This is a genomic window from Streptomyces sp. NBC_01298 (genome assembly GCF_035978755.1).
In the GTDB taxonomy this organism is placed as follows: domain Bacteria; phylum Actinomycetota; class Actinomycetes; order Streptomycetales; family Streptomycetaceae; genus Streptomyces.
Genome location: NZ_CP108414.1, coordinates 1,419,719 through 1,648,017 on the forward strand (window position 1 = coordinate 1,419,719; position 228,299 = coordinate 1,648,017).

Genomic DNA, 228,299 nt, shown 5'->3' on the forward strand with positions numbered 1-228,299 from the left:
CATGGACGGCCTGGACTCCGAGGCCCGCAAGTTCGACGAGCGGCTCGCCGCCCGCGCGGCGCGCATCGCGGCCCGCAAGGCCTGACCGGTTTCCGCTCGCTCGGGCGGGTGACGACGATTGCCCTGGCAGAGCCCCGCTCTGCCAGGGTTTCTCATCATGACCGCCATGACCGCCGTGACGCCGCTCCAGGTCGAGATCGACCAGCTGGCCCGCCTCAGCAACGCCCTGGACACCTCCCTGGCCGCCCTGCGCGAGGCCCGGCGGGAGCTGGAGCACGTACGGGCCGACCAGCTGGGCACGGCGGACCTCGACGCGGCGTGCGACGGCTTCCAGGAGAGATGGGGCCACGGCACCAAGGAGCTCGCCGGGCGGATCAAGACCGTCCGCGAGGGCGTGCGCCGCAGCGCCGCCGAGTACGCCGAGCTGGACGAGGCCATCCGCGCGGCCTTCCGGCAGGCGGCGGCCACCCGTGGCTGACTCCCCCGCGGCCTCGGCCGGCTACGCCGCGCTCGGCTTCGATCCGGCCCCGGGCAACCCGGACGCGGTACGGGCCCTGACGAAGAAGCTCCGCTCCTCGGCCGACTCCCTCGCGGAGACCTCCCGCGTCGTCGACGCCCTGGTCTCCCACAGCTCCTCCTGGCAGGGCGAGGCCGCCACCGCCTTCCGCGCCACGCTGTCACGGGACCTGCCCCGCCACCTCCACGCCGCCCACACCTCCCTGGCGGAGGCGGCGCGGCGGCTGACCGGCTGGCACGACACGCTGGCCGCCCACCGCACCCTGGCCGACGACTACGCGGCCCGGGCCGCCTCGGCCACCACCGACCAGGCCCGCACCGACGCCCGCCGGCTGGCCGGCGAACTGGCCTCGGAGCACTCGGCGGCGGCCCGCCGGGTGGCGGACACGCTGACCGCGACGGCGGAGCGGCTGGCGCCGAAGGAGCCCGGGATGCTGGAGTCCGTCTGGAACAAGATCGTCAACGATCCGGCGGACGCCCTCTCCAACGCCGCGGCCATCCTGGGAGCCGCCGGTGCGGCCGTCGCCCTCTTCTTCCCGCCGGCCGGCATGGCCGTCATGCTGGTCGCGGGCGGGCTCTCGCTTGCCGCCCTGACCGCGCACCTCGCGGACCCCGGCTTCCGCAAGCCGCTGACCGACGGATTGACCCGCGGCAAGTTCGACGCCGCCTTCTGGAAGAACGGCGTGACCCTGCTCGGTGACGGCCTCGGCGCCGTTCCGGGCGTGGCCGCGGTCGCCTCGGGCGCACGGGCCGGTACGGTCGCGGCCCGCGCGGCCATGGCGATCCCGGAGGCCGGGGCCCTGGCGGGGGTCTCGCCGGGCGCGGGCGCGTTCGCCCGTACGACGTGGAACACCGCGGACGAGCTGCGGAAGGTGGAGAGCCCGCTCGCCGCCTGGGCACTGCGGTCGTCGACGCCCGAGGTCAGGGAGCGGGTGGCGGTGGGCGTGGCCGCCACCGGAGCGGCCACGGCCGCCGCCGACTACACCGGTGACGACGAGTCCGTGGACCGCGGCTCCACGGCCGTGGACGGTACCCGTCTCGTCGTGGAGGACGGTCCGTCGACGGCCGCGAAGACGGCCCGGCTGTGGACGCTGGTGCAGCCGTGACCGCCGTGACGTACCCGCCTGTTCCGCCCGTTCCGCCCGTCTGGTTCCGGCTGCCTCCCGGTTTCCACGACATCGGCCCAGGGGACCGGGGCGCCCTGGAGGAGGTCGCCGCGGCCCTGGAGGCGCCGGGCGGCTCCGGCGACGGCAACGCCGCAGGTGCGGGGTCGCAGCTCGCCCGGCTGATGGACTGCCTCGACGCACTCGCCGCTCAGCCCGGCCTGTCCCTGCTCCACAGCGCGGTCGGCCTCCACCCCGAGGGCCCGGAGACCGTCTCCACCTCGCTGTTCTCCCTCGCCGTCCGGCCCGCCGAAGACGCCGGAGCCGGGGCCGCCGTGGCACGCACGGCCCTGGCCCTCGCCCGGGCCACCCCCGGGAACGGCGCCACGCGCAGGTTCCTCGATCTGGCCTCGGGCCTCCCCTGCGCCCTCGTCTGCGGGGTCCTCCCCGGGCCCGGCACCGGCGGCCGTGGGCTGTTCCAGGCGAGGGCCGTCACCGCGCATCCGGAGGGACACCACCTGCTCCTGCTCGACCTCACCAGCGCGGCCACCGAGCACGCCGACGCGTACGCCGCCATCCTGGAGGCGGTCGCGCACACGATCGCCTTCGCCGACCCGAGCCCCCGGCCGCCCGGTCGGCCGGGCGGCGGCGGGACCTCGCGGATCCTGGAACTGCTGGGGTGACGCCCCCTGTCAGGGCCGGCGGTCAGGGCCGGCGGCGCAGGGCCTGGCGCTCGGATTCGGACAGGCCGCCCCAGACGCCGAAGCGCTCGTCGTTGGTCAGCGCGTAGTCCAGGCAGGGCTTGCGTCCCTCGCAGGCCCCGCAGAGCCTTTTGGCGTCGCGCAGCGAGGAGCCGGGCTCCGGGAAGAAGAAGCCCGGGCCCGTCTGTGCGCAGAGGGCGAGCTCGTACCAGGCCGGGGTGGCGGTGGCGGTATCGGTGGTGTTCATCGACATGCCGCAGAGCCTGTCCGTCAGTGATGGACGTCCGATCAACGCCTGATCAACAGCACAGAGTGAACGACCGTGCGTGCGATGACTTCGGTACCATGGCCGCATGGCAGACGGACGCGTGGAGCGCGGGAACCAGACGCGGCGGACCGTCCTGGAACGGACGATGAGCATCGCCTCGGTGGACGGCCTGGAAGGGCTGTCCCTGGGGAAGATCGCCACCGATCTGGGGCTGAGCAAGAGCGGTGTGTTCGCCCTCTTCGGCTCGAAGGAGGAGCTGCAGCTCGCCACGGTGCAGGCCGCCCGTGCCGTCTTCGTCGAGCAGGTCGTCCGGCCCGTACGGGACGAGCCCCCCGGCCTCGCCAAGGTGTGGCGCCTGTGCGAGAGCTGGCTCGGCTACTCCGGGCGCCGGGTCTTTCCCGGCGGCTGCTTCTTCTACTCCGCCTCGGCCGAGTTCGACTCCCGTCCCGGCCCCGTCCACGACGAGATCGCCACGATCCGCACCGACTGGACGCGGTACATCGAGCGGCTGCTGGACGAGGCCCGGCTGGCGGGCGGGTTCCGCGAGCCGGCCGCGGCCGTGGACGTCGAGCAGCTCGCGTTCGAGATCATGGCGATGATGGAGCTGGCCAACGCCCACTCCGTGCTGCACGAGGACACCACGGCCTACGACCGGGCCGCTCGGGGCATCCTCGCCCGGCTGCGCGCGGCGACGGCCGCCCCGGAGGAACTCCCGGAGCGGCCGCCCGTACTCGCGTTCCCGGTCGCCGGCTTCTCCGCCGGCGACGCCCCGGCCGTCAGCCTCCCGGCCGCGCCGGCGCCGTCGGCTTCGCCGGACCGCTGAGCCGCATCGAGGCCCCCGCGACCGCCGCGCCCAGCGCGCTGAACGCGATCAGCAGGAAGACTCCGCGCCAGTGGTCTCCCGTACCGGCCCCGGTGAGCAGGGCCGCCGTACCGGCGACGCCGAGCGCCCCGCCGAGCTGCCGGGCCGTCATCAGCAGGCCGGTTCCGGCCGCGAAGCGCTGCGGCGGGAGTCCCGCCGAGGCGGTCGTGGACAGCGCGGTCACCACGATCCCGATGCCGAGGCCGCCGAGGAGTCCGGCGGGCAGGAAGATCTGGGCGTACGAGGAGGACTCCCCGACCCAGCCCCACAGCAGCAGGGCGTTGGCGGCGAAGAGCAGCGATCCGACGGTGACGGCGGCCCCTTGGAGACGGGCGGGCACCCGCCGCCCGACGACGAGCGCGCCGGCCATGGCGAGGACGGCGCCCGGTGTGACGCCGAAGCCCGCTTGCAGGACTGAGTAGTTCCAGCGCTCGATGAGGTAGGACGGGCCGGTCAGCAGCCAGGCGTACATGGCGGCGCCGAAGAGCAGGGCGCCGATGTTGGCGCGGGCGAACAGCGGCTCGCGCCACAGGTCCCGGTCGACGGCCGGGGCGGGATGGCTGCGCGAGCGGCGCAGCGCGAGGATGCCCGCGAGGGCGCCGCCGATGACCAGCGCGAGCACCTTCGGGTCGGTCCAGCCCCATTCCGTGCCCTGGGAGAGCCCGGCCACCACTCCCGCGATGCCGAGGGCGAGGGCGGTCGTACCGACGGGGTCGGGGAGCCGGCGCCCGGTGCGGGGCTCCCGGGGGATGACGCGGGCGGCGGCCCAGCCGACGGCCAGGCCGAGCGGGACGTTGATGAGGAAGATCGCGCGCCAGTCCCACCACTCGACGAGCAGTCCGCCGATGCTCGGGCCGACGGCCGCGGCCAGTCCGCCCGCCGCCGACCAGGCACCGAGCGCGGCGGCCCGGCGGGCGGGCGGGGTGTGGGCCAGCACGAGGCCCAGCGCGGCGGGGATCATCCCGGCGGCGGCCGCTCCCTGGAGGGCGCGGGCCACGATGAGCAGGTCGGCGGTGGGGGCCGCGCTGGCGGCGAGCGAGGTCAGGGTGAAGGCGAGGGTCGAGCCGAGGAAGAGGGACCGGCGGCCCAGGGTGTCCGCGAGCCGGCCGGCCGCGGCGAGCAGGGCGGCGAACAGTACGGCGTAGGCGCTGACGACCCAGGTCAGACGGGGCAGCGACACCTCGGGGAAGGCCCGGCGCAGGTCGGGGAAGGCGACGTTGACGACGGTGGCGTCGAGGAAGGCGAGGAAGGTGACGGCGCTGGCGAGCGCGAGCACCCGCCCGCCGCCGGGGCCGCCCTCGGCCCCTGGTCCCCCGGAAACGGAAACGGTTGCGGAGGCGGTGGGCTCGGGGCGGGTGGAGGTCATGGGGTGGCTCCCGCGGTCTCGGCCGGGCTCGCCGTACGGGTACGGGAGGAGGCTGCGGAGGGGGCCTCGGAGGGGGCTGTGGAGGGGGCCCCGCTCAGGAACTCGACGGTGGTCGCGATGACTTCGGGGTCGAGGAGGATGCGACGGTGACCGAGTCCGCTGGTCTCGATCAGGCGGGCCCGCTCCCCGTAGGCCGCCGCGAGGGCGCGGGACTGGCCGGGTGCGGCGGTGTCGTCGTCCGCGTCGTGCACGAGCAGGATCTCCGAGGGGATCTCCTCGGGGTTGCGGCACGCGTCGAAGCGGGGCCAGATGTCCGGCTCGGCCGGGAACAGCCGACGCTGGACGTGGCGCCGCATGGCGTCCTCGACGGCCTGGTTCAGGCCCAGCATGGCGCGGAACCGCTCGGCCAGGAAGTCGAATTCGGCGATGGCGCCGATGCCGGCGATCCGGTCGGCCCGGATCCCGTCCCGCAGCGCGAAGAAGGTGGACACCACTCCGAAGGAGTGGGCCAGGACGGCCGAGAACTCCCCGTGCCGTTCGTGCAGTCGGCGGATGATCTCGCGCTGGCGGAGGATGGTGGTGGCCCGGCCGCCGGACTCGCCGTGGCCGGGCGCGTCGAAGGAGACCACGGTGCGGCCCTCGGACAGCAGCGCCTCGACGAACCCGGCGAAGCGCGAGGCGCGCGAGGTCCAGCCGTGCACGATGAGGACCGGCCGGGCGCCGTCGCCCCAGCGGTACGTGGTCACGGGTATCCCGTCCACGACGAGCCGCCCGGTCACGGCCCGGGCCATGACCTCCGCCTCGCCCGGCTTCACCTTCGGCCGGCCGAGCGGCCGCACGAACAGCGCGAACGCCACCCGCCCGACCGGGCCCGGGGCGACCCGGGCGGTGATGTTGAGGGTCGTGCTCAGGAGTGAAGCCATGGGGTGCATGCCCGGTTCTCCGGATCTCCTCAGAGTGGCCAGACGACGCTGGCTGGTCAGGATGATGGGCACAATATTAGCACGATCGTTCGTGTTGTTATGGATGGATTGCACGAGCAGGCTTCCGCGGGCAGGGCCGCCCCCACCGACGAGGGTGGCCGACGTCGATCCGCAAAACAGGACGAACTGCCCCTCGCGTCAAGGAATATGACGACCGTCCTCGCCGAGCGGTCGGCCGCGGCCGGGGGGTAACCCCACCTGGGGCGGGTGGGCCGCCGGATGTCCCCGGCCCCCGGGGACCCCGGATCCTGGTCCGAGTCAAGGGAGACGTCGGCGAACGGGGACAGCACGATGACAGGTACAGGTACAGGTACAGGTACAGGTACAGGTACAGGTACAGGTACAGGCTCGCGTAGAGGCATGCGGCACCGGCGCGCGGCCGCGGCGGCGGTGCTCCTCGCCCTCACGGTCACCACAGCGGGCCCCGCCGCGGCAGCCACCGCCGCCTCGGTCCGCCCATCCACTGGACCGGTCGGGCCGGTCGGGCCGGTCGGGATCTGGCGGCTCGACGGCTACGGCACCCTGCTCCGCGTGGAGTCCGGACGCCTCCAGGAGTACCAGGTCACCGGGATCAGCTGCCTGCCCGGCGCGAGCGCGCGGCGGGTACCGGGCAGCGGCGGCTCCTCGGCCTTCCGCTACGCCACCGAGGACGGCGAGGTGCTCACCGTGCGCTCCGGATCGGTGCACGTCGAAGGCTCGGTCGGCGACCGCGCGACCCGGCGCGTCACCTCTCTGCCCGAACGCTGCCGCGAGGCCCAGGAGCCCGGCCCCGCCGCGGACCCGGTCGCCACCTTCGACACGTTCTGGCAGACCTTCGCGGAGAACTACCCCTTCTTCGCCGCCAAGGGCGTCGACTGGGACGCGGTACGCGAGAGCCTGCGTCCCCGCGTGCACGCCGGCACCACCGAGGACGAACTCTTCGCCGTCTTCGAGGAGATGCTCGCCCCGCTGCACGACGCGCACGTCCACCTCTCCGACGGCGCCGGCCGGTTCTTCGGCGAGGGCCGCCCGGGCACCACGATCCCCACCCTCGAACTCGAGACCCGCGTCAAGGCGTACATCCAGGAAGTGGACCTCGACGGACGGGCCCCGCGGGAGTTCGCCCAGGGACGCATCTCCTACGCCGACCTGCCCGACGGCCGCGGCTACCTTCGCCTCTCCGGCTTCGGCGGCTACACCGAGAGCGGTGACTTCGCCTCCGAGAGCGCCGAGCTCGACCGTGCCCTGAGCGCCGTCTTCACCGCCGAGCGCACCGACCGCCTGCGCGGACTCGTCATCGACCTGCGCATCAACGGCGGCGGTTCCGACGAGCTCGGCCTGCGCCTGGCGGGCCGACTCACGGACCGCCCGTACTTCGCCTACGCCAAGCGCGTGCGCAACGCCCCCGCCGACGCCGGCCGGTTCACCCGCCCGCAATCCCTGTACGTCCGGCCCGCGCGGGGCCCCCGCTACACCGGACCGGTCGCCGTGCTCACCGGCGGTTCCACCATGAGCGCGGGCGAGACCTTCACCCAGGCCCTGCTGGAGCGCCCCGGCCGGACGGTACGCATCGGCGAACCCACCCAGGGGGTCTTCTCCGACGTCATCGGCCGCACCCTCCCCAACGGCTGGGAACTCGGCCTGCCCAACGAGCAGTTCCTGACCCGTACCGGGAAGACCTTCGACGGTCCGGGCATCCCGGTCGACGTCAGCACCCCGGTCTTCACCCAGGAGGAGTTCGACGCCCGCCGCGACTCCGCCTTCACCGCCGCCCTGCGCCGCCTCCCCCGGGCCTAGGCCGTCCGAGCCGTCTCCCGTCGATCAGTCCTCGTGCTTCGCGCGGCTCGGCTGCACCCGCTTGGGCTCGCCCGGCATCTTCGGGTAGTCCGGGGGGTACGGCATGTCGCCGAGGCCGTGGTCGTGCTCGTGACGGTCGGCCAGTTCCAGCGCGGCGTCCAGCGCGAAGGCGTGCTCGTCCATGTCCGCGTGCAGATCGCCCAGTTCCGCGAAGCGGGCCGGCATGGTCACGATGTCGAAGTCGCGCGGCTCCGCCTCGTCCAGCTCGTCCCAGCGCAGCGGCGCCGAGACCGGGGCGTGCGGGCGCGGACGGATGGAGTAGGCCGAGGCGATGGTCCGGTCGCGCGCCGTCTGGTTGTAGTCGACGAAGATCCGCTCGCCGCGCTCCTCCTTCCACCAGGCGGTGGTGACCTTCCCCGGCATCCGGCGCTCCAGGTCCCGGCCGATCGCGATGGCGCACCTGCGGACCTCGGTGAAGGTCCAGCGCGGCGCGATCGGCACGAACACGTGCAGGCCACGGCCACCCGAGGTCTTGGGCCAGCCGCGTAGGCCCAACTCCTCCAGGAGTACGCGCAGTTCGTGGGCGACGGCGACCGCGTGGTGATAGTCGGTGCCCGGCTGCGGGTCCAGGTCGATGCGCAGCTCGTCGGGGCGGTCGGTGTCCTCCCGGCGGACCGGCCAGGGATGGAAGGTGAGGCAGCCCAGGTTGGCGGCCCACAGGACGGCGGCCGGCTCGGTCGGGCAGATCTCGTCGGCGGTGCGTCCGCTCGGGAAGGCGATGTGGGCGGTGGGGATCCAGTCGGGCAGGTTCTTCGGAGCCCGCTTCTGGAAGAAGGACTCCCCCTCCACCCCGTCCGGGAAGCGCTCCAGGGTGGTGGGGCGGTCACGCAGGGCGCGGGTGATCCCGTCCGCCACCGCGAGGTAGTAGGCGGCCACATCCCCCTTGGTGAGACCGCGCTCGGGGAAGTACACCTTGTCCGGACTGGACAGCCGGACGGTCCGGCCGCCCACCTCCAGCTCGATCGCCTTGCCCGCTGCACCCATGTTCGCCACGTTAGGCGGACCCGCGCGGACCCGCACACCGAGCGGGCCCGGGCGCGGCGCCCCAGAATCGGAGACATGGATCTGCCGGTGATGCCACCCGTGAAGCCGATGCTCGCCAAATCCGTGTCCACGATCCCACCGGGCATGCAGTACGAGGCCAAGTGGGACGGCTTCCGCGCGATCGTCCACCGGGACGGGGACGAGATCGAGCTTGGCAGCCGCACCGGCAAGAGCCTGACCAGGTACTTTCCCGAGCTGGTGACGGCTCTGAAGGCCAATCTGCCGGACCGCTGCGTGGTCGACGGCGAGATCGTCGTCATCCAGGGCGGGCGGCTCGATTTCGACCGGCTGAGCGAGCGGATCCATCCCGCCGCCTCCCGGGTGAAACTGCTCGCCGAGACGACCCCGGCCTCCTTCGTGGCCTTCGATCTGCTCGCGCTGGGCGACGAGGCGCTCCTCGACACACCGCTCGCGGACCGCCGCGCCGCCCTGACCCGCACGCTCTCCACCGCTCGGCCCCCCGTCCACCTCGCGCCCGCGACCACCGACCCCGCGCTCGCACGGGAGTGGTTCGAACGATTCGAGGGCGCCGGGCTCGACGGGGTCGTCGCCAAACCCCTCGATCTCCCCTACCGGCCCGATGCCCGCCTCATGTTCAAGATCAAGCACGAGCGTACGGCCGACGCCGTGATCGCGGGTTTCCGTTTCCACAAGAGCGGTCCGATTGTCGGATCGCTGCTCCTGGGGCTGTACGACGCCCACGGAACGCTCCAGCACGTGGGCGTCTGCGCCGCCTTCCCGATGAAGCGCCGCGCCGAGCTGATCGACGAACTCGAGCCGCTCCGGATGCCCGACCCCCAGGGCCACCCGTGGGCCGCCTGGGCCGAGGAGTCCGCCCACGAGAACGCCCGGCTGCCCGGCGCGCAGAGCCGCTGGACCGGAAAGAAGGACCTGTCCTGGGTCCCGCTGCGCCCCGAGTGGGTCTGCGAGGTGGCTTACGACACCCTTACCAACAGCGTAGATGGTGGCGAAGGAGGAAGGTTCCGGCACACGGCCCGGTGGCGCCGCTGGCGCCCCGACCGGACCCCTGAGAGCTGCACCTACGACCAGCTTGAGGAAGTGGTGGGCTACGACCTGGACGAGGTGTTGGGCATCAAGGGCACGTAGACACGGCCGGTTTCCCGTTCTCTCAACCGTGATCGCTTGACCCTGGGGTCACTGGCTCGGGAGCATCGAACGCGGCGCTCCGCCGCACGGGAGAGGGGAACCGGAAGCCATGAAGGTGACCAAGCTGATCAGCACCTGTGACCTCAAGGACTGCCCGACGATCTACGCGACCGACAGGGGCACGTTCCTCGTCCAGGGGGAAACGCCGACTGACAGTGAGGATGTACGGGAGCGTTCCCCGGCGGGGTCTGACCCAACGACTGACTGACTCAGGGTCCTCAACTGGATCTGTCGGCTCCGGCCGGGGGACGCTCACGTGCATCCGCCGGACCGGGGGACGTGACTTCATAAGAGCCTGGCCAGAGGCCCCATCACTGTCTTGTCCGCCCTCCCGGCCGGCGGGTGCCATCCTGCCCGGTCGAATGGAGAGGACGGCACGATCCACGATGGCACAGCATGAGGTCGAGGTCACCGGCGGCGTCGACACCCACAAGGACACCCACACCGCGGCCGCGATCGACTCGGCAGGGCGGGTGCTGGGGTCGGCCCAGTTCCCAGCCTCCACAGTCGGCTACCGCACACTGCTGACCTGGCTCCGCTCCTTCGGTGCCCTGCTCCTGGTCGGGGTGGAGGGCACCGGTGCCTACGGCGCCGGCCTGTCCCGCTACCTGCGCGAGAACGACGTCACAGTGGTCGAGATCGACCGGCCAGACCGCAAGACCCGTCGCTGGCAGGGCAAGTCCGATCCGGTCGATGCCGAGGCAGCAGCCCGGGCCGCGCTCGCAGAACGCCGCACTGGGACCCCGAAGTCCCGTGATGGCCGTGTCGAGGCCCTGCGGGCCCTGCGGGTCGCCCGTCGCAGCGCGGTCCAGCAGCGGGCCGACGCCACCCGGCAGATCAAGACCTTGATCATCACCGCGCCAGAGGGAGTCCGCACCATGCTGCGGCACCTGAACGACAAGGACCTGCTGACCATCTGCGCGGGTTTCCGCCCCAGCCTCGACCAGGCCGGCGACCCGGTCACCGCGACGAAGATCGCCCTGCGCTCCCTCGCCCGCCGCCACCGCGACCTGGGCCAGGAGATCGACGAACTGAACGAGCTGATAGCCCCGCTCACCCAGGAGATCAACCCGGCCCTGACCGAGCTCAACGGCGTCGGCCCGGACGTCGCCGGCCAGCTGCTGGTCACCGCGGGCGACAACCCCGACCGGCTCCGCTCCGAGGCGGCCTTCGCGATGCTCTGCGGCGTCGCCCCACTGCCGGCCTCATCCGGTCGCACCCATCGACACCGCCTCAACCGTGGCGGCGACAGGGCCGCGAACGCGGCCCTCTACCGGATCGTTCTCTGCCGCCTGCGCTGGGACCAGCGCACCAAGGACTACATGGAACGACGCACCAAAGAAGGCCTCTCCAAGAAGGAGACCATCCGCTGTCTCAAGCGGTTCGTCGCCCGCGAGATCTTCCGCGTCCTGACCGCTACCCATGCCGCAACAGCAACCTCAAGTCACCTCACAACCCCTGCTTGACATCCATAAGAGCATCCACGGCCTCAAGATTCCCGCTCACGAAACCCTCGTCGAGATCCCCGTCGAGCTGATCAAGAAGGCCATCGCCGATGGCCTCATCTAGCACCCTCGCCGAACTCTTCGAGCGGTTCCGGCACGAAGCCTTCCGGCTGGAGACCCTGGACGACTACAGCGGCTCGGGGAACGTGGACGCCTACCGGGCCTTCCAGGCCGGTCAGCCGCAGCCCGAGGGCTACAACGCCGGATGGGTCGCGGAACTACGCGGCCTCGCGCACGAGGGCAAGCGCGTGTACCGCGTGCACGTCCTCCGGCGGCCCCTCACGGAGTACCTCCGCTTCGAGTTGGGCTGGGGCTACCAAACGAACATGGCCGGCGGGGAAGAGTTCTTCATCCTCGACGTGACGGACGCTCCCAACCCGCTCGAAGGCGTTCCGGACTTCTGGCTCTTCGACTCCACGGTCACGGCCGTCATGGGCTACGACGACCAGGGCGCCTTCCAGGGCGCACAGGTGCTGTCAGCAGCCGAAGCAGAACGCTTCGTCGCCTACCACGAAACGGCACTCGCTCACGCGGAACCGTTCACCGACTGGTGGGCCAAGTACGGCGAGTGAACAAGGCACAGCTCGGGGCCGCGCTGCGGGCACTGCGAGAGGCACCCGGGAAGGAAGCCAAAGCGGTAGCCCGCAACGCCCTCATGTCCCCGTCCAAGCCCTCCAAGATTGAGAACGCCAACCTCCTCCCGAGCGCCACGGACGTTGAACGCATCCTCACGGCCCTCGGCGTATCGGATGCCATCAAGGCCGAGTACACGGAAGCGGCCCGCGCGGCCACCGCGTGGCGCCTCCTCAAGCGGGCCGGCATTCACAAGGGCCAGCAGGCCGCGAAGGCCCTAGAAGCCCAAATGGTCACGCTCAGGCTCTTCCAGCCCGCCCTGGTCCCCGGACTGCTCCAGACACCCGAGTACATCCGGGCCATCCTTCAGCGCCACAACCTGAGCGAAGACGCCCTCACCCGCACGATCAGCGGAAGGCTTGAGCGGCAAGCCGTCCTCTTCGACAACACGAAGAAGCTCCGCTTCGTCATCACCGAACCCGTGCTTCGGTGGCGGATCGTCTCGCCGCAAATGATGGCCGCGCAACTCGACCGGATCGTCTCCGTATCCCGCTTGGCTCACGTGGACATCAGGGTCGTACCCCTGTCCGCTCCGCAGACGGACATCGCGAACCACGCCTTCGTCATCCGTGACGACCGGATGGTGACCGTAGAAACGGTCCACGCCGAGGTAGTCGTAACCGACCCTCGGGACGTTGAAATGTACGTCCGCAAGTTCGAAGGGTTCGAGCAAGTCGCCCTGTCCGGCGACAGAATGCGGACCTTCATCGAGAGCCTCCGGGACGGATTCTTGACGGAACAGGAAACAGGCTAGGAACGCCTATCCCCGCTGGTCACTATTGCTGCCAACGCAGCGACGGCGACCACGAGGGGTGCGACATGGCGGCGACGGCAGCACAGCTTTGGACTCAGGTACCCCAGCGGGACCCCTTCGAACGACCGGACCCGAAGCCTGTACCGAGGTGTGATGTGTGCGCCGCTCTCGACAAGCAACGAGCCGTGTTCCGTAGCGAGCACAACGCCAGTGGAGTCACTGACTGCAACGTGGAGATCCGGCAGCACCCTCACCCCAAAGGGTCGAGCGTCGCCCGCGCCCGGAAAGCGCGGGCCGCCAAGTGATCAAAAGCGTTCTCCGCTACGTGCAACACCGGATCATCAGCCACCCCAGAGGGGAAGTCACCGTGTCGGCACGCTGTCTTGACCCTGACTGCACGTGGGAGACAGGACCCATAGCGGACCTTGCCGCCGTCGATAACGACTGCATGAGCCATACCGGCCACTACGCCGAACACGACACGTTCACCCGCCGGTTTGAGGACGTGGCCTTGGACGTCGTCTCGTTTGGCGTGGAACTCACATGTCTCGGGCCGGGCCGTACGCCTCACGGGTCCGCTCGTCAGGTCCCGTCGGGAGGTACTCCAGTAGGACGGGACCGGGGTGCAGGGCCGCGCTGGCCCCGCCAGCCATCTCTTCGCCGGTCAGGTAGCGGTACAGCCACTCGGCGAAGTCCATGGCGTGGCCGGCCCAGTCGCCCTCCGAGCCCTGGACCACGATTCCGTCGGGGTAGCCGTGGACCTCTGGAGCCAGGAAGACAGCGGCTCCCTGGTCCGTGCTCGCAAGAGGGATGAGACCGTCGGAGGAACCGAAGGTGATCTGCGGACGGTTGCAGATCACTCTTGGGTCGGCGTCTGGTCCCAGGTCGTCGGACTCCCATGACCGCCACTCGGACCAGCCTTCCGCCTCCGACCGGATCTCCTCGCCTAGGTTCCGCCATGCACAGGCCGGGTGGGACGAAAGGTAGAGATTCCCGTTGAGCTGGACGGGGGCGTACGCATCGACGATCGCCTTGTAGTCAGCGGGAAGCCTTCTGTCGATCTCCTGCTCCAGGTGCAGCCAGGCAGCGCGATCGTTGTAACGGTTCTCCCCTGGGCCGAGCATGGCGAAGACGGCCCGCAGATAGTCGGTCATGGCGGTCATGCCCCTCGAAGATGCTGGCCGGGAATGGCTCGTGCCAGCATCGAGCACCCCTCCTGCCGACGGTTGGCCGGGGTCCTCGTTGTCTTGGCATGGAGATGGTGCGGCAGCTGGTGCCAGATAGCTTGTGGGAGCTCTTCCTTCGCGTGATGCCCGAAGCGCCGGTGCGTCCACAAGGCGGCGGACGTCGCAGGGCTGACGACCGTGGAGTCTTGGCCGCGATCCTTTTCGTTGCCACGTCCGGCTGCACATGCCGGCAGCTCCCACCCAGGTTCGGCGCTTCCTGGCAGACCGCCCACCGCCGATTCACGCACTGGACCGAAGCCCGGGTTTGGGCCAAGCTCCACCGCATCATCCTCGACGAACTGGGCGCCACCGGGGAACTGGACTGGTCGAGGTGTGCGATCGATTCAGTGAGCGGCCGCCACCGGTGGGTAGTCGAGCGGACTGTGTCCTGGCTTGCTGGCTGCCGCCGGCTCCACCGCCGCTACGAACGCAAGGCCGAACACTTCCTTGCCTTCGTCGGCATAGCCGCGACCCTCATCTGTCACCGCCGCCTCACCAACTGAGACGTCGTCTTAGTCGAGAGACTCGGGGAACAGCACTAAGCTTGACGTTTTGGTCCGTCATCGAACAGGGCTCGGACTTGTTCGGGGTTTCCCCAGTTCACGGCGTGTCCACGGGGCTGGAGCCTGATCCTGCGAGAAGAGGTCGGCGCGGCGCGTGGAGCCTGGATCGTGGATCAACGAGGCGAGTTCACAGCGGTGACGGCGTTCCGCACTGAGCTGTACAGCTCCTTGCTTGCCCGGGGCGATGCGCTCTTCGAGCTGTGCGATGCGTTGTTGTGCACCGACGGCCCGGTCCGCACCCTTGTGGACCTGGCCCTCGCGCCCGAGCACAGGCGGGGGCATGGTGCTCTCTACGCCGGTCTGAACCAAGGCCGGATCGATGTCGCCCGGCTCCGCCGCGCCCTGGTCGGGGTGCCGCTGCCCCGGGCCGCCGACGGTCGCCTCGTGCTCGCGGTGGACGTCTCGCCGTGGCTGCGGCCGGACGCGGACACGTGCTCGGACCGATCCTTCTGTCACACCTTCGGCCGGGGCCTGGGCAAGCACCAGATGGTGCCCGGATGGCCGTACTCGATCGTCGCCGCACTGGAATCCGGCCGCACATCATGGACTGCCCTGCTGGACGCGATCCGGCTGGAGCCTGGCGCAGACCTGGCGGCGGTCACCGCCAAGCAGGTCCGCGAGGTTGTCGAACGCCTCGTCGCGGCGGACCAGTGGCGCCAGGGTGATCCTGAGGTCCTGGTTGTCCTCGACGCAGCTACGACGCGCCTCGGATCGCCCACCTTCTGATGGACATGCCGGTCGAGGTGTTGGGTCGGCTCCGCTCGGACCGGGTGATGCGCAAGCCGGTTCCGGTGCCGTGGATCTGCCCGCCGCAGGGCGGGCGCCCGCCCAAGCACGGTGGCAAGTTCGTCTTCGGCCGCCCCGAGACCTGGGGCGAGGCGGCGGTAGTGACCGTGACCGACACAGAGCGGTACGGGACCGCGACCGCGCAGGCGTGGGACCGGCTCCACCCCCGGCTGACCCGCAGGGCTGCGTGGGGGGATCACGAGGGGTCCCTGCCGATCATCGAGGGCACCGTGATCCGGTTGACCGTGGCGAAGCTGCCCAGCGGCGGAGTCAACAAGCCAGTTTGGTTGTGGTGGTCGGGCACCGGCGCCGCCGCCGAGGACGTCGACCGGCCCTGGCAGGCCTTCCTGCGCAGGTTCGATGTTGAGCACACGTTCCGCCTGCTCAAGCAGACCCTCGGCTGGACCCGGCCCATGCTCCGCGACTCTGCCGCAGCCGACCGATGGACCTGGCTCGTCCTGGCCGCGCACGCCCAACTTCGACTCGCCCGCCCCCTCCCCGCTGATCTCCGCCGGCCGTGGGAACGACCGGCGGAACCGAACAGGCTGACACCGGCCCGAGTCCGCCGCGGGTTCAGGAACCTGCGCGCGAAGACGGGCACGCCAGCTCGTGCACCGAAACCCACCCGCCCCGGCCCCGGTCGGCCGCTCGGCTCGAAGAACCGGCGGCCCGCCGCCCGCTACGACGTTGGACACATCCTCGCCACCGGCGAGTCCTACACCCGACCCGCACACCACAAGAAGGGGACGAAGCCCCGGCGAACAACCGATGATGGCCGTCAATAGGCTGCTCGGGCTACAGCCCCAGCCGGATCGATCTACAGGGGGCCGACCATGGAGAACTGGTCTAAGTGGGAGAACGACGAAAGCGCAGCTCGTTCTCGCTACACCCAGGACATACAGGCAGAACGCCGCGCTCTGCGCGAGTCCCTACGTTCAGACCTGCCCGCCGCCCACATGGGCTTGGGCGTGACCGTCATCGCCTTGATCGTCATCGCCAGTTTCTCTGGCCCTCGATGGACTTTGATCATCTCTGGCGCCTTCACGGCCTGGTTCCTTTTAGCACTGGCAGTGATTCACATCGGCAGCGGCCGTGGCCGGGATGCCCTCCGCCGGGCCTACATCGCCACGTTCGGCTGGGGCAACTGGATCTGAACGTCGTTCACGGTGAGCCCCTCCGCCGGAGCCAGACGATAAACGTCAAGCTAAGAGGATGTCTCACGTGGATAGGTTCCGAGCTCCTTCAGCAGGTCTGGGCGGTGACCATAGCTGACCACGGCTCTGCCAGTCGGTGCGGAGCGCGTACGGGATCTTGAGACCATGAGCAGCCCATGGCAGGCTCGTGCCCCATGATCGATGAGTTCGCGAAAGACAACCTGCACAAGAGACTGCGGCGGGACCGTGAGGCGCTGCTCTGGAAGCTCGATGGCTTGTCCGAATACGACGCACGCCGGCCTCTGACAGCGACCGGGACCAACCTCCTCGGCCTGGTCAAACACGTGGCCACGGTCGAGGCCAGGTACTTCAGTGAGGTCTTCGACCGCCCTTCTCCGGAACCGCTGTGCCGGTGGCAGGACTCCGACGGCAGCGATCAATGGGCAGCCGAGAACGAGACACGCGATCAGATCGTCGCGTTCTACCGGCGCATGTGGGAGCACTCGGACGCGACAATCAGCGAGCTTGCCCTCGATGCCCCCGGCCACGTGCCCTGGTGGTCGGAGCCTCATCCGAACACGAACCTGTTCGCCATCATGGTCCATGTCCTCGGCGAGACCATCCGGCATGCCGGGCACGCCGACATCCTGCGCGAGGGCGTCGACGGCCGGACCGGGATGCGCGCCGAAAACGAGCAGCCGATCGACGAGGAAGCCCGCGCAGCCTACTTCGCGAAGATCGAGCAGGCCGCCAGGCCGACCGCACCAACCAAGGCTTAGAAGGCTGTCCCGCGACGTGACGTGATGTTCGAGCGGCATGATGCCGGTCGTGAGTGCTGCTGATCTGTCGAAACGCCTGGTTCCTGATGCACTCTGGGAGCTGGTTGCCCCGTTATTGCCGTCGTTCGCGGCTCGACCGCAAGGTGGTGGGACCGCTCCGTGTGACGAACGGGCAGTGTTCACGGCAGTGGTGTACGTCCTGACCACCGGCTGTGCCTGGCGGCATCTGCCGCCGACGTTCGGCACGTCCCCCGCCACCGCGCATCGCCGCTTCACGGTATGGACCGAGGCCGGCCTATGGCGTCGGCTCCACCGGGCGGTGCTGGACGAACTCGGGGCCCGGGGCAAGGTGGACTGGACCTCGGCGATCGTCGACGCGGCCTCTGTTCGCGCCAAAAAGGGGGATCACTGACCGGTCCGAACCCGGTCGATCGCGGCAAGAAGGGCAGCAAGTTGCACGTGCTGTCCGATGGCCAGGGCGTCCCACTCACCGTCGCCGTGTCAGTCGCGAACATGCACGACAGTCTCGCCCTCAAGCCGCTCATCCTCGGCATCCCCGCCATGCGGTCCCGCCGGGGGCCACGGCGACGCCGCCCCGTCAAACTCCGCGCGGACAAGGCGTACTTTTCCGCCGAGCACCTGGCCTGGCTGCGCGAGCGTGGGCTGGTCGCGCGCATCGCGCGGCCAGGCGTCGACTCCGGAAAACGCCTCGGGCGGCACCGCTGGAAGATCGAGCGGTCGATCGCTTGGCTCTTCGGCTACCGCCGCTTGACCGTCCGGTACGAACGAAAGGGCTCACACTTCCTCGCCTTCCTCGGCCTGGCTGCTGCCCTGACCTGCTACAAGAAGCTCGCGAAACTTGCCACGTGAGACACCCTCTAAGAGATCAGGACCTGATCCCTGCGCACGTCGTGCGCGTGCGGCTAACCCCCGAACCTGAACCGAACCCCCGGGATGCCGACCCCGGGGGTTCCTCTTGTCCCCAGACCTCGTACCCGCCGAGCTACACAGCCTAGCTATAGCGAGTTGAGAACTGCCCTCCCGGAACGCCGCAGGTCACCGCCTCCGCCGGCCTCGCCGCGCAACGCTCAACTCGAAACATGAAAAGGCCCCGACCTCTCGAAGGGAGTCGGGGCTTCGTCACGGACTCTGGGGCCATGGAGAGACGCGCGGTCGAGTTCCTCCGCGAGGCCGGCCACCCCGACCCGGACGCCGTGAATCTCACCGACGAAGCACTCTTCGAGTGGCGTGGGGGAGGGCCGGACACCTGTGCGGAGTCGCCACCGTGACCAGCCCGGACAAAGATCGTTGGCAAGGGCGTGAACAACCTTACGAAGCGCGCCTTTACCGCCCTGCTCACCGCCGGGGCCCTGTGCCTGCCCGTCTACAGCGCTTCGGCGCAGCCCGTCGACGACGACGTGATTACCGCAAACCCGAACTGCGCGGAGGAAGGAAACCTGAGGACGGCTCGGACGTAAGGTCGCGGGCGGGCCGCACCGCACGCCGCCCCGGCACCCCGATCCACCGAAGGACGCCCATGAGTACAGCACCCGGCGAACCCACCGCACGCGCCGTCCCCCGCCCCCACGCCGTCGTCGGAGTCGGCGTGGTCGTGGTCGGTCACGACGGCCGGGTGCTGCTCGGCCAGGCCCACGACGGGCGCTGGGAACTGCCCGGCGGCAAGGTCGACCCCGGGGAGGGCTTCGAACAGGCCGCCGCCCGCGAACTGGCCGAGGAGACCGCGCTGCGGGCCGCGCCCGAGGAGATCCGGATCGTGTCGGTCCTGCTCGCCGCCGACTCCGGCCGGACCCAGCTGACGGCCGCGGCCGTCACCTCGGCCGCCGAGGGCAACGCCACGGTCACCGAGCCCCACAAGATCGCCCGCTGGTCCTGGTTCGCCCCGGCCGACTTCCCGGCGGCCCTCTACGCCCCGTCCGCGGCGGTGCTTCGCGCCTGGCGGCCCGACCTGACGCCGCACCTCCCGCACGTACCGTCGTACGCCTATCCGACCACCACCGCCCCGGACCCCGAGAGCGGTCCGGGGCGCCACACTGACGGCTGATTCGCGCCCGCGCGGCAGCGGGTCTCAGGTCACGGTCACCACCGTCGCCGCGGTGACCGCGGCCATCGCCAGCTGCATGTCGCGGATCGCGGCGCGGATGCTCTCGGCCGCCCAGTGCCCCTCGGCTATCGCGGCCGTGCGTGCGGTGATCTCCTTGCGCGGGATCCCCGGGAAGGCCAGGCCGTGCAGGCCGGCCGCGTGGATCACCGCGACGAGGCTCGCGGTGCGCTCGTCCGGCTCCGCGCCCTTGGACACCGCGGCGGCGAGCCGCTCGCGCAGTTCGCGCTCGGCCGCCCCGTCGGCCTCCGGATAGCGGCGCACCGGGATCACTCCGAGGGCCTTGCGCCGCTCCTCCACGACCACCCCGCGCCCGACCAGCCGCTCCACGACCGGGCCGACGGCCTTGGCCTGGTCCTTCGTCAGCCATGGGGACACCCGGCGCCTGGTCCGGCCGCGCATCCAGGCCCGTATCGACTCGATCCGGCCGTCGAGCAGTTCCTCCCCGATGGGCGGCGCGTCCACCAGCTCCAGGTACTTGCCGGAGACCCGGACCCGCTCCGCGAGGACCAGTTCGAGCAGGAGCGCGCCCGCCACGGCCCAGTTGACCGACTGTCGCTGCTTGACCGACCCGGACTCGTCGTCCAGCGACAGCAGCATGATCTCTTCAGCCAGCGTGATCCGCATCCCGGCACCCCCGCACCCGTGGAACCCGTAGAACCCGTGGAACCCCTTTCACCACCAGACGTCCGGGCCCGCCGGGGAGTTCCCGTCCGCCCTACGGCCGCCCCGCCATCGCGCGCGGGGCGAAGTTCCCGTCCCCGAGGTCCTCCGCCAGCAGGCGCTTCGCGATCGCGTCCGCCGCGGCCCGCAGTTCCGCGCTGCGCGGTCGGCCCCGGTCCTTCTCCAACTGGTCGCCGAGCCACTGGGCCCACGCGGCCGAGATGACGCCCGCCTCCCGCTCCCCCGCCGGGGTCTGCGTGTAGAAACCGTTCTGCCGCGTCATGTAGCCCTCGTCCACCATCCGTTCGAAGACCGGCAGGAGGACCTCCGGGGGCAGGTGCCGGCGCGAGGCGATGAGTCCGAGGCTCGCGTAGCCGACGGTGCGGGTCATCAGGTCCACCTGCATGACCGCCCACGCGCCCGCCATGTCCAGCCGGGTGTCGGAGGAGTTCACGATCCCGCGCGCCGTCTCGGGCCCCATGGTGCGCACCAGCTTGCCGACCGCCAGTTCCAGCAGCTTCGCCGAGTCCCCGGAGGCCGTGGCGGGCGAGCCGAAGCCGTCGCCCATGTCCGTGGAACCGGCCCGGGCGCTGTCGCGCAGCTTGACCTGCTTGAGGAACAGCGCGACGACGAACCCGACCACCGCCACCGGCACGGTCCACAGGAACACCGTGTGCAGGGTGTCCGCGTACGCGTTGATGACCGGCCCGGCCGCCGCCGGATCCAGTCCGTGCACGCCCTGCGGGCTCTGCGCGGCGACGGCGAGCTGCTGCGGGTCCTGTCCGGTGGCGCGGGCGGCCTCCGCCACTCCCTTCGTCAGCGCGGGCTTCAGGGTGTTGGCGTAGATCGTGCCGAAGACGGCGGTCCCGAAGGCGCTGCCGAGCGTACGGAAGAAGGTGACGCCCGAGGTCGCGGTGCCGAGGTCGGCGTAGTCCACGGTGTTCTGCACGGCGATGGTCAGCACCTGCATGCACAGGCCGATGCCGGTGCCGAGGACGAACATGTAGAGGGATTCCAGCCAGGCGCCGGACTGCGGTCCCATCCGGGAGAGGAGGTAGAGGCCCAGGCCCATCACGGCGCTGCCGACGATCGGGAAGATCCGGTAGTGCCCGGTCTTGCTGGTGACGTTGCCGCTGAAGACCGACGCGATCAGCAGGCCGATGACCAGCGGCAGGGTCCGTACGCCCGAGACGGTGGCCGAGTCCCCGTCCACGTACTGCAGGTACGTCGGCAGGAAGGTCATCGCACCGAGCATCGCGAAGCCGACGACGAAGCTGAGGACGGAGCAGACCGAGAAGACGGGGTTGCGGAACAGCCGCATCGGCAGCATCGGTTGTGCGGCGCGCATCTCCACCAGGCAGAACAGCGCCAGCGCCAGGACACCGCCCGCGAAGAGCCCGACGATGAGCGGCGAGCTCCAGGCGTACTCGTTCCCGCCCAGGCTCGTGGCCAGGATCAGCGCGCTCGCGCCGATGGCGACCATCGCGATGCCCAGGTAGTCGATGACCGGTTTGCCCGCGGCGCGCACGGAGGGGATCGTCTTCGCGGCCGCCACCACGACGAGGATCGCGATCGGCACGTTGACGTAGAACGCCCAGCGCCAGGTCAGGTGGTCGGTGAAGAGTCCGCCGAGCAGCGGCCCGATCACCGTGGCGACGCCGAAGACGGCGCCGATCGCGCCCTGGTACTTTCCGCGTTCGCGCAGCGGGACCACATCGGCGATGAGGGCCATCGCGGTGACCATCAGCCCGCCGGCGCCGATGCCCTGGATGCCCCGCCACACGATGAGCAGGGTCATGTTGCTCGCGAGGCCGCACAGGAACGAGCCGGTGATGAAGACGATGGCGGAGACCTGGAAGACCAGTTTCCGGCCGAAGAGGTCGCCGAACTTGCCGACGAGCACGGTCGCGACCGTCTCGGTGAGCAGGTACGAGGTCACGACCCACGACATGTGGTCGCCGCCGCCGAGGTCCGCCACGATCGTGGGCAGCGCCGTGCCCACGATCGTCTGGTCCAGGGCCGCGAGCAGCACGCCGAGCATGATCGTGCCGAACACGATGTTGCGCGAGCGCCGGTCGAGGACGGGCGGCTGCGCGGCGGCCATGGCGGGGGCCGCGCCTTCGGCTGTGGCTGCACCTTCGGCTGTGGTCACACTCCGCACTCTCACAGCGCACCCGCCCGGCCGCATGCGGCGTTAGCCCATCCGCGCAGGGGAACGGCCCGTCAGCGCAGGTAGCCCAGCCCCGGGTGCTCCGCCGCGTATCCGGTCACCAGCCGCCGGGCCACCCCGACCGAGTCGACCAGCGGATGCAGCGCGAAGGCCTTGACGGCGTCCGCCCGCGAGCCGCTCCTCGCCGCGGCGAGGACCTCGCGCTCGGCGGCTTTGACCGAGGCCACCAGGCCCACCGCGTGCAGCGGCAGCGGGTCGACGGCGACCGGGTGGGCCCCGTTGGCGTCGACCAGGCAGGGCACCTCGATGACGGCCTCGGCGTCGAGCACCGACAGGGTCCCGCGGTTGCGGACGTTCAGGATGAGGGTGGCGCGCTCGTCCCGGGCGATGGCGCGCATCAGGGCGAGGGCCACCTTCTCGTACCCGCCCGACTGCAGGTCGCTCTCCTCGCGCTCGCCGACGCCCGCGACCTCGCGGTTCTCGGCCATGTACGTGGCTTCGCGCTCGGCCCTGGTCCGGTCCCAGGCGGCCAGCGCCGCCCCGGGGCCCGTATCCGGCCGCCCGGCCTCGGCGTAGAACCCCCGCTGCTGGTCGCGCAGGAAAGCCCCGCGCGTCTGCTTGACCTCCTGGTAGGCCCGTACCGTGTCACGGTTGAAGTAGTAGTAGTGCAGGTACTCGTTCGGGATCGCCCCGAGCGAGCGCAGCCACTCGGCCCCGAACAGCCGGCCCTCCTCGAAGGATTCCAGCGCCCGCGCGTCGGCCAGCAGCCGCGGGAGTTCGTCGCGTCCGCCGATCCGCAGTCCGCGCACCCAGCCCAGGTGGTTGAGGCCGACGTAGTCGATCCAGGCCTCTTCGGGCCGGGCGCCCAGCAGCCGGGCGATCCGCCGTCCGAGTCCGACCGGCGAGTCGCAGATGCCGATGACCCGGTCCCCGAGTTCCTCGGCCATGGCCTCCGTGACCACTCCGGCGGGGTTGGTGAAGTTGATCACCCATGCGTCGGGGGCGGTACGGGCCACCCTGCGCGCGATCTCACGGGCCACCGGCACCGTCCGCAGGCCGTAGGCGATCCCGCCCGCGCCGACCGTCTCCTGGCCCAGTACGCCCTCGGCCAGGGCGATCCGCTCGTCGGCGGCGCGGCCTTCCAGCCCGCCGACACGAATGGCCGAAAACACGAAGTCGGCGCCGCGCAGGGCCTCGTCGAGATCGGTGGTGGCCGTGACGGCCGGGGCGTCCGCGATCCCCTCGGCCTGGTCCGCGAGGACCCGGGCCATGGCACGGAGCCGGCCGGAGTCCTCGTCGTACAGGGTCACGTGCGACACCCTGCCCTCGGCGTGATCGCCGAGCAGGGCTCCGTAGACGAGCGGTACCCGGAATCCGCCCCCGCCGAGGATCGTCAGCCGCACGCCCTTACCGCCTTCCGCAGTGCTCCAGTGCCAAGGTGTCGCGGCACCAGTCTCCCCCGCCGGATCACTCCACCGGCGACGGCACGGCACGCAGCCGCGGCGGCTGGTGCTGCTGCGCGCCCGGACCGCTGGGCAGCGGGCCCGTCGGCAGTCCCTGCGGCGAGGAGAGGACCAGCGTCATCCGGGTCAGTCCCATGCCGTTGAGCATCGGGCCGGATTCCGCCACCATCCGGCAGCGCACCAGGCCCCAGCCCGGGTCCGGGTGGCGCACGGTGCGCACGGCGCCGTCCTGTTCGGCGGCCTCGGCCCCGTGGGTCGTCAGCCAGTGCGGCACGCCGTACCGGTAGGCGGCCTCCATGAACGGGTCACGGGCCACCTCCTGACGGATGCTGCGCAGCCCCTCGTCGTCGGGGGCGGCGGCCAGGGCCGTCGCGAACCGGGCCAGCAGCGGTACGCACCAGGCCGGTTCGTGGTCCTCCAGCACGGCCGCGGCGTCCGGGTGGAACAGCACGAAGCGCAGGAAGTTGTCGTCCGGCAGGGCGGTCGGATGCGGACGCACCGACTGGAAGAGCCGGTCGAACGCCGAGTTGGTCAGGGCCACGTCCCAGCGGTGGTCCACGAGGAAACTCGGGTACGGCACGGCCTCCATGAGGGCCGCGTAGTCGCACAGGTAGTCGCGCTGTGCCGGGTCGTCGGGCAGCCGGTTGTCCTCGGCCGCGCGCCAGGTGGGCGGCGGGTCGCGGTCGACCATGATCCGGAAGAGCCAGAAGCACTGCCGCTCGCTCATTTCCAGGGCCTCGGCCAGGGCGAGCAGCTTGCGGTCCGTCCACTCCTTGACCAGGCCGCGTTCCCAGTTCCCGTACGCGCGCACGCTGATGCGAAGCCGCGCCGCCAGGTCTTCCTGGCTCAGCCCCAGTTCCTCCCGGCGCTGGCGCAAAATCTCCTTGCGTCGCTCCGACCGCACGGCGCCGCGTGCGGACTCCTCGCCCGCGAGGCGCTCCCCACCGATGTGGGCGAGGCCATCGGACGGGCCCACCGCTGCGAGATGTGCCACCGAGAGCTCCCCCCTCTTCCTTACGGTCTGGATCTTCATTTCCGTGTGGCGATCCTGCTACCGACTTCATTCGAGTGTCAACTATTGTGGCAATTCCAGCCTTCGGCCAGCTCGTTCCCGCCACAGATGTGGCACGTTCTAGCCGTACGGACCGAGACCGGATAGATTCCAGAGGCCGACCACGTGCCCGTACCCCGACCTCGCGCGATCTAGGAGAACCACTGGTGACAGACGGCTTCCCGGCTCCCGTCGCGGTGGCCAACACGCTCCTGGCAGCCACCGTCACGCGAGTCGCAGAACTCGCAGGCAAGCTGGGCCGCGACCTGAACCAGGTCTTCGACCTGCGCCGCCTCTCCGAGGCTTCGGGCGTCCCGGCCGACGTGGTGCGGAGCTTGCTGGACGGCCGGCCCGCCGGCGAGCCCGATCTCCAGACCCGGTTCCTCCAGCGCCTCGACCTGCTGCGGCGCACCCGCGTGAAGCCCAACGGCCGCCGGTACACGCAGCAGGAGATCGCCGACGGCGCCGCCATGTCGCGCCAGCAGGCCGGGGCCCTGATCAACGGCGACCGTCGGCCGACCATGGAACACTGTGACGCGATCCAGCGCTTCTTCGGAGTGCACGCCGGATTCCTCACCGCCCATGACGCGGACGCGCTCACCGACGCCCTCCAGCGCACCGAGCAACAGCTGCTCCAGGACTTCGCGGGGCGCGCCCGGGAAACCGCGACCGCTCCGGCCGCTTCGACGGGCGATCCGCTGGCAAGACTTCTCCAGAACCACGGCGTACGGGGCATCGCCTGGAGAGCCGCCCAACTGCCCAGCGACAAGCACCGGGACAAGGTGACCGAATGGCTGGACATGCTCCTCGAAAGCGTAAAACCGAACGAATCCTGACCCAGTCGAAAGTCTGGGTCTGATCCTTGAGTCCTGATCCGGATCCGCGCCGACGGGGAGAACGGTGAGCATAGGCAGAGAGCAGCGGCGGTTGTGCGGGGAGCTGGTGGCAGGCATCAACCTGACCGCGCCCGTGGAGCCCGTGGACCTCTACGCCGCCCTCTGCGAGGGCATGAGCAAGCACCGCGGCCGCCGGGTGGAGTTCCGGATGGCCTCGTTCCCGCCGGGAACGGCCAGCGGCCTGTGGCTCGACATGGCGGACCGCGATCTGGTGGTCATCGAGGAACGCACCGCGCCCGACCACCAACTGGTGATCCTCGGGCACGAACTGTGGCACATGAAGGCCGGCCACTGCAGCCACCACGTCGACGGCGCCGCCGTCGCCGCCCGGCTGCTGTCGGACGAGGCCGACATCGGCGAGACCGTGCGCCGCGTCGCGGCGCGCACCCGCGCCGACGTCCAGGAGGAGACCGAAGCGGAAACCTTCGGCTTACTGCTGGGCAGCCGGTGCAGGACCTGGCTCGCCGGATCGGCGAGCCACCGCGCACCGGCGCAACGAGATCAGCTGGCGGGCCGCATCGAGGCATCGCTCGGATACCGGGGGCACAGGAACGACCGTTGAACGGCAAGGACTACTACATACCGGCCGCGGCCCTGGCGATCGCACTCGCCTTCAAGCTGCCGGCGCTACGGCACAACTGGCGTGAACCACTGCTGCGATCGGTGTGCGCCCTGCTCACGCTGGCCGGTGCCGTCTTCACCTTCGCCGCCCCGCCCACCATCGAGGCGGTCAACCGCTGGACCGGGATCACCAACTTCTCGGCCCCGCTCGTCTACTGCCTGATCAGCGCCTTCAGCGCGTCGTGCCTGGTCCTCATCGTCAACTGGCGCGGCGGCCCGCCCGAGCAGACCCGGCGCATCTCCCGCCGGTGGATCCTGGGCTACGCCGCGGTGATCGCGGTCCTGATGACGCTCTTCCTCCTCGGCGACGCACCGGTCGAGCGGCTGCGCGACTTCGACACCTACTACGCCAACACCCCGTACATGGGGCAGATGATCGGCCTCTACCTGCTCGCGCACAACGTGGCCGCCTTCGTCATGGTCGCGATGTGCTGGCGCTGGTCCCTCCAGGTGCGCGGCTGGCTCCGGACCGGCCTGGTGATCATCGTCGTCGGCTACGTCCTGAACCTCAGCTACGACGCCGCCAAGATGAGCGCCGTCATCGGGCGCTGGGCCGGCCTCGGCCCCCGGCTGGACGACCTGAGCACCTTCGTCGCCCCGCCGCTCGCCGCCGCGGGCGCCCTCATCAGTGCGATCGGGTTCGTGCTGCCGCTGCTCTGCCAGCGCCTTTCGGACAGCTGGCAGCACTGGTCCACGTACCGCCGGCTCGGCCCGCTGTGGCACGAGGTCCGGATCGCCGCTCCCGAGACCCCGGTCGGGGTCCAGATGTCCTGGTGGTCCGCCGCCGACATCCGCGTCATCCAGCGCGAGTCGGACATCCACGACGGCTTCCTGCACCTCGGACCGTACTTCGACCAGGACCACCGGGACACGGTCCTGGCCCGGGCCCTGGCCTCCGGCGCCGACGAGGAGACCGCCCGGGCCGTCGCCGACGCCGCCATGGTCGCGGCCGCCGTGCGCGCCCGGGCGGCCGACCCCGAGGGCCGGGTCATCGGGGCCAGTGACGAGGGGGCGCCGCCCGCCGACGGCCCCCGCGACCTCGTGCGGATCTCGCATGCGCTGCGCAACTCCCGGGTGGTGGCCGAGTGCCGCCGCCAGGCTTCCCTGTCGGGGGGCTGAGCCGCGGCCCGGCCGACCGGGCGGTGATCAGCGCCCGGTGATCACCGCCCCGTGATCATCGCCCGGCGGCCAGGGGCAGCGACGGGAACAGGTCCTGGAACGGCGCCGCCGAGTCGATGCCGTCCCGGCCGAAGGGCGCGTCGAAGCTCCACACCATGAACAGCAGGAACACGATCAGCGCGCTGAACAGCCCCGCGAGCAGCAGTTCCCGGCCCGAACGCCGGATCTGCAGGGTGAAGATCAGCCCGACGGTGACCAGTCCGCCCGCGACCAGCCCCAGCCAGACCACCCCCGGCAGCGTGGACTCGTCGCTCTGCGTCCGCTCGTGGCGGGCGTCGTCGGCGGCCGCGATGTGGTCCAGCAGCGGCTGGTAGGCCTGGGCCTGGAGCTCGTTGCCCGGGCTCTGGTGGGTGACGTCGGTGCGCAGCTTGCCGAGCAGTTCGCCGCCCTCCGGTGACACCGGGGCCCCGGCGGTCAGCCGCGGCCAGTCCACGCTGACGGTGTGGGACACGTACGCGTTGACCTCGCCGCGGATCCGGTCGCGCACGGCGACCGGGTAGACGTCGGCCCGCTGGGTGACCTCGTACAGGGACTGGGCCTCGCGGCGCACGCTGTCCTCGGCGGCGCCGCGCGCCTCCCAGACGCCCGCGATGGCCAGGCCGAGGACGATCGCGTAGACCACGCCGACCATCATCACCATGTATTCGAGGACGTCGGGGGTTTCGCTGGTGTCCTCGTCGTCCGCGACCCGGCGGTGCCGGATCGCGGTGAAGGCGAGGACGAGGGCGCAGACGAGCGCCATGGCGATGGCCAGGACCAGCCATTCGGACACGAGGGTTCTCCGTAGGTCGAGACGAGCGGACTGAACGTGGGGAGGGGGAGGGGTCGGGCCCTAGCCGCGGCTCCGGGAACGGGGCCGCAGCGCGACGGCCGCGAGCACGGCCGGGGTGGTGACCACGACCATGAGCATCAGGGTGGACATGCCGTCCGGGCCGCGTCGCGCCAGCGCCGCCGAGTGGTACGGGCGCACGTGGAAGCGCCCCGTCGCCACCGACACCGCTGCGACCGGCCGCGGAGCCACCGCCGCGTCCGGAACCGCCCGCGCCACCCCGGGGACCTCCGCCGCGGCCGCCCGCGGCTGCGGCGCCGAAGGCCTTGCCCGCGCCGTCGGCCCCGGAGCGGGCTCCGCCGCCGCGCCGGGCGGCGCGGGGGCGAGCGGCCCCTGCCCCGGGTGGCGCACCGTCGGCCCGGCCGGGCCGGGCAGCGGCACCAGGGGCGTCGGCCGGGCGACCGGACCCGGCCCCGGAGCCGGCACCGTGGGCGTCGCCGCGGGCGGCCGGGGCTTCGAGCCGGCCGGTACGCACAGGTCGACGCGGGCGCCGCGCCCGTGGCCGTCCCCGGCCACCGCCACGTGACCGTGCAGCGGGCAGAGCGCGGCCACCAGGCCGGCCCCGGCGAAGTACTGCCAAGCGGTCACCGCGCGTTCTCCCGATTCTGCGGCAGGGATGGGGACTACGCCTGAAGAAACGATCACGGGCGTGCTTCGACACGCGGCAGACAGGTCAAGATCAGCCCTCGGCAGCCCACTTCACGCCATGTGGGGCCCGGCAGGGTCCGGATCCCCGCGGCCGGCGTTCACCCGCCCGGCCCACTCCATCGCGGCGCGGCCCGCTCCCCCCGCCGATGATCGGAGAACCCGATCCCGCGGCTCAGCGGGGTCGCCCCGGGGAGCACAGGGACGGTGGCAGGTGGACGCGGACGGCTCACAGACCCTCGAAGCACAGGTCGACGCCCTGATGGACGGGCTCCGGGCCGACCTGGAACGGCTCGCCTCGATCCCGTCGGTCGCCTTCCCCGGATACCCGCCGGAGCCGGTCCTGGAGGCACACGACCTGATCGTCTCCCTCCTGCGCGAGGCGGGCGTCCCCACCATCGAGCGGATCGACCTCCCGGACACCGCCCCGGTCGTCTACGGCGAGATCCCGCCCCCGCACCCGGACGCGCCGACCGTCCTGCTCTACGGGCACTACGACGTCCAGCCCGCCGGAAACCCGACCCTGTGGCTCTCCCCGCCCTTCGAACCGACGCCCGTCGCCGGGGTCCCCGGCGCCCTGCGGGCGCGCGGCATCGCCGACGACAAGTCGAACGTGATCGCGCACCTGGGCATGCTCCGGGTCTACGGCGGCCGCCCGCCCGTCGGGATCAAGCTGGTGATCGAGGGGCAGGAGGAGTACGGCAGCCCCTTCGACGACTACCCGCCCACCGATCCGGACCGGTTCGCCTGCGACGCGATGGTCATCGCCGACCTCGGCAACCTGCGGCCCGGCACCCCGACCCTGACCACCGGTCTGCGCGGGGCCTGCGAGGTCGTGGTGGAGGTGCGCACCCTCGCGGAGGCGCGGCACAGCGGGGAGTTCGGCGGAGCCGCCCCCGACGCCCTGCTGGTCCTGCTCCGGGCGCTGGCCTCCCTGCACGACGAGCACGGGGACGTGGCGGTGCCCGGGCTGCGCCGCGATCCCTGGGAGGGAACGGCCTACACCGAGAAGGAGTTCCGCAAGCTGGCCTCCGTCCGGGACGGGCTGCCGCTGATCGGCACCGGTTCGCTCGGCGACCGGCTGTGGAGCGGACCCGCGATCACCGTCATCGGGCTGGACGCCCCGGACGTGGCGGGCGCCGCCTCCGCCGTGGTCCCGTACGCGCGCGCCAAGCTGAACCTGCGCTTCCACCCGCTCCAGGACGCGAAGGAAGCCCGCGCCGCGCTCGTGAAGCACCTGCGCGCGCAGCGCCCCTTCGGGATCCCGCTCACCGTCACGCCGGGCGACACGGGCCCCGGCTTCGAGGCGCGCACCGGCGGGCCGGCCTACCGGGCGGCCCTGACCGCGCTGAAGGAGGCCTGGGGCACACAGGCCTCGTACGTGGCCACGGGTGGCTCGATCCCGCTGGTGAACGGCCTCGCGAGGGCCGCTCCGGACGCGGAGGTGCTGCTGTTCGGCGCCCAGGACAGCATGTGCAACCTGCACGCGCCGAACGAACGGGTGCTGCTGTCCGAGGTGCGCAACACGGTCGTGGCGATGGCCGCCTTCGTCCGGGAGTACGCGGCGGACTTCGGCGCGGCCCGCACCGACGCCTCCACCTCCACCGACGCCTCCACCTCCGCCGGCGCCTCCACCTCCGCCCAGGACCCGTCCGGGGGCGCCCGGTGACCACCGCGCCCCCGCCGCCGGCCGCTCCTCCCACCGCGCCCGTCCCGCCCGAAGGGCCCGCGCCGGCGCGGAAGTTCTCCTTCCCCAGCGCGCTGACCATTCTGGCCATCGTCACCGTGGCGATCTGGCTGCTGGCCTTCCTCATCCCGGCCGGCGAGTACGACCGCAACGACAGCGGCTCCCCCGTCGCCGGCACCTACCACCGGGTCGAGGGCACCCAGAGCTTCACCGATCGCCTGAACGACCTGTTCCTCTCCCCCGTCAACGGGCTCTACGGACTCCAGGACCCCAAGACCGGCCAGGTCGGCCCCACCCTCAGCGGCGATCTGTACGGCAGCGCGGGCGTGTTCCTCTTCGTCCTCGCCATCGGCGCCTTCATCACCGTCGTCTTCGCCACCGGCGCCCTCGACCGCGGCATCGCCCGCCTCGCCCACCGGCTGCGCGACCGCGGCGCCCTGCTGATCGCCGCCGTGATGGTGGTCTTCTCGATCCTGGGCACCGTGGAGGGCTTCGCCGAGGAGACCCTCGGGTTCTACGGACTGCTCGTGCCGATGATGCTGGCCCTCGGCTACGACCGGCTGGTCGCGGTCGGCGCCAGCATCCTCGGCGCGGGCATCGGCGTGCTCTGCTCGACGGTGAACCCGTTCGCGACCGGCGTGGCCTCCTCGGCGGCCGGCATCTCGCTCGGCGACGGGATCGGGCTGCGCTTCCTCATGTGGATCGTGCTGACCACCGTGACCGTCCTCTACGTGATCCGCTACGCCCGACGGGTCCAGAAGGACCCCTCAAAGTCGATCTGCGGGTTCCTGCCCGGGGACCGGGAGCAGAAGGCCACCGGCGACGAGGAGGCGGAACCGGAGCTGACCCGGCTGCACAAGACCGTACTGGTCCTCCTGGTCCTCGTCTTCGCCTTCATGATCTTCTCGGTGGTGCCCTGGTCGAGCGCCCTCACCGGCGACGCGGACGCGACCCCGTACGCCTGGGAACTGGACTGGTCCTTCGCCCAGTTGGCGGCCCTGTTCATCTGCGCGGCCGTACTGATCGGCCTGGTGGCCCGGATGGGCGAGGCCAAGCTCAGCTCCACGCTCATCCAGGGCGCCGCCGACTTCATCTCGCCCGCCCTGGTCATCATGCTGGCGCGCGGGGTCACGGTCATCATGAACAACTCGCAGATCACCGATACGGTGCTGCACTCCATCGAGGGCGTGGTGAAGGGGACTTCGTCGGGGATCTTCGCGATCATCGTCTTCCTCGTGAACCTCCCGCTCGCCTTCCTGATCCCCTCCACCTCCGGGCACGCCACGCTCACCATGCCCATCCTGGCTCCGCTCGCCGACTTCGCGGGCGTCTCCCGCGCGCTGATGGTGACGGCCTGGCAGTCGGCGAGCGGCTGGATGAACCTCTGGGTGCCCACCACCGCCGTCACCATCGGCGGCGTCGCACTAGCCAAGGTCGGCTACGACAAGTACCTGCGCTTCGTCTGGCCGTTGCTCGGCATCCTCTTCGTGATGATCTGCGGGTTCCTGGCCCTGGGCGCCGCGATGTGACGCCGTCAGCGCCGCCGGACGGCGTACGGCCGTGAGGAACGCGCGCAGGGCGCGACCCCATTGGGGTCGCGCCCTGCGCGGTTGCTGCCGTGCGTGGCCGCCTGCGAGGCCGGGAAGGCTAGGCCTCCGGGTTGCCGCCGAAGCGCTCGCGGTACGACTCCAGGTCCTCTTCGGTGATCCTCGGGAAGAGCACCGCCGGAACCGTGAACGGCGTGCCCGCCGGAACCGCGTCGAGGGACGCGGCCTGCTCCGGGGTGATCCACGTCGCCGTGTCGTCGGCCAGGTCGAACGAGGAGCGCATGGCGCGCGCCGAGGCCGGGATGAACGGCTCGGAGACCACCGAGTAGAGGTGGATGAGGTTCATCGCCGTGCGCAGGGTGAGGGCCGCGCCGTCCAGGTCGGTCTTGACCTCCGTCCAGGGCGCCTTCTCGTCCAGGTACGCGTTTCCGGCGGACCACAGGGCGCGCAGCGCGGCCGCGGCCTTGCGGTACTGGAGCGCGTCCATGTGGACCTCGTACTCGGCCAGCAGCTCGGCGATCTGCGCGCCCAGCTTGGCCTCGACCTCGCCCGCGGGGCTGCCGGCGGGAACCTCGTCGCCGAACTTCTTGCGGGAGAAGGTCAGTACGCGGTTGACGAAGTTGCCCAGCGTGCCGCCGAGGTCCTTGTTCACCGTGGCGGCGAAGTGCTCCCACGTGAAGGAGGAGTCGTCGGACTCGGGGGCGTTGGCGATGAGGAAGTAGCGCCAGAAGTCGGCCGGAAGGATCTCCAGCGCCTGGTCGGTGAAGACGCCGCGCTTCTGCGAGGTGGAGAACTTGCCGCCGTAGTACGTCAGCCAGTTGAAGGCCTTGACGTAGTCGACCATCTTCCACGGCTCGCGGACGCCGAGCTCGGTGGCGGGGAACATCACCGTGTGGAACGGGACGTTGTCCTTGGCCATGAACTGGGTGTAGCGGACGTCCTCGGCCTCGTACCACCAGGACTTGTAGTCGCGGTTCGCCGGATCGGCGTCCGCCCACTCCTTGGTGGAGGCGATGTACTCGATCGGCGCGTCGAACCAGACGTAGAACACCTTGCCGTCCGCGGCCAGTTCGGGCCACGTGTCGGCCGGGACCGGGACGCCCCAGTCCAGGTCGCGCGTGATGGCGCGGTCGTGCAGGCCCTCGGTCAGCCACTTGCGGGCGATGGAGGACGCCAGCTGCGGCCACTCCTCCTCGTGCTCCGCGACCCAGGCCTCGACCTCGACCTGCAGCTTGGACTGGAGGAGGAAGAGGTGCTTGGTCTCGCGGACCTCCAGCTCGGTGGAGCCGGAGATGGCCGAGCGGGGCTCGATCAGGTCCGTGGGGTCCAGGACACGGGTGCAGTTCTCGCACTGGTCGCCGCGGGCCTTGTCGTAGCCGCAGTGCGGGCAGGTGCCCTCCACGTAGCGGTCCGGCAGGAAGCGGTCGTCGACCGGCGAGAAGACCTGCCGGATCGCGCGCTCCTCGATGAAGCCGTTCGCCTGGAGCCGGCGCGCGAAGTGCTGGGTGATCTCGCGGTTCTGCTCCGAGGAGCTGCGGCCGAAGTAGTCGAAGGACAGCTCGAAGCCGTCGTAGACCGCCTTCTGGGCGTCGTGGGCCTGCGCGCAGAACTCGGCGACCGAGAGGCCGGCCGCCTTCGCGGCGAGCTCGGCGGGGGTGCCGTGCTCGTCGGTGGCGCAGATGTAGAGGATGTCGTGGCCGCGCTGGCGGAGGTACCGGGAGTACACATCCGCCGGAAGCATCGACCCGACCATGTTGCCCAGGTGCTTGATCCCGTTGATATAGGGAAGCGCGCTGGTGATCAGGTGTCGAGCCATCCTCGGATGCTCCATTTCGTATATGCCGGTACGACGTGACGTGCGGTTCATCGTATCGAACCGCCGAAACGCCACGCGCCGCATTTCTTCGGGGTGGACTGGGGGTACAGCGCAAAACTGATGGGTGCAAAGCAAAAGCGAGGACTGTGACCACTCCGTCACGGCCCTCGCGCTGCGGCCATGGTACAGCGGGCCGGGCAGCCCCCGAACCGCCGTCCACCGCCGGTGGGGCACCGTCCGCGGCGGCCGCGGACGGTGCCCCGGAGGACGACCGGAACGACGCGGGGTCAGTCGCGGCCGCCCCGGGCACCGTCGATCGCGGTGATCCGGGCGCCGCTCGCGAGCCTGCCCGTCAGGGTGGCCGCGGGACCCTGCGGACCGGCCACGGGGACGGTCAGGGTCCGGCCGGCCGCCTCCGCGCGGACGGAGCCGGCCGCCGTGATGCCCGCGACCTCGCGGCTGCCGGCCGCCAGCAGGTACCAGCGGCCGGCCGGCGACCTCCACCGGGTGCCCGCGAGCAGGTGCTGCCCGAACCGCCCGCACGCGGCGGTCCCGCGGGACCGTGCCACGTCCTGCGGAGCTCCGGCCGGCAGGCGCAACTGCACCAGGACGTCACCCGGACCGGCCCAGCCGGAGGCACGGGTGCACGTCCAGACGGCCCGGCCCGCGCCGTCGGGGAGTTCGGAGCCGGCGAAGTCCCAGATGTTGACGGCCCGTACGCCGCCGGCGCGGTACTCCCGCAGCCGGCAGGCGACCGGCGCCCACGCCGCCCGGGCCGCCGGGCCGGTGGCCTCGCGCGGCTGGCGCGCCGCCACCGCCGCCGGGCCGTCGGGCAGCGGCGTGTAGGTCAGGTGTACGGGGGTCAGCGCGCCCAGGTCCGCGAGGACGAAGGCGTGCTTCTCCACGATCCGGGCGGAGGAGGTCAGCTCGAGCACGGGCCAGGAGGCGCAGGCTCCGCCGTCGCCGCCCAAGCCGTCGCCGCCGCCGGCCGTACGCGGGACCGCGGTCTCCTCGGTGACCCCGTCGGCGGAGACGGCCAGCGGCTTGGTCCCCTCCCCCGTCCGGAGCAGGTCGCGGGTGCCGGCCCGGGCGATCCACGGCGCGAGCAGGTACCGGGCCCGGCCCCCTTCCGTGCTGCCCCCGTTCCCGGGGGAGCGGCTCAGGGCCAGCGCGGCGGCCGTGGTCACGTTCGCCTCGTCGGTACGGGCGAAGGCGAGCTCCCGCTCGCGCGGCCCCGCCGGGCCCGCTGGGCCTGCTGGGCCCGCTGGGCCCGCTGTGCCCTCGATGGGCTCGCCGTACCGAACCACCCGGTCCCCGTCGAGCAGCAGCACGACGGCCCGCCCGGCGACGTCCCCCGCGTACAGGAGCTGCGGCGCGCGCAGCGGTGCGTCGGTGGCCGTCCCCGGCGCGGCCGTCACCGCCACCTCCCGGGGCCGGGTGGCCCAGGCCGCCAGGGCCCGGGCGAGCAGACCGCGGTCGGCGGTGCGGGCGCCGCGCGCGGGCCAGGCGGTGAAATCGACGCGGGCGGTGTCCGCCCAGGCCTCGGCGGGCACGCGGACCAGCCGGGCGGGGTCCAGTGCCCCGGCGACGGCCGGTCCGGCGAGCGGCGAGGCCTCGGGGCGGGGCGGCGACCCGTCGGCGGCGAGGGCCCCGGCGGCCAGGGCCAGGGCCACGGCGACCAGGGCGGTCCAGCCGGCCCGGGCACGGCGCCGCCGGCGCAGCAGGTCGGTGGGGCGGGCGCTGACGACGGCGGCGTCGAACTCGGCGCCGCCCGGGCTCCGCAGGAGCGTTTCCCCAGCGGCGCTCCCGCCTGCCCCGCGGAGGTCGGCCCCGCGGAGGCCGGCACCGGGGAAGCCGGCATCGCCCGTAGAACCCGCCACACCCGCCGCCGGCCGGGCCCACGCCCCGCCTCCCGGCGGCGGAGCAACGCCGCGCACCGTCCCCGGCTCCGTCGCGGGCCGCGGCGGCGGTGCCCACGGCCCGGCGCCCGGGCCCGCCTCCGAGCGCCCGGGGGCGGCGGCCTCCCACTCCCGCCAGGCGGCCAGCGCCTCCCGTACGGCGTCCGCCGGGTCGGCCACCCCGGCCGCGGTGAGCAGCCGGGCCACCGCCTCCTCGGGCAGGCCGTCCATGCCGTGCAGGACGAACGCGGCCCGGACCGGCCCCGGCGCCGTGCCCAGCACCCGGGCGGGCTCGTCGATCCCGCCCGCGGGGGGCCACAGCCGCAGCCCCCAGACGAAGGGCGGCACCGGCGGCCACCCGAGCCCGGCCGCGGCGAGGCGGGCCCGGCCGGTCGGAGCCAGGCTCGCGCGCAGGACCCGTACGCGGACCTCGGTCAGGGGGCCGCCCGGCCCGTCGGGCCCGGCCGGAGCCTGGGTACTGCCGCGCCCGCCGCGCGGGAGTGCTCGCTGGACCGCCTTGTGCGCGAGGAGTACCCGGGTATGGCGGCCCAGGGTGACCGGGAGCGTCACGTAGGCGAGCCGGACCAGTTGGGGGTAGTGCTCGACGAGGACGGCCTCGGCCTGCTCCACGGCGGTGGAGCCGAATCGCTGTGTTGTACCCACGCTCCGACAAACGAGTGAATCTTGGGATGGTCACACGCCGTGCTCTCCGGCGGGGAACGAAACGGACGCACAGGAGAACGGCATATGCGTTTGCGCTGGTTGAGCGTGCGTGCGATCGACATCGATCAACGCGCGATCATCACCGAACGTAATTCTCCCAGCTTTCGTCTCTGCGCCCTCCGAGTGCGCCCGCGCTGATTTCCTTGCCCCGCACACGGGATGGGGTGGAGCGGTGAGCGATGGCAGCGGTCTTCCGGAGGAGTCCGGTGGCGGGGCCGTGGGTCTGCCGAGCCGACGACGGCGGCCGGCGCCCATGAGCCAGTGGAACGCGACGGCGCGCCTGTCGTACTGGGCCTTCCACGCCGACCGGCGCCCTGCCTACATGCGGTTCGCGTTCCTGCAGCTGGGCTCGGACGCGGCGGCCGAGGAAGCGGTCGACGCCGCCTTCGACTCGATCATGTGCGAATGGCTGCGGATGCTGCACATGGACCGGCTCGACGCCTACGCGTGGACCGTCCTCAAACGGCGGCTGGTCGACCGCCAGTTCCGCCGCAGCCCCTGGCCGGAGCCCACGGACACCAGTGCCTTCGAAGCGGCGCTCAAGGAGGCCCACGCGCAAGCCGACCAGTACGAGGTGCTCACCGACACGATCCGCTTCTACTCCGCCGTCTCCCGGCTCGCCGAACGGCAGCGCGACGCCGTGCTGTTGCGGTACGGACTCCAGTGCACCCCCGGCGAAGCCGCCGCGATCATGGGTGTGGACGAGGCCACGGTCCGCTCGCAGCTCGGCCAGGCCCAGCGGCGGCTCGCCCGGCTGCTCGACACCGCGGCCGAGTCATGAACCGCAACACGAGCCGCGGAACCCGCCGCGAGGACGGCGGACTCCCCCGCTCCCTGGAGCAGTTCCTGGCCCGGGCCAGCGTGCGCGACCGCTATCCGCACTACGACCTGGGCGCGGCGGAGGCCCGGCTGCTGCGGGGTACGGACGCCACCGCGGCGGCGCCCCGGCCGGGCCCCGCCCCGGCTCCCCGGCGCGGCGGCACCCATGCCCGGCGCCGCACGCCGGGCTGGAGCGACCCGCTGCGCGATCTTCCCCTGGACTCCGAGCGGGCCGGACGCGACCTCAAGGCCGCTTGTCTGGCCTCCGTGTGCGCCACGGAGGCCCGGGAGCGGCTCGACTCCTTCGAGAGCGGCGGCCACGCCGACCTGCCCGGAGCCGTGGTCTTCGGCTGTCTGCTGCACCTGGCCGGGCTGCGCGAAGGGGCCCGGTTCTGGTGGCAGTTCGCCGCCGGGTCCGGGCGCAGCCGGACCACGCACGCCGCGTACTGCCTCTTCCTCGACCACTCCCGACGCGGCGAGCACCACGACGCCCGCTTCTGGGCACGGGAGTTGGGCCGGCGCCGCTTCCGGCCGGGCGGGCGGCGGGAGCTCCGCGAGGTACGGCTGTGCGCTCAGGCGGCCGTCCTGCGCTACGTCGACCAGCTCGACGACCCCGACCTGGGCCCGGTGCCGCTGCCGAGGCCCGGGGTGTCCGGGGCGCTGGACGCGTTCCGGCCGCCGGTGCCGGCCGCCGCGCCGCGGCCGCCCCGGCCCGGGGCGGGCCGGCTGGGCTCGGGCCCGCTGCGCCACCCCGCGCTGACGGCGGCGGCCCGCGGGACCGTCGTCCAGCCCGGCGGGGGCGAGGCCCTGGCGGCCGCGCGGCGCGCCCTGGCCGTCGTACGGGTCCTGCGGCGGCGGCCGCTCGGCGTTCGGGCCGGGCGGCTCGCGCGGGAGGCCGGCCTGGCCGAGGCGGAGCTCGGCCCGCTGCTGTCGATGCTCTGCGAGGAGGAGTACGCGTACCGCTCCGGCGTCGGGGTCTACGCCCCCGGGCCGGCCCTCGACCGGCTCGCCGCCCCGGGCGGCCGGGGCCTGGCGGGCCAGTTGCAGCGCACGCTGGCCCTGGCGCGGGACAGCGCGGGCGCGGCCGTGTACCTGAGCCGGTACGCGGAGGGGGAGGTCCGGATCACCCAGATGGCGGACGGGCCGGGCGCCCCGCCGGTACGGGAGTGGGTGGACTTCCGGGACGCCGCGCACGCCAGCGCGGTGGGCAAGTGCCTGCTGAGCCAGCTCGACCACGACGGCCGCGCCGACCACGTGGCCCGGCACCGGCCCGCCCGGCTCACCGAGCGGACCATCACCGACAGCCGGGCCCTGTTCAGCGCGCTCGACGCGGTGGCCCCCGGGGCGCCCGTCTTCGACCTGCGCGAATACGCCCCCGGCGTGGTGTGCGCGGCGGTCCCCCTCGCGCTCGGAGACGCGGCGGGCAGCCTCGCCCTGTCCCTGCCCGGCGGGCACGCGCACCGGCTGGGCCGGGCCACCGAGGCACTCCGACTCAAGGCGGTTCCGGTGCTCCTGGCGCTGCTGCTGGCGGGGGCGATCCCGGACGGCGCGGACTCTCCGGAGGAGACCGCGGGGGCGGAGGGTGCTGCCGGGGAGGACGGGCCGGAGCCCCGGGCCGAGCCGGAACCCGCCTCGATGCCGGTACCGGTCACGGCGGAGACCCTGCGCCAGCTGCGCAGGATGTTCCGGACCCCGCTGACGCGGACCACGGGCGGGGCGGACGGGCCGCACCTGGTCAGCGACAGCGCCGCGGAGGCCGCGTACCTCTTCGACGCACCGCAGGACGACACGGCCCCGGGCCTGGCGCTCCCGCGCACCTTCGCCCCGCTGGTCCCGGGCAGCCTGCGGACGGCGGACGGGCGGGACGGGCTGGTGGTGCTGCGCACCTGACCGGGACGAGGAGGTGGTCAGGAGGTGACGGAGACGGGCGCGCCGGGGACGAAGGTGGCCACGGCGGTCTCGAAGTGGCGCTTGGCCTGGGCGAGTTCACCCACCGGGGCGGAGACCCAGATGTCGTACATCCGGCCGTTCTGGTCCCAGCAGAGGTCGTAGGTGTGCCGGGCCCCCTGGGCCGGGTCGAAGCCGTTCCAGGTGAACTCCCAGAGTACGGCCGGGAGTTCATGATGGCTCGTCGAGACGACCGTGCCGCCGCGATAACCGGCATTGGTGTCGGGACCGTTCGCGTGCGCCTGCCGCATCACGCCGAGCGGACCGCCGGGCACCGGCATCTTCACCCGGATCCCGATGCGGAAGGCCCCGTCCGGGGAGACGTAGAAGACCCGTTGGTCGTCGGTGGCCCGCTGGTACCCCGCAGGCACGGCGATGGCGAAGCCCTGCGGATCGGCGAACGTCCGGTACCCGGCGGGCGGCTCGCTCGATCCCGGGGCCGGGGAAGGGCCCGGGGGCACGGACGGACTCGCCGTCACGGACGGACCTGGCGTCACGGACGGACTCGTGGTGCCGCCGGGGACCGCCGGCGCGCCCCGCGACCCCCGCCCCGCTTCGTTCGCTCCGGACAGCGGGTTCAGCCGGTCGGCGCCCACCACCACGCCGGCCGCCACCAGGACGGCGGTGGCCACGATCAGAGCGAGGCGCAGGCCCGGCCGGGTGGCGAAACGCTGCCTGGCCGTCGGACGCGGAGCCACGGCCGGGGCCGTCAGCCCCTCCGACTCCGGCGCCGACGCGGATACGGCGGGAGCGGGTACGGCGGGAGCGGCTACGGCGGGAGCGGGTACGGGTGGGGGTACGGGCAGCCCGCGGTCGGCCGGCACGGCCATCGGCTCGGCCGGACTTCCACCGGCCAGGTACGCCGACAGCAGCCGGTCCGCCTCGGCCGCCGCCATCCTGCGCTCCGGGTCGCGTTCCAGCAGGCCCTGGATGACCGGCAGCAGCGGCCCCGCCTGGGCGGGCGGGCGGATCTCCGCGGAGACGACGGCGTGCATGACGCCGCCCAGTGAATCGCGGCGGAAGGGGGACTCCCCGGTCAGCGCGGCGCACATGAGCGTGCCGAGCGACCACAGGTCGGCGGCCGGTCCGGCCTCGGCTCCCCGCATCCGCTCGGGAGCGGTGTACTCGGGCGAGCCGATGAAGGCGCCCGTCTGGCTGATGGTGGCGGCCCCGGAGAACCGGGCGATGCCGAAGTCCGTGAGCACCACCCGGCCGGTCCCCGCCTCCATGAGGACGTTGGCCGGCTTCACGTCCCGGTGCAGCACCCCCCGGCCGTGCGCCGCGGTCAGGGCGCCGAGCAGTGCGAGGGCGGTCCTGGCCGTCTCGACCGGGGTGAGGGTCTTCCCGGCGGAGATGAGCTCGGCGAGCGAACCACCGTCGACCAGTTCCATGACGATGCAGGGCCGCCCGTGGTGCTCGACGACGTCATGGACCACGACGATGTGGGGGTGCCGCACGTGCGCCACGGCCCGCGCCTCGCGCAGCGCCCCCGCGGCCGCACCGTCCCCGTCCCCCTCGCCCGCGTGCAGTTCCTTGACGGCGACCGGGCGCCCGAGCAGTTCGTCGGTGGCCCGCCAGACGGTGCCCATCCCACCCCGGCCCAGCCGGTCCTCCAGGCGGTACCGCCCGGCCACCACGACACTGCCGCGCACCTCGTCCTGTGCCACCGCGCTCCCCCTCACCCGATCCCGGAGCCATGATGCCGTAGCCCGCTCTCCCGGCGGCCCGAGCACGGCGCACTCTAGAATCGCGTCGGGCGGCACCGGCACAGCTCTACGGGGGGCACACGTGGAACCCACAACCATCGGGCTCAAGTTGGCGTCGGCCGTGATCGGCCCGCTCGTCAGGAAGTTCTTCGTCACCGACGCCCCGGGGGCGGGGCTGGTCGACAAACCGGTCCGGCTCTCCGGGTACGTCTCCTTCAAGGGTGAGAAGCGCACCCTCACCGAGTCCGACGTACGCACCCTGGCCGCCACCCTCGTCCAGCAGGCCCTGAGCACGGGCGAACGCCCGATCCCGGAGGACGAGCGCGAAGCCGTCACCGACGCCCTCGCCGCGACCCTGCACGCCCTGGGCGACCTCACGATCACGGACGTGGACGCCGTCCGCCTCGGCCCGGAGGCCTTCGCCCGCGAACTGCGCCGCGCGGCGGACCGCCCGGAACGCCACCTCTCCGCCGACGCCACGCACTTCTACGAGGCCCTGCTCGGCGTCGCCTCGCTGCACATCCTGGAGTTCTTCACCCAGCGCAAGACCTTCACGGCGCACGCACTGGTCGGCCAGACCCGGGCGGTCGCCGAACTGACGTCGAAGACGGATGAGTTGATCCGCCGCACCCCGCTCCCCGACGCGGCGGACGCCGCGTTCGAGACCACGTACCTGCCGTACGTGGCGAAGAAGCACTCCAAGCTCACCATCTACGGCATCGACCTGAGCAATTCACCCACGCGCTGGCCGCTGGACGTGGCGTACCTGAGCCTGGAGGCGGCGCCCCTCGGACGCTCGGAGATCTCGTGGGACGCCTACGAGACCGCGGAGGATTTCCTCGCGGTGCAGCGCACCCTGGAACCCCAGCCCGCGGACCAGGCACTGAGCCGTACTCCCCGCGTGCTCCTGCGGGGCGAGGCCGGCTCGGGCAAGACCACGCTCGTCCAGTGGCTGGCGGTCACCGCCGCGCAGCAGGACCGCCCGGACCGGCCGGCGTACCTCCGGGGCCGGATCCCCTTCGTGCTCCCGCTCCGCACCCTCACCCGCCACGGCGAACGACTCCCGGCCCCGAAGGACTTCCTCGCCGCGACCGGCTGCCCCCTCGCCGGCTCCCAGCCCTCGGGATGGGAACACCGGGTGCTCACCGCGGGGCGGGGACTGGTCCTGGTGGACGGCATCGACGAGGTCCCGGAGCCGGAGCGGGAGCGGACCCGCCGCTGGCTGCGGGACCTCATCGACACGTACGACGGTGACAACCGCTGGCTGGTCACCTCGCGCCCGTCGGCCGTGGGCCAGGACTGGCTCACGGAGGACGGGTTCAGCGAACTGGCCCTGTCCTCCATGGGACGCGCCGACACCGCCACCTTCATCAAGCGCTGGCACGCGGCCGCCCGCGACGGGTCCGATGCCGATGCCGAACTCGACGCGTACGAGACGCAGCTGCTCACCGCCGTCCGCACGAAGGCCGACCTCGGCAGGCTGGCCACCAATCCCCTCATGTGCGGCCTGATCTGCGCACTCCACCGGGACAGGCGGGGCTATCTCCCCCACGGCCGGAAGGACTTGTACGAGGCAGCCCTGTCCATGCTGATCAGCCGCCGCGACCGCGAACGGGACATGAACGCCCCCGACCTCCGGGAAGAGCCGCAGCTCGAACTCCTCCAGCGGCTCGCCTACTGGCTGATCAAGAACGGCCGTACGGAGATGGACCGCTCCCAGGCCGAGGCCATCATCGGCCGGGCCCTCCCCGCCGTCCCCGAGGCAGCCGCCCTGGGTGACGCCCCTGCCGTCTTCGAGCACTTCCTCCAACGCAGCGGCCTACTCCGCGAACCAACCCCGGGCACGGTGCACTTCGTCCACCGCACCTTCCAGGACTTCCTGGGCGCGCGGGCGGCGGTGGAGGAGGGCGACTTCGGCCTGCTAGCCGCACGCGCCGCGGACGACCAGTGGGAGGACGTCATCCGCATGGCGGTCGCCCTGGCCAGGCCCCGCGAGCGGGTGGCATTGTTCGAGGACATGCTGAGCCTCGGCGACCGCACCGAGGACCGCCGTGTCTACCTCGTCGCCGCCGCCTGCCTGGAGCATGCCACGACGCTGGAGCCAGCGGTCCGCGGGGCGGTGGAGGAACGCACCAGCAGTCTGATTCCGCCCGCCGGAGAGGACGAGGCCCGCGCCTTGGCAGAGGTGGGTCCCCTGATCCTCGACCTGCTGCCCGGCCCGAACGCCGCCAATTCGGCGGACGGGCGCAACGTGGTCATCGCGGCGTCCCACGTAGCATCCGACGCCGCACTGCCCTTCCTGGCACGGTACGCCGCCGCACGGGACTCGCCGCTCGAGATCCGCAGCCAGCTCGTGTGGTCCTGGTCCCGCTTCGACACCGCCCAGTACGCGGACGAGATCATCGCGCTGCTGAATCCGGAGGGACTGAACTACACCGTAACGTCCGATGAGCAGTTGCACCTCCTGGAGCGGCTGGGCGTGCCCGTGGAATCCCTGGACGTCAGAAGCGGCCCCTCTGCGGAGGTGCTCGCCTCGTACCTCTCCCGGCACGCACTGACGAGCTTGAGGCTCTCGAATCGCACCCTGCCCGCCCTGTCGCTCCTGGCCGGCCAGACGCGGCTCACGTCGTTCACCGCTCACCAATGCGACCCGGCCGTCGGCACAGGTGGCTGGGGCTGGGCGCCGAGCGATCTCCATCCGGGCGCCCCCCTGCGACACCTCTCCATGTCGAGCGACGCCTCTGGCGCCTCCTTCGAGCCGGAACTCAGCGGAGTAGGCCGGTTCCCGCAGCTCGAATCCCTCGGATTCTCCGGTCCTGTGACGGCCGCAGACTGGCGGGAGGTCGCCGGGCTGAGGGCCCTCTCCCGGCTCACTGTGGACGCGGCCTCCTTCGACGCACTGCCCTCCGACACGGTCCTGCCGGAAGTCACCCGTCTCAGCGTGAACAGCATCCTCGATGCCCCCACCGCACAGAAGATCATCGACGCGCTGCCGCCCGCCTTTCCCCGCCTCACCGACTGCGGGTTCTGGGGAAGGGTCGGCCTGGAAGGTACCGTTGACGTCTCCCCCCTGGCAGGTGCGCACGCCCTGGAGAGGTTCCGCATCAGCATGGATCCGACCCAGATAGACGGTCTCGCCGCGCTTCCCTCCCGGATCTCCGTCCGCATCGAACTCCTGTCGGGGCAAGCGATCGACCTGCCAGGGCAGGCGACCGGAGCCTCCGGGTAAGGTGTCGGACCGTGGCTGATCGTCGAACGGCAATCATGGAAGGCGCCGCGCGGGTCATCGCCCGGCGCGGCGTCCGCGGCCTGCGCGTGGAGGAGCTCGCCGCCGAGGCGGGTGTGTCCACGGCTCTGATCTACTACCACTTCAAGGACCGCGCGGGGATCCTCCGCGCCACCCTGGAGTTCATCAACGACCGCGCCGGCCGGTACACCACCGAGCGGGACCCCGGCGATCCGCCGCTCGACGCCCTGGGCGAGCTGGAGCAGACGCTCCTGCTGGAGTTCCAGGACGACCCCGGGGTGCGGGAGAACAGCACGGCCTGGGGAGAGCTGCGGGCCAGCGCGGTGTTCGACCCCGACCTGCGGGAAGACCTCGCCGGCGCCACCCGCGTGTGGATCCAGGAAGTGGGCGACCTGCTCGGGCAGGTCCGCCCCATGGCCGGAGCCGCCGCCCTTTCCGGTGCCGCCGAGCGGCTGACCGCCCTGGTGGAGGGGCTGAGCTCGCGCTGGCTCAGCGGCAGCCTGCCCCTGCCGCACGCCCGTGAGCTGATGGTGTCCTCCATCGCCGCCGAGCTGGACCGCCTCGCCCGTAGCTGACCGGCCGCCCGAGCCGCAGGCCCCGTAGGGAACCCTCCCCCGGCCAGGGATCACGCACGCCCCGCGTCTTGACTGAATTTTCAGTCAGTGACAGAGTTCTGGCCATGGCCGCTCTCGGCCCGTACCCCCACCTGATCCGGAGGCCCCTCGATGCCCGACTCCCCCGACGACAGCCGCTCGCTCCTCGGCCGGTTCTTCGGCTCCTCCCCCTCCCGCAGGATCGTCCTGGGGGCCGCCGGACTCGGAGCGGCGGGAGTCGCGCTCGGGACGGCGGCCGCCGCGGTCCCGGGGGCGGTCCGGGCGCCGAGCGCGGGGGTGCAGCGCTGGCGGGTGGACATCGACGACGTGCCCCACGCCCGCACCTGGATGTCCTGGCCCTCGCGCTCGTCCATCTGGGGCGGCCGCGCCCTGACCGGGGTCCAGGAGGACATCGCGCTGATCGCGAAGACGATCGCGCGCTACGAACCCGTCGTCATGTGCGCCCCGGACGCCTACACCGCCGCCACCGCCCGCTCCTGGTGCGGCCCGGGCGTGACCGTGACGACCGCCATCGGCACCGACGACCTCTGGATGCGCGACATCGCGCCGGTCTTCCGCCGGGACGGCCGCGGCGGGCTCGACGCGATCGGCCTGAACTTCAACGGCTGGGGCAACAAGCAGGCCCACTCCTACGACGCCCACGTCGCGGAGAGCGTCGCGTACGAGGCCCATCTCCCCTTCAGCAAGACGGACTTCGTCGGCGAGGGCGGCTCGATCGAGACGGACGGCGACGGGACCGTGATGGCCACGGAGAGCAGCCTCGTCAACAAGAACCGCAATCGGGGCTGGAGCCGCGCCGAGGTCGAGGACGCCGTTCTGCACGCGTACGGGGCCGACAAGATGATCTGGGTGCCCGGCATCAAGGGCAAGGACATCACCGACGACCACATCGACGTGACCTCGCGCTTCATCCGGCCCGGTGTGGTCATGGTCCAGGTGCCGCCGGCGGGCCGCGACGACGTCTGGGCGCGCGATGCCCGCCAGCAGTTCTCGATCCTCTCCGCGGCCACGGACGCCCGGGGCCGGCGGCTGACCGTCATCAAGGTCGACGGTCCCGACACCACCCGCTCGAAGAACCCGGAGTTCGTCGACTCGTACATGAACTTCCACGTGGTCAACGGGGCTGTCATCACCGCCCAGTTCGGGGACTCCGCGAAGGACGCGGCGGCGAAGCGGGCCCTGGCCGCCGCCTTCCCCGGCCGGACCGTCGTGCAGCTGGACGTCGACCGCCTGATGGCCGGGGGCGGCGGCATCCACTGCTCCACGATGGCCGAACCGCGCCCGTAGAGCCCGCCCGCGGCCGGCGCCGGTGGACCAGCCGACGCCGGCCCCGGCCGTACCGGCGCCGGCAGTGCACCGGGGCGGCCCGCCCTTCCCTTCACAGATGAGGCCGTATGCGACTGACACCCACCGAGCGGGACCGGCTGCTGATCTTCACGGCGGCGGAACTGGCCCGCGCCCGCCGCGCGCGCGGCGTGAAGCTCAACGTCCCCGAGGCCACCGCGCTGATCACCGACACGGTGTGCGAGGCGGCGCGCGACGGCCGCAGGCTGGCCGAGGCGATCGAGGCGGGCCGCCACGTGCTCAGCGCCGCGGAGGTGCTGCCCGGGGTGCCCGACGTGGTCACCTCGATCCAGGTCGAGGCCGTTTTCGACGACGGTACGAGGCTCTGCGTCATCGACGACCCCTTCCGGCAGGAGGGTTCGCTCGGGGCCGACGCCCCGGGCGCGGGCCTGCCCGGAACCGGCGAGGGCTACGGGCCCACCGCCGCGACCGTCCGGGTCGCCGTACGGAACACGTCCAGCGTGCCGATCAGCGTCACCTCGCACTTCCACTTCTTCGAGTCGAACCCGCGCCTCGCCTTCGACCGCGCCGCCGCCTACGGCACCCGGCTCGCCGTACCGGCCGGCTCCTCGGTCCGCTTCGACGTCGGGGCCACCGTCGTGGTGGAGCTGCTGCCCATCGGCGGGGCGCGCGTCGCCATCGGTTTCGCCGGCCTCGTCGACGGCCCCCTGGACGCGCCCGGAGCGCGCGAGGCCGCCCTGGCCAAGGCCCGGGCCACGGGATACCTCACCTCCTACGAAGACAGCGCGACTTCGCACAAGGAACAGGCACAAGGACAGGAGCAGGCATGAGCGGCAGCGTCTTCGACTCCGCGGGCTGCCACGGCCGCCCGGGCGCCGCCCCGGCGGACAGCACCGACCCGCACGACTACATGGCCGTCCACGGCCCCCGGGCGGGCGACCGGATCCGGCTCGGCGACTCCGGGCTCATCGTCCGCGTGGAGTCCGATTCCCAGAAGCCCGGGGACGAGTTCCTGGCCGGCTTCGGCAAGACGGCCCGCGACGGACTGCACCTGAAGGCCGCCGCCGTCCGCGACACCTGCGACATCGTCATCAGCAACGCCCTGGTCATCGACGCCGTACTCGGCATCCGCAAGACCAGCATCGGCATCCGCGAAGGGCGCATCCACGCCATAGGCCGGGCCGGCAACCCCGACACCCTCGACGACATCGACGTCGTGGTCGGCACGGGGACGACCATCGTCTCGGGCGAGGGCATGATCGTCACGGCCGGCGCCATCGACACCCACGTCCACCTGCTCTCGCCGCGGATCATGGAAGCCTCCCTGGCCTCCGGGGTCACCACGATCATCGGGCAGGAGTTCGGCCCCGTCTGGGCGGTCGGCGTCAACTCCCCGTGGGCGCTGAAGCACGCCTTCAACGCCTTCGACGCCTGGCCCGTCAACATCGGCTTCCTGGCCCGCGGTTCCTCCTCGGACCCGGCCCCGCTGATCGAGGCACTCGCCGAGGGAGGCGCGTCCGGCTTCAAGGTGCACGAGGACATGGGCGCGCACACCCGCGCCCTGGACACCGCCCTGCGGGTCGCCGAGGAGCATGACGTACAAGTCGCGCTGCACACCGACGGGTTGAACGAGTGCCTGTCCGTCGAGGACACCCTGCGGGTGCTGGACGGCCGGACCATCCACGCCTTCCACATCGAGGGCTGCGGCGGCGGACACGTCCCCAACGTCCTGAAGATGGCCGGCGTCGAGAACGTCATCGGCTCCTCGACGAACCCCACCCTGCCCTTCGGCCGCGACGCCCTGGGCGAGCACTTCGGCATGATCGTCTCGGCGCACGATCTGAAGGTGGACCTGCCCGGCGACGCCGCCATGGCCCGCGACCGGATCCGCGCCGGGACGATGGGCGCCGAGGACCTCCTGCACGACCTCGGGGTCATCGGCATCACCTCCTCCGACGCCCAGGGCATGGGCCGCGCGGGCGAGACCGTACGCCGCACCTTCGCCATGGCCGGGAAGATGAAGGCCGAGCTCGGCCCGCTGGACGGCGAGGGCTCCTACGGCACCGCCGAGAGCGGCGACGACAACGAGCGCGTGCTGCGCTACATGGCGAAGCTGACCATCAACCCGGCGATCGCCCACGGCCTGTCCCACGAGGTCGGCTCCATCGAGGTCGGCAAGCTCGCGGACCTGGTGATGTGGTGGCCGGAGTACTTCGGTGCCAAGCCCCAACTGGTCCTGAAGGGCGGCTTCCCGGCGTACGGGGTCACCGGCGACCCGAACGCCTCGACCGACCGCTGCGAACCCCTCGTCCTGGGACCGCAGTTCGGCGCGTACGGGGCCACCGCCGCCGACATCTCCGTGGCGTTCGTCGCGGAAGCGGCCGTCCAGAACGGGGACATGATGCCCACCCGGCGCCGCCGCGTGGCGGTCCGTGGGACCCGGGGCATCGGGCCGAAGCACATGCTCCGCAACAGCCGTACGGGCAGCGTCGACGTCCATCCCGGCACCGGCCTGGTGTCGCTCGACGGGGAGCCGCTGGTCTCCGAACCGGCCGACTCCATCTCGCTGAGCAGGCTCTACTTCCTCTAGGGCGCAACCAGGCCGCAACCAGGCCGCACCGGCGGAGCGGCGGAGCGGGCACGCGCCCTACGCGAACCCGCCCCACACGGATGCTCCGCCTTCCGCGGCCGCGACGGTGGCATCGATCCGGTACGTGTCGCCCTTCGCGTCGCGTCCGCCGGCAGCGTGGTCGTACTACCGGGGAGCAGCAGGCCGTTCGAGTGGCCGTTCGGACGCTTCCGTCCCTCCGGACCCGGTCAGCACGGTGGCGCCCCTCAGCCCGTCGGATTCCAGCCGTCGGTACCGGCGAGGTAGGCGCGGGCGGTGTGGCTCGCCGCCTGGTCCCGGCCGAGCTGGGGCCGGTTGGCTCCGGTTCCGGCACCGGGGCCCGTGTTGGCGTACTCGGCGAACCGGGCCGACTTCCAGGAGAAGCCCCCCATGTCGGTCCACGGCCCCTGCGTCTTGACGGCCGCGGGCAGGCTCGTGTCGCGGATCACCAGCCGGCCGACCGCGCTGGCCCCGGGGTGCCAGGGCCGGCCGAGGTAGTAGGTCCGGGGCTGGGCGGGGCTGCTGATGGTGCTGTCGGTGATGAGGATCCCGTACCGCTTGGCCGAGTCGGTGTTCGGCGCGGCGAGGTAGCCGTTGTGGCCGCCGGCCGCGGCGCCCCGGTCGCGCAAGGTGATGTTGACGTGGTCGTAGACGGCGGTGGCGTTGCCGAAGACGAAGTCGACGTCGCCCGCGACGAAGCAGTGGCGGAAGTACTGGCGGTACTGGCCGGTGGCCGAGGGAGCCCAGTTCAGCACGGTGTCCTGGTGCCCGATGAAGCGCGAGTTGACGTACTGCTGGCGGTCACCGGACGCGTTGAGCGCCACCGCCTGGGTGTCCTTGACACCCGGGTGCGCCGACCTCTCCCAGGTGTTCTGGACCGTGACACCGGTGACGGTGATGTCGTTCGCCGAGAAGGTCGCGGTGGCACTGCCCGCGGTTCCGTAGGTACCGCCGCCGGGCTTCGGCGTGCCGGAGGCGTTGTCGTAGGTGATGACGACGTCCTCGGCGTTGCCGGTGGCGCCCTCGAGCGTCAGCCCGCGCTTGGAGGCGGGAACGTTCACCGTCTCCCGGTATGTACCGCGCGCCACGAGGACGGTGTCCCCCGCCGTGGCGGCGTCGACGGCGGACTGTACGGAACGGTGGGCGGCGGAGCCGTCGGCGGCGACCGTCAGCGTACGGCCGCCGGCGGGACGGGACGGGGCCGGAGCGGAGGGGGCCGGAGCGGACGGGGCGGGACCGGACGGGGCGGGCCCCTTGCCTCCGGTCTCGGTGAGAACACCCGCGCCCGCCTGCGCCGCGAGCTTCTTCGGCAGTCCGGCGGCGGGTTCCAGTCCGGCGGTGAGGGTGGGCTTCCAGTCGACGGTGGTCTTGATCTTCCTCCCGGGGTTGGCGGCGTTGTAGGCGGCGACCAGGTCCACGGGGGCGCCGCCGACGAGGTTGCCGCTGTCCGCGATCGCTCCGGTGCCGTCGCCGCTGAACAGGTGGGAGGCCTTCCGGTCGGAGGAGAGCTTCCAGTGGTTGTTCTGCGCGACGACCTGCGCGCCGGCGCGGGAGTTGACGCTGTAGCTGTGCGCGTAGCCCTCGGACGCCGTGGTGTCGTAGTAGTTGTCGTACAGGTGGATCCGGCCCACCCGGGCGAGCGGGGCGCGCTGGACCACGCCCTGGAAGACGTTGTGGTGGAGCGTCACCCGGAGTTTGGTGTCCTGGTCGCTGCTGCCGATCAGCATCGTCTTGTCGTGGTCGGCGAACCTGTTGTACCCGACGGTGACCAGGTCGGAGGCGTTGGTGATGTCGAGGGCGCCGTCGTGGACCTGGTAGTGGCGGCCGAAGCGGACCGGATCGGCGGAGTCCGGGTGCGGGAGGTCGGAGAAGCTGTTGTGGTCGACCCAGACATGGGTGGCGCCCCGCAGGCTGACGGCGTCGTAGGCGGAGTTCCAGTTGCCGGTGGAACCGTCGGTCGGATCCCATTGCGGGAAGCAGTCCCGGACGTCGGTCAGCGAGAGGTTGCGGATGATCACGTTGTCGGCGTTCTTCACCACCAGGCTGCCGCCGGTGATGCCCGCTCCGGTGCCGGGCACGCCGATGACGGTGGTCCGCGCCGGCACCGTGAACACCATGCGGGCGGCCTGCCTGGCCTGGGCCGCCCTCCGGGCGTTCTCCTGGGCGCCGGACGGGAGTCTGGTACGGCCCCAGACCGCGGGATCGTAGGCCTTGAGGTAGGAGTCGAGCGAATAGCCGGTGCCCGCGGCGTAGTCGGCGCAGTTCTGGCGTTTCCCGCTGTCGTCGGTGCTCGCGTCGATCAGGCCCTTGACGCGGACGATCCGCGGGGCGCCGGCCGGGTCCGCGGCCAGGGCCTTCGCCAGTTCGGCGCGGGTGGAGACGGTGAAGACGCGGGCCGCGGCCGCGGCCCGGCCGCCCGTGGTGCCCGAACCGCTCGCGGCCCAGCCGTCCCGGGCGGGCAGCACGCCGTGGGCGAGGTCGGCGGGTGCCGCGGCGCCGGCCCGCACGACGAGCGGTACGGCGCCGAGACCGGCGGCGACCAGGGTGGCCGCGCAGGCCAGGGCTAGCCTTCGGCGCCCGGTGGGGATGCGGTGGGGAGAAGCTGACATGGGGGTGGCTCCTTGGGGCGAGGTGCGCTGTTCACCCCTCAGTTGCCGCCGGAGCCCGCAAGGTTGCCGGGGGCCTGCCGATCGCTCCCGTCGGCCGCACGGGCTCTACCAGGAGGACTTCGTGACTCCGGGCAGGAACCCCGCGTGTGCCTGTTCACGCATCCGTACGCGGGACAGTCCGAACTTCCGCAGGTGCCCGCGGGGCCGCCCGTCCACACCGTCCCGGTTGCGCACCCTGGTCGCGCTCGCGTCGCGCGGCTGCTTGCGCAGCTCGGCCACGGCCGCTCCCCGTTCGGCATCCGCCGGGGACGACCGCCGGATGATCTCCTTCAGCTCCGCCCGCCGGGTGGCGTAGCGCTTGACCATCGCCTTGCGCTTCTCGTTCTGCGCGATCTTGCCCTGCTTCGCCATCAGACCTTCACGCCCCGGGCGCGGATGCGCGCCACCGCGGCCTCGACACCGATCGCGTCGACGGTCTTGATCGCCTTGGCGCTCAGCTTGAGGCGGACGTGGCGCCCCTCGCCGGGAAGCCAGTACCGCTTGCTCTGGATGTTGGGGTCGAAGCGGCGGGAAGTGCGCCGGTGCGAGTGGGAGATGGCGTTGCCGAAGCCTGGCTGGGCGCCGGTCAGTTGGCAGTGGGCGGACAAGGGGTGACCCGCCTCTCTCCGAAGAGGATTCTTATTGGAAACGATTTCCATTCCCGTATAGTAGCCCCATGGCACGCAACGAAGTACGTCCGATCGTCAAGCTCCGCTCCACCGCGGGCACCGGCTACACCTACGTCACCCGCAAGAACGGGCGGAACGATCCCGACCGGATGGTGCTGCGCAAGTTCGACCCGGTGCTCCGCCGGCACGTCGAGTTCCGCGAAGAACGCTGAACCCCGTCCTCCACCCCCCGCCCCGTCACCCATCCCCGCCCCCCGCCCCCCGTCCCGCGTCCCTGCCTGAAGGACACGCCATGAAGCCTGGAATCCACCCCGCCTACGGACCCGTCGTCTTCCGCGACAGGGCCGCCGGCTTCGCCTTCCTCACCCGCTCGACCGCCACCAGCGAGAAGACGGTCGAGTGGCAGGACGGCCACACCTACCCCGTCATCGATGTCGAGATCTCCTCGCAGAGCCACCCCTTCTACACCGGCACCGCCCGCGTCCTGGACACCGCCGGCCGCGTCGAGCGCTTCGAGCGCCGCTACGGAGGCGGCAAGTGACCCTGCCCGTCGTCATCGTCGGCGGGCTCCACGCCGACGCCCGCAAGGAAGTCGTCGACCGGCTGCTCCGCTCCGTCCCCGGCAGCGTCGCGCTCCACCACGACCTGGCCACGGCGCCCGCCGGTACCGTGCTGCGCGTCGTGCGCGACGCTTCGGGCGAACTGTCCCGGGGCGAGACGCCCCTCTTCAACGACTGCGCCTGCTGCGCGCTCCGCGAGGACCTGGTCCCCGAGCTCGAACGGCTGGCCGGCAGCGGAATGACGCGCCTGGCCGTCGTCGAGCTGTGGGACTCCGTCGAGCCCAGGGCGATGGCCGAGGTCGTCGCCCAGCACGGCGGCGGCGCACTCGACCTCACCAGCGTGATCACCGCGGTGGACCCCGCGCTCGTCCTGCCCTATCTCGTCAACGGGGACGATCTGGCGGACGTGGGCCTCGCGGCAGCCGCCTCGGACCAGCGCACGGTCGGGGACACCTGGGCCCGGCAGTTGGAGTACGCCCCCGTACTGGCCCTCGTGGACAGCGCGGAGGCCGACGACGAGGACTTCGCCCTCTTGACCCAACTCCATCCGACCGCGCGCCGGGTGCCGGCCGGATCCGGGGAACTGGCCCGGGCGGCCTTCGCCGGCTTCGACGTGGAGGCGGCCGCCGCCGCCCAGCACCCGGCCTGCGCCTTGCTGCCGCAGGAGGCGGAGGAGGCCGGAGTCACCACCTTCGTCTGGCACCACAGCCGCCCCTTCCACCCCGAGCGGCTCTACGAGGCCCTGGAGGACCTCTGTTGCGCCGCCGCTCGCAGTCGTGGCCGGTTCTGGCTCGCCGACCGCCCCGACACCTTGCTCGCCTGGGACGCCGCGGGCGGCGCCCTGTGCGTGGAGAGCGCCGGGCCCTGGCTGGCCTCCCTCCCGGACGCCGCCTGGGAGCTGGTTCCGCCGATGCGCAGGGCGGCCGCCTCGCTCGACTGGCATCCGGAACACGGTGACTGCTGCCAGCACCTCGTCTTCACCTCACCCGGCCTCGACCGCGACGGGCTGGCGCGACTCCTGGAGTCCTGCCTGCTCAACGACGCCGAGTACGCCTCGGGGCGCGAGGAGTGGCGCAAGCTGCCGGCCGCCTTCGACTCGCTCCTCGCCCCCGTCTCCTGACCCGCCGGCCGGCACATCGATCGCCCACACCACCCAAGGAGCCCCCATGGCCCGCCGCCAAACCCCCCACAAGCCGCTGAAGTCCCGCCCCAACCCCCTGGACGCGGCGAAGATCACGTACATCGACTACAAGGACACCGACCTGCTGCGGAAGTTCGTCTCCGACCGCGGCAAGATCCGCGGCCGCCGCGTCACCCGGGTCACGGCGCAGCAGCAGCGACGGCTCGCCGCCGCGATCAAGAACGCCCGCGAGATGGCTCTGCTCCCGTACGGCAGCGGCCGGTAGTCCCTCGCGTGCGGTGCGCGGCGGCGACCGCCCGCACGGTCCAAGTGGCACCGCCCGCACGGTCCAAGTGGCACCACCCCACCCCAACCCAGGAGATACCCATGGCCGTTCCCAAGCGGAAGACGTCCCGCAGCAATACCCGCCACCGCCGCGCGCGGTGGAAGGCGACCACCCCGCAACTGGTCCCGATCACGGTCGACGGCGCGGTGCACCAGGTGCCGCAGCGCCTGGTGAAGGCGTACGAGCGCGGCCTGCTCCGCCCCGAGGGCTAAGGGGCGGGCGTACGGAAGTCCAGCATGCAGAACACCTTGTCGTAGCGGCGTTCGCCGACGGCGACGAAGCGGGGCAGCCGCCCGTACTCGGTGAAGCCCAGAGAGGCGTAGAGCCCCAGGGCCCGGGTGTTGTCGCCCCGCGCGTCCAGCGTCAGGACCTCGATCCCGGCCCGGCGGGCGTCCTCGACGAGGGCGGCGGTCAGGGCCCGGCCGAGCCCGAGTCCGTGGGCCCCGGCGGCGACGGCGAGCTTCTCCAGGTCGGCGTGGGGCCGGTGGGTCGGGCGGGCGTAGCGCTGCCAGTACCCGAGCCCGACGAGCCGGTCCGCGAGGTAGGCGCCGCGCAAGGCCGCGTCCCCGGCCCGTACCGCGTCGACGACGCCGTTGAGCAGCCGCGCCACCTCGTCCGGCCCGGGCGGTTCGACCCAGCCCAGCGCGGCGCCCGCGGTCACCAGATCGGCCAGGATCCGGTGCGCCTCCCCGGCGAACCGGGCCGCCCGCCGCGGGTCGGACATCAGCTCCAGGGCGTCGACGATCACCGCTCCGGCGGCAGCGCCGCCCGTTCCTTGATCCATGACCGCAGCCTAGAGGGCCGCCGGGGCCGCCGATCCGTGATCCACAGCCCGCGCGACGGCGGCCCAGCCGTCCGCAGCTACGCCCGTCCGTAGCGACCCGCAGCTACGCCCGTCCGTACGGCCACCCGTCCGTACGGCTAAGCGCCCAGCTCCCCGTCGATCGCGTCGGCCATGAGCCGGCGCGCGTGGTCCAGGGGCAGTGAGCCGCTCAGCCACCGGACGCTGAGGCCTTCCAGCAGGGCCGTCAGGCGCTCGGCGGCGGCCGCGTGCTGGGGGGCCGTCCCGGCGGGGCGGGCCTGGGCGAGGAGGTACGAGATCTCGTGGACCCAGCTGTGCGTGGCCTTGGCCACGTCCTCGCGCAGGTCGGGATCGAAGACGGCGCTGGCCCTCAACTCACCCCAGGCGGTGCTGTTCTCCCGCACCTCCGGGGTTTCCTGGAGTTCGAGGAGCAGGGTCCGCTTCAGTTCATCGCGGGGGCTCTCCGGATCGTCCGAGCCGTCCTCGCGTTCGGCCGTGTAGCGATCGGCGCGGTCGCTGATGAACTCCAGCGTCCGGCGCAGGATCCCGGCACGGTCGGTGAAGTGGTAGTAGATCAGCGAGGTGGACACGCCCGCTTCGGCGGCGAGCTCCCCCACCCGGAGCCCGCGCACGCCGCGGCGCGCGATCACTCGCGTGGCGGCTCTGAGTATTTCCGTTCGACGGTCTGGCACGAAGGGTCACTCTACCCGTCGACTCCGTCACCTGGGGCTTTTCCTGACCGTAACATCAGGACCCCGTTTCCGGCGGTTGGGCCGTGATCATGCCGATTCAGGGCCGCTTACACGCCCCTTCCGATACGCGGTGTGACCGATTCCGCATCAGCTTGGCCAGAACCATTGACTGAATTTTCAGTTCGGTGGAGGATGCGGGCACCCCTTACGAATACTGACTGAATTTTCAAACAGGAGTGGATCATGACGACTTTCCGCATGCCGGCCGAGTGGACGGACCACGAGGGCTGCCTGATGGCCTGGCCGACCCGGCAGGAGCTGTGGGGTGACGTCTTCGCGGAGGTCAAGGCCGAGTACGCCCAGGTCGCCGCCGCGATCGCCGCCTTCGAGCCCGTCACCATGGTCGCGCTGCCCGGCAGCGGTGACGAGGCCCGCGCGCTGTGCGGCGAGGGCGTCGAGGTCATCGAGCTCCCGCTGGACGACTCCTGGTTCCGGGATTCCGGTCCGATCTTCGTGCTCGGGCAGGACGGCAGCCGCGCGGGCGTGGACTTCCGCTTCAACGCCTGGGGCGGCAAGCACTTCCCCTACGACACCGACGACAAGATCGCCTCGGCCCTGCTCGCGCACCTGAACGTGGACCGCGTCGACTCCCGGATGATCCTCGAAGGCGGAGCGATCACGGTCGACGGCGAGGGCACGCTGATCACCACCGAGCAGTGCCTGCTGCACCCGAACCGCAACCCGGACATGACCAAGGCGGAGATCGAGGCCGAACTGATCGCCCGCCTCGGTGTCACCAAGGTCATCTGGCTGCCGTACGGCGGTCTGCTGGACACGGAGACCGACGGCCACGTAGACGGCGTCTGCGCCTTCGTCGCCCCCGCCACCGTCGTCGTCCAGCTCCCGAGCGACCCCGCGCACCCCGACTACGAGCGCATGCGCGTCAACCGAGCCGTCCTGGAGGGGTCCACCGACGCCGTGGGCCGCCCCTTCACGATCATCGACCTGCCGCAGAGCAACCTCGTCGAGGTCGACGGCAAGGAGACCGAGGTCGGCTACCTGAACTTCTACATCGCCAACGGCGGGGTCGTCGTCCCGGTCGCCGGCACCGACGAGGACGAGGGCGCGCTCGCCGTCATCGCGGCCGCGCTGCCCGGCCGCAAGGTCGTCGGAGTCCGCTCGCGCGTGATCGCGTACGGCGGCGGCGGCGTGCACTGCATCACCCAGCAGATCCCCGCGGCCGCCCGCACCGTCTGACCGGTCCGCCCCCTTCGCCGTGCCCGGGCCGGCGGCCCGCCCCGAGCCTCCCCTCCTCGATCCGCTCGCCGCCCGCCCGTACCTCCCCGCCCCGCATGGAAGAGAGAGCACCGATGCCCAGATCCCTTCCCTGGTCCAGAGCCACCAGGTCCGCCGGCCACGCCTCCCCCGGGCGCCCGGCCGCCCCGCGCGCGTCCGCCCCGCGCCGGTACGCGCTCCCCGTCGCCGCGCTGGCCGCCCTCAGCCTGGTCGCCGCCTGCTCCGGCCCGCCGAAGGACGGCGGGAGCGGGAAGGACACGGCCTTCAAGCTGTCGGCCGGCACCCCCGCCCCCGCGGGCGAGCTCGACTCGTTCACCTGGGCCGTGTACGCGGAACCGCCGACGCTGGACTACATCTCTGCCTTCGACTACCCGGCGAACACGATCCTGTCGAACGTCTGCGAAAGCCTGATGCGGTGGACCCCGCAGCTCACCATGGCTCCGGGGCTGGCCGAGAAGGCCACCCACCCCAATGACCTGACCTGGGTCTACGATCTGCGCGCGGGCGTGCGCTTCCACGACGGCGGCGTGCTGACCGCGGACGACGTGGTCTACAGCCTGGGCCGTCAGATGGACCCGGCGAACGGGGCCGCCTGGAACAGCAACTTCTCCAACGTCGAGACCGTCACCAAGACCGGCCCGCTCCAGGTGACCGTCAAGCTGAAGCAGCCCGACTCCCAGTTCCCCCAGTACATGGCGACCGCCGCCGGTGTCGTGGCCTCCAAGGCCGGGGTGGAGAAGGCGGGCGAGGACTACGGCACCACCGGCAGCCTGGACTGCACCGGCCCCTTCAAGCTGGGCACCTGGAGCAAGGGCCAGTCGATCGAGCTCCAGCGCTTCGACGGCTACTGGGGCACCAAGGCCAAGTCCGCGAAGGCCGTCTTCACCTTCCTCACCGACCCCAACGCCCGGACGAACGCCCTGCTGAGCGGCGAGGCCGACGGCGGCTACCTGATCCCCACCGAGAGCTACGACCGGCTGCGCGCCAGCGGCGCCGGCACCCTCTACTTCGGCGAGGGCCTCAGCACCGTCAACGTCAACGTGACGAGCATGAAGGGCGCGCTCGGCGACGTCCGCGTCCGCCGGGCCCTGGCCCTGGCCCTGGACCGCCGCGGCTTCGTCAAGGCGGGCCTGGGCGGCGCGGGAACCGTCACCAGCTCGCTCACCACCAAGGCGATCTGGGCCGGCGCGCCCGCCGCCATCCGCGCCTCCGCCTTCGACACGCTGCCCTCCCCCGACCAGAACGTCGAGGCGGCCAAGCGGATGATCGAGGAGGCCGGCGCCACCGGCAAGACGCTGACCGTGGCCACCAGCTCGATCGGCCAGGACGTCTCGGTGCTGGCCACCGCGATCCAGGACGCCGGCACCAAGATCGGCCTGAAGATCCAGCTGAAGACCATCGCCCCCAACGCCTTCACCTCGCTCTTCACGGACCCGGCCGCGCGCGAGGGCATCGACATGTTCCCGGAGACGTACTACGACTCCATCACCGACCCGATGGACCTGCTGAGCAACTTCCAGACCGGGGCCTACCAGAACTACGCCGGCTACAGCGACCCGTCCTACGACGCGCTGACCGACAAGGCCCGCGCCGAGTCCGACCCGGCCAAGCGCTTCTCGGCCGCCGCCGAACTCCAGAAGAAGGCCTCCGACCAGGTCCTGTGGATCCCGGTCGCCGAGTGGCCGACCGCGGTCTTCCTGAACAAGCGGATCACCGGCGCGCCCACCACCATCTCCTACCTGTACTACCCGTGGGCCGCCGACGTCGGGGCGGCCGCGCGATGAGTTTCCTGCGCTTCGCCGTACGGCGGCTGGCCGAGATGGCAGCCACCCTGCTCGGCGCCTCCTTCGTGATCTTCGGCGCGCTGTACCTGGCTCCGGGCAACCCGGCGAGCTTCCTCCTGGGCGGCCGCTCGGCCTCCCCGGAGGCACTGCAGGCGATCAACGAGCACTACCACCTGGACGACCCCTTCGCGGTGCGCTACCTCAGCTGGCTCGGCCAGGTGGTGCGGGGCGACTTCGGCCGCTCGATCACGTACCGCACGGACGTGTCGCGGCTGCTCGCGGACCGACTGCCCAACACCCTGATGCTGATCTCGATGGCGCTCGTACTGGTCCTCGTGTTCGGGCTGGTCCTGGGCTGGATCGGCGCCGTCCGCGGCGGGGCCGCCGACTCCACGATCCTGGTGACGACCACGGTGGCCATCGGCACCCCCTCGTTCGTCGCGGCGGTCCTGCTGCAGGGCCTGTTCGCGGTGAAGCTGGGCTGGTTCCCGACCGGCGGGGCAGGCGAGGGCTTCGGGGGGATGCTCTGGCACCTGACCCTGCCCGCCGTCGCCCTGGCGCTCTACCTGATCGGCATGCTCGCCCGGGTCACCCGGGCCGCGATGCTCGAAGTCCTCGGCCAGGAGCACGTCACGGTCGCCCGCAGCCGGGGCGTCTCCGCGAGCCAGGTCATCCGGCGGCACGTCTTCCGCAACGCGCTCGGCACCGTGCTCACCACCGGCGGCCTCATCGTCTCCACCCTGCTGGTCTGCACCATTCTGGTGGAGTCCGCCTTCAGCGTGGGCGGCATCGGCCAGCTCCTCGAACTCTCCACCACCACCAAGGACTTCCCCACCGTGCAGGCCATCTCCCTCATCATGGTCGCGCTGTTCATGACGGTGAACCTCGTCGTCGACCTGCTCCATCCGCTGGTCGATCCCCGGGTCACCCTCGGCCCCGCGAAGAAGGCCTCGTGAGCTCCGTCCTGGTGCGCCGGCCGGGCCTCGCCCGGCTCCGGACCTCCCGCGCCCCCCTCTCCCTGTTCTGTACGGGCTTCGTCGCCGTCGTCGTGCTCGTCGCGGTGCTCGCCCCCTGGATCGCGCCCTACGACCCGAACGCCGTGGACCTCGCGAACGCCCTGGCGGGCCCCTCCGCCGATCACCTCCTCGGCGTCGACGCCTCCGGGCGCGACACCTTCTCCCGGCTGGTCCTGGGCGCCCGCACCTCGCTCCTCGGCCCGCTCGGCGTGGTCACCTTCTCCACCGTGGCCGGCGTGGCGATCGGCACCGCCGCCGCCTGGCGGGGCGGCTGGCTGGACTCGGTGCTCTCCCGCAGCACCGAGCTGGTCTTCGCCTTCCCCGGCATGCTGCTGGCCATCCTGATCGTCTCGGTCTACGGCGAGGGCCTGCTCGCCCCCGTCATCGCCCTGGCCATCGCCTACCTGCCGTACGTCAGCCGGCTGACCCGCTCCCTCGTGCTCGCCGAGCGCGCCCGCCCGTACGTCGAGGCGTACCGGGTGCAAGGACACTCGGGGGCGCAGATCTGCCTGCGCCACGTGGTCCCCGCGGTCATGCCCGTCGTCCTCGCGCAGTCCGCGATCAACTTCGGCTACGCCCTGATCGACCTGGCCGGCCTCGCCTTCCTCGGGCTGGGCGTACCGGCCCTGACCCCGGACTGGGGCCGCATGGTCTTCGACGGCAACGCCGCCATCCAGGCCGGCTACCCGCTCTCCGCGATCGTGCCGTGCGTGGCCATCGTGCTGATCGTGGTCGCCTTCAACGTCGTCGGCGAGGCCTGGGCCGACAAGGTCGCCAGGAGGGCCCGATGAACACATCGACCGCGCAGAGCGCGCGGAGCACGCCGACCGGACTGAACACCCTTGAAATCGAGGGCCTGCGGCTGCACCTGCCGGGGGCCGTCCGGCCCGTCCTCGACGGCGTCGGACTCACCGTCGGCCCGCGGGAGACCGTGGCGCTGGTCGGCGAGTCCGGCTCGGGCAAGAGCCTGACCTCGCGCAGCGTGCTGCGGCTGCTGCCCGAAGGGGCCCGTACGGAGGGCGAGGTGCGGGTCGCCGGCGACGACGTGCTCACCATGTCACCGGGCCGGCTGCGGGTGCTGCGCACCAGCACGGCGGCCATGATCTTCCAGGACCCCCGGGCGGCCGTCAATCCGATGCGCCGGGTCGGCGACTTCCTCACGGAGAGCCTGCGACTGAACGCCAAGGCCACCAAGGCGGTCGCCGAGGACCGGGCGGTGGCCATGCTGGAGGCCGTCGGCCTCACGGCGGACGCGCTGCGCAAGTACCCCGGACAGCTGTCCGGCGGCATGCTGCAACGGGTCGTGATCGCGGCCGCGCTGATGGGCGATCCCGCCCTGATCCTCGCCGACGAACCCACCACGGCACTGGACGTCACCTCGCAGGCCGAGGTGATCGGCCTCCTCGGCGACCTGCGCGACCGCTTCGGCACGGGGCTGCTGTTCGTCACCCACGACCTCGGCCTCGCCGCCGCGATCAGCGACCGGGTGTACGTGATGTACGCGGGCCGGATCGTGGAATCGGGCCCGGCGGCCGAGCTGTTCGCCCGGCCCCGGCACCCGTACACGGCGGCCCTGCTGGACTCCACCCCGCGCCTGGACGCGCCCCGCGGGCGGCTCGCCGCGATCGAGGGCCGGCCGCCGAGCCTGCGGGAGGAGCTCAGCGGATGCCCCTTCGCCGCGCGCTGCGTGCTCGCGACCGATGTGTGCACCCGGGAGGCTCCGGCGCTGCTGCCGCTCGCCGGTGCACCGGACCGGCTCGCCTCCTGCCACCACGGCGAGCTGATGGCCGAGCGGGAACGGGAACGGGCGGGGACCGAAGGGACCGGGACCCAACGGCCGGAGACACAGCGGAAGGAACTCCACCCATGAGCACCGCCACCGGCACGAGCGCCGGCACCACGACCGCCGCCACGAGGACCGTCCTGGAGGTCCTGGGCCTGCACCGGACCTACGGAAACGTCCGGGCCGTGGACGACGTGTCGTTCCGGCTGCCCGCGGGCGGCTCCCTGGGCATCGTCGGCGAGTCCGGTTCGGGCAAGACGACCACGGCCCGCATCGTGGTGGGCCTGGAACACGCGGACGAGGGCCGGGTACTGATCCACGGCCGCGACCGGGGCGACCACGCGCGCGGCAAGGCGCGCCGCCTCGCACGGGCCCGTGAGATCCAGATGGTCTTCCAGGACCCCTTCCTGTCCCTGGACCCGCGCACCACCGTGGGCGCGGCCCTGCGGGAGACCCTCGCCCTGCACTTCCCCGGCGCCGACCACGCGCGCCGGATCACCGAACTGCTCGACCAGGTCGGCCTCGGTTCCCGCGAGGCGGACGCACTGCCCCGGCAGTTGTCGGGAGGGCAGCGCCAGCGCGTGGCGATCGCCCGTGCGCTGGCCGTCGAGCCGGCCGTCCTCGTCCTCGACGAAGCGGTGGCCGCCCTGGACGTCTCGGTGCAGGCGCAGATCCTGAACCTGCTCTTCGACATCCGCGAACAGACCGGCATCGGCTACCTGTTCATCACCCATGACCTCGGCGTAGTGCGCTGCGTGACCGATGACGTGATCGTCATGCGGAGCGGCCGGATCGTCGAGTCGGGCCCGACGCAGGAGGTCCTCGCCGACCCCCAGCACCCCTATACGCGCCTGCTCCTGGAGTCCGTACCCCGCCCGGGGTGGGATCCCCGGAGCATCGCCGCCGCACGACGCGCGCTGTGAGGGGGGCCGTGGGCGCGGCGGCTCCCACGGCCCGGCGGTTCAGCACCAGCGGTTCATCACCCATCCAGGCATGACGAAACGGAGCTCAGAGATGAACGAGCACGTCGCACGGAGACTGGACAGACGAGGATTCCTGACGGCAGCGGGCGCCACCGCGGCCGGCGCCGCGCTGGCCGCGGTCGGCGGGCAGGCCTTCGGGGCCGCCCGCCCCTCGGCGGCGAACGCCGCCGCGGGCTACTCCGTACCGATCGACACGGTGCGCCACACCCGGACCTGGATGGCGTGGCCCGACAGCTCCACCATCTGGGGCCGCCAACTCGCGGGAGTACAGGCGAACATAGCGCTCATCGCGAAGACCATCGCGAAGTACGAGCCGGTCGTGATGTGCGCCAACTCGGCGAGCGTCTCGAAGGCGAAGAGCGCCTGCGGATCGGCCGTCACGGTGATCGGCTCGATCCCGGTGGACGACTGCTGGATGCGCGACAGCGGTCCGGTGTTCCGTACGAACGGGGCGGGCGGCCTGGACACCGTCGGCCTGAACTTCAACGGCTGGGGCAACCAGCAGACCCACGCCAGGGACTCCCTGGTCGCCGGCCGGGTCGCGGCCTACGCCGGGGTGCCGTTCAGTACGGCCTCGTTCATCGGCGAGGGCGGCGCGGTGGAGACGGACGGCGCCGGCACGCTCATGGCCACCCGCAGCTCGCTCATCAACCCGGACCGCAATCCCAACAAGACCCAGGCCCAGCTGGAGGACGCCATGTGCGCCGCCTACGGCGCCTCCAAGGTCATCTGGTTCAAGGGCGTCCTCGGCCGGGACATCACCGACGACCACGTCGACGCCACGTCCCGGTTCCTCGCGGAGGGGCAGGGGATGGTGCAGATGCCGCTCGCGAGCGACACGGACGCCTGGTCCAACGACGCGCGCCAGCAGTACCAGATCCTGTCGACCAGCACGAACGCCCTGGGCCACCCGATGTCGGTCACCAAGATGCAGGGCCCCGACTACAACCGGATCCGCTCCACCAGCCCCGACTTCGTCGCCTCCTACGTCAACTTCTACGTGTGCAACGGCGCCGTCATCTCCTCGCAGTTCGGGCACGCCACCGCGGACGCCGCGGCCAAGGCCACCCTCCAGCGGGCCTTCCCGGGCCGGACCGTCGAACAGCTCAACACCGACAGCCTCGGCGCGGGCGGTGGCGGCATCCACTGCGTGACCCAGCAGCAGCCGGTCGCGTAACCGCTCCCTCCACGCGTCCGGCCCCCCGCTGTCCGCGGGGGGCCGGTTCGTCGTACGGGGCCACGGGGCCGCGGGCGCGCGTACCGAGGCGCTACGGGGCGACGTCGTCCCAGGCCATCGCGCTCATCCGCCAGCCGTCGGGGGTCCGGACGTACTGCGTGGTCTTGTGGCCGGTGCCCTCGAACCACACCCCGTCGAGGTATCCGGACTTGCGGTACTCGCTGAACCGGTGCGCGATCGATCCGAAGATCTCGGTCCGCTCGGCGACCTCCCACTCGCGGAACTCCGTCAGGGTCCCGTCGGTGAGGATCTTCTCCCGCGGCTCGATGAACCCGTCGAGGTCGTAGATCACGGGCTCGGCCCCGATGTTCTTGATGATCATCCCCTGCGGGATGAACACCTCGCGGACGGCGCCCAGATCCGGCCGCCCGCCGTCGGCGTTGGTGAAGGCTCCGAGGAACAGCCGCATGAGCTGGTCGAGTTCGGCCTTGACTTCGGACACGCACCCCTCCTGAGAAAGAAGATTCCGGCGTGCCGATCTTCACCCACTCCCGGCGCCCGGGCAATGGCCGGCGGCCGGGAGCCCGTGGAGGGCGCGGGCGCGGGCCGGATCGGCGGGCCGGTCCCCCGGAAGGTGCAGGAAGTGGTCGAGCTGCCAGGCCTGCGCCGCGGCGGCCGACCGGTTGGCGGTCCTCGCCCAGGGCGGGTAGACGCGGAAGGCCCGCTTGCCTCCGGAGCCGTTCACCGAGAGGACCCCGTACCGGCGGAGCACGTCCTTGGGGAAGACGAACTGCCCGAACTCCGTCGGGTCGAGGCCGCGGCAGCCGACGACGAAGAGGTCGACGGCGTCGGCGACGTCGAAGGGCCGGATGGGCCCGTCCGGGGACCTCTGCCACACGGTGACGAACTGGCCCGTCTTGGTGGGCGTCGTCCTGGCCGCTCGGAAGCGGACGGCGAGCCCGTCGAGCGTGAAGACGTGGGCGGCGTACTCGGCGCTCTCGGCTTCCGGAACCGGCTGCGAGCAGGTGAACCCGCAGGGGTCGTAGACGAGCGCCTTCGCCGCGCGGAGATCTCCGTGGACCGAGGCCGCGTCCAGCCAGGGAACCGGCCCGGCGGTGGGGTGTCTGACCATGGACCCACCTTGTCATGCGCTCTACTGACGGAAAATGACGAAACGTCACACATGCGGAGGTTCCGCGAACAGCACGCCCGATTGTCCCGCCGCCCCCACGGACTCGTACGCACCGACGGAGCGGACGATCCCCGGCCGGATGCGGCAGTGGGCGTCCTACGACCGGAACCCGGTCCACTCGATCCTTGACGAGGCCTTCGTGCGCCACCTGCCGGTCCCTGAACGCGATCTGGCCCCCTGCTGTTCGCAGGGGGCCAGATGCCGTGTTGTGTCCGAGGGGGGACTTGAACCCCCACGCCCGATAAAGGGCACTAGCACCTCAAGCTAGCGCGTCTGCCATTCCGCCACCCGGACCAGGTGGTCGGCCCCGGTTTCCCGCGGCGACATGGACAACAATAGCAAAGGTTCGACGGGGTTCCGACCAGGTATTTCGACCGGGCCGGGTCCGACGCGCCGCGCTGACCTGCGGGCATGCCGCAGGCCCGGCACGCGGGCGGAGCGAGACGCATCGTCTCGCCGAGCTGGGACTCCCGGTTGGCGCGCTCCCCCGCGACCAGGTCCTCCTGGTGCTGCCAGGCGTAGAGGGTGTCCCCGTCCACGTAGCCGAAGTAGGTGGAGCAGCGCAGGGCCGCCTTGCCGCGGGCATCCTTCGGGAACCAGTCCGCCCGGAGCTGGATCTCCTTCGCCTCGGACGCCGGAGCCGGGGCGCACTGGGCCGGGAGCTTGCCGTCCGGAAGGGTCGCCTTCAGCAACCGCTCCCCGCCCGTGGTCTTCATCGAGTACCGGACCGCGCGCGCGTCGTCCGGCAGCCGGCGCGGAACGGAAGGACGCTTCGACCTGGCCTCGGCGCCGGTCGCGTACGAGCTCGTCCGCTGGTGCCGGCTGGCGAGCCAGTCGTTCGCCGCCGGTACGGCTATCGCCGTGGGCCGGGGGCTCCCGGATGCTGATACCGGCTGGACACGGGCGGGCCGAGGCGATCGGATGGGCGCCGCATATCCGAGTTCAGGGGGGAATCACCTATGGAATCCGAGCATCGCGTCAGCACGCTGGAGCTCTTCTTCGACCTCGTCTTCGTCTTCACCATCACCCAGCTGACGGTGCTGCTCGCGGACGACCTCACCCTGCGCGGCGCCGGGCGGGTGCTGCTGATCTTCACGGTGCTGTTCTGGATGTACGGCGGCTACGCGTACCTGACCAATCAGGTACCGCCCGACCGCCCCGTGCGCCGCCTGCTGATCCTGCTCGCCATGGGGGCGTTCCTGGTGTGCGCCCTGGCCGTGCCGACGGCCTTCGGGGACGGCGGGGTCGCCTTCGGGCTCGGCTACCTGGTCGTCGTGATCACGCACAGCGCGCTGTACAGCCAAGCGCACGGGCGCGGGGTGCTGTGGTTCGCGATGCCGAACGCGCTGTCCGCGCTGACGGTCACGGCCGCCGGGCTGTTCGACGGGGCGGCGGCCCTGGGCCTGTGGGCCCTGGCCCTGCTGTTCCAGTTCGTGACGCCCGCCATCTCGCGGCGGGCGACGGCCTCCGGGGCCGCCGCAGCCGCCGAGGGGAAGACCATCGAGGAGCAGCTCGGGGGGATCGGCGCCGCGCACTTCGTGGAACGGCACGGGCTGCTGCTGATCATCGTGTTCGGCGAGTCGATCATCGCGGTCGGCATCGGGGTGGGCTCGCTGCCGCTGACCTTCGGGATCATCGTCGGCGCGTTCCTGACGCTGGCCGTCGGGGCGGCGCTGTGGTGGATGTACTTCGTGCGCGACGAGGGGCGCGCCGAGCACGTCTTCACGAACACGACCCCGGACAGGCGTTTCAAGCTGGCGCTGCGCGCGTACTACTACTGCTTCATCCCGATGCTGCTGGGCATCGCCGCCTTCTCGGCGGGCGTGAAGAAGAGCATCGGGCACCTGGGCGAGCAGCTGCCGGCCGGGCCCGCCCTCGCGCTCGCGGGCGGGGTCGCCTGCTATCTGGCCGGGGACGTCGCCTTCCGGCTGGTGCTGGGCATCCGGCCGGTACGGTTCCGGGCGCTCGCGGTGGCGCCCGTACTGGCGACCGCCGCGGCGGGCATGCGGATCGGGGCGGTCTGGCAGCTGACCGCGCTGGTCCTCGTGCTCGTGGCCGCGCTGGCGGCGGAGGCCCGCGCTGCGGGCACCGCCTTCGGCGCCGCCGCTGACACCACCGTGGACCCGGCCGGAGCCGAGCCCACCGCGAGTTCCGGCGCGGGTGCTACGGGCAGCTGATGACCTGGCCGGCGTAGGAGAGGTTGCCGCCGAAGCCGAAGAGGAGGACGGGCGCCCCGGAGGGGATCTCGCCGCGCTCGACCAGCTTGGACAGGGCCATCGGGATGGAGGCGGCCGAGGTGTTGCCGGAGTCGACCACATCGCGGGCGACGACGGCGTTGACTGCGCCGATCTTCGCGGCGAGCGGCTCGATGATCCGCAGGTTCGCCTGGTGGAGGACCACAGCGGCCAGGTCCTCCGGGGTGATCCCGGCCTTCTCGCAGACCTTGCGGGCGAGCGGGGGGAGCTGGCTGGTGGTCCAGCGGTAGACGGACTGGCCCTCCTGGGCGAAGACCGGCGGCGTGCCCTCGATGCGGACCGCGTTGCCCATCGAGGGCACCGATCCCCACAGGACCGGGCCGATACCGGGCTCCTCGCAGGCCTCGACGACGGCCGCGCCGGCGCCGTCGCCGGTCAGGACGCAGGTGGTGCGGTCGGTCCAGTCGGTGATCTCGGTCATCTTGTCCGCCCCGATGACCAGGGCCCGGGTGGCGGCGCCGGCCCGGATCGCGTGGTCGGCGGTGGCCAGGGCGTGGGTGAAGCCCGAGCAGACGACGTTGATGTCCATCACGGCGGGGCTGGAGCCCATCCCGAGCTTGGCCGCGACGCGGGCCGCCATGTTGGGGGAACGGTCGATCGCGGTGGAGGTGGCGACGAGGACGAGGTCGATGTCGTCCGGGGTCAGACCGGCGCTCGCGAGCGCCTTGCCCGCGGCCTGGTAGGCCAGCTCGTCGACCGGCTCGTCGGGGCCGGCCATGTGCCGGGTCTTGATCCCGACGCGGGACCGGATCCACTCGTCGTTGGTGTCCACCATGGTGGCGAGGTCCTCATTGGTGAGCACCTTCGAGGGCTGGTAGTGCCCTAGCGCCACCACGCGTGAACCGGTCATGGGCGGGGTCCCCCCTTGTAAGGCAGTCAGGATGTACCAGCTTTGCCTGCTACTCATGGGTACACGGGCGCGTGACCCGACAGGATTCAGTGCCCGGACTTTGGAGCTTCCCGAGGGTGCTCAAGCCCGGGAGGGTGCCCGGGGCGTATCCGGGAGAATGGGTGCTCCAGGCGTACGACGAGAACAGAACGGGTGGACTGATCACATGGGACGGGTCACCGAACGCCGTCGCGTCCTCCGGATCCGGGGCGGCGTCGCAGGGGCCCGGGCGGACACCCTGGTGGCCGAAGAGCCGCTGGAGATACGGCTGAACGGCAAACCCCTGGCCATCACGATGCGCACCCCGGGCGACGATTTCGCACTGGCCGTGGGCTTCCTGGCCAGCGAGGGCGTGCTCGCCTCGGCCTCGGACGTCCGGGCCGTGACCTACTGCGAGGGCACCACCGAGGACGGATCGAACACCTACAACGTGGTGAACGTGCAGCTCGCCGCCGGAGTTCCGGTGCCCGACATCACGCTGGAGCGGAACGTCTACACCACCTCCTCCTGCGGCCTGTGCGGGAAGGCCAGTCTGGACGCGGTGCGCACCGCGACGCGGTTCCCGGGGCTCGCGGACGATCCCGTACGGGTGGGCGCGCGGCTCCTGGGGGAGCTGCCGGACCGGCTGCGCGCGGAGCAGAAGGTCTTCGAGCGTACGGGCGCCCTGCACGGCGCCGGGCTGTTCTCGGCGGAGGGCGAGCTGATCGACGTACGGGAGGACGTGGGGCGGCACAACGCGGTGGACAAGATCGTCGGCCGGGCGCTGCAGGCCGGGCGGCTGCCGCTGGCGGGCTCCGTCCTGCTGGTGTCGGGGCGGGCCTCCTTCGAGCTGGCGCAGAAGGCCGTGATGGCGGGCATTCCCGTCCTGGCGGCCGTCTCCGCGCCGTCCTCGCTCGCGGTGGACCTGGCACTGGAGTCGGGGCTGACGCTGGTCGGGTTCCTGCGGGGCGGGGACATGAACATCTACGCGGGCGAGGAGCGGATCGACCTGACGGCGTGACCCGCGGCCCGACGGCGTGACCCGCGGCCTGACGGCGTGACCCGGGGCCCGGCGGCTGAACGGTGCCTGACCGGCCGGTGACCGGCGGGGGCGGCGGCCCGGCCGGGGCGCCGACGGGGCGGCGAGGGCCGTCGTGCGGCCCCCGCCCCTGCCCCGTACGGGCTTACTTCTCGGCCAGGTGTCCCGCGCCCGTGTGCGCGGTGCCCGGCGGGGCCTGGACGGTCTGGCTGTACTGGTTGTCCTTCGGCGCGGGCTCGATCTTCTTCGCGGCCACGTGCGGGGTGCCCGCCGGGGCCTCGACGGTGCGGCTGTGGGCGGAGCCGTCCTTGGCGGCGCCGTCGCCGTTGTCCGCGGCGTTGGCCGCCCCGCCGAGGGCGAGCGTGGCGAGCAGGGCGGCGGCGGAGGCGGCGACGATGCGCTTGCTGAGCTTCATGAGGGGCTCCCTGGTGGTTCGGGGTTTCTTGCTGACACCCAGAACCTAGAAGAACCGGACATTTCCTTGCTCTAACGCTTTTCGCCCCCGAACCCTCTCCCCCCTTACGCCGCCCCGATCACCGCTTGCGGCGGCCTCGGCGGGAAGCGGGCTCGGCGGGCTTCGGTTCCGGGGGGTCGATGCGGTGCAGGTCGAGGGTCGCCGGGAGCGGGGTGGCGCCAGGGCCGCCCGCTCCGGCCCAGGCGATGATCTCGTCGGTGGCGGTGTCGTCCAGGGCCCAGCCGAACCACACCGCGCGGGCGCCCCTGCGGCGGGCCTCCGTGGTGGGCTGGACCACGATGACGTTGGCCTGCGCGCACGGGCCGAGGCAGTCGGACGTACGGACGGCCAGGCGCCCGTCGGAGGCCGCCGCGGCCTCGCGCAGCCGGGCCAGTTGTCCCGCGTGGTCGGTGCCGGGGTTCTTGACGGGGTCGCCGCAGCAGCATCCCCGGCAGACCACCAGGGTGCAGGGACGCGGGGCATGGGCGGAGAGCGGGCGTATCCAGGTCACCGCCGCACGTTACCGGGCCTGCGGGACCGGGTGTTGTGGGGTGTGCGAGACCTCCGCCACATGCCCGGCGGCGAGTTCGGTCCGCTCCGTGGCCTGCGGGTCCCGCGCACGGCGGCGGGCCAGTACCGCGCAGACCATCAGCTGCGTCTGGTGGAAGAGCATCAGCGGCAGCACGGCGAGGCTCGCCTGGGCTCCGAACAGCACGCTGGCCATGGGGAGTCCGGCGGCCAGGCTCTTCTTCGACCCCGCGAACTGGATGGCGATCCGGTCCTCGCGGCTGAATCCGAGGCGCTTGGCCCCGTACCAGGTGACCAGCAGCATCACGGCGAGGATGACCGCCTCCACGGCCATCAGGCCGCCGAGGCGCGGGAGGCTGACCTGGTGCCAGATCCCCGCGACCATGCCGGCGCTGAAGGCGGTGTAGACGACGAGCAGGATCGAGCCGCGGTCGACGCGGCCGAGGACCGATCTGTTGCGGACGAGGAAGCCGCCGACCCAGGGGCGCAGGGCCTGGCCGAGGAGGAACGGCAGGAGCAGCTGGAGGACGATCTTCACCAGCGAGTCGGGGGAGAATCCGCCCGCGCTGTTGCCGAGCAGGCCGGCGGCGAGGACGGGGGTCAGGAAGATGCCGACGAGGCTGGAGAAGGAGCCCGCGCAGATCGCGGCCGGGACGTTGCCGCGGGCGATCGAGGTGAAGGCGATGGAGGACTGGATGGTCGAGGGGACCAGGCAGAGGAAGAGCAGGCCGCTGTAGAGGGGCGGCGTGAGGACGGCGGGGACCAGGGCGTGCGCGGCGAGGCCCAGGAGTGGGAAGAGCAGGAAGGTGCAGGCGAGCACGGTGAGGTGGAGCCGCCAGTGGCGCACGCCGTCGAGGGCCTCGCGGGTGGAGAGCCGGGCGCCGTAGAGGAAGAAGAGCAGGGCCACCGCCGCCGTGGAGGCGGCCTCGGCCACGGAGGCGGCCGCGCTGCGGGCGGGCAGCAGGGCGGCGAGGCCGATGGTGGCGAGCAGACCCATGATGAACGGGTCCACGGGGAGCCAGGCGGGAAGGTGCGGGCGGCGCATGCGGATGCTCACTTGCTGAGGTCGGCGGGAGGGCGGGGAGGGCCGGAGGGAAAGGCGGAGTCGGAGTCCCTTCCATCTTCGGGGGTCCGGTGGTGATCGGGAATCCCGCACACCACTCTCACTGTCATCACGGAACATGATGAGCGGGAGTAGGGTGGGCGGTGTGTACGACCCCGTTCAGCTGCGCACCTTCCTCACCGTCGCCCAGACCCTGAGCTTCACGCAGGCCGCCGCCCGGCTCGGCGTCCGCCAGTCCACGGTCAGCCAGCACGTGCGCCGGCTCGAGGAGGCCACCGGCCGGCCCCTCTTCCTGCGCGACACCCACAGCGTGGAACTCACGGAGGACGGCGAGGCGCTGCTCGGCTTCGCCCGCTCGATCCTGGAGGCGCACGAGCGCGCGGCGGCCTTCTTCGCCGGGACGCGGATCCGGGGCCGGCTGCGCTTCGGCGCCTCCGAGGACTTCGTGCTGACCCGGCTGCCGGAGATCCTGGAGGCCTTCCGGCACGAGCACCCCGAGGTGGAGCTGGAGCTGTCCGTCGAGCTGTCGGGGACCCTGCACGAGCGGCTGGACGCGGGGCGGCTGGACCTCGTACTCGCCAAGCGGCGCGGAGACGGCGACGAGCGGGGCCGGCTGGTGTGGCGGGACCGGATGGTGTGGATCGGGGCGGAGGGGCTCCGAGTGGACCCGGACCGGCCGGTTCCGCTGATCGTCTTCCCGCCGCCGGGCATCACACGGGCGCGGGCGCTGGACGTGTTGCAGGCGGACGGGCGGCCGTGGCGGATCGCGTGTACGAGCGGCAGCCTGAGCGGCCTGATCGCGGCGGCGCGGGCGGGGCTGGGCGTGATGGCCCACACGCGCGGGCTGATCCCACCAGGCCTGGTCCGCGTAGGCGGCCTCCCGGACCTCGGAACGGTGGAGTTCGCCCTGCTGCGCGGCCCCCGCAGCTCAGCGGCCGCGGAAGCCCTGGCCGCAGCGATCCTGGCGGGCGCGGACCGGCTGACGCGGGCGGCGTAGGGGGGCGCACAGCCTGTGCGGCACGGCCGGGCCCCGCAGCCGGGACCCGCAGCGCGGCTCGCGGTCCCGCCGGGGGTGCGGCGGTGGAGTGGATCGCGGCCGAGGTCGCGCCCCAACTGTCCTGACCTGGGAACCCGAACGGCCGCCGGGCCGAATGTGCCGCCGTTCGCGACGGCGTGCGTTTAGGGTCGGCGTACGCCAACCGGGAGCGGTGGGGCGGGAATTCGTACGGAACGAACAGCAGCGAGCAGGGGGACGCACGTGAGGATCGCGGTACTGGGTACGGGCGAGGTCGGGCAGCGGCTGGCGGGGAAGCTGGTCGCGGTCGGGCACGAGGTCACGATGGGCTCCCGGACGGCGGACAACGCCGAAGCCGCGCGGTGGGCCACCGAGACGGGCGGTGGCCACGGGACCTTCGCCGATGCCGCCGCCCGAGCCGAGCTCGTCGTCAACGCGACCGGCGGGCTGGTCTCGCTCGCCGTGCTGGAGGCAGCCGGGGCCGGCAATCTCCGCGGCAAGACCGTCGTGGACGTCTCCAACGGGCTGGACTTCTCGGAGGGGTTCCCGCCCAGGGTAGTCACCCCGGACGGCCACAGCGTCGCCGAGCAGCTCCAGAAGGCTTTCCCCGAGGCGCGGATCGTCAAGACGCTCAACACCATGAACAACGCGGTGATGGTCGAGCCGAGCCGGGTACCGGGCCACCACACCGTGTTCGTGAGCGGCGACGACGCCGACGCCAAGGCCGAGACCACCGCGCTCCTGCGTTCCTTCGGCTGGGCGCCCGAGCAGATCACCGATCTCGGCGACCTGTCGAGCGCCCGCGCCACCGAGGCCCTGATGGGGTTGTGGCTGCGGCTCTACGGGGTGCTCGGCCCGGTGGACTTCAACCTCTCCGTGGTCACCGCCAAGGGCACCGGCTGACCGCACCGCCTGACCACATCGCCCGACCGCACCACCTGGCCGCACCACCTGGCCGCACCGCTGGGGAGGTCTTGTGGAGGTCTGCCTTCCGCGATCACTGGCAGGTGGACGTGGGATAGCGTCGCCGCGCCGTACGGAGAGGAGCGGGCCTTGCACGAGACCACCGTCCCGCCGGTCGTCACGGGCTCACCCGTCGGCGGTCTGGCCGATGCCGTTTTCCTGCACGCCCGCGAGGACCCCGGCCGGGTCGTGCTCGGCCGGAAGTCGGACGGGGTCTGGGGCGACGTGACCTCCGGCGAGCTGGCCTCCGAGGTGCTCGGGCTCGCCAAGGGGCTGCTGGCGCAGGGCATCCGCTTCGGGGACCGGGTCGCGATCATGTCCCGCACCCGGTACGAGTGGACGCTCTTCGACTTCGCCCTGTGGGCGATCGGAGCCCAGCCCGTCCCCGTCTACCCCTCGTCCTCCGCCGAGCAGGTGCACTGGATCCTCTACGACTCCGAGTGCACGGCCTGCGTGGTGGAGGACGAGGACCAGGCCATGACCGTCGGGTCGGTGATCGAGCGGCTGCCGATGCTGCGCCGGCTGTGGCAGCTGGACGCCGGCGCCGTGGACGGGCTCGTCCGGGACGGGCTCCAGGTCGCCGAGGACGTCGTGCACCGCCACCGGAGCGCCGTGACGCCCGACGCGACGGCCACCGTCATCTACACCTCGGGGACCACCGGACGCCCCAAGGGCTGTGTGCTGACCCACGGCAATTTCATGTTCGAGGCCGACACGATGGTGACCCGCTGGGAGTCCGTCTTCCGGGCCGGGCCCGGTGAGCAGCCCTCCACCCTGCTGTTCCTGCCGCTCGCCCACGTCTTCGGGCGGATGGTGGAGGTGGCGGCCGTCCGCGCCCGGGTGAAGCTCGGGCACCAGCCGGTGCTGGCGGCGGCCGAACTCCTGCCGGACCTCGCCGCGTTCCGGCCCACGTTCGTGCTCGGGGTGCCGTACGTCTTCGAGAAGGTCTTCGCCGCCGCGCGCCGCAAGGCCGAGAGCGAGGGCCGGACGGGCCCCTTCGACCGGGCGGTGGACACGGCCGTACGGTACGCGGAGGCGCGCGAGGAGCGGGCGTTCGGCGTCGGGCCCGGGCCCTCGGCGAAGCTGCGCGTGGAGCACCAGCTCTTCGAGAAGCTGGTGTACGGGAAGGTCCGCGAGGCGCTGGGCGGCCGGGTGCGGTACGCGATGTCGGGCGGCTCCGCGATGTCGCGCCGGCTGGGGCTGTTCTTCGAGGGCGCCGGGGTCACGGTCTTCGAGGGCTACGGGCTGACGGAGTCCTGCGCGGCGGCGACCGCGAACCCTCCCGGGGCCGTCAAGTACGGCACCGTCGGGCGGCCTATCCCCGGCGGCACGGTGCACATCGCCGACGACGGGGAGATCTGGCTCCGGGGCGCCCACGTCTTCTCCGGGTACCTGAACGATCCGCACGCCACGGAGGCCGTCCTGCGGGACGGCTGGCTGGCGACGGGGGACCTGGGGCGCCTCGACGCGGACGGGTACCTCACGATCACCGGCCGCAAGAAGGAGATCCTGGTGACCTCCAACGGCAAGAGCGTCGCGCCGACCGCCCTGGAGGAGCGGGTCCGCTCGCATCCGCTCGTCTCGCAGTGCGTCCTGGTGGGCAACGACCGGCCGTACATCGCGGCCCTGCTCACCCTGGACATGGAGGGGGTCGCGCACTGGCTGGCGATGCGCGGCCGTCCCCGGCTGCCGGAGGCGGAGCTGGTGCTGGACCCCGATCTGACGGCGGAGGTCCGCCGGTCGGTGGTGGCGGCCAACACCCTGGTCTCCCAGGCCGAGTCGATCCGCACGTTCCGCGTCCTGGGCGAGCAGTTCACCGAGGAGCGGGGGCTGCTGACGCCCTCGCTGAAGCTGAAGCGGCGGGCCATAGAGAAGGTCTACGCCAAGGAGGTGGCGGCCCTCTACCCGTCCTGACGGGCGCCGCCGGCCCGGTCCGGCCCGATCCCGCCAACGGTCCGAACCGTTACCTGACGGGCCGTCACTTTACTTGTCGTTGATATTGACGATGCGTCAGGTCGCGCACAGAATGCGGGGATTCCGACCGGAGGGGATCCACCACATGTTGCGACCGATCCGCACCCTGGCCGCCGCGGCGGCGGCGCTCGCGCTCGTCTCCGCCTGCAACTCCGCCTCCAACGGCGCCTCCACCGACAAGCCGGGAACCGCCGGCACCTCCCGCGGGGTGACCAAGGACTCCATCAAGGTCGGCGGCATCGTGTCGATGACCAGCGCGAGCGGCTACAGCAAGAAGGCCACCGACCTCGGGGCGAAGGCCCGTTACGCGAGAGCCAACGCCGAGGGCGGGATCAACGGCCGCAAGATCGACTACATCGGCGCCGAGGACGACGGGCAGGACCCCGCCAAGAACCTGGCCGCCGCCCGCAAACTCGTCCAGCAGGACAAGGTGTTCGCGGTCTCCCCCATGAGTTCGGTCACCTTCAGCGGCGCCGATTTCCTGGAGCAGGAGAAGGTGCCCACCTTCGGCTGGGGCACGCTCCCCTCCTTCTGCGGCCCCAAGTACATCTACGGGTTCAACGGCTGCCTCGTCCCCACCCCCGGCGGCACCATCAACCAGACCTGGCCCGAGGGCATCGGACAGGTCCTCGGCGGCGCCGCGGGCAAGTCGGTCGCGATCATCGCCAACGACAGCGACGCCGGGAAGTTCGGCGTGCGCACCTTCCAGCAGGGCTTCACCAGCGCCGGGTTCAAGGTCTCCTACGCCAAGGCCTCGGTGCCCGGCACCGCCGTGCCGAGCGACTGGTCGGCGTACGTCAAGGAGATCCTGGAGAGCAACGACGGCAAGGCCCCGGACGCGGTGGTCTCCGTCATGCAGACCCCCAACAACATCGGGCTGTTCACCTCGCTCAAGCGCAGCGGGTACAAGGGACTGCTCTCCGACCCGACCGACTACGACCCGGGTCTGCTCGCCAAGGACGCCACCAAGCAGGCCCTCGACGGCGTGCACGTGCTGCTGCAGTTCGAGCCGTTCGAGTCGACGAACCCGAAGATGGACCAGTTCAAGGCCGACATCAAGGCCGCGTCGGGCGGGCTGGAGGTGCCGCTCAACATGCACATGCTGACCGGCTACATGTCGGCCGACCTGTTCGTGTCCATCGCGCAGAAGGCCGGCAAGGACCTGACCGTCGAGTCCTTCCAGGCCGCCGCGCAGAGCTTCTCCGACACCGACACCCTCGTCGGCAACCGCGCGGAGCCCAAGGGCCAGAAGGACAGCTTCGGCTGCGGGGCGCTCGTCCAGCTGAAGAACGGCGCGTACGAGGTCTCCGTACCGTTCAAGTGCTACGAGCCCATCCCCTTCAAGTAGGGGCGCGGGAAACGGAATGGGAGATCTGCTCGCCTTCGTACTGAGCGGTCTGGTGTCCGGCGCCCTGTACGCACTGCTCGCCACCGGGCTGGTGCTGTCGTACTCGGCGTCCGGGCTGTTCAACTTCGCGCATGGGGCCACCGCCTACCTCTGCGCGCTCACCTTCTACGAACTGCACTCCGGGCTCGGCTGGCCGGCCGTCCCGGCGGCGCTGCTGGTGGTCCTCGTGCTGGCGCCCGGGCTCGGATGGGCGCTGGACCGGCTGATGTTCCGGCGGCTCGCACGGGTCGGCGAGACGGCGCAGATCGTGGCCACCATCGGGCTCCTGGTCGCCCTGCCGGCGGCCGGGCTGTGGACGGTGGAACTCCTGACCGACGCGGGAGCTCCGCTCAAGCCCGCGGAGAACCAGTTCGGGCTGCCGGGGGTCGGGCCGAGCCCGGCCACGTCCTGGCAGCTCACCGCCGACGTGGGCATCGACTCCGACCAGCTGATCACCTGGGTGGCCACGGCCCTGGTGGCGGTCGCCCTGTGGGTGCTGATGCGGCACACCCGGCTGGGGCTGCGGCTGCGGGCCGCCGTCGACAACCGCTCGCTCACCGAGCTGCGCGGGATCGACGCCGACCGGCTGTCCTCGGTGGCGTGGATGATCGCCTCCGGGCTGGCCGGGCTCGCGGGCGTCCTGGCGACCCCGCTGCTGGGGCTGTCCGCGCACGATTTCACGCTGTTCCTGTTCGTGTCGGCCACGGCGGCCGTCATCGGGCGGTTCGCCTCCGTCCCGCTCGCCTTCGCGGGCGGTCTGGGGCTCGGCGTCCTGCAGAACCTGGTCGTCGGCTACGCCTCCTTCGCCGACTCCATCACCGGATTCAGGACGGCCGTGCCCTTCCTGATCCTGTTCGGGGGACTGCTCGTGCTCACCCGGCGGGCCCGCGCCGCCGGGACCGCCGCCGTGGACGTGGCCGCGCCCGACCATCTGGCCGGGGCGACGTGGGTGCGGCGGTGGGGGGTGTGGGCCGCGGGCGCGGTCCTGCTCGCCACGGCCTTCTACACCGTGACCACCCCCTTCTGGAGCGGGCTCCTCGCCCAGGGGCTCGCGCTGGCCCTGGTGTTCATGTCCTTCACCGTGGTCACCGGACTCGGCGCGATGGTGTCCCTGGCCCAGGGCACCTTCGTGACCGGGGCGGCTCTGGTCGCCGGACTGCTGATGAGCCGCGGGTGGCCGTTCATCGCGGCGCTGGCGGTCGGCACGTGCGTGGCCGCCGTCCTGGGAGCCCTGGTCGCGCTGCCCGCGCTACGCCTCGGCGGGCGCTCCCTGGCGCTGGCGACGCTGGCCCTGGCCTTCCTGGCGGACCAGGTGCTCTTCCAGATGCGGTGGCTGCGCAACGGCGACTCCGGGTGGTCCGTTCCGCGTCCCGTCATCGGGCCGGTGGATCTGTCCGACGACCGGGCGCTGGGGGTGGCGCTGGTCCTCCTGGTCGCGGCGGTCGCCGCCGGGCTGAGCGCGCTGCGGGGCTCCCCCTCGGGCCGGGCGATGCTCGCCGTACGGTCGGCTCCCGCGGCCGCGATGGCCTCCGGGGTGTCCGTGCTGCGCACCAAGCTGCTGCTGTTCACGCTGTCGGCGGGGCTGGCCGGCTTCGGGGGCGTCATGTACGCCTCGTACAACACCCGCATCACGGCCACGGACTTCACGGCGATGACCGGGCTGGTGTGGCTGGCGGTGGTCGTCGCGGCGGGCGTGCGCAGGCCGCAGTACGCGGTGGTGGCGGGGCTGGTCTTCGCCGTCGCTCCGCGGGTGATGGCGGACTACGTGACGGAGTCGGCGCACCTGCCGGTGATCCTGTTCGGCCTGGCGGGGTTGGCCCTGGCCAACGATCCCGACGGGTATTGCGCGGCGGTGCCGGTGCGGCTCGCGCGGCGTCGGGCGGGTTCCCGGGCGGGTGCCGCCGCCTTGGCCCCGGCCGGGGCCGGGGCCGGGGCCGGGGCCGGGGCCGGGGCCGAGGCCGGGGCCGAGGCCGGGCCTGCGCCCGGGCCCATGCCTGCGGCCCGGGGCGTCGGCAAGGCCGGGGCCGGCACTGTTCCCGCGGCCCGGGCCGGCGGCAAGGCCGGGGGTACTGTTCCCGCGGCCCGGGCCGGCGGTGGGGTCGGGGTGGGCCCTGCGGGGCTTTCCCCCACCCCGCCCCTTCCCGAAACCGGGGCTCCGCCCCGGGCCCCTTCGGGGGCTCCGCCCCCGAACCCCCGCTCCTCAAACGCCGGAGGGGCTGAATTGCCCGCAGCCGCGCCCGCCCTGGAGCTGCGCGGCGTCACCGCCGGGTACGACGGCGGGCTCGTGTTGCACGGCGTCGACCTCGTCGTGCGGCGCGGCGAGATCCTCGCCGTGCTCGGGCCCAACGGGGCCGGGAAGAGCACCGCCTGCCGGGTGGCGGCCGGGGCGCTGCCGGTCGCCGGCGGGACCGTGCTCGTCGGCGGGCGGGACGCCACGCGGGACGGCGCGGTGGGCCGCTCCCGGGCCGGGGTGCTGCTGGCGCCCGAGGGCCGGGGCATCTTCCCCTCGCTCAGCATCGAGGAGAACCTCGCCCTCTACCTGCGGGACGCGGCCGAACGCGACGCCGTCTACGACCGGTTTCCCCGGCTCCGCGAGCGGCGTACGGTCCCCGCCGGGTCGTTGTCCGGCGGGGAGCAGCAGATGCTGGCGCTCGCACCGCTGTTGCAGCGGCCGCCCGGGGTGCTGATCGCGGACGAGCCCTCCCTCGGGCTCGCCCCGCGCGTGGTGGACGAGGTGTACGGGCTGCTCATGGAGCTCCGCGCCGCCGGGACCGCGTTGCTGCTCGTGGAGGAGAAGGCGGCCGAGATCCTCGGGATCGCCGACACCGTCGCCTACCTCGCGCAGGGCCGGGTCTCCTGGTGCGGCCCGCGCTCCGAGGTGGAGGCGGACCGGCTGACCGAGGCCTACCTGGGGATGGCGACATGAGAGAGGACCCCTATGTGCTCGAGGCCCGTGGCATCAGTGTCCGGTTCGGCGGGGTCAGGGCGCTGACGGGCGTGGACCTGGGGATCCGGGCCGGCGAGGTGTGCGGGCTGATCGGGCCGAACGGGGCCGGGAAGACCACCCTGTTCGACGTGCTGTCCGGGATCCGGCGGCCCGACCAGGGCCGGATGCTGCTCGACGGGGTGGACGTCACCCGGCGCTCCCCCGTCTGGCGGGCCCGGCACGGGATGCGCCGGACCTTCCAGCGCCAGCAGTTGTTCGGGCAGCTCAGCGTGGCCGACAACGTCCTGGTCGCGCAGGAGTGGCGGGGCGGGGGCGGCGGTCTCGCGGCCGATCTGGTCGCCTCGCCCTCCCGGCGCCGCCGGGAGCGGGAGCGGCGGGAGCGGGCCGCGCGGGTGCTGGCCGACTGCGGCATCGGCGCGCTCGGGGACTCGTACGCCGGCGGGCTGCCGGTGGGGCGGGCCCGGATGGTCGAGCTGGCCCGCGCCGTGGCCGATCCGCCCCGGGTGCTGCTCCTGGACGAGCCCGCGTCGGGCATGTCCGCGCCCGAACGCGAGCAGCTGGCGGCCGTCGTGCGCCGGCTCGCCGGGGAGGAGGGCTGCGCGGTACTGCTGGTCGAGCACAACGTGGCCTTCGTGATGGACCTCTGCACCCGGGTGGTCGTCCTGGACCTGGGCACCGTGCTCGCCGAGGGCACGGCCGCCGAGGTACGGGCCGACCCGCTGGTCCGGGAGGCGTACCTGGGGGCGTAGGGCCACGGGCCCGTTCCTGTTCCCGTTCCTGTCCCTGCTCCTGCTCCTGCTCCTGTCCCTGTCCTGTTTCCGCCGTATGAATTCACCCGTACGGCGGGAATAGGCCACACCGGGGCCCGGTTGTCGCCGGTCGTACAGCACCAGCGACGACCAGAGGGAACGACCGACGTGAACCAGGTCCCCGGCATCAAGCTCAACAACGGCACGCTCATGCCCCAGCTCGGCTACGGCGTCTGGCAGGTTCCGGACGCCGAGGCGGAACAGGCCGTCCGGACCGCACTGGAAGCGGGCTACCGCAGCATCGACACGGCCGCGATCTACGGCAACGAGGAGGGCACCGGCAAGGCCATCGCCTCCGCCGGTGTGCCGCGCGAGGAACTCTTCGTCACCACCAAGCTGTGGAACGGGAAGTCCGAGACCTGGGGCCGGGACAACGTGCTGCGCGAGTTCGACGCCTCGCTCGCCAAGCTGGGCCTCGACGAGATCGACCTGTACCTGATCCACTGGCCGCGCCCGATGCGCGACGACTTCCTCGCCATCTGGAAGACCTTCGAGGAGATCGCGGCGAGCGGCCGCGCCAAGGCCGTCGGCGTGTCCAACTTCCGTCCCGCCGACCTGGAACGGCTCGGCGCCGAAAGCTCCCTGGTCCCGGCGGTGAACCAGATCGAGCTCCACCCGCTGCTCCCCCAGACCGAGCTGCGCGCCCTGCACGCGCGCCTGGGCATCGCCACCGAGGCCTGGTCCCCGCTCGGCCAGGGCAAGGACCTGCTCACCCTGCCCGCCGTCACCGCGATCGCCGCCAAGCACGGCCGCTCGGCCGCGCAGGTGGTCCTGCGCTGGCACCTCCAGCTGGGCAACGTGGTGATCCCGAAGTCCGTGACCCCGGCGCGCATCCGGGAGAACCTGGACGTCTTCGGCTTCGAGCTGGACGCCGCGGACGTGGCCGCGCTGGACGCGATCGGCGCGGACGGGGCGGGCCGCCGGATCGGTCCCGACCCGGCCGAGTTCGACTTCTGAGCCGCCGGTGAGCGAGCCCACGAGCGGGACGGCGAAAGAACCGGCGCGCGATACGCCGGAGGCGCCCGACGGCGTCTACCGGATCCGCAATGCCGCGAGCGGGCTGCTGCTGCAGGTCGAGAGCGGCAACCGGGTCCGGGTCGGGCCGGACGGCGAGCCGGCCGCGGCCAGGCAGTGGGAGATCACTCCGGTGCACAGCGGCGGCGGGATCTTCCACCTGGTCAGCGTCCACAACGGCAAGCGGCTCGACGTCGCGAACGCCTCGACCGAGAGCGGATCCCGGGTCCAGGTGTGGAAGGCGAACGCCTTCGGGGCGCAGGAGTGGGTCGTGGAGGAGCACCTCGACGACCCCGGTGTGGTCTCGCTGATCGCCGCCATCAGCGGTCTGCCGCTGGAGGCGGACGCGGAGGGCGGGGCCCGGCAGTGCGAGGACACCGACTCCCCGGCACAGTGGTGGCGCCTGGAACCCGCCTGACGGACGGCGGGAAGCGGGCGCAGGGGCGACGGGCGGCGGGCGGCGGGCGGCGGAGAGCACGGGTGGCCGGCAGTCACCCGCCGCCCCTGCCTCGCCCACCCCGCCCGTCAGGCCCGTACGAAGCCGTGCAGCCGGTACGTCGGCTCCGCGCGCGGGGTGTCCGGTCCGGGCAGGGCTTCCAGCCGGTCCGCGAGTTCGCGCGGGGTGATGCCGCGCGGGTGGACCCGGGAGGCGTACCGTCCGGCGAGCAGCGCGGCGGCGGCCCCGCGCGGGGTGCGGCCCTGGCCGTGGCCGGTGAAGAGGGCTTCGCCGGCGGGGCGCAGGCCCACCGCCGCCGCATGGCCGGTGACGGCCTCGGCGGAGTCGGCGGGGGTCGCGGTGAGGTGCTCGGCGAGCACGGCGTCGATATCGCTGCCCACGTCGTGGGCAGCGGCCTTGTCGACCGTGGTGACGAACACCCCGCCGGGCCGCAGCACCCGCCCGGCCTCGGCGATCACGGCGGCCACCAGGCCCGGTGAACGCAGCAGGTGCAGCAGCCAGACCGCGCCCACCGCGTCGAGCGAGCCCGTGCGCAACGGCAGCCGGGTCCCGGAGGCCAGCACCACGGGGATCCCCCGGGAGCGCGCCATGGCGGCCATCCCGTACGAGGTGTCCGCGCCGAGGACGCGCAGCCCCGGGCGGGCGGCGGCGATGCGGGTGGTGACGATGCCCGTGCCGCAGCCGAGGTCGAGCAGGGTGCCGGTGTCCGGCGGGAGCAGGCCGAGGACCGCCGCTGCGGCGGCCTCGGCGCGCGGGACCCCGCCGCGGGTGGCGTCGTAGGCCTCGGCTTCGGCGTCGTAGTCGAGGAACGGTCGCGGCATGGGCATCAGGTGTGTGCTTCCGGGATCAGGCGGCGCCGTGCGCGGGAGCCAGGGATTCGACGCGCTCGGCGAGAGCGAAGTCGGCGTCGGTGACGGAGTCTCCGGCGTCGTGCGTGTTCACGGCCAGACGGACGGTGTTATAGCCGAGGGTGAGATCGGAGTGGTGGTTCAACTCATCTTGCACGCTTGCGATATGGCTGACCAGCGCGCTCGCCGCGAAGTGGCTGCCCAGCCGGTAGGTGCGGATGATGCGGTCGTCCTCGAAGGCCCAGCCGGGGAGCTCCCGCAGCCGGTCCTCGATCTCCTTCTGCGAAAGCGGCTCTCTCGACATCCGCAGACTCCTTCCCCGTACACGAAGTACACGACGTACACGACTGCCCGATTGACCTGACGTGGAGTCAAGGTTCCCACAGCCTGGGCCGGAGGGAGGGTTTCGCGCCATAGTGCGTGCGGGTACTTCCGCGCCTTCCGTGACCATCGCGCCGCCCCTATGCTCCTGCGCCGGACGTGACTGTTACCGCTGGTAACTGACGATCGAGGGAGCATCTACGTGACGCGCACAGGAAACTCCAGGCGCACCTTCATCACGGGGGCCGCCGCCACCGCGGGCGCGTTATCGGCCGCCGGGATCCTCCCGGCCACGGCCGAGGCCACCACCACCGGAGCCGCCACCGCCGGACCCGCCGCGGCCGGCCAGGCGCGCCGGGTGGCCGTCCTCGGCGGCGGGGTCGCCGGTCTCACCGCCGCGCACGAGCTGGCCGAGCGCGGCTACGCCGTCACCGTGTACGAGCGCCGGGCGCTCGGCGGCAAGGCGCGCAGCATGGACGTCCCCGGCAGCGCCCGGGGCGGCCGCCGCCCGCTCCCCGCCGAGCACGGCTTCCGCTTCATCCCGGGGATCTACCACAACCTGCCGGACACGATGCGGCGCATCCCCTTCCCCGGCAACGCCAACGGGGTCTGGGACAACCTGGTCGCCCCGCGCGAGATGATGTTCGCCCGGGCGGCCGGCCGCGAGGACCTGCGCGCACCCATCCCCTGGCCGGAACGCTCCCCCGCCGAGCTGACCCCCGACGAGCTGCGCCGGGCCCTCACCGGCATCCTCCAGTCGCTGGTCCGCCTCCCGCTCCACGAGACGGCCTACTTCGTCGACCGCGCCCTGGTCTTCCTCACCAGCTGCGACCAGCGGCGCGACGAGCAGTGGGAGCGCACCCCGTGGTGGGAGTTCACCCGGGCCGCCCGGATGTCGAGCGAGTACCAGCGGATCCTCGCCATCGGCGTCACCCGCAACATCGTGGCCACCAAGGCGGAGGAGGCCTCGACCCGCACCGTCGGCACGCTCGGCGAGGCCTTCGTCTTCAACCTGCTGGGCCGCGGCGCCGACGGCCCGCCGGACCGGATCCTGAACCTGCCCACCAACGAGGCGTGGATCGACCCGTGGGAGGCCCATCTGCGCACGCTGGGCGTGGAGTTCAGGATCGGCTGGACGGTGCGCGAGGTGCGGTACGGGGACGGCCGCGTGAGCGGGGTCCTCGTCGAGGACCCCGCCGGAGCCACCCGGACGGTCACCGCCGACCACTACGTCAGCGCCCTGCCGGTCGAACACGCCCGCCGCACCTGGAGTCCGGCGCTGCGCGCGGCCGATCCGATGCTCGGGCGGTGCGACCTGCTGCAGACGGACTGGATGACCGGCATCCAGTTCTACCTGACCGAGCGCGCTCCCCTGGTGCACGGCCACCTCAACTGCATCGACTCCCCCTGGTCGTTGACGGCGATCCAGCAGGCCGAGCACTGGCCGTCGCGGGACTTCCCCGCCGACTACGGGGACGGCGCGGCCGTGGACTGCCTGTCGGTGGACATCTCCGAGTGGGACAAGCCCGGGATCCTCTACGGGAAGACGGCCAAGCAGTGCACCCGCGAGGAGGTCGCCCGCGAGGTGTGGGCGCAGCTGAAGGCCTCGCTCAACGACACCGGGAAGACCCTGCTGTCGGACGGAAAGCTGCACTCGTGGTTCCTGGACCCGGGGGTGGACGGGCTCGGCACGCCCCGTCCGACCAACCAGGACGAGCTGCTGATCCACCCGACCGGGACCTTCCACAACCGGCCGAGCGCCGGCACCCGGATCCCGAACTTCTTCCTCAGCGGGGACTACGTGTCCGTCGACATCGACCTGGCGACGATGGAAGGGGCCAACGCCTCGGCCCGTGCGGCCGTCAACTCCCTCTTGGACAGGGATGGTTCACCGGCCACCCGGTGCACGGTGCGGGGGCTCTACCGGGCCCCCGAGGTGGAGTCCGCCAAGCGGCACGACCTGTGGCGCTACCGTCTCGGCCTGCGGAACGTGTTCGACGTGGGGTAACCGGGCCACCGTCCCCCGGCTGGGCTAACGTCGCGGTATGACGACCGCTGCGTCCTTGACGGTAGGCGCCCTGCTGCGCACCTGGCGGGAACGGCGCGGGCTCAGCCAGCTGGAGCTGGCGGGCCGCGCTGATTCCTCCTCCCGGCACATCAGCTTCGTGGAGACGGGCCGGTCCCGGCCGAGCGAGGAGATGGTGCTGCGCCTCGCGGACCACCTGGAAGTCCCGGTGCGCGACCGCAACGCCCTTCTCGTGGCGGCGGGTTACGCGCCCAAGTACGCCCACACCCCGCTCGACGACCCCTCGATGAACGTGCTGCGCGAGGGGCTGGAGCAGCTGCTGACCGCCTACGAGCCGTATCCGGCGCTGGTGGTGGACGCCACGTACGACGTGGTGGCCGCCAACCAGGGCATCCTGATGCTGATGGAGGGCATGCCGGAGCACCTGCTGGCCGGTCCGCTCAACGCGATGCGGCTGACCCTGCACCCGGAGGGCCTCGCCCCCCGGATCCGCAACCTGCGCGAGTGGCGCGGACACCTGCTGGCCCAGATGGAGCGGCAGATCGCGCTGGCCCGGTCGGCGCCGCTGCGCGCGCTGTACGAGGAGGTGTCGGCCTATCCGCCGCCCGCGGGGGCGCAGGCATTCGGCGAGGACGGCCCGTACGGGGACGGCCCGGTCGAGGCCGTCGCGTACCTCGCGCTCCCCCTGCGGATCGAGCACGACGGGCACCTGCTCTCCTTCGTGTCCTCCATCTCCACCTTCAACACCCCCATGGACGTGACGGTCGCCGAGCTGGCCATCGAGACCCTCCTGCCGGCCGACCCGGCGACGGTGAAGTACCTGCGGTCACTGGCGCCCTGAGCCCGCGCGCAGCGCGAGCTGCTGGAAGAGGGCGAAGGAGGCGACGGTGAGCGCCTGCGCCGGGATCCACACCGCCCCGGCGGTGGTGGGCGCGAACCAGACGACGAGGGAGACGAGGCTGAGCGCGGCCCAGGCGTAGTTGCCCTCGATGACGAGCCGGACGGGGAAGACCGGGGGCTGCCGTCGCGAGGCCAGCAGGCCGACGCCCGCCCCGTAGAGCAGCAGGAACACCCCGAGTCCCAGCAGCAGCCCCTGCCCGACTCCGAGCAGCCGACCGAGGGGCGCGGAGAAGGCGACGTAGGCGAGCCCGTTGCCGGTGGTGACGACGGAGTCGAGGGCGAGGAAGCGGCGTAGCGCGGTCCCGGGGACGGCGGTACGGGCTACGGCGGTGAGCAGGGTTGCGGACATGGCGGATCAGCCTCCGTCGAGGGTTGGTTGCGCTGGTGGGGTACGGAAGACCCGGGCCCCGGAGCCGAGTGCGCGGCCCCGGAACCCGATGGCTCCACTGTGCCGCCGGGGCCCGCACCGGTCGATTACCTGGGACGTCATGGGCACCCTTGGGCCCCACTGGGCCCCACCTTTTTTGAGCTGGACGGAAAGAAAGGTGGGGGGTGCTCCTGTTCGGCCACTCACCGGGGGGCTAGGCTTCACGCAGAGCAACCACATCGAACCTTCTCTCTGCTGACGGAGAAACGCCTGGTGCGCGCCGCCCACCGATCCGACCTGGCCGCGGCCTGGGCCCGCGTCGTGGCGTCGGCGGAGCGACACGGCCAGGACCCGGACCGCGTGCTCGCCGTGGAACGGCTCAGCCACCTGTCCGGAGTCGCACCGGAGCGCGTCCCCGCGGTGCTGACGGGGAACGCCGCCGAGCTCCCGCTCTGCGCCCGGGTGCACCAGCGCTTCCTGCGGCTGCGCGCCACCCGGCGCGACAAACACGGCAAGGAGTGGTCGCTCGCCGCGATCGCCGAGGACTTCGACGCCCCCGGCGCCTCCCTCGGCCCGCTCAACGCGGGCACCGGACTGCCCCGGCTCGGCCATGCGGCGGGGGTGCAGCGGTTCTTCGGGGTCTATCCCGGATTCCTGCTCGCCGACAGCAAGAGCGCGGTGGAGCGGGTCCTGGCCACCGCCGGGCCCGGCGGCCGGGCCGAGGGAGCCCCGGACGACCTCGAACGCCTCTCGTACCTCACCGGCATCACCCCGGAGGACATCCGGCTCACGCTCGACGGCACACCGCCCCGGCCCCCGCTCAAGGAACAGGTGCGCCGGCGCTTCGAGCACCTGCGCCGCACCCGCCCCCGTGCGGACGGACAGGCCCACTCCCTCTCCGCCATCGCCGGCTCCTTCGACGCCTCGGGCCAGTCGCTGACCCGCCTCGCCCAGGGCGAGGGGCTCCCCAACCTGGCGGCGGCCGCCGGGATCCAGCGCTTCTACGGAGTCGAGAGCGGCTTCCTGCTGGCCCCGGACAGCGAGGCGCTGAGCGCCACCCTCGCCGGGATCGAACGCGAACTGGAATCCGCGGAACGGCCCGCCGAGAACCCGATGCTCGCCGTGATGCGGGCGCACGACGTGCGCAGCATCGTGACCCGGGCGGGCCGGCTCTCCCCGGGCGGCTGGAAGGCCCTGGCGGACCACCTGGACGATCTGCTCGCGCGGGAGGGGCAGTTGGGCCGCCCGGCCGTCCCGAGCCAGTCGGTCGTCCCGAACCGCTCCGCCCTCCCGAGCCGCCCGGACGGCAACGGCCGCACCGACGGCACCAGCGGCACCAGCGAAACCGACGACCGCAGTGCCGAAGGGGGAGCGCGATGAGGACCACACGGGCCATGCGGAAACTCGGCGCGGATCTGCTGGCGGCGGCGCGCCTGGCTCCGAACACGGACGCCCCCGGCATCATCGGCGGCCTGTGCGCGGCGTACGGTCGCGGCCGCGACCGCGACCGCGACCGCGACCGGCCGGTGCTGTTCCGCTTCGCCGCCTTCCCGCCCGATACCGCGAGCGGGCTGTGGCTGGAGATGGAGGACCGCGACCTCCTCGTCATCGAGGAGCGCACCCGCCCCGAGCACCAGCTCGTCATCGCATGCCACGAGCTGTGGCACCTGGACGAGGGCACCTGCGACCGGCACGGCGAGGGCATGGCGGTGGCCGCCCGGCTGACCGGCCGCGGCGGCGGCCTGGCGGAGCTGCTGCACTCCGAGGAAGGGCTGAGCACCGTACTGCGGCAGGCGGCCGCCCGGGCCGACGGCAGCGATCCCGCGGAGATCCGCGCGGAGACCTTCGGCCTGCACCTCGGAAAGATCCTCAAGACCTTCCTGCCACCGCCCCGGGAAGAACAGGTACCCGAGGCGATCGAGCGCATCAAGACCTCGTTCGGCTGTGGACGTTGAGCGGGCCCCGGAGCACGCCCCCCGGCGGCTGACCACCGCCTTCCCGCCGACGCACCTACTTCGCCGATGCGCACGCGCACGGCCCTGACAGAGAGCACCACACGATGACCCAGTCTTCCCCGCCCCGCCACGCCCAGTCTTCCCCGCCCCGCCACGCCGTCGTCATCGGAGGCAGCATGGCCGGCCTCCTGGCGGCCGCCGTCCTCGCCGAGCACGCGACGGTCACCATCATCGACGCGGACACCCTGCCCGAGCTCCCGGAGCCCCGGCGCGGACTTCCGCAGGCCCGCCACGTCCACGTCATGTGGTCGGGCGGCGCCCGCGCCATCGCGGACATCCTGCCGGGCATCATGGAGGACTGGACGAAAGCGGGCGCGATCCGCCGCAGCCTGCCCACCGACCTGGTCACGAAGACCGCCCAGGGCTGGATCCCCCGGTACGGGGAGAAGCAGTTCAACATCTCCTGCAGCCGCGACCTCCTCGACTCGGTGGTGCGCGCCCGGGTGATCGCCCTGGAGGGGGTCACCACCCTCCAGCGCAGCCGGGTCCGCTCCCTGGAGGGCACCGCCGCGCGGATCACCGGCGTCCGCGTCGACACCCCGGAGGAAGAGGGCCGGCTGATCACCGCCGACCTGGTGGTCGACGCGAGCGGCCGCGGCTCGCGGGCCCGCACCTGGCTCCAGGCGCTCGGCGTGGACGGCATCCGGCAGGCAGAGGTCGACTCCGGCCTGGTCTACGCGACCAGGATCTTCGAGGCCCCCGCCGGAGCCCACGAGATCGGCTTCCCCATCGTCAACGTGCAGTCCGACCCCCGGGTCCCGGTCCCCGGTCAGACCGCGACGATCGTCCCCATCGAGAACGGCCAGTGGCAGGCCACCCTCTCCGGGACGCGGGGCGGCCAGCCCACCGGCGACCCCGACGAGTTCATCCCGTTCGCCAAGGGCATCCGCGACCCGATCGTCGGCGAGCTCCTGGAGGGCAGGAAGCCGCTGACCGACGTCGCCGTCACCCAGGGCACCGCCAACCGCCGGCTCTTCTTCGAGAAGGCCGAGCTCCCCGACGGCTTCTTCGCGGTCGGTGACTCGGTCGCCACCTTCAACCCGCTCTACGGCCAGGGCATGACGGTCGCGGCCCAGGGCCTGCTCGCCGTCCGCGCCCTGCTGCGCTCCAAGGGCGGCCTGGCCCACCCCGCCCTCGGCATGGAGGCGCAGCGCGCCCTCGCCCCGCAGGTGGCCACCGCCTGGGAGCTCGCCACCTCGCAGGACATCCTGTACCCGGGCGCCACCGGCATGCGGCCGCGCACCGGCGCCGGCCTGCTCAACTCCTACGTCTCCCGGCTGATGACCGGTGCCACCACCCGGGAGGGGCTGACCGACGCCTTCCTTGAGGTCATCACCATGACCAGCCCGCCCACCCACTGGGTCAGGCCCTCGGTGGTCTGGCAGGTCCTGCGCGCCTCGGAGCGGGGCGCGCTCAAGGCCCCGCCGCTGACGGCGGCCGAGCGGAGCGTCGCGGGACTGGATCAAGAGGCCGACCCCGTCGAAGCCCGCTAGCCGCCCGATGTCGGACGGGCTCATCCTCTACGTGCCGGGGTTCGTGATCGTCCTGGCACTGGTCATCAAGGCTCCGACGCTGCGCGACGGCTGGGACCAGCCGTTGATACGTGCCGTGTGCACGCTGCTCGTCGTCGGTTCCCTCGCCATGTTCCTGTCCGGTCCGCCGACGATCGCCGCGGTCAACCGCCTCACCGGAGTCGTCAACTTCTCGGCTCCCCTGGTCTACAGCGTGCTCACCGCGTTCTCCGCGTCCTGCATCGTGCTGGTCCTGCACTGGGGCGGCGGCCCGACCCCGGGCGTCCTGCGGGCCACCCGGATCACGGTGGTGGCGTACGGCGCCGTCGTGGTGACGATCGTCTTCCTGTTCGTCATGGGGGACGCGCCGGTGGAGCGGCTGCGGGACCTGGACACGTACTACGCCAACACCCCGTGGATCCGCGAGATGATCGCGCTCTACCTGACCGCCCACGCCGTGGGCAGCACGGCGCTGTCCCTGCTGTGCTGGAAGTGGCTGCGGCGCGTGGACCCGGCGCTACGGGCCCTGCGCACCGGGCTGGCGCTGCTGATGTTCGGCATGGTGATGGACGTGGGCTACCTCGTCGCGAAGTGGGCGGCGGTCGGAGCCCGCTGGTCGGGCCGCGACTGGGACGGGCTGTCCACCTACCTCGCGCCGCCGCTCGCCTCCGCGGCGGCCCTGCTGGTGGGGATCGGGTTCATCGTGCCCCTGGTCGGCGAATCGGCGGCCTGGCAGGACTACAGCCAGTACCGCCGGCTGCGGCCGCTGTGGAAGGCCCTGAACGGCTTCGCCTCGTCCAGTGTGAGGACGGTCCCGCTGACCTGGTGGTCCCCGGTGGGGATCCGGCTGATCCACCGCGAATCGGTGATCGACGACGGGCTGCTGGCGCTCGCCTCCTGGTTCGACCCCGCCGTCCGGCGCGAGGCCTACGAGGCCGCGCTCGCCCGGGGCCGGTGCGAGCGGGGCGCCGCCCTGGTGGCCGACGCGGCCGTGCTCGCGGTCGCGTGCCGGCGCCGGACCGCCGCCGGCCGGGTGGAACCGGGCCCGGGCCGCGGTCCCGCCGAGCCCTGCCGCCTCGGGTCCCGGCCGCTGACGGAGCTGGCCCGGGAGTTCCACACCTCGCCCATCGTGGCGGAGGCCCGCCGCCGGGCCGCGGCCCGCCTCTGAGCCGGGCGCCGCCGGGGTGCCCCCGGACCACCGTCGGGGCGCCCCCAGGCCGCCGTCAGGCCGCCACCGCGACCGCCTCGCGGCTCGCCGCCGCCTCGCCCGTGAGGACCTTGAGCCGCTTGGTGAAGAAGACCATCACCGCGCCGGCCGCGATGACCATGGCGCCCTGCCACAGGAAGTTCCAGCTCTGGCCGATGACCGCGTCGAGCCGGGGCAACTGCGCGCCGATCGCGTCTCCGGTGGCGGCGGCGAGGAACCACACGCCCATCATCTGGTTGGTGAAGGCCCGCGGGGCGAGCTTCGTGGTGACCGAGAGCCCGACCGGGCTCAGGCACATCTCGCCCATCACCTGGATCACGTACACGCCCACCAGCCACATCAGCGAGACCTTGACCCCGCTGGAGGCGATGGCCGCGGCGCCGGACATGACCACGAAGGAGGCGCCGGTCAGCAGCAGGGCCAGGCCGAACTTGAACGGGGTGCTCATGTGCTTGCCCCGGCGCACCCAGAAGGCGGCGAAGACGGGGGCCAGGATGATCACGAACAGCGAGGGCAGCGACTGGGTCCAGCTCGCCGGGATGTGCCAGCCGAGCAGGGACAGGTCGGTCTTCTGGGCGGCGAACAGGTTCAGCTCGTTGCCCATCTGGTCGTAGACCAGCCAGAACAGCGTGGCGGCCAGGAAGAGCCAGACGTAGGCCCGCAGCCGGGTCTTCTCGACCCGGTCGATCTTGGGGCTGCGGTACATCGAGAGCAGCACGCCCGCCGGGACCACCACGGCGACGATCGTCAGCACGAAGGTGATGTTGTCGATGCTCAGCGCGTGCGAGGCGGCCAGCAGGGTGATCAGTACGGCCGTGAAGACCAGGCCGTACGAGGAGGACTTGCGGATCTTGGTCCGCTCGGCGGCGGTGAGCCGGACCACGGGCTCGGCGCGGAGCTGCTCCGAGAGGTGCCGGCCGCCGAGGACGTACTGGACCAGGCCGATGGCCATGCCGACGGCGGCGGCGCCGAAGCCGAGGTGCCAGTTGACCTCCTCGCCGAGGTAGCCGACGACGAGCGGGGCGATGACGGCGCCGAGGTTGATGCCCATGTAGAAGATCGAGTAGCCGGCGTCGCGCCGCTGGTCGTCGTCGGCGGCGTACAGCCGGCCGACCAGCGCGGAGATGTTCGGCTTGAGCAGGCCGGTGCCGATGACGATGAGGACCAGCCCGGGCCAGACGAAGACCGGGTTCGGGACGGCCATCAGGACGTGGCCCGCCATGATGACCACACCGCCCCACAGGACGGCCCGCCGGGCGCCGAGGAACCGGTCGGCGATCCAGCCGCCGGGCAGCGCCAGCAGCGAGATCATGGCCATGTAGACGCCTTCCACGGCCTCCGCGGTGCCCTCGTGGAGTCCCATGCCCCCGTGGCCGCGGGAGGCGGCGAGGAAGTGCACGAGGATGGCGACCATGCCGTAGAGGCTGAAACGCTCCCACAGCTCGGCCAGGACGAGGGTGGCGAGCCCGCGCGGGTGGCGCTTCCTGCCCACCGCGACCGCCGCCGCGTCCGGTGCCGCGTCCGACGCCGGGGGCTTCTGCATATCCATCGAAGGCTTCACATATTCAGTGGAGCCCTGTCTCCCCGGTCCCGGATCGTTCTTTCGGCCCGTTACCGCGGGAAACGGAACGCCCCGGACCGAAGGGCCCGGGGCGTTCGTCGTACCGGAGGGAGCGGGGCGCGGGTCAGAGGTCCGCGAGGGCCAGACCGGCCTGCGCGGCGGCGGCCTGGACGGTCTGCTCCAGCAGCACCGCGATGGTCATCGGGCCGACGCCGCCCGGGACCGGGGTGATCAGGGAGGCGCGGGCGGCGGCCGACTCGAAGTGGACGTCGCCGACGTTGCCCTCGTTGTAGCCGGCGTCCAGGACCACGGCGCCCGGCTTGATGTCCTCGCCGCGGATGAACTCGGCCTTGCCGACGGCGGCGACCAGCACGTCCGCCTGGCGGACGATGGACGGCAGGTCCACGGTGCGGGAGTGGCAGTAGGTGACGGTGGCGTTCTGCTCCAGGAGCAGCATCCCGGCGGGCTTGCCCAGGATCGCGCTGCGGCCCACGACCACGGCGTGCTTGCCGGTCAGGTCCACGTCGTAGGCCTCCAGCAGCCGCATGATGCCGCCGGGGGTGCAGGAGACGAAGCCCGGCAGTCCGAAGCCCATGGCGGCGAAGGAGTGCATGGTGACCCCGTCGACGTCCTTGCCCGGGGCGATGGCCTCGAAGGCGGCGCGCTCGTCGATGTGGTGCGGGACGGGGTGCTGGAGCAGGATGCCGCTGATCTCCGGGTCCTCGGAGAGCGCGGTCAGGGTGGCGACGAGCTCCTCGGTGGTCGTCACGGCGGGCAGCTCCACGTGGCGGGAGGTGATGCCGGCCTTGGCACAGCGGTTCTGCTTCATCCGGACGTAGGTGACGGACGCGGGGTCCTCGCCGACGAGCACGGTGGCCAGGCAGGGCGCGGTACCGGTGCGCTCGGTGATCTTCGCGGCGTACTCGGCGGTCCGCTCCGAGATGCGGCGGGCGAGGGCGGTGCCGTCCATCAGCCGGGCGGTCTGGGCGCCGGGAACGTCCGGGGTGGCGGAAACGGTCGGGGCGGTCGTCTGAGTGGTCATGGGGGCTCCTGAGCGTCGCTGCGGGATCGCGGTTCGCCCAGGCGCGCGGCAGTCGACGTACGGGATGCGGGAGTACGCCGGGCCGCTCCCCGGTGGTGATCCACCCGAACGCCAGTCACGGCCCGCGCCCAGTGTAGGCGAACCCCCGCGGGGCCGGGCGTGGGCCCCCGCCCGGCAATCCGGTGGATGACCGGGGCCGGACCTGGGACGATCGAGGGATGACGCGCACTTTCGACCATCTGGTCGCGGAAGCGGAATCCGTCTCCGTGGACGGCTGGGACTTCTCCTGGCTCGACGGACGCGCCACCGAGCAGCGCCCCTCCTGGGGCTACCAGCGCCTGCTGGCCCGGCACCTGGCGCGGGTCGGCTCCGCCCTGGACATCCAGACCGGAGGCGGGGAGGTGCTCGCCGGAGCCGGGCCCCTGCCCCCGCTGACGGTGGCCACCGAATCGTGGCCACCGAACATCGACAAGGCGACAAGGCTGCTGCATCCGCTGGGCACCGTGGTGGTCGCGGACTCCGACGAGCCGCCGCTGCCGTTCGGCGACGAGGCCTTCGAGTTCGTCTCCAGCCGCCATCCGGTGACGGTCTGGTGGGAGGAGATCGCGCGGGTACTGAAACCCGGCGGCACGTACTTCTCCCAGCAGGTCGGGCCGGCGAGCGTCTTCGAGCTCGTGGAGTACTTCCTGGGCCCGCAGCCGGAGGAGGTCCGGCGGGGCCGGCACCCCGACGACGCGGTCGCCGCGGCCACGAAGGCGGGACTGGAGGTGGTCGATCTGCGCTCCGAGCGGCTGCGGACGGAGTTCCACGACATCGGAGCCGTGATCTACTTTCTGAGGAAGGTGATCTGGATGGTGCCGGGCTTCACGGTCGGGCAGCATCGGGACCGGTTGCGCGAGCTGCACGAACAGATCGCGCACGAGGGCCCGTTCGTCGCACACACTGCACGTTTTCTCATCGAAGCCCGCAAAACGGGCTGACAAAACGGGCGGACGCGACCACCCGCGACCGGGTCTCCGGTCACGGCGTGGCGCAGGTCACTCAATTCAGCGCGTAACGAATCTACTCGGGCATGCGATGAACCGACAGGTGTCCTCGTGCGGCCCGGAATACAGACCCCCCTCGGGTCTGTTTCCCGAGTTCGCGCGATGATGTCCCGCCACCCCTTATCTGTTCGCAACGAGAGGCTCCTTGTGTCGCTCAGCCCGTCCCGTACGTTCCCCACGGAAATCGCCGAATCAGAGGCCCTGGTCGCGCTTGTCGAGCGCGGCCGCGAGCAGGGTCACATCAACGGTGATGACGTGCGCCAGGCCTTCGAGGCCGGCCGCATCCCGGTGGACCAGTGGAAGCGGGTCCTGCGCAGCCTGAACCAGGTCCTGGACGAGGAGGGCGTCGCGCTGCACGTCAGCGCCGCCCCCGCCACGAAGGCTCCCGCCAAGAAGGCGCGCAAGGCGGCCGCCGCCCCGGCGCGCGTCGCCAAGAAGGCCACCGCCCCGCCGCGCCTCATCGGTGCGCGCAAGACGGCGGCCCCCGCCACCGCCGCGGCGATATCCGACCCGTCGGCCTCCGGGACCGAGGAGGAGGTGGCGGCAGAGGCCGCCGCCGCGCCGAAGAAGCGTGCGGTCAAGAAGACCGCCGTGAAGAAGACCGCCGTGAAGAAGACGGCCGCCACGAAGAAGACCGCCAAGGACGGCGACGAGGGCGACGCCCCCGTGGCCGAGGGCGAGGACTGGGCGGCCGAGGACCTGGACGAGGGCGACGAGAAGGAGACGCCCAAGACGGGCGGCAGCGCCGGCTTCGTCCTGTCCGACGACGACGAGGACGACGCCCCGGCCCAGACCGTCATGGTCGCCGGTGCCACCGCCGACCCCGTCAAGGACTACCTCAAGCTGATCGGCAAGGTGCCGCTGCTCAACGCCGAGCAGGAGGTGGAGCTCGCCAAGCGCATCGAGGCCGGTCTCTTCTCCGAGTACAAGCTCGAAGAGGAGGAGGACCACAAGCCCGCGTTCAAGCGCGAGCTGGAGATCCTCGTCGAGGACGGCCGCCGGGCCAAGAACCACCTGCTGGAGGCCAACCTCCGTCTCGTGGTCTCCCTCGCCAAGCGCTACACCGGCCGCGGCATGCTCTTCCTGGACCTGATCCAGGAGGGCAACGTCGGTCTGATCCGCGCCGTGGAGAAGTTCGACTACACCAAGGGCTTCAAGTTCTCCACGTACGCCACCTGGTGGATCCGCCAGGCGATCACGCGTGCGATGGCCGACCAGTCCCGCACCATCCGCATCCCCGTCCACATGGTCGAGATCATCAACAAGCTGGCCCGTGTCCAGCGCCAGATGCTCCAGGACCTCGGCCGGGAGCCCACTCCGGAGGAGCTGGGCAAGGAACTCGACATGACCCCCGAGAAGGTCATCGAGGTCCAGAAGTACGGCCGCGAGCCGATCTCCCTGCACACCCCCCTGGGTGAGGAGGGCGACAGCGAGTTCGGTGACCTCATCGAGGACTCCGAGGCGGTCGTGCCGGCCGACGCGGTCTCCTTCACCTTCCTCCAGGAACAGCTCCAGTCCATCCTGGGCACGCTCTCGGAGCGCGAGGCGGGCGTGGTCTCGATGCGCTACGGCCTCAACGACGGCCAGCCGAAGACCCTCGACGAGATCGGCCGCGTGTACGGGGTCACCCGTGAGCGCATCCGCCAGATCGAGTCGAAGACCATGTCGAAGCTCCGTCACCCGTCGCGCTCGCAGGTGCTGCGCGACTACCTCGACTAAAACCGGGGTGCACGCCCCTCAGGCCAGTCGGAAGACCGGCCCGCGGGGCGTGAACGGCAGGGAGGCGCCCTGCGGGATCAGGTAGGCGTGCTCGCGCCGGATCCGCAGGGTGTCGCACTCGCCGTCCGTGATCACGAGGACCGGGGCGCCGGGCGGGAAGTCCTCCGCCCGGTGCAGCAGGTCGATCCCCGGTTGCAGGACCGTGCCGCCCCGGCCGCGCACCCGGACCCGTCCGGCGATCTCGGTGGGTGGCAGATAGCCCGCGTCGTACGGCGCCGCGTCGCAGAACACGACGCGGGCGGCCGGTACGTCGCGGGCTTCCGCGTACGAGGCGATGGCGCCCAGCGCCTTGCCCAGCAGGGCGGCGTTCATCGACCCCGAGGTGTCGAGGACCACGCCGAAGGTGCAGCGGGCCACCTCCTCGGGCGGGAAGTACCGGCCCGCGCGCGGGATGTCCGGGGTGGAGGCCTGCCGGCGGGCCGGGCGCGCGTAGGACCGTACGGCCACGGGCCGCGGCACGTACTCGTCGAACCAGCGGGCGAGCGCCGCGTCCCACGGCACCGGCGGGTGGGCCAGCGCCCGGATCTCCTGGATCAGCCCGGCGGGCAGCAGTCCGCGTTCCCCGTACGCGTGCAGGTCGAAGCCCTGGACCAAACCGCGCCGGTAGAACTCGTCCAGGTCCGTGTACGGGCAGCTGGCCGGGTGCGGCAGCGGCTCGCCCAGGATGTCCCCGCGGCCCTTGCCGCGCAGGGTGGCGAGGCGGCGCATGCGGCGCAGGTCGGTGGTGATCCGGTCGTAGACCTCCTCGACGGAGAGGTCAGCCAGCTCCGGGTCGTGGAGCAGCCCTTCGGGCATTTCGCCGACCGCCATCTCCACGAGCCAGCCGTTGACCACGTAATCGGCGGCCACGTTGTGCAGGTACGGATCGCGGGCGCCGCGGCGTTCCCCGTGGCGCAGGGCGGCGTGCAGCATCTCGTGGGCCAGAATGAACCGCCATTCCCCGTCGGTGAAGGCGCGCAGCGGGTTGACGTAGATCTCCCCGGCGCTCGCGCTGACGGCGGCGATGTCGATGCCCTGGGCGCGGGCCAGCTCGGCGTCGGCGACGATCTTCAGCCCGGCGGCGAGCCCCCCGAGCAGCGGGTACGAGGAGACGAACCAGTTCAGGGCCCGGTCCCAGGGGCGGAGGCGGACATGCTCCCCGGTCACCCGGTCGCGGCGGCCGCCGGCCGTGTCCATGGCGGCCGAGACGCTGCGGGTCAGGGCGTGCGCGAAGGCGGTCTCCCAGTCGGGGACCGTGGTGTTCCACGCCCGCCAGGTCACCAGGACCTGGTCGGGGTGGTCTCCGGCGGTGCCGCAGTGCTCGTGGGCGGCGGGGACGCCGTCGCGGCGCCAGCGGGCGGCGAGCAGCTCCTCGTCGCCGCCGGGGTGCTCGGCGGGCAGGCTTTCCGGGGTCCAGCCGGGTGCGAAGCCCGCCAGGAAGCGGTTGACGACGGCGCAGCGGGCGGCCAGGTCGAAGCGGTCGGGCTGGGGGCGGTGCTCCTCCTGGGCGGCGGGGACGTGTCCGAAGCCGAGGTGGAGCAGGGCGTGGGAGAGGGTCCAGGCCCATTCCCGGGGCGTGGCGCGCCGGGTGGGGTGGACGTGGACGGTGCCGTTGGAGTCCACGGCCGCGAGTCCCCCGGCGGGGGTGGCCGCGCACTTGGCCTGCCGGCAGATGGTGGCGGAGACCGCGGCGAGGGCCGGGTTCCGCTTGACCAGGGCGAGGCCCTCGGCGAAGGCCTGCTCGGCGGGGTCCGGCTTGGCGTTGCCGGCCTTCTTGCGGGTGGTGCCGGTGGCACGGGTCACCGGCGGGCCTCGACCAGGCGCGGCATGTCGCGGGCCGCCTCGACGAGGAACCAGGCGGGCAGCACGGGCAGGCCGTCGGCGTCGTCCGCGATGACGGTCTGGGCCACCTCGACGGAGATCTCGGCGAGCTGGACGAGGAGGGACTTGGCCCGGTACGCGGTCTGCCGGACGGCGGGCGAGACGTGTTCGCGCCGTGCGGGCAGCTCCTTGACCAGCCGGCCGCGGAAGGCCTCGGCCAGGTAGTAGAGCAGGTCGCGGTCGGCGAGGCGGGTGGGCCAGTTCGCGTCGCCCTTCATGATCGCCTCTATGCCGAAGGAGTGGCGGACGATCTTCGCGTAGCCGCAGAAGGAGACGGCGTGCGCCGGGGTGAGGGTGCCGTGCGCGATGACCTTGAGGGTCGTTTCGTCCAGGCCCTGGCCGAAGGAGTGCAGGGCGTCGGAGAGCATGTGCCAGGACCGCGGCGTGGAGAACGGCTCCTCCGTCTTGGGCGGCTGCGACCACAGGTGGTCGGGCCGGTCGGTGAGGTAGTCCGTGACCCACGGGTGGATGCCGTGCTCGCCGGCCCAGACCAGCCAGTCACCGGCGGAGGCGTTCAGATGGACGTGGGTGAGCCGGTTGACGAGCGCGGAGGCGATGGGGCGGGCCAGGGCGTTGTCGGTGGCCCGGTTGCCCGCGCCGATGACGATGGAGCCGGCGGGCAGCTCGTAGGAACCGATCCGCCGGTCGAGGATCAGGGAGTAGAAGGCCTTCTGCACGTCGGGGCCCGCGGCGTTGAGCTCGTCGAGGAACAGGCAGTACGGCTCCTCGCGGGCGATGGCCTCGGGCGGGCAGAACACCGAACGCCCGTCACGGATCTGCGGTACGCCGATCAGGTCCTCCGGCGCCAGCTGGGTCCCGAGCAGGCTCACGCACTCCAGTCCCAGCGAGTCGGCGAACGTGCGCACGAGCGAGGACTTGCCGATGCCGGGCGCCCCCCAGAGGAACACGGGCCGCACGGTGGCGAGGCCGAGGAGCAGTTCGGGGAGCTGGGCGGGGGTGACGGTGACGGCAGCCTGCACGGGTGGGGATGTCCTTAGGGAGTCCGGGATGCGGATACGGGGTACCGGACCGGGTCCGGGTACGCGGTGCGCCCAGTGTGGGTGTACCGCGTGTCCCGAAGCATCCGGTTTTCCCCGGGGCGCCCGTCCGGAGCCCTGAGCCCCGGAGCCCTCAGCCCCGGAGCGCCGCGCTCAGGCCGCGGAGTGTTCCAGCAGGTGCTTGAGCTTCTCCTCGCTGCGGGGCATCTCCTTGCGGACCATGGGCTTGACCGCGAGCGGGACGAGCGCCCTGCCCAGGCCGTGGCCCTCGAAGTCGAGGGCGATGGTCACGCGCGAGCGGGTGCCTCCATCGAGGGATTCGATGCGGCCCCGTACGTCCGGCCGGACCGGCCCCTCGACCCCGTGGAAGTGCCAGCTCCTCGGCGGGTCCATCTCCAGGACCTCCATGGTCGTGGGGATCGCGCGCCTGCCGATCTGGCGGGTGACCAGGACCTTCGACCCCACGTGGACGGGAAGGTCTCCCATCGGCACCGCCGAGACGGCGCTGTCCTGCCACTCCGGCAGGTGCGTGGGGTCCGTGATGTACGCGTACACGTCCTCGGGACTGCGGTCTATGTCGATGGTGTTGCTGATCGCGGACATGGCGACCCCTCGGAGCCCCCCTGATGGCCTCTGTCTCCAAAGTACGCCCGGGGCCGGCGGCCGGCCTGGCCGTATGCCTCGTCAGGCCGCGGGCGCCGGGTCCGTGCCCGGGGCCACGGAGACCTCCGGCGGCGCCTCCGGGGGCACCGGGACCTGGGGGCCGTCCGCCTCGGTGAGCCAGCGGCGCAGGACCTCGTGGACCGCCTCCGCGCCCACCAGCTCCCCGTCCGGCCGGTACACCGGCTCGGACAGTTCCACCGGCCACATCAGGAAGGGGTGGCCCTGCTCCCCGCCCAGGCCGCCGTGCGAGCCGATCTGCTCCTCGAAGGCGTGCACCGTGCCCGCCTCCGGGTCGTAGGCCGAGTTCACCATCACGTCGGCCACGTGCGGGAAGGTGTCGGTCCGCCGGACCGACCGCGCGGCGCCGGGTCCGAAGGGGGCCAGCAGTTCCTCCGCCGCGCCGGGCTCGTCCAGCCGGGCTTCGGCCCCGCCGGCCGCCAGGACGGTCCCGTCGACGAGCAGGAACCCGACCCCGGGATGGTTCGCCAGGGTGGAGAGCAGCGCCGGGTGCGCCCGCTCGATCCGTTCCCTGGACGCGCGCCCGGGCAGGTCCGGGAAGGAGATCAGCCCGAGGTTGCCCGAGGCCAGGACCACCGGGTCCGGGCCCGCCCCCGGACGCGCCTCCTCCTCGGTCTCCTCCACCGGCCGGTGCAGGGCGGCCCGTACGGCGGCCCGTGCCTCGGCGCCGCTGTGGGTGCGGCCGGCCTTCCGGGAGACCGGCAGCCCGCAGCCCGCGCGGACCAGGTCCTTCAGGGTGAGCCCGTACCGGGCCAGGAAGGTCTCCCCCGGGCTCTGGCCGTGGTCCGAGAGCAGCACGATCCGGTACTCGCGCGGCGCGTGCTCCGCGACCCGGGCGATCAGCGCGAGGCTGCGGTCGAGCCGGGCGAGCACCTGCTCGGTGTCCCGCGAGCGCGGGCCCGAGTGGTGGGCGACCTCGTCGTAGGCGACCAGGTCGGCGTAGACCGCGGCGCGCCCGGCCAGCATGTCGCCGATCACCGCGGCGACCACGACGTCGCGCTCCACCACCGTCGCGAAGGCCCGGATGAAGGGGTACAGCCCGCCGCGCGAGACCCGTGGCCGGTCCCCGCGCAACCGGCGGCGCAGCGACTGGGTGATCTCGCGGACCACCTCGGCGACGAAGGAGAGCGCCGTGCGGACCGCGTTGGCCGGGTCGGAGAAGTACGCGAAGTACCCGGCGCGGGAGCGGTTCTGCGGCCCCCGCCGGGCGGAAACGGACAGGACGAGCGCCAGTTGGCCGGCGCCGCCGCTGAAGAGGTTGCCGCGGCTGGCCCCGTCGAGGGTGAGCAGGCCCCCGTCCCCGGTCCGTTCGACGGCCCGCCGCTGGAGCTCGGCCGCGCTGGTGGGCCGGTTGCAGACGACCACCTCGCCGGTGTCCTTCTCGTACCAACGGAAGGCCGGGACGTCGAAGTTGGAGCCGTGCAGGATGCCGAGCTGGCTGGCCCCGGTCTGGCTCGACCAGTCGGTGCGCCAGGAGGTGACGCGGTGGGTGCGGTCGAGCCAGTCGGCCACCGTCGGCATCAGACCGCTGCCGGCCGCCCGCCGCAGCACCTCGTAACCGACCCCGTCGAGTTGCAGGAACACCACGCCGGGGGCGCGTTCGTCGGCCCCGGGCGCGCCCTCGCGGTGCTGGCGGCGCCGGCGGCGGTCGGCGAGCCGGTAGAGCCGGCGCCGGTAGGCCTCGTCGTCCCGTACGGCGAGGGCCGTGGAGGTCGCGGACGCGACGGCGGACATCACGGCGGCGACCACCACCGCCGTCTCGGGGTCCGCCTCGCCGCGGCCGGCCGGGATCAGGCTGAGCGCCAGCAGCAGCAGCGAGCCGTTGAGGAAGAACACGAGCAGCCCGAGCACCAGGGCCGGGACGAGCAGCAGGGCGCGTACGAGGACCGGCCACACCAGCGCGCTCAGCAGACCGAACGCACCGGCGCCGATGGCGGCCGTCAGACCTATCCGCGTGATGCTGTCGCGGTCGCCGCCCGCGCCCGCCTGGAGCCGGAAGTCGGGGAGGATTCCGGCCAGGACGAGCATGGTGAGGGTGGACACCGCCCAGACGATGACCACGCGCACCAGGGCGCCGCCCGTACTCCGCCACCGGCCTCGCAACACGCCCGACCCACCTCACCAACCGTGGCCCGCACCGCGCCGACGAGCCCCCGTCCCACGGTGTCCAGGCTCGCACAGCGGCGCCCGCCCGGCCGGGTGACACGGGCGGCGGATGTGCGTACGGGCGCGGGGGCGCGATGCGCCGGGGGGACGCGAGGGGGGTGCGAGGGGGGGTGTCCGCGCCTACGTGCCGTCGTATCCGGCGGTCGGCATGGAGAGGCGGCGGTGCACCTCGGCCTTCATCGCGGAGGTGTAGCGCGGCTCGTCGAGACCGGCGGTTTCCAGCCGTACGCCGCGTCGCGCGCACTCGGCGGTGAACTCGTCCACGGAGCGCAGCGCGCGGGTCAGCACCCGGTGGTTGGCGGTGACGAACAGGTCGACGCGGCCGGCGTCGATGTCGTTCCACAGCCCGCAGTGGTCGGCGCGCAGCCCGTAGACGAAGAGTTCGCGGGTCACCACGTATCCCCGGTCGGCCGCCCAGCGGGCACACATGGCGTGCTGGCTCCGGGTGTCGACGGCGAAGGGATCCGTGTCCAGATCCTCCAGCGGGGCCAGGCTGGCGATCGCGGCCACGCGCAGCTCATCCATGCCGCCCGACCCTACTCCGATCCGCCGCCGGGGAGGAGGGGGCGTGGAGCCCCGGTTCCGGGCGGTTTGGGCGGGCAGCCTTTAGGCTCGTACGGGACCCGGTGGCAAGCGGGGCGCGGGATGCGAGGGAGGGGATCAGGGGCCGGTGGAGATCACCTGGTGGGGACACGCCACGTGCACGGTCGAGGACTCCGGTGTCCGGCTGCTCACGGACCCGCTCTTCGCACGCCGTCTGGCGCACCTGAGGCGCCGTCGCGGGGCGGTGCCCCCGCCGGAGGCCGCGGTCGCCGACGCGGTGCTCGTCTCGCACCTGCACGCCGACCACCTGCACCTGCCCTCGCTGGCGCGCCTCGCGCGCGGGACCCGGCTGCTGGTGCCCCGCGGGGCACCGGGCGCGGTGCCGGGGCTGGCGCGGATAGCCGGGGTGCGGGGGCTGGTGGTCACGGAGGTGGCGCCGGGCGACACGGTGGCCGTGCGGGACGGCGTACGGGGCGCGGGCGCCTCGGGCGGCGGCGTACGGGTCCGGGTGGTCAGCGCGCGGCACGACGGGCGGCGGCTGCCGTTCGGACCCCGGCTCGCGCCCGCGCTGGGGTACGTGATCGAGGGCGCGTCGCGGACCTACTTCGCCGGGGACACCGGCCTGTTCGACTCGATGGCCGACGAGGTCGGACCGGTGGACGTGGCCCTGCTGCCGGTGGGCGGCTGGGGACCCAACCTGGGCCCGGGGCACCTGGACGCCGCGGGTGCGGCGCGGGCACTGGCCCTGCTGGCACCGGCCGCGGCGGTTCCGGTGCACTGGGGCACGTACTGGCCGATCGGGATGGACGCGGTGCGGCCGCACGAGTTCCACGCGCCGGGCGAGGAGTTCGCACGGTGTGCGCGGCGGGAGGCGCCGAAGGTGTCGGTGCGGGTGCCCGCCCACGGTGAACGGGTGCGGCTGCCGTGAGCGCCCTGTCCCTGCCTCTGTCCTTGTCCCGGCTTGCGGAGGCGGCCTCGCAGGTCCCGCCGGAATCCACCCAGCAGGCGATCGGCTACCCGACCCTGTTCGTTCTGGTGGCGCTGGGCGCGCTGGTGCCGGTGATCCCGACCGGCGCGCTGGTCAGTACGGCGGCCGTGGTCGCCTTCCACCAGGACTCCCTCCCCTTCGGGCTGTTGCTGGTGTTCGGGGTGTCCTCGCTGGCCGCCTTCGCCGGGGACATGGCCCTGTACTGGCTGGGCCGCCGCGGTGTCCGCTCCCGGAACGGCTCGCGCTGGCTGGAGGCCCTGCGCCGGCGGGCGACCCCGGAACGCCTCGCTCAGGCGCAGCGCAAGCTCGACGAGAACGGCGTCCTGGTCCTGGTGGTCTCGCGCCTCCTCCCGGGCGGCCGCATCCCGGTGATGCTGGCCTGCCTGCTCGCGGAGCTCCCCCTGCGCCGCTTCGCCCGCGGCGACGGCCCCGCCTGCCTGGCCTGGGCGGCGACCTACGGCCTGATCGGCATCGTCGGGGGCTCCCTCTTCGCGGAACCCTGGAAGGGCGTGGCCCTGGCGGTGGCCCTCACCCTCCTCATCAGCGCGGCCCCGCCCCTGTGGCGCCGCATCCGTCCAGGAGGCTGACGGTTCCAGCCTCGCCGGCGTTTGAGACGCGGGGTCCGGGGCGGAGCCCCGGGGGTCCGGGCGCAGCCCGGGGAACGGTGGAAGGGCGGGTAGGGGACAGCCCCGCAGGGCCCCCGGTCCGTAGCCGCGGCTACAGGGCTCGGGACGCCCCGACCGGGAGGTCCCACAGGTGCTCCCGGGGCAGCCCGGTACGGGCCCACGCGGCCCGCACCCGCTGCAGCGGCTCCATCACCGGCTCCGACGAGAGCACGAAGGTCCCCCAGTGCATCGGAGCCATCCGCGTCGCCCCCAGGTCCAGACAGGCCTGCACGGCCTCCTCCGGGTCCGCGTGGACGTCCCGCAGCCACCACCGCGGGGCGTACGCCCCGATCGGGAGCAGCGCGAGGTCGATTCCGGGGTGCCGCCGCCCGATCTCGCCGAACCAGTGCCCGTAGCCCGTGTCGCCCGCGAAGTACACCTTCTTCGCCGCCCGGGGCGCCCCCGCCGCCCCCGCCCACCCGTCGGCGACGCCGATCATCCAGCCGCCCCACAACGTCCGGCACGCGTCCAGCAGCGACCGCTTCGACCAGTGGTGCGCCGGCACGAACTCGAAGCGTACGCCGCCCAGTTCGGCCGACTCCCACCAGTCGAGTTCGGTGACCCGGGTGAACCCCCGGCGCCGGCACCAGCGGGCGAGCCCGGCCGGAACGAAGAGCGGCGTCGCGCGCGGGAGGCGCTTGAGGGTGGGGGCGTCGAGGTGGTCGTAGTGGTTGTGGCTGATCACCACGGCGTCGACCGGCGGCAGTTCCTCCCAGCGCACCCCGACGGGGGTCATCCGGGCCGGGGTGCCGAGGATCCGCCGGGACCAGACGGGGTCGGTCAGTACGGTGAGCCCGCCGATCCGCAGGATCCAGCTGGCGTGCCCGGCCCAGGTGACGGACACCGACCCGGTGGCCACGGCGGGCAGCGGGGCGGGCGCGTAGGGCAGGTCCGGGATGCCGCGCAGCCCCTCCGGGCCCGGCCGGAAGGCGCCCTCGCGGGCGAGCCGGGCGAACGCGCGCAGCCCCGGCAGCGGGGTGGTCAGCCGGTCCGCGAACGAGCGCGGCCACAGCCGGTGTTCCCCGAGCGGCCGAGGCCTCGCGTGCCGGACACCGGCACCGGCACCGGCACCGGCATCGGCATCGGCATCGCCCCGGGAAGCCGTCGGGGGGACGTCCCGGCCTGCCACGGCCCGGGAGGCCGAGGGGGCGTCCGTCTGATCCCTCATCGAGAAGTCTCCGTTCACCGGCGGCAGTCGGGGGTTCCAAGGTGGGGGCGGGGGCCACGGCGCAGGTCAGTCGGACAGCCCGGCCAGGACCGACCGGAGCCGGGCCAGGGAGTCCCGTACGTGGGGCAGGGCGAGGGGGTCGGTCGCGGTGAGCGCCGCGAGCCGCTCCTCCGGGGTGGCGCCCAGCAGCGGCCCGGTCGACAGCCGGACCCGCGGGGCGACGGCCTCGTCGGCGAACCGCTGCCCGCCGGGCGTGGGCGCGCCGAGCCGTCCGCCCAGCCAGTCCTCCAGTTCCATCGCGTCGCCGACCCCCTGCCGGGCGAGCCCCGAGCGCAGCGGGGTCAGATCGGCGTAGAGGTGGCGGCCGGCCTGCGGGGGCCGGGCCAGCGCCCCGGCGGCCAGGAGTTCCCGGTGCGCGGCCCGGGCCACCGCGCCGTGCAGGGCGGCGGCCGCCGCGGCCCGGCCCGCGACGGCGGGGGGCTCGTCGAGGGCGTGCGCGGCCGCCCCGGCGACGGGACCCGCGACGAACCCGCCGGTGGCGGTGAGCACGTCCAGGGTCCGGGCCCGCAGCCAGGTACCCCGCGGGGTGCCGGGGAACCGCACGACGGCGGCGGGCCAGCCCGCGGGCAACAGGGCGCCGGAGAGGTCCACGAGTACGGCGGTGTCGTCCGGCAGCATCTCGGCGGGGCTGAGCACGACGAGCCGGTCGCGGGTGCCCGGGAGCCCGCCGGGGGTGTCCGTACCCGGGCCGTCCGGGCCGTCCGGGCCGCCCAGGCGGCCGTGGACCGGCCGGTGGACGGTGTCGCGCCAGGTCTCGTCGCTGACGACGAACAGCCCGGCGGACGCGGCGGCCTCGCAGGCCTCCCGGAGCAGCTCGGGCGGCGGGACGGTCGCGGTCGGGTCGTCGGCGACGGACAGCAGCAGCACGCGCGGGTCGCCGCCCTCGGCGCGCACCCGGCGCACGGTCTCCAGCAGGGCGTACGGGTCGGGCACGCCGCCGCACTCGGCCGGGGTCGGCACGTGGTAGGCCCGCCGTCCCAGCAGGCGGACCTGCGGCGTCCACCAGGCGGGACAGGGGCGGGGCAGCATCACGTCGCCGCCGTACGCGCCGAGCAGCGCGAGCAGCAGGGCGGGCGCGCCGGGGCCGGCTGCCACGTGGTCGGGGTCGGTGGGCAGACCGCGTCTGCCCCAGTGCCGGGCGGCGGCGGCCCGTACGGGCACTCCCCCGCCGGCCGGCTCGGGGGCCGACCGCCAGGCGGCGGACGCGAGGACGGCCGTGAGCTCGGGCAGCACGGGCAGGCCGGGCTGGGGTGCGGGCGGACCGTAGCGGACCTGGCCCCGGCCCTCGGCCGTCGTGCGCTGGATCCCCGACACCGCGCGCCACCTCTCCCTGCCGTTCCCGCGCTCCCAACCATGCCTTTATACGGTTATTCGTCCGCAGTCGCCCGTTGTACGTCGGCCGTTGTGCGTCGGCCGTTGTGCGTCGGCCGTTGTGTGCCGGCCGTCGCGCGTCAGCCGCTCCTCCCGAGCAGCGCGAGCAGCCGGGTCTGGGCGTTCGCCCCCGCCGGCACCTCCAGCGGAGCCGCGTACATGCCGCTCGCGGCCAGTCCGTCGGCGTACGGCATGACCTCCTTGATGGAGAACTCGACGAGGCCGTCCGGCAGCCGGTCGTCGGCGCCGATGCCCCGCGCGAGGTCCCAGGCGTGGACCACGCAGTCGGCGGTCAGCTCCGAGCAGTACGCCGACCCGAGCGCGGGCCCGTACGAGAGCCGGACGGTGCGCTCCAGCGCCCCGGGGATCTCGAAGGCCGTGTGCGCGGCGGCCGAGGCCTCGTCCCAGGCGGCGGCCGGGTCCGTACCGAGCACGTCGCCGTTGAAGGTGGCGCCGATGTCCTCGACGGTGCGGCCGTCGGTGACCAGGGGCGGTATCCAGAGCTGTTCGGCGGTGACGTGGTTGACCAGCTCGCGCACGCTCCATTCGCTACAGGGTGTCGGCGCGTCCCACTGCGCGTCCGAGACCGAGTGGACGTACCGACCGAAGAGCCGCAGCGCCTCGGCGTGCCGCTCCAGCAGCGGGTCCGGCATGGATCTCACCGTCCTTCGTTCCCCCGGATTCACTGTCCTCGCCCCGGCCGCCACCTGCCACCCACTCGGCCAATCCCCTTGGCACACAAGGATGGTGTCCACATGTCAAAACGCATATCTCAGATGACGAACTGATCCCTTACGGTGAAACCAACGCCTCGACAGGCCTCGACAGCACTTTCGACGACGAAGGAGCACGTCCATGAACGCCGCTGAAGCCACTGAAGCCACCGATGCCACCAAAGCCACCGACAGCGCCGCCGCCGCTCACACCGCGGAGCCCGCGCACGAGACCGCGGTCTACACCCACGGACACCACGAGTCGGTGCTGCGCTCGCACCGCTGGCGCACCGCCCAGAACTCCGCCGCGTACCTGATCGGCGCGCTGCGCCCGGGGATGGCCGTCCTGGACGTGGGCTGCGGCCCTGGCACGATCACGGCGGACCTGGCGGAGCTGGTGGGGCCCGAGGGCCGGGTCACGGCGGTGGACGCGGCGCGGGACGTGGTCGACCAGGCCGCCGCGTACGCGAAGGAACGCGGCCTGACCGGCATCGAGTTCGCCACGGCCGACGTCCACGCGCTGGACTTCCCGGACGACTCCTTCGACGTGGTCCACGCCCACCAGGTGCTGCAGCACGTGGGCGATCCGGTCCAGGCCCTGCGCGAGATGCGCCGGGTGTGCCGGCCGGGCGGGATCGTCGCGGCGCGGGACGCGGACTACGCGGCGATGACCTGGTACCCGGCGGCTCCGGGGCTGGAGGAGTGGCTGGACCTGTACCGGCGGGTGGCCCGCGCCAACGGCGGCGAGCCCGACGCCGGACGCCGCCTGCGCGCGTGGGCGCGGGAGGCGGGCTTCACTGACGTGACCTGTACGGCGACCTCGTGGTGCTACGCGACCGCGGAGGAGGCCGCCTGGTGGTCCGCGCTGTGGGCGGACCGTACGACGGCCTCCGCCTACGCGGGGATCGCGACCGGCGGCGGACACGCGACGCGGGCGGATCTGGCGGCCGTCGCGGACGCCTGGCACACCTGGGGCGCGGACCCGGACGCCTGGTTCTCGGTGCTGAACGGCGAGATCATCTGCCGCGCCTGACCCCGGCGGGTACGCCTTTCCTGACCCCGGCGGGCGCGCCCTTCAGGCCGCCAGGCGTACGGGGAGCAGCTCGGGCCGCTTGGCCGTACGGCCGTCTCCGGAGGAGCGCCCGCGCAGCCGCCGCCCGATCCAGGGCCCGGCGAAGCCCACGGCCCACCGCAGTTCCCCGGCGACGCCCCGCAGGCCCGCCGGGGCGGCGGGAGCCGGGCCGGGCAGCGGGCGGGTCCACGCATCGTCACTGCCGGGCAGCCCCAGGGCGTGCGCGACCCCGGCGGCGATCATCGCGTGGCCGGACGGGGCGGCGTGCAGCCGGTCCGCGCTCCACATCCGCGGGTCGGTGGAGGCCTCGTGGCGGGCGAAGTCCGCGACGGCCACCCCGTGCCGCTCCGCGGCCCGCCGTATCCGGTCGTTCAGCGCGGTGACGCGCGGGGCCGCTCCCTTCGCGAGCGGCACGAGCTTCGCGATGTCGGGAAAGGTGACGGTGGCGACGCGGGCGCCCTGCGCGGTGAGCGCGGCGAACATCGCCTCCAGGTGCCCGGCGACCTCGTCGGCGTCGAACCGGGGCCGCAGCACGTCGTTGACCCCGGCGACCACCGTGGCCAGGTCGGGGCGGAGCGCGAGGGCCGGCCCGAGCTGCCCCTCGCGGACCCCCGCCGCGAGGCGGCCCCGTACGGCCAGGTTGGCGTAGAGCACGTCGGGCTCGTGGACCGCGAGCAGCTCGGCGAGCCGGTCGGCGCAGCCGCGCAGCCCGGTGCGGTCGTCCCCGTCGCCCACGCCCTCGCTCTGGCTGTCGCCGAGAGCCACGTACCGGGCGTACCGGGCGTGCCCGGTCGGCCGTCGCTGCTCAGTGCTCTCCACGGGATGCCCGCCTCTCGTTCAGGATGATCGTGGTGCGCTCGTACCAGGCCCGGTTGGCCCGCTCGAACTCCAGGCCGCGCAGGCAGGTGAGGTAGGGGCCGATCCGCGCGCCGTGGCGCAGGAACTCCTCCTCGGTGCGCTCACCGCGCATCGAGCGCAGCAGCTTCTCGAACAGCTCCGCCTTGGCCGTCGCGAAGGCGGTCCGCTCCGCGAGCTGCGCGATCAGCCCCGCCGTGTCGACGTGCTCGGCCGCCTGGACCTTCACGAGCAGGTCGTCGCGGATGACGCAGGGCTTGGTCTCGGCGGCGGTGAAGCGCTCCAGCTCGGCCAGTCCGGCGTCGGTGACCTGGAACAGCCGCTTGTTCGGCCGGGTGTCCTGGACCACCTCGCGGCCCGCGATGAAGCCCTCCCGCTCCAGTTTGGCCAGCTCGGTGTAGAGCTGCTGGGGCAGGGCGTGCCAGAAGTTGGCCACGCCCGTGCCGAACGCCTTGGCCAGCTGGTAGCCGCTCAGCTCCTCGTCGAGCAGCGCCGCCAGTACGGCGTGGCGCAATGCCATCGGTCGGTCTCCTCGGGATCGTGCGCGGCAGCTTCTTCATCAAGGACGCCGCCTTCTCAAGGACGCCGTCTTCTCAAGGACGCCGTCTTCTCAAGGACGCCCGGGCCATGATAGTCAAGAAAGTGAGTAATCACATCGGTGACTATCGAGGAGTCTTCATGAGTACCGACACCAGCACGGCCGACCGCTTCCGCGCCGCCGTGGCCGGCCATGACCTCGCCGCACTGGACGCGCTGTTCACTGACGACGTCCGGCTCAACAGCCCGGTGAAGTCGAAGCCCTTCGAGGGCAAGCCGGCGGTACTGGCCCTCTTCCGCGTCCTGCTGCGCACGTTCGAGGGCTTCCACTACGTCGGGCACTTCGACGGCAGCGTCCAGTCCGCCGGTGTCCCGTTCGGGGCGGAGGGAGCCGAGGGACCGGCGACCGTACTGCCGTTCCGGACCACCGTGGGCGACCGCCAGGTGCACGGGATCGACATGCTGCACCTCACGCCGGAGGGCCTGATCGACGAGATCACCGTGATGCTCCGCCCCCAGACGGCGGTCGTGGCGGTCGGCGAGGCGGTCCTGGCCGGCCTGCTCACCGACGGCGTGGTGACCGGCTGACCCGCCCGACCGGCCTGCTGACCGGCCCGACCGGCTGACAGGACCTCCGGCGGCAGCCCAGTAGACTCGGTGCCCGTGGCGGATACCCAGTACGAAGACCTGTTGAAGCTGGTGCTCACCTCCGGGACGGCGAAGGCCGACCGGACGGGCACCGGCACCCGGAGTGTCTTCGGGCACCAACTGCGTTACGACCTCTCGCAGGGGTTCCCCCTGGTCACCACCAAGAAGGTGCACCTCAAGTCGATCGTGTACGAGCTGCTGTGGTTCCTGCGCGGCGAGTCCAACGTCGGCTGGCTGCGCGAGCACGGCGTCACCATCTGGGACGAGTGGGCCGACGAGAACGGCGACCTCGGCCCGGTCTACGGCGCCCAGTGGCGCTCCTGGCCCACCCCGGACGGCTCGCACATCGACCAGATCAGCGAGGTCCTCGACACCCTGCGCCGGGACCCGGACTCCCGCCGGATGATCGTCTCCGCCTGGAACGTCTCCGAGCTGTCGAAGATGGCGCTCGCTCCGTGCCACGCCTTCTTCCAGTTCTACGTGGCCGACGGCAAGCTCTCCTGCCAGCTGTACCAGCGCAGCGCGGACCTGTTCCTCGGCGTGCCGTTCAACATCGCCAGCTACGCCCTGCTCACCCACATGGTGGCCCAGCAGGCCGGCCTGGAGCCGGGCGACTTCATCTGGACCGGCGGCGACTGCCACATCTACGACAACCACGTCGAGCAGGTCACCGAGCAGATCTCCCGTACCCCGTTCGAGTTCCCCGAGCTGAAGCTGCACCAGGCCGACTCGCTGTTCGACTACACCTACGGCGACGTGAAGGTGGCCGGCTACCAGCACCACCCGGCCATCAAGGCCCCGGTCGCGGTATGAGCCTCGACACCAACGCCGGCACGGACACCGGCACGGACACCGGCGCCGACGCAGGCACGGACGCCGGTACGGACGCCGGCACCGGAATCGGTACGGACACCCCCGCGGGCACCGGCATGAGCGTCGGGCTGATCTGGGCGCAGAGCTCCGCCGGCGTGATCGGCGCGGACAACGGGATCCCCTGGCGGCTGCCCGAGGACATGGCGCACTTCAAGGCCACCACCCTCGGCCATCCGGTGGTGATGGGCCGCAAGACCTGGGATTCGCTGCCGGTCCGGTTCCGCCCGCTGGCCGGGCGGCGCAACATCGTGGTGACCCGCGATCCGGACTGGGCCGCGGAGGGCGCGGAGCGCGCCGGGTCCATCGACGCGGCCCTGGAGCTCGCGGCGGGCGGGGCCGGGCAGCAGGAGACGGCCGCCCCCGCCGCCGCCTGCTGGGTGATCGGCGGCGGTGAGGTCTACCGCGCCGCGCTGGCCCACGCCGTCATGCTCTCGGTGACCGAAGTCGATACGCAGGTCATCGGCGACACCCACGCCCCGGAGCTGGACCCGGCGTGGACCGTCGCCGGGGACGGCGGCTGGCAGTCCTCGGTGACGGGCCTGCGCTACCGCATCCGCACCTACGCCCGGTAGGGCTGCGGCCCTCCAGGTTCCTAAAGAGCCGGTCTAGTCGGTGGCGACCGCGCGCAGGATGTCCAGGCGCGCGGCGCGCCGCGCCGGGCCCCGGCCCGCGAGGACTCCCGCCGTCACGCCCACCAGGGCGACCAGGGTGAGCTGCAGCGGCGGGACCGCGAAGGTGAACGCGCTGTCGCTCGCCCCGTCCGAGGCCTTCACCAGGACCCAGCCGAGGACGCCGCCCAGCGCCAGACCGCCGGCCGTGCCGAAGGCGGCGACCAGGACCGACTCCCAGCGGACCATGGCCCGCAGCTGGCCCCGGGTCTGGCCGACCGCCCGGAGCAGCCCCAGTTCGCGGGTGCGCTCGTGGACGGCGAGGGTCAGCGTGTTGGAGATGCCCAGCAGGGCGATCAGCACGGCGAGGCCGAGCAGCGCGTAGACGAGCGTGAGCATCATGTCGATGCCGCCCGCCGCCGACCGCGCGTACTCCGCTCGCGTCTGGACCTCGGGTCCGCCGTAGAGCGCGGCCGTCCTCTCGACCGCCGCCGTGCCGGCCGCGGCCGACACCCCGTCCTTGAAGGTGACGCCGACCAGCGAGTCCGTGTCCTGCGCCCGGTGCGGCGCCCAGGCCTCTCGCGTGATGACGTAGTCGCCGGCCAGCTCGGAGTGCTCGTACACCGCGCGGATCGTGAAGGTCTGCCGCTGCCCGTCGGTGAAGGCGAGTGCGACCGTGCCGCCGGGCCGCCAGCCGCGCCGCGCGGCCTCCTTCGCGGACACCGCGATGCCGTCCGGTCCCAGCGCGTCGAGCCCTCCCGACACCGCGCCCAGGTCGAGGCCGGCCGCGAGCGCGGCGGGGTCGGTGACGGTCAGCGCCCGCCCCGAGCCGTCTACCTCCGCGACCCCCTTGCCCAGGCCCACCGCACCCGCCACCTCGGGCAGCTCCGCGAGGGCCGGTGCCAGTTTCGGGCTCAGGCCGCTGCCGCCCGCGCCGAAGGACGGGGCGCTGACGGCCACGTCACCGGCGAAGGAACGCGATACGGCCCCGTCCATCGTCGCCTTCAGCGACGCGCCGAAGACGGTGAACAGGCAGACGACGGCGACCCCGATCATCAGCGCGGTCGCCGTGGACGCCGTCCGCTTCGGACCGCGCCGTGCGTTGCGCGCCGCGAGGGCGCCGGTCACCCCGCGCAGCCGTTCCAGCGGTCGGCCGAGCATCCGAACGGCGGACGAGGCCGCCACCGGACCCAGTACGACGAACGAGGCCGTCGCCATCGCCGCGCCCGCCCCGGACAGCCACAGTGACGGTACGGCGAGCACCCCGGTCAGGAGCAGGCCGATGGCGGCCGCGCCCAGCGCCGCGCCGGTGACCGTACGGGACCGGGAGGCCCCGGAACGGTCCACCGCGGCGTCGAGCAGTGCGGCCAGCGGCGCCGTCCGTCCGGCCCGTACGGCCGGCAGCACGGCAGAGCCGAGGCAGACGAGGACCCCCACCGCGAGCGGAATCAGCATCGACGGGCCGCTGATCACCAAGTCCCCTTCGGGGAAGGGGAATCCGATGGCCGGGAAGAGCGCCTGGAGCCCTGCGGCGATGGCGGCGCCGCCGAGCAGCCCGGCCGCCGAGGCGGCGAACGCCACGACCGCGGCCTCGGCCAGCGTGCCGCCGACGACCTGGCGCCGGGAGGCGCCCAGGGCGCGGAGCAGGGCGTTCTCGCGGGTGCGCTGGGCCACGACGATCGCGAAGGTGTTGTGGATGCTGAAGGTGGCGACGAGCAGGGCGATGCCCGAGAAGACGAGCAGCATGGTGGTGAAGAGGGTCAGGAACCGTCCGGAGATCATGTCGGTGTTCTCCTGGGCCGATTCCTGCCCGGTGATCGCCTCCACGCCCTGCGGCAGCACCGCGGTGAGCGTCTCCACCAGCTCGCTCTGACCGGTTCCCGGACCCGCGCGCACCTGGATGGACGCCGCCTGACCGGGCGCCGGGGTCAGGTACTTCTCCGCGTCCGCCCGGGTCATCCCCGTGTACGTGACCTGCCCCATGCCGTCCGCGCCGCCGAAGGTGGCCAGGCCCACGACCGTCACCGGGACCGGATCGGGCGTGCGCAGCACGGTCGTGTCGCCGAGTTCCAGTCCGCCCTTGTCCGCGGTGGCCCGGTTGACGACGACCTCTCCGCTCCGCTCGGGCGCCCGGCCCTCCGCGAGCCGGTACGGGTTGAGTTCGGGGTCCTCGATCCAGTTCCCGGCGAGCGTGGGCGGCCCCTGGCCGCCGATCGGCTTGCCGTCGGAGCCGACGAGCTGCCCCGCGCCCTGAATGACGGGGGCGGCGAGGGCCACGCCCGGGATGCGCCGGATCTCCTCCACGAGCGCCGTCGGTACGGGCTGGCGGGTGCCCTGCGCCTCCCCCTGGACGGTGACCACACGGGAACCGCGGACCACGGCGTCGGTGCCGCTCGCCGCGCCGGCGAACATGCCGTCGAAGCTCGCGCGAAGGGTGTCGCCCATGAGGAGCGTCCCGGCGAGGAAGGCGACGCCGAGCAGCACGGCCGTGAAAGTCCCGGCGAACCGCCGCTTGTGCGCGCGCAGTGAGGCCGCGGCGAGCCGCAGGACGGTGCGGGCCGCGCTCCTCCTCATGACGCCTCCCCCGGGACGGCCGCCGTCAAGGGGCGGGAGTCGAAGGACTTCAGCCGGTCCAGGACCCGGTCCGCGGTGGGACCCGCCATCCGGTCGACCAGCCGCCCGTCGGCGAGGAAGACGACCTCGTCGGCGTGGGCGGCCGCCACCGGATCGTGGGTGACCATGACGACCGTACGGTTCATCGCGCGCACCGCCCGGCCCAGCAGCCCGAGCACCTCCTCGCCCGAACGGGAGTCGAGGTTGCCGGTCGGCTCGTCGGCGAAGACGACATCGGGGCTGCCGGCGAGGGCGCGGGCCACCGCCACGCGCTGCTGCTGGCCGCCGGAGAGTTCGGCGGGCCGGTGGTGCAGCCGGTCGCGCAGTCCGACGACGTCGATGAGGCCGTCCAGCCAGGCCGCGTCCGGGCGGCTGCCCGCGAGGTCCTGCGGGAGCGTGATGTTCTCGGCGACGGTGAGGGTGGGGATCAGGTTGAAGGCCTGGAAGACGAAGCCGACGCGCTCGCGGCGCAGCAGGGTGAGCGCGCGGTCGTCGAGTGCGCCGAGATCCGTACCGCCGATGGCGGCGGATCCGGAGGTGAGGGTGTCGAGACCGGCGGCGCAGTGCATCAGGGTGGACTTGCCGGAACCGGACGGTCCCATGATCGCGGTGAAGCGGCCGGCCGGGAAGTCGACGCTCAGCCCGTCCAGGGCCCGTACCTCGGTGTCGCCCCGGCCGTAGACCTTCACGGCATCGACGACCCGGGCGGCGACGCCACCGCCGTCGCCCGGCGCGGTGGCGGTCCTCATGCCGCACCGCCCTTGGAGAGGCGGCCGAACTGCTCGTCCAGGACGGACAGCCGCCGCCAGTACTCGTCCTCGTCGATCTCGCCGGAGGCGAAGCGCCGGCCGAGGACCGCGATCGGGGACCGCTCGCCGTACGCGGCTGCGCGCGCCTGCCACGGGCCCCGGCGGCCGCGCCACACGGTGCGGCGCAGCACGGTGACGGCGGCGACCACCACGGCCGCCCAGATCAGCGGGAAGAACAGGATCCACGGGCCGGGCCCGTCGTACGCGAGGGTGGTGAGGGTGTTCATCTCGGTTCAGCTCCTCGGAAGTGTGGACTGTGCGTCACACTCCGAGACTGGCTCCGGGAGGGGGTCCGGGTCGTCGTACGGCCGGCTGCACCGCGCGTACCACCAAGGGAGTACGGGGCCGGGCGCGCCGGGGCAAGGGAGGGTCAGCCGAGCCAGCCGGGTCGGACCAGGCCCGATTCGTAGGCCAGGACGACCAGCTGGGCGCGGTCGCGGGCGCCGAGCTTCACCATGGTCCGGCTCACGTGGGTCTTCGCGGTCAGCGGGCTGACGACCAGGCGCCGGGCGATCTCGTCATTGGACAGGCCGAGGCCCACCAGGGCCATCACCTCGCGCTCCCGCTCGGTGAGCCGGTCCAGGCCCAGGCCCGCCCCGTCGGCGGCGGGCTGCTTGGAGCGGGCCGCGAACTCCTCGATCAGGCGGCGCGTGACACCCGGGGACAGCAGCGCGTCACCGCCCACCACCGCCCGGACCGCCCGCAGCAGTTCCTCCGGTTCGGTGTCCTTGACGAGGAAGCCCGAGGCTCCGGACCGCAGGGCCTCGAAGACGTACTCGTCGAGCTCGAAGGTGGTGAGCATGACCACCCGGACTTCGGCCAGCGCCGCGTCCCCGGTGATCCGCCGGGTGGCGGCGAGCCCGTCGCAGACCGGCATCCGGATGTCCATCAGGACCACGTCCGGGCGCAGCTCGCGCACCAGGCGGACGGCCTCGTCGCCGTCGGCGGCCTCTCCCGCCACCTCGATGTCCGGCTGCGCGTCGAGCAGGGCCCGGAACCCCGCCCGGACGAGGAGCTGGTCGTCTGCGAGCAGAACGCGGATCACGGATCCTCCTGGGGCGGGGCGGCCTTCGGAACGGGCTTCGGAACGGCCTTCGGTACGGCGCCGGGGTCGGCCTCCGGTTCCGCCGCGGCCCGGACCTCGGACTCGGACTCCGCCTCGGCCCGCAACGGGAGCCGGGCGACCACGCGGAAGCCGCCGTCGGGGCGCGGGCCGGCCTCGATGGTGCCGCCGAGGGCCGCGGCCCGCTCGCGCATGCCCACGAGCCCGTTGCCGCTGCCGCCCGCCGGACCGCCCGTGGCCGGCCCGTCGTCGTCCACGCGCAGCTCCAGGAGGCGGGGCCGCCAGGAGAGGCGGACGCGGGCGGTGCGCGACCCGGAGTGCCGCACGACGTTGGTCAGCGCCTCCTGCACGATGCGGAAGGCGGCCAGATCCGCCCCGGGCGCGGGCGCCCGCACGTCCCCGACCGTCGCGATGTCGACGCTCAGCCCGGCCGCGGCGGCCTGCTCGACCAGTTCGGGGAGCCGGTCGAGACCGGGGGCGGGCGCGCGCGGTGCGTCGCCGTCACCGGGCGTGCGCAGGGTGTCGAGGACCTGCCGGACCTCGCCCAGCGCTTCCTTGCTGGCCGCCTTGATGGTGGTCAGCGCCGAACGGGCCTGCTCGGGGTCGGAGTCGAGCAGGGCGAGCCCCACCCCCGCCTGGACGTTGATCACCGAGATGCTGTGGGCGAGGACGTCGTGCAGTTCGCGGGCGATGCGCAGCCGCTCCTCGTTCGCCCGGCGCTTCTCGGCCGCCGCCCGCTCGGCCCGGGCCAGCGCCCACTGCTCCCGGCGTATGCGGACGAGCTCGGAGACGGCGAGGATGGCGAGCACCCACGCGGTGACGAGTATTTCCTGCGCCCAGGGCGCCGGGCCGTCCCCGGCGGGCGGGAGGCGGCGGTAGAGCAGGTGCCCGATGGCCAGGTGACCGGCCCAGAGCAGCCCGACGGCCCCCCAGGCGGCTCTTCGCCGTCCGGCGATGACGGCGGCGAAGCAGGCCAGGGCCAGGCTGATGAACACCGGGCCGTACGGGAAGCCGGCGCCGATGTACACCAGGGTGACGGCGCTGACCCCGTACGCCACGGCCACCGGGTACCGGTGCCGCCACACGAGGAGCAGTGGCCCGAGCAGCAGCAGGAGCCGCGCGAAGCCGTCCAGCGCCACCCGCCCGCTCTGCTGCTGCGCGGCCCAGCCCGAGCCGACCTGCGCGAAGACGGCCACGAGCAGCGAGGAGCGCCAGGCCGGGCCCCGCCCGGTCCGCTCCACCCATCGCTGCCAGGGAGGAACCCCCGGGCGCTCGCGCTGCTCTGCCATACCGCCCACGCTAGGCCGTACCGGGCCTGACCCGCGTCACTCCGGCGTAGCGTTTCCCGCGTACTCCCCAGGTAGTACGCGGGGTGGTACCCGGTGATCCACACGGCCGCCGGCCTGGGCACCGACCGGCACGTAGCCACGTCTCAAGCCCACACCGCTTTGACCACGGCGTGGCCTGCCGAAGCCGCCTGCCCATAGAACTCTTTGAGGCCCCGATGGTGTTCGAGGTACTCCTGCCTGTCCCAGCCGAGGTCATCGGACCTGGCACCGAAAACGTTCCACAGCTCGTCGAAGGAGACAGTCGTAAGGAAACGTGCGGCCTGTGACACCCCGGCCGGCTCCAGAAGCATCAGCGGGGGATCGGAGGGGTCGGCGTCAGCCCTGTGGGGCACAGGGCGGCCGCCGTAGATCGGCAGGTTCCAGGACTCTTCGGCGTCCGCATGGAAGGCACCGGCTGCGGAAAAGAGGTCGTTGACAGCCTCCCAGCTCTTGTTGATCGAGTGGGCGATGCCCGCTGCGCACTCGGCGCCGCTGTCTTCCCAAGCCTCGGACATGAACGCGGCGAGCCAGGTGTGGTCGTCCACGATCTCGGACTCAGCCACGGCACGAAAGTGCAGGTAGATGCTCACTACGACGAATCCCTCAGCTCCAACGACCCACCTGTCGGGCCGAACGGACAGAACCTACTCGAAGGCAATGACGGCCACGCGTCGGCGATATCGACTCGGGCCACCCCCACGCAGGCCTGCCGAAACGCGCCTCAGTCCCCCGCCTGGTCCCCCGGCGGGCGCATCCGGAAGTTGTACGCGGCCGGCAGCGGGCAGTCCGTGAGGGTGGACCAGACCTCGGCGAGGGTCTCCTCGCCCTCGCGGAGGTCGGGCAGTTCGAAGCCCTCTTCGAAGACCCGCCGGGCCGCGCGCACATGGCCCTCCGCCACGAGCAGCCGGGCCGCCGACAGGCGGAAGCGGCCCTCCTCGCGCAGGGCGGGGCGCAGCCCGTCCCACACGGAGCGGGCCTGCGGCAGCAGTCCGGCCGCCAGCAGGGACGCCAGTGCCTCCCGGCCCAGCGCCGATTCGGCGGCCAGCCAACTCTCGCCGCCCCGGCTCTCCTGGGCCAGGTCTTCGAAGGCCTCGGCGTACCAGCGGGCCGCCCGGGCCGGGTCCCCGGCCAGGTCGTCGGCGACCGCCAGGCACCTCAGCAGCGGCCACCGCGAGGGGGCCAGCGCCAGCCCGCGCTCCCAGCTGCGCACCGCCTGGGCGATGTCCCCCGCGTGCCACTGGGCGACCCCGAGGTGGTACTCGGTCAGCGGGTCCGCCGGGGCCGTCTCCAGCATGTCCCGCCAGTGCGGGGCGACCAGGCTCGGACCGGGCGGAGCCACCCGGCGCGGGGCGGGGAAGACGCCGGTGCGCCACAGCTCCAGCCAGGGCGCCTGGTCCTCGTCGAGGGTGTCCTCGGCGAAGGGGGTGCCGGGCAGTTTGTGGCCCCCGCACAGGACCTCCAGCGCGCCCCAGCCGGAGCCGGCGGCCAGCCGCTCCCCCGGTTCGGTGTCGGCGTGCCCGCGCCACGCCTCGTACACTGCGTCCACGGCCGGTCCGGGCAGCGCGGCCTCCAGTGCCGTGCCGGCCGCGGCGCGGGCCGCCGCCCAGTCGTCCCCGTGCACGGCCGCCGGGTCCGCGGACAGGGCCCCGTAGGCCTCCAGCCAGCTGAACTCCGCCCCCGCCTCCAGGCGTACGTGCTCCAGCTGGGTCCGGGCGAGCCCGGCCTGGATCTCCGCGTACCCGCCCGTGCCGGGCTCGGTCAGCCACTCCTGCCAGCGCCGGCCGCCCTCGCCCGCGCCCCAGACGAAGAGCTTGCGGCCGCGCAGCCGGGCCGTCGAGGTCTGGACGAGCCCCCGCCCTTCGGCGTCGAGGGAGGCGATCCAGGGCCGGGTCCCGGCGTCGACCTCGTAGAAGAAGTCGGCGGGGTACGTGCTGCGCAGCGGGTACGTGCGGTCGGCGCCCTCCCATCCGGGGACGGGGATCCGCCGCAGGGAGCGCTCGTATCCGAAGTGCCAGGCCTCGTCGGCCGGGGCCAGGACGCGGGTGCCGGCGTCCTCGGGCACGGCGATGTTGGACCACCAGTAGACGGGCGCGGGCCGCTCGTGCGGATTGCGCACGCGGACGCCGACATAGAGGAACTCCGAGTCCTCGGGCAGCCACAGGTCCACCTGGAAGGGCAGGTCGCGCAGCCGCTCCCACTCCCAGAGCCGGACCATGACTCCCCCGTCGGGCGCCGGGACGAGCGCGGCGTGCAGCGGGGCGCAGGACAGGGTGGTGTGGCCGGTGGCACCGAGGTTCCACTCGATGCCACCGGAGAACCAGGCGCCGTTCAGCGCGAAGTTCGCGGGCTGGAACACCGGGTTGCGGTAAAGCAGTTCGCGTCCGGTGGGAAGGTGGACGAGCGAATGGATCCGGCCACCGAGTCCGGGCAGGACGGTGGCGCGCAGGTGTTCGTTCTCGATGACGATCGTCTCGAAGTCCCGCTCGGTGCGCTGCCGTTGGTATCCGTCCCGGATCCGGACGGGCAGCAGCGAGCGCAGCGGCTCGTACCCGATCTGGCGTGCCATGTCGCGCGGCAGGCCCTCGCGGGACCGGTCGTCGAGCGTGTGCACCCCGCCGGACGCGCGGAGGGCGGGCAGTGGGTTCTCGGGACCCAACGGGGCTGCGGGAAGGGTCAGTACGGAGCGGCGGACGGTGGTGGCCATGAGGGAAAGGGAACACGCCACGGCCGCCGGTGCACAGGGATTCGGCGGATCACCACCGGTCAGGATTACGCAAAACCTTCTCTCGCACGGACCGGTGTCCGATCATGGAGATCATGAGTGACGTGATCAGAAGAGGTCAGCTCTTCGACGGGGAAGAGTCCGAAGGCCGGTTCACGGGGCCGACGACGGGCGACGAACGAGCGATGCTCGTCGACATGCTGGGGGCGCAGCGCGCGACGCTCAGGCTCAAGTGCGCCGACCTGGGGCCCGAGTTGGCCGAGCGGTCGGTGGAGCCGTCCACGCTGTCGCTGCTGGGCCTGGTGCGCCACCTCGCGGACGTGGAGCGCCGCTGGTTCCGCCAGGTGCTGGACGGGCAGGAGGTCGCGCACCGGTTCTCGTCCGCGGCCACCCCCGACGGGGACTTCGACGGCGCGGTGGCCGCGCCCGGGGTGATCCGGGAAGCCTGGGAGGCGTGGGACGCGGAGGTGGAGTTCGCCGAGGCGTTCACGCGGCGGGCGCCGGACCTGGAGGTGTCCGGGAAGGACGTGTGGCGGGGCGAGGTCTCGCTGCGCTGGGTGCTGATCCACATGATCGAGGAGTACGCGCGGCACAACGGCCACGCGGACCTGCTGCGCGAGCGGATCGACGGCGCGATCGGGGTCTGACGGGCCGGCCCGCGGGCTCCCCGCACGCGGGAGCCCGTCGCCCCGGCGAGGCCCGGCGAGGTCCGGACCGGCGGGGCGGCCTACGCGAACGCCCCGGCCACCAGGTCGGCGAGCAGCGCGCCCGCGCGCCCGTCCGGGTCCAGGTCCGGGTCGTAGATGGTGACGTTGAGTCCGACGCAGCGCGGAGAGCTGATCAACACGCCGAGCAGTTCGGCGAGTTCGTCGGGGATCAGACCCCCGGGATCCGGGCTGTCGACGGCCGGCATCACGGACGGGTCCAGTACGTCGGCGTCCAGGTGGAGCCAGAACCCGGCGGTGGCCGGAGGCTGCAGTCCCGTCAGGGCGGTACGGGCCACCGGCCCGGCGCCGCGGTCGCGGATCGCCCCCACCGTGGCGGCGAAGATCCCTGCGGCGCGCAGTTCGGGCAGGTCCGGGTCCCCGTCGCGCAGCCCGAAGAGCCGGACGTCCTCGTCGCGCACGTAGGGCCCGAGGCCCTCCAGGTCCGCTAGGTCCGCCTGGCCGCGGCCGGTGGCGAGCGCCAGCTCCTCGCCGCCGGCCGCCCCGACGGGCCCGTTCACGGCCTCGTTGCCGGGGTGGCGGAAGTCGGCGGAGCCGTCGATCGCGGCGATGCCGTACCGCCCGAGGCGCCGCATGGCCAGGGAGGCGCCGAGCTGGATGGAGCAGTCGCCGCCGAGCACGACGGGGAACTCCCCGGAGCGCAAGTGGTCCTCGATCCGGTCGGCGAGGGCGACGGTGTAGGCGGCCAGCGGCCCGGCGTGGAACACCCCGTCGCCCTCCTTCCAGTCCCCGCGGTCGTAGCGCGGCGGGACGACCACCCCGCCCTCGCGCGCGCCGAGCCGCGCCAGCAGGCCCTGTTCCCGCAGGGCCCCGGCCAGTTTGTAGACGCCTGGGACAACGCCCGGGGCCGGGGGGCGGAGCCCTAGGTTGGACGGTGCGTCGAGGAGCACGAGGGTTCGCATGGAATCATCCTGTGCGATGCGGGGCGCCGGGACACGGCATTTCGGCCGTGAGCGCCCAGCGTTCGTGGTCCCGCCAGGCGCCGTCGACGTGGAGGAAGTCCGGGGACAGCCCCTCCAGGCGGAAGCCGAGCGCTCGGACGAGGGCGATCGAGGCGGTGTTTCCCGGCTGGATATTGGCCTCCAGCCGGTGCAGCGCCAGGCCGTCCGCCGCGAAGGCGTGGCCGACGGCGAGGCCGAGCGCCTCGCGCATGAGACCCCGGCCCGCCGCGTGCGCGAAGGCCCCGTACCCGAGCGCGCCGCAGCGGAAGGCCCCGAGCACGATGTTGTTGACGTTCACGAAGCCCGCGATCGCTCCCGACTCCCGCTCGCACACGAGGAACCCGGCCCGGCCCGCGGCTGCGATCAGCGGGGCGGCGTACGCCTGGTAGGCCTCCTCCGTCGCGGGCGGTGACAGCCAGGGGTGGTGGAGCCCCCGGCTCTCGCGCGTCCGGGCGGTGAACTCCTGCGCGTCGGTGGGCCGGTAGGGCCGCAACCCGATCCGGGCACCCTCCACGAGGTACGGGAAATATTGCATCGCCCCAGGCTAGGGCCTGTGGCAGGATCCCGATGTGATCATCACCCCGAACACCGAAGAGCTGCTCCGCGCGGCCGCGCACAACAACGCCGCGTGGTGCGCCGCCGTCTGCCGGGACGGCGGGTTCACCGACCGGGCCTGGAGCAGCCCGCGCCGGACCCCGCTCTACTACCCGGACGCCGTCACCCTCACCCGGGACACCGACACGGCCGCCCTGCTCGCCGGGATCGACACCGGCGCTCCCGGCGCCTCCGTCAAGGACAGCTTCGCCGTGCTCGACCTGGCCCCGGCCGGCTTCGAGGTCCTCTTCGGCGCCGAGTGGATCCACCGGCCCGCGTCCGCTCCCGCCGCCGCCCCGGCCCTGGAGTGGAGCCGGATCTCCGGCCCCGCGGAGCTGGAGGCGTGGGAGACGGCCTGGGGCGGCGAGGAGAGCACCGGACTGTTCCACCCGGGGCTGCTCGACGCGGAGGCGGAAGGGACCGAGGAGATCGCCTTCCTCGCGGGGCGGGACGCCGGGGGCCGGATCCTCGCCGGGGCCGCCGTCAACCGCACCGGCCGGGTGGTCGGCATCTCCAACGTCTTCAGCGCCGACGGCACCCCGGACGACGAGGCCTGGACGGGCGCGCTGACCCTGACCGCCTCGCTCTGGCCCGGCCTGGCGGTCGTCGGCTACGAGTCGGGGGACGACCTCGACACGGCGGTGCGCCACGGCTTCACCGCCATCGGCCCGCTCCGCGTCTGGGTCCACTCGGACTGATCCGGGAAATCGGACTGACCCGGGAATCGGACTGATCCGGGAAAGCCGCGCCGGCCCGCCACCCGGACCGGCGCGGCGGGTCCGCTACCGCTGCCTGCGCCGTCGGGCGAAGTACGCGCCGCACAGTCCGCCCAGCACCGCCGCGATCAGCAGGGCGACGTACAGCGGCATCGTCACCTGCGGGATCAGCAGCCGGATCTTGGTGGAGCGGGTGTTCTCGAAGATGAACACCAGGGTGAGCACCGCGAGCGCGGCGATGCCCGCGCGGCCCGGGGTGATCGGCCCTTGACCCTTGCCGCGGCTCTTGGACGTGTGGGAGCTCATGGCCCCATCGTCCGGGCGCCGCGGCCCGGGGGCTCAGTCGGACAGGGCCAAACGGGGGATGTCCGCCCGCTCGAACCCGAACACCTGCGCGTACAGCGACAGCTCCGCCTCCAGGGCCCGGACCATCGTGTCCGCGCGCCGGAAGCCGTGGCCCTCGCCCTCGAAGGCGACGTACGCGTGCGGCACCGACCGCCCGCGCATCGCGGCCAGCAGCCGCTCCGCCTGCGCGGGCGGGCAGACCGGGTCGTCCAGGCCCTGGAGCAGGACGAACGGCGCGGTGATCCCGTCGGCGCGGGCCACCGGGGAACGCTCGCGGCTGAGCAGGGCCAGGGTCTGCGGGGGTCCGGCGAGGCCGTCGATGTAGCGGGACTCCAGGTCGTGGGTCTCGGCGGCGAAGCCGGTCAGGTCCAGCACCGGGTAGATGATCGCCGCACACGCGTACAGGTCGGTCGACGCCAGCGAGGCCGCGGCCGTCCAGCCGCCCGCGCTGCCGCCCCGGATCGCGAGCCGGTCCGGGTCGGCGGTGCCCTCGGCGGCCAGGGCCCGCGCCACGGAGGCGCAGTCCTCGACGTCGACCAGGCCCCACTGTTCGCGCAGCCGTTCCCGGTAGGCGCGGCCGTAGCCCGTGGAGCCGCCGTAGTTGACCTCGACGACGCCGATGCCGCGGGAGGTGAAGTAGGCGATGTGCAGGTCGAGTACGGGCGGCACGTGGTCGGTGGGGCCGCCGTGCGCCCACACCACGTACGGGGGCAGCTCGTCGGCCCGGGCGCGCAGCAGGGGGTGGTGCGGCGGATAGACGTGGGCGTGGATCTCCCGGCCGCCCCGGCCGAAGAAGGTCCTGCTCTGCGGCTCGGGGTAGTAGGCGGGGTCCGCCCGGTCGGCCGGCCCCGCCCCGGCTGCCGCGTCCTGCGGCTCCGCCTCCGCCGTCCCGCAGCCGCGGCCGCCCACCACCCGGGCGTGCCCGGTGGCCGTGTCCAGCTCCACCACCTCGTACGCGCTGCGCGGGCTGGCCGCGACCCCGTAGACCCGGTCGCCGCTGACGGCGAGCGTGGGCTGCCAGGCCGTCCACGGCCCGGCCGCGTCGACGAGGTCCCCGCTCTCCGGGTCGAGCACGCCGAGCACCGAGGAGCCCCGGCCGTGCAGGACGGCGACCAGTCCGTCGGGGAGCGCCGCGATCCAGCGCAGGCCGGGCTTCCACAGCGCCCCGCCGAACTCCTCTTCCCGGGGGCACAGGTTGACGGCCCCGCCCGTCTCCGGGTCCACCCGGTACGGGTTCCACCAGCCGCCCCGGTCGCTCACCGCGAGGAGGCTTCCGCCGGTGGTCCACTCGACCTGCGCGACCGCCTCCTCCGGTCCGCCGAGCACGGTACGGGCCTGCGCGAGCCGGCCGTCGGGGGTGACCTCGGCGAGCCGGAGCTCGGTGCCGTCCCACGGCATCCGGGGGTGGTCCCACACCAGCCAGGCCGCGTGCCGCCCGTCCGGGGAGAGCCGGGGCCCGGTGCTGAACCGGTACCGGTCGTCGGTCAACTCCCTGACGAGAGAGCGGTCTTCGGCGGCCGACCCGTCGAGCGGTACGGCGGCCAGTACGCGGCGCACGTCGGTCGGCGCGGTCCCGGTGAACTCCTCGAGCACGCACCAGACTTCGCCGTCCCGCAGCACCGGGTCGGCCCAGCGCAGCCCGCCGCCGACCGCCGAAAGGGGGGTCAGCGCCCGCGGCGCGGGGCTGCCGGGCGCGTCGGGCTCGTACGCGTACAGCCGCTGGTCGGCGAAGTGTACGAAGACCACCAGCGGCCCGCCCAGGGGCCGTTCGGCGCCCGCCCAGGGCAGGCCGCCGTACTCGGTGACCCGGCTGCGCACGTTCCACGGCGCGGGCAGCGCGCAGACGGCGGGCCCGCCATCCGCGGGCCGGCGGACCAGGGCGCGGCGACCGCCTTCGGCCGGCCGGGGCACCGTCCACCACACCTCGGCGCCGATCGCGCCGACGTACTCGGGTCTCCCGTCGAGGGAGGCGGCGAGCGCGGCGCCGATCGGCGAGGGCCAGCTGCCGTAGGGCGCGGTGCCGTCGCCGCGCGGGGTCGCCGGCGAGGGCGTCAGCGGGGGCGTCACAGGGCGCGCAGGGCTCGGTCGAGGACGCGGACCCCGAAGTGCAGGGCGTCGACGGGCACCCGCTCGTCCACTCCGTGGAAGAGGGACCAGTAGTCGAAGCCGGGCGGCAGCTTGAGCGGGGAGAAGCCGTAGCCGGTGATGCCGAGCCGGGAGAACTGCTTGGCGTCGGTGCCGCCCGCCATGCAGAAGGGCACCACGTGGCCCTCGGGATCGAAGGCTTCGACGGACTCGCGCAGGATCCCGTACGTCCGTCCGTCCACGGGGGCTTCGAGGGCCACCTCCCGGTGGTGGAACTCCCAGTGCACGTCGGGGCCGGTGAGCTCGTCGAGGGTGGCGATGAATTCGGCCTCGCCGCCGGGCAGCATCCGGCCGTCCACGTAGGCGGTGGCGGTGCCGGGGATGACGTTGAGCTTGTAACCGGCGCTGAGCATGGTCGGGTTGGCGCTGTTGCGCACGGTGGCCTCGACGAGGGCGCCGGCCGGGCCGAGCTTGTTGAGGATCTGGTCGAGGTGGAATCCGGGGGCCCGCGGGTCCACCGACATCCCCTGGATGGCGGCGAGTTCGGTGATGCAGGCGGTGACGGTGTCGGTGAGGCGGACCGGCCACTCGTGCTCGCCGATGCGGGCGACGGCGGCCGCGAGCCGGCTGACCGCGTTGGCCCGGTTGGGCTTGGAACCGTGCCCGGCGGTGCCGGTCGCGGTCAACTTCAGCCAGGCGGTGCCACGTTCGCCGGCGGCGATCGGGTAGAGGGCCTGTCCGGGCGCGGCGTGCACGGTGAAGGCCCCGGACTCGCTGATGCCCTCGGTACAGCCCTCGAAGAGCTCCGGGTGGTGGTCGGCGAGGAAGCCCGAGCCGTCGATCGCGCTGTCCTCCTCGTCGGCGGTGTAGGCGATCACCACGTCCCGCCGGGGCCGCACGCCGGCCCGCGCCCAGGCCCGTACGACGGCCAGCACCATCGCGTCCATGTTCTTCATGTCCACGGCGCCGCGGCCCCAGACCACCCCGTCCCGGATCTCGCCCGAGAAGGGGTCCACGCTCCAGTCGGAGGCCTCGGCCGGGACCACGTCGAGGTGGCCGTGGACCAGGAGGGCGGGGGCGGTGGGGTCGGTGCCCGCGATCCGGGCCACCACGTTGGTGCGGCCCGGGGTGCGCTCCAGCAGCACGGGCTCCAGGCCGATGTCCGCCAGCCGCTCGGCGACGTACTCGGCGGCCGGGCGTTCCCGGCAGTCGCCGCCGCCGCGGTTGGTGGTGTCGATGCGGATCAGGCCGGAGGTGAACTCCACGGCCTCGTCGAGCGCCACCCGGTCGACGGGGGTGCCCTCGACGCTGGTGTTCTCGACGGGGACGCCGCCAACCGGGGCGCTGCCGGGCGCCGCGGTCTCCGGCACGGACATGTCAGCCATACTGCTCCTCCACCGCTGCCGAGACGATCGTGGTGACCGCCTTGAAGGTCCGGATCCCCTCGTACATCGTCCCGCTGGTGTATCCGACCCTACGCTCACCCGCCCGCTCGACCCCGGGCACGACGGTGGCCGCCATCGCCAGGTGCTCGGCGTCGAACTCCACCTCCACCGCGAACGGTCCTCCCCGCACCGGTTCGTGGCGTACGGCGAGGGCCGCGGCCTCCTTGGCGGCGGCCCGGATGTCGGCGGCCGTACGGGCCGGGGTGCGGCAGACGGCGGCGTAGCGCGAGACGTGGTCCTTGACGGCGACCGTCACCGCGTCCGGGGCGTACCCGGCGGCGTCGGCGCAGGTCAGGTCGTCTCCGGTGACCAGGACGACGGGGACCCCGTACTCGGCGACCACGTGCGCGTTGAGCAGGCCCTCGCTGGCGCGGGTCCCGTTGACCCAGACCCCCGTGATGGAGTTGGCGAGGTAGGTGTGGGCGAGCACGCCCTCTTCGCCGGCGCCCGTGTGGTAGCCGACGAAGGCGATGCCGTCGACGTCCCCGTGCTGGACGCCCTCCACCATGGAGAGGGACTTGTGGCGGCCGGTGAGCAGCTCGACGCGCGGGTCGAGCTGCTCCAGCAGCAGGTTGCGCATGGTCCAGTGGGCCTCGTTGACGAGTACGCGCTCCGCCCCGGCGTCGTAGAACCCGAGGACGGCGGCGTTCACGTCGGAGGTGAACAGGCTCCGGCAGCGTTCCCACTGCGGGGTCCCGGGCAGCACGTCGGCGGGCCAGGTGACGCCGGTGGCGCCTTCCATGTCGGCGGAGATGAGGATCTTCATCGGGCCCCCTGGCGGTCGGTAGCGCTCAGGGCCCCCACCCTAGCCGTCCGACCCCTGCCGGACCTCGGGGCCGCGCCCCCGGCGCGCCGGGGCGCGGGCCCGGCCCCGGGCGGGCTCATTTCACCCGATCCGGTGAGGCCCGATCCCCGGCCCCACCGGCAACGGCCTTGCTCAGCCCTTGACTTCGGCGGCCAGGTTGGCGAGGAGGGTGTCGTAGATGCGGGCGAGGCCCTTGGGCGCGAAGGTGCGCTCGAAGAAGCCGCCGATGCCGCCGGCGCCCTTCCACACGGTGGTGACGACGGCCTTGGACTTGCCCTCGCCCGCCGGGGTGACGGTCCAGGTGGTGACCATGGTGGAGTTGCGGTCCTTCTCCACGAGCTGCCCGTCGGTGGGCTCGGTGACCTCCAGCAGGCAGTCGCGGACCCGCTTGCTCGTGGCCTGGAGCTTCCAGTGGACGAGGGTGCCCTCGCCGTCGCCGCCCTCGAGCACCTCGTACTCGCTGAAGTGCTCGGGCAGCACCTTGCCCCGGGTCCCGGTGTAGTCGGCCAGCGCGTCGAACACGGTCTCCGCGTCCGCCCCGATGATGCGTTCCGTGGTGGCCTCGACCTGCGCCATGGCGTTCCTCCAGCAGTTGTGTTCGCTCGTCACCGCGAAGCCAACCACCTCCGGGGCGGGCGCCCAAATCCGGGTCAGACGTGACAGCGGACGGAGACCAGGAGGGCGTCGGCGGGCAGCGCCGCGAGGTGGGCCGCCGCACTGCCGAACTCCCCCAGCGGGGGCGGGGTGTGCAGGCAGGCTCCGGGGTCGTCGCAGGCTCCGTGCAGAGGGGCGCTGCCCTGCTCGCACCACCAGCCGTCTAGGGTCAGGAGGTTCACGCACGGGGAGGCCCAGGCGGCGCCGCGCGAGACGAACCACTCCCGCTCGCGGTAGGCGCCGAAGGTCTGGACTGGATCTTCGATGCCGCGCAGGAAGGAGTCGAACCCGTCGTCGGCCGGGTCGGAAGGGAGCTCCGCGGCCCACTGCCGGAAGGGTGCGGCCGGTGTCTGCGCGAGGTATTCCGAGTGGGCCTCGCTCCATGCGGCCTCGTAGCCGGACCGCTCCACACGGACCGCGTCCGGGTGGAGGTCCTCCCACGGCCGGACCGACGGATACTCCCGGAGCAGCTCCTGCCACCGGTCCCAGGCGGCCCCGGCCAGTTCCGCGGTCCGCTCGGAGCGCTCGCGCACCACGAGCAGTCCGCGCGGGCCGCCCGCGCACCAGCCGGGCAGGCTGTCCTCACGGGTGCCGTTCCAGCGCGGGTGGTCGTGGACGATCCGGGGGTCCGCCTCGTGGCCCGGCCGGATGCGGTAGCCGGCTCCCTCCGCGCCACCCTGGATCCGCCAGCCGTCCCAGATCCGCAGGTCCTGGGAGATGTCACCGTCCCGGTCCAGCCAGAAGGGCGCGAGCGCCTCTCCCACCGCTTCTTCGAGCCGGTCCCCGGCCTCGCCCGGGAGGCACACCGTGAGTCTGTATCCCGCCATGGGGCGCAGCCTCGCACCCTTCGCTCCGTCCTGACCAGCGATTTCCCCACCCCGCACGATCATGAGAACGTTTGTTCTATTCTCGGTCGGAGCTACCGAGGGAGGCGCACCATGCGCTGGGACAACCTGACCGCGGGCCCCACGGGCCCGGCCGCGCTCTTCGGCGCCGACTCCGTCGTGACCCGCACCTTCGACACCCCCGAGTTCCGCGGGATCACCTTCCACGAGGTCCGGGCCCGCTCGATCGTCAACCGGGTCCCCGGCGCCTCCCGGATGCCGTTCGAGTGGACCGTGAACCCTTACCGGGGATGCAGTCACGCCTGCGTGTACTGCTTCGCCCGCAAGACGCACGGCTACCTCGACCTCGACACCGGGATCGGCTTCGACTCCCAGATCGTCGTCAAGACCAACGCCCCCGAGCTCCTGCGCCGCGAGCTCGCCTCGCCCCGGTGGACCGGCGCGCACATCGCGATGGGCACCAACGTGGACTGCTACCAGCGCGCCGAGGGCCGCTACCGCCTCATGCCCGGGATCATCGAGGCGCTGCGGGAGCGGGCCAACCCCTTCTCGATCCTGACCAAGGGCACGCTGATCCTGCGCGACCTCCCCCTCATCCAGGAGGCCGCCGTCGTCGCCGACGTCGGGATCTGCGTCTCCGTCGGCTTCACCGACACCGCCCTGTGGCGCACGGTCGAACCAGGCACCCCCTCCCCCGCCGCCCGGCTGCAGGCCGTCCGCGCCCTCACCGACGCCGGCATCGAGTGCGGGGTGCTGATGGCCCCCGTGATCCCCTTCCTCGGGGACTCCCCGGAGCAGCTGCGGGCCACCGTCCGGGCCGTCGCCGAGTCGGGCGCGACCTCCGTGACACCCCTGGTACTCCATCTGCGCCCCGGTGCCCGCGAGTGGTTCACGGCCTGGCTGGGCGAGCACCACCCCCATCTGGCCGCCCGGTACGAGCGGATGTACGCGGGCGGCTCGTACGCGCCCACCTGGTACCAGCGGATGATCACCCGCCAAGTCCACGAGCTCGCCGCCGAGTTCGGCATCGGACCGGGAGGCCCCGGCGGCCCGGCACCGGCCCGGCGGATCGTCGTACCGGAGCGGCCGGACAGCGGCGCAGCCGCGCCCGGGCCGACCCAGCTCAGCCTGCTCTGAGCGCCCGTACGACCGTACGACCGACTGAAGGGTCATCACATCGGGCCAATCGGGGCTCCAATCCCCCCTTCCGGGCGCGGGTTCCGGGACGATTCCGCCCAGAACCCTCGGCTGGGAGGCCCCATGCTGCATCCGATGCTGCGCCCGATGAAGAACAGCAAGCCCGGTCCCGCCCTGCGGCGCGCCGCCGTCCTGCTCGCGGTGTCCACCATCGCCGCCGCCCTGGCGAGCCCGGTCACGGCCGCCGCCCCGGCAGCGGCGGCTCCGGCCGCCCCGGCCGCCGAGGCCCTGAAGTGGTCCAACTGCGCGACCTCCCGCTACCCGACGCTCCAGTGCGCCTCCCTCAAGGTCCCCCTCGACCACGAGAACCCGGCGGGCCGGCAGATCTCCCTGGCTCTGACCCGGGTCCCCCACACGGCCGCCCGCTCCCAGGGCCCGCTGCTGGTCAACCCCGGCGGGCCCGGCGGCAGCGGTCGCACACTGGCCGGTTTCATCGCCTCCGCGCTGCCCAAGGACGTCGCGGCCCAGTACGACGTGATCGGCTTCGACCCCCGCGGCGTCGGCAAGAGCGAGCCCGCCCTGGACTGCGGCGCCGGCCACTTCACCCCCGTACGGCCGGACTCCGTGCCGCTGGACGAGGAGACCGAGCGGGCCAACCTGGAGCGGGTGAAGTCCTTCGCCGAGTCCTGCCAGACCAAGCACGCGGACGTCCTCCCCTACATCGGCACCGTCTCGGCGGCCCGTGACCTCGAGGTCCTGCGCACCGCCCTGCGCGCCGACAAGCTGAGCTACTTCGGCTACTCCTACGGCACCTACCTGGGCGCGGTGTACGCCAAGCTCCACCCCGACCGCGTGCACCGGCTGGTCCTGGACTCCGTGGTCGACCCGGCCGGGGTCTGGTACGAGGACAACCTCGCCCAGGACCAGGCCTTCGACTCCCGCCACAAGGCCTTCCTGGCCTGGGTGGCCCGGTACGACTCCACGTACCACCTCGGCACCGACCCGGCCGCCGTCGAGGCCCGCTGGTACGAGATGCGGACGGCACTGCGCACGGCTCCGGCGGGCGGCAAGGTGGGCCCGGCGGAGCTGGAGGACACCTTCATGCCGGGCGGCTACTTCAACGGCTACTGGCCCCACCTCGCGACGGCCTTCGCCGCCTACGCGGTGGAGGACGACCCGAAGCCGCTGGTCTCCGCGTACGAGAAGTTCGGCGCGGTGGAGCCCTCGGCGGGCAACAGCTACAGCGTGTACACGGCCGTGCAGTGCCGGGACTCGGCCTGGCCCAGGAACTGGAACCAGTGGCGGGCCGACATGTGGCGCACGCACGCCAAGGCCCCCTTCATGACCTGGAACAACGCCTGGTACAACGCCCCCTGCGCGTTCTGGCCGGGCGAGCCGCTCCAGGCCCCGGACGTCACCAACTCGGCGCTCCCGCAGGCGCTCCTCTTCCAGGCGACCGAGGACGCGGCGACCCCCTACGAGGGCGCGGTGAGCATGCGGCGCAAGCTCGCGGGCTCGGCGCTGGTCGTCGAGGAGGGCGGCGGCAACCACGGGGTCGCCCTGAGCGGCAACAAGTGCCTCGACGAGAAGCTGGCTTCGTACCTGCTGACGGGCAAGGCCGCGGACGCCGTCTGCCCGGCACAGCCCGCCCCCACCCCGATCCCGGCGACCCGTGCGGTCCCGCCCTCGGCGGGCGGCGCGGCGCTCCACGGCCTGCTGGGCTTCCGGGGCTGACGTACGGCGGGCAAGATCGTGCCCATGGCCACCTCACAGGACAACCACCTCACCCGCATCGCCGCGCCCGAGGGCGTCGCCCCGGGCACCGGCTACAGCCACGTCGTCTGGGGCACCGGGCGGTTCGTCGCCGTGTCCGGGCAGTGCGCCTTCGACGAGAAGGGCGAGCTGGTCGGGGAGGGCGATCCCGCCGCCCAGGCCCGGCAGGTGTTCGAGAACCTGCGGCGGTGCCTGGCCGCGGCCGGGGCCGGCTTCGAGGACGTGGTGAAGCTGACGTACTTCGTCACGGACATCGCCCACCTCCCGGCGGTACGGGAGGCCCGCGACGAGGTGATCGCCCCGGACCGCCTCCCGGCCTCCTCGGCGGTCCAGGTGGCGGCGCTGTTCCGGCCCGAACTGCTGATGGAGATCGAGGCCTTCGCGGTCCTGCCGGAGCGGACCGGGAGCGGGAGCGGGACCGGTTCCGCCGCCGACGAGACCGAGTCCGGTTTCCGGACCGGCTCCCGGGCCGGTTTCGGGACCGGGTTCAAGACCGGCTTCGCCGGCTGAGACCCACCGGTTGGGGCCCACCGGTTGGGGCCCACCGGCTGAGGCTCTAGGTGGTCGCGCCCAGCGCCCGCAGGGCCGCCGTGGCCGCCACTGCCAGCCGGGGGTGCGACTGGGCCCGGGTCAGGACCTCCCGGGCCCGCTCGTCCGCCAGCGCGCCCAGCCCCTCCACGCAGGCCAGGGCCACCCGCCAGTACGGGTCGTGCGGCGCGAGCCGCCGCGACAGGGTGCGGATCAGCGCCGGGGCGGACTCCGGGGCGCGCAGCGCCGCCAGCAGCCGCACCGGGTGCAGGGCGTAGGCCGTGCGCAGTTCGTTGGTGGCCAGCGCCGCCGCCGCGCGGGCGGTGCGCGGGTCCCCGAGGACGGCCAGCGCCTGCGCGGCCGCCTCGCAGCGCGGCGGGTCCCGGTGGTTGAGCAGCAGGACCAGGGACTCGAAGGCGCGCCGGTCGCCGGCCAGCCCCAGCCGGTACGCGGCCAGCTCGCGGGCCCACAGGGGCAGCCCCGCGGAGGTCAGCGATGCCGCCAGGCCGTCCGCGTCCGCCGCGAGCAGCGCCTCGTACTGCGCCTCGTACTCCGGTGCCCGCGCGGCTTCCGCCCGCAGACGCTCCAACACGTCGTTCACCCGGCCACCCTAGGCGGCTCCGGCGGACGCCGCGCCGGGTTCCCCGACACGGGTGACCGCCCCGGGGGCGGGCCTTCGAACACCCGGTTGATCGATGATCGATGATCGATGATCGGTACATTTGGGCGGTACAGGTCACATCTGCGCGCTCTGGCGGAGCAGTTGGGGACGGGTTACTGTCCCTACAACACGTACGAGGGCGGCCTGGTGACGCAGCCACCTCGTGCCAGTCGGTTCTGCACGACTTTCGCACCACCTCACGGCGTGACCCCGGGACAGGGCTCCGCCGCTTCGCCCCACCGGCTCCTTGCCTCCGGGTTCCCTGGTTCCCCCGGGTTCCCCGGTACCGCCGCGATCCCCGGTCATCCGGGAGCCCCGGGCTTCTCCCCGCGCTGTGCGCACGGCTCTCCGCGTGCTCCCGCGCGCGCTCTTCCGCTCTTCCGCACGGATTCCCCGTACGGCACGGATTCCCGTACCCACGGATTCCCGTACGGCCGCCGCGCGCGCCGTGCTCCGCGCGCCCCCTCAGTCGTCACCCTCTTCCACTGGAGTCCCGCGATGGACCTTCCGTCCACGTCCGGTCAGCCCTCCCCCTCCTCCCAGCCCGTCCGCCCCGCCCTGCAGACCATCGCCGTGGTCGGTCTCGGCACGATGGGCTCCGGCATCGCCGAGGTCCTCGCCCGGGCCGGCCGCGAGGTCATCGGCATCGACGTCAGCGAGGCCGCCGCCCGCCGGGCCACCACGGCCCTCGCCGCGGCCACCGCCCGCTCCGTGGCCAAGGAGCAGCTCACCGAGCAGGAGCGCGAGGCGGTGCTCGCCCGCTTCCGCACCTTCTCCGAGCTGGGCGCCGCCGCCGACGCCGACCTCGTCATCGAGGTGGTCCCCGAGTCCTACGAGCTCAAGCAGCGGATCTTCCGCGAGCTCGACGCGATCGTCCGGCCCACCGCGATCCTGGCGACCGGCACCAACGCCCTGTCGGTGACGCGGATGGCCGCCGAGTCGCAGCGCCCGGAGCGCGTGGTCGGCCTGCACTTCTTCAACCCGGTCCCGACGATGAAGCTGGTCGAGGTCGTCTCCAGCGTCCTGACGGCCCCGCCGGCCGTCGAGGCGGTCACCGCCCTGGCCCGCGAGCTCGGCAAGCAGCCCGTCGCGGTCGGCGACCGCCCGGGCTTCGTCGCCGACGGCCTGCTGTTCGGCTACCTCAACCAGGCCGCCGCCATGTACGAGTCGCGGTACGCCTCCCGCGAGGACATCGACGCGGCGATGAAGCTGGGCTGCGGTCTGCCGATGGGCCCGCTCGCGCTGCTCGACCTGATCGGCGTGGACACCGCCCGCACCGTCCTGGAGGCCATGTACACGGCCTCGGGCGACCGGCTGCACGCCCCCGCCCCGATCCTCGGCCACCTCGCCGAGGCGGGCCTGACCGGGCAGAAGTCCGGGCGCGGGTTCTACACGTACGAGGCCCCGGGCAGCCAGGTCGTCGTCCGTGACCTGCAGACCCCGCCGGACGGGGACCTGGTCCGGGCGAGCCGTCCGGTGAACTCGGTCGGCGTGGCCGGTTCGGGCACGATGGCGAGCGGCATCGCGCAGGTCTTCGCGCAGGCCGGCTTCCCCGTGGTGCTGGCGGCCCGCAGCCAGGAGAAGGCGGACGCGGCGAAGGCCGCGATCGGAAAGTCGCTGGCCCGCGCGGTGGACCGGGGCCGGCTGACGGCGGAGGCCGCCGCGGCCACCGTGGGCCGGATCACGGCGGCGGGCTCGCTGGACGCGTTCTCGGACGTGGACCTGGCCGTGGAGGCCGTCGCCGAGGACCTGGAGGTGAAGCAGGAACTGTTCCGGGCGCTGGACCAGGCCTGCAAGCCCGGTGCGGTGCTCGCCACCACGACCTCCTCGCTCCCGGTGATCGCGATCGCCCGTGCGACCTCGCGTCCCGAGGACGTGATCGGCATGCACTTCTTCAATCCGGCCCCGGCGATGAAGCTGGTCGAGGTGGTCCGGACCGTCCTGACCGCCGACGACGTGCACGCCACGGTCCGCGGCATCTGCGGCCAGGTCCGCAAGCACGCGGTGGACTGCGGGGACCGGGCGGGCTTCATCGTGAACGCGCTGCTGTTCCCGTACCTCAACAACGCGATCAAGATGGTCGAGCAGCACTACGCCGGCATCGACGACATCGACGCGGCGATGAAGCTGGGCGGCGGCTACCCGATGGGGCCCTTCGAGCTCCTCGACGTGGTCGGCCTGGACGTGTCGCTGGCCATCGAGAAGGTCCTGCACAAGGAGTTCCGCGACCCGGGCCTGGCCCCGTCCCCGCTGCTGGAGCACCTGGTCGCGGCAGGCTGCCTGGGCCGGAAGACCGGCCGCGGATTCCGTGAGTACGCCCCCCGCCGGTAATCCGCGGCAGGCACAGGAGCCCCAAGAGCAGGATGCGTGGGGAGGGCTGCTCGGGTCCGCCGGACCCTCACGGCGGACACACCCTCCCGAGGAGCACTGTGTGCCCAGTGCCTGCCCTCCCCCGCATCCATCCCCGTCCCACCCCCCTCGGGAGCGCTCTCCCGCGCGAATGAAGTACTTTCGCTCTATGTCCCAGCCCGCCAAGACCTCACCCCGCGCCTCCGCGGTCTCCGACGCCCCGGAGACCCCGGCCGGTACCAAGGCGGCCGCGCAGCGGCTCAAGATGCGCCGCGAGCTCGCGGCGGCCGCCATGGAGCTCTTCGCGAACAAGGGGTACGAGGCCACGACGGTCGACGAGATCGCCTCGGTGGCCGGGGTCGCGCGCCGGACCTTCTTCCGGCACTTCCGGTCCAAGGAAGAGGCGATCTTCCCGGACCACGACGACACCCTGACCCGCGCCGAGGCCGTCCTCGACGTGGCCCCGGCCCACGAGCACCCGCTCGACACGGTGTGCCGGGGGATCAAGGAAGTCATGAAGATGTACGCCGCCTCGCCGGCGGTGTCGGTGGAGCGCTACCGGCTCACCCGCGAGGTGCCGGCGCTGCGGGAGCGGGAGATCGCCTCGGTCGCCCGCTACGAGCGGCTGTTCACCCGCTACCTGCTGGCCCATTTCGACGAGACCGACCACCACGACGGCAACGACGATCCGCTGCTGGCGGAGGTCGCCGCCTCGGCGGTGGTCACGGCCCACAACCACGTGCTCCGGCGCTGGCTGCGGGCGGGCGGTCAGGGCGACGTGGAGGCGCAGCTCGACCACGCCTTCTCGATCGTGCGCAAGACCTTCGGTTCGGGGATCGGGGCGGGGCGCACGCTGAGCTCGGCGCCCGTGCCGGAACCCGTCGCCGCGCCGGCCTCGGTGCGTACGCAGGGCGAGGTACTGGTGGCGGTGGCCCGTACGGACGCCCCGCTGGACGAGGTCATGCGGACCATCGAAGAGGCACTCAGAAACAAGTAGGCGACACCAAGCAGGCGACACGCCTGGACACCTCCAGGCGACACATGTCACAGCGGCCGCTCCCGTTCCGGGGGCGGCCGCTTTCGTTTGTCCGAGTTGCCCCTACTCGCGGGTAACTCTGATCGATCATCGCTCATCCGTGCAGGTCAATCGGCAAATGAGAGAAAGTTTTGGCACGCGGTGCCTTGCTGAGTGACACGGGGTGCCATACGTTGAATCTCGTCCGGATGTCCCCGCGATCCAGCCCACTCGGTACGGAACGCGCCCCGGATGCCTGCGTCACCAGGCCCCCGCACCGCCCCACCACAGGCAACGCGCAGCTCCACCCCAGCCGAATCGACGGCGCCCCAAAAACATCGCTTCGCCGCACCGCGGTTCAGCACACCCCGATTCCCTCAGCGCACCCTCATCAGCGCACGGCCGGAGGCATCACCGTGAAGGACATCCTGGACGCGATCCAGTCGCAGGCCGCGACGGCCGCCGACTTCGCGGCCCTGCCGCTCCCCGACTCGTACCGCGCGATCACCGTGCACAAGGACGAGGCGGAGATGTTCGCCGGGCTCAGCTCCCGTGAGAAGGACCCCCGCAAGTCCCTGCACCTCGACGAGGTCCCGCTCCCCGAGCTGGGCCCGGGCGAGGCTCTGGTCGCCGTCATGGCGTCCTCGGTCAACTACAACTCCGTGTGGACCTCGATCTTCGAGCCGGTCTCCACCTTCAGCTTCCTGGAGCGCTACGGGCGCCTCTCGGAGCTCACCAAGCGCCACGACCTGCCGTACCACATCATCGGCTCGGACCTCGCGGGCGTCGTCCTGCGCACCGGCCCCGGCGTCAACGCCTGGAAGCCGGGCGACGAGGTCGTCGCGCACTGCCTGTCGGTCGAGCTGGAGTCCTCGGACGGCCACAACGACACGATGCTCGACCCCGAGCAGCGCATCTGGGGCTTCGAGACCAACTTCGGCGGCCTGGCGGAGATCGCCCTCGTCAAATCCAACCAGCTGATGCCCAAGCCCGACCACCTCAGCTGGGAGGAGGCCGCCTCGCCCGGCCTGGTCAACTCCACCGCGTACCGCCAGCTGGTCTCCCGCAACGGCGCCGGCATGAAGCAGGGCGACAACGTCCTGATCTGGGGCGCCAGCGGCGGGCTCGGCTCGTACGCCACCCAGTTCGCGCTGGCCGGCGGCGCCAACCCGATCTGCGTGGTCTCCTCCCCGGAGAAGGCCGACATCTGCCGGGCGATGGGCGCCACCGCGGTCATCGACCGCAACGCCGAGGGCTACAAGTTCTGGAAGGACGAGCACACCCAGGACCCGAAGGAGTGGAAGCGCTTCGGCAAGCGCATCCGCGAGCTCACCGGCGGCGAGGACATCGACATCGTCTTCGAGCACCCGGGCCGCGAGACCTTCGGCGCGAGCGTCTACGTCACCCGCAAGGGCGGCACCATCACCACCTGCGCCTCGACCTCGGGCTACATGCACGAGTACGACAACCGCTACCTGTGGATGTCCCTGAAGAAGATCATCGGCTCGCACTTCGCGAACTACCGCGAGGCCTGGGAGGCCAACCGCCTGATCTCGAAGGGCAAGATCCACCCCACCCTGTCGCGGGTCTACTCCCTCGAGGAGACCGGCCAGGCCGCCTACGACGTCCACCGCAACCTCCACCAGGGCAAGGTCGGCGTGCTCTGCCTGGCCCCCGAAGAGGGCCTGGGCGTGCGGGACCACGAGATGCGGGCGACGCACCTCGACGCGATCAACCTGTTCCGCGACGCGTAGCGGAGCGGACCAATAAGCACAGTCGCAACATCTGAGAATCCCCTCAAAGGCCAAAGGGACAGCCTGAGATGACAGAGCGCCAGAAGGACCGTCCGTGGCTCATGCGGACGTACGCCGGCCACTCCACGGCCGAGGCGTCCAACGAGCTGTACCGCCGCAACCTCGCCAAGGGCCAGACCGGCCTGTCGGTCGCGTTCGACCTGCCGACGCAGACCGGCTACGACCCCGACCACATCCTCGCCCGCGGCGAGGTCGGCCGGGTCGGGGTCCCGGTCTCCCATCTGGGCGACATGCGGCGGCTGTTCCAGGACATCCCCCTGGAGCAGATGAACACCTCGATGACGATCAACGCCACCGCCATGTGGCTGCTGGCGCTCTACCAGGTGGCCGCCGAGGAGCAGGGCGCGGACATCGCCCAGCTCCAGGGCACCACCCAGAACGACATCGTCAAGGAGTACCTCTCGCGCGGGACGCACGTCTTCCCGCCCGGGCCCTCGCTCCGACTGACGACGGACATGATCGCGTACACGGTCAACCACATCCCGAAGTGGAACCCGATCAACATCTGCTCGTACCACCTCCAGGAGGCCGGGGCCACGCCCGTCCAGGAGATCTCGTACGCGATGTCCACGGCCATCGCGGTCCTGGACTCGGTGCGCGACTCGGGCCAGGTGCCCGAGGAGCGGTTCGGCGAGGTCGTCGCCCGGATCTCCTTCTTCGTGAACGCGGGCGTCCGCTTCATCGAGGAGATGTGCAAGATGCGCGCCTTCGGCCGCATCTGGGACAAGGTCACCCGCGAGCGCTACGGCATCGAGAACGAGAAGCAGCGCCGCTTCCGGTACGGGGTCCAGGTCAACTCCCTGGGCCTGACCGAGGCACAGCCGGAGAACAACGTCCAGCGGATCGTGCTGGAGATGCTCGCGGTGACCCTCTCCAAGGACGCCCGCGCCCGCGCCGTGCAGCTGCCCGCCTGGAACGAGGCGCTGGGCCTGCCCCGGCCCTGGGACCAGCAGTGGTCGCTGCGCATCCAGCAGGTCCTGGCCCACGAGAGCGACCTGCTGGAGTACGAGGACATCTTCGCCGGGTCGCACGTGATCGAGGCCAAGGTCGAGTCCCTGGTGACCGAGTGCCTGGCCGAGATCGACCGGATCCAGGAGATGGGCGGCGCGATGGCCGCCGTCGAGTCCGGGTACCTCAAGGGCGAGCTGGTCTCCTCGCACGCCGAGCGGCGGGCCCGGATCGAGGACGGCCAGGACAAGATCGTCGGCGTCAACTGCTTCCAGCAGACCGAGGAGAACCCGCTCACCGCGGACCTCGACGGCGCCATCATGACGGTGGACGGGGCCCTGGAGGCCCAGACCGTCGAGCGCATCGGCCGCTGGAAGGCCGAGCGCCAGGAGTCCTCGGACCGGCAGGGCGGCGGCGACCCGTTCGTCTTCCCCACCGTCATGCAGGCCCTGGACCGGCTGAAGGAGGCCGCCGCCGGGGACGAGAACCTCATGGAGGCCACCCTGGAGTGCGCCCGCGCCGGTGTCACCACCGGCGAGTGGTCGAGCGCCCTGCGCGAGGTGTTCGGGGAGTTCCGGGCGCCGACCGGGGTCTCCTCGGCCCCGGTGGCCGTGACCGCCGAGGAGGGAACCCCCATGGCCCTCGTCCGCGCGAAGGTCTCCCGTACGGCCGACGAGCTGGGATCCGGCCGGCTGCGCCTGCTGGTCGGCAAGCCCGGCCTGGACGGGCACTCCAACGGCGCCGAGCAGATCGCCGTACGGGCCCGCGACGCCGGCTTCGAGGTGGTCTACCAGGGCATCCGGCTCACCCCCGAGGAGATCTCCTCGGCGGCCCTGGCCGAGGACGTCCACTGCGTGGGACTGTCCATCCTGTCCGGCTCGCACAGCGCGCTCGTCCCCGACGTGCTGGAACGCCTGCGCGCGGCGGGGGCGGGTGACATCCCGGTGGTCCTCGGAGGCATCATTCCGAATGCCGACGCCGTGGCGCTCAAGGAGGCCGGGGTGGCGGCGGTCTTCACCCCGAAGGACTTCGGCATCACGGAGATCATCGGCAAAATCGTCGACGAGATCCGCAAGGCGAACAAGCTCCACCCGATCGGCGACGCCGCCGACACCGCTTTCACCGACATCACCGCAAGCACGGAGGTCCCCGCATGACCACGCCCCCTTCCCCGGTCAACCGGCTGCGGCCGCGCCGCTCCTGCCTCGCGGTGCCGGGTTCCAACCCCCGGTTCCTGGAGAAGGCCCAGGGCCTGCCGGCCGACCAGGTCTTCCTCGACCTGGAGGACGCCTGCGCCCCGCTCGCCAAGGAGGGCGCCCGCCACACGATCGTGGACGCGCTGAACCAGGGCGACTGGACCGGCAAGACCCGCGTGGTGCGCGTCAACGACTGGACCACGCACTGGACGTACCGCGACGTGATCACGGTCGTCGAGGGCGCCGGCCAGAACCTCGACTGCATCATGCTGCCGAAGGTCCAGGACGCCCAGCAGGTCGTGGCGCTCGACCTCCTGCTGACGCAGATCGAGAAGACGATGGGCTTCGAGGTCGGCAAGATCGGCATCGAGGCGCAGATCGAGAACGCCAAGGGCCTGGTGAACGTCGACGCGATCGCCGGCGCCTCGCCGCGGCTGGAGACCATCATCTTCGGACCGGCCGACTTCATGGCCTCCATCAACATGAAGTCCCTGGTCGTGGGCATGCAGCCGCCCGGCTACGGCGCGGACGCCTACCACTACATCCTGATGCGGATCCTGATGGCGGCCCGCATGCACGACCTCCAGGCGATCGACGGCCCCTTCCTCCAGATCAAGAACGTCGACGGCTACCGCGAGGTCGCCGGGCGCGCGGCGGCCCTCGGCTTCGACGGCAAGTGGGTGCTGCACCCCGGCCAGGTCGACGCGGCCAACGAGGTCTTCTCCCCCTCCCAGGAGGACTACGACCACGCCGAGCTGATCCTCGACGCGTACGACTGGTGCACCTCCGAGGCCGGCGGCAAGAAGGGCTCGGCGATGCTCGGCGACGAGATGATCGACGAGGCCAGCCGCAAGATGGCGCTGGTCATCTCGGGCAAGGGCCGCGCCGCGGGCATGCAGCGCACCACCAAGTTCGAGATCCCGGAGGCGTAGCACCATGCAGTTCGGACGCACCTACGAAGAGTTCGAGATCGGCGCGGTCTACAAGCACTGGCCCGGAAAGACGGTCACCGAGTACGACGACCACCTCTTCTGTCTGCTGACCATGAACCACCACCCGCTCCACATGGACAGCAACTACGCGGAGAACACCACCGACTTCGGCAAGAACGTCGTCGTGGGCAACTACATCTACTCGCTGCTGCTGGGCATGTCGGTGCCGGACGTCTCCGGCAAGGCCATCGCCAACCTGGAGATCGAGTCGCTGCGGCACGTGGCGCCGACCTTCCACGGGGACACGATCTACGGCGAGACCACGGTCCTCGACAAGACCCCGTCGAAGTCGAAGAACGACCGCGGCATCGTCTACGTGGAGACCAAGGGCTACAAGCAGGACGGCACCCTCGTCTGCGTCTTCCGGCGCAAGGTGATGGTCCCGACCGAGACGTACATCAAGGAGCGCGGCGGCGAGCAGCCCGGCCGCCCCACGCTGAAGGAACAGGGGAAGTAGAACCATGAGCCGACTTGCCCAGACCGCCGGCCTGACGGACGACCAGAGGGACATCCTCAAGACCGTCCGGGAGTTCGTCGACAAGGAGATCATCCCGGTCGCGACCGAGCTGGAGCACCGGGACGAATACCCGCAGCAGATCGTCGACGGCCTCAAGGAACTCGGCCTCTTCGGCCTGATGATCCCGGAGGAGTACGGCGGCCTGGGTGAGTCGCTGCTCACCTACGCGCTGTGCGTCGAGGAGATCGCGCGCGGCTGGATGTCCGTCTCGGGCATCATCAACACGCACTTCATCGTGGCGTACATGCTCAAGCAGCACGGAACGCAGGAGCAGCGGGAGTACTTCCTCCCGCGGATGGCCCTGGGCGAGGTGCGCGGCGCGTTCTCGATGTCCGAGCCGGGGCTCGGCTCCGATGTGTCGGCCATCACCTCGAAGGCGGTGAAGGACGGTGACGAGTACGTCCTGAACGGCCAGAAGATGTGGCTGACGAACGGCGGCACGTCCACGCTGGTGGCCGTTCTGGTGCGCAGTGACGAAGGACACCCGGAGGGCACCGCGCCCCACAAGTCGATGACGACCTTCCTCGTGGAGAAGGAGGCCGGCTTCGGTGAGGTCCGGCCCGGCCTGACCATCCCGGGCAAGATCGACAAGATGGGCTACAAGGGCGTCGACACGACCGAGCTCATCATGGACGGACTGCGCATTCCGGCCAATCGGGTCCTCGGCGGCGAGACCGGCCGAGGGTTTTACCAAATGATGGACGGGGTCGAGGTCGGCCGCGTCAACGTGGCGGCCCGTGGCTGCGGCGTCGCACAGCGTGCGTTCGAGCTCGGTGTCTCTTATGCCCAGCAACGTCACACTTTCGGCAAGGCCATCGCCGAGCACCAGGCGATCCAGTTCAAGCTGGCCGAGATGGCTACCAAGGTCGAAGCCGCCCATGCGATGATGGTCAATGCAGCACGCAAAAAGGACTCCGGGGAACGAAACGACCTCGAAGCAGGGATGGCGAAGTACCTCGCCTCCGAGTACTGCAAGGAGGTGGTGGAGGACGCGTTCCGTATCCACGGTGGCTACGGCTTCTCGAAGGAGTACGAGATCGAGCGTCTCTACCGCGAGGCGCCCATGCTGCTCATCGGTGAAGGTACCGCCGAGATCCAGAAAATGATCATCGGGCGACGCCTGCTCGAGGAGTACCGGCTCCAGGGCTGAAAGTCCCTTTTGGGGTAAATCATCCAGTGGTTTCCCGCGAAAGGGTCACTAGCAGTCACTGGCTCACGGCCATCGACTCGGCTTCTGGCTTGCCCAGTTGTTGCGCGCAACCGATAGCATTCCAGTAAAGCCGCCGTCCCGTCCCCCCGTTTGCGGCGCGGCATCACCCGCTACGAAGGTCATCCATGCCCCACAGCCAAACCTCTGCACCTCGCGTCGGCCTCCTCGGTGGACGCCTCGCGCGCGGAGCATCGCCGTGGCTTCTGCCGACCGTCGCCACCGCCGCCGTCAGCCTCGTCCGGGCCCGCAAGTCCGGACGCTGGGCGGCCGTGGCCGTGCCCACCACCGCGCTCGCGGCGGGCATGCTGTGGTTCTTCCGCGACCCCGAGCGTGAGATCACGCAGGGCAGGGTCATCTCGCCCGCCGACGGTGTGGTGCAGAGCATCATGCCGTGGAAGGACGGACGCACCCGCGTCGCGATCTTCATGAGCCCCCTGAACGTCCACGTCAACCGCGCGCCCCTCGCGGGCACGGTGACGTCCGTGGAGCACGTCCCCGGTGGATTCGTTCCGGCGTTCAACAAGGAGAGCGAGAACAACGAGCGCGTCGTCTGGCACTTCGACACCGAACTCGGCGACATCGAGATGGTGCAGATCGCCGGCGCCGTCGCCCGTCGCATCGTCCCGTACCTGCCGGCCGGCACCAAGGTGGAGCAGGGCGAACGCATCGGTCTGATCCGCTTCGGCTCCCGCGTCGACATCTACCTCCCCGAGGGCGTCGAGGTCGCGGTCGAGGTCGGACAGGCCACCACCGCGGGGGTGACCCGAATTGACCGTGACTGAACCTGAGACCCCGGCGACGCCGGCGACCGGCTGGGTGCCGGAGGCTGCCGAGGAGGAGTCCACCGAGGACGACATGCCGCTGTCACTGCGGCTGTCGATAGCGGACACCCTCACCCTCGGCAACGCGACCTGCGGATTCATGGCGGTGTACTTCACCACCACCGGAATCCTCATCCCGCACCTCACCGGCAGCGGCGAGTCGGGCATGGCCCGCAGCAGCGCGGCCACCGCCGTGATACTGATGCTGCTCGCCGCGGTCTTCGACCTCTTCGACGGCATCGTGGCCCGCAAGCTGCGCAGCTCGCCGATGGGCGCGGAGCTGGACAACCTGTCCGACCTGATCAGCTTCGGGCTGGCTCCGGCGTACTTCGTGCTCGTCTACGGCATGGTCGCCGATGACGCCGTGCAGAAGATGTCGGCGCTGGCGGCGATCGTGGTCCTGCTGGCGGTCGTCCTGCGCCTCGCGAGATTCAGCTGCGTGGCGATGAAGGACGGCATGTTCCAGGGCATGCCGAGCCCCTTCGGTGCGCTGACGGTCGTCTCGATCGTGCTGCTGGAGCTGCCGTTCATCCCGACCCTGCTGGCGATCGTCGGCGTGGCCTGGCTGATGGTGAGCCGGGTCGAGTACCCCAAGCCGCGGGGTGTCCTCGCGGTGGCGATGCTGAGCTGGATCGTCGCGGCGATGGGTCTGCTGGCCGCGTGGGCGTTCGACGCGCCGGGCGGCGGGCTGCTGCTCCAGACCGGCTGCGCGCTGCAGATCGCTCTGGCGGCGACCATCCCGCTGTTCGCGACGACCCGTCGCGCGAACACGTTCCGCCACAACCGTCGCGAGGCGAGGGCCACCCAGGCCCCGTAGCCTCCACCGCACGCACGCAAGGGCCCCCGGCCGCCGTACAGGCGGCCGGGGGCCCTTCTGTGTGCCGGGGGCGCCTACGCCGCTGTGTGTGGGCTGGGTCCCCTACCCGCCCTTCGCCCGTTCCCCGGAGCTCCGCCCCGGACCCGTTCCCGGGTGCGGCGCCGTTGCCGGGGGCCAGCCCCCGGGACCCCCGCTCCTCAAACGCCGGAGGGGCTGGATTTTCGCCGGCGTCGGCCGCATCCAGCCTCGCCGGCGTTTGAGGAGCGGGGAAGGGGCGGCGGGCCGGAGGCGGAGCGCGGGCCACGCGTACGCTTGGTGTCGGAAAACCGCCAGCCCGGGGACGGCCCGCCCAGGAGGATGGGAGCCATGTACACCGATAAGGAGCGTTGCGTACGGGCCGTCCAGTCGAAGGACGCCCGGTTCGACGGATGGTTCTTCACCGCCGTCAGGACCACCGGGATCTACTGCCGCCCCAGCTGCCCCGCCGTACCGCCCAAGGTCGAGAACATGACCTTCCTGCCCAGCGCCGCCGCCTGCCAGCAGAGCGGGTACCGGGCCTGCAAGCGGTGCCGGCCCGACACCTCGCCCGGCTCCCCCGAGTGGAACGCCCGCGCCGACGCCGTCGCCCGTGCCATGCGCCTCATCCAGGACGGCGTGGTCGACCGCGAGGGCGTCCCCGGGCTCGCCACCCGGCTCGGGTACTCCTCCCGGCAGGTGGAGCGCCAGCTGAACGCCGAGCTCGGCGCCGGGCCCCTCGCCCTGGCCAGGGCCCAGCGCGCGCAGACCGCCCGGCTGCTGATCGAGACTTCCGGGCTCCCCATGGGCGACATCGCCTTCGCCGCCGGGTTCTCCTCGATCCGGACCTTCAACGACACCGTCCGCGAGGTGTTCGCCCTGGCCCCGAGCGAGCTCCGGACGCGGGCCGCGGGCCGGGGGGCCGCCCCGGGTGCCGGAGCCGGAGCCGGCAGCGCCCAGGTGCCCGGCACCATCAGCCTGCGGCTCCCCTTCCGCGCCCCGCTGACCCCCGACAACCTCTTCGGACACCTCGCCGCGACCGCGGTCCCCGGGGTCGAGGAGTGGCGGGCCGGCGCCTACCGCCGCACGCTGCGGCTGCCGTACGGCACCGGTGTCGTCGCCCTCACGCCGCGGCCCGACCACATCGGCTGCAAGCTCGCCCTCACCGACCTGCGCGACCTCACCATCGCCATCAGCCGCTGCCGCCGGCTCCTGGACCTCGACGCGGACCCCGAGGCCGTGGACGAGCAGCTGAGCGCCGACCCGCTGCTGGCCCCGCTCGTGGCCAAGGCTCCCGGCCGCCGGGTGCCGCGCACCGTCGACGCGGAGGAGTTCGCCGTACGGGCCGTCCTCGGCCAGCAGGTGTCGACCGCGGCGGCCCGTACGCACGCGGCCCGTCTGGTGCGCGCCCTGGGCGAGCCGGTGGCCGATCCCGACCCCGAGGGCGGGCTGACGCACCTGTTCCCCACCTCGCAGGCCCTGGCCGGGATGGACCCGGAGTCCCTGGCCATGCCGCGCAGCCGGCGGACCACCTTCACCACGCTGGTCTCGGCCCTGGCCGACGGCTCGCTCCCGCTCGGGATCGACAGCGACTGGGAGGCGGCCCGCGCACGGCTGGGGGCGCTGCCGGGTTTCGGGCCGTGGACCACCGAGATCATCGCGATGCGGGCCCTGGGCGACCCCGACGCCTTCATCCCGGCCGACCTGGGCATCCGGCGGGCCGCGAAGGGGCTCGGCCTGCCCTCCACGCCCGCGGCACTGACCGCCCGCGCGGCGCACTGGCGGCCCTGGCGCGCGTACGCCGTGCAGTACCTGTGGGCCACCGAGGACCACGCCATCAACGTCCTGCCCGTCTGACCCCGATCCCGATCCCGATCCCGATCCCGATCCCACCCCACCGACTTCCGAGGAGTACGAGCATCATGAGCAGCAGTACCGCCAAGCAGCACACCGTCGTGGACAGCCCCTACGGGCCGCTCACCCTCGTCGCCGCCGACGGGGTCCTCTGCGGGCTCTACATGACCGGGCAGCGCCACCGCCCGGCCGAGGAGGCCTTCGGGGAGCGCGTCGCGGAAGGCGAGGCGCCCTTCCCTGAGGTGGTGCGGCAGCTGACCGCGTACTTCGCCGGGGAGCTCACCGCCTTCGACCTGCCGGTCAGGCTGGAGGGCACCGAGTTCCAGCGCAGCGTCTGGGAGCAGCTCGTACGGATCCCCTACGGGCAGACCTGGTCCTACGGGGAACTGGCCGCCAAGCTGGGCAAGCCGAACGCCTCGCGCGCGGTCGGCCTGGCCAACGGGAAGAACCCGGTCGGCATCATCGTGCCGTGCCACCGCGTCATCGGGGCCTCCGGCTCCATGACGGGCTACGGAGGCGGCATCGACCGCAAGGTACGCCTGCTGGCCTTCGAGTCCGGGGCCGAGCAGCTCTAGGGGAGACCCCCTAGTGACCTGAGTCTGAGGTTTGTCGTTAGTTCGGCATGAGTCGTCCCGGTCCGAAGATTCCGCCGTTGTCGGTGACTGATGCCCAGCGTGCTGTGCTGGAGGGCTGGTTACGTCGTCGTTCGACAGCTCAGGCTCTGGCTCAGCGGTCGCGGATCGTGCTGGAGTGCGCGGGCGGGCATTCGGTGATGGAAGTTTCGCGGCGGCTTGGGATCGCGCCGGACACGGTCCGCACCTGGCGGCGGCGGTTTCTGGAGCACGGCCTGGACGGGCTGGGCGACGAGCCGCGGCCGGGTGTCCCGCGGAAGATCACCGACGCTGATGTCGAGCGGGTGATCGTCAAAACACTGGAAGAGACGCCGAAGAACGCGACGCACTGGTCGACGAGGTCGATGGCCGCGGCCACGGGAATGTCGCAGTCGACCGTCTCAAGGATCTGGCGGGCGTTCGCGCTGGCTCCGCATCGTTCGCAGACGTTCAAGCTGTCGACGGACCCGCTGTTCATCGACAAGGTCCGCGACGTGGTCGGCCTCTACCTGGACCCGCCGGAGAAGGCTCTGGTCCTCTGCGTGGATGAGAAGTCGCAGATCCAGGCCCTGGACCGGTCCCAGCCGGTCCTGCCGATGATGCCTGGCGTTCCAGAGCGCCGCAGTCACGACTACATCCGCGCCGGCACAACCACCCTCTTCGCGGCCCTGGAGGTCGCCACCGGCAAGGTCATCGGGTCTCTCCACCGCCGCCACCGGGCCGCCGAGTTCAAGAAGTTCCTGGCCAAGATCGACAAAGAAGTGCCGGCGGATCTTCAGATCCATCTGATCCTCGACAACTATGCGACCCACAAGACGCCGGACATCAAGAAATGGCTGCTGGCACACCCGCGGTTCCACCTGCACTTCACACCGACGAGTGCGTCGTGGCTGAACCTGGTGGAGCGGTGGTTCGCCGAGCTCACCCAGAAGAAGCTCAAGCGTGGAGTCCACCGCTCCGTCCAGGCTCTCGAGCGCGACATCCGTTCATGGCTGGCCGACTGGAACGACCAGCCCAAGCCCTTCCTCTGGACGAAGACAGCCGACGAGATCCTCGACAAAGTCGCCGCCTACTGCCACCGAATCTCTGACTCAGGTCACTAGCGAGCCCCCGGTGCGACGGCCTCCAGGTCCGCGACGGTGCCGGACATGACGGTACGGACGTGCCGGGTGAGGTGCTCCACGGGCCAGTCCCACCAGGCCAGGGCGAGCAGGCGGGCGATCTCCCCGTCGGTGTGGCGGGTCCGGATCAGGGTGGCGGGGTTGCCGCCGACGATCCCGTAGTCGGGGACGTCGTCCACGACCACGGCCCCGGCGGCGACGATCGCGCCGTGTCCGATGCGCACCCCGGGCATGACCGTGGCCCCGTAGCCGAACCAGACGTCGTTGCCGACGACGGTGTCGCCCCGGCCGGGCAGGCCGGCGAGCAGGTCGGAGTGCTCGGCCCAGGACCCGCCCATGATGGGGAACGGGAAGGTGGAGGGGCCGTCCATGCGGTGGTTGGCGCCGTTCATGAGGAAGCGGACCCCGGTGCCCAGTGCGCAGAACTTCCCGATGACCAGCTTCTCCGGCCCGTAGTGGTAGAGCACGTTGCGGGTCTCGAAGGCGGTGGGGTCGTCCGGGTCGTCGTAGTAGGAGTACTCCCCCACCTCGATCAGCGGCGAGGTGACCAGCGGCTTCAGCAGGACCACGCGCGGCTGGCCGGGGATCGGGTGGAGCACCGTCGGGTCCGCGGGGAGGGGGAGGGAACTCACGGCTAGATGACCACCAGCGGGACGAGCAGCGCGAAGCCGGCGCCGGCCTCGACCGCGTAGGCGTACAGGGACGGGTGCTGGACGGGGGCCGCGAGCAGGACCACGCTCTGCTGGGCGGCGGCCGCGCCGACCCAGTCGGCGTCGGCGCCGAGGCCGCCCTGGTACCAGCCCTCGCAGGCGCCGGGGCCGGTGACGGCGAGGACGTCGTCCTCGCGGCGGTAGAAGGCCTGCCAGCCCTCGGCCGGTACGGACCAGGCCTCGAAGTCGGTGAACTGCGCCCAGCCGCCGTCGCGGATCGCCGTGTCGAACATCCAGACCGGGACCCCCTCGGGGGTGACCTCGCCGCTCTCCTGCTGGTCGGTGGTGAAGTGGACCATGGGCAGGGCGTCGGGCCCGTCGGCGGTACTGGGCCAGGCGTACATCGTGATCATCTGCTGAATTCTGTCCTGCTCGGTGTAGGCACGGAATAACGAGCGGAAGGGGCTACGAGGCCTGCGGCCCGCGGCCGTTCTCCAGCTCCACGGTGCCCTCGCCGGAGAGCAGCACGCGGTACGCCTCCTGGGTGCGCAGGCCCAGGGAGCCGAGCAGATGGTCCGTCAGCTCGGCCGGATCCACGAGCCGCCACGAGAGAAGCTCCTCCTCCTGGAGCTTGACGGAGGCGAGCTGTGCGGCGTCGAGCACGCCGCCGTCGTAGAGGTAGGCGACGAGCGGGGGCCGGCCCGGGCCGGTCGACCAGTCGACGGCGAGGAGCCGGCCGAGCGGCACGTCGATGCCGATCTCCTCGGCGCTCTCCCGGCGGGCGGCCGTACGCGGGGACTCCCCCGTGTCCGACTCGATGGTGCCGCCCGGCAGGGCCCAGCCCTCCCGGTAGTTGGGCTCCACGAGGAGCACCCGGCCCTCGGCGTCCCGGAACAGGGCGGCCGCTCCGGCCAGCACCCGGGGCAGGCTCGCGATGTAGGTGGCGTAGTCATCCGTGGTGGTGGTCACCGCGCAACCCTACCCAGCCGCCCCGGGCCCGTGGGGATCACCCTTCCGGGGTGGACCCGCCGCCGGTGCCTCCACCGGTTCCGCCGCCCGTGCCGCCGGCGCTTCCGCCGCCGGAGCCGTCCTCCCGGTCGCGGTTCCTCGACTCCGCCACGCGGCGCAGGCGGGGGTGGCGGGCCGGGCCCTGCTCGGTGATGGCGTCGCCGACCATGGCCTTGACCGCGTCCCGGAGCCCGTGCAGGGCGTGGTGGCGGACCGGGCCCGCGCCCGGGTCCTCCCGCAGCTCCTTCACCAGGGCCCAGCACAGGACCAGCATCACCACCACGAAGGGCAGCGCGACCAGGATGGTGGCCGTCTGGAGGGACTTCAGGCCGCCCGCGACGAGGAGCACGGCGGCCACGGAGGCCATCAGCACGCCCCAGGTGACCACGAGCCAGGTCGGCGGGTGCAGGGAGCCGCGGCTGGTGAGGGAGCCCATGACGAGGGAGGCGGAGTCGGCGCTGGTGACGAAGTACGTCATCACCAGGAGCATCGCGATCCACGAGGTGACCGTGCCGAGCGGGAGCGCGTCGAGCATCGCGAAGAGCGTGGCCTCGGTGCCCTCCTTGGCCTTGGCGGCCATGTCGGCGACGCCGGTGGAGTCGAGGCGGATCGCGGTGCCGCCCATGACGCAGAACCAGACGACGGTGGCGCCGCTGGGCACCAGGAGCACGCCGACGAGGAACTCGCGGATGGTGCGGCCGCGCGAGATGCGGGCGATGAAGGTGCCGACGAAGGGTGCCCAGGAGAGCCACCACGCCCAGTAGAAGATCGTCCACGCGCCGAGCCACTCACTGTCGGTGAAGGCGCCGGTGCGGGTGGCCATCGGGAGGAGTTCGTGCAGGTAGCTGCCGATGCTCGCCGGGATCACGTCGAGGATGTAGACCGTCGGGCCGAGGACGAAGACGAAGGCCATCAGGGCCGCGGCGAGCACGATGTTGATCGTGCTGAGCCATTTGACGCCCTTGTGCAGCCCGGAGAAGGCGGAGAGCACGAAGGCGGCCGACAGGGATCCGATGATGATCAGCTCGACCGTGGTCGAGTCCTCGATCCCCGTCGTGATGTTGAGCCCCTTGGCCACCTGGAGGGCGCCGAGGCCGAGGCTGGTCGCGGTGCCGAAGACGGTCGCGAAGACGGCGAGCAGGTCGATGGCCTTGCCCTGCCAGCCGTTGGCGCGCTCCTCGCCCATGAGGGGGACGAAGGCGGAGCTGAGGCGGTTGCCGCGGCCCTTGCGGAAGGTCGCGTAGGCGAGGGCGAGGCCGGCGATGCCGTAGATCGCCCAGGGGGTGAGGGTCCAGTGGAAGAAGGAGTAGTCGAGCGCGGCGCGGGCCGCGTCGCCGGTGCCGGGCGCCGCGCCCGAGGCCGGGGGCGGGTTCAGGTAGTGGGTGAGCGGCTCGCCCACCCCGTAGAACATCAGCCCGATGCCCATGCCGGCGCTGAACATCATCGCGATCCACGCGAGGTTCGTGAACTCCGGCTCCGAGTCGTCCCTGCCGAGGCGGATCCGGCCGAAGCGGCTGATCGCGAGCACGACGCACATGACGAGGAACACATCGGCGGCGATCACGAAGAGCCACGCGAAGTTGCTCAGCACCCAGGCCAGTGCGGTGCTCGACGCCGAGTCGAAGGAACTCTTGCCCAGCGCAGCCCAGGCGACGACCGCCAGGACCGCGATCACCCCGATGGTGACGACGGTGAGGTCGGGAGCGCCGTCCGTGCCGTCGCCGGGGCCCTGCGACCCGCCACCTGGGGAATCCGGACGTGGCTGTTCCAGTGAATCCGTGCTCATGCGGCCACACTATGCAGGCGTATATCCCTATTTAGGGGCATGCCGCGCCGTGTGTGGCCCAGGCCACGCATGGGCATAGGAGGATCCTCCGGATAGGCTCATGGGTGGCGCGACTGCACTGTTCGATAGCAAGGGATTAGCAAGGTGACGGACGGAGCAGTAACTGAGACCGCGCGCGTGCTCATCGCCGCGGACAAATTCAAGGGCTCGCTCACGGCCGTTCAGGTCGCGGAGCGGGTCACGGCCGGCCTTCGCAAGGCCGTACCGGGCGTGGAGATCGAGACCCTCCCCGTCGCGGACGGCGGCGACGGTACGGTCGCGGCCGCTGTGGCGGCCGGTTTCGAACGCCGGGAGGTACGGGTCACCGGACCGCTCGGTGACCAGGTCACGGCCGCTTTCGCGCTGCGCGAGGGCACCGCGGTGGTCGAGATGGCGGAGGCCTCCGGCCTCCAGCTGCTGCCGGCGGGTGTCTTCGCCCCGCTGACGGCGACCACCTACGGCTCCGGCGAACTGCTGAAGGCCGCACTCGACGCGGGAGCGCGCTCGATCGTCTTCGGTGTGGGCGGCAGCGCCACCACCGACGGCGGCGCCGGCATGCTGGCCGCGCTGGGCGCGGTGTTCCTGGATGCGAACGGTGAACCCGTCGGTCCGGGCGGCGGCGCGCTGGCCGGGCTGGCCTCGGCCGACCTGTCGGGCGTCGACCCCCGCATCAAGGAGATCGACTTCGTCCTGGCGAGCGACGTGGACAACCCGCTGACGGGTCCGAAGGGCGCTCCGGCGGTCTACGGCCCGCAGAAGGGGGCGTCGCCCGAGGACGTGGCGACGCTGGACGCGGCGCTGGCGCACTTCGCGGTGGTCCTGGAGAAGTCGATCGGCTCCCTGGCCGGCGAGGCGGCGGTTTCGCCCGGCGCGGGCGGGGCGGGCGGCATCGGCTACGGGGCCCTGCTGCTCGGCGCCTCGTTCCGTCCCGGCATCGAGCTGATGCTGGAGGTGCTCGGCTTCGCGCCGGCACTGGAGCGGGCCACGCTGGTCATCACCGGTGAGGGTTCGCTGGACGAGCAGACGCTCCACGGCAAGGCTCCGGCCGGTGTCGCGGCGGCGGCTCGCGCCGCGGGCAAGCCGGTCGTCGCGGTCTGCGGCCGCCTGCTGCTCTCGCAGGAGGCGCTGGAGGCCGCGGGCATCCGCAAGGCCTACCCGCTCACGGACCTCGAGCCGGATCCCGCGGTGAGCATCCCGAACGCGGGGCCGCTGCTGGAGCGGGTGGCGCAGAACATCGCGGCCGACGTCCTCTGACGAGGCGTCCGCCCTGTCCGGCGGCCCGGATCCCCTGACGGGGGTCCGGGCCGTCGGCGTGTACGGGGCGCCGGCCGTTCTCCCACGGGGCGCACAGGCTCAGGCCTGGGCCTGAGCCTTGGCCGCGGCCAGGAGCTGGGCCGTGGTGACGATGCGGGCGAAGCCGCCGCCCTGGAGGTTGACCGCGGTGGCGGTGGCGAGCTGGTCGGCCGTCAGCCGGGGCGCGTCCGGGCCGGGTTCGGCGGCCAGGTCGAAGGTGTGGGTGGCGTCGAGCGGCACGAGGACCTCGTAGCCCAGGTTCCCGGCCATCCGGGCCGTGGTCTCGACGCACATGTTCGTCTGGATGCCGGAGATGACGAGCTGTCCGACGCCCTGGGCGGTGAGCCAGTCGGCGAGGTCCGGGGTGCCGTAGAAGGAGGAGTTCACGGACTTGGTGACGTGCAGGGCCGCCCCGCCGGCCCGCTCGGCGACGAAGTCCTTGAGGGCGTACCCCGGCTGGTCGGGGGCGAGGACCGATCCGGCGGTGCGGGAGGCGTGCCGCACGAGCACGACCGGGCGGCCGGTCTCCTGCCAGGCGTCCATCAGCGCGGCGATGTTCCCCTCGGCGGCCGGGTTGTTGCGCGGCCCCCAGAAGTCGGAGTCGTCGAAGCCCTGTTGGACATCGATGACCAGGAGGGCGCTGTTCGCGGCGATCTCGACGGCGGTCGCGGTCGTGGTCGCCGCCTCGGTGGCGGCGGTGGTGGCGGCCTCGGTGGCGGTGGCGGTGGTCGCGGCCTCGGTGGCGGTGGCGGTGGCGGTCTCGGGTGCGGTCTCGTTCGTCATGCCCTCATCCTGGGCGCCGCCTCCCCCTCGAACCAGTACCGCCCGGACCGGGAACCGATGGGATCCTGCCACCGTGGCAGTCGGGTCCCGGCGAGGTCCCCGGTGGGGCTCCGCCCCAGGTCGGGGGCGTCTCGGCGGCATTTTCCGGGGGCTCGGGCCTCCCCTTCCGGCGGGCCTCCGTGGCAGACTCTCGGCCATGCACCGCGTCGCGATCGTCGCCCAGCCCGGCATCCGCGCTTTCGACCTGGCCGTCATCACCGAGGTCTGGGGGCATGACCGCGGCCACCGCGGGGTACCGCCCTTCGAGCTGCGCCGGTGCGCCCTCGACATCGGCCCGATCCCGCTCCCCGGCGGGCTCTCCCTGACCCCGGACCGCGGGCTCGACTGGCTCGCCCGCGCCGACCTCGTCGTGGTCCCCGCGCTGGACCGGCCCGGTGACCCGACGCCCGAGCCGGTGCTCGCCGCCCTGCGGGACGCCCACGCCCGGGGCATCGTGGTGGCCGCCCTGTGCGCGGGCGCCTTCATCCTCGCCGAGGCCGGGCTACTGGCGGGCCGCCGGGCCGTGACGCACTGGTCGCTCGCCCCGGCGCTGGCCGGCCGGTACCCCGCCGTGCGCGTCGAGGAGGCCCCGCTCTACGTCGGGGACGACGGGCTGTGGACCTCCGCCGGAGTCGCCTCCGGCATCGACCTCTGCCTGCACCTGGTCCGCGAGGCCCACGGCTCCGAGGCGGCCGCGGCCATCGCCCGCGCGATGGTGACCGGCCCCTTCCGCACCGGCGAGCACGCCCAGTACCTGGACCGCCCGACCCCGGTCGCCGACCGGACCGCCGAGGCGCTGGCCCTCGTACGGGAGCGGGCGCTCGGGCGGCTGCACGAGGCGCTGGACGTGGCCACCCTGGCCCGGTGGGCCGGGATGTCTCCGCGTTCCTTCGCCCGGCACTTCGCCGCGGCGACCGGCACAACCCCGCACAAATGGCTCCTGGGCCACCGTCTGGACGAAGCGCGCAAACTGCTGGAGCGCACCGATCACCCGGTCACCGAGGTGGCCCGGCGGGCCGGATTCGCCAGCGAGGTCACCTTCCGCCAGCACTTCACCTCGTACGTCGGCACGAGCCCCCGTGCGTACCGCGCGGCCGCTACCGCACCAGGACCCCCGGGGCCTCCCCCAAACCGCGCCGACAGTGTTAGAAATGGCTCATGACCGGACGTTTTGGGCCACCCAGGGGCTCCGAAGGAGCGCCCGGGGACGAGCCCCCGCCCGAGGACGGGTCCCCACCCGGAACCGGGCCCGGACGCTCCCGTCGCTCCCGGCTGTTCGCGCACCTCTCGCTCGGCGCCCGCAGCGTCGCCGGCCAGGTCTTCGCCCTCCAGGCCGTCCTCGTGCTGGTGCTGATCACGGCCGCCGCCACGGCCCTGTTCTTCCAGGCCCGGTACGACAGCCAGCGCGACGCCCGCAACCGCTCCCTGGCCGCCGCCGAGGCCTTCGCGCACGCTCCCGGCCTCCCGGCGGCCCTGGAGTCCGCCGACCCGACCGCGGAGCTCCAGCCGCTGGCCGAGGGAGCCCGCCGGGCCTCGGGCGTCGATTTCATCGCCGTCATGACCACCGACGGGATCCGGTACACCGACTCCCGGCCCGAGCTGATCGGGCACCGCGCCACCGGTGACCTCTCGCGCGCCGTGGCCGGACAGCCCTTCACCGAGACGTTCGAGGGGAAGCCGAGCGACGTGGTCCGCGCCGTGGTCCCCGTACGGGATTCCACGGGCGCCGTGGTCGGCCTGGTGGCCACCGGCATCGAGGTCGCGAACGTCGGCGACGGGGTCGAGGGCCAGCTGCCCCTGCTCCTCGGCGCGGCCACGGCCGCCCTGCTCCTGGGCACCGGCGGCGCGTTCCTCGTCAGCCGCCGGCTGCGGCGCCAGACCCGGGGCCTCGGCGAGGCCGAGATGACCCGGATGAACGAACACCACGAAGCGGTTCTGCACGCCGTCCGCGAGGGCGTCCTGATCATCGACGCCGAGGGCCGGCTGCTGCTCGCCAACGACGAGGCCCGCCGCCTCCTCGACCTGCCCGCCGATGCCGAGCTGCGGCACGTGGGCGAGCTCGGCCTCGATCCGCCGACGGCCGCGCTGCTGGCCTCCGGGCGGGCCGCCACCGACGAGGTCCACCGGGCGGGCGACCGGCTCCTCGCCGTGAACGTACGACCCACCAAGCCCTACGGGGGCCGCCCGACGGGCACCGTGACCACCCTGCGCGACTCCACCGAGCTCGCCGCGCTCTCCGGCCGGGCCGCGGTCGCCCGCGACCGCCTCCAGCTGCTCTACGACGCCGGTGTGCGCATCGGGACCACCCTGGACGTGGTGCGCACCGCCGAGGAGCTCTCCGAGGTCGCGGTGCCGCGGTTCGCGGACTTCGTCACCGTCGAGCTGCTGGAGCCGGTGCTGCGCGGCGAGGAGCCCGGCGGCGGGACGCACACCGAGATGCGCCGGGCCGCCATCTGCGGGATCCGCGCCGAATCCCCGCTCCAGCCGGTGGGCGACGTCATCCGCTTCGTGGTGCCGACCGCGCCGATGGCGACGGCCCTGGACGCCGGGCGGGCGGTCCTCGCGGCCAATCTGAACTCCGCCGTCGGCTGGCGGGCCCAGGACCGCGACGGCACCCGGGTGGCCCTGGACTACGGGCTGCACTCGCTGATCTCCGTACCGCTCCAGGCTCGCGGGGTGGTCCTCGGCATGGCCAACTTCTGGCGGGCCGACACTCCCGAGCCCTTCGACGAGGAGGACCTGTCCTTCGCCGAGGAGCTGGCGGCGCGGGCCGCGGTCTCCATCGACAACGCCCGCCGCTTCACCCGCGAGCACGCGGTGGCGGTGACCCTCCAGCGCAGTCTGCTGCCGCGGGTGCTGCCCGATCTGAGCGCCGTGGACGTCGCCTTCCGGTACCTGCCGGCGAAGGCGGGGGTGGGCGGGGACTGGTTCGACGTGATCCCGCTCGCCGGGGCCCGGGTCGCGCTGGTCGTCGGCGACGTGGTGGGCCACGGGGTGCACGCCGCCGCCACCATGGGCCGGCTGCGGACCGCCGTGCACAACTTCTCCACGCTCGACATGCCGCCCGACGAGCTGCTGGGCCACCTCGACGAGCTGATCGACCGGATCGACCAGGACGAGTCCTCGGCCGACGAGGGCGCCGGGGACGGCGAGTCCGCGGGCGTCACCGGCGCCACCTGCCTGTACGCGGTGTACGACCCGGTGTCCGGCCACTGCGCCATGGCGAGCGCCGGTCACCCCGGCCCGGCCCTGGTCCGGCCCGACGGCCGGGTCGAGTACCCCGAGCTGCCGATCGGGCTGCCGCTGGGCGTCGGCGGGATGCCCTTCGAGGCCGTGGAGCTGCGCCTGCCCGAGGCGAGCCGGCTCGTCCTGTTCACCGACGGGCTGCTGGAGGACCGGGACCGGGACTTCGACACCGGCCTCGCCCTGCTGACCGAGGCCCTGTCCCGGTCGGACCGGAGCCCCGACCAGGCCTGTTCGGACGTACTGGCCTCACTGCTGTTCCCGGCTCCGAGCGATGACATCGCCCTGCTCATCGCCGACACCCGGCGGCTCCCGGCCGACCGGATCGCGGAGTGGGAGGTGCTCCCGGACCCCTCGGACGTGTCCCGGGTCCGCCGGGCGGGCTCCGCGCAGCTCACCGAGTGGGGCCTGGGGGAGGTCACCTTCACCGCCGAGCTCATCCTCAGCGAGCTGATCACCAACGCCATCCGCTACGGGACCCCGCCGATCCGGGTCCGGCTGCTCCGGGACCGCACGCTGATCTGCGAGATCTCCGACGGCAGCAGCACCTCGCCGCACCTGCGCTACGCGGCCACGACCGACGAGGGCGGGCGCGGCCTGTTCCTCGTCGCCCAGTACGCGGAGCGCTGGGGCACCCGTTACACGGACCGCGGCAAGGTGATCTGGGCGGAGCTGCCCCTGGCGGGCGGGGCGGAGCCGGCGCCCCCGGCCGTCGTGGACCTGGAGGCCCTGGAGGACCTGGCCTGGTAGCGGGGGCGGCGGCGGCCCGGGTTTCGGGACCGGGCGTGGGGCGGGCCTCAGAAGCGGGCGTGGGGCGTGCCTCAGAGCCGGGCGGCCAGCCGGGCCTTCGTCTCCGGCCATTCGTCGGCCAGCAGGGAGAAGTACACGCTGTCGCGCCAGGTGCCGTCCGGACGCCGGCGGTGGCGGCGCAGGACGCCTTCGCGCTGAGCCCCGAGGCGGGCGATGGCGGCCTGGGAGCGGGTGTTGAGGTGGTCCGTCTTGAGCTGGACCCGGCCCATGCCGAGGTCTTCGAAGGCGTGCGTGAGCAGGAGCAGCTTGGACTCGGTGTTGACGGCGCTGCGCCAGTACGCGCGCCCGTACCAGGTCCAGCCGATCTCCAGGCGTTCGTCGGCCGGGCTGATGTCGAGGTACGTGGTCCAGCCGATGGCCTTGCCGCTCGCGAGGTGGATGACGGCGAAGGGCAGGTAGTCGCCCGCGAGCACGTCGTCGAGCCTGTCGCCCAGCTCCTCCCGCGTCTGCGGCGCGGGGCCGCCCTGCCAGCGCCAGACCTCCTCGTCGCGGCCGCCGGCCTCGTACAGGTCGGGGAGGTGGCTCCTGGTCAGCGGCTCCAGGCGGACGTGGCGGCCGGTGAGCGTGATGGGGGACGGCGACTTGGCAGACTTGGCAGACATGGCAGCGAAGATAGCTCCAGGTTGCGCTAGATACAAACGAATATCGATCTAGTGCAATCACCGCATCCGGGCCAGCAGCACCGCCACGTCGTCCTGCGGGGCCTCCGGGAGGAGATGCTCGAGGATCGTGTCGCACAGGGCCTCCAGCGGCTCCCCCGCGCCCCTCAGGGCGCCCGCCAGCCCCGCCATCCCCTCGTCCAGGTCCCGGTCCCGGGACTCGATGAGGCCGTCCGTGTAGAGCACGAGCAGGCTGCCCGGGGCGAGCCGGACCTCCTCCGTGCGGAACTCCCGTCCGCCCGTGCCGAGCGGGGTTCCCGGCGGGCCGTCCAGGAAGGTCACGACCCCGTCCGCCGTGACCACGGCCGGCGGCGGGTGTCCGGCGCGGGCGATGACGCACGCGCCCGTCACCGGGTCGTGGACGGCGTAGACGCAGGTGGCCATCTCGTCCTCGCCGAGGTCGGCCACCACCGCGTCCAGCGAGCGCAGCATCTGCTCCGGGGTCACCTGGTGCCGCGCCAGGGTCCGCACGGCGGTGCGCAGCTGGCCCATGACGGCGGCCGCGTGGATGCCGTGGCCCATCACGTCGCCGATCACCAGGCCGGTCCGGCCGTCCGGCAGCTCGATCACGTCGAACCAGTCCCCGCCGACGTCGTGGTCGCTGGCCGGCAGGTAGCGGCCGGTCAGCTCCAGGCCGGCGACCTCGGGCAGCGCGTTGTTGCTCAGGCTCCGCTGCAGCGTCAGGGCCGCCGCGCGCTGGGTGGTGTACATCCGGGCGTTGTCGATGTTCAGGGCCGCCCGGGCCACCACCTCGTCGATGAGCACGCAGTCCTCGTGGTCGAAGACGTCGCGCCCGCGCACCCGGGTCACCACCACCACCCCGAGCACCCGGCCGCGGGCCACCAGCGGGACCATCCGGGCGCAGCCGAGGGTGGCGAGGTAGGCGCGCAGCGCTGCCGCGCGCGGGTCCTTGATCAGGGCGGGGATGTCGGCCGTGAAGAGGTTCATCGCCTGGCCCTCGGTGATGACCTGCTCGTAGGCGGTGTGGGCCGGGATCTGGAAGGTCTGCCCGGCGACCAGTTTGGCGGTGGGCGCGGCCGGGTCCGGGAAGAGGGACGCCAGGCGCCGCAGCAGGCCCCGGGTGGACGCGCCGGCCTCGTCCGGGTCCAGTACGGCTTCCAGGAGCTGTACGTCGGCCGAGTCCGCGAGCTGCGGTACCAGCACCTCCGCGAGCTCCTGGGCCGTCTGCCCCAGGTCCAGCGTGGTGCCGATGCGGGTACCGGCCTCGGCGAGCAGGGCGAACCGGCTGCGCGCCCGCTCGGCCTCCGCCTGGGCGCGCTGCCCGTCGGTGATGTCGATGAGGGAGGCGATCAGCCCGAGCCGCCGCCCGGAGCCGTCCAGCAGCGGGGCGTAGGAACAGGACCAGGTCCGGTCGTGGTCGGGGTCGGCGGGGGTGCGGCCGGTGCGGCGGACGTCCACGACGGCGGAGCCGCACTCCAGCACCTTGCGCATGAGCCGTTCGAGCGCGACGGCGTTGACCCCGGGCACGACCTCGGTGAGCCGTTTGCCGATGTGCTCCGCGGCGGACACCCCGTTCATCCGGGCGAGGGCGTCGTTGACGCGCAGGAAGCGCAGGTCGGGGCCGAGGGTGCCGAGACCGATCGGCGACTGGGTGAACAGGCTCTGCAGCGCGGCGAGCGAATCGCGCATCCCGAGGACCTCGGAGGTCTCCACGGCGATGAGTATGGACCCGGTGCGCCCCTGCGGATCCGGGGAGGGCAGGATCCACATCTCCATGGGGACCTGGTGGCCGTCGCGGTGGCGCACGGGCAGGGTGCCGACGACCGTCTCCCCGGCCTGGACCCGGCGGGTCAGCTGGTCGGCGAGCTCGTGGTTGGCGTCGGGGACGAGCACGTCGGAGCCCGGCCGGCCGAGGATGTCCTCGGGGCGGTGGCCGAGCAGGTCCTGGGCGGCCAGCGACCACTCGACGACGAGCCCGTCGGCGTCCTCCCGCCACAGGGCGATCGGCAGCAGCTCGCTCAGTACGCCCGCGTACCCGACAGCAGCCACCGGCTGGTCCGGTACCTCGCTCGTCTCCTGGTACGTGTCCAATGCGCCGACCTCACCCCAGGGGGCCCGATTCCTACCGATTCACCCTATCCGAGCCGCCGCCGACCGGCGCTGTGTCAGGCCGGACGGGCGGGATCGCGGCGACCGGGCCGCCGCTTCCCCCGTGGTCTGCTCCCGTCGTCTACTCCCAGTCGTCCCAGGGCGGGTCGATGTCCTCGTCCTCCGGGCCGAAGAGGGACTCCTCCGCCCGCGGGGCCTGCTGCGTCTGGGCGGGCACGGCCGGGACGGCCGCAGCAGCGGCCGGGGCGGTCCGGGAGGCCGCGGCCGTCCGGGGGGCCGGGGCGGTCTGGGGGGCCGGGGCGGTCTGGGGGGCCGGGGCGGTCTGGGGGGCCGGGGCGGCCGCGGTCTCCGCCGCCGCGCCGCCCGTGTCCGGCTCGGGCCGCGCGCCGCCCAGGGTCTTCAGGATGCCCTCGGCGTACTTGGCGAGCTTCGCCTCGCCGACTCCGTTGACCGTGCCCAGCTCCGCGACCGTCGCGGGCAGCTGCGTCGCGATCTCCCGCAGCGTCGCGTCGTGGAAGACGACGTACGCCGGTACGCCCTGCTCCCGCGCGGTCTCGGCGCGCCACGCCCGGAGGGACTCGAACACCGGCACGGCGGCAGCCGGCAGGTCGACCGGTACCCGGCCGCCCTTCCCGGAGCGCGATCCGGACTCCTTGCGGGAGGAACCGGCCGGCGGCGCCGTCTCCTTGCGCATCGGGACGCTCCGGCGGCCGCCCAGCACCTCGCCGCTGGGCTCGGTCAGCACCAGAGTGCCGTAGTCGCCCTCCACCGCCAGCAGGCCGAGCGCCAGCAGCTGCCGGACGACCCCGCGCCACTCGTTGGTGCCCAGGTCGGCGCCGATGCCGAACACGGAGAGGCCGTCGTGGTCGAACTGGATGACCTTGGCCGTCTTCTTGCCCTGGAGGATGTCGATGATCTGGCCGGCGCCGAACTTCTGGCGCCGCTCCTTGGCCAGCCGCCACACCGTGGACAGCAGCTTCTGCGCCGCGACCGTGCCGTCCCAGGACTCGGCGGGCGTCAGGCAGGTGTCGCAGTTCCCGCAGTCCGGCGCGCCGGTCTGCCCGAAGTAGGCCAGCAGCCGCACCCGGCGGCAGCCGACCGTCTCGCACAGCGCGAGCATCGCCTCCAGGTGTCCGGCCAGCGCGCGGCGGTGCGCCTCGTCGCCCTCGGAGCCCTCGATCATCTTGCGCTGCTGGACCACGTCCTGGAGCCCGTACGCCAGCCAGGCCGTGGCCGGCTCGCCGTCGCGGCCGGCGCGGCCGGTCTCCTGGTAGTAGCCCTCGACCGATTTGGGCAGGTCAAGGTGGGCCACGAAGCGCACGTCCGGCTTGTCGATGCCCATGCCGAACGCGATCGTGGCCACCACCACGACCCCGTCCTCCCGCAGGAACTTCGACTGGTTCGCCGCGCGCGCCCGGGAGTCCATGCCCGCGTGGTAGGGCACGGCGTCGATGCCCTGCTCGACCAGGGCGGCCGCCGTCTTCTCCACCGAGGCGCGCGAGAGGCAGTACACGACCCCGGCGTCCCCGGGGTGCTCGGTGCGGATCAGCTCCAGCAGCTGCTTGACCGGGTTGTTCTTCGCCACGATCCGGTACTGGATGTTCGGCCGGTCGAAGCCGGCCACGAAGTGGCGGGCGTCCTCCAGGCCCAGGCGCGCCGCGATCTCGGCGTGCGTGGCCTCGGTGGCCGTCGCGGTCAGCGCGATCCGGGGCACCTTCGGCCAGCGCTCGTGCAGCATGGACAGCGCGAGGTAGTCGGGCCGGAAGTCGTGGCCCCACTGGGCGACGCAGTGCGCCTCGTCGATGGCGAAGAGCGAGACCGTGCCCCGGTCGAGCAGCCGCTGCGTCCCTTCGGTGCGCAGCCGCTCGGGCGCCAGGTAGAGCAGGTCGAGCTCGCCCGCGAGGAAGGCCTGCTCGACCGCGCGCCGGTCGTCGGACAGCTGCGTCGAATTGAGGAACCCGGCCCGCACCCCGAGCGCGTTGAGGGCGTCCACCTGGTCCTGCATCAGGGCGATCAGCGGGGAGATCACCACTCCGGTGCCCTCTCTGACCAGCGCCGGGATCTGGTAGCAGAGCGATTTGCCGCCGCCGGTGGGCATCAGCACCAGCGCGTCGCCGCCGCCGGCGACGTGCTCGATGATCTGCTGCTGCTCGCCGCGGAACGAGTCGTACCCGAAGACGCGGTGGAGCACCTGCTGGGCGTCGGGGATATCGACGGCTGCTTCCGAAGTGGTCATCCCAGAAGCCTAGCGACCTCCTCGGACACATCCGCCCGGATCGCCTCGGCCCTGTGGATATCCAGGAGGGGAGGCACGGCCCCGCACGCGGCGGCGCGGCCGGACACCTCGACGGCCCGACCGGTGACACAGTAGAAGTTCTCCCGTATATCTCCCGGCCTCCGAGAGGAACACGCGATGTGGCAGCCCGACGGGTGGGACGTGCGCGTCCGCCTCGGCGTCCTCACCCCGCACGCCGATGTCGGCCCCGAGTCGGAGCTGCGCGCCATGGCTCCCGCCGACGTGGGCCTGCACACCGCCCGGGTGCCGTTCCGTGCGATGGGGCGCGGCGGCGCGATGGACTCCACCATTCCGCTGGCCCCCGTACGGGCCTTCGCCGAGCCCCCGCACCTGGACGATGCCGCCGAGCTGCTGGCCGCCGCCCCGGTGGCGGTGATCGCCTACGCCTTCACCAGCTCCGCGTATGTCATCGGCCCGCGCGGGGAGGGGTACATGCTGGACCGGCTGCGCGAGCGCACCCACGGCCTGCCCGTGGTCGCCACCTGCGCCGCCACCGTCGAGGCGCTGCGGGCCCTGGACGTGGGCCGGCCCGCCCTCGTGGACCCGCCGTGGTTCGACGAGACGCTGAACGATCTGGGCCGGGGCTATTACGAGGACGCCGGGTTCGAGGTCCCGTACGCGGCTCCCTGCGGCCTGCCCAGCGGGCAGACCCTCATCGGGCCGCGGGCCCTGCACGACTGGGTGGCCGCGCACGTCCCCGACACGGCGGACGCGGTCGTCATCGGCGGCAACGGCTTCCGCGCCGTCGGGGCGATCGCGGCCCTGGAGGCCACCTTGGGACGCCCGGTCCTGACCGCGAACCAGACCCTCCTGTGGGCGGCCCTGCGCGCGGCGGCCACCCCGACGATCCCCGTCACGGACTACGGCCGGCTGTTCTCGACGTCCTGAGGGCCTCCGGCACCTCCCCCGGCCGCGTGCGCGCCGCGGGCCCGGCCGAAATATGATGGGCCCGGGTCTTTCGCGCGGCGGAAGCAGAGGCACATGGACGTATCCCGGAGCGGTCCGTGACCCCGCGTCGGCGTGCCCGGCCCGCCAGCGCGGATCTGCTGAGCATGCTGGGCCGGCTCACCGCCCAGGCGCGGGAAGGCGCGGAGCTGCAGCAGGCGCGGGTGGAGCTGGCCGAGGCCCTGCAGCGCGAGTTGCTGCCCGCCTCCCTGCCCGTCCTGCCGGGGCTGAGGACCGCGGCCCGGTACGCGCCCGCCCGGCGCGGCCTGGACATCGGCGGTGACTGGTACGACGGCTTCCGGGTGGCGGGTGGGGCCCTCGCCTTCTCGATCGGCGACGTGCAGGGGCACGATGTGGCGGCCACCGCCTTCATGGGGCAGGTCCGGGTGTGCCTGCGTGCCGTGGCCGCCGTCGTCCTCGATCCCGGCGAGGTGCTGAGCCAGGCCAATGACGTGCTGCTCTCGATGGACAGCGAGCTGTTCGCCACCTGTAGCCTGCTCCGCTTCGATCCGCGTACGTGGGAGCTCCAGACGGCCCGGGCCGGCCACGTCCCCACCGTCTGGGCCACCGTCGACGGCCGGCGCGGCATCGCGGAGGACGCCGGCGGTCCGCCGCTGGGCACGGTGTCCGGGGCCCGGTACCCGGTGACCCGCCGGAGGCTGACGGAGGCGGGCTCCATCGTCCTGGTCACCGACGGGGTGGTCGAGGGGCCGTCGTTCCCGATCGAGGCGGGGCTGGAGCGCGTGGCCCGGATCGCCGGGGAAGGAGCGGGGGCCGATCCCGGCGAACTGGCCGCCGAGGTGATGAAGGTGACCGATTTCACCGGCCACGCCGACGACGCCGCGGTACTCGTCCTCAGCCACGACGCGGCCGGACCACGCTGACCCGCCACCGCCACCGCACCGGCACCGGCACCGCCACCCCAACCAGCCGACCGTCCACGCGTGTCACGCCCTGCCGGGGCGCCCGGGCCGTTGTCTGATGCAGTGGTGCGCACCGTGGAATGGCGACGTCCGGCCGAAGCCCTCCTTCGGATCCTCGGGGTCGCCGTCGCCTACTACGCGACCGGTCGGCTCGGCCTGCTGCTGCACGTGAGCGTCGACGGGGCGGTGGTCACGCCCCTGTGGCTGCCCACCGGTATCGCCCTCGCCTGCCTGCTGTGGTTCGGGCCCCGGATCTGGCCGGGCATCGCGCTCGGGACCTACCTCGCCATCGAGCGGATCAGTGCGTTCGGCCTCGTCGATCTCGGAATCCTGGCGGGCAACACCCTCGCTCCGCTGTGCGCCTACGCGCTGTTGCGCCGGGCGGACTTCCGCCCCGAGCTGGACCGGCTGCGGGACGGGCTGGCGCTGGTCTTCCTCGGTGGCCTGGTGCCGATGCTGATCAGCTCCACCACCGGGACCTGGACCCTCGTCCTCACCGGCGACCTGGCGCTGCCGCGCTTCTGGCCGGTGTGGTCGGCCTGGTGGGCCGGAGACACGATGGGCATCCTCCTGGTGACCCCGCTGCTGCTGGTCATGCCCCGGGTCCGGCTGCCCAGGGACCCGTCCCGGGCGGCCGAGGCGGCGGCCCTGGCGGTCACGGTCGGCGCCGTCACCCTCACGGCGACCCGCAGCTCCCTGTCCCTGCTCTTCCTCGTCTTTCCCCTGCTGATCTGGGCGGCGGTGCGCTTCCGGCTCCCCGGCAGCGCACCGTGCGCCCTGCTCGTGTCCGTCATCGCGATCACGGCGGCCACCGACCGCACCGGACCCTTCGCCGGCCACACCCTCTTCGAGGTCATGGTCAACCTCCAGGCGCTCAACGGAGCGGCCGCCCTGACCGCGCTGCTGCTGGCGGCCCTGGTCACCGAGCAGGACAACGTCCGCCTGAAGATCGAGGAGGTCTGCGAGGACCTGGCCGAGGTGGTGGCCCGCCTGGCACCGCCGAAGGACTGACCGGCGGCGCCCCACCGGAGACGATCCGATCGGCAGGCCCCCCTATGCCGGCAGGACCGCCCGGGGCCCGTCCGCCGCATCGAGGACCGCCGCGATGCCCCGGGCCAGGCAGGGGATCCGGTGGGCCGGGATTCCCGCGATGTTGATCCGCCCCGAGGTGGTTCCGTAGACGGCGTGCTGCCGGCGCAGCCGGAGCATCTGGTGCGGGGTGAGGGGCAGCATGGAGAACATCCCCTTCTGCCGGGCCAGCGACCGCGCCTGTTCCGTACGGCCCAGCGCGCTCAAGTGGGCTGCCAGATCGGCCCGGTTGGCCATGATCCGGCCCCTCATGACGTCCAGTTCCGCCCGCCAGGCGGCCCGTAGGCCCTCGTCCTCCAGGATCGTGGTCACGACGGCCGCGCCGTGCTCGGGCGGCATCGAGTACAGCGTCCGGGCCGCGTTCTGCAAGGACGTCTCGGCGTGCCGCACGGTCTGGCCCGAGGCGCCGAGAACGATCGCGCAGCCGACGCGGTCGCTGTAGAGGCCGAAGTTCTTGGAGCAGCTGACCGCGATCAGCATTTCCGGTACGCGCTCCGCCAGCATCCGCGTGGCCAGCAGGTCGGCCTCCAGGCCGTCGCCGAGCCCGTGATAGGCGAGGTCGACGAAGGGCACCCAGCCGCCGCGGACGGCCGACTCGGCCAGCGCCTCCCAGTCGTCGGGGAGGGGGTCCACACCCGTGGGGTTGTGGCAGCAGCCCTGGAGCAGGACCACGTCGTCCCGCCGGGCGTCCCGCAGTTCCCGCAGCACGCCGGCCGTATCGAAGCCGCCCCCGGCGTCGCGCCAGCCGTACGGGCGGACCTTCAGCCCGGCGGCCTCCAGGATGGGCCGGTGGTTGACGTAGGCCGGATCGCTGACCCACACCGTGGCGCCCGGGCGGGTCCGGAAGATCAGATCGGCCAGCAGCCGCAGGGCGCCGGAGCCCGCGACGGTCTGGACGGCCGCGGCCCGGTCGGCCGGTCCGCCCGGGTCGGTGCCCAGGACGAGGTCCAGCAGGGAGCGGTTGAAGGCGGTGTTGCCGGAGAGCCCGCGGTACTCCTTGGACTCCGAGCGCTGCGCCAGTCGGATCTCGGCCTCGCGCACGGCGGCCATGACGGGTGTGGTTCCCGTCTGGTCCCGGTAGACGCCGAGGACGAGGTTCAGGCGTTCGGGCCGGTCGTCCGCGCCGAACTCGTAGGTCAGGTCCCACAGCGGGTCGGTGGGCGACGGCGGGAGGAGCTCAAGCATCTGCGGGAACCTTGGATCGGGGGCGGCGGTTGGCGAGGACGACGCCGGAGGTGATGAGGGGCACTCCGACGAGCACGGCGAGGCTCGGAGACTCGCCGAGCAGGGGGACGGCGAGCAGGACGACGGCGACGGGGCTGAGGCTGCCGACGACGGAGCTGCGCTCGGCGCCCAGCCTGCGGATGGCGAAGGCGTACAGCAGGCCCGCGCAGAGCCCGACCCCGAGTCCCTGCACCACCAGGAACAGCAGGATGTCGCTGCCCGCGGCGTGCGCGATGCCCGTCGGGAGCACCCCGGTCAGGACCAGGACTCCGATCACCGCGAAGGAGGGCAGGCACAGCAGTCCGATCGATCCGACGGGATCGAGGTCCACCTCGCGCAGTCCCACCGTGTAGAGGGCCCACAGCCCGCTGGCCACCAGGAGCGTGCCGGTACCCACGAGGACGTCCGTGTCCACCGGAACGACGTGTCGCCAGACGAGGGCGACCACACCGGACGCGATCAGCGCGAGCCCGGCCGCCTGGGCTCCCCGGGGAACCCCGTGTCCGCGGCGGACCATGATCCCGGAGACGAACAGCGGGACCATCCCGGGGACGATCGACCCGACGAAGGCCGCGGAGGTCAGCGCGCCGCCGTGCATCGCCGCCAGGAAGAAGGGCACCCCCGCACCGCAGATGATCTTCAGTGCGACGCCCGGCCGCACCGCGGCGATGCGGCGGCGGCGCCGCCACAAGGCCGGGAGCAGGACGAGGAGGGGGACGCCGAACCGCAGCAGGGCGGCGTCGGCCGGCAGGAGGGAGGAGGCGCTCAGGGCGCGGGCGCTGAGCGCGAAGGCCGCCCAGATCGCCACGGTCAGCAGGAGGGCCAGCATGCCCTCGGCTTGCGGGGAGAGCCCGAACCGGCCGGGGTGTCCGGCCTTCGGGCCCGCCGCGTCGGGAGGCGCGGTCGCCGGGGTGGTGTTCGTCGCGACCAAGGAAATTGCTCCAGCCTCTGAGAACGGACCGGTCCGGACCGTTCGAGGGCAACGCTAGAGCTTCGGGCGGGGCAGCCGATTGCCAGTTCTGCCTCTCAGACATACGTTTGGGGCAGAATCTGCCAAGGAGTGGCCGTGGACGCAGTCGATCTGCAAATCATCAGGGAATTGCAGGCCGACGGACGCCTGTCCAACCAGGATCTCGCCGACCGCGTCCGGCTCTCCCCGTCGCCCTGTCTGCGCCGGGTTCGACGCCTGGAGGAAGCGGGCCTCATCCGCGGCTACACCGCCATGGTCGACCAGGTCGCCTTCGGACTCCCGGTCACCGTGTTCGTCCGGATCCGCCTCGAACGGCACACGGCGGAAGCGGTGAGGCTGTTCGAAGAGCACGTCGCGGGCATCGAGCACATCCAGGACTGCTACCTGATGGCGGGAAGCAGCGACTACCTGCTCCGCGTGGTCATCGAAGACCTCGAAGCCTACGAAGCCCTGGTGCGCCACGCGATCCACGCGATCCCCGGTATCGCCTCGATCGAGTCGAGCTTCGCGTACGGCAGCGTCAAACAGTCCAGGACGTACCCGCGGCCCGCCCCGGGCGCATCGAGGCGAGCACCGTCCTCCTGAGCCGGTCCCGGCGGTCATCCGCTCACGGGGCCCGGCCGGTCATCCGCCGATCGGAGCGGAGGCGGCGGCGAGGTGTTGGGCGACCTGCGCGGGGTGGGTGAGCTGGGGGTAGTGCCCGGCCCCGTCGATCGCGGCCACCGGGTGGCCGACGGCCTCGACCAGCGGATCGGCCGAGCCCACGACGATCCGGACCGGGACGGTCACCCGGTCCAGCAGCGCCCGCGACCGCCGGCGTCCGGCGACGTCCGTGCGCAGGGCCGCGACCACGCGGCGCGCCACGCCGCGACGGCGCAGGTCCGCCGCGGCGCTCTCCACCTCCGCCCCCTCGGGGACACCCAGCGTCCGGGCCAGCCGGGCGGCGGACATCCGGCGCATCATCACCGCGGCCGGGGCCGAGCGGGCCAGCCGGGGAGCGGGTGCCTGCAGGAATGCCGGGGAAATGAGCACGAGTCCGCCGATCCGGTCCGGGTGATCGACGGCGAAGCGCAGCGCGGGCCCGCAGGCCAGGGAATGTGCGACCAGCGTCGGGCGGGTCCGTACCGGGCCCAGCAGATCGGCCAGCCACTCGTCCACCGGCCGGGCCGTGGCGGCCGAGCGGCCCAGGCCCGGCAGGTCGGGGGCCAGGACCGGGCCGGGGAGGTGGGCGGCGAGGGGCGCCCAGAGATCGGCATTCATCGGCAGTCCGTGCAACAGGACGTGGTCGGGGCGGCGGCGCTCACCGCTCACCCAGGTACGGCTGCCGGCCACGTCGGAGAAGCCGTACGGCTTCAGCCAGGGCGATGCGGCGCCGAACCGGGCGGCCACCAGGTCGTCGGCCCACCCGCGCAGGGCTTCGGCGGCCGGGGGCGTCTCCAGGCCGGCGCTCGCCGCGAAGGCGCGGGCGGAGGCCGTCGGGTAGCGATCGGCGGACAGGAACGCCAGCGTCTCGGGATCGGCGCCGGTCAGCTTGCTCGGCAGGCGCCGCAGCAGACCGGCGGGAACGGCCCGCCGAGGTGCCCGTACGCCGGTGTGGTCGGCGATCGTACCGATCAGCTCGGGCAGGAGCGGGGTGCTGTCGTCGAGCACCCAGTAGTGCTCCCCCGCGGGCGCTGCGGGGACCTCCGCGAGGAACCGTACGAAATAGTCGATCGTGGTGATCGGCAGGAAGGTGTCGCGGCCGCCGGGCAGGGCGGGAAGCCGGCCGTTCCACAGGTCCTCGACGAGGGAGGCCAGACCGATGTACTGGCCCGGCCCGATCACCGTGCTGGGGTTCGCGATGGTCAGCGGGACCCCCAGGGCGCGAGCCCGGGCGCGCACCGCGAGATCACCTTCGAACTTCGACGCCTCGTACGCCCCCAGCCCTGCGTAGTCGGGGTGGCCCTCGGACGCGCTCACCCGGTACCCGCTGATGTGCACCAGCCGCCGCAGTCCGGGCAGTTCCGCGGCCCATTCGAGCACGTTGAGCGCCCCGGTGACGTTGGTCGCCCGCGCCTCCCGCACGCCCAGGCCGAAGGCGAAGCGGCCGGCGGCGTTGTAGACGTCGCGCACCTCGGGCAGTCCCGAGAGCGGTCGCGTGATGTCGGCGGTGACGATGTCCAGCCCGCCCGTGTCGACGCCCTGGGCGGTCAGCCAGGGGGTGAGGGTGTCGTTGCGTACGGCTGCCGCCACCCGCTTGCCCCGGGTGAGCAGTTCGGCGACGAGCGAGCGGCCGATGAAGCCGGTCGCGCCGAAGACGATCGCGTCCATGAGACTCCTTGAAGAGATCCGGCTCGAATGGATCCGGTTCGAATAGATCGGTCTACATATTTTGAGGTCAAAAAGAAGCCCGCCTCTCGAGGCGGGCCGCATCAGCCCAGCAGGGCGTCGATCTGACGGGAGACGCTGTCCAGCGGCCCCCTGCTCCGGTGCGCCCGGGCCAGCAGGAGCGCCCCCTCCACCAGGGCCAGGATCGTGACGGCGAGGTCGTCGGCGTCCGGACGGCCCGCCAGCTGTGCGCCCAGGGCCTCCTGCCACGAGGCATAGACCTCCGAACAGGCCTCGTGCAACGGGTCGTTGGTGGCGGCCATCTCCAGCGCCACCGTGGCCACCGGACATCCCTTGCGCCAGCCCGACTCCTCCAGCCGGTCACCCAGGTGCCGCAGCACCCCGCCGACGAACTCCGCCGCGGACGGACCGGAGTCGGCGAGCCCCCCGAGGGCATCGCCGATCATTCCCCCGGCCCGCCGGACGGACTCGCCGACCAGCTGGTCCTTACCGCCGGGAAAGTGGAAGTAGAGCGAGCCGCGGGGCGCACCACTGGCCGCGATCACTTGGTTGAGCCCGGCGCCGAAGTATCCCCCGGTCTCGATCAGCTCCTGCGTCGCGTCCAGCAGCCGGTCGCGCGTCTCGGCACCCTTCTGTCCCATGGCGCGATACTAGACCGATCTACATATTCCTTCAATCGCCCCTCCCGGCCCGGCCGCCCCTCCCGCCCCTCCCGCCCCTCCCGCCCCTCCCGACCCTCCCGACCCTCCCGACCCGGCCGGGCCGGTCAGGCGTCCACCGCTGCCGCGAACGCCTCGTAGGCCCGCTCGTCGAAGAGGACGAACCGCACCTCCGCCACCTCGGTCCGGGCCGCCCGTACGGTCTCCACCGCGATCCGCGCCCCGTCGTCCATCGGCCAGCCGTAGATGCCGGTGGAGATCGCGGGGAAGGCGACCGTACGGGCTCCCAGTTCGTCGGCGACCCGCAGGGACTCCCGGTAGCAGGAGGCCAGCAGCTCCGAGCGGTCCTCCTCGCGGGACCAGACCGGGCCGACGGTGTGGATGACGTGCTCCGCCGGGAGCCGGCCGGCCGTGGTGGCGACGGCCCGCCCCGTCGCCAGGCCCTTCCCGTAGTGGGAGCGGCGCAGGTCCTCGCAGGCGGCCAGGATCTCCGGGCCGCCGCGCCGGTGGATGGCTCCGTCGACCCCGCCGCCGCCGAGGAGCGAGGAGTTCGCGGCGTTGACCACCGCGTCGGCCTCCTCGGCGGTGATGTCGCCCTGAACGAGTGTGATGCGCGGCATCAGGCTTCCTTCCTTCGCTGATACGGCATACGGCATGCGGCATGCGGCATGCGGCATGCGGCATGCGCCGTGGGATCAGCGAGTTGTCGTCTCGGTCACTTCGCGGTTCTGCGGGGGGACGTTACGCGGCTCCGGCCGGGTCGGGGTGCTGGTGGCGGCGGCTTTGGCGGTGACGGCTCCGGCGGATGCGGCTCCGGCCGTCGTGGTGGCGGGCAGGATCCGGCTCAGCAGCGGACCGGTGAGCGCGGTGGTCGCCACCGCCCTCACCACCATCAGCGAGTGCGGCTTCGCGTCCAGGAGACCGAGCTCCAGACCCACGCCGAGAACGACCCGTTCGGTGAGTCCGCGCGTGTTCAACAGGGCGCCGAGCGCGGCCGCGTGGCGGCCGTCCAGCCCTCCGACGCGTGCGCCGACGTACGCGCCGGCGAACTTCCCGGTGACGGCCACGACCAGGATGGCGGCCGGCTGACCGAGGTCCGACGCGTTCAGGCGGGAGAGATCGACCCCGCGGCCGGACAGGACGAAGTACACGGGCAACAGGAGCATGCCGCACAGCGGCAGGGTGGAGCAGGGGGACGTCCATACATTGACCCGTCCCCCGCCGCGCAGGATGCCTAGGTCGAGCTCGCTGCCGACGAGGAACGTGAACGGCCCGGGACTCGGTCACAGCGCCCCGGATGGCGTCCGCCGCTACCCGCCCCTGCCCTCCGCCTCCTCCAGCCGGGCGGCGAGGCGGGTGAGGGCGGGCAGGGCCTCGCGGAGCGCCGTGCGGTCGGCATCGGGCAGGGCCGTCAGCGCGTGTTCCAGGCGGCGTTCGTGGGCGCGGGTCCAGGCGGCCAGCCGCAGCCGGCCGGCGTCGGTGGCGCTGACGGCCGCGGCACGCCGGTCCTCGCTGTCCACCTCGCGGGTCACCAGCCCGTTCGTGGCCATCGTGGCGACGAGTCCGCTCACCGTGGACTGCGCGAGGCGCTGGCGGGCGGCGAGTTCGCTGACCCGGACCGGGGAGTGTTCGACGCAGACCTGGAGGAGTTCCACCTGGGCCATGGGCAGCTGCTCCCAGGGGTACTCCGTACGGATCGAGGCGCGCAGTGCACGGCGCAGGCGGGTGACGGCGGCGGTCAGGGCCCGGGCTTCGGGTGAGTCCGCGCCGGGCCGTGCGTCCGGGGCGCCGGGCGTGCCCGGCATGGGTGCCATGCCCACCACGCTACTCGCGCTCCGCCGCGGCGGCCGGGGGCGGAGCCGCGCCCGCGCCCCTCCCGGACCCCGCGACGGCCGTCGCGGCGGCCATGGCGGCGGCCGCGGCCAGCAGGGTCAGCACCGCGAGGTGTCCGCCGCCGCCCGTGTGCGGGGCCAGGGGGACGAGGGCGACGCCGATCGCCGTGCCGAGCCGGCGGGCCATGTTGATCAGGCCGCCGCCGGGCCGCCCTGCCGCTGTGCGCGACCCTCGCCTTCTGGGCCCGGTCCCGCCGTACGGCCGTCACCGCGCGGAGCCTCGCACCGGAGGCGGTAGCGCCCCCCGCCACCACCCCTGCCAACGCTCCCTCCTCGGCCGCGACCGCCTGAGCCCGGCTCCGCATCTCGTCACGTAAGGTCCCCAAAGTGAAGGTATCGGGCAGCACGGTGGCTGCGGAGGGCCTGCGGTCCCGGATGACCGCCGGCTTCGGCGACGGAAGCATGGTCGTGCGCGCGGCGATCTCGGCGGGACTCGCCTGGTGGATCGCCTCGGTACTGCTGCACTCCGAGTCGGCCTCGCTCGCCCCGGTCGGCGCCATCCTGGCCGCGCAGACCACCCCCTTCGCCACCGCGCGTAAGAGCCTGCAGCGGGCGGCCGGCATCCTGTTCGGCTTCCTGCTCGGAGTGGCGGCCACCACGTCCATCGGCACGAACACGGTGAGCGTCGTCCTCGTGGTCCTGGTCGGCATGTACGCGGGACGCGTGATGAACCTCGGTTCGCAGATGCACCAGATCGCGCTCACCGCCGTGCTCGTGATGGGCGCCGCCACCTCCTTCGGGTACGGAGCCTCGCGGCTGGAGGACAACGTCGTCGGCGTGCTCGTCGGCACGGTGGTCGGCCTCGCACTGCCCGCCCCCGGTTTCACCCGCCGCGCGGGCGAGGAACTGGCCCGCCTGAACCGGCAGATGGCCGCGCTGCTGGCCGAGATCGCCCGCGGCCTGGCCGAGGAGGACTGGGCCGCGCGCACCGGGGACTGGGTCCGCCGGGCCCGCTCGCTGTCCAGGGAGCTCGACGCGGTGCGCCGGGCCGTCCGCGAGGCCGAGGACGCGATCCGCTGGCGTCCGCGCGGCCGGTTCGCGCGGCCCCGCCTGGACCGGCTCGCCGAAGCCACCCAGTGCCTCGACCACGTCGGGCACCAGGTCCGGGGGATCACCCGCGGCCTGTACAACCTGACCTTCCGCGAAGGCCGGCCGCCCGCCCTGCACTGGGCCCAGCGCGAAGAGCCGCTGCTGCCCCTGCGGGCCGACGCCCCGGCCGGGCTGGACGGGGTCCTGGCCTCGCTCGCCGCGATGCTGGGCGACCTGGCCGACGTACACGTACGGGAGGAACCCCCTTCGCCCGAGCTGCGGGCCCGCCTGGCGGCGCTGCTGGGCAAGGCCGAGACCGGCTTCCTGCACACCGCGCTGGCGCTGTCCCCCGCCTACGCGGACTGGCGCGTCCTGTGCACCGCCGGGATCCTGGAGGACGCCCGCAAGATGCTCCACGAACTCGACCCCGCGATCGGCCCCCACAAGGCCGCTTTCGGCTAGGCCGTCACTTTCGGCTACGCCGTCACTTGCGGCCTAGTGCCGGGCCCGAGGCGGGGCGCGCCCTCAGGCGCCCTTCGTGCGCAGGTGGCGCCAGACGGCCTTGGCCGCGTTGTGGCCCGACATGCCGTGGACGCCGGGGCCCGGCGGGGTGGCCGAGGAGCACAGGAACACGGCCGGGTGCGCCGTGTTGTACGGGGACAGCGTGAGCTTGGGGCGCAGCAGGAGCTGGAGTCCGGAGGCGGCTCCGCAGGCGATGTCGCCGCCGACGTAGTTCGGGTTGCGGGCGGCGAGCTGCGGCGGGCCCGCCGTGGCGCGGGCGAGCACCAGGTCGCGGAACCCGGGTGCGAAGCGCTCCAGTTGGCGCTCGACGGCGTCGGTGAGGTCCCCGTTCCAGCCCGCCGGTACGTGCCCGTACACCCAGAAGGTGTGCTTGCCCTCGGGCGCCCGGCCGGGGTCGATCAGGCTGGGCTGGGCGGCGATGAGGAAGGGGGTGCGCGGCGCCCGTCCGCCGGAGGCCAGTTGCAGGGCCGCGTCGATGTCGCGGGTGCGCGGACCGATCTGTACGGTGCCGGCCCGGCGGGGCTCCTCGGCGGTCCAGGGGACGGGGCCGTCCAGGGCGTAGTCCAGCTTGAACACGGAGGCGCCGTAGCGGTAGCCGTCGTAGACCCGGCCGAGGCGCGCGATGCGGGCCAGTGCGGTCGGGGAGGTGTCGAAGACGTACGCCCGGGCCGGCGGCAGGTCGTCGAGCCGCTTGACCTCGAACCCGGTGTGGACGGTCCCGCCGAGGTCGCGCAGGTACCCGGCGAGGGCGTCGGAGATCGACTGCGAGCCGCCGCGCGGCATCGGCCAGCCGTTCGCGTGCGCGGCGAGGGCGAAGACCAGGCCGACGGCGCTGGTCCCGATCCCGCCGAGCGGGGCGATCACGTGCGCGACGAGCCCGGCGAAGAGGGCGCGGGCACGCTCGTCGCGGAAGCGGCTCAGCAGCCAGGTGGAGGGCGGCAGCCCGGCCAGCCCGAAGCGGGCGAGGGTGAGCGGGTCACGGGGCAGCGCGGTGTCCGGCAGCGACATGAAATCGCGGGCCAGGGTGTCCCACTTCCCGAGGAACGGATCCACCAGCCGCCGGTACGTTCCCGCGTCGCGGGGCCCGAAGGACGCGGCCGTCTCCGCGACGGAGCGGGAGAGCACGGCCGCGGTGCCGTCGTCGAAGGGGTGCGCCATGGGCAGCGGGGCGTGCAGCCACTCCAGCCCGTACCGCTTGAGGGGCATCGTGGAGAAGACCGGGGAGCCGGCGCCCAGCGGGTGCACCGCCGAGCAGGGGTCGTGCCGGAAGCCGGGGAGGGTGAGCTCCTCGGTCCGGGCCCCGCCGCCGACGGTGTCCGCGGCTTCGAAGACGGCCACGGAAAAACCGCGCCGGGCCAGTTCCACGGCGGCCGTCAGCCCGTTGGGCCCGGCCCCCACCACGACCGCATCGAGGATCGACGGCACTTGCGACTCCTTCGTCCGGCGGCGCCACCGCCCCCAGGGTATTGCGCCTGTCCATAGGCGGCTTCGCGATCCGCGCCGACTCCGTTCGCCCTGGGCTCAGCCTCCGGTCCTTCGCGGTCGGCCGGGCGCGGGGTCAGCCGGCGGTCCTTCGCGGTCGGCCCGGCGCGGGCCCGGCCGCCGGTCCGGCCGGATGCCGGGTGCGGGCCCGGCCGCCGTCGCGGTCGTCGGGCTGGGCCCGGCGGCGGTGTCACGCGCCCCGCAGCAGTTCCCGGATCCGTACGGCCGTGGCCTCGTCCCGGCCGACCGCGAAGGGCAGGGCGTTGTCCCGGTCCACCCGGAAGGGGACCCCGTCGACGGTGCTCTGGGAACCCCCCGCCTCGGCGACCAGCAGCAGCCCGGCCGCGTGGTCCCAGGCCGAGGGCCAGTTGAAGGCCAGGCCGTCCATCTCTCCCCGGGCCACCTTCAGGTACTCCAGGCCCGCCGAACCGCAGGCCCGGGAGGCCACTCCGGGCACGTCGAGGCGCGCCAGGACGCGCCGCTCGTCCTCGGTGGTGTACAGCGGGTGCGCGGTCGCGACCCGCAGCTCGTCGCCGGGCCGCGGCGAACCGCTCAGGATCCGCTCGCCGTTGACGTACGCACCCTGTCCGCGCACGGCGGTGGCCATCTCCTCCAGCGCCGGGGCGAAGGTCCAGGAGGCGAGGAGCTCCCCGCGGTGCGCAAGCGCGACCAGGGTGCAGAACCCCGCGTCCCCGTGCACGAACTGCCGGGTCCCGTCGACGGGGTCCACGATCCACACCGGGGCGTCGGCGCGCAGCGCCCCGTACACCCCGGGGTCGGCGTGCACCGCTTCCTCGCCCACCACCGCCGAGCCGGGCAGCAGCTTGGTCAGGGCTGCCGTGAGGTACTCCTCGGCCATGCGGTCGGCGTCGGTCACCAGGTCGTGCGGGCCGCTCTTCTGGTCCACCTCGTGATCAGCGAGCCGGCGGAACCTCGGCATGATCTCGATCGCCGCCGCGTTGCGCACGGCTTCGTCGACGTCGGACAGGTTCCGGGCGAGGAATTCATCGATCATGCGTCCAGCAAAGCACGCCCGGCTGACAAACCCCACCGCCGGACCCGGCGAGCGGCCGGACCCCTGGTGGACCGCGGGTGAACGCGGCGCCCGCCGCCCCCGTGGGCGCGGCGTCCGTCCTGCCCTCGCTGCCCGCGCCCAATGCCGCCGGACTGACCCTGCGGACCTGGCCGGTGGCCGCGGGGCAGAGCGAACGCCTGGGCGACGCCTCCGTGACCACCGCCGCGGTGTTCGCCGCGCACGGCGGCACCCCGTCGATCGATCCGGTCCAGGTTCCGGTGCGGGTACGGATCCTGCTGCCGGAGGACTACCAGCGGGACCCCGCGCATCCCTACCCGGTGCTGTACCTGCTGCACGGTGGCTCGGGCGACGTGGAGCAGTGGTCGAAGACCGACGAGGGCAACGTCACCGCGCACCTCAAGGATTCGGCCTTCAAGGGCATCGTCGTGATGCCGGAGGGCGGCAAGGCGGGGTGGTACAGCGACTGGCCCGGGCACACGGACGGCTTCTTCGCCCCGCAGTGGGAGACCTTCCACGTCCGGCAGTTGGTCCCGTGGACCGACGCCAACTTCAACACCGTGCGGGCGGCCTCCGGGCGGGCGGTCGCCGGCGTCTCGATGGGCGGCTACGGCGCCCTGCGCTACGCCGGCCGCAACCCCGACCTGTTCTCCGCCGTCGGCGCCTTCTCACCCGGCACGGACATCTACGACCCGGGCGCGCAGAGCATCATCGCCAACTCCACTTGGCAGGCGGGGGCTTCGATCCTGTGGACGGGCCTGTTCGACGGGAAGTTCCGGGTCACCGGCGACACCCCGTACCGGATGGCCACGGTCTTCGGCCCGCCGAGCACCTGGCCCGGGCAGCCTACGCCTACGGCCCCGCCACGACGCCCCCGGCCCCCTGCCCCAACGGCTGGGGGCCGCAGACCCCATAGCCCCGTCCGCGCTAGTTGGTGGCGAGGTCACCGACGACGAGGGTCTGCGGGGCGAGGTGCTCGTACGCCCCGTCCGTCATGTGCTGCGGGGCGAGGTGCTCGTACGCCCCGTCCTGGCCCTGCGGTGCGACGCTGATGTGGTTGTCCGCGAAGGCCGGGCCCGCTCCCAGCCCGGCCAGGGCGAGGGCGGCGGTGGCGGCTACGGCGGCGGCTCGAACGTTCATGCAGGTCCCCCCGGGTCCGGCCGGCCCCTGGTCGGGCCGGCTCGGGAACAGTCTGCCAGTTCGCCTCCGGACGTTGCGGGTTGCTCCATCCTCCCGCCCAACGGTGCAGGCAGAGGCATTGGTTGACATAGCCGGGGCGCTGTTCGGCGGCGAGAGCGACCCGAAGGCGGGTAAGGAAACCGCCTCCCAGGCACCGGCTCCGGCCGCGTCGGCCGCGTCGCCCGCTCCGGCGAAGGCCCCGGAGGCCGCACCGTCGGCGAAGCCGGAGAAGAAGGCCGCGGTCGTCGTGTCGCTCAGCGCACCCCCGCCGCGAGCTCCTCCCGGAGCGAGCGTCCCGCCGTGCGGTGTTCCGCCGCCGCGGCCGGGTCGGTGTCGCCGAGCAGGGCCGCGATCCCCTCGTGGGCCAGCGCCTCCTCGTGGCGGCAGCCGAGCCCGGGGGCCAGCTCCAGGGTCCGGCGGTGCAGGCGCAGGGCCTCCTCGGGCAGTCCCGCGAGCCGGCAGGTCTCGGCGTAGCCGCCCAGGAAACGGACCTTCCAGTGTTCCTCGAACAGCTCGTCCAGCAGCGCGAACGCCTCGCGGTGGCCGGCCAGGGCCTCCTCGTACCGGCCCATCCGGCTCAGCGCGACGCCCAGGCAGTTGAGGGACCAGGCCTCGTTGTTCACGTGCCCGTCCTCGCGGGCCAGGGCCAGCGCCCGGTGCAGGTGCTCCGACGCCTCCTCGGGGTCCTGTGCCGCGATGGCCATGCCCAGGGTGATGCGGGCCGTCAGGGCCGGCGGCCACGCCGGGTCCGGGTGGGACACCGCCAGCACCTCGCGGGCCCGGCGTGCCGCCTCCTCGCGCTCCCCCAGCTGGAGCAGCGCCCAGGCTTCCGAGGCGGCCGCGTGGGCCGCGCCCGCCGGGAGGCCGGCGTCCCCGTACAGCTTCCCGGCCAGCCGGAAGAGTGCGAGCGGCTCCCCGGCGCTCCCGAGGTCCCAGCTCAGATAGCCCCGGCGCAGGGCCAGTTCGGCTTCGGCGCGGGTGTCCCCCGCCTCGGCCACCCGGAGTCCGGCCGCCTCGTACGCGGCGGCGGCCTCGGTCATCCGGCCCGCGTTGTAGCGCGCGAAGCCCAGGTCGCTGTAGGCCTCCGCCAGGCGCAGCGGATCCCCCAGGCGTTCGGCGGCGGCCAGCGAGCGCTCGAAGAGGTGGTTGAGGTGGGTCGTACCGCAGCGCCGTGCGAAGTACGCCCGTAGGAACCGCGGCAGCTCGCACACGTGCACGTCCGCCCCGACGGCGACGGCCGTCTCGAAGGCGGCGATCATCGTCTCGTACTCCGAGGCGAGCCAGGCGCAGGCCGCGTGCTTGTCGGCGAAGCGCGGCAGTGCGGCCGGGAGCCGGCCCGCCGAGGGCGCCCGGCCCGGTGAGAGGACCGGCATCGCGGCGTCGGCCGCGGCCGCCGCGTGCACGAAGTAGTCGAGGAAGCGGCCCAGCGCCCGCTCCCGCTCGGCCGGGGAGTCCTGCTGGGCCCAGGCGCCCCGCGCGTGCTGGTGCACCAGGTCGTGCAGCCGGTAGCGGCCCGCCGCGGGCTGCTGCACCAGGTGCGCGTCGACCAGTTCCTCCAGCATCTCCCGGGCGTCGCGCAGCGGTACGTCGGCCAGGGCCGCGGCGGCGTACGCGTCGAAGGAGCCGCCGGGCAGCAGGCCCAGGGTGCGGAACAACCGGGCCTGATTCCGGTCCAGTTGCCGTACGGACATGGCGAAGGCGGTGTCGAACTCGCTCGCCCCCTCCGCCAGCCGCTCCACGAGGATGCCCACCGTCCAGCCCGGCCGGTGCCTCAGCCGGGCCGCGGCCAGCCGCAGGGCCAGCGGCAGGTGGCCGCACAGCCGCAACACCTCGGCGGCGGACTCCGGTTCGCGGGCGAGGCGGCCTTCGGGGCCGCCGGTGTCCCCGCTGGCCCGGGCGAGCAGTTCGGCGCTCTCCAGAGGGCTCAGCACGTCCAGCGACACCGGGGGCACTTCGTCCAGGCCGAGCAGCCGGTTGCGGCTCGTGATCAGCACGACGGAGTCACCGGCGCCGGGCAGCAACGGTCGGACCTGCTCCGCGTCGGCCGCGTTGTCGATGACCACGAGGGCGCGCCGGCCCGCCAGTTCCGCGCGCCAGCAGGCCGCCAGTTGCTCGAGGCCCTCCTGCGGGACCCTCTCGGACGGCACGTCGAGCGCCCCGAGCAGCATCCGCAGCGCCGAGTCGGGATCGAGGGGGGCCCGGCCTTCGGTGAAGCCGTGCAGGTCCACGTAGAGCTGGGCGTCCGGGTAGTCGGCGGCGAGCCGGTGCGCGGCGTGCACCGCGAGGCAGGTCTTGCCCACGCCCGCCATGCCGTCGACGGCGACGCCCCGGTGACTGTCCACCGCGGCGACCACGGCGGCGAGTTGGTCCTCGCGTCCGGTGAAGTCGGCCACGTCGCGCGGCAGATCGTTGCGGGGCCTCGGCTGGACCTGGCGGCTGGCCTTCGGGGGCGCGGGCAGCGCCGGGGAGGACCCCCGCTCCCAGAGGGGGCGCAGCGGGCGGGGGTCGCGCTTGACCAGTCGGCAGAGGGCGACCACCGCGGTCCAGGGCGGAGCCGTCTGGCCGCCGAGGTAGCGCGAGAGCGAGGAGGAACTCAGTCCCAGCTCCCTCGCGAGGGCCCGTACGCCCAGCCCGGACAGCTCCTGGAGCAGCCGCAGCCGGGCGGCCAGCTCGTCCTGCGGGTCGGCCCCGGCCGACCTCCGTTCCGTGTCCACGGTTCCCCCCGTATCCCTGTCCCACCGCGCCCGAATTATCCGGGGCCGCGTCTTCGCAGGTCAAGGATGTTCCGCCTGTCCCAGGGTGTCCCACCGTCATCGCCGCCGCGGGCCGTTGCGGCTGTTATGGAGTCACACCCCGAGGGGGGAACCGGAAGACCGGGAAACCGGAGGACCGGAACACGAGGAAGAGGAGCACACCGAGATGCAGTCCCGCATGCAGAACCCCGCCGTCGTCCTGTCCGGCGCCATGCAGCCCATCCAGGAGATCTTCAAGGCCGTACACACCGGTGGAGTGGACGCGCAGACCCTGGAGCTGGTGCACCTGCGGGTGAGCCAGATCAACGGGTGCAGCGCCTGCGTCGACAGCGGCGCCAAGGCCGCCCGCAAGTCCGGGGTGAGCGACGAGCGGCTGGCCACGGTCGCCGTCTGGCGCGAGACCCCGTACTTCACCGAGGAGGAGCGGGCGGCCCTGCTGCTGGCCGAGGCCGCGACCCGGCTGGCCGACCGCCCCGACGCGGTGAGCGACGAGGTCTGGGACACGGCCGCCACCTACTTCGACGAGAAGCAGCTCGCCGCGATCGTCCTGATGATCAGCGTCACGAACATGTTCAACCGGATCAACGCCACCACCCGCCAGATCGCCGGCGCCTGGGGCTGAGCACGCCGCCTCCCCCGGCACGGCGCTCGGGCCCGTCACCTCATTGCCCCAACGCCCATCGCCCATCACCTCATCCCCCATCCCCCATCCCCCATCGCCTCATCGCCCATCGCCCCGACTCCCGTGAGGAACACCGCCATGACGACCACCCGCAAGCCCGCGCAGAGCACGTTCGAGGGATTCACGGACGAGGAGCGCTCCGCGATGAAGGAGCACGCCAAGGAGCTGAAGGCGGCGTCCGCGCGCCGCGGATCCCGCGCCGACAAGGCGGCCGAGGAGGAGGCCGCCGTGGTCGCGAAGATCGCCGAAATGCGGGACTCCGACCGGGTCATGGCGGAGCGGATCCACGCCGTCGTCAGGGCGAGCGCGCCGGGCCTCGCGCCGAAGCTCTGGTACGGGATGCCGGCGTACGCCCGTGACGGCAAGGTGGTCTGCTTCTTCCAGAGCGCGGAGAAGTTCAAGGCGCGCTACGCGACGCTCGGCTTCAGCGACCAGGCGCACCTCGACGAAGGTTCCATGTGGCCGACCTCCTTCGCCCTGCCGCAGCTCACCGCCGCGGACGAGGCCTTGATCGCTACGCTCGTGAAGAAGGCGGCATACTGAGCCCAGACCTGCCGACGACCGGCGCCGCAACGAGGAGACCGATCGATCGTGCTCACGCCCCATGTCCTCACGATCGGCTCGCAGTTCCCTCCCGCCGGGCAGGCGCCGCCACCGGCCGCGTCCACCTCCGTATGGCTGGTCGACACCGACGACCGGGACGGCGCGGCCGCCCGGCTGGCCCCGGAAGTCCTGGACCCGGCCGAGCAGCAGCGGGCGGGCGGCTTCAAGCACGAGCAGGACCGGCGCCGCTACGTCGCCTCGCACGTGGCGCTGCGGATGCTGCTCGGGGCCTGGCTGGACCTGCCCCCGGGCCGGGTACGGATCACCCGCGCGCCCTGCCCCGGGTGCGGCGACCCGCACGGCCGGCCGGTGTCCGAGGACGGGCCCGTCCACTTCTCCCTGTCCCACAGCGACCGGCTCGCGCTGCTCGCCGTGGGCCCGGTGCCGGTGGGGGCCGACGTGGAGACGCTGCCCGAGGCATCGGCCGTGGCCGAGCTCGCCGGGCAGCTGCACCCTCGGGAGGCCGCGGAGCTGGAGGCCCTGACCCCGGAGGAACGGCCCGCGGCCTTCGGCCGGCTCTGGGCACGCAAGGAGGCGTACCTCAAGGGCCTGGGCATCGGCCTCGGCCGGGGCCTCGCCCTCGACTACGTGGGCACCGGCGACACCCCGGCGACCGGCCTGCCGGGCTGGTCCCTGACGGACGTGGCCGTCCCCCCGGGCTTCACGGCCGCGGTGGCGGTGACCACCGGCCGGTGAGAACCGGAAAGGACTACCGCAGGAATTCCAGGGCGGCACGGAGGTCCGCGGTGGCCAGGGCGGTCAGGGGGCCCGTGCCTGTGGGTCGTAGCCGCGGGGGACGCCTTCGACGAGGAAGATCAGGGCCAGGTAGGCGCGGTACATCGCGATCCGGCGGCGCTCGTCGGGCGTGAGCGGGGCGGGGCGGTAGCCGGACAGGAAGGCCGGGTCCCGGGTGATGTCGTCGAAGAGCGCGGTGGAGACGAGGTCGGCGAGCGGGTCGCCCCAGAAGGAGCGTTCGCCGTCGAGGATTCCGGTGATCGCCAGGCGTCCGCCCCGTTCCACGAGCAGGATGTTGCCCTCCCACAGGTCGAAGTGGACGAGCGAGGGGACCGATACCTGGTCGAGGAGACGGCCTAGTAGTGCTTCGTTAGGTTCTGGATCTGCTGGCGGTCAGGGGGCGGCCGCAGGTGGTGCAGGTGCCGGTCCAGCACCTCAGCAGGTTCTGGAGCACGTCCAGGACCTGGTAGAGGGTCAGGCCGGCGTGGGTGCTCTTGGGTCGAGCCGCCTGAGGGTGAGGAAGGCCTGTGCGGCGGTGACGAGGGTGACGTGGTGGTGCCAACCGCGCCAGGTCCGGCCTTCGAAGTGGTCCAGGCCCAGGCCGTGCTTGAGTTCGCGGTAGTCGTGTTCGATCCGCCAGCGCATCTTCGCCCACCGCACCAGGTCGGCGATCGGGGTAGTGGCGGGCAGGTTGGTCATCCAGTAGCCGGTCGGCTCGTCCGCTCCTGCGGGCTGTTCGACCAGCAGGGTTCGCAGCGGCAGGACCCCGTTCCACTGGCTGCGTCCACCGGCCTGTTCCTGAGCGGTCCGGCAGGCTTCCTTGCCCGACGGACGCACTTCCAGGACAGCGAAACGCGAGGTCATCGCACTCTTGCTGCCCTGGCGCCAGGTGATGTCCTGGAAACAGGTGCCGGGATCGATGAAACTCTGCAGGGACTGGGCCGCATCGCGGTAGCGGGGCAGCGTGGGCGGCCCCAGCCCGCCGTAAGCCGGCCGGAACGGCTCGGCGGAGGCAGGCCGTGCGACCTCTTTGGGATCGACCGCCACCACGTAGGACCAGCCGCGTTCCTCCAGCGCGAGCCGGAAGGAGACGCTGCGGCCGTAGCCGGCATCGGCCACGATCACCGGCACCCGCGGCAACCAGGTGGCGAGGCGGTCGAGCAGGCCCAGAGCCAGACGGGTCTTCGGCACGTGCCCGATCTCGTCGGGCACCCCGGCCCTTTGCCGCCGGCCCTCGTCCGCCGCCCAGTCCTCCGGCAGGAACAACTCCCACTCCAACGGGCAGGACGCGAGGTCGGTTGCCGCGTGGACGCTGACCGCGACCTGGCAGTTGGCCGTCTTGCCCAACGCGCCGCAGTACTGTCGGGCCACCCCCACGGATGCCGTCCCGCACTTGGGGAAGGACACGTCGTCGACCACCCACACCTCAGGCCCGACAGCCTCCGTCAGCCGTTCGGCGATCCGCTGCCGCACCGGCAGCGGATCCCACGGCGACTGATTCACGAACTGTTGCAGGGCCTGCATGTTCCCGTCCGGCAATCGCTCGGCCATCGGCTGGATCGACTTACGCCGCCCGTCCAACATCAAACCCCGCAGATAACACCCGCCCCACCTGCGCTGATCCCGCCGCGGAAGCGAAGCGAACACATCGGCAACGAACTCCGCCAACTCACCTCGGAGTCGTTCCACCTCCCCAAGCCTCATAACCGGAAGATGCCCACCACCAGGCGAGATCACCCGACGTAACGAAGCACTACTAGGTCGTCTCTTTCGGATCTTGTCGGCCGAGTCCGCGGCGTCCGGTGCCGTGCCTGGGCGTGCTGCCGGGGCGCTCGCGTACTGGGCGTACGTGGTCGCCTCGGCAGTGCGGCCAGGCGCGGTGCCAGGCGTCGCGGGCCCGACAAGATCCGAAAGAGACGGCCTAGGCCCAGGACCACGTCGGGGTCGACGGGCAGTGGGGGCCGGAAGCGGCGGGCGTCCGCGCAGACATCGGCCAGCATGCCCTCGAAGGCCGTCCGCCAGCTCGCCGCGCCGCCGGCCGGCGGATTCCCGTAGGGGTAGCCGAAGGAGGAACCCCGCACCCGCACCTGATGGAGCCCGCGGACGAGGCGGCCCAGGTCGGTGCGCAGCCTGGCTTGCTCCTCGGCGTCGATCCCCGGGCGCAACTCGCTCCAGGGAACGCTTTCCAGACGGGTCATCAGGAGGTAGTCGCCGTCGATGGCGCTCCGGCCGAAGCCCGCGGCCATGACCGCGGGCACGGGCAGGCCCGGCACGGCCGAGGCCCGACGGTAGAACTCGGCTTCCGTGCGCATCAGTTCGTTCTCGTAGGTCATGAGAGGGGTACCGGCGGGCGGTGCGACCTTGAGCACGGCCGGTTCCCCTCCCGCCGACGGGTCCCCTCCCCCGCCGCCCGGTGTCCGCTGCTCGCCGGGCGGCGGGGCCAGGGTCAGCAGGTGGACGGAATTGAAGGTGCCGCCCGCCAGTTCGCGGCTGCCCAGCACCCTGGCGCCGGGGCCCAGTGCGTGGGCGGCCGTGCGGGCGATCTGCTCGTCGGTCAGCGTCCGCTTCATCGCGCGAGTCCTCCGGCCGGCGGGCAGTCCACCGTCCACGGGAGCGGATCGACTGGGGGAGAGCGCTCTCCCATGGCGGGAATCTAACGCCCGCTCTTGGGCGAGGTCAAGGAACGGCCCTCAACTCGCTTACGAAAAGGGTGAGTTTTCCCGGCATGCGACCCACATCGCGCGCTCGGGCCGTGGCTGGATTCCGCGAGGTTGCGCCAAGGCGTTCCCTCACGGGGTGGCCTGAGCTAGCTTCTGTCCTCAACTCCCCCACCCCCCTCCCTCTCCCCATCCCAGCCCCGGGCGGATCGTTATGAGTCGTTCCATCGCGTTGCGCGATGTCAGCAAGAGATACGGGCGCGATTCCCTCGCCGTCGAGCGCGTCTCCCTCACCGTCGAGCCGGGCGAGTTCCTGGTTCTGCTGGGGCCCTCGGGCTGCGGCAAGTCCACCGTCCTGCGGATGATCGCGGGGCTGGAGGAGATCACCGAGGGCGCGCTCTACCTCGACGGCGAGTACGCCAACCACATGCCGCCGAGCGCGCGGGACATCGCGATGGTCTTCCAGAGCTTCGCGCTGTACCCGAACATGACGGGTCGCGCGAACATCGGCTTCCCGCTGAAGCTGCGCGACCCCCGCGGGGACCACGAGCCCCAGGTGGAGGCCACGGCGCGGATGCTGGGCATCGAAGACCTCCTAGACCGCTTCCCCGGGCAGCTCTCCGGCGGCGAGCGCCAGCGGGTGGCGATGGGCCGGGCCATCTCCCGGCAGCCGTCGGTGTTCCTGATGGACGAGCCGCTCTCCAGCCTGGACTCGAAACTGCGCGGCCACCTGCGGGCCGAAATCGCACGGCTGACCGCCGAGTTGGGCGTCACCACGGTCTACGTCACGCACGACCAGTCGGAGGCCATGTCCCTCGGCCACCGGGTGGCGGTCATGCGCGGCGGCGTCCTGCAGCAGGTCAGCTCACCGCGGGACACCTACGCCCTGCCGGCGAACGTGTTCGTCGCCGCCTTCATCGGAACGCCCCGGATCAGCCTGCTCCAGGCCGTCGTCCACGCGCCGCTGGGCGCGGGCATGTGGATCGATCTGGGGCGCCATCGGCTCGCCTTCCCCCAACCCCTCAGCACCGACCACCAGTTGCTCCGGATCCAGCAGGGGCGTCCGGTCATCGTCGGCCTGCGCTCGGAGGCGGTCAGGATCGCCCCGCCGAGCCAGGCACGGCCGGGCGAGGTGGCGATGACGGGCATCGTCGAGCACGTCGAGTACCAGGGGCACGAGGCCCTGGTCCACGTGGACACGGGCTCGCGCCCCGCGGGGGTGGCGGAGCTGGAGTCGGCGCGGCACCCGGCCGCTCCCCGGCGCCGCCTCAGGCGGCAGCAGAGCGGTTTCGGCCGGCTCAGGGACCGGACCGTGGGACGGCTGTCGGGGGCGGCGTCGGGGCCGGGGTCGGCGTCGGCGTCGGGGTCGGTGGCCGTCCTGGACGGGCAGCCGGAATCCACCCGGGGACCCGGCGCGGGCCCCGCTCCCGAACGGCTGGGGGCGGTGCGCAGCGACCTCGTGGTGCGTACGGGGCCGCACGTCCGGGTCCGGGTGGGCGCCCAGATCCCGCTGCTGGTGGATCTCGCGCAGCTGTACGTCTTCGACCACGCGGGGCGCCGGGTGTCTCCGGCCGGGGACGGGCTCGCGCCGCTGGAGAGGTAGCGCGTGCCCGGCCCGCCTCGCGGGCCACAGGTTCCGTGCGCGCCGCTTCGGCGCGCACGCCACTGAAGCGCACGCCACTTCAACGCGCGCCACTTCAGCGCGCCCAGCTTCAGTGCACGGCCCGCTTCAGTGCACCCCCCGCTTCAGTGCGCGGCCCGCTCCTGCAGCGTGGTGCGCCAGGCGGGCAGCGGCTCCTCGCGTTCGGGTTCCGCGCGGTGGCCGCCGCGGGCGAAGAAGTCGGCGAGCGGCAGGATGCCCGCGCCGACGGTGACGGCGTCGGGGCCGAAGGTGCCCAGGTCGACGCGGACGTTGGCGGCCGGGTACGACAGGGCGTAGGAGGTGGCGTAGGACCGTACGGAGTCCAGGAAGCGGGTGCCGAGCTGCAGGCCGGCCCAGCCGCCGACCAGGATGCGTTCGGGCTGGAAGAGGTTGATCAGGTCGGAGAATCCCGCGCCGAGGTACTCGGCGGTCTCCTCCAGGACGGCCAGGGCCGTCGCGTCGGCCCGCGGGGTGGCGCCGTCGGCGTCCGGTGAGGGGTAGGCCGCGGCGAGCATCGCGGTCAGGGCGGTCTCCTCGTCGGCGTCGGTCGGCGGGGAGCCGCCGGCCTCGGCCCAGCGTTCCAGGAGCGCTTCGGCCCCCGCGTACGCCTCCAGGCAGCCCTGGGCGCCGCAGCGGCAGCGGCGCCCGCGGACGCGCACGGTCAGGTGGCCCCACTCGATGGCGCGGCCGGTGCGGGTGTCGTCGCTGACCACGCAGGCGCCGACGCCGGAGCCGAAGAGCACGACGACGGCGTTGTGCGCCCCGCGTCCGGCGCCGAACCACATTTCGGCCTGGCCGAGGGTCTTGGCCCCGTTGTCGATGTAGTACGGGACGGTTTCGGGCAGCAGGTGGGAGTCGCGCAGCATCCGTTCCAGAGGGACGGCGTCCCAGCCGATGGTCTGGCCGTGGACGACCGCGCCGTCCGCGGTCCTGGCGACGATGCCGGGAACGCCGATGCCGACGCCGAGGAGCCGCTCGGGTGCGATGCCGGCCGCGTCCAGCACCTCGGCGATGCCCTCGCGCAGGTGCGTCACGACGACGGCGACGTCGTAGCGGTCGATGCGGCGGGGTCCCGCCGCCTCCAGGGGCCGCTCCACGCGGGCGAGCTCGGTCAGGGTCAGGTCGAAGAGCTCGATGCGGATGCGGGTCTCCCCCACGTCCACGCCGATCATGTAGCCGCTCTCCGGGCTGACGCGCAGCAGCGTACGGGGGCGTCCGCCGGCCGACTCCACGCTCCCGGCCTCCTCGACCAGGCCGTCGCCGACCAGCTCCGCGACCACGTTGCTGATCGATCCGGAGCTCAGCCCCGTGGCGGGACCCAGCGAGAAGCGGCTCAGGGGACCGTCGAAATACAACCGTTGCAATACGGCGGTCCGGTTCTCCCGCCGCAGGTCACGCACTGTCCGGCCGCTACGTACTTGCACTCTGTCCCCTGTCATCGATGCCCGTACCTGCAAGATACCTGCGTGAACGCTCTTGACGAGTCCTTCGCTTGAGGTTTAACTCACATCCTAAATTAAGCCATGTGGTTTTGGGGGCGACCCCGCGGAACGTCCGCCCCCCACCCCGCAGTCGGCATCCCGTTCCTTCCTGAAAGGCCCATGGAGCCATGCGCAGAATCAGAGTCGCAGCGGTAGGCGCCGTCACCCTCTCCCTCGTCCTCGGGGCGGCCGCCTGTGGTGGCGGTGGCTCCAACAGCGGGAGCGGGTCCAACGAGCAGCCGAAGACGCTGACCTACTGGGCCTCCAACCAGGGATCGAGCCTGGAGGTCGACAAGCAGGTCCTCCAGCCCGAGCTCGACAAGTTCGAGAAGCAGACCGGCATCAAGGTCAAGCTCGAGGTCGTGCCGTGGGGCGACCTGCTCAACCGCATCCTGACCGCGACCACCTCCGGCCAGGGCCCCGACGTCCTGAACATCGGCAACACCTGGAGCGCCTCGCTGCAGGCCAGCGGCGCGCTGCTCCCGTGGGACGCCAAGAACTTCGAGAAGATCGGCGGCAAGGACCGCTTCGTCGAGTCGGCGCTCGGGTCCACGGGCGTCCAGGGCCAGGACCCGGCGGCCGTACCGCTGTACTCCATGGCCTACGCGCTCTACTACAACAAGAAGGCGTTCGCCGACGCGGGCGTCGCCAAGCCGCCGACCACCTGGGACGAGGTGATCGCCACCGGCAAGCAGCTGACCAAGGACGGCAAGGCCGGACTCGGTGTCGAGGGCTCCAACCTCTCGAACAACATCCACCAGGTCTTCGTCCTGGGCAAGCAGCACGGCGCGGACTTCTTCACCGCGGACGGCAAGGCCGACTTCACCTCCGACGGCGCGGTCAAGGCCGTGAAGCAGTACGTCGACCTGATGGCCGACGCGCAGATCGTCGCCAAGGGCAACGCCGAGTACTCCCAGAACCAGTCCCTGAGCGACTTCGCCAAGGGCAAGACCGCCATGGTGCTGTGGCAGACCGCGTCGGCCACCTTCGCCGCACAGGGCATGAAGGAGGACGAGTGGGGCGTGGTCCCCGCGCCCGTGCAGTCCGGTGCCCCGGGAACGGGCACGTCCACCAACTCCATGGTCGCCGGCATCAACATGGCCGTCTTCAAGAACACCAAGAACATCGACGGCGCCACGAAGTTCGTGAACTTCATGACCGGTGACGAGGAGCAGAAGGTCCTCAACAAGGCCTACGGCTCCATCCCGCCGGTGAAGTCCGCGCAGACGGACCCCGCCTTCAACACCCCCGGCCTGGCCGTCCTGCGCGACACGCTCGCCAAGAGCGCCTCCGCCCTCCCGCAGGTCCCCGAGGAGTCGCAGTTCGAGACGGTGGTGGGCACCGCGGTCAAGGAGCTCTTCGCCGACGCGGCGGCGGGCCGCCCGGTGACGGTGGAGTCGGTGAAGGCCAAGCTCGAGAAGGCCCAGCAGCAGATGCCCAAGAAGTAGGCACGGATACCGGATACCTCATGACCACCACCGCACCCCCTCGTACGGGCAAGCGGACGGCAGGTAGGAACCAGCCCGGAGCGGCGCCGCGCACGCGCCGCTCCGGGCGGCTCCGCCGGATCTCCCTGCCGTACCTGCTCCTGCTCCCCGCACTCGTCCTCGAACTCCTGGTCCACCTGATCCCGATGGTCATCGGCATCGTGGTCAGCTTCAAGGAGCTCACCCAGTTCTACCTGCGCGACTGGGGCAGCGCGCCCTGGTCCGGCCTGGACAACTACTCCCTGACCGTCGACTTCGACGCACCGGTCGGCGAGGCCCTGCTGAGTTCCTTCTTCACCACGTGCCTGTTCACCTTCTTCTCGGTGGGCCTGTGCTGGCTGATCGGCACGGCGGCCGCGGTCTTCATGCAGGAGACGTTCAAGGGCCGCGGCATCCTGCGCACCATCTTCCTGGTGCCGTACGCGCTGCCCGTCTACGCCGCCGTCATCACCTGGGCCTTCATGTTCCAGCGCGACAACGGCCTGGTGAACCACGTCATCCACGACCAGCTCGGGCTCACCGACAGCCCGCCGTTCTGGCTCATCGGGGACAACGCCTTCGTCACCCTGCTGGTCGTCTCCGTCTGGAAGGGCTGGCCCTTCGCCTTCCTCATCATGATGGCCGGGCTGCAGAACATCCCCCGCGAGATCTACGAGGCCGCGGCCCTGGACGGGGCCGGCGTCTGGCAGCAGATCCGCCGGATCACGCTCCCCTCGCTGCGCCCGGTCAACCAGGTCCTGATCCTGGTGCTGTTCCTGTGGACGTTCAACGACTTCAACACGCCGTTCGTCCTGTTCGGCAAATCGGCGCCGGCCTCGGCCGACCTCATCTCCATCCACATCTACCAGTCCTCGTTCCAGACCTGGAACTTCGGCACCGGTTCCGCGATGTCCGTCCTGCTGCTGCTGTTCCTGCTCGTGGTGACCGGCATCTACCTCCTGCTCACCTCCCGAGGAAGGAGCGCCGGCGATGCCTAGGCACACTCAGGCGGTGCAGTCCCGGTCGCAGTCCCGGTCCCAGTCCCGGTCCCGGTCGCCCATGGCGCCCCCCAAGTCGTTCCTCGTGAGCCGGCTGGTCTTCCTGACGCTGCTCACCGGGTTCGTCCTGCTGCCGGTGTACGTCATGATCTCCAGTTCGCTCAAGCCGCTGCAGGACGTGTCGGGGAAGTTCCAGTGGATCCCCTCGGGCCTCACGGTCCAGCCGTACTTCGACATCTGGAAGACCGTCCCGCTCGGCGACTACTTCATGAACTCGCTGATCGTGGCCGGTTCGGCGACCGTGCTCTCCGTCATCATCGCGATCTTCGCGGCCTACGCCGTCAGCCGCTACTCCTTCCGCGGCAAGCGGGTCTTCACCGTCACGGTGCTCTCGACGCAGATGTTCCCCGGCATCCTCTTCCTGCTGCCGCTGTTCCTCATCTACGTCAACATCGGCAACGCCACCGGGATCGCGCTGTTCGGCTCGCGCGCCGGGCTGATCCTCACCTACCTGACGTTCTCGCTGCCGTTCTCGATCTGGATGCTGATCGGGTACTTCGACTCGGTCCCCCGGGACCTCGACGAAGCCGCCAAGGTGGACGGCTGCGGTCCGCTCGGCGCCCTCTTCCGCGTCATCGTGCCCGCCGCGATCCCCGGCATCGTCGCCGTCGCCGTCTACGCCTTCATGACGGCCTGGGGCGAGGTGCTGTTCGCCTCGGTGATGACCAACGACGCGACCCGCACCCTCGCCGTGGGCCTCCAGGGCTACTCGACCCAGAACGACGTGTACTGGAACCAGGTCATGGCCGCCTCGCTCGTCGTGAGCCTGCCCGTCGTCGGCGGCTTCCTCCTCCTCCAGCGCTACCTCGTCACCGGGCTGACCGCCGGCGCCGTCAAGTAGCCGCTCCTCCCATGACCTTCGAAAGGTTTGCTGTGTCGGATTCCATTGACCTCGGCGCCTTCCCTCAGGACTTCGCCTGGGGCACGGCCACTTCCGCGTACCAGATAGAAGGAGCAGTCAAGGAGGACGGCCGCGGGCCGTCCATCTGGGACACCTTCTCCCACACCCCCGGAAAGATCGACAACGGCGACACCGGCGACGAGGCCTGCGACCACTACCACCGGTGGCCCGAGGACATCTCCCTCATGAAGCGGCTGGGCACCAACGCCTACCGCATGTCGATCGCCTGGCCGCGCATCGTCCCCGACGGCTCCGGGCCGGTCAACGCCCGGGGCCTCGACTTCTACGACAAGGTGATCGACGGGCTCCTGGAAGCCGGCATCACCCCCTCGGTGACCCTCTACCACTGGGACCTCCCCCAGGCCCTGCAGGACCGCGGCGGCTGGACCGTCCGCGAGACCGCCGAACACCTGGCCACCTACACCACCGCCGTCGCGGAACGCCTCGGCGACCGCGTCACCCAGTGGGCCACCCTCAACGAACCGCTCTGCTCGGGCTGGATCGGCCACCTCGAAGGCCGCATGGCCCCCGGCCTGACCGACCTGACCGCCGCCGTCCAGGCCTCCTACCACCTGCTGCTGGGCCACGGCCTGGCCACCCAGGCCCTGCGTGCCGCAGCACCCGGCGCGCAGATCGGCCTCGTCACCAACCACTCCACGGTGGTCCCCGCCACGGACGGCCCCGAGGACATCGCAGCCGCCGTCCGCATGGACGGACACACCAACCGCTGGTGGCTCGACCCGGTCTACGGACGCGGCTTCCCCACCGACATGCGCGAGCTGTACGGGGTGGAGCTGCCCGAACGCCCCGGCGACCTGGAGACGATCGCCGCGCCCCTGGACTGGCACGGCCTCAACTACTACTTCCCCGCCACCGTCACCAACGACGCCGACGGCCCGGTCCCCTTCGCCCGCGAGGTGCGTCTCCCGGACGTCCCGCGCACCGGCCTGGACTGGCAGATCGACGCCGCCGGCATCGAATCCCTGCTGCTGCGCCTCACCCACGACTACGGCGTGCGGAAGCTCTACGTCACCGAGAACGGCTCCGCGTTCCCCGACACCGTCGGCCCCGACGGCTCGGTCGACGACCCCGGTCGCACGTCCTACCTCGAACAGCACCTGGCCGCCTGCGCCCGCGCCGCCCGCCAGGGCGCCCCGCTGGCCGGGTACTACGCCTGGTCCCTGCTGGACAACTTCGAGTGGGCCTACGGCTACGACAAGCGCTTCGGCCTCGTCCACGTCGACTACGCGACCCAGCAGCGCACCATGAAGACCAGCGGCCACCGCTACGCGGACATCGTCCGCGCCCACGGCCGACTCCACGCGTAGGCGGTCGGGCGGGACGTAACCACTCCCCGCAGGCCTCGTAGGCCCGGCAGGCCTCGTAGGCCTCCTAGGCCCGCAGGCCTCGTAGGGCGGCTGCCCCGCACACGTCGTAGGGCCGCAGGCTCTGCAGGGCCGCACGCGTCGTAAGCCCTGCAGAGCCGCACGCGTCGTAGGCCTTACATGCCCCGGCAGGCCTCGTAGGGCGGCTGGCCCGCACGCCTCGTAGGGCCGCAGGCCCTGCAGAGCCGCACGCGTCGTAGGCCCTGCATGCCCCGGCAGGCCTCGTAGGGCGGCTGGCCCGCAGGCCCGGCAGGGCCGCACGACTCGCAGGCCCTTAGGGCCGCACGCCTCCTAGGGCCGTAGGCCCCGCAGGGCCGCACGTCCCGCAGGCTCTTAGGGCCGCACGTCTCGTAGGCCCCGCAAGCCCGTAGGCCCGTACGCCCGCAAGCCCGTAGGCCGTCCCCGACCCCACCCACAACGCCCACCCAGAACGCCCGGCCGGTACGCCCAGCCGGGCGTCCGGGCGTCCCGGACGTACGCCCCTCCACCCCGCTCCCCCCGCGATCGCCTCCAGTGGCGCGCACGACGGCGAGTGCCGCTGACGGCCGGATCCCCGGCACTTCGGCCAGCGAAGGCTGCCCCATCAGACCCAGGCGCCCCAGGCGCCCCCTGCGCGACGGACGAAGTATCCGGAGCGCCCCCTGTCATATGCCTACCGGCCCGCACGTTCCGGTGCTTATGGTGTGGCTCCGGACCATCCCGGGCCCAGCGCCCTCCCGGCTCCCCACGGGAGGGCTGCCGTGCGTCCGCGTGCGGGCGGGCGCTCCGGCCCGGCCCGACGCGTCCGGCCCGGCCACGGCGCACGCGACTCCCCGCCCCTGCCGCGCCCCAGAGCGGCCCCGCGGCCCCGCGTCACCCTTCGCCGTCCGGCCCGTCTCCCCAGACCGCCGGCCCTCCGCCACGCCATACGACCGGCGGCCAGTCCTCCTCGTCGAGCCAGCCGGCCCGCCGCAGGAACTCGACCACGTCGGACATTCCATGGGCCACGCCGAGCACCGAATCGGCGCCCCGGGCGTGTGCGGTCACCCGCCGGCCACCGGTGGGGGCGACGGGGTGAACGGTGACCTGCGTCTGGTCGGCCATGCCTCCCAGCATCCGCCGCTCACGGCCCACGCGCCTCCCCCTCCCCCACCTCTGCACTTAATGAAAGACGAAAGAAAAGGCGTCAAGCTCCTTGACCGGTCGATCGTGTTACGGGCAAGGTCTGGAGAGCGCTCTCCCGTTTCATGTTCGTTAAAGGAGCACCGATGCCTGCTACCGGCATACCTGTCGACGCGTCGCCCCGCAGACGACGCCCCGTCTCCCCCCGGAGGGGGATCGCCGGGGCGGTCACAACCGCCCTCTTCGGCAGCCTGCTCGCGCTGGCACCCTCCTCCCCCGCCGCTTCGGCCGAGCCGGCCCCGGTGTCCCAGGGCAAGGCGGTCACGGCCTCCAGCCAGGAGCACTACGGCACCCCCGCGGCCGACGCCGTGGACGGCAACGACGGCTCGCGCTGGTCGAGCGCCGCCTCCGACGCCCAGTGGCTGCAGGTGGACCTCGGCGCCGCGACCGCGCTGAGCAAGGTCGTCCTGCAGTGGGAGGCCGCCTACGCCAAGGCCTACCGGATCGAGCTGTCGGTCAACGGCGCCGACTGGTCCACCGCATACTCCACGACCACCGGCGCCGGCGGCACCGAAACCGTGAACATCACCGGGACCGCCCGCTACGTCCGCATGCAGGGCGTCACCAGGGCCACCGGCTACGGCTACTCGCTCTGGGAGTTCAAGGTGTTCGGCAGCACCGGTGGCGACGGCGGCGGCCCGACCCTCCCGGGCGGCGGCGACCTGGGCCCGAACGTACACATCGTCGACCCCTCCACGCCCGGCATCCAGGCCAAGCTGGACCAGGTCTTCCAGGAGCAGGAGTCGGCGCAGTTCGGCAGCGGCCGGCACGCCTTCCTCCTCAAGCCGGGCACGTACGACAACATCAACGCCCAGATCGGCTTCTACACCCAGATCGCCGGCCTCGGCCTGCGCCCGGGCGACACCACCATCAACGGTGACGTGACGGTCGACGCGGGCTGGTTCAACGGCAACGCGACCCAGAACTTCTGGCGCGGTGCGGAGGGCCTGACCGTCAACCCGGTCAGCGGCACCAACCGGTGGGCGGTCTCCCAGGCGTCGTCCTTCCGCCGCATGCACGTCAAGGGCGCGCTCAACCTGGCGCCGGACGGCTACGGCTGGGCCAGCGGTGGCTACATCGCCGACTCCAAGGTAGACGGCCAGGTCGGCAACTACTCGCAGCAGCAGTGGTACACCCGCGACAGCACCATCGGCGGCTGGTCCAACAGCGTGTGGAACCAGACCTTCTCCGGCGTCGAGGGCGCTCCGGCCACCGGATTCCCGGAGCCCCGTTACACCACGCTCGACACCACGCCCGTCTCCCGCGAGAAGCCCTACCTCTACCTCGACGGCACCGAGTACAAGGTCTTCGCACCGGCCAAGCGCACCAACGCCCGCGGCACCACCTGGGCCAACGGCACCCCGCAGGGCGAGTCCGTCCCGCTCAGCCGGTTCTACGTGGTCAAGCCCGGCACCACCGCCGCCACGATCAACCAGGCGCTGGCCCAGGGCCTGAACCTGCTGTTCACGCCCGGCGTCTACCACGTCGACCAGACCATCAACGTCAACCGCGCGAACACCATCGTGCTCGGCCTCGGCCTCGCCACGATCATCCCCGACAACGGGGTGACCGCGATGAAGGTCGCCGACGTGGACGGCGTCCGTCTCGCCGGATTCCTGATCGATGCCGGACCGGTCAACTCCCCCACCCTGCTGGAACTCGGACCGCAGAACTCCTCCGCCGACCACACCGCGAACCCGACGACCGTCCAGGACGTCTACATCCGCGTCGGCGGGGCGGGCGCCGGCAAGGCGACCACCGGCGTGGTCGTCAACAGCGACGACACCATCGTCGACCACACCTGGGTGTGGCGCGCCGACCACGGCGAGGGCGTGGGCTGGGAGACCAACCGCGCCGACTACGGGGTGCGGGTGAACGGTGACGACGTCCTGGCCACCGGCCTGTTCGTCGAGCACTTCAACAAGTACGACGTGGAGTGGTACGGCGAGCGCGGCAAGACGGTCTTCTACCAGAACGAGAAGGCCTACGACGCCCCCAACCAGGCCGCCATCCAGAACGGCGCCACCAAGGGCTACGCCGCCTACCGGGTGGACGACTCGGTGACCACCCACGAAGCGTGGGGCCTGGGCAGCTACTGCAACTACAACGTGGACCCGAACATCCGCCAGGACCACGGCTTCAAGGCCCCCGTCAAGCCGGGCATCAAGTTCCACAGCCTCCTGACGGTGTCGCTCGGCGGCAACGGCCACTACGAGCACGTCATCAACGACACCGGGGCGTCCACGGTCCCGGCCGGCACCTCGACGGTGCCCTCGACGGTGGTCTCGTACCCGTAGCCGTCCCGCTTCCCGCTCCCCCTCCCCCTCCCCCTCCCCTCCCCCCACCGGTTCCGCCCACCCGACTGAACCGGCCCACAACACCCCGGGCCCGGTTTCCGCCCCGCCGCCGCGCCCGGGGGCACCACAGCCCGACCGTCTCCGCCGATCCGCCGGAGGCGCGCTCGACTCCCCTGGGCCGGGTGAACCGATCTCCGCGCCCCGGCCCAGGGGCATTCCCCCTCATTGACACCAGGAGCCGCAATGTTCCCCCCTCCCACCATCAGGACCAGTCCACGCCGCACGCGCGGCGCGGCCGCCCTCGTCAGCCTGGGCGCGCTGCTCGCGTCCTCGCTCACCCTGGTCGGCGCCCCCACCGCGGTCGCGGCGGAAACCCTGCTCTCCCAGGGCAAGCCGGCCACCGCCTCCTCCCAGGAGGGCGAGGGCTATTCCGCGGCCGCCGCGTTCGACGGGAACCTCACCGGCACCCGCTGGGCCAGCCAGTGGCGCGACGCCGAATGGATCCAGGTCGACCTCGGCGCGAGCCGCAGCCTCAGCCGGGTCGTCCTCACGTGGGAGGGCGCGTTCGGCAAGAACTACGAGATCCAGGTCTCGGACGACGGGACGAACTGGCGCACCGCCAAGTCCGTCACCGGCGGCGACGGCGGCACCGACGAGATCGCCATCTCCGGCAGCGGCCGCTACGTGCGGATGAACGGCCTCGTCCGCTCCGGCGGTTACGGCTACTCCCTCTGGGAGTTCCAGGTCTACGGCACCACCTCGGTGGAACCCCCGGCCCAGGGCGCCGTGCGCGTGGCCGGCTCCCAGGGCAACTGGCAGCTGACCGTCGGCGGGCAGCCGTACACGGTCAAGGGCCTCACCTGGGGCCCGTCCTTCGCGGACGCCCCGAAGTACATGCCCGACGTGAAGTCCATGGGCGTCAACACCATCCGCACCTGGGGCACGGACGCGTCGAGCAAGCCCCTGCTCGACACGGCCGCGGCGAACGGCGTCCGGGTCATCAACGGCTTCTGGCTACAGCCCGGCGGCGGCCCCGGCTCGGGCGGCTGCGTCAACTACGTCACGGACGCCGCGTACAAGAGCAACATGCTGACCGAGTTCGCGAAGTGGGTGGACACCTACAAGTCGCACCCGGCCACGCTGATGTGGAACGTCGGCAACGAGTCCGTCCTCGGCCTGCAGAACTGCTACGGCGGCACCGAACTGGAGGCGCAGCGCAACGCGTACACCACGTTCGTGAACGACGTCGCCAAGAAGATCCACTCCATCGACCCGGACCACCCGGTCACCTCGACCGACGCCTGGACGGGCGCGTGGCCGTACTACAAGCGCAACTCCCCGGACCTCGACCTGTACTCGATGAACTCCTACGGAGACATCTGCGGGGTGAAGCAGGACTGGGTGAACGGCGGTTACAACAAGCCCTACATCATCACCGAGACGGGCCCGGCCGGCGAGTGGGAGGTGCCGAACGACGCGAACGGCATCCCCGACCAGAAGACCGACGTCCAGACCGCCGAGGGATACACCACGGCCTGGAACTGCATCACCGGTCACCAGGGCGTGGCACTGGGCGCCACGATGTTCCACTACGGCATCGAGCACGACTTCGGCGGCATCTGGTTCAACCTGCTGCCCGACGGGCTCAAGAGGCTCTCGTACTACGCGGTGAAGAAGGCGTACACCGGGTCGACGGCGGGCGACAACACCCCGCCGGTCATCAGCAACATGGTCGTCGACAAGGCCGCGGGCGCCCCGGCCGGCGGCGAGTTCACCGTCCGCGCGAACATCACCGACCCGCAGAACGACCCCCTGACGTACAAGGTCTTCCTCAGCGGCAACTACGCGAACGGCGACAAGCGCCTGGTCGAGGCGCAGTGGCGCAACACGGGCAACGGGACCTTCGCGGTCACCGCTCCCGAGAAGCTCGGCGTCTGGAAGGTGTACATCCAGGCCGAGGACGGCCGCGGCAACGCGGGCATCGAGACCAAGTCCGTCAAGGTGGTCGCCCCGCCCGTGAGCGGCACGAACATCGCCCTCAACAAGCCCGCCACCGCCTCCTCCTCGCAGGCCTCCTACGGCGACTGCCCCTGCCCCGCCGGCAACGCCACCGACGGCAACACCGTCACCCGCTGGGCCAGCGACTGGAGCGATCCCCAGTGGATCAGCGTCGACCTCGGAGCCTCCAAGGCGATCCGCACCCTCCAGCTGGTGTGGGACCCCGCCTACGCCAAGTCCTACGAGGTGCAGCTCTCGGACGACGGCACCAACTGGCGCACCGTCCACACCACCACGACCGGCAACGGTGACATCGACACGATCAACGTGTCGGCGAACGCCCGCCACGTGCGACTGAACCTGACCGCACGCGGCACCGGATGGGGTTACTCCCTCCACGAGTTCGGCGTCTACAGCTGACCCGCTGACGGCGCGGTACTGAACGCGGAGTACCGGCTGCCCTGACCCGGCCGGCCCTCCGTACGGGCCCGGCCCTCCCCGCCTGAACCACGGGGAGGGCCGGGTCTTCTCCCTTTGCCGGGACGGGAACCCGGGGGTACTTGACGGTGCACGCCGAATGCGCCAAAGCTTGGAGAGCGCTCTCCCGCAGGCAGGGAGCGGATGACGTGAATGGGGTGGGGATGGCCGAGGACGGGGTGGGGATGAGCGGGGACGGGGTGGGGATGAGCGAGTACACGCTCGATCGACTGCTGGAGAAGCTCGATCTGGTGCAGAAGGTGCGGCTGCTGTCGGGGGCCACGACCTGGCGCACGGCCGGCGAACAGGCCGTCGGGCTGCGCGAGATGGTGACGTCCGACGGACCCGCCGGGGTGCGGGGAGAGGCCTGGGACGAGCGGCTCACCTCCGCGCTGCTGCCCTCGGCGTCCGCGATCGGCGCACTGTGGGACGAGGACCTGGTCGAGGAGCTGGGGGGTCTGCTCGCCTCGGAGGCGATCCGCAAGGGCGTGGACGTGGTCCTGGCACCCACGCTCAACCTGCACCGCACTCCGCTGGGCGGCCGGCACTTCGAGTGCTTCTCGGAGGATCCCGTCCTGACGGGCCGTACGGGCGCGGCGCTGATCCGGGGCATCCAGGCGGCGGGGGTGGCGGCCACTGCCAAGCACTACGTGGCCAACGACTCCGAGACCGGCCGCATGCACGTGGACGTACGGGTTTCCGAGCGGGTGCTGCGCGAGGTGTACCTGGCCCCCTTCGAGGCGGCCGTCGCGGCGGGCGTCTGGCTGGTGATGGCCGGCTACAACGGCGTGAACGGCGCGACCATGACCGCCAGTCCGCTGCTCGCGCAGCCCCTCAAGGGCGACTGGGGCTTCGACGGGGTGGTGGTCTCCGACTGGGGCGCCCTGCGCTCGACCCGGGAACCGGCCCTCGCCGCGCTCGACCTGGCGATGCCGGGACCGCAGGGCCCGTGGGGGGCCTCCCTCGTCCGGGCCGTCCGGGACGGCCAGGTCCCCGAGGAGGCCGTGGACGAGAAGGTGCGGCGCCTGTTGCGGCTGGCCGGACGCGTGGGGGCGCTGGAGCCGGACGGGCGCCCGCGCACCGCGGCGTTCGGGCCGGATTACACGCGGACGCTGCTGCGCCACACCGCGGCCGCCGGATGCGTACTGCTGACCAACCGCGGGGTGCTCCCGCTCGACCCGGCGTCGCTGACGCGGGTCGTCGTCATCGGCGTGCACGCCGCCTCCCCGCGGGTCCAGGGCGGAGGCAGCGCGGGGGTCTTCCCCTCGCGCGTGGTCACTCCCCTCGACGGGATCCGGGCCCGGCTGGACGGCCTGGCCCAGGTCGTGCACGTACCGGGCCCGGGACTGGGCGTTCCCCCGGCGCCCTTCGGCACCGACTGGTGCGCCGACCCGAGGTCGGGAGAGCCGGGCCTGCTGCTGCGCGTCCTGGACGAGGCGGGTCGCGAACTCCACGCGGAACACCGGCTGTCCGGAACCCAGTTGGAGCCGCCGGTGGGCCCCGAGGCCCGGACCGTGGAGATCAGCGCGCTCCTGCGGCCGCCGACGACCGGCGAATGGACCTTCGGCATCGCCGGGTTCGGCCGCATGAGCCTCGTCCTCGGTGAACGGACCCTGCTGGACGGTGCGTTCCCGTGCACCACCGACGACCCGGCCATCGTCCATGTGAACCCGCCGCTGCACACGGTGCGGGCGACCCTGGACACGACGCGGCCCGTCCTTCTGACGGCCCGGCGCGAACTGGTCCCCGGAACCGGGCGCGCCACGATCGTCGCGGCGGCGCCGCCGGAGCCCGAGGCGGCGGCCGCGCTCGCCGCGGCGGTTCGGGCGGCCCGCGACGCGGACGCCGTCATCGTGGTCGTCGGCACCACCGAACACTCCGAGACCGAGGGCCACGACCGCGGCGACCTCTCCCTGGGCGGTCACCAGGACGCGCTGGTCCGCGCCGTGGCGGCCGTGAACCGGCGCACGATCGCCGTGGTCAACAGCGGCGGCCCGGTCGAACTGCCCTGGCGCGATGAGGTGGGCGCCGCCCTCCTCACCTGGTTCCCGGGACAGGAGGCCGGAACCGGGCTCGCCGACCTCCTCTTCGGGGACGCCGAGCCGGCCGGCCGCCTCCCCACCACCTGGGCGGCCGCCCTGACCGACGCACCCGTCACCCACGCGCGGCCGGACGAGGGCAGGCTCGCGTACGAGGAGGGCGTGCACATCGGCCACCGGGCCTGGCTGCTCGCAGGCCGGGAGCCGGCCTACTGGTTCGGCCACGGCTTGGGCTACACCACTTGGGAGTACGGGACGGTCCGGGCCCCGGCCGAGGTCGCGGAAGGGTCCCCCTTCACGGTCCGCGTGCCGGTACGCAACACGGGCACCCGGCCCGGCCGCGAGGTCGTGCAGGTGTACCTGGCCCGCCCGGACTCCACCGTCGAGCGGCCCGTCCGCTGGTTCGCCGGCTACGCCGCGGTCCGCGCGGAACCCGGCGCGTCGGCGACCGCCGTCGTAGAACTCCCGCCGCAGGCACTGCGGCACTGGTCCCCGACCGAGGGCGCCTGGCGCACGGAACCCGGGACCTACGACATCCTGGTCGGCCGCTCGGCCGGCGACGCGGCATGGAGTGCGGCGGTGGAGATCCTGGGAGCCGGGTGACCTCTGGCGCTGTCGGTGGCGGCGCCGGTACCAGGACGAGGGGCTGGAGGGCTTGCGGGATCGCTCCAGCAAGCCCCGCCACTGCCCTCCACGCCACCGAGGCCGACGTCGCCAACAAGATCGTCTACCTGCGGAAGCACTACCACTTCGGTCCGATAAGGACCCGCTCGCCGGCACGACCTCGTCCGCCGCCGCCGACAGTTCCTGCGCCTGGCCCCACGTCCGGTCGAAGAGGGACACCAGGGTGGTCACCAGACCCGGTTCACGGGTCAGCAGCGCTACCTGTTACCCGGAGTCGAGGCTGCGGCAATGATCCATTCCGCTTACGGGTCCCCGGTGGCAAGCCGCGCCTGACAGGCCTACGGAACCTTCGGCGCGACGAGCGTGCGCTCGGTGCCGAGACCGTTCGTACGGGTGTCCTCGTACAGGCTGGTCTCGCCGTCGCTCCAGCGGACGACGAGGTCGTCGGTGAGACCGTCACCGGTGTACCGGCCGGCGGTCATGAGGGCGCTGTGGGGCCAGGTGCGGTTCGGGCCGTGGACGGGCCTCGCGCGGCCGAGGCCGCGGGTGGTGACGCCTGTGTGGCTGCCGAGCGCGCCGTTGGACCAGCGGACCATGAGGTCCCACTTCCGGTTGCCGGAGAACTGCCCGGCGGCGAGCAGGGCGGCACCCTTCCAGGCGGGGCCGGGGCCCTTGAGCCGGTGCTCCCGGCCGAAGGTGCCCGCGCCCACGGCGGTGTGGAGGGTGAGTTCTCCGTCGGACCAGCGGACCACGAGGTCGGTGACGTAGGTGGAGGCGTTGAAGCGTCCGGCGGCGATCTGGGTTGCGTGTCTCCAGACGGAGCCGGAGGGGGCCATCTCGGTGACGCGGCCCAGGCCGTGGGAGCCGACGTCGGCGTGCAGGGTCATCCGGCCGTCCTGCCGGCGGACCATGAGGTCGAACTGGTCCGAGCCGGTGAAGTCGCCCGCGGTGACGGTGGCGACCGCCTTCCAGGCCGCGTTCGGTGCCATGAGGCGGCGCTCCGGCAGGAAGCCGCCCCGGCCGTCACCCGGGAAGAGGGTCACCTCGCCGTCCGTCCACACCACGAGCAGGCTGCTGCGGCCGCTGCCGGTGAAATCGCCGGAGGCCATCGCCTTGGCATGGGTCCACAGCTCCCCGGAGCCGGGCAGCGGGAGGTTGTGCCCGGAACCCCGGTAGGGCGGCCGGGAGATGGCGGCGGGGTCGCGGCCGGAGTCGGCGTCCTCGTACAGGTCCCGGGCGTCCTTGCCATACAAGGGGGCGTACGTCACCCAGGAGTCGTTGCCGCCGCCGTGGTAGCCGCCGGTGTTGCCGATGACCTTGCCGGTGTGGTGCGCGGGGTCGTAGTCCTTGATCCAGGGGCCGCCGGACACACCGCCGTAGAACCCCTTGCACACCATCCGCAGCTGCCGGAAGCCGCTCAGCCGGGTGGTGGGCACATCGCACCGGACGGGCTTGTGGTCCTTGTTCACGCGCGAGGCGGACGGGTAGCCGACCACGGTGACCTCGTGCTCGTACGTGTTCACCGGCGTGAAGGTCAGCGCCCCGGTGACGTTCTCGATCCGACCCCTGCCGTTCGGCTCGACGAGGACGAAGGCGAGGTCCAGGTCGGACACGGCGGCCCTGCTGTGCGACCGGTAGCGGGGGTCCGTATAGACGCCGCCCTTGGCCTTGACCGGGAAGATGCCGAACGGCTGGGCGGCGGCGGTCTTGCCGTGGCGGTAGCGCGGTACGAAGACGGCGTGGCTCTCCGGGTGCCCCATGCCGGCCGCGCAGTGCCCCGCCGTGAGCACCATGCTCTTGCCCGTGCTGCGCACGACGCTGCCGGTGCAGGAGGTGTCCGCCGTGCCGATCCCGGTCTGCCGGTAGAAGAAGGTGCCCACCATCGGCATGCCGTCGAAGTGGATGCCCGTCGGAGTACCCGAGGGCGCGTGCGCGGTGGCCGCGGCCCGGCTCCGGGCGGCGTCGACGGGCACGGCCGAGGCCATGCGGTCGGCCGTCCAGTACGCCTGCGCGGAGCGGAGCCCGTCGGAGGGCGCCGGCGGGGCGGTCGCGGCAGGCGCGGGCGCGGCGCCCGGCACGGCCGCCCACACGCAGGCGGCGGAGAGGGCGCGGACCGTGAACCATCCGGATCTCAAAGGACCTGCCCGCCTTCCGCGTGAGGTGCCCCCATCCGGGCACCGGGCGCCGAGCCGGCCAGCAAGACCGTCGACGGACCAGAACGAGATCACACGAGCACGCCGAGGACGCGGACCGGCGCGTTCGCCGCGCTGGAGCCGCTCCTGATTCCCCCGATGGGAAGCGCCCACGACGACCCGCCTCGTGCACTTCCTCCCTCAGCTCGCTCGGCTGGGTCTGCGGCGGCGCCGCCACGGTGGTCAGGGCGCTGCTCGATGCCCTCGGGGACGCGGGGACCCCCGCAGGGCCCCCGCTGGACGACGGTGCGCGACACACAGGTCTCCCGGACGACTTCGACGCCCTGGGCGCCGACTTCGAGGAGGACCGTCCGGTGGTACGCGGCACGATGTCGTCCAGCGGTCCGTCGGGCCGCTTCAGCACCTGCCGGTCGGCGAGTTCGGGCAGCCACTGGTCCACCGGGTCGTCCAGCCGCAGCCGGCACTCGTCGAGCAGGACCATCGCGGCCGCCGTCGTGACGCGTCGTCTACCGCCGTTACCGGTCGGACGAGCTGTTCCGGCTCGCCCACGGCGACCGGGCCCTGCTGCCCGACCGGGCCCGCGCGGTCCTGGAACGACTCGGTGAACTCGGCTTCGACCCCGACTACGTGGCCGGTGAACGCGAGGCCCTGATGCTGGCCGGGGCGCTGGTCCCGGAGATCTTCGACAGCTCCCCGACCCTGTTCGAGCATTCGCTCGGCGACCCCGAGTCCGTCGAGCTGGCCAAGCGCGGCCGGGATGCGAGGTCCTGGGATCCCGGCGACCCGCGGATCGAGGAGCTGGCGTCCGCGCCGGCCGCCACGCTGCCGGCCGACCGCGCGCTGCCGGCCGTGCCGACCGGGTTCTGGAACCGGTCCGACGCCGCCTCCCGGTACGCGATGGTCAACCACCACCGGGAGGCCTCGTCCATCGCCCGGTTGAACTCACTGGTCGAGGCGAAGCTCCGCGCGGCGGGCATCGACGTCCCGCGTCAGTGACGGCGACGGCGACGGCCGCCGCAGCGACCCGGCGATCCGCGCCTCCAGTCCCGACCGGCAGGCGGGCCATTCCGCCGCGGTGACCGAATACATCGCGGAGTCGCGGAGCAGGCCGTCCTCGCCGGGGGCCCACGAGCGGGACCAGTTGCGGAGCACGCCCTCGAAGCGGGCGCCGACGCCCTCGATCGCGGCGCGGGAACGGCCGTTGCGGGCGTCCGTCTTCAGGTCGAGCCGGGCCACGCCCCAGGTCTCGAACGCGTGCCGGAACAGCAGGTACTTGGCCTCGGTGTTGATCCCCGAGCCCTGGGCCGAAGCAGCGAGCCAGGTGTAACCGACCTCGATCGCGCACAGGCCCTCCCCGGTCGTCGGCCACGGCCGGGGGTCCCAGTAGGCGGTGGCCCCGACCGCCCGCCCCGACGCCCGGTCCACCTGCGCGTACGGGGCGAGTTTCCCCGCGTCGCGACGGGCGAGCTGGGCGTCGATGTACCCCCCGACCTGATCCGCGGTGGGCACCCACGTGAACCCGTAGGGGCTGCGGTCCTCTTCTGCCGCCACGGCCAGATCCGCCGCGTGGCGGTGCTCCAGCGGCTCCAGCCGTACGAGCGTGCCGCCCAGGACCGGTCCATCGAGTACGAAGGTCATGATCGCAGCGTTCCAGAGCCGCCCCGCCGTGTCGCGCGAATTCCGGGGCACCGGAGCAGAGATCTATACAAACGTCTTGAACATTCGTCTTAGACGGTTGTATATTCCTGGCACGGGGTCACACCGGCACCCGCATCCGCACCGGAACCAGGGGGAACCACCATGTCGAACGCCGCCGCCCAGCCCACCCGCTCCACCCTGACCATCGACGGCCGCGCCCTGTCCTACCTGGACTTCGGCGGCGCCGGCCGTCCCCTCCTCGCCCTGCACGGCCACCTCTCCGAGGGCGCCTCCTTCGCGGCCCTGGCCGCCGCCCTCGGACCCGAGTGGCGGGTGATCGCGCCCGACCAGCGCGGCCACGGGGACTCCGACCGCGCCGCGCAGTACACCCGCGCCGGCTACCTCGCCGACCTGGTCGCCCTCCTCGCCCACCTCGGGATCGACCGCACCGTCGTCCTCGGCCACTCCCTCGGCGGGATCAACGGCTACCACCTGGCCGCCGAACACCCGGAGCTGGTCGCGGCCCTCATCGACGTCGACGCCCCCGCCGAACTCCCCGACCACGGCACCAGCCCCCTGGGCTTCGTACGGAACTTCCCCTACACCGCCGCCACCCGCGAGGAGCTCCTCGCGGGCTGCGGCCCCCTCGCCCCCGCCCTCGCCCCGGCCCTGCGCCCGCTGCCCGGCGGAGCCGGCTGGCGGCTGCCGTTCCACCCCCAGGACACCATCGACTCCGAGAACCTCGTCCACGGGGACCACTGGAAGCAGTGGCTCGCGACCGACTGCCCCGCGCTGCTGGTACACGGCCTGCGCAGCCAGGTCGTGTCCGCCGAACTGGCCCGGGACATGACCACCAGGCGCCCCGGCACGGTGTCCCGGGCCCTGGACACCGACCACTTCGTGCAGCTGGGCGACCCGGAGGGCTTCGCCGCCGCCGTACGGGAGTTCCTCGCCGGGATCTGACGAACCGGGCCGTCTCTTGCGGATCTTGCAGGTCAGGCATGATCAAAGGAGACCGCCCAGGCTGGATGCTGTCGGTGGGGTGCCGTAGCGTCGGAGGCATGACCTCCGAGCCGACAGGCCAGGCCGCGGGCCCCTACGACGCAGCCTTCTTGCCGAGGCTGCGGATGTCCTTCCGGGCTGCGCGCGAGCCGGTCATTGAACCGGTGTCGAAGTTCGGCGGGCAGCGCGGCTTGGCCACCCGCTACGACAAGACCGCGGCCATCCACCTTGCCGGCCTCCGCCTCGCCGCCATCTTCATCTGGTCAGCGAAGTGATCCGGAAGAGAGAGCCCAGTCCTGCTCGGAGTCGGCGTGGGCCTCGCGGGCTGCCAGCTGGCCCTGGAAGAACGCGTCCGTATCGGGCGAGTACGGGCCGCCGTGGTCGAAGAGCAGCTCCGTGATGCGCCGCCATTCCGCGACGGTGGCGCGGGTGGCCCCGTCGGCATGCTCCAGATCGCCCCCGGCCGCCTCGGTGGCGGCCGCCTCCGCGGCTTCGAGCGCCAGCTCGGCGTCGTGGTGGATCAGGCCGGTGGCCCGCTCCCGTACCTCGGCGCGAGCCGCACGCTCCGCGTCGGAGGGGGTGTGCGGCTCGTTCGCGGCGTCCTCGGTCATCCTGGTTCTGCCTCTCTTCCTGCTTCGCGGGCGGGGCTCGCCCGCAGGCGCGTGCTCACAGTCCGCGACGGCGGCCCGTGGACCCTGACGATGCGCCCATGCTCTCCGGCTACCCCCGGACCCGGCACACATCCGCCGGCCAAGATCCCGTTTCCCCCACCAGGCCCTCCCCCCTGCCGCCGTCAGGCTCAGCCTGTCCGCCGTGTGTGCGTCGCGCCGATGTGGGCCGGCCCCTGACGAGCCGAGGAGCGGGCATGCCTCGTGGTTCGAGCCCCCAGCGGGAACGACAGTACGAGCACATCGAGGAGAGCGCCGAACAACGAGGCGAAGCAGCGCAACCTCGAGGGCCGACCCATGAGGGACAAGGCCCAGCTCAAGCGCGCCCTCGGCCACTGAACAGCAGCACCCACCGCGACCGCCGTCGACTATCGTCGCCCGCACGACGTACCGGAGGGGATCTAGTGGTGGCAGCGCTTTCAGAGGTACAAGCCCTGTTGGGTGAACCGGGGTTCACTTGGTCGGATCCGGCTCCGTGGATCGAACTGGAGCAGGAACTCGGCATCGAATTCCCCGCGGACTTCCGCGAGATCGTGAACGCCTACGGTTCGATCTCCATCAACGGACAGCTGTATCTGAAGCACCCCGCCGGCCACCTTCTGCACAACCTGGGAAAAGACATAAGGCTGGATCTCGAATTCTGGCGCGAGGAGGACATGGCCGAGCTCCTGCCCAGTCCGGTAGGGGCGAACCCCGGTGAGCTGATGCCGGTGGCGACGGCCACGACGGGGGAAATGGTTTTCCTTCGTGTTCCCGATGAGCCGTCGTCGCCTTGGCGCGTCCTGGTTCAGGAGATGGACAGTCCGTCGTGGACCCTCCACGAGATGACCTTCAGCGAGTGGCTGCTGGCCTATCTCGGGGGTGCAGACGTGACGCTGTGTTCTCGCAACCTCGCGCCCGACCGGCCGTTCTGGGAGTTCCTGCCCTAGACATGTACGCGGTGGCATCTCCCGCCGGGGCGGATCGTCAGGACGGGTGGGAGACCAGTGCGACGCGGTGGGCGAGGACGACGGCTTGGACCCGGTCGCGCAGGCCGAGTTTGGCCAGGATCCGCGAGACGTACGTTTTGACGGTCTCCGGGGTGATGAAGAGCGCCGCGGCGATCTCGGCGTTCGCGGGACGCAGGTGTTCGGTGCCGGCGAGTTGACGGGTGGCCTGGATGCCGTCCAGGAGGGGCATGCGGATGTCCATCACGACCACGTCCGGGCGTAGCCGCAGCGCGAGTTGGACGGCCTCGTGCCCGTGCTCGGCTTCTCCGATGACCTCCATGTCGGGTTGTGCCGAGAAGGACCCGTGTCGGCCTGCTGCTCGCGTACTTGACCGCGTTGGTGAGCGCCTCCTGCACGACCCGGTACGCGGCCAGCTCCGGCTCCGCGTTCCGCGGGAGCCGTTCACCGTGCTCGCCGAACTCGATCGGCTGACCCGACCTGCGCGTCTGCTCGACCAGATCTCCGACCCGCCCCAGGGCGGGCGCCCGGCACGTGCGTCGGTGACTCGCCGGCTCGCTCGGGTGCGGCCGGCTCCGTGCCGGTCGATCTCCGGCACCGGGCGCCCGGCGACACGGTGCGTCACCCACCAGTACACGGCCACCGCCGCGGCCGCACCGAGCAGCGGCACCGGGCCGGGCCCGGTCGCCGTCAGCCCCGAGATCAGCCCGACACCGACAACTCCCGTCAGTGGCCAGCCAATCGGAGAGCGCACGATCCTGCCGAGACGCCCGCCGCGGCCCCCCGGACCCCGTACTGCGGGGCAGACCTGGTGTCCATAGTGACCTCTCGCCGCGGTCACACCGCGTGGTGACCTGAGGGTCACGGTAGGAATCCGCGGCGCTGTGGGGATCACCCGCGCAGGGACAGTTCTCGTAGCTCTCACGGGGGATGCGCGGGCGCCCGGCGTCAGGCAGGGCAGTGGACCGGAACGTTCGATTCGGTCACAACTGATCACCATCTGAAGGGATTCGGTGTGGCCACGGTGCGGACTCGTTCGTGCGGAACCCTGTGAAGACGGCGTAAAAGTGGTGTAGACCTACGCCCTGCAAAGGCGCGATGAAGGGTGGGTCATGAGGGTGAAGCGTCGTGGACTGTGGGCTTCCGGAGCCGGCTGTCTCGCAGTGGTGGTGCTGGCCGGCTGCGGGATGGCGGCCGATCCGGGCTCCGCGAAGGTGGTGCTGCGCGTCGTGGCCGCCGATTACGGTGACAGCCCTGCCAACTCCTCCGAGCCGTACTGGAAGGAGCTGGCGTACAGCTTCGAGCAGGCGCATCCCGGCGTGCGGGTGGAGGTGAGCGTCCTGTCCTGGAACGACGTGGACGCGAAGGTCGCCGAAATGGTCCGGGCGGGGCACGCGCCCGACATCGCGCAGATAGGTTCCTACGCCGACTACGCGGCGGCCGGAAAGCTGTACCCGGCCGACGAACTCCTCTCGGTGCGCACGGAGGCCGACCTGCTGACGCCGCTCGCGCAAGCGGGCAAGATCCGCAGCGACCAGTACGGTCTGCCGTTCGTCGCCTCGACTCGGCTGATGTTCTACAACACGAAACTCCTGGAGGACGCGGGTGTCATCACCAAGGGCACGTCGTGGCAGCCCCGGAGCTGGGGCGACCTGACCGCGGCGGCGAAGAAGCTCAAGAGGGACGGGGTGCGTACGCCGATCGCGCTGCCCCTGGGTCCGGAGGAGGCGCAGGCCGAGGCGATGCAGTGGATGCTCGCCGGCGGTGGCGGTCTCACGAACGACTCCGAGAGCTACGTCATCGACTCGTCCGCGAACGTGAAGACGTTCGAGTTCCTGCGGGACGACCTGGTCGGTGCCGGGCTGACCGGACCGGACGAACCGGGGAGACTCGACCGCCAGAAGGCCTTCGACGCCTTCACCCGCGGGGAGGTCGGGATCCTCAACGGCCACCCCACCCTGGTGAAGCAGGCGACCGCGAAGGGCATCAAGCTCGGGATGATCGCCCTGCCCACCGCGGATTCCTCCGAGCCACAGGCGATGGGCGTCGCCGACTGGGTCATGGCCTTCAAGAACGGGCACCCGAAGGAAGCCGGCCAGTTCCTCGACTTCCTGTACGAGGAGAAGAACGTCACCGCGTTCATCACCAAGTACGGGCTGCTGCCGGTGACGACTTCCGGCTACCGGCGGATGCTCGACTCCGACGATCCCGGGACCGCACCGCTCAAGGTGTTCCTGCGCGCACTGCCGTCCTCACGCCTGTACCCGGTGGGCAAGAAGTCCTGGGCCGTGGTGAACGCCGACTTCAAGAAGAACATCGGTGCGGCGGTTCGACCGGATGGACGGCCGGCCAAGGTGCTCGGAGACATCGCCCAGGGAGCCCGGAAGGCGGGCGGCTAGAAGACCCGCACGCCCCCGGCCGTGCGGGCGGCGCTGGTCCGCGTGTAGGGCGCCACACGGCCGCGGCCCGGGCCGTTTCCGGCCCGGGCCGCGGGCTTTCCGGCGTAGTGGGCCGACGGAGGAGCAGGCGGACGGGGCCGCCGCGGGCTACCTGACGACCAGGGCGTCCAGGTAGGACCGGACGTTGCGGCGGGTCTCCGGCACGCTGTCGCCGCCGAACTTCTCCGCGACGGCGTCGGCCAGCACGAGCGCGACCATGGCCTCGGCGACGATGCCCGCGGCCGGGACCGCGCAGACGTCCGAGCGCTGGTGGTGCGCGGCCGCGGCCCCGCCCGTGGCCACGTCGACGGTGGTCAGCGCACGCGGCACGGTCGCGATGGGCTTCATCGCGGCCCGTACGCGCAGCACCTCGCCCGTGGTCAGGCCGCCTTCGGTGCCACCGGCCCGGCCGGAGGCGCGACGGATGCCGTCCGGCGTCCGCACGATCTCGTCGTGGGCCCGCGACCCCGGCACCCGCGCGAGGTCGAATCCGTCGCCGACCTCGACGCCCTTGATGGCCTGGACGCCCATGAGCGCGGCGGCCAGGCGGGCGTCCAGGCGGCGGTCCCAGTGGACGTGCGAGCCCAGGCCGACCGGGACTCCGTACGCCAGGACCTCCACCACACCGCCCAGGGTGTCCCCGACCCGGTGGGCCCGGTCGATCTCGGCGACCATCGCCCTCGAGGCGTCCGCGTCCAGGCAGCGCACCGGGTCCCCGTCCAGCCGGTCCACGTCCGCGGGGGTCGGGTACGAGCCGTACGGGGCCTTGGCGGCGGCGAGCTCGACCACGTGCGAGACGATCGCGATGCCGGCCGTCTCCTCGAGGTACGACCTCGCCACCGCTCCCAGCGCCACCCGGGCCGCCGTCTCCCGGGCGCTGGCGCGCTCCAGGACCGGGCGGGCGTCGGCGAAGCCGTACTTCTGCATGCCGGCCAGATCGGCGTGCCCGGGGCGGGGCCGGGTCAGCGGGGCATTGCGGGCCAGGTCCGCGAGGATCCGCGGCTCCACCGGGTCGGCGGACATGACCTGCTCCCACTTGGGCCACTCGGTGTTGCCCACCATGACCGCGACGGGCGAACCCATCGTCAGGCCGTGCCGGACACCGCCGAGGAAGGTGACCTCGTCGCGTTCGAACTTCATCCGCGCACCGCGCCCGTGGCCGAGCCGCCGCCGGGCCAGGTGGCCGGCCACGGCCTCGGTGGTGATCGGCACGCCGGCGGGCAGGCCCTCCAGGGTCGCCACGAGTGCCGGTCCGTGGGACTCCCCCGCGGTCAGCCAGCGCAGCCTGCTCAATTGACGGCCTCCTCGCGCACGGCCCGCGGCTGCGCGTCCCGTTCGGGACGGCGGCGCAGTTCGGCGGCCGCGCTGACCAGGGTGAGCAGTACGGTGATCCCCACGCCGCCGAGGATGGCGACCACGGGGGTCGAGCCCGAAAGGACGGTCGCCGCCACGGACGCGGTGATGGTGTAGCCGACGCCCTGGACGGCGTACTGGATGGAGTAGCCGGCGGTGTGGGCGTGCTCCGGGAGGCGCTGGCGCAGGCTCATGCTGCGGGTCACCATGACGCCCGCCTGGAAGACGCCGGCCGCGAGGAAGGCGACGGCGATGCCGAGGAGGCTGGTGAACACCGCGGACAGCGCCACGCAGACCGAGGTGATCAGCAGGAAGACCAGGCTCTGGCCGCGCACCGTGCCCGGCCAGGTCCGCAGGCCGTAGAGGAACGCGCCGGCCGCGCTGGTCAGGGAGAACAGGGCGAGCAGGGCGCCGGCCCAGTTGACGGTGAGGTCCCGGTATTCCAGGAGCGGAGTGAGGGCCAGTTCCGCGGTGGCGAGCATGGACATCGCGCCGGCGCTCGTCAGGTAGATCGGCCAGGCGGAGGCGAGCACCCGTCCCCGGCCTTCGGACTTGGCCTCCTTGCCGTCCGTGCCCTGGCCGGCGTCCTGCCGCGCGGCCTCGTCCTGGGGCCGGTACGTCGGGAGCAGGAAGAGGATGACCGCGGCCGCGAGGAAGCCGACCGCTCCCAGTGCCATCGGTGCGCTCGGCGAGAGGTTCACCGCGAGGACGACGACGAGCGCGGGCGCCCCGCCCCAGGTGATCTGGGTCAGTACCGTCTCGGCGCTCAGCGCACGGGACTCGTCCGCCTTGTCCACCAGCGCGATCAGCATCGAGCGCATTCCGCCGGGCCCCGCGGCCGGAGCCGCGCCCGCGACGAAGGCCAGCGCGGCCGTCACCACCACCGAGGTCTCCGGGAACAGGGCGAGCCCGGCGAAGGCGGCGGCGCCGACCACCATCCCGGCGGCCAGGTGGACGTGGAGCCGCTTGGGGCGCATCCAGGCCCCGAGCACCACCGATCCCAGCACCTCGCCGAGAACGTAGGCGGCGGCCAGTGTGGCCCCCAGCGCGTAGCCGCCGTCCGTGTCGCGGACGAGGAACACCAGGCCCAGGGGGGCGACGGCGATGGGCAGCCTGCCCACGAAGGCGGCGGCCATCCACAGCAGGACGTTTCCCGTGAGGATCTTCCGGTAACTCATGGTCCTTCTTCTCTTCCGCTTCTTTGTCGCATGGGATCGCCGTTGCAGGGGATCCTCGTTGCAGGGGATCGTCGTCCGGGTGCCCGCTCGCTCGTCAGACGAACAGAGCGGACAGTGCTTCCTCTATCTCTTCCGCGGCCGTCATGTCCTCGGCGACCAGGCAGTACTCGACCGTGCCGCCTTCCCTGCTGTCGTCGGAGGTGATGACGACTCCGGTGCGGGACTCGGGGTCGAAGGCCAGGCCCAGCTCCCGGACCCGGTCGACGGCCTCGCGGAAGGACGGCACCTGCCAGTGATGGCGCTGGATGAGGATGCGCTCCCGGAGGAAGTCCGGGCCCACGAGCTGTTCGGCCAGGTAGTTGATGTGGGTGGAGCCGCCGACGCGCCCGTTGAACTCGTTGATCAGGATCTCGCCGCCGGGCGTGACGATGGCGTCCACGCTGATCGGACCGCGGTAGCCCATGGCCCGCACGGTTTCGCACAGGCGGTGCGCCTCGGTCAGGAAGGCCGGGAAGCGCGGGTGGTCGGCCGACTTCGCCGGGATGACCAGGCCGTTGAAGATCGGGCCCATCAGCATCTCGCCGTGTCCGAAGAGCTCGGTCTCCTCTTCACCGATGCGGAACTCCGCGTAGACGGGCACGCTGTCGGGGGTGTAGTCCTCGACGACCACCGGACGGCTGTCGTCGTCCGAGTACCAGGCCCACCGCTGGTCCAGGTGGCGGGCGAGGTCCTCCCGGCCGTTCAGTACGGTGACTTCGGGGGCGCCGATCGGGGTGACGTCGGCGTCGCCGCTGAGGATGGCGTTGCCGTAGCCGGCGACGTGGAAGTCCTTCTTCACGATGGCGTGGCGGTCCTGCTCGAGGAGATCCCACAGGAACTCCTCCGCCTCGGCGCGGGTGAAGGCCACCACGCCGTTCGGGATGGGGTTGCCGATGCCGGCGGCCAGGGCCCGGAACGTCGCCTTGCTGTTGAGGAGTTGACCGCCACCCTGGTGGATGTAGCGGAATCCGGGGGTCGTCGCGCCGAGCTCGAGCGAGTGGGCCAGTCCCACGACCGGGCTGTCGTAGTAGATCGGGAAGACCCGGACGACACCGGACTCGTCCGTCGCGCGCCGCAGCTCCTCGACGAAATCCCGGTCTTCCCAGCGGTCCGGGGTGAGGACATCGACCCCGAGCCCGCCCGCCGGAGGCGCGAGGACGGTGATCCGGTCGCGGTCCGCCCCGGTCAGTGCGGTGACGTAGGCCAGGAACTCCTCGCTGGGCACGTGCGGTACGACGAGGACGTCGCCCTCGGCGGCGTACCAGATCATGCGCTGGGCGGTCACGCCGGCCGTCCTGCGGTGCTCGGCGGTGAGCTCCTCCAGGTCGCCGACCATCTGGGCGGTGCGGTTGTTGGCTATGAACAGGGTGCTCATCGGATCTCCGGGGTCGTTGCGAGCCGGGCGAACCGGTCGGGCTGCCGGCTCTGCTGGATCTGGTCGGTGACGGTCCGCGTGGGCAGGACCACGGCGCAGCGGCCGGCGGCGTAGTCCAGGGCCATGCGGTGGTCCTCCGCGGTGAAGTCGGCCACGGCGTCGGCGACCAGGAAGGTCTGGATGTCATTGGTGTACGACTCGACGGCGGTCGCCAGGCATCCGATGTGGGCGTAGATCCCGCAGATGACCAACTGGTCGCGACCCTGCTCGCGGAGGAATTCGAGGAGGCCGGTGCGGTGGAAGGCGCTGTAGCGCCACTTGGTGTACACCTGGTCGCCCGGCCGCGGTGCGAGGCCGTCGACGACCTCGCGCTGTTCGGGGCCGACCGTCATGCCCGGTCCCCAGAAGTCCCTCAGCAGGCCGCGGTCCTGCTCGCTCATGCCTCCGGGCTGGGCGGTGTAGGCCACGGGAACGCCCTGGGCGGCGCACCGCTCGCGCAGCGTTCGGACGTTGCCGGTGAGGGAGGTGACGGGGTCCGCGCCGGCCGGGAAGGCGTCGACGAAGTACCGCTGCATATCGTGGATGAGCAGGACCGCGCGGTCGGGGTCTACCTTCCAGTCGGCCTTGTTGGCCGGGAGTTCCGCGTCGAGGGGCATGGGATAGGGCGCGATGGCCGGAAGCGTCACGGGAGTGGGTGACCTTTCACTGGTGGGGCCAGGACTCGGCGACGGCGATGGCCTGTCCGAGATTGAGACGGGGGTCGCACAGCGTGGTGTACGCGGCCCCCAGCGAGCCGAGTTCCGTTTCATCCGCCCAGCATTCGACGACCGGGGCGGCGGTGGCCTCCAGGTGCAGTCCGCCCGGTACGCCGCCCTCCTGGAGCACGGCGGAGTGGAAGCCCCGGACCTCGCGGACGATGGTGGCGACGGACCGGGTCTTGTGGCCGCTCGGGGCGGTGGTGGTGTTGCCGTGCAGGGGGTCGCACAGCCAGATCACCGGATGACCGGCGTCCCGTACCGCCGCGACCAGGGCGGGAAGGCGCTCGGCGACGAGGTCGGCGCCGAGTCGGGGGATCAGGGTGAGCCGTCCGGGCTGGCGGTTGGGGTCGAGGCGTTCGCACAGGGCGAGCAGTTCGGCCGCCTGCATGGCGGGGCCCACCTTGCAGGCCACCGGGTTGGCCACGCGGGAGAGCAATTCGACGTGTGCTCCCTCGAGTTGGCGGGTGCGTTCGCCGATCCACGGCCAGTGGGCGGAGGTGAGGAAGGTCCGACTGTAGGCGTCGCGGCGCAGCTGGGGCAGCTCGTAGTCGAGTACGAGGGCCTCGTGACTGGTCCAGAGCGGAGCGCCGCCCTGGCCGTCCTGGCCTTCACGCAGCAGGCCGAGCACGTCACCGGCCGCCTGGTGGCAGTCGAGCATGCGCAGCGGGTCGGGGGTGCGCGACAGGGGGTCGAACTCCGGACCGTTGACCATCGGCCCTCGGTAGACGGGGAGTTCGAGGTCACCCTGGCGCTCGATCGGCTGGGAGCGCGGCTTGGCGTACTGTCCGGCGATGCGCCCGACGCGCAGCACCGGCAGTCCGGAGCGGGCCTGGAGCACACCGGCCAGGCACTCGGCGAGGCCCGCCTTGCGGGCCACCGCCTCCGGGGTCCGGTCGGCGGGGTCCTCCGCGCAGTCGCCGGTCTGTACGACCAGGGCCTTGCCGGCGGCGACGTCGGCGAGCAGGGTGCGCAGGCGCAGGATCTCCCGCGAGGTGACGAGCGGCTGGCTGTCGCGCAGCTCGCGGCCGGCCTTGGCCAGGAGGTCGGGGTCGGGCCAGTGCGGCTGCTGGGCCGCGGGCAGGGTGCGGAGCAGGTCGTGTTCGTCGGCGGCGAGCGGCAGCAGGGCGGCGTCCGTGTGGCGGGGGCGCGGACTCGGGCGGGTCAGGGTGTTCACCGGTTGCTCCCGGATGAGGTGGTCGAGGTGGCGAGGGCCGCGGTGACGAGTTGGTGGAGCAGCGCGGGTCCGTCCTCGGTCAGCAGGGACTCGGGGTGGAACTGGGCCGTGGCGAGACCGGGTCCGCGCAGGCCGTGGACCTCGCCGCTGTGCGGGTCGCGGCTGACCTCGACGACGTCGGCCGGGAAGGGGCCGGCCGGGGCGGTCAGGCGATCGGTGGCCGAGCGGCCGGCGAAGGTGTTGTAGAAGCCGGTACGGGCCCGGCGCCCGAAGAAGTCGATCTCTTGCTGGAGGCCCTGGTTGGGGGTTTCCTTGCGGACGAGTTCGATGCCGAGCAGCGAGGACACGACCTGGTGGCCCAGGCACACGGCGACGCAGGGGGTCCCGTCGGCCAGCAGTCGGCCGGCCAGCCGGTTCGCGGTCGCGATCTTGGGGTCCTCGGTGCGCCGGGGGTCGCCCGGTCCGGGGCCCAGGACCACCAGGTCCGCCTGCGCCAGGGCCGCTTCGGAGGCCTCGCGCCAGGCGTGGACGGTCACCGACAGGCCCAGGGAGCGCAGTTGGTGGGCGAGCATCGCGGTGAAGGTGTCCTCGTGGTCCACGACGGCCGCGCGCAGCCCGGCCAGCTCGGGGGCCTCGTACGCGCCGGGGGGCATCGGGTCCAGCCAGAACCGGGCGAGCCGTTCGTTGTACGAGGCGAGCCCCTTCAGGACCTCCGGGTGCTCGCCGAGCCGCCGGGGCGCCTCGGAGGAGGCGGCGGCCGGAACGGGGACCGGGGCCGGAACGGGGACCGGGGCCGGAGCGGGGGCGGCGGCCGGAGCGGGGGCCGGAGCCGGGGCCGGGCGTTCCCGTAGGACGGACAGGAGTCCGGCGGCCTTCGCGTGGGTCTCGGCGACCTCGCTCCGCGGGTCGGAGTGTCGCACCAGCGTGGCGCCGACCCCTATCTCCAGCCGGCCGTCCGTATCGATCTCGGCGGTCCGGATGAGGATCGCGGAGTCCATGGCCCGGCGCCCGGCGCCGTCCCGGCCGACGAGCGCGAGCGCCCCGCTGTAGTAGGAGCGGCCTCGGGGTTCGTAGCGGTGCAGCACCTCGCAGGCGCTCTCCACCGGGCTGCCGGTGACGGTCGGGGCGAACATCGTCTCGCGCAGGATGTCGCGGACGTCGAGGCGGCTCTCCCCCTTGATGAAGTACTCGGTGTGGGCGAGGCGGGCCATCTCCTTGAGGAAGGGGCCCTCCACCCGCAGGCCCGGATCGCAGATCCGGGCCATCATCTTGAGCTCCTCGTCGACCACCATCTGGAGCTCTTCGCGTTCCTTGCGGTCGGCGAGGAGCCCGAGGGCGCCGTCGACGGTGGATCCCGTCTCGGGATAGCGGTAGGTGCCGCTGATCGGGTTCATGGTGACCGTCCCCGACTCCAGGCTGACGTGCCGTTCGGGCGAGGCCCCGACGAAGGTCCGCTGCCCGGTGTGGACCAGGAAGGTCCAGTACGCGCCGGCCTCCCTGGCGAGCAGCCGGCTGAAGAAGGTGAGGGCGGCGGCCGGGGTGTAGCCGTCGATGGTGGCGGTGAAGGCGCGCTTGATGACGAAGTTCGCGCCCGCGCCCTGGCCGATCTCCTCGTCGATCACCTTGCGCACGATCTGCGCGTACTCGTCGTCGGGGATGTCGAATTCCTCGTCGCGCAGGGCGAGGGGGCCGCCGGACAGCTCGGACAGGAACCGGCCGGTGGGCAGCGAGTGCTGCTCGCGCACCGTGAGGACGGTCAGCGGGGCGCCGTCGTCGGTGCAGGTGTAGCCGCGCTCGGCTATCTGCCGGTACGGGAGCAGCGCCAGCAGTTCGTGGCCGCCGCCGGCCGCGGCGGGGTCCGGGTCAGGGGCGTCGGCGTCGGCGTCCAGGGGAAGGGCGTCCAGGCGCTCGACCGTGGTGACGTCCCCGAGGAGGAGTTCGAGCCGGTCGGGGCCGGTCGCGTGCGGGCGGTGCAGCAGGGCGAAGGGGGTGCCGTCGAGAGGGACGGGGACGTCTCCGTCGAGTGGGCCGGTGTTCTTGGTGACCATGTCGTTATTCCTTGTCGAACCGTGTCAGCCCTCGGAGTCCTGCGCGAGATCCGTCAGGAAGCCGTCGATGTGGTGGTGGAGCAGGGGTGCGCGGGTGGCGTCGAGCGCTTCGAAGTGGGTGCACTCCAACTCGCGGACGCGCAGTTGCGGTGCGCGCCGCGCCCACTGGCCGAGTTGGTCGGAGTGCCGGTCGGCGGTGCAGGAGATCAGCAGCGCGGGTCCGGTGTGAGCGGCGGAGGCCCGGTGGGCGTGGGCGGCTTCCAGGTGTGCGGCGGCGACTTCGCGCAGCCGCCGGCCTTCCTCGCCCGCGCCGCCGCCGTCCCCCTCGCCCGGCCGGTGGCCCATGGACCGCCCGATGCGGTCCAGCATCGCGTCGTGGTCGGTGGCCGGCCGGGCCGGGAGCTCGGCGTAGCTGTCCACCATGATCACGGCCGGGGCGGCGGCGCCCTCCTCGGCGAGGCGGCCGGCCAGTTCCCAGGCCAGTACGCCCCCGAGGGACCAGCCGACGAGGTGGCGGGGCGGCCGGGGCAGGGCACGCAGTTCGGCGAGGTAGCGCTCGACCATGGTGGGTACGTCGCGGTCGGGCCGCTCGCCGGGGAGCAGGCCGAGGGCGCGGACGGCGTGGACCGGGCCCCGGTGGAGGAGTTCGCCGGCCAGGGGGAAGTACGGGCCGATGCCGCCGCCGGCGGCCGGCAGCAGGACGGTCGGCTCGCCGCCCTCGCTCTCGCCGAGCGGGATGAGCAGGGGTTGGTACGTGGTCATGCCCGGCTCCTCCGCGCGGCGACCGCATGGGCCAGGGCGACGATCGTGGGTGTCTTGAAGAAGTCGAGGACCGGGATCCGTACGCCGTACTGGTTCTCGACGCGGGTCAGGGCGGTCAGTACGTTCAGGGAGTGCGCACCCTGGTCGAAGAGCGAGCGGTGCGCGCTCACCTGCCGGTCGAGCACCGTGCTCCAGATCGCGCGCAGGCCCTCGACGAGTGAGGAGTCGCGGCCCGCCGGCGCGCCGGATTCCGTGTCGTCCGCGCCATCCACGGCGTCCGCGGCATCCGCGTGCTGCGGCTGTGCGGCGAGGAGCAGTTCGGGCAGTGCGCGCAGCAGCGCCGCCCGGTCCAGCTTGCCGTTGTGGCTGGTGGGGATGGAGGCCACGGGCAGGACGTGGGTCGGGACCATGTACGAGGGCAGCGTCGCGGCGAGCGCGGCGCGCACCGTGGCGGGGGCGGCGGGCTGCTCCTTGCCGGGTACCAGGAAGAGCACCAGCTCCCGCTGCGAGCCCTCCCTATGGGAGGCGGCGACCGCCGCGCGGACGCCGGGGACGGCCAGGGCCGCGTTCTCCAGCTCGCCGAGTTCGACCCGGTGGCCCCGGATCTTGACCTGGTGGTCGTCCCGTCCGGCGTACACCAGCACCCCTCGCTCGTCGCGGAACACCAGGTCGCCGGTGCGGTAGCGGCGGGCGTCCGGGCCGGTGCCGTACGGGTCGGGGACGAAGCGTTCCGCGGTCCGTTCGGGGTCGTTGACGTAGCCCTGGGCGGGGCATTCGCCGCCGAGCAGCAGCTCGCCCGGCACGCCGGCCGGGGCGAGGTGCCCGGTGACGTCCACGACCTGGGCGCCGACGCCCGGGATCGGGCGGCCGATCGGCACGTGGGCGGGCCAGGGCTGGGTGTCGGCGGTCAGCTCCTGCGCCGTGACGACGTGGGTCTCGGTGGGCCCGTACATGTTGAACAGTCCGACGCGGGGCCGCCGGGCGAAGAATCCCTGGACGGCTCCGTCAACCTGCAACTGCTCTCCCGCCACGCAGATGTGACGGAGCGTCGGAAGCTCTTCGTTCAGTTCGTCGGCGGCCAGGGCGAAGGGGCGCAGCGCGGCCACCGGAAGGTACAGGTGGGTCACCCCGGTCTCGGCCACCCTCCGCACCAGGGAGGGCAGGTCGCGCCGGTCCACGGGCTCGCGGGAGACCAGGGTGCCTCCGGCGGCCAGGGTCGGGAAGATCTCCTGGAAGGACACGTCGAACCCGATCGGCGCGTACTGCATGAAGCGCGTGGTCCCGTCCATGGCGAGTACGCCGAGCTGCCAGCGGGTCAGGTTGACCAGGGCGCCGTTGCCCATGAGCACACCCTTGGGCCGCCCGGTGGAGCCCGAGGTGAACATCGTGTAGACCGGATCGCCGGGGCCCCGTGCGCCGGTGGCCGCCTCCGCGCTCTCCCCCGGCCGGCCGGTCCCCCGCTCCGGCTCCCCCAGTTGCTCGGGGGTGAGCACGGCGGCCGTCCCGAAGGTCCCTTCGCCCACCACGAGCCGGCAGCGTGCCTGGGCCGTCATCATGTCGAGCCGTTCCGCCGGCAGTTCGGGGTCGAGGGGCAGGTACGCGGCCCTGCGCTCGAGGATCGCCAGCACGCTCGCCACGGTCTCGGTCAGCCCCCGGGTGGCGACGCCGACGACGCTCTCGTGGCCCACACCCTGTTCGGCGAGCCCGCGCGCGAGGGCCCGTACGGTCCGGGCGAGTTCGCCGTACGTGGTGGTGGCGCCGTCCGCGGTGATCGCCGTCAGCTCGGGGTGTGCGGCCGCGGTGGCCATGACCCACTCGTACACGGTGGTGTGGTCGGGGGCGTGGTCGCCGGCTCGGGCCGGCTCCGCGGCCAGGACGGGTCCGGCGTCGCGGAACAGTTCGGCGAGGGTGCGGCCCGGGTTGCGGGCGGCGTTCGCGACCGCTTCGCGCAGGGAGTCGGCGATGCCCTGCGCCACCGCGGGCGGCAGCAGCGCCAGGTCGTGCTCCATCTCCAGGAGCCAGCCGCCGGGGGTGGGGGTGGCGAACAGCAGCAGGTCGAACTTGGCCGTTCCGTTGCCGTGCTGACGCACCGACAGTACGGGCCCTCCCGGCTCGAGCACGGCGCTGTCCTGCATGGCGAGCAGCGCCGAGAAGACCGGGTTGCGGTTGCTGGAGCGGTCCGGGGCGCAGTGCGCGGCGATCCGGTTGAAGGGGATGTGGGACCGGAACTTGGTGTCCTCGACCTCTTCGTCCACCACCTTGGCGACGAACTCCTCGAAGGGGGAGGTCCACTCGACCGGGACGGCCATCGGCAGGGTGTTGACGAAGAAGCCGCACAGGCCGAAGGAGCCGAGGGTCCGACGGGACATCAAGGTGGCGCCGAGCGTCGCGCAGTCGCCGCCGGAGTGCCGGGCCAGGACCGCCGCGTACGTCGCCGCGAAGAAGGTGAAGGGGGTGACGCCGAGCTTCCGGCAGGCCGCGTCGACGGACTTGGACTCCTCTGCGGTCAAAGGGAGTTCGATGCGTGCGCCCGCGAAGTCCGTTTCGGTCGGGCGGCCCGGCCGGGGGTAGAGCTCGGTCGCGCGGATGGTCGCCAGCCGGGCGGCCAGTGCGGCGGCTTCCTCCTCGGTCTCCTCCTCGGCCGCGGCGGCGAGCTGCGCCTGGAGCTCGGCGCGCAGTGCACCCTCACGGCCGGCGCGCAGCGCCTCCACGTCGAGGGTGCCGGCGAGCGCGGCGGTCAGGTCACCGGCGAACGGTCCGGCGGAGAAACCGTCGAAGACCGTGTGGTGGACGGCGAACAGCAGCGTCGCCGTGGACCCGTCTTCGCTGAGCAGATGGGCCGCGCGGAAGAGCGGCGGAGCGTCCAGGGAGAAGACGTGGGCGGACAGCTGCTCCAGCAGTGCGCTGCGACGGCCAGGGAATCGCGCCGCGGGCACCCGCTCGGTGTCCAGCGGAAGGCGCTCGGGCGGCAGCGGCCCGATGAGCGCGGCGTGCGGCGAGGGCGCTTCGTGCAGGCCCAGTCGGAGCGTGGGCTGCACGGCGGTCACCTTGGCGAGCGCGGCCCTCAGGTCCTCGGCGCCGATGCGGGGGTCGAGCCGGAATTCGAGGACGATGTTGTAGAGGTTGCGGGCGGCAACCGTCCGGTCGATGACGAGCAGCCCGAGCTGGGCCTCGGTCACCGGGAACATCTGGGAGTTCTGCACAGGAAGACCTCACGGGTATGCGGGCGGCACCGGCGGGAGACCTCACAGAATCATTCCTTCGCAAAGGTTTCAAATGTAATCGGGGACGCCGATCGAAAGCGGGCCGAACGCGGACGCGCCCCGCGCCCGGCCACCCCGGATCGATCGGGGCGGGCTGGGCGCAGGGCGCGAGGCGTGTGCGTGACGGGGCGGTCGGACGGTCGGACGGTCGGACGGTCGGACGGTCGGACGGTCGGACGGTCGGACGGTCGGACGGACAGTCGGACAGTCGGTCAGACGGACAGTCGGACAGTCGGTCGGACGGTCAGCGGGCCGCGGCCGCCGTCACCTGCTGGGCATAAGCCGCGGCGGCCGGTGCCAGCTGCACCGAGCCGTGGCCGGCGACGGCGTGGACGTCGCGCCAGAAGCGCTGGAGGTCGCCGTCCTCGTCCTGGCCCCGGACCCCCGCACCGCGGTAGAGCCGCTCCACGGCGGTGACCAGCAGATCGATCGCCACGGCGCAGTCGCGCAGGTTCAGCGGCACCTGCGCCGCGGGGTCCGCGCCGGGGTCGGCCGCCCGGTCGGCGCGCCCGGCCGCCGCCTCGAGCAGCAGCCCGGCGGCGTCGATCTCGGCCGCGGAGCGGGCGAGCACCTGCTGGTGGGTACCGTCCTCGAGCGCCGGGCGGCCGTCCGGGGTCCGCCGCTCGCGGGTGATCTCGGTCCAGGCGCGCAGCGCTCCCCGGGCAGCCCCCCACGCGGGTGCGGCGAAGAGCAGCGAGGCCACCAGCGGGAACGGGACGCGGTGGCAGCGGGCCGCCCCCGGCTCCGGCGAGCCGGCCAGCAGGTCCTCGCGCGTCATGGCGCGGTGTGCGGGTACGAAGGCGCCGTCCACGCTGATGGTGTGGCTGCCGGTGCCGCGCAGTCCGGCATTGCGCCAGGTGTCGTGGATCCGCACGTCGGCGCGCGGTACGGCGAGGATGCGCTGGCGGGGACCTTCGGGGGTCTCCTCGACGCAGGCGAGCAGCACCCACCGCGCATGGCGCACCGCACTGGCCATGGCCCAGCGGCCCGACAACCGCCAGCCACCAGGGGCTTTGGCGAGTTCTCCGGACGGCGGCACCACGGCAGCCGCTATGGACACATCGGGCGACTCCTGCCACAGTTCCTCTTGCGCCTCCTGTGGCAGGTGGGCAGCGAGTCGACCGTGGGCCGCCAGCAGCGCGGCGCACCAGGCCGCGGACGGGCATTCCTCCCCGACGACAGCCACCGCCTCGATGATTTCGGCGAACGTTCCGGCCGAGCCCGACCAGCGCCGTGGCACGAACTGCCTGAGGAATCCCGCCTCGGACAAGGCCGAGACCACAGCGGGGTGCAGATCCCGGTCCCGTTCGGACTCCTTCGCCTGTCGGGCCGCCTCCGCTGCGGCAAGTCGGGCAGCCAGCGGTGGCGTTGTTACGGACGGCAGGTGACTGGACATGAGTGGCGCCTCCTTGGCGGCTGTCAAAGAAAGAATTCACAGACGAATGTTTTTGGGTGTAGGTTCATGCCCCACCGCTCCTGGGGCACTTGAGGTGGGCAAGGAGGCCTCCCTCCGATGAAGCAGGACAGGTCGCGACGTACACACGCGCTCGTCTTGGACGCGGCCGCCACGGAGTTCGCGGCTCACGGTTTCGCCCGTACCAATCTGCAGATCGTGGCGAAGCACACCGGGCTGACCAAGGGGGCGGTGTACGGCCATTTCTCCTCCAAGGAGGCCTTGGCCGACGAGCTGGTCCGGCTCTTCGAGGAGAGCTGGGGGGACTTGCTGCGCGGCGCCGAGCAGTGCGGGCAGGAACCCGAGGAGGGGCTGCGCGCCCTGGTGCTGGGACTGACCCGGCACGTCCAGGAGGACGTACGGTTCACGGCGGGCCTGCGTCTGGCCACCGAGGACGCGCGGGCGCTGGGCGAAACCCCCGCCTTCCTGTGCGGGTTGGGCGTCACCGTCTCCCGTCTCGTCCGGGACGCGCAGCTGCACGGGGTCGTCGACCCCGCACTCGGCGCGGAGCCCTTGAGCCGACTGCTGCTCGCCCTCGTACTCGGCATGCACCAGATCACGTCGGCGGGCGGGGCCGGCCCCACGCACCAACAAGTCCTCGCTGTGTGGGATTTGGTCCTGCTCCTCATCCGGCCCGCGGCAGCCTGACCGGCCCCACCGCACTGCCCGCGTCGCCCACACTGCCCGCACCGACCGTGTCGCCCGCACGACGGACGCCGGGCAGCACGGGCCAGCCCTCGCGGCCGGCGCGGGCGAGCAGTACCGGATCGTCGCCGACGACCACCGGGTGCCCCACCGCGCAGAGCAGCGGAAGGTCGCTCGAGTGGTCGCCGTACGCGAAGCAGTCGCCCGCGTCGGCCCCGTACGCCCGCATGGCCCGGCTCGCCCGTACGGCCTTCTCCACGCCGATCACCGGGGCGTCGATCTCCCCCGTGACCACCCCGCCCGCACTGCGCTGACCCGCGCACAGCACGAGAGCGCCGCCGAGCGCTTCGGCCAGCGGCTCGAGGCAGTGGCGGGGCGCTCCCGAGACCAGTGCGATGCGGTGGCCGTCGCGTCGGTGGCGGTGCAGCGCCGCGAGCGTCGGCCGGTGCAGGAGGCCGCCCTTGGCGGTCTCCTGCCGGAACCACGCCCGGCCGGCCGCGGTGAGCGACTCCTGCGTGCAGCCCGCGAAGAGGCGGTAGTACGCGCGGTTGAGTTCCTCGCGCGCGACTCCGCGCTCCCGCCGGGCCAGCAGGTCGGCGCGCGCCCGGTCGAAATCCGAGGAGCCGGCGGCCTCGCGCTCCGGGTGGAAGGCCAGGAAGCCGATCATGCTCGTGACGGTGATGAGCGTTTCGTCCACGTCGAAGAAGGCGATGAGCGACGGCTCGTGGCGGGGCACCCGCTAGACCCTCATCAGCGGGCGGAGCCGGCTGCCGGCCAACCGCCCCTGCGACGGCGCCCGGCTCGAGCGGACTTCGCGGACGGTGGTCTCGACGGCGCACAGGATCTGCTCCGCACGGGGCTGCAACAGTGCGCCCGCCTCGGTGAGTTCGACCGGCAGCCGGCCCCGCCGGTGGAAGAGCTCCACCCCGAGGTCCTGTTCCAGGATCTTGATCTGGCCGGTGACCGTGGACTGTGCGCAGTGCAGGTTCTTCGCCGCCTGGGTGAAACTCAGCTCCCGCGCTACTTCGCGGAAGGCGCGGAGATGCTGGAGTTCCACGAGTTCCCCTCCCCCGAAGGCTCGACGGCAACCCGCGGACGGTAGAGGGCCGTGCTGCGCGCGATGGTGCGGTCCCCCTGGACGGCGGCCAGTTGGACGCGGCGCAACCCGTGGCGGCCCGTGGACGGCAGGGCCGCCACACCGCCGACGGACTTGATCACGGTGGGCTCGCGCAGTTCACCGAACGCGTCGAAACGGACCTCGGAGAACGCGAGGGACCACGGAGCGGCCCGGTGACCGGACCCGTCCCGCGCCGACTCCCGCCCGGTCCCGACCAGATGGCATCCCGCCTGCCGGAACGCCTCGACCAGGGCCATGCCGGGCACGTGGTCGCAAGAGTGCTCGAAGTAGCCGGGGTGGTCGCGGTCCACGCGCATGAGGTACCGCCCCGGGGCGGCCGTCCGGTCGACGGACAGCAGGACGTTCTCCTGCCCTTGCCGTCCGACCTCGGCGGCGTCGAGCATGCGGGGCTCCGCGCCGGCCATGTCGGCCGCCGCACCGCGACCGCGGGCCGCGGGGGCGCGCCGGTCGCGCAGCAGCCCGTACAACTCGGCGCCGACCGCGAGCAGCCGTACCGACACCCGTGCGCAGCGGCGGCCGCCGGTCTCCACCCACGCCTCGAAGCGCGCTCCGATCCGGTTCCCGGACGGGTGGGCCTCGGGCACGAAGCTGCCGTCGAGCACGAGCGGGAGCGGCTCGCCTCCCACCACCAGTGCACCGGGGTCCACGAGGTGGAAGTCGAGGTCGCGGAAGATGAAGCTGTGGGTCAGCGGGACGTCGTGGAAGCGGTGCGCGGTGTAGATGGCCGCCTGCCGGACGGTCTCCACCAGCAGCAGCGGGTCACTGCTGCCCTCCGCGTCCGGCTGGTAGAGCGCGTGGTGGCGGGGCCACTGCGCGGCGATCCGTACCCGGTTGCCGTCGCCGCGGCGGCCGTCGGTGAGGAAGACCTCGGCCACCGAGGCGCGGTGGACCAGGGAACGCGGGACCGTCCGGTCGAAGGTCAGGGCGCCGTTCCGGGGCGAGGATCCCGGCGGCGCCTGCCAGGGCAGGCGCGGCAGGTTGGCGCGGGAGACCGGGCCGGGCGCGAGTGAAGGACTGGACAGCAAGACGGAACCCCCAGGTAGATCGATCCTCGGCAAAGTGCGTCCGATTATCGGACCGAAAATAAACCTGCCGGAAGGTATATTGCAACCCTTGAGAGTTTCCGAACCGCCTTGCCGGGGGGTCGACAGAAGCCCCAGAGAGCAACAGGGACACGTCATGAACAGCAGCGACACCACGACCAGCGTCGGCTCGACGCGCCAGCAGCCGGCCCGCGAGCTGAAGCAAGAGCGCGCCCA

Annotated in this window: 204 protein-coding genes, 1 tRNA gene, 6 pseudogenes and 1 riboswitch (2 of these 212 running past the window's edge); of the genes and pseudogenes, 113 read left to right on the forward strand and 98 right to left on the reverse strand. The window is 72.5% G+C overall.

Translation table 11 applies throughout. The annotated features are described in order from the left end of the window. The 4 genes from OG730_RS06510 to OG730_RS06525 all read left to right on the forward strand — a co-directional run. On the forward strand, positions 1-85 hold the 3' end of the coding sequence (locus OG730_RS06510) for an acyl-ACP desaturase (protein WP_327303295.1). The gene continues 887 nt to the left of window position 1, outside the view; only the last 85 of its 972 coding nucleotides appear in the window; the start codon falls outside the window, past its left edge; its stop codon occupies positions 83-85. An 81-nt stretch (positions 86-166) separates the two neighbouring features. Continuing rightward, positions 167-478 carry a DUF6317 family protein gene (locus tag OG730_RS06515; protein ID WP_327303296.1) on the forward strand — a complete coding sequence of 104 codons (312 nt, stop codon included), beginning with the start codon at positions 167-169 and terminating at the stop codon, positions 476-478. After that, positions 471-1,622, forward strand: a complete 1,152-nt coding sequence (locus OG730_RS06520; RefSeq protein ID WP_327303297.1) for a hypothetical protein — start codon at positions 471-473, stop codon at positions 1,620-1,622. Before OG730_RS06515 ends, OG730_RS06520 begins: the two co-directional genes overlap by 8 nt. Further along, on the forward strand, positions 1,619-2,302 hold the full coding sequence (locus OG730_RS06525) for a hypothetical protein (RefSeq protein ID WP_327303298.1): 684 nt from the start codon (positions 1,619-1,621) through the stop codon (positions 2,300-2,302). Before OG730_RS06520 ends, OG730_RS06525 begins: the two co-directional genes overlap by 4 nt. A gap of 22 nt (positions 2,303-2,324) precedes the next feature. On the opposite strand, the gene OG730_RS06530 is transcribed toward OG730_RS06525, so the two are convergent. Beyond that, on the reverse strand, positions 2,325-2,573 hold the full coding sequence (locus OG730_RS06530; protein ID WP_327303299.1) for a WhiB family transcriptional regulator: 249 nt from the start codon (positions 2,571-2,573) through the stop codon (positions 2,325-2,327). 100 nt (positions 2,574-2,673) lie between these two features. Here OG730_RS06530 and OG730_RS06535 point away from each other — a divergent pair, with 100 nt between their 5' ends. Then, the gene (locus OG730_RS06535) at positions 2,674-3,411 is read left to right on the forward strand and encodes a TetR/AcrR family transcriptional regulator (protein ID WP_327303300.1); all 738 of its coding nucleotides are present in this window, start codon (positions 2,674-2,676) and stop codon (positions 3,409-3,411) included. Here OG730_RS06535 and OG730_RS06540 read toward each other — a convergent pair. Both OG730_RS06540 and OG730_RS06545 read right to left on the reverse strand, forming a co-directional pair. Next, the gene (locus OG730_RS06540) at positions 3,365-4,816 is read right to left on the reverse strand and encodes a DHA2 family efflux MFS transporter permease subunit (protein WP_327303301.1); all 1,452 of its coding nucleotides are present in this window, start codon (positions 4,814-4,816) and stop codon (positions 3,365-3,367) included. The genes OG730_RS06535 and OG730_RS06540 overlap by 47 nt on opposite strands. Beyond that, complete coding sequence (locus tag OG730_RS06545; protein WP_327303302.1) at positions 4,813-5,739, reverse strand: alpha/beta fold hydrolase; 927 nt, start codon at positions 5,737-5,739, stop codon at positions 4,813-4,815. Before OG730_RS06545 ends, OG730_RS06540 begins: the two co-directional genes overlap by 4 nt. Before the next feature lie 420 nt (positions 5,740-6,159). Between OG730_RS06545 and OG730_RS06550 the strand changes: the two genes are divergently transcribed. Further along, on the forward strand, positions 6,160-7,575 hold the full coding sequence (locus OG730_RS06550) for a S41 family peptidase (protein ID WP_327303303.1): 1,416 nt from the start codon (positions 6,160-6,162) through the stop codon (positions 7,573-7,575). A gap of 24 nt (positions 7,576-7,599) precedes the next feature. Here OG730_RS06550 and ligD read toward each other — a convergent pair whose 3' ends face one another. Further along, a complete protein-coding gene (gene ligD / locus OG730_RS06555; protein WP_327303304.1) occupies positions 7,600-8,619 on the reverse strand; it encodes a non-homologous end-joining DNA ligase in 1,020 nt (339 codons plus the stop codon). A 75-nt stretch (positions 8,620-8,694) separates the two neighbouring features. Here ligD and OG730_RS06560 point away from each other — a divergent pair, with 75 nt between their 5' ends. The 5 genes and pseudogenes from OG730_RS06560 to OG730_RS44235 form a co-directional block, all read left to right on the forward strand. Further along, positions 8,695-9,786: an ATP-dependent DNA ligase gene (locus OG730_RS06560; protein ID WP_327303305.1), complete on the forward strand. Its 1,092-nt coding sequence runs from the start codon at positions 8,695-8,697 to the stop codon at positions 9,784-9,786. 422 nt (positions 9,787-10,208) lie between these two features. Beyond that, positions 10,209-11,312: an IS110 family RNA-guided transposase gene (locus OG730_RS06565; protein WP_442814818.1), complete on the forward strand. Its 1,104-nt coding sequence runs from the start codon at positions 10,209-10,211 to the stop codon at positions 11,310-11,312. An 89-nt stretch (positions 11,313-11,401) separates the two neighbouring features. Continuing rightward, positions 11,402-11,923 carry a DUF6879 family protein gene (locus OG730_RS06570; protein ID WP_327303306.1) on the forward strand — a complete coding sequence of 174 codons (522 nt, stop codon included), beginning with the start codon at positions 11,402-11,404 and terminating at the stop codon, positions 11,921-11,923. Further along, positions 11,920-12,738 (forward strand): helix-turn-helix domain-containing protein, encoded by an 819-nt coding sequence (locus tag OG730_RS06575; RefSeq protein ID WP_327303307.1) that lies wholly within the window; start codon positions 11,920-11,922, stop codon positions 12,736-12,738. Before OG730_RS06570 ends, OG730_RS06575 begins: the two co-directional genes overlap by 4 nt. Positions 12,739-13,039: 301 nt before the next feature. Then, a pseudogene (locus tag OG730_RS44235) lies at positions 13,040-13,228 on the forward strand (DUF7848 domain-containing protein); the annotation flags it as partial. A gap of 49 nt (positions 13,229-13,277) precedes the next feature. Here OG730_RS44235 and OG730_RS06580 read toward each other — a convergent pair. Next, positions 13,278-13,901, reverse strand: a complete 624-nt coding sequence (locus tag OG730_RS06580; protein WP_327303308.1) for a hypothetical protein — start codon at positions 13,899-13,901, stop codon at positions 13,278-13,280. A gap of 89 nt (positions 13,902-13,990) precedes the next feature. Between OG730_RS06580 and OG730_RS06585 the strand changes: the two genes are divergently transcribed. The 8 genes and pseudogenes from OG730_RS06585 to OG730_RS06620 all read left to right on the forward strand — a co-directional run bounded on the left by OG730_RS06585 (position 13,991) and on the right by OG730_RS06620 (position 19,308). After that, positions 13,991-14,467 (forward strand): transposase, encoded by a 477-nt coding sequence (locus tag OG730_RS06585; RefSeq protein WP_327303309.1) that lies wholly within the window; start codon positions 13,991-13,993, stop codon positions 14,465-14,467. Positions 14,468-14,632: 165 nt separating this feature from the next. Further along, a pseudogene (locus tag OG730_RS06590) lies at positions 14,633-16,098 on the forward strand (NF041680 family putative transposase). 48 nt (positions 16,099-16,146) lie between these two features. After that, positions 16,147-16,467 carry a hypothetical protein gene (locus OG730_RS06595; protein ID WP_327303310.1) on the forward strand — a complete coding sequence of 107 codons (321 nt, stop codon included), beginning with the start codon at positions 16,147-16,149 and terminating at the stop codon, positions 16,465-16,467. 194 nt (positions 16,468-16,661) lie between these two features. Then, a complete protein-coding gene (locus tag OG730_RS06600; RefSeq protein ID WP_327303311.1) occupies positions 16,662-17,246 on the forward strand; it encodes a DinB family protein in 585 nt (194 codons plus the stop codon). 40 nt (positions 17,247-17,286) lie between these two features. Continuing rightward, positions 17,287-18,116 (forward strand): IS5 family transposase gene (locus tag OG730_RS06605; RefSeq protein ID WP_327309170.1). Its coding sequence is split into 2 segments (ribosomal slippage): positions 17,287-17,646 and positions 17,649-18,116, totalling 828 coding nucleotides; the frame shifts between segments, so codons are not numbered across the junction. Between the two features lie 287 nt (positions 18,117-18,403). After that, positions 18,404-18,535: a hypothetical protein gene (locus tag OG730_RS06610; protein WP_327303312.1), complete on the forward strand. Its 132-nt coding sequence runs from the start codon at positions 18,404-18,406 to the stop codon at positions 18,533-18,535. A 30-nt stretch (positions 18,536-18,565) separates the two neighbouring features. Then, entirely contained in the window at positions 18,566-18,724 is a 159-nt protein-coding gene (locus OG730_RS06615; RefSeq protein WP_327303313.1) for a hypothetical protein, read from the forward strand. Positions 18,725-18,783: 59 nt separating this feature from the next. Continuing rightward, entirely contained in the window at positions 18,784-19,308 is a 525-nt protein-coding gene (locus tag OG730_RS06620; RefSeq protein WP_327303314.1) for a nucleotide triphosphate diphosphatase NUDT15, read from the forward strand. A 24-nt stretch (positions 19,309-19,332) separates the two neighbouring features. On the opposite strand, the gene OG730_RS06625 is transcribed toward OG730_RS06620, so the two are convergent. From OG730_RS06625 to OG730_RS06640, 4 genes are all read right to left on the reverse strand, one after another. Next, positions 19,333-19,992 carry a GOLPH3/VPS74 family protein gene (locus tag OG730_RS06625; RefSeq protein ID WP_327303315.1) on the reverse strand — a complete coding sequence of 220 codons (660 nt, stop codon included), beginning with the start codon at positions 19,990-19,992 and terminating at the stop codon, positions 19,333-19,335. A 91-nt stretch (positions 19,993-20,083) separates the two neighbouring features. After that, entirely contained in the window at positions 20,084-22,216 is a 2,133-nt protein-coding gene (locus OG730_RS06630) for an MDR family MFS transporter (RefSeq protein WP_442814841.1), read from the reverse strand. Positions 22,217-22,251: 35 nt separating this feature from the next. Continuing rightward, positions 22,252-23,601, reverse strand: coding sequence for a 6-phospho-beta-glucosidase (locus OG730_RS06635; protein ID WP_327303316.1), 1,350 nt, complete (start codon positions 23,599-23,601; stop codon positions 22,252-22,254). A 64-nt stretch (positions 23,602-23,665) separates the two neighbouring features. Beyond that, the gene (locus OG730_RS06640; protein WP_327303317.1) at positions 23,666-24,655 is read right to left on the reverse strand and encodes an MmyB family transcriptional regulator; all 990 of its coding nucleotides are present in this window, start codon (positions 24,653-24,655) and stop codon (positions 23,666-23,668) included. Positions 24,656-24,879: 224 nt separating this feature from the next. Here OG730_RS06640 and OG730_RS06645 point away from each other — a divergent pair, with 224 nt between their 5' ends. The 3 genes from OG730_RS06645 (at position 24,880) to OG730_RS06655 (ending at position 27,348) form a co-directional block, all read left to right on the forward strand. Beyond that, the gene (locus OG730_RS06645) at positions 24,880-25,548 is read left to right on the forward strand and encodes a helix-turn-helix domain-containing protein (protein WP_327303318.1); all 669 of its coding nucleotides are present in this window, start codon (positions 24,880-24,882) and stop codon (positions 25,546-25,548) included. A 64-nt stretch (positions 25,549-25,612) separates the two neighbouring features. Continuing rightward, a complete protein-coding gene (locus tag OG730_RS06650) occupies positions 25,613-26,170 on the forward strand; it encodes a toxin-antitoxin system, toxin component (protein WP_327303319.1) in 558 nt (185 codons plus the stop codon). After that, on the forward strand, positions 26,167-27,348 hold the full coding sequence (locus OG730_RS06655; protein WP_327303320.1) for an MAB_1171c family putative transporter: 1,182 nt from the start codon (positions 26,167-26,169) through the stop codon (positions 27,346-27,348). The genes OG730_RS06650 and OG730_RS06655 overlap by 4 nt, the downstream gene beginning before the upstream one ends. A 55-nt stretch (positions 27,349-27,403) precedes the next feature. Here OG730_RS06655 and OG730_RS06660 read toward each other — a convergent pair whose 3' ends face one another. Then, complete coding sequence (locus OG730_RS06660; RefSeq protein WP_327303321.1) at positions 27,404-28,180, reverse strand: bestrophin-like domain; 777 nt, start codon at positions 28,178-28,180, stop codon at positions 27,404-27,406. A gap of 60 nt (positions 28,181-28,240) precedes the next feature. Next, positions 28,241-28,825, reverse strand: a complete 585-nt coding sequence (locus tag OG730_RS06665) for a hypothetical protein (RefSeq protein WP_327303322.1) — start codon at positions 28,823-28,825, stop codon at positions 28,241-28,243. A gap of 271 nt (positions 28,826-29,096) precedes the next feature. Here OG730_RS06665 and OG730_RS06670 point away from each other — a divergent pair, with 271 nt between their 5' ends. Then, positions 29,097-30,551 carry a M20/M25/M40 family metallo-hydrolase gene (locus tag OG730_RS06670; protein ID WP_327303323.1) on the forward strand — a complete coding sequence of 485 codons (1,455 nt, stop codon included), beginning with the start codon at positions 29,097-29,099 and terminating at the stop codon, positions 30,549-30,551. Then, a complete protein-coding gene (locus OG730_RS06675; RefSeq protein ID WP_442814842.1) occupies positions 30,548-32,098 on the forward strand; it encodes a YfcC family protein in 1,551 nt (516 codons plus the stop codon). Before OG730_RS06670 ends, OG730_RS06675 begins: the two co-directional genes overlap by 4 nt. 118 nt (positions 32,099-32,216) lie before the next feature. Here OG730_RS06675 and metG read toward each other — a convergent pair whose 3' ends face one another. Both metG and OG730_RS06685 read right to left on the reverse strand, forming a co-directional pair. After that, complete coding sequence (metG, locus tag OG730_RS06680) at positions 32,217-33,932, reverse strand: methionine--tRNA ligase (protein ID WP_327303324.1); 1,716 nt, start codon at positions 33,930-33,932, stop codon at positions 32,217-32,219. 287 nt (positions 33,933-34,219) lie between these two features. After that, positions 34,220-36,493, reverse strand: a complete 2,274-nt coding sequence (locus tag OG730_RS06685; RefSeq protein ID WP_327303325.1) for a hypothetical protein — start codon at positions 36,491-36,493, stop codon at positions 34,220-34,222. Between the two features lie 313 nt (positions 36,494-36,806). Between OG730_RS06685 and OG730_RS06690 the strand changes: the two genes are divergently transcribed. Beyond that, on the forward strand, positions 36,807-37,334 hold the full coding sequence (locus OG730_RS06690) for an RNA polymerase sigma factor (protein ID WP_327303326.1): 528 nt from the start codon (positions 36,807-36,809) through the stop codon (positions 37,332-37,334). Positions 37,335-38,179: 845 nt separating this feature from the next. Then, positions 38,180-38,899 (forward strand): annotated as a pseudogene (locus OG730_RS44240) (IclR family transcriptional regulator domain-containing protein); the annotation flags it as partial. Between the two features lie 380 nt (positions 38,900-39,279). Here OG730_RS44240 and OG730_RS06700 read toward each other — a convergent pair. After that, positions 39,280-40,986, reverse strand: a complete 1,707-nt coding sequence (locus OG730_RS06700; protein WP_327303328.1) for a serine/threonine-protein kinase — start codon at positions 40,984-40,986, stop codon at positions 39,280-39,282. A gap of 121 nt (positions 40,987-41,107) precedes the next feature. Between OG730_RS06700 and OG730_RS06705 the strand changes: the two genes are divergently transcribed. The 5 genes from OG730_RS06705 to OG730_RS06725 all read left to right on the forward strand — a co-directional run bounded on the left by OG730_RS06705 (position 41,108) and on the right by OG730_RS06725 (position 48,781). Then, positions 41,108-44,254 carry an NACHT domain-containing protein gene (locus OG730_RS06705; RefSeq protein ID WP_327303329.1) on the forward strand — a complete coding sequence of 1,049 codons (3,147 nt, stop codon included), beginning with the start codon at positions 41,108-41,110 and terminating at the stop codon, positions 44,252-44,254. Positions 44,255-44,265: 11 nt separating this feature from the next. After that, the gene (locus OG730_RS06710; protein ID WP_327303330.1) at positions 44,266-44,847 is read left to right on the forward strand and encodes a TetR/AcrR family transcriptional regulator; all 582 of its coding nucleotides are present in this window, start codon (positions 44,266-44,268) and stop codon (positions 44,845-44,847) included. A 150-nt stretch (positions 44,848-44,997) separates the two neighbouring features. Further along, on the forward strand, positions 44,998-46,173 hold the full coding sequence (locus OG730_RS06715; RefSeq protein ID WP_327303331.1) for an agmatine deiminase family protein: 1,176 nt from the start codon (positions 44,998-45,000) through the stop codon (positions 46,171-46,173). 107 nt (positions 46,174-46,280) lie between these two features. Then, positions 46,281-47,021 (forward strand): urease subunit gamma, encoded by a 741-nt coding sequence (locus tag OG730_RS06720; protein ID WP_327303332.1) that lies wholly within the window; start codon positions 46,281-46,283, stop codon positions 47,019-47,021. Positions 47,022-47,101: 80 nt separating this feature from the next. Continuing rightward, positions 47,102-48,781 (forward strand): urease subunit alpha, encoded by a 1,680-nt coding sequence (locus tag OG730_RS06725; RefSeq protein ID WP_327309173.1) that lies wholly within the window; start codon positions 47,102-47,104, stop codon positions 48,779-48,781. Positions 48,782-49,026: 245 nt separating this feature from the next. On the opposite strand, the gene OG730_RS44245 is transcribed toward OG730_RS06725, so the two are convergent. The 4 genes and pseudogenes from OG730_RS44245 to rpmB all read right to left on the reverse strand — a co-directional run bounded on the left by OG730_RS44245 (position 49,027) and on the right by rpmB (position 52,055). Continuing rightward, the gene (locus OG730_RS44245; RefSeq protein ID WP_442815177.1) at positions 49,027-49,971 is read right to left on the reverse strand and encodes a pectinesterase family protein; all 945 of its coding nucleotides are present in this window, start codon (positions 49,969-49,971) and stop codon (positions 49,027-49,029) included. A 96-nt stretch (positions 49,972-50,067) separates the two neighbouring features. Further along, a pseudogene (locus tag OG730_RS44250) lies at positions 50,068-51,408 on the reverse strand (pectate lyase family protein); the annotation flags it as partial. A gap of 105 nt (positions 51,409-51,513) precedes the next feature. Further along, positions 51,514-51,819, reverse strand: a complete 306-nt coding sequence (gene rpsN, locus OG730_RS06735) for a 30S ribosomal protein S14 (protein ID WP_327303334.1) — start codon at positions 51,817-51,819, stop codon at positions 51,514-51,516. Continuing rightward, on the reverse strand, positions 51,819-52,055 hold the full coding sequence (gene rpmB / locus OG730_RS06740; RefSeq protein ID WP_327250900.1) for a 50S ribosomal protein L28: 237 nt from the start codon (positions 52,053-52,055) through the stop codon (positions 51,819-51,821). Before rpmB ends, rpsN begins: the two co-directional genes overlap by 1 nt. Before the next feature lie 68 nt (positions 52,056-52,123). Between rpmB and rpmG the strand changes: the two genes are divergently transcribed. The 5 genes from rpmG to rpmF all read left to right on the forward strand — a co-directional run bounded on the left by rpmG (position 52,124) and on the right by rpmF (position 54,314). Next, the gene (gene rpmG / locus OG730_RS06745; RefSeq protein WP_327303335.1) at positions 52,124-52,288 is read left to right on the forward strand and encodes a 50S ribosomal protein L33; all 165 of its coding nucleotides are present in this window, start codon (positions 52,124-52,126) and stop codon (positions 52,286-52,288) included. Positions 52,289-52,368: 80 nt separating this feature from the next. Further along, entirely contained in the window at positions 52,369-52,617 is a 249-nt protein-coding gene (locus OG730_RS06750; protein WP_327303336.1) for a type B 50S ribosomal protein L31, read from the forward strand. After that, positions 52,614-53,756: a CobW family GTP-binding protein gene (locus OG730_RS06755; RefSeq protein ID WP_327303337.1), complete on the forward strand. Its 1,143-nt coding sequence runs from the start codon at positions 52,614-52,616 to the stop codon at positions 53,754-53,756. Before OG730_RS06750 ends, OG730_RS06755 begins: the two co-directional genes overlap by 4 nt. A 46-nt stretch (positions 53,757-53,802) precedes the next feature. After that, positions 53,803-54,042, forward strand: a complete 240-nt coding sequence (gene rpsR, locus OG730_RS06760) for a 30S ribosomal protein S18 (RefSeq protein ID WP_327303338.1) — start codon at positions 53,803-53,805, stop codon at positions 54,040-54,042. A 101-nt stretch (positions 54,043-54,143) separates the two neighbouring features. Beyond that, positions 54,144-54,314: a 50S ribosomal protein L32 gene (gene rpmF / locus OG730_RS06765; RefSeq protein WP_327303339.1), complete on the forward strand. Its 171-nt coding sequence runs from the start codon at positions 54,144-54,146 to the stop codon at positions 54,312-54,314. Here the strand turns inward: rpmF and OG730_RS06770 are convergent. Together OG730_RS06770 and OG730_RS06775 are read right to left on the reverse strand one after the other, a co-directional pair. Beyond that, the gene (locus OG730_RS06770; RefSeq protein ID WP_327303340.1) at positions 54,311-54,886 is read right to left on the reverse strand and encodes a GNAT family N-acetyltransferase; all 576 of its coding nucleotides are present in this window, start codon (positions 54,884-54,886) and stop codon (positions 54,311-54,313) included. The genes rpmF and OG730_RS06770 overlap by 4 nt on opposite strands. A 137-nt stretch (positions 54,887-55,023) precedes the next feature. Beyond that, positions 55,024-55,596 carry a TetR/AcrR family transcriptional regulator gene (locus OG730_RS06775; protein WP_327303341.1) on the reverse strand — a complete coding sequence of 191 codons (573 nt, stop codon included), beginning with the start codon at positions 55,594-55,596 and terminating at the stop codon, positions 55,024-55,026. Between the two features lie 243 nt (positions 55,597-55,839). Between OG730_RS06775 and OG730_RS06780 the strand changes: the two genes are divergently transcribed. The 7 genes from OG730_RS06780 to OG730_RS06810 all read left to right on the forward strand — a co-directional run bounded on the left by OG730_RS06780 (position 55,840) and on the right by OG730_RS06810 (position 63,635). After that, positions 55,840-56,853 (forward strand): agmatine deiminase family protein, encoded by a 1,014-nt coding sequence (locus OG730_RS06780; protein WP_327303342.1) that lies wholly within the window; start codon positions 55,840-55,842, stop codon positions 56,851-56,853. A 113-nt stretch (positions 56,854-56,966) separates the two neighbouring features. After that, the gene (locus tag OG730_RS06785) at positions 56,967-58,676 is read left to right on the forward strand and encodes an ABC transporter substrate-binding protein (RefSeq protein ID WP_327303343.1); all 1,710 of its coding nucleotides are present in this window, start codon (positions 56,967-56,969) and stop codon (positions 58,674-58,676) included. Beyond that, positions 58,673-59,632: an ABC transporter permease gene (locus OG730_RS06790; protein ID WP_327303344.1), complete on the forward strand. Its 960-nt coding sequence runs from the start codon at positions 58,673-58,675 to the stop codon at positions 59,630-59,632. The genes OG730_RS06785 and OG730_RS06790 overlap by 4 nt, the downstream gene beginning before the upstream one ends. Next, entirely contained in the window at positions 59,629-60,483 is an 855-nt protein-coding gene (locus OG730_RS06795; protein ID WP_327303345.1) for an ABC transporter permease, read from the forward strand. Before OG730_RS06790 ends, OG730_RS06795 begins: the two co-directional genes overlap by 4 nt. Continuing rightward, complete coding sequence (locus OG730_RS06800) at positions 60,480-61,562, forward strand: ABC transporter ATP-binding protein (RefSeq protein ID WP_327303346.1); 1,083 nt, start codon at positions 60,480-60,482, stop codon at positions 61,560-61,562. Before OG730_RS06795 ends, OG730_RS06800 begins: the two co-directional genes overlap by 4 nt. Then, entirely contained in the window at positions 61,559-62,398 is an 840-nt protein-coding gene (locus OG730_RS06805) for an ABC transporter ATP-binding protein (protein ID WP_327303347.1), read from the forward strand. Before OG730_RS06800 ends, OG730_RS06805 begins: the two co-directional genes overlap by 4 nt. Before the next feature lie 91 nt (positions 62,399-62,489). After that, positions 62,490-63,635 (forward strand): agmatine deiminase family protein, encoded by a 1,146-nt coding sequence (locus OG730_RS06810; RefSeq protein ID WP_327303348.1) that lies wholly within the window; start codon positions 62,490-62,492, stop codon positions 63,633-63,635. A gap of 91 nt (positions 63,636-63,726) precedes the next feature. Here the strand turns inward: OG730_RS06810 and OG730_RS06815 are convergent, their stop codons facing one another. The 3 genes from OG730_RS06815 to OG730_RS06825 all read right to left on the reverse strand — a co-directional run bounded on the left by OG730_RS06815 (position 63,727) and on the right by OG730_RS06825 (position 65,121). After that, a complete protein-coding gene (locus OG730_RS06815; protein WP_442814844.1) occupies positions 63,727-64,137 on the reverse strand; it encodes a DUF4440 domain-containing protein in 411 nt (136 codons plus the stop codon). Between the two features lie 39 nt (positions 64,138-64,176). Beyond that, positions 64,177-64,767 (reverse strand): MepB family protein, encoded by a 591-nt coding sequence (locus tag OG730_RS06820; protein ID WP_327303349.1) that lies wholly within the window; start codon positions 64,765-64,767, stop codon positions 64,177-64,179. Positions 64,768-65,036: 269 nt separating this feature from the next. Then, positions 65,037-65,121: transfer RNA gene (locus OG730_RS06825), tRNA-Leu, on the reverse strand. A gap of 665 nt (positions 65,122-65,786) precedes the next feature. Here OG730_RS06825 and OG730_RS06830 point away from each other — a divergent pair. Continuing rightward, positions 65,787-67,004 (forward strand): low temperature requirement protein A, encoded by a 1,218-nt coding sequence (locus tag OG730_RS06830; protein ID WP_327303350.1) that lies wholly within the window; start codon positions 65,787-65,789, stop codon positions 67,002-67,004. On the opposite strand, the gene OG730_RS06835 is transcribed toward OG730_RS06830, so the two are convergent. Further along, positions 66,991-67,932, reverse strand: coding sequence for a beta-ketoacyl-ACP synthase III (locus OG730_RS06835; protein ID WP_327303351.1), 942 nt, complete (start codon positions 67,930-67,932; stop codon positions 66,991-66,993). The two genes, OG730_RS06830 and OG730_RS06835, sit on opposite strands and share 14 nt — an antisense overlap. 205 nt (positions 67,933-68,137) lie before the next feature. Here OG730_RS06835 and fdhD point away from each other — a divergent pair, with 205 nt between their 5' ends. Continuing rightward, positions 68,138-68,971, forward strand: coding sequence for a formate dehydrogenase accessory sulfurtransferase FdhD (fdhD, locus tag OG730_RS06840; protein WP_327303352.1), 834 nt, complete (start codon positions 68,138-68,140; stop codon positions 68,969-68,971). A 163-nt stretch (positions 68,972-69,134) separates the two neighbouring features. Here fdhD and OG730_RS06845 read toward each other — a convergent pair whose 3' ends face one another. The 3 genes from OG730_RS06845 to OG730_RS06855 all read right to left on the reverse strand — a co-directional run bounded on the left by OG730_RS06845 (position 69,135) and on the right by OG730_RS06855 (position 71,016). Next, complete coding sequence (locus OG730_RS06845; RefSeq protein ID WP_327303353.1) at positions 69,135-69,404, reverse strand: hypothetical protein; 270 nt, start codon at positions 69,402-69,404, stop codon at positions 69,135-69,137. Between the two features lie 118 nt (positions 69,405-69,522). After that, positions 69,523-69,954 carry a (2Fe-2S) ferredoxin domain-containing protein gene (locus tag OG730_RS06850; protein ID WP_327303354.1) on the reverse strand — a complete coding sequence of 144 codons (432 nt, stop codon included), beginning with the start codon at positions 69,952-69,954 and terminating at the stop codon, positions 69,523-69,525. Between the two features lie 9 nt (positions 69,955-69,963). Then, on the reverse strand, positions 69,964-71,016 hold the full coding sequence (locus tag OG730_RS06855) for a bile acid:sodium symporter family protein (RefSeq protein WP_327309175.1): 1,053 nt from the start codon (positions 71,014-71,016) through the stop codon (positions 69,964-69,966). Positions 71,017-71,179: 163 nt separating this feature from the next. On the opposite strand from OG730_RS06855, the gene OG730_RS06860 reads away from it, so the two are divergent. The 8 genes from OG730_RS06860 (at position 71,180) to OG730_RS06895 (ending at position 81,561) form a co-directional block, all read left to right on the forward strand. After that, complete coding sequence (locus tag OG730_RS06860) at positions 71,180-72,031, forward strand: LysR substrate-binding domain-containing protein (protein WP_327303355.1); 852 nt, start codon at positions 71,180-71,182, stop codon at positions 72,029-72,031. A 261-nt stretch (positions 72,032-72,292) separates the two neighbouring features. Further along, positions 72,293-72,952: an NADPH-dependent F420 reductase gene (locus tag OG730_RS06865; protein WP_327303356.1), complete on the forward strand. Its 660-nt coding sequence runs from the start codon at positions 72,293-72,295 to the stop codon at positions 72,950-72,952. A 150-nt stretch (positions 72,953-73,102) separates the two neighbouring features. After that, complete coding sequence (locus OG730_RS06870) at positions 73,103-74,926, forward strand: AMP-dependent synthetase/ligase (protein WP_327303357.1); 1,824 nt, start codon at positions 73,103-73,105, stop codon at positions 74,924-74,926. A gap of 145 nt (positions 74,927-75,071) precedes the next feature. Continuing rightward, positions 75,072-76,334 (forward strand): ABC transporter substrate-binding protein, encoded by a 1,263-nt coding sequence (locus tag OG730_RS06875; protein ID WP_327303358.1) that lies wholly within the window; start codon positions 75,072-75,074, stop codon positions 76,332-76,334. Between the two features lie 16 nt (positions 76,335-76,350). Then, on the forward strand, positions 76,351-79,299 hold the full coding sequence (locus OG730_RS06880; protein ID WP_327303359.1) for an ABC transporter permease subunit: 2,949 nt from the start codon (positions 76,351-76,353) through the stop codon (positions 79,297-79,299). Beyond that, positions 79,296-80,069, forward strand: a complete 774-nt coding sequence (locus OG730_RS06885) for an ABC transporter ATP-binding protein (RefSeq protein WP_327303360.1) — start codon at positions 79,296-79,298, stop codon at positions 80,067-80,069. The genes OG730_RS06880 and OG730_RS06885 overlap by 4 nt, the downstream gene beginning before the upstream one ends. A gap of 168 nt (positions 80,070-80,237) precedes the next feature. Continuing rightward, positions 80,238-81,086, forward strand: coding sequence for an aldo/keto reductase (locus tag OG730_RS06890; protein WP_327303361.1), 849 nt, complete (start codon positions 80,238-80,240; stop codon positions 81,084-81,086). A 7-nt stretch (positions 81,087-81,093) separates the two neighbouring features. Beyond that, a complete protein-coding gene (locus OG730_RS06895; RefSeq protein WP_327303362.1) occupies positions 81,094-81,561 on the forward strand; it encodes an RICIN domain-containing protein in 468 nt (155 codons plus the stop codon). A gap of 107 nt (positions 81,562-81,668) precedes the next feature. Here the strand turns inward: OG730_RS06895 and OG730_RS06900 are convergent, their stop codons facing one another. Both OG730_RS06900 and OG730_RS06905 read right to left on the reverse strand, forming a co-directional pair. Continuing rightward, the gene (locus OG730_RS06900; RefSeq protein ID WP_442815178.1) at positions 81,669-82,421 is read right to left on the reverse strand and encodes a class I SAM-dependent methyltransferase; all 753 of its coding nucleotides are present in this window, start codon (positions 82,419-82,421) and stop codon (positions 81,669-81,671) included. Between the two features lie 25 nt (positions 82,422-82,446). After that, positions 82,447-82,752, reverse strand: a complete 306-nt coding sequence (locus OG730_RS06905) for a 4a-hydroxytetrahydrobiopterin dehydratase (RefSeq protein WP_327303364.1) — start codon at positions 82,750-82,752, stop codon at positions 82,447-82,449. Positions 82,753-82,971: 219 nt separating this feature from the next. Between OG730_RS06905 and OG730_RS06910 the strand changes: the two genes are divergently transcribed. Both OG730_RS06910 and OG730_RS06915 read left to right on the forward strand, forming a co-directional pair. Further along, positions 82,972-84,777, forward strand: a complete 1,806-nt coding sequence (locus OG730_RS06910) for a hydroxysqualene dehydroxylase (RefSeq protein WP_327303365.1) — start codon at positions 82,972-82,974, stop codon at positions 84,775-84,777. Between the two features lie 37 nt (positions 84,778-84,814). Continuing rightward, positions 84,815-85,636, forward strand: a complete 822-nt coding sequence (locus tag OG730_RS06915) for a helix-turn-helix domain-containing protein (RefSeq protein WP_327303366.1) — start codon at positions 84,815-84,817, stop codon at positions 85,634-85,636. Here OG730_RS06915 and OG730_RS06920 read toward each other — a convergent pair. Beyond that, on the reverse strand, positions 85,622-86,044 hold the full coding sequence (locus OG730_RS06920) for a hypothetical protein (RefSeq protein ID WP_327303367.1): 423 nt from the start codon (positions 86,042-86,044) through the stop codon (positions 85,622-85,624). The two genes, OG730_RS06915 and OG730_RS06920, sit on opposite strands and share 15 nt — an antisense overlap. A gap of 291 nt (positions 86,045-86,335) precedes the next feature. On the opposite strand from OG730_RS06920, the gene OG730_RS06925 reads away from it, so the two are divergent. The 4 genes from OG730_RS06925 (at position 86,336) to OG730_RS06940 (ending at position 90,756) form a co-directional block, all read left to right on the forward strand. Next, on the forward strand, positions 86,336-87,442 hold the full coding sequence (locus OG730_RS06925) for a hypothetical protein (protein WP_327303368.1): 1,107 nt from the start codon (positions 86,336-86,338) through the stop codon (positions 87,440-87,442). Next, on the forward strand, positions 87,439-88,017 hold the full coding sequence (locus tag OG730_RS06930) for a toxin-antitoxin system, toxin component (protein WP_327303369.1): 579 nt from the start codon (positions 87,439-87,441) through the stop codon (positions 88,015-88,017). Before OG730_RS06925 ends, OG730_RS06930 begins: the two co-directional genes overlap by 4 nt. A gap of 104 nt (positions 88,018-88,121) precedes the next feature. Further along, a complete protein-coding gene (locus OG730_RS06935) occupies positions 88,122-89,570 on the forward strand; it encodes an NAD(P)/FAD-dependent oxidoreductase (protein WP_327303370.1) in 1,449 nt (482 codons plus the stop codon). A gap of 7 nt (positions 89,571-89,577) precedes the next feature. Further along, a complete protein-coding gene (locus OG730_RS06940) occupies positions 89,578-90,756 on the forward strand; it encodes an MAB_1171c family putative transporter (RefSeq protein WP_327303371.1) in 1,179 nt (392 codons plus the stop codon). 55 nt (positions 90,757-90,811) lie between these two features. Here the strand turns inward: OG730_RS06940 and OG730_RS06945 are convergent, their stop codons facing one another. Both OG730_RS06945 and OG730_RS06950 read right to left on the reverse strand, forming a co-directional pair. Further along, positions 90,812-92,344, reverse strand: a complete 1,533-nt coding sequence (locus OG730_RS06945; protein WP_327303372.1) for a peptide MFS transporter — start codon at positions 92,342-92,344, stop codon at positions 90,812-90,814. Between the two features lie 136 nt (positions 92,345-92,480). Then, positions 92,481-93,398, reverse strand: a complete 918-nt coding sequence (locus OG730_RS06950) for a bifunctional 5,10-methylenetetrahydrofolate dehydrogenase/5,10-methenyltetrahydrofolate cyclohydrolase (RefSeq protein WP_442814846.1) — start codon at positions 93,396-93,398, stop codon at positions 92,481-92,483. A 28-nt stretch (positions 93,399-93,426) separates the two neighbouring features. After that, positions 93,427-93,527, reverse strand: a riboswitch (ZMP/ZTP riboswitch). A gap of 89 nt (positions 93,528-93,616) precedes the next feature. Here OG730_RS06950 and OG730_RS06955 point away from each other — a divergent pair. Together OG730_RS06955 and OG730_RS06960 are read left to right on the forward strand one after the other, a co-directional pair. Further along, complete coding sequence (locus OG730_RS06955; RefSeq protein WP_327303373.1) at positions 93,617-94,378, forward strand: class I SAM-dependent methyltransferase; 762 nt, start codon at positions 93,617-93,619, stop codon at positions 94,376-94,378. Between the two features lie 213 nt (positions 94,379-94,591). Continuing rightward, positions 94,592-96,163, forward strand: a complete 1,572-nt coding sequence (locus OG730_RS06960) for an RNA polymerase sigma factor (RefSeq protein ID WP_327303374.1) — start codon at positions 94,592-94,594, stop codon at positions 96,161-96,163. 18 nt (positions 96,164-96,181) lie between these two features. On the opposite strand, the gene OG730_RS06965 is transcribed toward OG730_RS06960, so the two are convergent. The 5 genes from OG730_RS06965 to OG730_RS06985 all read right to left on the reverse strand — a co-directional run bounded on the left by OG730_RS06965 (position 96,182) and on the right by OG730_RS06985 (position 102,453). Further along, the gene (locus tag OG730_RS06965; RefSeq protein WP_327303375.1) at positions 96,182-98,005 is read right to left on the reverse strand and encodes a vWA domain-containing protein; all 1,824 of its coding nucleotides are present in this window, start codon (positions 98,003-98,005) and stop codon (positions 96,182-96,184) included. Beyond that, positions 98,002-99,063 carry an ATP-binding protein gene (locus OG730_RS06970; protein WP_327303376.1) on the reverse strand — a complete coding sequence of 354 codons (1,062 nt, stop codon included), beginning with the start codon at positions 99,061-99,063 and terminating at the stop codon, positions 98,002-98,004. The genes OG730_RS06965 and OG730_RS06970 overlap by 4 nt, the downstream gene beginning before the upstream one ends. Positions 99,064-99,234: 171 nt before the next feature. After that, positions 99,235-99,684 carry an SRPBCC family protein gene (locus tag OG730_RS06975; RefSeq protein WP_327303377.1) on the reverse strand — a complete coding sequence of 150 codons (450 nt, stop codon included), beginning with the start codon at positions 99,682-99,684 and terminating at the stop codon, positions 99,235-99,237. An 81-nt stretch (positions 99,685-99,765) separates the two neighbouring features. Next, on the reverse strand, positions 99,766-101,868 hold the full coding sequence (locus tag OG730_RS06980) for a phage holin family protein (RefSeq protein WP_327303378.1): 2,103 nt from the start codon (positions 101,866-101,868) through the stop codon (positions 99,766-99,768). 180 nt (positions 101,869-102,048) lie between these two features. Next, positions 102,049-102,453 carry a hypothetical protein gene (locus tag OG730_RS06985; protein ID WP_327303379.1) on the reverse strand — a complete coding sequence of 135 codons (405 nt, stop codon included), beginning with the start codon at positions 102,451-102,453 and terminating at the stop codon, positions 102,049-102,051. A 145-nt stretch (positions 102,454-102,598) separates the two neighbouring features. Between OG730_RS06985 and OG730_RS06990 the strand changes: the two genes are divergently transcribed. Continuing rightward, positions 102,599-103,399 (forward strand): MBL fold metallo-hydrolase, encoded by an 801-nt coding sequence (locus OG730_RS06990; RefSeq protein WP_327303380.1) that lies wholly within the window; start codon positions 102,599-102,601, stop codon positions 103,397-103,399. After that, positions 103,396-104,046, forward strand: a complete 651-nt coding sequence (locus tag OG730_RS06995) for a DedA family protein (RefSeq protein ID WP_442814847.1) — start codon at positions 103,396-103,398, stop codon at positions 104,044-104,046. The genes OG730_RS06990 and OG730_RS06995 overlap by 4 nt, the downstream gene beginning before the upstream one ends. A 130-nt stretch (positions 104,047-104,176) precedes the next feature. Here the strand turns inward: OG730_RS06995 and OG730_RS07000 are convergent, their stop codons facing one another. From OG730_RS07000 to OG730_RS07010, 3 genes are all read right to left on the reverse strand, one after another. After that, a complete protein-coding gene (locus OG730_RS07000; protein ID WP_327303381.1) occupies positions 104,177-105,292 on the reverse strand; it encodes an MBL fold metallo-hydrolase in 1,116 nt (371 codons plus the stop codon). A gap of 66 nt (positions 105,293-105,358) precedes the next feature. Then, positions 105,359-106,657, reverse strand: coding sequence for an aminotransferase class I/II-fold pyridoxal phosphate-dependent enzyme (locus tag OG730_RS07005; protein WP_327309179.1), 1,299 nt, complete (start codon positions 106,655-106,657; stop codon positions 105,359-105,361). A 146-nt stretch (positions 106,658-106,803) separates the two neighbouring features. Then, positions 106,804-107,376, reverse strand: coding sequence for a TIGR03086 family metal-binding protein (locus tag OG730_RS07010; protein WP_327303382.1), 573 nt, complete (start codon positions 107,374-107,376; stop codon positions 106,804-106,806). A 202-nt stretch (positions 107,377-107,578) separates the two neighbouring features. On the opposite strand from OG730_RS07010, the gene OG730_RS07015 reads away from it, so the two are divergent. Further along, entirely contained in the window at positions 107,579-108,469 is an 891-nt protein-coding gene (locus OG730_RS07015; RefSeq protein ID WP_327303383.1) for a methyltransferase domain-containing protein, read from the forward strand. A gap of 42 nt (positions 108,470-108,511) precedes the next feature. Here OG730_RS07015 and OG730_RS07020 read toward each other — a convergent pair whose 3' ends face one another. Further along, positions 108,512-109,327 (reverse strand): SGNH/GDSL hydrolase family protein, encoded by an 816-nt coding sequence (locus OG730_RS07020; RefSeq protein WP_327303384.1) that lies wholly within the window; start codon positions 109,325-109,327, stop codon positions 108,512-108,514. Beyond that, positions 109,314-109,883, reverse strand: coding sequence for a PadR family transcriptional regulator (locus tag OG730_RS07025; RefSeq protein ID WP_327303385.1), 570 nt, complete (start codon positions 109,881-109,883; stop codon positions 109,314-109,316). Before OG730_RS07025 ends, OG730_RS07020 begins: the two co-directional genes overlap by 14 nt. Before the next feature lie 158 nt (positions 109,884-110,041). Between OG730_RS07025 and OG730_RS07030 the strand changes: the two genes are divergently transcribed. The 3 genes from OG730_RS07030 to OG730_RS07040 all read left to right on the forward strand — a co-directional run bounded on the left by OG730_RS07030 (position 110,042) and on the right by OG730_RS07040 (position 111,993). After that, positions 110,042-110,488, forward strand: coding sequence for a nuclear transport factor 2 family protein (locus OG730_RS07030; protein ID WP_327303386.1), 447 nt, complete (start codon positions 110,042-110,044; stop codon positions 110,486-110,488). A gap of 75 nt (positions 110,489-110,563) precedes the next feature. After that, positions 110,564-111,361: a thymidylate synthase gene (locus OG730_RS07035; RefSeq protein ID WP_327303387.1), complete on the forward strand. Its 798-nt coding sequence runs from the start codon at positions 110,564-110,566 to the stop codon at positions 111,359-111,361. 116 nt (positions 111,362-111,477) lie between these two features. Further along, positions 111,478-111,993 (forward strand): dihydrofolate reductase, encoded by a 516-nt coding sequence (locus OG730_RS07040; RefSeq protein ID WP_327309180.1) that lies wholly within the window; start codon positions 111,478-111,480, stop codon positions 111,991-111,993. 33 nt (positions 111,994-112,026) lie between these two features. Here OG730_RS07040 and OG730_RS07045 read toward each other — a convergent pair whose 3' ends face one another. From OG730_RS07045 to OG730_RS07075, 7 genes are all read right to left on the reverse strand, one after another. After that, complete coding sequence (locus OG730_RS07045) at positions 112,027-114,603, reverse strand: ABC transporter permease (protein ID WP_327303388.1); 2,577 nt, start codon at positions 114,601-114,603, stop codon at positions 112,027-112,029. Further along, the gene (locus tag OG730_RS07050) at positions 114,600-115,391 is read right to left on the reverse strand and encodes an ABC transporter ATP-binding protein (protein ID WP_327303389.1); all 792 of its coding nucleotides are present in this window, start codon (positions 115,389-115,391) and stop codon (positions 114,600-114,602) included. Before OG730_RS07050 ends, OG730_RS07045 begins: the two co-directional genes overlap by 4 nt. Beyond that, positions 115,388-115,678, reverse strand: a complete 291-nt coding sequence (locus tag OG730_RS07055) for an SHOCT domain-containing protein (protein WP_327303390.1) — start codon at positions 115,676-115,678, stop codon at positions 115,388-115,390. Before OG730_RS07055 ends, OG730_RS07050 begins: the two co-directional genes overlap by 4 nt. A gap of 143 nt (positions 115,679-115,821) precedes the next feature. After that, positions 115,822-116,496, reverse strand: a complete 675-nt coding sequence (locus OG730_RS07060; protein WP_327303391.1) for a response regulator transcription factor — start codon at positions 116,494-116,496, stop codon at positions 115,822-115,824. After that, a complete protein-coding gene (locus OG730_RS07065; RefSeq protein ID WP_327303392.1) occupies positions 116,493-117,803 on the reverse strand; it encodes a sensor histidine kinase in 1,311 nt (436 codons plus the stop codon). The genes OG730_RS07060 and OG730_RS07065 overlap by 4 nt, the downstream gene beginning before the upstream one ends. Positions 117,804-117,946: 143 nt before the next feature. Further along, positions 117,947-118,432 carry a DUF1877 family protein gene (locus tag OG730_RS07070; protein WP_327303393.1) on the reverse strand — a complete coding sequence of 162 codons (486 nt, stop codon included), beginning with the start codon at positions 118,430-118,432 and terminating at the stop codon, positions 117,947-117,949. 131 nt (positions 118,433-118,563) lie between these two features. Beyond that, positions 118,564-120,546 carry a DUF5107 domain-containing protein gene (locus OG730_RS07075; protein ID WP_327303394.1) on the reverse strand — a complete coding sequence of 661 codons (1,983 nt, stop codon included), beginning with the start codon at positions 120,544-120,546 and terminating at the stop codon, positions 118,564-118,566. 113 nt (positions 120,547-120,659) lie between these two features. Between OG730_RS07075 and OG730_RS07080 the strand changes: the two genes are divergently transcribed. Beyond that, positions 120,660-121,211, forward strand: a complete 552-nt coding sequence (locus OG730_RS07080; protein WP_327303395.1) for a DinB family protein — start codon at positions 120,660-120,662, stop codon at positions 121,209-121,211. A gap of 80 nt (positions 121,212-121,291) precedes the next feature. On the opposite strand, the gene OG730_RS07085 is transcribed toward OG730_RS07080, so the two are convergent. Both OG730_RS07085 and OG730_RS07090 read right to left on the reverse strand, forming a co-directional pair. Continuing rightward, a complete protein-coding gene (locus OG730_RS07085) occupies positions 121,292-122,191 on the reverse strand; it encodes an arginase family protein (protein WP_327303396.1) in 900 nt (299 codons plus the stop codon). Between the two features lie 4 nt (positions 122,192-122,195). Next, a complete protein-coding gene (locus tag OG730_RS07090) occupies positions 122,196-122,765 on the reverse strand; it encodes a GNAT family N-acetyltransferase (RefSeq protein ID WP_327303397.1) in 570 nt (189 codons plus the stop codon). A 40-nt stretch (positions 122,766-122,805) separates the two neighbouring features. On the opposite strand from OG730_RS07090, the gene OG730_RS07095 reads away from it, so the two are divergent. Further along, positions 122,806-123,522: a hypothetical protein gene (locus OG730_RS07095; protein ID WP_442815179.1), complete on the forward strand. Its 717-nt coding sequence runs from the start codon at positions 122,806-122,808 to the stop codon at positions 123,520-123,522. An 84-nt stretch (positions 123,523-123,606) separates the two neighbouring features. On the opposite strand, the gene OG730_RS07100 is transcribed toward OG730_RS07095, so the two are convergent. The 6 genes from OG730_RS07100 to OG730_RS07125 all read right to left on the reverse strand — a co-directional run bounded on the left by OG730_RS07100 (position 123,607) and on the right by OG730_RS07125 (position 129,701). Further along, entirely contained in the window at positions 123,607-123,846 is a 240-nt protein-coding gene (locus OG730_RS07100; RefSeq protein ID WP_327303399.1) for a LapA family protein, read from the reverse strand. 33 nt (positions 123,847-123,879) lie between these two features. Beyond that, entirely contained in the window at positions 123,880-125,952 is a 2,073-nt protein-coding gene (locus OG730_RS07105; RefSeq protein ID WP_327303400.1) for a S9 family peptidase, read from the reverse strand. Then, the gene (locus tag OG730_RS07110; protein ID WP_327303401.1) at positions 125,949-127,355 is read right to left on the reverse strand and encodes a M20/M25/M40 family metallo-hydrolase; all 1,407 of its coding nucleotides are present in this window, start codon (positions 127,353-127,355) and stop codon (positions 125,949-125,951) included. Before OG730_RS07110 ends, OG730_RS07105 begins: the two co-directional genes overlap by 4 nt. Then, complete coding sequence (locus tag OG730_RS07115; protein WP_327303402.1) at positions 127,348-128,181, reverse strand: M55 family metallopeptidase; 834 nt, start codon at positions 128,179-128,181, stop codon at positions 127,348-127,350. The genes OG730_RS07110 and OG730_RS07115 overlap by 8 nt, the downstream gene beginning before the upstream one ends. 171 nt (positions 128,182-128,352) lie before the next feature. Beyond that, positions 128,353-128,796 (reverse strand): SRPBCC family protein, encoded by a 444-nt coding sequence (locus OG730_RS07120; RefSeq protein WP_327303403.1) that lies wholly within the window; start codon positions 128,794-128,796, stop codon positions 128,353-128,355. A 74-nt stretch (positions 128,797-128,870) separates the two neighbouring features. Then, positions 128,871-129,701: a hypothetical protein gene (locus OG730_RS07125; protein WP_327303404.1), complete on the reverse strand. Its 831-nt coding sequence runs from the start codon at positions 129,699-129,701 to the stop codon at positions 128,871-128,873. A gap of 111 nt (positions 129,702-129,812) precedes the next feature. Here OG730_RS07125 and OG730_RS07130 point away from each other — a divergent pair, with 111 nt between their 5' ends. From OG730_RS07130 to OG730_RS07140, 3 genes are all read left to right on the forward strand, one after another. Continuing rightward, on the forward strand, positions 129,813-130,856 hold the full coding sequence (locus OG730_RS07130) for an Rv2578c family radical SAM protein (RefSeq protein WP_327303405.1): 1,044 nt from the start codon (positions 129,813-129,815) through the stop codon (positions 130,854-130,856). 123 nt (positions 130,857-130,979) lie between these two features. Further along, positions 130,980-132,590: an alpha/beta hydrolase gene (locus OG730_RS07135; protein ID WP_327303406.1), complete on the forward strand. Its 1,611-nt coding sequence runs from the start codon at positions 130,980-130,982 to the stop codon at positions 132,588-132,590. 24 nt (positions 132,591-132,614) lie between these two features. Further along, a complete protein-coding gene (locus tag OG730_RS07140; RefSeq protein WP_442814848.1) occupies positions 132,615-133,139 on the forward strand; it encodes a RidA family protein in 525 nt (174 codons plus the stop codon). A 46-nt stretch (positions 133,140-133,185) separates the two neighbouring features. Here OG730_RS07140 and OG730_RS07145 read toward each other — a convergent pair whose 3' ends face one another. Then, positions 133,186-133,758, reverse strand: a complete 573-nt coding sequence (locus OG730_RS07145) for a HEAT repeat domain-containing protein (RefSeq protein WP_327303407.1) — start codon at positions 133,756-133,758, stop codon at positions 133,186-133,188. Positions 133,759-134,316: 558 nt separating this feature from the next. On the opposite strand from OG730_RS07145, the gene OG730_RS07150 reads away from it, so the two are divergent. The 12 genes from OG730_RS07150 (at position 134,317) to OG730_RS07205 (ending at position 149,080) form a co-directional block, all read left to right on the forward strand. Continuing rightward, the gene (locus OG730_RS07150; RefSeq protein ID WP_327303408.1) at positions 134,317-136,149 is read left to right on the forward strand and encodes a 3-hydroxyacyl-CoA dehydrogenase family protein; all 1,833 of its coding nucleotides are present in this window, start codon (positions 134,317-134,319) and stop codon (positions 136,147-136,149) included. A gap of 187 nt (positions 136,150-136,336) precedes the next feature. Further along, the gene (locus tag OG730_RS07155) at positions 136,337-137,164 is read left to right on the forward strand and encodes a TetR family transcriptional regulator (protein WP_327303409.1); all 828 of its coding nucleotides are present in this window, start codon (positions 136,337-136,339) and stop codon (positions 137,162-137,164) included. Positions 137,165-137,592: 428 nt separating this feature from the next. After that, complete coding sequence (gene ccrA / locus OG730_RS07160; protein ID WP_327309181.1) at positions 137,593-138,936, forward strand: crotonyl-CoA carboxylase/reductase; 1,344 nt, start codon at positions 137,593-137,595, stop codon at positions 138,934-138,936. 68 nt (positions 138,937-139,004) lie between these two features. After that, the gene (locus OG730_RS07165; protein WP_327303410.1) at positions 139,005-141,101 is read left to right on the forward strand and encodes an ethylmalonyl-CoA mutase; all 2,097 of its coding nucleotides are present in this window, start codon (positions 139,005-139,007) and stop codon (positions 141,099-141,101) included. Further along, positions 141,098-142,072, forward strand: coding sequence for an HpcH/HpaI aldolase/citrate lyase family protein (locus OG730_RS07170; protein ID WP_327303411.1), 975 nt, complete (start codon positions 141,098-141,100; stop codon positions 142,070-142,072). The genes OG730_RS07165 and OG730_RS07170 overlap by 4 nt, the downstream gene beginning before the upstream one ends. 4 nt (positions 142,073-142,076) lie before the next feature. Then, positions 142,077-142,589 (forward strand): MaoC family dehydratase, encoded by a 513-nt coding sequence (locus OG730_RS07175; RefSeq protein WP_053681718.1) that lies wholly within the window; start codon positions 142,077-142,079, stop codon positions 142,587-142,589. 4 nt (positions 142,590-142,593) lie between these two features. After that, positions 142,594-143,799: an acyl-CoA dehydrogenase family protein gene (locus OG730_RS07180; protein ID WP_327303412.1), complete on the forward strand. Its 1,206-nt coding sequence runs from the start codon at positions 142,594-142,596 to the stop codon at positions 143,797-143,799. 185 nt (positions 143,800-143,984) lie between these two features. Continuing rightward, the gene (locus OG730_RS07185; protein ID WP_266885018.1) at positions 143,985-144,641 is read left to right on the forward strand and encodes a phosphatidylserine decarboxylase; all 657 of its coding nucleotides are present in this window, start codon (positions 143,985-143,987) and stop codon (positions 144,639-144,641) included. 73 nt (positions 144,642-144,714) lie between these two features. Beyond that, on the forward strand, positions 144,715-145,497 hold the full coding sequence (gene pssA / locus OG730_RS07190; RefSeq protein ID WP_266912559.1) for a CDP-diacylglycerol--serine O-phosphatidyltransferase: 783 nt from the start codon (positions 144,715-144,717) through the stop codon (positions 145,495-145,497). 366 nt (positions 145,498-145,863) lie between these two features. Further along, a complete protein-coding gene (locus tag OG730_RS07195; protein WP_327303413.1) occupies positions 145,864-147,369 on the forward strand; it encodes an AlkA N-terminal domain-containing protein in 1,506 nt (501 codons plus the stop codon). Positions 147,370-147,434: 65 nt separating this feature from the next. After that, positions 147,435-147,941, forward strand: coding sequence for a methylated-DNA--[protein]-cysteine S-methyltransferase (locus tag OG730_RS07200; RefSeq protein WP_327303414.1), 507 nt, complete (start codon positions 147,435-147,437; stop codon positions 147,939-147,941). A 47-nt stretch (positions 147,942-147,988) separates the two neighbouring features. Next, entirely contained in the window at positions 147,989-149,080 is a 1,092-nt protein-coding gene (locus OG730_RS07205; protein WP_327302643.1) for an IS630 family transposase, read from the forward strand. Here OG730_RS07205 and OG730_RS07210 read toward each other — a convergent pair. The 4 genes from OG730_RS07210 to OG730_RS07225 are packed head-to-tail and all read right to left on the reverse strand — an operon-like array spanning position 149,077 to position 152,542. Beyond that, entirely contained in the window at positions 149,077-149,730 is a 654-nt protein-coding gene (locus OG730_RS07210; RefSeq protein ID WP_327303415.1) for a CatB-related O-acetyltransferase, read from the reverse strand. The genes OG730_RS07205 and OG730_RS07210 overlap by 4 nt on opposite strands. A gap of 2 nt (positions 149,731-149,732) precedes the next feature. Continuing rightward, positions 149,733-150,161, reverse strand: coding sequence for a hypothetical protein (locus tag OG730_RS07215; RefSeq protein WP_327303416.1), 429 nt, complete (start codon positions 150,159-150,161; stop codon positions 149,733-149,735). 52 nt (positions 150,162-150,213) lie between these two features. Next, positions 150,214-150,717 (reverse strand): NUDIX domain-containing protein, encoded by a 504-nt coding sequence (locus OG730_RS07220; RefSeq protein WP_327303417.1) that lies wholly within the window; start codon positions 150,715-150,717, stop codon positions 150,214-150,216. A 37-nt stretch (positions 150,718-150,754) separates the two neighbouring features. Then, the gene (locus OG730_RS07225) at positions 150,755-152,542 is read right to left on the reverse strand and encodes a BCCT family transporter (RefSeq protein ID WP_327303418.1); all 1,788 of its coding nucleotides are present in this window, start codon (positions 152,540-152,542) and stop codon (positions 150,755-150,757) included. 144 nt (positions 152,543-152,686) lie between these two features. On the opposite strand from OG730_RS07225, the gene OG730_RS07230 reads away from it, so the two are divergent. Continuing rightward, positions 152,687-153,835, forward strand: coding sequence for a glycerate kinase (locus OG730_RS07230; RefSeq protein ID WP_327303419.1), 1,149 nt, complete (start codon positions 152,687-152,689; stop codon positions 153,833-153,835). A 99-nt stretch (positions 153,836-153,934) separates the two neighbouring features. On the opposite strand, the gene OG730_RS07235 is transcribed toward OG730_RS07230, so the two are convergent. Further along, positions 153,935-154,657 carry a cysteine hydrolase family protein gene (locus tag OG730_RS07235; RefSeq protein ID WP_327303420.1) on the reverse strand — a complete coding sequence of 241 codons (723 nt, stop codon included), beginning with the start codon at positions 154,655-154,657 and terminating at the stop codon, positions 153,935-153,937. Positions 154,658-154,853: 196 nt separating this feature from the next. Here OG730_RS07235 and OG730_RS07240 point away from each other — a divergent pair, with 196 nt between their 5' ends. After that, positions 154,854-155,858, forward strand: a complete 1,005-nt coding sequence (locus OG730_RS07240; RefSeq protein WP_327303421.1) for a GlxA family transcriptional regulator — start codon at positions 154,854-154,856, stop codon at positions 155,856-155,858. Beyond that, positions 155,855-158,689 carry a SpoIIE family protein phosphatase gene (locus OG730_RS07245; protein WP_327303422.1) on the forward strand — a complete coding sequence of 945 codons (2,835 nt, stop codon included), beginning with the start codon at positions 155,855-155,857 and terminating at the stop codon, positions 158,687-158,689. Before OG730_RS07240 ends, OG730_RS07245 begins: the two co-directional genes overlap by 4 nt. Positions 158,690-158,760: 71 nt before the next feature. Here OG730_RS07245 and OG730_RS07250 read toward each other — a convergent pair whose 3' ends face one another. The 3 genes from OG730_RS07250 to recQ all read right to left on the reverse strand — a co-directional run bounded on the left by OG730_RS07250 (position 158,761) and on the right by recQ (position 163,714). Further along, the gene (locus OG730_RS07250) at positions 158,761-159,351 is read right to left on the reverse strand and encodes a GNAT family N-acetyltransferase (protein ID WP_327303423.1); all 591 of its coding nucleotides are present in this window, start codon (positions 159,349-159,351) and stop codon (positions 158,761-158,763) included. A gap of 57 nt (positions 159,352-159,408) precedes the next feature. Further along, positions 159,409-161,460 (reverse strand): SpoIIE family protein phosphatase, encoded by a 2,052-nt coding sequence (locus tag OG730_RS07255; RefSeq protein ID WP_327303424.1) that lies wholly within the window; start codon positions 161,458-161,460, stop codon positions 159,409-159,411. A 139-nt stretch (positions 161,461-161,599) separates the two neighbouring features. After that, positions 161,600-163,714, reverse strand: a complete 2,115-nt coding sequence (recQ, locus tag OG730_RS07260; RefSeq protein WP_327303425.1) for a DNA helicase RecQ — start codon at positions 163,712-163,714, stop codon at positions 161,600-161,602. Between the two features lie 177 nt (positions 163,715-163,891). Between recQ and OG730_RS07265 the strand changes: the two genes are divergently transcribed. From OG730_RS07265 to OG730_RS07275, 3 genes are all read left to right on the forward strand, one after another. After that, complete coding sequence (locus OG730_RS07265) at positions 163,892-164,662, forward strand: maleate cis-trans isomerase family protein (protein WP_327303426.1); 771 nt, start codon at positions 163,892-163,894, stop codon at positions 164,660-164,662. A gap of 116 nt (positions 164,663-164,778) precedes the next feature. Then, entirely contained in the window at positions 164,779-165,603 is an 825-nt protein-coding gene (locus tag OG730_RS07270; RefSeq protein WP_327303427.1) for a PP2C family protein-serine/threonine phosphatase, read from the forward strand. 102 nt (positions 165,604-165,705) lie between these two features. Next, positions 165,706-166,653 (forward strand): MASE1 domain-containing protein, encoded by a 948-nt coding sequence (locus OG730_RS07275; protein WP_327309182.1) that lies wholly within the window; start codon positions 165,706-165,708, stop codon positions 166,651-166,653. 42 nt (positions 166,654-166,695) lie between these two features. Here the strand turns inward: OG730_RS07275 and OG730_RS07280 are convergent, their stop codons facing one another. Together OG730_RS07280 and OG730_RS07285 are read right to left on the reverse strand one after the other, a co-directional pair. Then, positions 166,696-167,916, reverse strand: coding sequence for an amino acid aminotransferase (locus OG730_RS07280; RefSeq protein ID WP_327303428.1), 1,221 nt, complete (start codon positions 167,914-167,916; stop codon positions 166,696-166,698). Further along, on the reverse strand, positions 167,909-168,886 hold the full coding sequence (locus OG730_RS07285) for a DMT family transporter (protein WP_327303429.1): 978 nt from the start codon (positions 168,884-168,886) through the stop codon (positions 167,909-167,911). Before OG730_RS07285 ends, OG730_RS07280 begins: the two co-directional genes overlap by 8 nt. A 135-nt stretch (positions 168,887-169,021) precedes the next feature. Here OG730_RS07285 and OG730_RS07290 point away from each other — a divergent pair, with 135 nt between their 5' ends. After that, a complete protein-coding gene (locus OG730_RS07290) occupies positions 169,022-169,510 on the forward strand; it encodes an Lrp/AsnC family transcriptional regulator (protein WP_327303430.1) in 489 nt (162 codons plus the stop codon). Between the two features lie 39 nt (positions 169,511-169,549). On the opposite strand, the gene OG730_RS07295 is transcribed toward OG730_RS07290, so the two are convergent. The 6 genes from OG730_RS07295 to OG730_RS07320 form a co-directional block, all read right to left on the reverse strand. Further along, positions 169,550-171,235, reverse strand: a complete 1,686-nt coding sequence (locus OG730_RS07295) for an alpha/beta fold hydrolase (RefSeq protein ID WP_327303431.1) — start codon at positions 171,233-171,235, stop codon at positions 169,550-169,552. Between the two features lie 101 nt (positions 171,236-171,336). Further along, complete coding sequence (locus tag OG730_RS07300) at positions 171,337-171,894, reverse strand: TetR/AcrR family transcriptional regulator (RefSeq protein ID WP_327303432.1); 558 nt, start codon at positions 171,892-171,894, stop codon at positions 171,337-171,339. 125 nt (positions 171,895-172,019) lie between these two features. Next, positions 172,020-172,532: an O-acetyl-ADP-ribose deacetylase gene (locus OG730_RS07305; RefSeq protein ID WP_327303433.1), complete on the reverse strand. Its 513-nt coding sequence runs from the start codon at positions 172,530-172,532 to the stop codon at positions 172,020-172,022. Positions 172,533-172,607: 75 nt separating this feature from the next. Next, complete coding sequence (locus OG730_RS07310) at positions 172,608-173,144, reverse strand: cation:proton antiporter domain-containing protein (RefSeq protein WP_327309183.1); 537 nt, start codon at positions 173,142-173,144, stop codon at positions 172,608-172,610. A gap of 78 nt (positions 173,145-173,222) precedes the next feature. Continuing rightward, a complete protein-coding gene (locus OG730_RS07315) occupies positions 173,223-173,726 on the reverse strand; it encodes a MarR family winged helix-turn-helix transcriptional regulator (RefSeq protein ID WP_327303434.1) in 504 nt (167 codons plus the stop codon). A gap of 10 nt (positions 173,727-173,736) precedes the next feature. Further along, positions 173,737-173,931 carry a hypothetical protein gene (locus OG730_RS07320; RefSeq protein ID WP_327303435.1) on the reverse strand — a complete coding sequence of 65 codons (195 nt, stop codon included), beginning with the start codon at positions 173,929-173,931 and terminating at the stop codon, positions 173,737-173,739. Between the two features lie 200 nt (positions 173,932-174,131). Here OG730_RS07320 and OG730_RS07325 point away from each other — a divergent pair, with 200 nt between their 5' ends. Then, positions 174,132-175,295 carry an FUSC family protein gene (locus OG730_RS07325; protein WP_327303436.1) on the forward strand — a complete coding sequence of 388 codons (1,164 nt, stop codon included), beginning with the start codon at positions 174,132-174,134 and terminating at the stop codon, positions 175,293-175,295. A gap of 63 nt (positions 175,296-175,358) precedes the next feature. On the opposite strand, the gene OG730_RS07330 is transcribed toward OG730_RS07325, so the two are convergent. Next, positions 175,359-176,780 (reverse strand): phytoene desaturase family protein, encoded by a 1,422-nt coding sequence (locus OG730_RS07330; RefSeq protein ID WP_327303437.1) that lies wholly within the window; start codon positions 176,778-176,780, stop codon positions 175,359-175,361. 247 nt (positions 176,781-177,027) lie between these two features. Then, a complete protein-coding gene (locus OG730_RS07335; RefSeq protein WP_327303438.1) occupies positions 177,028-177,852 on the reverse strand; it encodes an inositol monophosphatase family protein in 825 nt (274 codons plus the stop codon). Between the two features lie 77 nt (positions 177,853-177,929). On the opposite strand from OG730_RS07335, the gene OG730_RS07340 reads away from it, so the two are divergent. After that, entirely contained in the window at positions 177,930-178,922 is a 993-nt protein-coding gene (locus OG730_RS07340) for an alpha/beta hydrolase (protein ID WP_327303439.1), read from the forward strand. A gap of 381 nt (positions 178,923-179,303) precedes the next feature. On the opposite strand, the gene OG730_RS07345 is transcribed toward OG730_RS07340, so the two are convergent. After that, positions 179,304-181,763 (reverse strand): ATP-binding protein, encoded by a 2,460-nt coding sequence (locus OG730_RS07345; RefSeq protein ID WP_327303440.1) that lies wholly within the window; start codon positions 181,761-181,763, stop codon positions 179,304-179,306. Positions 181,764-181,968: 205 nt separating this feature from the next. On the opposite strand from OG730_RS07345, the gene OG730_RS07350 reads away from it, so the two are divergent. The 3 genes from OG730_RS07350 (at position 181,969) to OG730_RS07360 (ending at position 183,783) form a co-directional block, all read left to right on the forward strand. Then, positions 181,969-182,424, forward strand: coding sequence for a carboxymuconolactone decarboxylase family protein (locus OG730_RS07350; protein ID WP_327303441.1), 456 nt, complete (start codon positions 181,969-181,971; stop codon positions 182,422-182,424). 138 nt (positions 182,425-182,562) lie between these two features. Then, positions 182,563-183,027 carry an iron chaperone gene (locus OG730_RS07355; RefSeq protein WP_327303442.1) on the forward strand — a complete coding sequence of 155 codons (465 nt, stop codon included), beginning with the start codon at positions 182,563-182,565 and terminating at the stop codon, positions 183,025-183,027. 48 nt (positions 183,028-183,075) lie between these two features. Continuing rightward, a complete protein-coding gene (locus OG730_RS07360) occupies positions 183,076-183,783 on the forward strand; it encodes a 4'-phosphopantetheinyl transferase family protein (RefSeq protein ID WP_327303443.1) in 708 nt (235 codons plus the stop codon). A gap of 63 nt (positions 183,784-183,846) precedes the next feature. Here OG730_RS07360 and OG730_RS07365 read toward each other — a convergent pair. The 3 genes and pseudogenes from OG730_RS07365 to OG730_RS07375 form a co-directional block, all read right to left on the reverse strand. Beyond that, a pseudogene (locus OG730_RS07365) lies at positions 183,847-184,173 on the reverse strand (fructosamine kinase family protein); the annotation flags it as partial. Between the two features lie 123 nt (positions 184,174-184,296). Further along, positions 184,297-185,526, reverse strand: coding sequence for an IS701 family transposase (locus OG730_RS07370; protein WP_327303444.1), 1,230 nt, complete (start codon positions 185,524-185,526; stop codon positions 184,297-184,299). Between the two features lie 29 nt (positions 185,527-185,555). Further along, on the reverse strand, positions 185,556-186,392 hold the full coding sequence (locus tag OG730_RS07375; RefSeq protein WP_327303445.1) for a phosphotransferase family protein: 837 nt from the start codon (positions 186,390-186,392) through the stop codon (positions 185,556-185,558). A gap of 301 nt (positions 186,393-186,693) precedes the next feature. Between OG730_RS07375 and OG730_RS07380 the strand changes: the two genes are divergently transcribed. Then, positions 186,694-188,082: an ABC transporter ATP-binding protein gene (locus OG730_RS07380; RefSeq protein ID WP_327303446.1), complete on the forward strand. Its 1,389-nt coding sequence runs from the start codon at positions 186,694-186,696 to the stop codon at positions 188,080-188,082. A gap of 143 nt (positions 188,083-188,225) precedes the next feature. On the opposite strand, the gene OG730_RS07385 is transcribed toward OG730_RS07380, so the two are convergent. Continuing rightward, entirely contained in the window at positions 188,226-189,545 is a 1,320-nt protein-coding gene (locus OG730_RS07385) for an ROK family transcriptional regulator (RefSeq protein WP_327303447.1), read from the reverse strand. Positions 189,546-189,730: 185 nt separating this feature from the next. Here OG730_RS07385 and OG730_RS07390 point away from each other — a divergent pair, with 185 nt between their 5' ends. The 4 genes from OG730_RS07390 to OG730_RS07405 all read left to right on the forward strand — a co-directional run bounded on the left by OG730_RS07390 (position 189,731) and on the right by OG730_RS07405 (position 194,355). Further along, positions 189,731-191,050 (forward strand): ABC transporter substrate-binding protein, encoded by a 1,320-nt coding sequence (locus tag OG730_RS07390; RefSeq protein ID WP_327303448.1) that lies wholly within the window; start codon positions 189,731-189,733, stop codon positions 191,048-191,050. A gap of 20 nt (positions 191,051-191,070) precedes the next feature. Next, positions 191,071-192,066: a carbohydrate ABC transporter permease gene (locus tag OG730_RS07395; RefSeq protein WP_327303449.1), complete on the forward strand. Its 996-nt coding sequence runs from the start codon at positions 191,071-191,073 to the stop codon at positions 192,064-192,066. A 61-nt stretch (positions 192,067-192,127) separates the two neighbouring features. Beyond that, a complete protein-coding gene (locus tag OG730_RS07400; RefSeq protein WP_327309184.1) occupies positions 192,128-192,967 on the forward strand; it encodes a carbohydrate ABC transporter permease in 840 nt (279 codons plus the stop codon). A 32-nt stretch (positions 192,968-192,999) separates the two neighbouring features. Further along, positions 193,000-194,355 carry a GH1 family beta-glucosidase gene (locus OG730_RS07405; protein ID WP_327303450.1) on the forward strand — a complete coding sequence of 452 codons (1,356 nt, stop codon included), beginning with the start codon at positions 193,000-193,002 and terminating at the stop codon, positions 194,353-194,355. A 909-nt stretch (positions 194,356-195,264) separates the two neighbouring features. Here the strand turns inward: OG730_RS07405 and OG730_RS07410 are convergent. Next, complete coding sequence (locus tag OG730_RS07410; RefSeq protein ID WP_327303451.1) at positions 195,265-195,495, reverse strand: hypothetical protein; 231 nt, start codon at positions 195,493-195,495, stop codon at positions 195,265-195,267. A gap of 164 nt (positions 195,496-195,659) precedes the next feature. Here OG730_RS07410 and OG730_RS07415 point away from each other — a divergent pair, with 164 nt between their 5' ends. The 3 genes from OG730_RS07415 (at position 195,660) to OG730_RS07425 (ending at position 202,987) form a co-directional block, all read left to right on the forward strand. Continuing rightward, positions 195,660-197,870: a pectate lyase-like domain-containing protein gene (locus tag OG730_RS07415; RefSeq protein ID WP_327303452.1), complete on the forward strand. Its 2,211-nt coding sequence runs from the start codon at positions 195,660-195,662 to the stop codon at positions 197,868-197,870. 243 nt (positions 197,871-198,113) lie between these two features. Continuing rightward, positions 198,114-200,288, forward strand: a complete 2,175-nt coding sequence (locus OG730_RS07420; protein ID WP_327303453.1) for a discoidin domain-containing protein — start codon at positions 198,114-198,116, stop codon at positions 200,286-200,288. 263 nt (positions 200,289-200,551) lie between these two features. Continuing rightward, positions 200,552-202,987, forward strand: coding sequence for a glycoside hydrolase family 3 C-terminal domain-containing protein (locus OG730_RS07425; RefSeq protein ID WP_327309186.1), 2,436 nt, complete (start codon positions 200,552-200,554; stop codon positions 202,985-202,987). A gap of 359 nt (positions 202,988-203,346) precedes the next feature. Here the strand turns inward: OG730_RS07425 and OG730_RS07430 are convergent, their stop codons facing one another. Beyond that, positions 203,347-205,143: a trypsin-like serine peptidase gene (locus OG730_RS07430; RefSeq protein ID WP_327303454.1), complete on the reverse strand. Its 1,797-nt coding sequence runs from the start codon at positions 205,141-205,143 to the stop codon at positions 203,347-203,349. A gap of 20 nt (positions 205,144-205,163) precedes the next feature. Between OG730_RS07430 and OG730_RS44255 the strand changes: the two genes are divergently transcribed. Together OG730_RS44255 and OG730_RS07445 are read left to right on the forward strand one after the other, a co-directional pair. Then, the gene (locus OG730_RS44255) at positions 205,164-205,766 is read left to right on the forward strand and encodes an AAC(3) family N-acetyltransferase (RefSeq protein WP_442814850.1); all 603 of its coding nucleotides are present in this window, start codon (positions 205,164-205,166) and stop codon (positions 205,764-205,766) included. 22 nt (positions 205,767-205,788) lie between these two features. Further along, positions 205,789-206,157: a hypothetical protein gene (locus OG730_RS07445; RefSeq protein ID WP_327303455.1), complete on the forward strand. Its 369-nt coding sequence runs from the start codon at positions 205,789-205,791 to the stop codon at positions 206,155-206,157. Here OG730_RS07445 and OG730_RS07450 read toward each other — a convergent pair. Beyond that, complete coding sequence (locus OG730_RS07450; RefSeq protein WP_327303456.1) at positions 206,104-206,799, reverse strand: GNAT family N-acetyltransferase; 696 nt, start codon at positions 206,797-206,799, stop codon at positions 206,104-206,106. The two genes, OG730_RS07445 and OG730_RS07450, sit on opposite strands and share 54 nt — an antisense overlap. A gap of 162 nt (positions 206,800-206,961) precedes the next feature. Here OG730_RS07450 and OG730_RS07455 point away from each other — a divergent pair, with 162 nt between their 5' ends. Further along, on the forward strand, positions 206,962-207,762 hold the full coding sequence (locus tag OG730_RS07455; RefSeq protein WP_327303457.1) for an alpha/beta fold hydrolase: 801 nt from the start codon (positions 206,962-206,964) through the stop codon (positions 207,760-207,762). 98 nt (positions 207,763-207,860) lie between these two features. Beyond that, on the forward strand, positions 207,861-208,076 hold the full coding sequence (locus OG730_RS07460) for a hypothetical protein (protein WP_327303458.1): 216 nt from the start codon (positions 207,861-207,863) through the stop codon (positions 208,074-208,076). Here the strand turns inward: OG730_RS07460 and OG730_RS07465 are convergent. Then, complete coding sequence (locus OG730_RS07465) at positions 208,065-208,412, reverse strand: hypothetical protein (protein WP_327303459.1); 348 nt, start codon at positions 208,410-208,412, stop codon at positions 208,065-208,067. The two genes, OG730_RS07460 and OG730_RS07465, sit on opposite strands and share 12 nt — an antisense overlap. A 254-nt stretch (positions 208,413-208,666) precedes the next feature. Here OG730_RS07465 and OG730_RS07470 point away from each other — a divergent pair. Both OG730_RS07470 and OG730_RS07475 read left to right on the forward strand, forming a co-directional pair. Next, a pseudogene (locus tag OG730_RS07470) lies at positions 208,667-208,748 on the forward strand (plasmid stabilization protein); the annotation flags it as partial. Between the two features lie 128 nt (positions 208,749-208,876). Further along, complete coding sequence (locus tag OG730_RS07475; protein WP_327309187.1) at positions 208,877-209,398, forward strand: SMI1/KNR4 family protein; 522 nt, start codon at positions 208,877-208,879, stop codon at positions 209,396-209,398. A 37-nt stretch (positions 209,399-209,435) separates the two neighbouring features. On the opposite strand, the gene OG730_RS07480 is transcribed toward OG730_RS07475, so the two are convergent. Beyond that, complete coding sequence (locus OG730_RS07480; protein WP_442814851.1) at positions 209,436-209,738, reverse strand: response regulator transcription factor; 303 nt, start codon at positions 209,736-209,738, stop codon at positions 209,436-209,438. A 790-nt stretch (positions 209,739-210,528) separates the two neighbouring features. Here OG730_RS07480 and OG730_RS07490 point away from each other — a divergent pair. Further along, entirely contained in the window at positions 210,529-211,815 is a 1,287-nt protein-coding gene (locus OG730_RS07490; RefSeq protein ID WP_327303460.1) for an ABC transporter substrate-binding protein, read from the forward strand. A 147-nt stretch (positions 211,816-211,962) separates the two neighbouring features. Here OG730_RS07490 and aroC read toward each other — a convergent pair whose 3' ends face one another. The 9 genes from aroC to OG730_RS07535 form a co-directional block, all read right to left on the reverse strand. After that, a complete protein-coding gene (aroC, locus tag OG730_RS07495) occupies positions 211,963-213,147 on the reverse strand; it encodes a chorismate synthase (protein WP_327303461.1) in 1,185 nt (394 codons plus the stop codon). Continuing rightward, the gene (locus OG730_RS07500; RefSeq protein ID WP_327303462.1) at positions 213,144-214,385 is read right to left on the reverse strand and encodes an MFS transporter; all 1,242 of its coding nucleotides are present in this window, start codon (positions 214,383-214,385) and stop codon (positions 213,144-213,146) included. Before OG730_RS07500 ends, aroC begins: the two co-directional genes overlap by 4 nt. A 94-nt stretch (positions 214,386-214,479) precedes the next feature. Then, the gene (locus OG730_RS07505; protein WP_327303463.1) at positions 214,480-215,799 is read right to left on the reverse strand and encodes a preATP grasp domain-containing protein; all 1,320 of its coding nucleotides are present in this window, start codon (positions 215,797-215,799) and stop codon (positions 214,480-214,482) included. Then, the gene (locus OG730_RS07510; protein ID WP_327303464.1) at positions 215,796-216,485 is read right to left on the reverse strand and encodes an isochorismatase family protein; all 690 of its coding nucleotides are present in this window, start codon (positions 216,483-216,485) and stop codon (positions 215,796-215,798) included. The genes OG730_RS07505 and OG730_RS07510 overlap by 4 nt, the downstream gene beginning before the upstream one ends. Positions 216,486-216,501: 16 nt before the next feature. Further along, entirely contained in the window at positions 216,502-217,680 is a 1,179-nt protein-coding gene (locus tag OG730_RS07515) for a 3-deoxy-7-phosphoheptulonate synthase (protein WP_442815180.1), read from the reverse strand. A gap of 47 nt (positions 217,681-217,727) precedes the next feature. Then, a complete protein-coding gene (locus OG730_RS07520; RefSeq protein WP_327303465.1) occupies positions 217,728-219,779 on the reverse strand; it encodes an anthranilate synthase family protein in 2,052 nt (683 codons plus the stop codon). 24 nt (positions 219,780-219,803) lie between these two features. Beyond that, on the reverse strand, positions 219,804-220,541 hold the full coding sequence (locus OG730_RS07525) for an alpha/beta hydrolase (protein ID WP_327303466.1): 738 nt from the start codon (positions 220,539-220,541) through the stop codon (positions 219,804-219,806). Then, positions 220,538-223,744, reverse strand: a complete 3,207-nt coding sequence (locus OG730_RS07530) for a non-ribosomal peptide synthetase (protein WP_327303467.1) — start codon at positions 223,742-223,744, stop codon at positions 220,538-220,540. Before OG730_RS07530 ends, OG730_RS07525 begins: the two co-directional genes overlap by 4 nt. 304 nt (positions 223,745-224,048) lie before the next feature. Further along, on the reverse strand, positions 224,049-225,200 hold the full coding sequence (locus tag OG730_RS07535) for an acyl-CoA dehydrogenase family protein (protein WP_327303468.1): 1,152 nt from the start codon (positions 225,198-225,200) through the stop codon (positions 224,049-224,051). Between the two features lie 117 nt (positions 225,201-225,317). Here OG730_RS07535 and OG730_RS07540 point away from each other — a divergent pair, with 117 nt between their 5' ends. Further along, positions 225,318-225,905 (forward strand): TetR family transcriptional regulator, encoded by a 588-nt coding sequence (locus OG730_RS07540; RefSeq protein ID WP_327303469.1) that lies wholly within the window; start codon positions 225,318-225,320, stop codon positions 225,903-225,905. Here the strand turns inward: OG730_RS07540 and OG730_RS07545 are convergent. Genes OG730_RS07545 through OG730_RS07555 form a run of 3 tightly spaced genes read right to left on the reverse strand, consistent with a single transcriptional unit; the run spans position 225,883 to position 228,065 of the window. Continuing rightward, positions 225,883-226,638: an HAD family hydrolase gene (locus tag OG730_RS07545; protein ID WP_327303470.1), complete on the reverse strand. Its 756-nt coding sequence runs from the start codon at positions 226,636-226,638 to the stop codon at positions 225,883-225,885. The genes OG730_RS07540 and OG730_RS07545 overlap by 23 nt on opposite strands. 3 nt (positions 226,639-226,641) lie before the next feature. Continuing rightward, entirely contained in the window at positions 226,642-226,959 is a 318-nt protein-coding gene (locus tag OG730_RS07550) for a LysR family transcriptional regulator (RefSeq protein WP_327303471.1), read from the reverse strand. Next, positions 226,923-228,065 (reverse strand): ScbA/BarX family gamma-butyrolactone biosynthesis protein, encoded by a 1,143-nt coding sequence (locus OG730_RS07555; protein ID WP_327303472.1) that lies wholly within the window; start codon positions 228,063-228,065, stop codon positions 226,923-226,925. The genes OG730_RS07550 and OG730_RS07555 overlap by 37 nt, the downstream gene beginning before the upstream one ends. Before the next feature lie 154 nt (positions 228,066-228,219). On the opposite strand from OG730_RS07555, the gene OG730_RS07560 reads away from it, so the two are divergent. Further along, positions 228,220-228,299, forward strand: partial view of a ScbR family autoregulator-binding transcription factor gene (locus tag OG730_RS07560; RefSeq protein ID WP_327303473.1) — the start only. Its footprint extends 562 nt past the window's final position; the window shows 80 of its 642 coding nt (coding positions 1-80); it begins with the start codon at positions 228,220-228,222; its stop codon lies off the right edge, out of view.

Coding starts and splice junctions, on each gene's coding strand:
- OG730_RS06820 (WP_327303349.1), bottom strand. CDS start 64,767: ATGGTCAGACACCCCACCGCCGGGCCGGTTCCCTGGCTGGACGCGGCC.
- OG730_RS07225 (WP_327303418.1), bottom strand. CDS start 152,542: ATGAGCACGGATTCACTGGAACAGCCACGTCCGGATTCCCCAGGTGGC.
- OG730_RS07175 (WP_053681718.1), top strand. CDS start 142,077: ATGCAGTTCGGACGCACCTACGAAGAGTTCGAGATCGGCGCGGTCTAC.
- OG730_RS07030 (WP_327303386.1), top strand. CDS start 110,042: ATGAGTACCGACACCAGCACGGCCGACCGCTTCCGCGCCGCCGTGGCC.
- OG730_RS07370 (WP_327303444.1), bottom strand. CDS start 185,526: ATGAGGCTTGGGGAGGTGGAACGACTCCGAGGTGAGTTGGCGGAGTTC.
- OG730_RS06790 (WP_327303344.1), top strand. CDS start 58,673: ATGAGTTTCCTGCGCTTCGCCGTACGGCGGCTGGCCGAGATGGCAGCC.
- OG730_RS06920 (WP_327303367.1), bottom strand. CDS start 86,044: ATGTCCGCAACCCTGCTCACCGCCGTAGCCCGTACCGCCGTCCCCGGG.
- OG730_RS07165 (WP_327303410.1), top strand. CDS start 139,005: ATGACAGAGCGCCAGAAGGACCGTCCGTGGCTCATGCGGACGTACGCC.
- OG730_RS06885 (WP_327303360.1), top strand. CDS start 79,296: ATGAGAGAGGACCCCTATGTGCTCGAGGCCCGTGGCATCAGTGTCCGG.
- OG730_RS07180 (WP_327303412.1), top strand. CDS start 142,594: ATGAGCCGACTTGCCCAGACCGCCGGCCTGACGGACGACCAGAGGGAC.
- OG730_RS06515 (WP_327303296.1), top strand. CDS start 167: ATGACCGCCGTGACGCCGCTCCAGGTCGAGATCGACCAGCTGGCCCGC.
- OG730_RS07120 (WP_327303403.1), bottom strand. CDS start 128,796: ATGGCGCAGGTCGAGGCCACCACGGAACGCATCATCGGGGCGGACGCG.
- OG730_RS07125 (WP_327303404.1), bottom strand. CDS start 129,701: ATGGCGGGATACAGACTCACGGTGTGCCTCCCGGGCGAGGCCGGGGAC.
- OG730_RS07410 (WP_327303451.1), bottom strand. CDS start 195,495: ATGGCCGACCAGACGCAGGTCACCGTTCACCCCGTCGCCCCCACCGGT.
- OG730_RS07025 (WP_327303385.1), bottom strand. CDS start 109,883: ATGGCATTGCGCCACGCCGTACTGGCGGCGCTGCTCGACGAGGAGCTG.
- OG730_RS06625 (WP_327303315.1), bottom strand. CDS start 19,992: ATGCGGATCACGCTGGCTGAAGAGATCATGCTGCTGTCGCTGGACGAC.
- OG730_RS07400 (WP_327309184.1), top strand. CDS start 192,128: ATGGCGCCCCCCAAGTCGTTCCTCGTGAGCCGGCTGGTCTTCCTGACG.
- OG730_RS07205 (WP_327302643.1), top strand. CDS start 147,989: ATGAGTCGTCCCGGTCCGAAGATTCCGCCGTTGTCGGTGACTGATGCC.
- OG730_RS07250 (WP_327303423.1), bottom strand. CDS start 159,351: ATGTCTGCCAAGTCTGCCAAGTCGCCGTCCCCCATCACGCTCACCGGC.
- OG730_RS07320 (WP_327303435.1), bottom strand. CDS start 173,931: ATGGCCCGCCGGCTCGGCACGGCGATCGGCGTCGCCCTCGTCCCCCTG.
- OG730_RS07375 (WP_327303445.1), bottom strand. CDS start 186,392: ATGAAGCGGACGCTGACCGACGAGCAGATCGCCCGCACGGCCGCCCAC.
- OG730_RS06975 (WP_327303377.1), bottom strand. CDS start 99,684: ATGTCCGCGATCAGCAACACCATCGACATAGACCGCAGTCCCGAGGAC.
- metG (WP_327303324.1), bottom strand. CDS start 33,932: ATGGCTCGACACCTGATCACCAGCGCGCTTCCCTATATCAACGGGATC.
- OG730_RS07215 (WP_327303416.1), bottom strand. CDS start 150,161: ATGATCACGATGTACGCCTGGCCCAGTACCGCCGACGGGCCCGACGCC.
- OG730_RS07500 (WP_327303462.1), bottom strand. CDS start 214,385: ATGAGTTACCGGAAGATCCTCACGGGAAACGTCCTGCTGTGGATGGCC.
- rpmG (WP_327303335.1), top strand. CDS start 52,124: ATGGCACGCAACGAAGTACGTCCGATCGTCAAGCTCCGCTCCACCGCG.
- OG730_RS07185 (WP_266885018.1), top strand. CDS start 143,985: ATGCCCCACAGCCAAACCTCTGCACCTCGCGTCGGCCTCCTCGGTGGA.
- OG730_RS07240 (WP_327303421.1), top strand. CDS start 154,854: ATGCACCGCGTCGCGATCGTCGCCCAGCCCGGCATCCGCGCTTTCGAC.
- OG730_RS06945 (WP_327303372.1), bottom strand. CDS start 92,344: ATGGATATGCAGAAGCCCCCGGCGTCGGACGCGGCACCGGACGCGGCG.
- OG730_RS07080 (WP_327303395.1), top strand. CDS start 120,660: ATGAGTGACGTGATCAGAAGAGGTCAGCTCTTCGACGGGGAAGAGTCC.
- OG730_RS07380 (WP_327303446.1), top strand. CDS start 186,694: ATGAGTCGTTCCATCGCGTTGCGCGATGTCAGCAAGAGATACGGGCGC.
- OG730_RS06580 (WP_327303308.1), bottom strand. CDS start 13,901: ATGACCGCCATGACCGACTATCTGCGGGCCGTCTTCGCCATGCTCGGC.
- OG730_RS07110 (WP_327303401.1), bottom strand. CDS start 127,355: ATGGCTGACATGTCCGTGCCGGAGACCGCGGCGCCCGGCAGCGCCCCG.
- OG730_RS06830 (WP_327303350.1), top strand. CDS start 65,787: ATGGAATCCGAGCATCGCGTCAGCACGCTGGAGCTCTTCTTCGACCTC.
- OG730_RS06565 (WP_442814818.1), top strand. CDS start 10,209: ATGGAGAGGACGGCACGATCCACGATGGCACAGCATGAGGTCGAGGTC.
- OG730_RS07075 (WP_327303394.1), bottom strand. CDS start 120,546: ATGGCCACCACCGTCCGCCGCTCCGTACTGACCCTTCCCGCAGCCCCG.
- OG730_RS07055 (WP_327303390.1), bottom strand. CDS start 115,678: ATGAACACCCTCACCACCCTCGCGTACGACGGGCCCGGCCCGTGGATC.
- OG730_RS07355 (WP_327303442.1), top strand. CDS start 182,563: ATGACGACCACCCGCAAGCCCGCGCAGAGCACGTTCGAGGGATTCACG.
- OG730_RS06530 (WP_327303299.1), bottom strand. CDS start 2,573: ATGTCGATGAACACCACCGATACCGCCACCGCCACCCCGGCCTGGTAC.
- OG730_RS07280 (WP_327303428.1), bottom strand. CDS start 167,916: ATGCTTGAGCTCCTCCCGCCGTCGCCCACCGACCCGCTGTGGGACCTG.
- OG730_RS06805 (WP_327303347.1), top strand. CDS start 61,559: ATGAGCACCGCCACCGGCACGAGCGCCGGCACCACGACCGCCGCCACG.
- OG730_RS07050 (WP_327303389.1), bottom strand. CDS start 115,391: ATGAGGACCGCCACCGCGCCGGGCGACGGCGGTGGCGTCGCCGCCCGG.
- OG730_RS06845 (WP_327303353.1), bottom strand. CDS start 69,404: ATGAAGCTCAGCAAGCGCATCGTCGCCGCCTCCGCCGCCGCCCTGCTC.
- OG730_RS07395 (WP_327303449.1), top strand. CDS start 191,071: ATGACCACCACCGCACCCCCTCGTACGGGCAAGCGGACGGCAGGTAGG.
- OG730_RS07170 (WP_327303411.1), top strand. CDS start 141,098: ATGACCACGCCCCCTTCCCCGGTCAACCGGCTGCGGCCGCGCCGCTCC.
- OG730_RS06725 (WP_327309173.1), top strand. CDS start 47,102: ATGGCCGTCCACGGCCCCCGGGCGGGCGACCGGATCCGGCTCGGCGAC.
- OG730_RS07115 (WP_327303402.1), bottom strand. CDS start 128,181: ATGAAGATCCTCATCTCCGCCGACATGGAAGGCGCCACCGGCGTCACC.
- OG730_RS06785 (WP_327303343.1), top strand. CDS start 56,967: ATGCCCAGATCCCTTCCCTGGTCCAGAGCCACCAGGTCCGCCGGCCAC.
- OG730_RS06935 (WP_327303370.1), top strand. CDS start 88,122: ATGACCCAGTCTTCCCCGCCCCGCCACGCCCAGTCTTCCCCGCCCCGC.
- OG730_RS07315 (WP_327303434.1), bottom strand. CDS start 173,726: ATGGCACCCATGCCGGGCACGCCCGGCGCCCCGGACGCACGGCCCGGC.
- OG730_RS07415 (WP_327303452.1), top strand. CDS start 195,660: ATGCCTGCTACCGGCATACCTGTCGACGCGTCGCCCCGCAGACGACGC.
- OG730_RS06585 (WP_327303309.1), top strand. CDS start 13,991: ATGGAGATGGTGCGGCAGCTGGTGCCAGATAGCTTGTGGGAGCTCTTC.
- OG730_RS07300 (WP_327303432.1), bottom strand. CDS start 171,894: ATGGGACAGAAGGGTGCCGAGACGCGCGACCGGCTGCTGGACGCGACG.
- OG730_RS07000 (WP_327303381.1), bottom strand. CDS start 105,292: ATGAGGGATCAGACGGACGCCCCCTCGGCCTCCCGGGCCGTGGCAGGC.
- OG730_RS07200 (WP_327303414.1), top strand. CDS start 147,435: ATGAGCAGCAGTACCGCCAAGCAGCACACCGTCGTGGACAGCCCCTAC.
- OG730_RS07065 (WP_327303392.1), bottom strand. CDS start 117,803: ATGGCAGAGCAGCGCGAGCGCCCGGGGGTTCCTCCCTGGCAGCGATGG.
- OG730_RS06985 (WP_327303379.1), bottom strand. CDS start 102,453: ATGGATGAGCTGCGCGTGGCCGCGATCGCCAGCCTGGCCCCGCTGGAG.
- OG730_RS07305 (WP_327303433.1), bottom strand. CDS start 172,532: ATGCCGCGCATCACACTCGTTCAGGGCGACATCACCGCCGAGGAGGCC.
- OG730_RS06535 (WP_327303300.1), top strand. CDS start 2,674: ATGGCAGACGGACGCGTGGAGCGCGGGAACCAGACGCGGCGGACCGTC.
- OG730_RS07350 (WP_327303441.1), top strand. CDS start 181,969: ATGCAGTCCCGCATGCAGAACCCCGCCGTCGTCCTGTCCGGCGCCATG.
- OG730_RS07195 (WP_327303413.1), top strand. CDS start 145,864: ATGTACACCGATAAGGAGCGTTGCGTACGGGCCGTCCAGTCGAAGGAC.
- OG730_RS07335 (WP_327303438.1), bottom strand. CDS start 177,852: ATGATCGATGAATTCCTCGCCCGGAACCTGTCCGACGTCGACGAAGCC.
- OG730_RS07085 (WP_327303396.1), bottom strand. CDS start 122,191: ATGCGAACCCTCGTGCTCCTCGACGCACCGTCCAACCTAGGGCTCCGC.
- OG730_RS06770 (WP_327303340.1), bottom strand. CDS start 54,886: ATGGATCAAGGAACGGGCGGCGCTGCCGCCGGAGCGGTGATCGTCGAC.
- OG730_RS07090 (WP_327303397.1), bottom strand. CDS start 122,765: ATGCAATATTTCCCGTACCTCGTGGAGGGTGCCCGGATCGGGTTGCGG.
- OG730_RS06715 (WP_327303331.1), top strand. CDS start 44,998: ATGCCCGACTCCCCCGACGACAGCCGCTCGCTCCTCGGCCGGTTCTTC.
- OG730_RS07135 (WP_327303406.1), top strand. CDS start 130,980: ATGCTGCATCCGATGCTGCGCCCGATGAAGAACAGCAAGCCCGGTCCC.
- OG730_RS06855 (WP_327309175.1), bottom strand. CDS start 71,016: ATGCGCCGCCCGCACCTTCCCGCCTGGCTCCCCGTGGACCCGTTCATC.
- OG730_RS07130 (WP_327303405.1), top strand. CDS start 129,813: ATGCGCTGGGACAACCTGACCGCGGGCCCCACGGGCCCGGCCGCGCTC.
- OG730_RS07540 (WP_327303469.1), top strand. CDS start 225,318: ATGAAGCAGGACAGGTCGCGACGTACACACGCGCTCGTCTTGGACGCG.
- OG730_RS07390 (WP_327303448.1), top strand. CDS start 189,731: ATGCGCAGAATCAGAGTCGCAGCGGTAGGCGCCGTCACCCTCTCCCTC.
- rpsN (WP_327303334.1), bottom strand. CDS start 51,819: ATGGCGAAGCAGGGCAAGATCGCGCAGAACGAGAAGCGCAAGGCGATG.
- OG730_RS06900 (WP_442815178.1), bottom strand. CDS start 82,421: ATGCCGCGACCGTTCCTCGACTACGACGCCGAAGCCGAGGCCTACGAC.
- OG730_RS06570 (WP_327303306.1), top strand. CDS start 11,402: ATGGCCTCATCTAGCACCCTCGCCGAACTCTTCGAGCGGTTCCGGCAC.
- OG730_RS07015 (WP_327303383.1), top strand. CDS start 107,579: ATGAACGCCGCTGAAGCCACTGAAGCCACCGATGCCACCAAAGCCACC.
- OG730_RS07465 (WP_327303459.1), bottom strand. CDS start 208,412: ATGACCGAGGACGCCGCGAACGAGCCGCACACCCCCTCCGACGCGGAG.
- OG730_RS06600 (WP_327303311.1), top strand. CDS start 16,662: ATGATCGATGAGTTCGCGAAAGACAACCTGCACAAGAGACTGCGGCGG.
- OG730_RS06905 (WP_327303364.1), bottom strand. CDS start 82,752: ATGTCGAGAGAGCCGCTTTCGCAGAAGGAGATCGAGGACCGGCTGCGG.
- ligD (WP_327303304.1), bottom strand. CDS start 8,619: ATGGGTGCAGCGGGCAAGGCGATCGAGCTGGAGGTGGGCGGCCGGACC.
- OG730_RS07045 (WP_327303388.1), bottom strand. CDS start 114,603: ATGAGGAGGAGCGCGGCCCGCACCGTCCTGCGGCTCGCCGCGGCCTCA.
- OG730_RS06940 (WP_327303371.1), top strand. CDS start 89,578: ATGTCGGACGGGCTCATCCTCTACGTGCCGGGGTTCGTGATCGTCCTG.
- OG730_RS06540 (WP_327303301.1), bottom strand. CDS start 4,816: ATGACCTCCACCCGCCCCGAGCCCACCGCCTCCGCAACCGTTTCCGTT.
- OG730_RS07425 (WP_327309186.1), top strand. CDS start 200,552: ATGAGCGAGTACACGCTCGATCGACTGCTGGAGAAGCTCGATCTGGTG.
- OG730_RS07040 (WP_327309180.1), top strand. CDS start 111,478: ATGAGCGTCGGGCTGATCTGGGCGCAGAGCTCCGCCGGCGTGATCGGC.
- OG730_RS06690 (WP_327303326.1), top strand. CDS start 36,807: ATGAGCCAGTGGAACGCGACGGCGCGCCTGTCGTACTGGGCCTTCCAC.
- OG730_RS07490 (WP_327303460.1), top strand. CDS start 210,529: ATGAGGGTGAAGCGTCGTGGACTGTGGGCTTCCGGAGCCGGCTGTCTC.
- OG730_RS07420 (WP_327303453.1), top strand. CDS start 198,114: ATGTTCCCCCCTCCCACCATCAGGACCAGTCCACGCCGCACGCGCGGC.
- OG730_RS07480 (WP_442814851.1), bottom strand. CDS start 209,738: ATGGAGGTCATCGGAGAAGCCGAGCACGGGCACGAGGCCGTCCAACTC.
- OG730_RS06545 (WP_327303302.1), bottom strand. CDS start 5,739: ATGGCTTCACTCCTGAGCACGACCCTCAACATCACCGCCCGGGTCGCC.
- OG730_RS07100 (WP_327303399.1), bottom strand. CDS start 123,846: ATGAGCTCCCACACGTCCAAGAGCCGCGGCAAGGGTCAAGGGCCGATC.
- OG730_RS07245 (WP_327303422.1), top strand. CDS start 155,855: ATGACCGGACGTTTTGGGCCACCCAGGGGCTCCGAAGGAGCGCCCGGG.
- rpmF (WP_327303339.1), top strand. CDS start 54,144: ATGGCCGTTCCCAAGCGGAAGACGTCCCGCAGCAATACCCGCCACCGC.
- OG730_RS07455 (WP_327303457.1), top strand. CDS start 206,962: ATGTCGAACGCCGCCGCCCAGCCCACCCGCTCCACCCTGACCATCGAC.
- OG730_RS07235 (WP_327303420.1), bottom strand. CDS start 154,657: ATGACGAACGAGACCGCACCCGAGACCGCCACCGCCACCGCCACCGAG.
- OG730_RS07155 (WP_327303409.1), top strand. CDS start 136,337: ATGTCCCAGCCCGCCAAGACCTCACCCCGCGCCTCCGCGGTCTCCGAC.
- OG730_RS06550 (WP_327303303.1), top strand. CDS start 6,160: ATGCGGCACCGGCGCGCGGCCGCGGCGGCGGTGCTCCTCGCCCTCACG.
- OG730_RS07010 (WP_327303382.1), bottom strand. CDS start 107,376: ATGCCGGACCCGCTGCTGGAGCGGCACGCCGAGGCGCTGCGGCTCTTC.
- OG730_RS06835 (WP_327303351.1), bottom strand. CDS start 67,932: ATGACCGGTTCACGCGTGGTGGCGCTAGGGCACTACCAGCCCTCGAAG.
- pssA (WP_266912559.1), top strand. CDS start 144,715: ATGCCGCTGTCACTGCGGCTGTCGATAGCGGACACCCTCACCCTCGGC.
- OG730_RS06560 (WP_327303305.1), top strand. CDS start 8,695: ATGGATCTGCCGGTGATGCCACCCGTGAAGCCGATGCTCGCCAAATCC.
- OG730_RS06750 (WP_327303336.1), top strand. CDS start 52,369: ATGAAGCCTGGAATCCACCCCGCCTACGGACCCGTCGTCTTCCGCGAC.
- OG730_RS07520 (WP_327303465.1), bottom strand. CDS start 219,779: ATGGTCACCAAGAACACCGGCCCACTCGACGGAGACGTCCCCGTCCCT.
- OG730_RS06610 (WP_327303312.1), top strand. CDS start 18,404: ATGGAGAGACGCGCGGTCGAGTTCCTCCGCGAGGCCGGCCACCCCGAC.
- OG730_RS06620 (WP_327303314.1), top strand. CDS start 18,784: ATGAGTACAGCACCCGGCGAACCCACCGCACGCGCCGTCCCCCGCCCC.
- OG730_RS06810 (WP_327303348.1), top strand. CDS start 62,490: ATGAACGAGCACGTCGCACGGAGACTGGACAGACGAGGATTCCTGACG.
- rpsR (WP_327303338.1), top strand. CDS start 53,803: ATGGCCCGCCGCCAAACCCCCCACAAGCCGCTGAAGTCCCGCCCCAAC.
- OG730_RS07525 (WP_327303466.1), bottom strand. CDS start 220,541: ATGACCACGTACCAACCCCTGCTCATCCCGCTCGGCGAGAGCGAGGGC.
- OG730_RS06950 (WP_442814846.1), bottom strand. CDS start 93,398: ATGACCACTCAGACGACCGCCCCGACCGTTTCCGCCACCCCGGACGTT.
- OG730_RS07150 (WP_327303408.1), top strand. CDS start 134,317: ATGGACCTTCCGTCCACGTCCGGTCAGCCCTCCCCCTCCTCCCAGCCC.
- OG730_RS06720 (WP_327303332.1), top strand. CDS start 46,281: ATGCGACTGACACCCACCGAGCGGGACCGGCTGCTGATCTTCACGGCG.
- OG730_RS07450 (WP_327303456.1), bottom strand. CDS start 206,799: ATGACCTTCGTACTCGATGGACCGGTCCTGGGCGGCACGCTCGTACGG.
- OG730_RS06630 (WP_442814841.1), bottom strand. CDS start 22,216: ATGCGGCCGGGCGGGTGCGCTGTGAGAGTGCGGAGTGTGACCACAGCC.
- OG730_RS06955 (WP_327303373.1), top strand. CDS start 93,617: ATGACGCGCACTTTCGACCATCTGGTCGCGGAAGCGGAATCCGTCTCC.
- OG730_RS06880 (WP_327303359.1), top strand. CDS start 76,351: ATGGGAGATCTGCTCGCCTTCGTACTGAGCGGTCTGGTGTCCGGCGCC.
- OG730_RS07140 (WP_442814848.1), top strand. CDS start 132,615: ATGGCCACCTCACAGGACAACCACCTCACCCGCATCGCCGCGCCCGAG.
- OG730_RS07460 (WP_327303458.1), top strand. CDS start 207,861: ATGACCTCCGAGCCGACAGGCCAGGCCGCGGGCCCCTACGACGCAGCC.
- OG730_RS07535 (WP_327303468.1), bottom strand. CDS start 225,200: ATGTCCAGTCACCTGCCGTCCGTAACAACGCCACCGCTGGCTGCCCGA.
- OG730_RS06915 (WP_327303366.1), top strand. CDS start 84,815: ATGACGACCGCTGCGTCCTTGACGGTAGGCGCCCTGCTGCGCACCTGG.
- OG730_RS06595 (WP_327303310.1), top strand. CDS start 16,147: ATGGAGAACTGGTCTAAGTGGGAGAACGACGAAAGCGCAGCTCGTTCT.
- OG730_RS07295 (WP_327303431.1), bottom strand. CDS start 171,235: ATGGACGCGATCGTCTTCGGCGCGACCGGCTTCATCGGCCGCTCGCTC.
- OG730_RS07505 (WP_327303463.1), bottom strand. CDS start 215,799: ATGAGCACCCTGTTCATAGCCAACAACCGCACCGCCCAGATGGTCGGC.
- OG730_RS06800 (WP_327303346.1), top strand. CDS start 60,480: ATGAACACATCGACCGCGCAGAGCGCGCGGAGCACGCCGACCGGACTG.
- OG730_RS06930 (WP_327303369.1), top strand. CDS start 87,439: ATGAGGACCACACGGGCCATGCGGAAACTCGGCGCGGATCTGCTGGCG.
- fdhD (WP_327303352.1), top strand. CDS start 68,138: ATGGGACGGGTCACCGAACGCCGTCGCGTCCTCCGGATCCGGGGCGGC.
- OG730_RS07265 (WP_327303426.1), top strand. CDS start 163,892: ATGTGGCAGCCCGACGGGTGGGACGTGCGCGTCCGCCTCGGCGTCCTC.
- OG730_RS06780 (WP_327303342.1), top strand. CDS start 55,840: ATGACGACTTTCCGCATGCCGGCCGAGTGGACGGACCACGAGGGCTGC.
- recQ (WP_327303425.1), bottom strand. CDS start 163,714: ATGACCACTTCGGAAGCAGCCGTCGATATCCCCGACGCCCAGCAGGTG.
- OG730_RS06875 (WP_327303358.1), top strand. CDS start 75,072: ATGTTGCGACCGATCCGCACCCTGGCCGCCGCGGCGGCGGCGCTCGCG.